We start from the raw sequence: 228793 nt of genomic DNA on the forward strand, positions 1-228793 counted from the left end.
GGTTTGGGACTACATCAAATATGCCCGCGACCACAACATTCCCGTCGGGCCAGGGCGGGGATCGGCAGCGGGTTCCCTTGTAGCCTATGCCCTGCGCATTACCAACATTGATCCCGTACACCACGGCTTGCTCTTTGAGCGGTTTTTGAACCCTGAGCGCAAGTCCATGCCCGATATTGATACGGACTTCTGCATTGACCGCCGCGAGGAGGTGATCCAGTACGTCACCGAAAAATACGGCAGCGATCGCGTCGCCCAGATCATCACCTTCAACCGCATGACATCAAAGGCGGTGCTCAAGGATGTGGCACGGGTGCTGGATATTCCCTATAGCCAAGCGGATCAAATGGCAAAGCTGATTCCGGTGGTGCGGGGCAAACCAGTTAAATTGGCGGTGATGATCTCCGATGACACCCCCTCGCCAGAATTCAAGGAAAAGTACGACAGTGATCCGCTGGTGCGCCGCTGGATTGATATGGCGATGCGCATTGAGGGCACCAACAAAACCTATGGCGTCCATGCAGCCGGCGTTGTCATTGCCTCAGAACCCTTGGATCAACTGGTGCCGCTGCAACGCAATAACGATGGGGCGGTGATTACCCAGTATTTCATGGAGGATCTGGAATCCCTTGGCCTTTTGAAGATGGACTTTTTGGGTCTCAAGAACCTGACAATGATCCAAAAGACGCGGGAGCTGATCCAGAAAAACCACGGTCAAACCCTTGATTTGGATGCATTGCCCCTAGATGATGCCAAGACGTACCAAATTCTGGCGGAAGGTAAACTGGAGGGGATCTTCCAACTAGAATCTTCGGGGATGCGCCAAATTGTCCGAGATCTCAAGCCCTCAAATCTGGAAGACATTTCCTCGGTGCTGGCGCTCTATCGACCGGGACCGTTGGATGCAGGCCTGATTCCCAAATTCATTAACCGCAAGCATGGTCGGGAACCCATTCAATATCAACATGAGCTTTTGAAACCCATTTTGCAGGAAACCTACGGCGTTCTTTGTTATCAGGAGCAAATCATGCGGATGGCGCAGGACTTGGCAGGCTATTCTCTGGGTCAAGCGGATCTGCTCCGCCGCGCGATGGGCAAGAAGAAAAAAGAGGAAATGGAAAAACATGAAGCCCTCTTTATTGAGGGAGCGGCGAAAAATGGGGTGCCCAGCACAGTCGCCCAAGAACTCTTTAAGCAGATGCTGGATTTTGCTGAATACTGTCTGAGTGGCGAGACGGCGGTGATGACGGTGGAATATGGGGCTGTCCCGATTCGCCGCTTGGTGCAGGAAAAATTGGCCTGTCAGGTGTACAGCCTTGATTCCCAAGGGCATCTTTATACCCAGCCCATTGCCCAATGGCACTTTCAGGGCTTCCGTCCCGTGTATGAGTATGAACTTGAGGATGGCTCAACGATTTGTGCGACACCTGATCACCGCTTTATGACCACCCGTGGCCAGATGCTGCCCATTGAGCAAATTTTTCAGGAAGGACGAGAGCTATTCCAATTCGCGATCGCCCCCAGTACGGCGCTGGCTCAAGGTCTCAAACCAGCGGTGCAGATGAGCCGCTAGACAATCTTGAATAGCTTCACTCACCTGATCAGTGGGTTGATCCGCCGCAATTCGCTGCCAGCGATCGCCCCCTGCCTCAGCCAAGGCCATAAATCCTTGACGAACTCGCTCATGAAAGGCCACCGCATGCTGCTCTAGGCGATCCGCTATGCCCCGCCGTTGGGTGCGGGCAAGGCCAACCTGAACCGGCAGATCCAGCCAGAGAACTAAATCCGGCATCAGTCCAGCGGTGGCAATCTGGTTGATGTGCTCGATGAGGCTCAAGTCCAGTCCCCGCCCATAGCCTTGGTAGGCAATGGTGGAAGCCGTGTAGCGATCGCACAGGACAATGCCCCCCCGTTGCAGTTGGGGGCGGATACTCGTCGCCACGTGCTGGGCGCGATCGGCGGCATAGAGAAGGAGTTCTGCCATGGGATCAATCTCTAAATCACTATGGAGCAGCAGTTGCCGCAGGCCTTGGCCAAGGGGCGTTCCCCCCGGTTCACGGGTCAGCAGCAGGGGCGGATCAATGTCAGCGGATCGTAATTTTGCCAGCCAGCCACTTTCCTCTAGCCATGTGGCGATCGCCCCCATTTGGGTCGTTTTGCCGGCACCCTCTCCCCCCTCTAGGACAATAAACAAACCAGTGTAGGGATGCATGAATTCAGCGATTTTGAAGAAAGGTTTGATATAATCGCGGCATCCTGCCATACAATGCAGGTCACCTTACAATGGGGGTAATGCTCAATTCCCTGTGATTTCCTAGGAACACCCGCAGTGACAGCGCCCCGTCTGTTCCGTGATTACACTAGAACCATTGTTCGCGAATTATTAGTTTACCACTTGGCGGTTATGGCTCGATATGCTCGTGTTGTTACTATTGCACTCCCTCGGGCACGGCTAAAGGAAGAGCTGGTGCAAACCCTAGAAGCCTGCGATTTGACGGTAACCCATGTGGGGGATGATTACGTCGTGGCACGGGAGAGCGCGCTCGATGCCATTTCAATGTCCCAACTGGTCACGGTTGAAGTCCTGATTGATAAAACCACGCCCCAAAAGGATGTCACCAAGTTTGATCTGGTGCTCAAGAATAAGGAACTGACCCTCAAGAAAAATAATCACTGCTTTGAATGGTTTGACCGTGTGAGTCGCGCCATTGCCGAAAATGAAAATTGGGAATTAGTTAATACAGTTGCCACACTGTGACGGTGCTGCCAGCAAATGCAACAGTGACCATTGTGGGCGCTGGGGTGGTTGGCTCGGCGATCGCCTACGAACTGAGTCGTGTGCTTGATCCAGCGGAAACGCCGATTCTTGTCCTTGAAGCACAACGGGAGGAAGATTGGCAAGCGACCGGTGCGGCTCTTGGTGTTCTCATTGTCCACCTCAGTCGGCGGCGACGTGGACGCAACTTTCAACTACGGCAGGCCAGTTTGGCACGTTATGAAACCCTCATTCCGGAGTTGGCGGCAGAAACGGGGGTTCAGATTCCCTACCAGCGCCGAGGCATTATCGAAATCTGTACCACTAAGGACGAGGCGATCGCCACCCAAGCATGGTTGCAGGAACAGGCTCCCCAAGGCGTGCAGTGGCTCTCGCCAAAAGAAGTCCAAGATCAATGTCCCCTTGTGGATATCCACCACATTCACGGTGCACTTTGGGCAACGGGCGATCGCCAAGTCACCCCTAAACCCTTGACTCAAGCCCTGCGCCAAGCGGCTCATCAACGGGGCGTCAAGTTCTTGTATCAAAGCCCTGTCCGGCAGCTCCAGCGATCGCCCCAAGGGGGATGGATTTTACAGCTCAATCAAGCAGCCATCGAGACCGAATACCTGATCTTAGCGGCAGGTCTAGGGACAACGCCCCTTACGCAAGCCCTCGATCGCTCTGTCACTGTGGAACCGGTTTTGGGACAAGCCCTAGAGTTTGCCTGTCATATTGATGGCAATACACCAGTGATGACGGCTGAAGGCATTCATTTTGTCCCCTTGCCTTGGGGGCGGGTGTGGGTGGGCGCCACCGTGGAGTTCAACACCCTCACCGCGAATCCGCAAACCCTTGATCAACTGCATGGACGGGCGATCGAACTTTGGCCAGTTCTGAAAACGGCTCCTGTGACCCAACAGTGGCAGGGACTGCGACCCCGCCCGAGCGATCGTCCGGCACCCATCATCGAAAAAATAGACGACCACACTTGGCTGACCACTGGCCATTACCGCAACGGTATTTTGCTGGCTCCCATCACCGCCCAAAAAATTGCCCAATCCCTGAGGCTGACCTTGGCCAAGGGCGATCGCCCCAAGGGGGACACAGCATTGATAAAATAAAAGCCAGCGTTGTGGGGTACATACCATGGAAGTGAATCCTTTTGGCTTGGTGGCAACAGCCATGTTTGTCTTGGTGCCAACAGTGTTCTTGATTATTTTGTACGTGCAAACGGAAAGTCAGAAGAAGAGCAGCTAAGATAGATCTCTACGGCTAGAGCGAAAACGACTCTATTTTTGCCGCAGATGCTCTAAATAGTCCTTATTTATACGGCCTGTGACTGCTGCTTCGTTTTCACCCCTTTGTATTGCACCTACCCACGTCTATCGCGGTTGGTCAATTCTCTCCCAAGCGGGGGAAGCCATTGTTCAATTGGGGCATCATCCCCTTTTAGTGGTTTCACCGCAGCGGTATCAGCAGCTTGAGCAGGAGTGTCAGGCGATCGCCCGCTCCCATGATCTCACCTTCAGCGTAGGGACATTCCATGGTGAGTGCAGTGAATCCACCCTTGCCCAGCTCCGCCAAGAGGCGCAAGGCAGCGATCTCATCATTGGCATTGGCGGTGGCAAAGCCCTAGATACCGCTAAACTTTTGGGGCATCAATTACACTTGCCCGTAGTGACGATCCCCACGTCCGCAGCCACCTGTGCCGCTTGGACAGCCCTCTCCAACATCTATACGGAGGCCGGTGCCTTTGCCTATGATGTGGCACTCCACCGTTGCCCGGATCTGCTGCTCTTGGACTATGCCCTGATTCAAACGGCGCCGAAGCGAACCCTGCTTGCCGGCATTGGCGATGCCCTTGCCAAGTGGTATGAGGCCTCGGTGAGTAGTGGTCACCGTCAAGAAACCCTGATTGTGGCGGCGGTACAGCAAGCCCGAGTATTGCGCGATATTCTCTTGCAGCAATCCGCTGAGGCCCTGGCCAATGTGGGCAGTACCGCTTGGGAAAATGTCGTCGATGCCAGTGTCCTCATGGCAGGGATGATTGGGGGCTTGGGGGGTGCCCAATGCCGCACGGTGGCAGCCCATGCGGTGCACAACGGTCTGACCCAACTGCCCCAAAGTAGGGGCACCCTCCATGGAGAAAAAGTGGCCTACGGTATTCTGGTGCAACTACGCTTGGAAGAGCTAGTTCAAGGCAGTCAACTAGCTGCTAGCGCTCGCCATCAGCTGTGCCAGTTCTATGAACAGGTGGGTTTGCCCCTGACTCTAGAGGACTTGGGTTTCCAAGAGGCCAGCTTAGCCCAGCTCCAGCATGTTGCTACGGTTGCTTGTGCCCCCCACTCCGATATTCACCATTTGCCGTTTCCGGTGACGCCTGATCTGGTGCTAGAAGCAATGGTGTCCACCGTGGTCGGCTACAGTGCCACAGTCTTGGATGGGAGTGCCCGTTAGATGGGGTTAGAGTGGATTCAGCCGGCCGATCGCTTGGGGGCATTGCCGCCCTACGTCTTTGCGCGTCTCGATGAACTGAAGCTGAAAGCTCGCCAGCAGGGACTGGACTTAATTGACTTGGGGATGGGCAATCCCGATGGCTCCGCCCCGCGTCCGGTGATTGAAGCAGCGATCGCCGCCTTTGAGGAACCCAGCTACCACGGTTATCCCCCCTTTGAAGGCACAGCGGTTTTCCGTCAAGCCATTACCCGTTGGTATCAGCGCCGCTACAATGTCTCCCTTGATCCTGATGGGGAAGCCCTCCCCCTGTTGGGATCAAAAGAGGGACTGACGCACCTTGCCCTTGCCTATGTCAATCCGGGGGATGTCGTCCTCGTGCCCAGCCCGGCCTATCCTGCCCATTTTCGTGGACCTGCGATCGCCGGTGCCAACATCTATCCCCTCATTCTCAAACGGGAAAAGGGCTGGCTCATTGATCTCAGTGAGATTCCCAGTGACATTGCCCGCCAAGCCAAGGTTTTGTACTTCAACTATCCCAGCAATCCTACGGCGGCGATCGCCCCCCGCTCTTTCTTTGAAGAAATCGTTGCCTTTGCCCGCGAATATCAAATCCTTCTAGTGCATGACCTTTGCTACGCTGAACTGGCCTTTGATGGCTATCAACCCACCAGCTTACTGGAAATTCCCGGTGCCAAGGAAATCGGCGTTGAGTTCCATACCCTCTCAAAAACCTACAATATGGCCGGTTGGCGGGTGGGGTTTGTGGTGGGCAACCGCCACATTATTCAGGGCTTGCGTACGCTGAAAACGAACTTAGATTATGGGGTTTTTTCCGTCTTACAGAAAGCGGCAGAGGTGGCCTTGAGCCTGCCCGATAGCTACATTGCCTCTGTGTGCGATCGCTATCGCCAACGGCGGGATTTTCTGATTCAAGGCTTGAATGAACTGGGCTGGCAACTCACCCCAACCCAAGCAACGATGTACCTGTGGGTGCCCGTACCCGTGGGCATGAGTTCGACAGATTTTGCCCTCAAGCTGCTTCAGGAGACAGGCGTTGTTGTGACCCCCGGCAATGCTTTTGGCGAAGGGGGTGAAGGATACGTGCGCATTAGCCTCATTGCCGATCGCGATCGCTTGGGTGAAGCCCTCAAACGCATGGCTCAAGCCAATATTCGCTTCGATAGCTTAAGTCAATGTTAAAAGCCCGGAAGGCTGATGAAATTTCACACCCACTCGCAAAGGTCATCCTAGGCGGCTATTCCAAGCGGTCTCGGCCTCCTTGAGAGCCTGATCAATTGTCTTTTGTCCGAGGAGGACAGCTTGCAAGTTTTCGTAGAGGAGTCGTTGTAGCTCCTTAATATCCCGCAGGGGGGGAATGAGAACCTCTGCTTGGCTCATTTGAGCAGCGCTGACGGATCGGGCAATGTCCACAGGGGTGGCATTTTCACCAATGGTACGGAAGTAGGAATCCGCTAAGGCTGCTTGTGTAGAAGGCAGAACATTCGCTTCCTTGGCAAAGGCGAGTTGGTTTTCATTGTTGGTGACAAAGAGGGCAAATTCTACGGCTAGGTCAGGATGGCGACTCTGGCGGGGCACCAGTAAATTCATCACAGCAACATTTTTCTTGCCAGTGTCTCCGGTCAACTGGGGGGCAGGGGCTGAAACGGCTGCAATAGTGGGGGCATTGGTGGCGATCGCGTTCAAAAATTCCGGACTGGTCATCACTAGCGCCGTTTGTCCCGCTTGATAGAGTTCAATACCTTGGCGGTGGCCTTCAGTCAGCACCTGTGGCGGCAAGAGTCCCTGACGATAGAGATCCAGCCAATACTGGAAAACGGCTTTGCCCACTGGGGAATTAAAGGCAGCACGGCCTTGATCATCGACAAGCTTTACCCCCATCTGTACCATGGCCTGCATCAGTTCGGCAGAGTCCTCGGGCACCATCGTGATAAAGAAGGCGTATTTGCCCGTTTTCTCCTTCACGACTTTAGCAACACTGGCAAGTTCAGCAAAGGTTTGCGGGGGGCGATCGACCCCAGCAGCGGCAAGAATCGCTTTGTTATAAATCGTTACCCGCGAGGTGAGGTACCAAGGCACGGCAAAACTCTTGCCCTCTAACGTCGTTGCCTGCCAGATATTCGGTAAATAACGCTCGCGCACGGCTGGCGGCACATAGTCATTGAGATTGAGCCACGCATTGCGTCCTGCCAACAACGCCGCAAAGTCGGGGTTCAGGTTCACCACATCGGGAGCAGTGCCCGCTAATACTGCCATGAGAATTTTGGTCTGCATTGCTGTCCAAGGAATATCCACCCAGCGCACATGGACATCGGGATGTTGGGCTTCAAATGCCGCAATCAGGCGATGGAAGTAGTCAGTAAATTTCGGTTGCAGTTGCATGGTCCAGAATTCAATCTGGGTGCCTTGGGTAGGCGGCGTTGTTCCACAACTGGTGAGGATGGCCAGCCATAGCCCCACCAACAGCCCAGAGATCCAGCGTTGCCACGATCGCATTGCTGAGGACTCCTACAGGGGGGGGAGTTCAGAGGTACAGGCACGGCAGCGACTCGCCTTGAGGGGCACAGACTCCAAGCAGTAGGGGCACTCCCGTTGTTCGGGGGCAGGCGGTTTCTTGGGCAGCAAGGGCAAAATCAGTTTCAGGAGAATAAATAGGCTGAGGGCAATCACCCCAAAGTCGAGTAAACTACCCAAAAATTTGCCAATTCGAATGCCTGAGCCGACGGTCAGTTCGCGCCAGTCGCCCCCGGGAATCAGAGGATTGACCAAGGGCATGATGAGGTCTTCAACAACGGAAGTAACAATGCGGCCAAAGGCACCCCCCACCACGACAGCGATCGCTAGATCAATCACATTCCCCTTTAAGGCAAATTCGCGGAACTCCTGCCAAAATTGCTTGACCTGTCGGCGGTTTAGTCGCGCCATGCCCATTCCTCAGTAGTACACAAAAATTAACATCTATCTTCATCAATGACCAAAATTTTATCGATGCTGCTAGCCAACGGGCAAACTCTAGGCTAACATTGTAGATCCAGTCAGAAAGTGTTCGAGCGATCGCTGGTATGATTGCGTATGGCACCCACTTCTGCCCGCTTGATAACTCACTATACACCCCCATTTTCGTTAAAGGAGCTAGGAAAACACTCGCATGGTCAATCAGGAAAAAACGTTAGACGTGGGCTTTACGCATGCTGATTTTGCAGCCTTACTGGACCGGTACGATTACCACTTCAACCCCGGCGACATTGTTGCTGGCACCGTCTTTAGCATCGAACCGAAGGGTGCCCTGATTGACATCGGTGCGAAAACCGCTGCCTACATCCCTATCCAAGAAATGTCTATCAACCGGATTGACAGTCCGGAAGAAGTCCTGCAACCGAACGAAACCCGTGAGTTCTTTATCTTGGCGGATGAAAATGAGGAAGGGCAGCTTACCCTCTCGATTCGTCGTATTGAGTATATGCGGGCTTGGGAGCGCGTTCGCCAACTGCAAGCGGAAGATGCCACCGTTCGTTCTCAGGTCTTTGCCACCAACCGTGGGGGTGCCCTTGTGCGCATTGAAGGGCTGCGCGGCTTTATCCCCGGTTCCCACATCAGCACCCGTGTCAACAAAGAAGAATTGGTGGGTGAAGAGCTACCCCTGAAGTTTTTAGAAGTGGATGAAGAGCGCAACCGCCTCGTCCTCAGCCACCGCCGTGCCCTTGTCGAACGCAAGATGAACAAACTGGAAGTGGGCGAAGTGGTGGTTGGAACCGTGCGTGGGATTAAGCCCTACGGTGCCTTCATTGACATTGGTGGGGTTAGCGGTCTGCTGCACATTTCCGAGATTTCCCACGATCACATTGATACGCCCCACAGTGTTTTCAATGTCAATGACCAAGTCAAGGTGATGATTATTGACCTTGATGCTGAGCGGGGTCGGATTTCCCTGTCCACCAAGCAACTGGAGCCAGAACCCGGTGACATGGTGAAAAATCCGCAGTTGGTCTATGAAAAGGCTGAAGAGATGGCAGAGCGCTATCGTCAGCAACTCCTGCAACAACAGCAGCAGGCCACCGCAGAGACCACTGAGGAAGTCATTGAAGACATTCCCGAAGCCACTGAAGACGATACGGCTGAGCCGATTCTTCAAGAAGCCTAGGATGTCCCTTGCCCTCACCCTTGGGGATCCAGCGGGCATTGGCCCAGAAATTCTCCTGAAAGCCCTAGCTCACCTGCCCTCAGAAATGTTAGGGCAGTTTTTTATTGCTGGTACAGGCCAAGTATTAGAGGAAACGTACGCTCGCCTCTGCCAGCAGGGACAGGTGGCCATTGATCCTGCCCAGCTTCGGATTTGGGAGCATCCCCTCGATGCGGTGATTGTGCCGGGGCAACCGAGTGTGGTGAGTGGGGCGGCAAGCTTTGCCTACTTAGAAACAGCCATTCAGCGGACGATCGCTGGCGAGGTGGCAGGCATTGTGACGGCACCGATTTCTAAGGCCAGTTGGCAGGCGGCAGGCTATGCTTTTCCGGGTCAAACAGAAGTGCTGGCTCACTTTACTGGAACCGCCCACGTGGGCATGGTGTTCTTGGGGCGATCGCCTGTAACCAACTGGGTGCTGACCACTTTACTCGCGACGACCCACATCCCCTTGCAAGAGGTGCCCAAAGCACTAACCCCCGAACGCCTCAATGAAAAACTCGCGCTCCTTGTGCAGTTTCTGAGGGAGCGGCGGCATCTGGAGCGGCCTCGCATTGCCATTGCTGGCTTGAATCCCCACAGTGGTGAGCAGGGACACTTAGGCCAAGAGGAAGTGACTTGGCTGATTCCATGGCTCGCAGCAGCCCAGCAGCAGTATCCCCAAGTTGAACTGATTGGTCCTGTGCCCCCCGATACCCTCTGGATTGGAGCTGCCGATGCGTGGTGGGGACGCCCTGCCCCGGCAACTGCCTACGATGCCTACCTCGCGCTTTACCATGATCAGGGGTTGATTCCCGTGAAGATGCTCGCTTTTCGGGAAGCGGTGAATACGACGATTGGCTTGCCCTTTATTCGCACGTCCCCGGATCACGGTACGGCTTTTGATATTGCGGGTACAGGGATGGCAGACCCCCAGAGTTTTCTGGCGGCGATCGCTTGGGCGCAAACCCTGAGTCAAGGATCGGTTTTCCCTCTTACCCCCGCCTAAAGTGCCTTTGATAGAATGCAACTAGATAACAAACCAAACGGTCAATCGTTGGCATTTGGGTTGTTGCTGTATCGGGCAGAGTCATATGGGATTCTTTGATTCAGAAATTGTTCAACAGGAAGCACAACGCCTGTTTCAGGACTACCAGCAGTTGATGCAGCTTGGCTCCGAGTACGGCAAGTTTGACCGCGAAGGGAAGAAGATTTATATTGCAAAAATGGAAGAACTCATGGAGCGCTACCGTATTTTTATGAAGCGCTTTGAGTTGTCCGATGACTTCATGGCGCAGATGACCATCAAACAATTGGAGACCCAACTCAGCCAGTTTGGTATGTCTGCCCAAACCATGTTTGATCAAATGCATCAAACCCTTGAGCGCATGAAAGCCGAAGTGGAACGCCAACCCTAGGGGAGAGGGCGAGTGTTGCTCTGCAATTTGGATGGGGTGATTACGCCAGAGGCCTCGATTTCTGTTTTTGATCGCGGGTTTCTCTACGGTGATAGTGTTTATGAAGTGATGCGTACCTACCGCGGGATTCCCTTTGCCCTACCAGAGCACCTCGCACGGTTGCGCGCCTCAGCCGCCTATCTCTACATGAGCGTGCCGTGGTCTGATGAGCACATTACCCAAGAAGTGCAACGCACCTTAGCGGCTGCCCCAGCGGGAGAATATTACATTCGGATTGTCGTGACCCGTGGCGCCGACCAGCGGATTGGGTTACTGCCAGAACCAACGACCCAACCAAGGTTATTGATTGTGTTGATGGCGATCGCCCCCGAACCAACATTGAGCGAACAGGGAATTTGCCTGACCATAGGCAAGCGTCAACGCACGAGCACCGCTGCCCTTGATCCTGCCGCCAAAACGGGCAATTACCTCAACAATATCTTGGCGCTATTGGAAGCGCAGCAAGCTGGGTTTGACGACGCCCTGTTGCTCAATGCCCAAGGGCAGATGACCGAGGCCACGACCAGTAACCTCTGGATTGTCCGTGAGGGTGTGGTCGAGACACCCCCCACTGCTGTTGGGATGCTCCACGGAATTACGCGAGCGACGCTGTTGCAGATCGTTGCAAACTTGGGCATGCCCCATCGGGAAGTGATTCTCACCCCACAGGATCTGGCGAGAGCCAGTGAGGGCTTTCTGAGTTCATCGGTGCGCCTGCTAATGCCGATTCGCCAAGTGGATGAGGTGATCTTTCCCGCCTGTCCAGGCCCTGTGACCCAAAAGCTATGGCAGGAATTATTAACAGTGATGGAAAAGGCGACTCTGGCCTAGATACAGTCCTTTTAGCGAAGTTCTTGAGTTGGGAACATGACGGGAATATTGGGATTCACCCATACTTGACAGTCGAGTTCGGTACTGGGTGGGAAAAAAGGAATCGGGTTGCCTGCGGCATCGGTGACTTCTGGCAGATATTCAAGGGGTAGGGCATCAAATTGACAGGTGTAGGCACCATAAATGACCTGCCGGCGATCGCCCAAAGGGCGCGCTGCGCGATCGCGCAGGATCAACTGATAACCAAAGCTGCGACTGGCATTCCCCAACTGATTGATCAGGGCAAAACGCCGTAAATAGGGCAGGCGTCCCCAAGCAGACGGCGACACAAAGGCTTCAACTCTACCCCCCGGCGCTGTGATGGCCGGAAAAGCCTGCCAGCGCTGAATCACCCCTTCCCCAAACTGCTGAGCTGCCCACCAGAGACTCGGTACGGTCAGGCCCACTGCCGAGGGTTGCTCGCTAACCACAACTTGCTTTTCATTGACCGGCAGCGCGATCGCCTCGGCAACCGCTGGCGGTAGGTCTTCTGTACTGGGATTGGCGGTAGTTCTAACGGGGTGCAATGCCACTAAAGCAATTGCCCCAACTGTGCTGAGCCAGAGACCGCAAGACTTCAGTATGGATAGGCTTTTCATTGATCCTTAGGCGTGAGGGAGATTACCTCCTAATATTACGAATGCAGCCATGCCCTCAATACATCGAGGAGGCTATTTCCCCCCCAAGCAAGGGCAATGAGAATGGATGTGGTGACTGCTAAACCAATCAAGGAGATGACCACCCCTACCAGACTAATCAAACCATCGTCATCCAAAAGACCAAAGCCAATCGTAAAAATGCCCATCGCTGGAATGGTGTTGGTGCCGGGAATGGGCAAAATCATCGAGATTGCCATCAGTGACACGGCAACTCCCAAGCCCAAACGTCCGCCTCGGGTCGTGCAAATGGGGCGCAAGCGGGGACGGGAGATCAATTCAATCCGCTGCAGCCAAGGCAAAGCTGTGCGCACAATCTTTTGAATCTGGGATCGCGGCATCGTGCGCTTGAGCAGCCGCGGGGGCAACCAAGGGGTTGAGGCACCCACGAGCAATTGCCAGCCCAACAGTAACAGCACAATGCCAAAGGGAGTGGAGTAACCGGGAGCTGGCAAGGGTAGCGCCGAGGGCAGTGAAAGAACAGCCAACAAAAAGCCAAAGGTTCGCTCCCCCGCCAATTGGAAAATATCCCCCAAGGACACCAGTTGCTGCGTTAACACCTCGCCATCGCTGGGGCTGGGCACAGGACTCAAAAAGGCACGTTCGAGGTCAGTGGACAGTTTTGCCATAAAAAATTACGGGAGGTGGAAATGTTGCCACTGCTAGGATACGATAGATTGATCGTTAGTTATGCCCAACACAGTTGACAGGCGATCCTAAGGCCGCGATCAATCTGAAGCCATGGCAACCCCATCCGACTTACCGACAGAGTTGCACCTGATCAACCCGCGGCGATCGCTGGGTCATGTTTATCTCGACTGGACACCCCAACCTGGTTGCCATGTGGATCATGAAGGGGAAACCTATACCGTGTTAGAACGCCGTCATCGCTACCGGTTTCGTGGCGGACGTTATCAACTGGAAAAAATTGCCCTCTATGTGCAGCATAGTGACACCACGAGCGATCGCCATCTCGTCAATGGCCAGTGGGTGATTGGCGATCCCTCCTGCCGCTGGAATGCGCTTTCACCCTTGTTGCGCTGTGCCGTCAATCCCCAAGGCCCCTGCCAAAACTGCCGCGATTATCGGCAGCGCGAACCTTAGGGTTTAGGTTCTCAAAAACCCCTCGCAAGGAGGGGGATGATCTGAGTCGTTTCAGACGCTAGACAACATTCACCTACGACACGGGTGGCGTCATATAGGACGTTTCCGGTAGAACAATTTTCACCGGTTCAACGTGCCAGATCTCTTGGCAGTACTCGCGAATGGCGCGATCGCTAGAAAATTTGCCCATCCGTGCCACATTCAGAATCGACATTTTTGCCCATTGGGCTTGATCTTGATACACCTGAAGCACCTGTTGATGGCAGTCCATGTAGCTTTGGTAGTCTGCCAAGAGGCAATAGCGATCGTTTTGCCAGAGGTGTTCCACAATTGGGCGAAAGAGTTCCGTATCCCCATGGGAAAAGTAACCAGAGCCGATGAGGTCAAGGACTCGCTTCAGCATCGGGTTATTATTGGCAAACTCCCACGGACGGTAGCCGTTACGCCACAATTCCTGCAATTGCTCCACCCTATTGCCAAAGAGGAAGAAGTTTTCTGCTCCTACTTCTTCACGAATCTCCACATTGGCACCATCGAGGGTTCCAATCGTCAGCGCCCCATTGAGGGCAAATTTCATATTCCCTGTCCCTGAGGCCTCGTAGCCTGCCGTTGAGATCTGCTGTGAGAGATCCGCTGCGGGATAGACGCGCTGTCCCAGAGTCACATTGTAGTCGGGTAAAAAGACCACCTTCAGGCGATCGCGCACCGCTGGATCGCGGTTAATGACTTCAGCCACCGAGTTAATGAGCTTGATGATCAACTTGGCCATGTAGTAGCCCGGTGCTGCCTTGCCACCAAAAATAAACGTTTGGGGTACCATCTCCAGTTGTGGGTTGTCTTTTAACATCTGGTAGAGCGTGATTATTTTAAGGACACACAGGTGCTGCCGCTTGTATTCGTGGATGCGCTTCACCAAAATGGAGAAGAGGGAATGGGGATCCACCTTCACGCCCACGCGATCGCGAATGTATTCCGCAAGGCGTTCCTTATTTCCATGCTTCACCGATCGCCACTGAGCCGCAAAGTCGCGATCCTCTGCCAAGGGTTCCAATCGCCGCAGTTGATCCAAGTGTTTCACCCAATCTTCGCCAATGCGTTCGGTAATCAGGCGAGTTAATCCGGGATTACTAAGCACCATCCAGCGCCGAGGGGTGACGCCATTGGTTTTATTGGAAAATTTCTGCGGCGTCAGTTCGTAGAAATCCTTGAGCACCGTTTGTTTCAAGAGTTCTGAATGCAGCGCCGCCACTCCGTTGATGGCATGACTCCCCACCGCTGCCAAGTGTGCCATGCGCACATAGCGACAGCCACTTTCATCAATAATCGACAGCCGCCGCAGGCGATCGTTATCCCCCGGATATTGCAGGCGCACCTGATCGAGGAAGCGTTGGTTAATTTCGTAGATGATTTGCAAGTGGCGGGGTAGTAGTGAGCCAAAGAGATCTAGCGGCCATTTTTCCAGTGCCTCGGGCAAGAGGGTGTGGTTGGTGTAGGCAAATGTCTTGCAAGTAATGTCCCACGCCTGATCCCAAGGCATGAGATGCTCATCCACCAACAGGCGCATCAGTTCTGCCACCGAAATCGCCGGGTGGGTATCATTCAACTGCACGGTGAACTTTTCGTGGAAGCGGCTGAGATCCTTATTCCCCGATTGCTTGTAGAGGCGGATCATGTCCTGAAGGGCACAGGAGCAGAAGAAATATTGCTGCATCAGCCGCAGTTCTTTGCCCTGCAATTGCTCATCGTTGGGATAGAGCACCTTGGTGATGTTTTCTGAGGCAATTTTTTGGTTGACGGCACCGTAGTAGTCGCCCGTGTTAAAGGCTTGAAAGTCAAAGGACTCCACCGCCTCTGCCCGCCACAGACGCAGAAGATTGGCGGTATTCACCTTGTAGCCCAAGATTGGGGTGTCATAGGCTACCCCTTGAATCACTTGGTGAGGTTCCCAAACGACCCGATAGCGCCCTTGATCATCGGTGTAGCTATAGGTATGGCCGCCAAACTTTACCTGCAAAATCAACTCTGGCCGCGGAATTTCCCACGGGTTGCCGTAGCGTAACCACTTATCCGTAATCTCCACTTGCCAGCCATCGCGAATCTCTTGGTCAAAGATGCCGTACTCATAGCGAATGCCGTAGCCAATGGCGGGGATTTCCAATGTGGCGAGGGAATCCATATAGCAGGCGGCCAAGCGACCCAAGCCACCATTGCCCAAGCCCGGCTCTTCCTCCTGATCAAGGAGTTCCTTGAGGTTTAAACCCGTTTGCCGCATGGCTTCCTCAACGGCTTCATAGAGCCCAAGATTAATTAGGTTATTGCCAAGGTGGGGCCCCAGTAAAAATTCGGCGGAGAGATAGCAAACGGTGCGGCTTTCTTGATCTCGATAGGTTTTGGCAGAATTCAGCCAGCGCAACAGCAGGCGATCGCGCACGGTGTAGGCCAAGGCCAAGTAGTAATCATTTTTCGTCGCCACTTCGGGGAACCGCCCTTGGATAAAGAAGAGATTATCCATAAAGGCGCGGCGCAGCGTTTCAATACTCGTACCGGTGCGATCGTCTTCCGTCAGCACCGTGGGACAACCGGGCGGAATGAGACTGGTCATTGTGGGAATCCTCGCAAAGAATTAACGCGATTAGTAGTCAGCCCTTCCCTTCTGTTCTACCGCGATCGCCAAGGATTCCCCGCTAAGTACAGAATCTCTTTACCAGCAGGCCAGCCCTTCCCTAGCGTTCATTGACTGTGGGGGAGCAGTTGGCAGGTGAGTTCTTCCTCGGTTTCTGAGGGATCTGGTGGGGCAACGGTGGGTGGGGTAGTGCCAAGGGTCATGTCTGGGGCGGGGCTGTGTTGATAGCGTTGATAGAGCGTAGTCAGCAGTTTGATCAGGCGATCGCCGGCACTGGCATAGAGAGGGTCATCGGGCAAGCGCGCCAAAGCAGCGGCCATCTGCGTCTGCAAGATCTCTAAATCCCCATAGCGGCGAGTCAGCCGTTGCAGTAAATCAATGAGGGTAAACCGCTCTAGGCCTTGAGCATGCACCGGTTTGGTGGTCAACAGGGCAGCCACAAGAAGCTTCATCTGCAGGGGGGTACAGTAGCGAGTGACTTCCAAGCGCAAATCGTAGAGATCGGCGGTGCTGAAGGTTGGCGCCTCGATGGTCAGTGTGGCCGTTGGGGATTGGGTGTAGAGGGGCACCAAAATTTGCAGGAGTGCCGCTGAGAGAACCTGATAAGCCTGTGCTTTGTTGAGACTATTGACAATGGCCGTTAGGCGCTGTCCCAAAAGGGTGGGGGTTTTCAGCCGCTCAAGAATTTGGATCACGGCCTGTTGTACCTCGCTCACGGTCCACGGCGGTGTTTGGGTCGGCCACTGATTCTGCTGCAGGGCATACAGTAGCTTAAAAAGACGGCTGTGCTGCGGATGCTGGACGATTTGTTGGGCAGCGGTGGCAATTGGAGAAGTCGTTGTCGTCACAGGTTTGCCAAAAGTCCCTCGATCTGTATTTTAGCCAATTTTCCTAGACGATAATTTATTGATTGTCATCAAGGGGAGATTGTCAAGACCTCTGCTAGCATTGGGAGAGTTTAGCAGTGACAGAACGGGTGTGAAAGAGCTTTTTCATCGCCTTCAGCAGCGTCTCAATGAGATTGTTGTCGGTCAAGGGGCGATCGCCCAAGGGTTGGTTGTGGCACTCCTCGCCGAAGGCCATGTCATCCTTGAGGGGGTGCCGGGAACCGCCAAAACCCTCCTTGTGAAGCTCCTCGCTCGCCTGATTGCAGCGGAATTTCGCCGGATCCAACTCACCCCCGATGTCCTCCCCGCCGATATTCTCGGTACGAGTATCTTTGACTTTAACAGTCGCACATTTCGCCTGCGCAAGGGGCCAATTTTTACCCAAGTGCTGCTGGCGGATGAAATTAACCGCACACCGCCTAAGACCCAAGCGGCTCTCCTCGAAGCCATGGAAGAACGGCAGGTAACCCTTGACGGCACCACTCTCCCCCTCTCGGGTTTATTTTGGACAGTGGCCACCCAAAACCCCTTGGAATTTGAAGGGACATATCCGCTGCCAGAAGCCCAACTGGATCGCTTTCTCTTTAAGCTAGTCGTCCCCTACCCAGAGCCAACTTCAGAACGGCAAATGCTTGAAAATGCCCTTGGGGGCTTTGAGGCGCGGGATCTCGATCAACTCAATTTGGAGCCGTTGATTACCGTTGAGCAAGTCTTGGCAGCACGGCAGCAAGTGCGGCAAGTCCATGTGGCGCCTGCGGTGTTGGAGTATCTGTTGGCCTTGGTGCAGGCCAGTCGTCAACATCCCGAACTGCTGTTGGGGGCTTCCCCACGAGCGGCGGTGGGCTGGTTACGTGCCACCCAAGCCCAAGCATGGTTAGAGGATCGCAGCTATGTCACCCCTGAAGATGTGAAGGCGATCGCCACCCCGCTACTGCAACACCGCTTAATCCTCAAGCCCGAAGCCCAGTTAGACGGCACCACGCTGCCCCAAGTGATCCAAGGTATTCTCGCGAAAGTTGCTGTCCCCCGATGAAAGCACCTGCCAGTTATCAGTTTGGTCGCCATCGCCCCCGCTGGGTGCCCACGGTTCGCTTCTATGGCCTGTTGCTGCTGGGGCTTCTCTTTCCAGTGCTGACCAGCTTTCTGCCAGCAGAGCTATGGCCGATCACCGAGGCGGTTCCCCAAGGGAAGTTGCGGGAATGGTTGCACCACTGGCCTCTGGGGCTGGGATGGCTCCTGATGGGACTGTACGATCTGGTCATTTTCGGCCTGTCCCTGTGGGACTATATCCGCATCGGTCGCTGGCAACTGACCCTCGATCGCGCCTGTGAGTCACGGCTCTCCATTGGTCGGCAAAACCCGATTCGCCTCAGGCTGCACACCCGTGGTCAGGTTTCCTTGAATGAGCAGATTTGGGTTGAACTCTACGACTATGTGCCTGCTGAGTTTACGGGTGAAATCCCCTACTTTGCCTTTGCGGCCTCAGCCCAGAGTACGTTGGAATTGCTCTACCATGTGTTTCCACCGCGACGGGGTGCCTTTCAATGGTCAGGCTGCGATGTGCGGCTGCGCAGTTCTTGGGGCTTGGCGTGGCGACGCTGGTTTGCACCCGTTGTGACTAAAGTGGAAGTCTATCCCGATTTGATGGGCTTGCGATCGCTCTCGATTCGCCTGAGCCTAGAATCCAGTGGCAGCTTGCGGCGACGACGCTATGCCTTGGGGGGCACCGAGTTTGCCGAATTGCGGGAGTACCACTTGGGGGATGATCTGCGCCTCATGGACTGGAAAGCGAGTGCCCGCCGCGGACGGCCTCTTGTGCGCGCCATGGAGCCCGAACGGGATCAACCCCTGATTATTCTCTTGGATCGAGGCCGCTTGATGACCGCTACTGTCGCTGGTTTGAAACGCTTTGACTGGGGCTTAAACGCGGCATTGGCACTGGCGCTGACGGGCTTGCGACGGGGGGATAAGGTGGGCTTGGGGATTTTTGATCAGCAACTGCACACGTGGATTGCGCCTCAAAGTGGCGATTCCCATCTGGGACAGATTCTGAGTCAGGTGTATCGCTGTGAACCCATTCTCGAAGAATCTGACTATGTGGGCACCGTCAGCGCGATCTTGGGACACTATACCCGCCGTGCCCTTGTGGTGGTTCTCACAGAGGTCATTGATGAAGTGGCTTCCCAAGAACTCCTCGCAGCCATGGCGCGCCTTACGCCGCGTTTTCTACCCTTCTGCGTTGCCTTGCGCGATCGCTACATTGAAACCCTTGCCCACCGCCCGTTGATGCCACAGCCCTTAGCTGCCGTGGATCAAGTGACCAGCCTCTATGAACAGGCCGTCGCTCTCGATCTGCTGCATCAGCGACAACGTGCCTTTGCCCACTTGGAGCAACAGGGGGTTCTTGTCCTTGACGCGCCTGCGGATCAAATGAGTGAGCAACTGGTGGATCGCTATTTGCTGCTGAAAGCCCGTGGCCGACTCTAGGGTTGGCTAGCCTCGATCACACTGGTATTCCTTGGCTCCTGTAATGGCCGTAGGGGTGGGCGATCGCCCGTTGGTGTCCCTAGGGGAAGGGGTGTCGAGGTCTGCGTCAGCCCACAAGTTGCCCGCAAACGCGCTTGCAGGAGTTGACTCACCACCTGACGTCGAATAAATTCTTGCTCAATTGCTGGGGGGACTGAACGTTGCAGTTCCATAGGTTGCCTCGAATTCACCGTTGTACGGCGACACAGGCTTCCGTGCGCTTCCCACACCCACATTCAACCGGTCATAGGCTTCACCTTGATCTTAATGGCGATCGCCCACGATTGTAAAAATGACTACCAAAATGCAGTGGGATTTGTGGGGATTTCCTAACACTATTGCAACGGGGATACATTCGGGGATTGAGGTGATTCCCATTTCTGCTGGCAAAACTCGTGGATCACCTTACCGCCATGAATAATCACATAGAGCGTCACTCCACTGAGGACAAAAGGCATGATCTTCTCGAGCCAAGGAAGATGGCAACCGAGGCGGGTCAGGACAAGGGCAAAGGCATCATCTAAAAGGCTAATCAACAAAGGTAGCAATTGTCTTAGAAGGGTAAGAATCTCTGGTAAATAACCATCACTATCCATAAAAATACTCTCGGCTGAGTTGACGCAGAAAATCACCTAAAGAAACATTGATCAGTTGGGATGATTGGTGAGTGGAAATACTTCATAGGCACTTCGTTCTCATCAATACAAATAAAGAATTGAAAAATGAATCACACGTCTTTACAAATTGATGACCTTTAGATAAGCCTACCCTAACTGCGATTGTTGTTTCTGCGAGTGTTCCCAAGAATAGCCGAAAACCCTGCCCGTCAGGCATTAAGGCTGCTATTACTATTGCTAAGTTCGGTTGCAAATGAGAGATTATCGTGAATTGTTAACAACCGTAACACTTCTATTATAGGCAACGCCTAGGGGTTAGGGGATAACTGTAATTTGTCGTTACATTGGGAACGCATTCTGAAAGTTGGCTGTCTAGGATAGAGATGACAGCAGCGGCAGGTGCTTTATGAGACAGATGTCGGGTCATCGGTGTGGTTTTGCGCTTCTGTTGGCGATCGCCACAACCACAGGATTTTACCAGCGGGGACTCGCACAAAATGAAGCCCAACAGTTGCGCGATATTATGCAGCGGTTGGATGCCCTACAACAGCGCTATAGTGCCGCCGTCAGTGAACTAGACGTGATTCGCAAAACCTCTTTTGGCGGCGATAGTAATCATGTCATTGCCCTCACAAATCAGATTGAGCAGTTGCAAAAACAGGGAAATTATGGCGCAGCAGTGGCACCCTCGCGGGAATTGGTGGCGATCGCTGAGCGGGTTTTAGGTGCCCATCACCCCACTGTGGCTGCAACTTTGAATAACCTTGCTGTCACCTACAAGGAACTGGGCAACTTTAGTGAGGCGATTCCCCTCTATCAGCGCAGCTTAGCCATCCGTGAACAAGCCCTTGGCGCCAATCATTCCGATGTTGCCACCAGCCTCAATAACCTCGCCAACCTCTACACCGATCAAGGCAACTACGGTGAGGCCCTGCCCCTCTATCAACGCGCCCTTGCCATCCGTGAACAAGCCCTTGGCAAGACCCATCCCGATGTGGGCTTGAGTGTGCACAACTTGGCAGTGATGTACCATTTGCAGGGCAGCCTAACCACAGCCTTGCCCCTCTACCAGCGCAGTCTGGGTCTCCTCGAACCCGCCTTAGGGGCAGAACATCCCTTGGTGGCAACGGTGTTGAATAACCTTGCCGAACTCTATCGTGCTCAGAGCAATTATGGCGCGGCACTACCCCTTTACCAACGCAGTTTGGCTATCCGCGAAAAAGTGCTGGGGACAGATCACCCCGATGTGGCCACTAGCCTCAACAACTTGGCTGAACTCTATCGAGTCCAAGGCAATTACGGGGCAGCGCTTCCCCTCTATCAACGCAGTATTGCCCTGCGGCAGCGTACCCTTGGTGGCGAACATCCCTACTTGGCGCTGAGTCTTGCCAATTTAGCCAAAGCCTACTGGGCACAGGGGACAATCAATGAGGCCTTAACCGCTCTCAACCGTGCCCTTGAGATTGAAGAGGTCAACCTTAGCCGCAACCTCGTGGTTGGCTCCGAGGAATACAAGCGCAACTATCTGGCCACGTTTCAAGACTCCACCAACACCGCGATTTCCTTCCATTTGCAGGGGAATCCCCAGAATCCAGCAGTGGCCAACCTAGCCTTGACCACCATGTTGCGCCGTAAAGGTCGGTTGTTGGATGTTTTAGCGGCAACGGCCAGTCGCCTACGCCATCAATTGGATGCCTCGGGGCAGCAGCAACTGGATGAATTAATTCGTGTGCGAACACAGATTGCTAGCCTCACCTTTGTGCGCGATCGCCCACCGCCGGCCAGCCAAATTAGCCAACTCGAACAGCGTGCTAACCAACTGGAAGCCCAGCTGATGAGTCAAAATGTCAGCTTCCGTTTAGACGTCACCCCCGTCACCCTCAGTGCCGTGCAGCAAGCAATTCCCGCCAATGCTGTGCTATTGGAGTTTATCCAGTATGTGCCCTACAACCCGAAAGCCAACCGCTGGGAAGCCCCCCGCTACGCCCTCTATGCCCTGAAAAATAGGGGTGCTCCCCAATGGCGAGACTTGGGTACCGTCGCTGATCTCGATACGGTCATTAAGGCAGCACGCCAGCGGATGGCGGATCCAAGATTGCCCGCTACGGTAACGAAGCCCTCTTTGAAGGCGGCCTATGAGCGCCTCTTGGCTCCTCTGGAACCCTTCCTAGCGGGCAGTACCCATCTGCTGGTGGCTCCCGACGGTCAGCTCAATACTCTCTCCTTTGAGGCCTTGGTGGATCGGCAGGATCGCTATCTGGTGCAGTCCTATACGATCACACTGCTCACCTCAGGACGCGACTTGCTGCGGCTGCAACAGCGGGGCAAACCGGCAAATCCCCCCTTGGTAGTGGGTAATCCCACGTTTAGTCAAGGGAGTGGTCGTGCTGTGGCCGGTAGTCAGCGGGGAGTGAACCCGCGATCGCTGGATTTGCGCAGCCTGACATTTACGGAGTTACCCGGAACCGCCACGGAGGTGAAAACCGTAAGCACGCTCTTGCCCCAAGCGCAGATCCTCACGGGTAGCAGTGCCACCGAAACTACCATCAAACAAACGCAGCGGCCACGGGTACTTCACCTCGCCACCCATGGATTTTTCCTAGAGAGTCCGCCCGTCTCTCCCCAAGTGCTGCAAAACACTCGTGGTCTCAATGCCAATACTCCCTTTAGGGGGGAAAATCCACTGTTGCGCTCCGGCTTGGCCTTGGCGGGTTTCAATCAACGGCAGAGTGGGGTGGATGATGGCGTGTTAACGGCTTTTGAAGTCACCGGCATTAACCTTGATGGTACCGAGTTAGTGGTGATGTCCGCCTGTGATACGGGGCGTGGCGATATTCTCAATGGCGATGGTGTCTATGGCTTGCGGCGAGCCTTTACCTTGGCGGGGGCACGTACCCAAGTGAGTTCCCTCTGGAAGGTGGATGACACCACGACCCAACAACTGATGGTTGCCTTTTATCAAAATCTAGCGGCTGGCAAGGGACGCAGTGAAGCCCTACGGCAAGCGCAGTTGCAGTTAATGACTGACTCCAGTAAGCAAATTCCCTATTTTTGGGCGGCCTTTGTTAGCAGTGGTGAGTGGCGCCCGCTGCCCTAAGACAGGGGGTAGCTGATAGGGGTTTGTAATTGGCTGCCGAGGGGGCGATCGCGATCAATCCACAGAATTGCCCCTTGCCGCCGTGAGGGTGGCTCTCCCCAGAGCACAGTGATACTGCCGGGGGGCAAAGGTTCAGGGCTAGGCCATTGACTGGTGAGCCAGACAAGGGAATCGATGGGATACTCAGCATCGGTGTCGCCGGGGGCGATCGCTGCTAGGGCCCGCAGTACCGTTGGCTGACCGTGGAGCATCCCCGTGGCGGGACTCCAAAACTGGACAGGAATTTGCTGTTGCAAACTGTAAAGGTAGAGGCTAGCCGCCGCAATCACCGCCTGCTCAAAGTCTTCGCCGCTCCAGTGGGGACGGGTATCAAGGGCAATGATCACCGCATTGCCACCGCTAAAGGTGTCAAACTCGCGCACTCGCAGTTCGCCATAGCGGGCACTGGTGCGCCAATGCACTAGACGCAAAGGGTCTCCCCAGCGGTAGGGACGTAAGGCACGGGTGATGCCCTCTTGGGCAACGTGAAGATGATGCTGGCGATCGCGCCACTCTTGGGAAATCTCTTGCCCCAGTTGATCGAGTAAAGGACACTGTTGCAGTTGCAAAACCTGCGGATAAACCACCACCTGCTGCGGTACGGGAAATGAGCGCTGACACCAAAAGAGGCCCAAGGGGGCAGCGGTGCGCAGCCGAAGCTGTTGCCACTCATAAATCCCCCGCCGCGGTGGGATGAGATCGTACTGCCAAGTGGTTGTTTCCTGTGGTGGCAGCCGCTCGATCGCCTGTTGGGGACATTCGCGCTGGGTGGCTGACCAGAGGCCACGGGGAACGGGGTCAATCACTTGCAAATTGTGGCGAGGCGTTTGGGTGGCATTGGTCAGAAAGACGGTCAGGCGTAGGCGATCGCCCGCATGAACTGGATCCACCTTGGCTCGCTCCAGCACCAATCCCCGCAAATAGCGCGGCGGTAGAATCGCCGCCACCAAGAGCAGACCAAAAATGATCCCCGTAATCACGTACAGCCAACCCGCCATCGAATTAATGGCTGCCGCAAAAAGAAAGAGATTCATGCCCAATAGCAGCAGTCCCGCATAGGCGGGGGTCACCCAGCGTTCCTCTAAAAACTGACTGAGGCGACGCAGCTTAGTCATCGCAACTTCGGGTCTTAGGAGCGGTGGGACTCAGCAGGCAAGAGGCTAGGAAAGGAGTGGGCAAGCAGTTGCTGCAAGGCTTGACGAAAGTCCCCCTTGACAAGAGCAGGATCAAACCGCTGCACCAATTCGCCGCGCTCAAAAAAAAGAAGGGTTGGCAGACTCGTCAGTTGAAAGTGACGACTGAGGGCAAAGTTTTCATCGGCATTGATCCGAAGAATTTGCAACCGGTGCGGCAGCGACTGCTCCAGTTGATCCAGCAGGGGATCAATAAGGCGGCAGAGGCCACACCAAGGAGCCCAAAAATGCACGATCACAGGCACGGGGGCACTGCGAATTTGCCGCTGGAATCCTTCAATATTAAATTGCTGAATGCCCTTCACGTTGTTATCTCGGTTTGTCTTGGGATCATGGTAGCAGTCAGCGGCGGTTTTGCAGCAGCGATTTGCGGCGATCTGATGCCGTAGGATCAAAAATAGCTCATACGATCGATTGGCGCTCCCAAATGACCCCCAAGCCCACCCTTTGGCAAAAACTTTTCCCCCTGCTGTTACGGGAAGCGATCGCCATGCTACAGGGGATCAATAACCTGCTTAGCAAGGCCACAGAGCAACTCAAGGGGGTGGCCACACAACGGGCGATCGCCCCAGAGCAGTTGACTCCGGAACGTTCATGGGTCAGTCGAGGGGCAGCCCTATGGTGGCAGGGAATGGGCTGGGTGCAGCAACGGCTGCCGAGTCATCTCCAGGAGCGTTATAACCGCGCTACTCTAACTGGGATCGCGATCGCCCTACTTCTCATTTTGCTCTGGTTGAATCCCCTGAGTTGGTTTCAATCTCCCCCTCGGCCAACGGTGAAAGCAACCCAGCGTCCCCAACCCAGTGTCCTTGTGCAACCCCGCCCGGCACCCACACCAGTGGCGGCAACACCCGCCCCAATACCCCAGCCGACACCGACACCCACTCCGTCACCAGGGGCGATCGCTCCTTCCACTTTCGTCAGTGACAGCCTCACCGTCCGCCAACAATTGCTGGCCCTTTGCGATCGCTACAGCAACGCTCTTGATCCCACCCTCACCCTCACCCCCAGCGAACAGCGCTTGGAATTGATGCTGGCCAACAGTTGGTATGATCTCAGTCCTACAAAGCAGGATCAACTAGCCCAGAACCTTTGGCAAACTGCCCATGACTTGGGGTATCAGACCGTCATTGTGGTGGATACCGAAGGTCACCTGCTTGTCCGCGATCCGGTGGTGGGTGATAATGCCATCGTTGTGCGTCGCAAGCTGATCTAACTCACCCTCGCAGCTTAAGCCATCAATTTCGCCAATCCGCTAACCTAGAAAAGTGCCAACTTCTTCAGCTTGCTATGAGTGACACCACCCTTTCCCCCGAAAAGCGCAAGGCCCTTGAGCTTGCCGTCTCCCAAATCGAACGCAACTTTGGTAAGGGCAGCATCATGCGCCTTGGGGATGCCACCCGCATGAAAGTGGAAACCATCTCTAGCGGGGCACTCACCCTTGACCTTGCTTTGGGGGGTGGACTGCCGAAGGGGCGGATCATTGAAATTTATGGCCCTGAAAGTTCCGGGAAAACTACCTTGGCACTCCATGCGGTAGCCGAAGTCCAGAAAGCGGGTGGGGTGGCTGCCTTTGTCGATGCTGAACATGCTCTTGATCCCACCTATGCAGCTGCCCTCGGTGTGGACATTGAAAACCTACTGGTTGCCCAGCCAGACACTGGCGAAGTGGGTCTAGAAATTGTTGATCAACTGGTGCGCTCGACAGCCGTAGATATTGTGGTGGTGGACTCCGTTGCTGCCTTGGTGCCCCGCGCTGAACTAGAAGGGGAAATGGGCGACAGCCATGTGGGGCTGCAAGCGCGCCTCATGAGCCAAGGCCTGCGCAAAATTACCGGCAATATTGGCAAAACGGGCTGCACCGTGATTTTTTTGAACCAATTGCGGCAAAAAATTGGTATTACCTACGGTAACCCAGAAACGACAACGGGGGGAACAGCACTTAAGTTCTACGCCTCAGTGCGTTTGGATATTCGGCGGGTGCAAACCCTGAAGAAGGGAACGGAGGAATTTGGGATTCGCGCCAAAGTTAAGGTGGCCAAAAACAAGGTGGCACCGCCCTTTCGCATTGCCGAGTTTGACATTATTTTTGGTAAGGGTATTTCCAATCTTGGCTGCATTCTTGATATGGCCGAGGAAACCGGTGTGATTAGCCGCAAAGGGGCTTGGTATTCCTACAACGGCGAAAATTTGGCCCAAGGCCGCGACAACACGATTAAATACATGGAGGAGAACCCCAGCTTTGCCCAAGAGGTCGAACAGCAGGTGCGGCAAAAGCTAGACCAAGGGGCAGTTGTCTCCGCCAATACGGTGACTCATACCCACGATGACATGGGTGACGGAGAATAGGGGCGATCGCCCGCGAGGGACTTCCGTAGGAGCAATTTCCGCTCTCCCCAAAAGGTGAAGCCTTCCTCAACCACTGCAAAGCCACAGCGGGCATATAATTGCTGTGCTGCTTGATTGTGAGCAAGGACGTGCAGATAGAGATCGCAATAGGTAGAGCAAAGGCTGCCCTCAACAGTGTGCAACAAGCGACGGCCAATGCCACGCCGCCGGTAGTCCGGATGCACTGCCAAATTGGACAGGTAAGGTTTGGGTTCACCCTTGATCTCACGGAGCTGCACTTCCACACTCCCCACACATAGAGCAGACGTTCCCATGGATATGACGGCTAGCCAACACTGGTAGTGGGGACGCTCGCGCTGCCAGCGATCGCGCAAATCCTGCTCCATCCCCAACTGGACAAAGCTGCGCCAAAGGGCTTGCCAACCACCACCGGGGTGAAAACTCAAGGCCACTAATTGGGCAATGCTGGCAAGGTCAGTGATCTCTGCCGCACGAATCTCAATCATTCTAGGGCTGAGGAAGGGCAGATTGCTCAGGTTGGAGTTGGCTCATCAGTGCCCGCAGAGGGGGCTTGGCCAATAGGGTTTGCGTATCGGCCACTAGGCGATCGCCCCAGAGGTTTTCCCGCTGGAATTCCACCGTGCCGTAGCGGCTATCGAGACGCAGGGCTTCCGCTGCCAGTTGTAGTGCTCTTGCTTCATTCCCCAGTTGCAGCAGGGCTGTGGCCAAAGCAAGTTTCGGCTCACTGGCTTTGGGGTCAATGTTTGCCGCCTGTTCCCAGTTTTTTGCCGCTTGGCGGATATTGCCTTGTTCATAGAGCACGAGGCCAATGTTGGTATAGGCTGGCCAAAACTGACGATCCAAGCGCAATGAGCGGCGGTATTGCTCGATCGCCCGATCCTTTTGTCCCAGTTTTAGATAGGCGTTGCCAAGGTTGAACCATTCCTCTTTGGCATCGGGTTTCAGTGCCAATCCCTGCTCGATCGCCCGTACTGAGGCTCCATAATGTCCGAGGCGAAAATGGGCAGAGCCTAAGTTGAAATAAGCCCCCGGATTTTTATCATTGAGTTTCAAAGACTGCTCTAGGGCTGGCACTGCATCCTTGGGTTGATTGACCGTGAGGTAGAGTCCCCCCAGCAATGCCCAAATTTCGTGGGCTTGAGGTGCCAACTGCACTGCCAGTTTTGCCCGCACCAACGCCTCTTGAAATTGCTGGAACTGTGCCAGTTGCAGGGCTTCTTGCGCCACAATAAAACCATTTTGCTCCATCTCCTTGGCATTGAGTTCAAGGGTGCGCGGTAACACCACTTGTGCCGTTGCCAGACTGCCACTCAGGAGAACAAGACCCAGACTCAGGGTTAAACGGGCAAACATTTTAGGCACGATCAATTTCCGTGTTGCAAGCTAAGTGAATTCCTCTTTAGTTTGCCATACCCTACCGACGTTTGCGGTGACTGAGGGCGACTCTTGACAAAAGTGGAAGGGAGATGATTGCCTTTAGAGAAAAAATAGGCTAGCCTGTGCTTATTCAAAGATCGCTAATCAATTGCTGTCAATTTTTTAAACCCTATTCAAACCTGATTTTTAAGGAAATTTAACAATGAACCCTTCAAATGAAAACATTCCTAACTACATGGTTCCAGCGATTCTGTCCACGATTTGCTGCTGTTTGCCTTTCGGTATTGTCGCTATTATTTTTGCTGCCCAAGTCAATTCAAGGTTAGCAGTAGGCGATCGCGCCGGGGCGTTGGAGGCCTCAAACAAGGCCAAGCTATTTACTTGGATTTCGGTGATTGCGGGATTGCTCGGTGGTGCCCTTTATGCGGTACTCATGGTGCTCTCAATCATGGCTGAGCAAGGGGGGATGTAGCTCGCTGGCCAGTCGTTCATAGTGGTGGGGCGATCGCCAGCGCAGAAGATGGGTCACCGGCTGCTGTAGGAGTTCTGTCGTCAAACCGATGGCGCGGCGAGGATTCACCGTTGCGAGGGTCAACGCTGCTTCAAAATCGCAAACTCCCCAATCCACCAAGCGCCCCACCATTGCCAAGAGGGGAACCGTTGTGCCACAGAGAGTCCCATCCTCAAGGCGAGCAGTGCCATTTTTCACTTCAATGTGCCGTTGATCCCACGGGTAGATGCCATCCCCCAAGCCAAGGGGTGCCAAGGCATCACTGACCAAAAACAGGCGATCGCCTGCGCACTGCCACAATACCTTCAGCATTTGTGGATGAACATGCACCCCATCACCAATCACGCCGCACCAGACCCGCTGATCTGTCAAGGCTGCTGCTAACAGTCCCGGCTGGCGATGATGTAGAGGGGGCATGGCATTAAAGGCATGGGTGATCATTGTGGCACCGGCATCAAAAGCCGCCTGCGCTTCCTCCACGGTGGCCAAAGAGTGACCTAAACTCACGGTAATTCCCAACTGCCGCACATAGGGCAGCGCTTCACCATTGGTATCTAACTCTGGAGCAAGGGTGAGAATCTGAACGGTGTCACTGAACTCCCCTAAAACTGTTTGCACCCTTTCTAGGCTCAAGGGCTGAAGATGGGACTGAGGATGAGCACCGCGCTTCTGGGGATTGAGGAAAGGCCCCTCCAAATGCACACCTAAAATTTTGGCTTCAGGCTCTTGCGCATTGGGCACGTATTCGTGGATCACCCTCAAGGCAGTGTGAATTTCCGCTAGGGGAGCAGTCACAATCGTCGGGGCGTAGGCATCAATCCCCTCTTGCCAAAGATAGCGGCCAATTTTTGGCAGTGGTTCGGTGGTCTTTAACCAAGGAAAGGGAATGCCCAAGGCACCGTTAATTTGCAGATCGACGCCCCCAAGGGAGAGATAATCGCCGCCGAAGTCCAGCACCTCAGAGCCATCGGGGGGAATCAGGTCAGTGCCGATCGCCGTCACTTTGCCATTCGTAAGTTGTACTTGTTGCCAGCGATCGCTCCCCAAAAGCCGCACGCGATCGAGCCATTGCTCAGTCATCATGCCGGCGTTGCTTGCAGATCAGGGCGTTCTTCAGGCACAATTGCCCCCTCCACGGGACATACCTGCAAACAAATGCCACAGTCAATACAGGTGGCAAAATCAATCCAGAACCAATCGGTGCCCTTGGCATTTTTCCCCGGTCCCGGATGAATACAGGCCACCGGACACGCCTCAACGCAATCGGCAACCCCTTCGCAGGTATTCGTGACAATGGTGTGCGCCACAGCGTTTTCCTCACTGAGAGTTGATTCAGGATCAATTCTAAAGCTCTAGGCTAGATCCCCAGATCTGACTTCGCCGCTTGAGCCGCCTCCAATAACATGGGTGTAGGGAGTTCCTCCCAATCGCGATCGCCGATCTCGGCATAGAAGGTTTCGTCATAGCTGCGGGTTTGGATCACCACAGGCATCGGCACCGCATGACCCAGCACAAGCGCCTGTTGTTTAGAATCCAGCTTGGCCAACACCGATCGCAACTGCTGCGAACCCGCCACCCCAGTGAAAATGGCCTCAATGTCCTTTTCATCGTTAAGGAGTGCGGTGATGCGGGTGCCAATTTGCGACATGATCTCGCTATCAATGCCCGAAGGCCGTTGATCAACAACGAGGAGCGTGACAAAGTACTTGCGCATTTCGCGGGCGATCGTCCCAAAAATCGTTTGCTTCACCGTCGCTGCATTCAAGAAGCGGTGAGCCTCCTCAATCGTGATCACCAGTTGACGCGGGCGATCGCTGGGATTCTTGGTTTGCAAAAAAATCTCCGACTGCTGCACATAGGCTTGGTGGATGCGGCGGGCAATAATATTCGTCGCCAGCATATAGGAGAGCATATTGGCTTGGGAGCCAAACTCAATCACCACATGTTGACCCGCCGCAAGAGTGTCCAAAATCTGACCAATGTAGTTCTTGGTACAGGTATTCCGCAGGTACTTCAGTTGCTCTAGCCGTGTCAGTTTGCGTTGCAGCGCCATGATCGAGGCTTTGCTGCCCATCTTCGTTTCGCAAAACTCCTGAATCTCCTGATTTGTCATCACCAAAAGGCGACTAATCCAACCCTTGCCAAACTCATTGCGCAGAATAATGGCATTTTCGAGGCTGGCTTCTGAAAGGTTAAGTTCCCCCTGCACCAGCGCCAGATCCTCCACCTCAATTTGATCAAAGCCAATGTAGAGTTCTTGGGCATCGCGCACCCCCCGCCGTTGCGTGGATTCGGGATCAAGGGTATAGATCTTCACCTGCTGTGGAAACAGTTGCCGCAATCCCTTAACGGTGCTGACTGACTTGCCTTCACGGGTGGCTTCCCAGCCATACTCCGAGTGCATATCAAAAATCAAGTTCACTGCCGCCTGTTTGCGGATAATCCCCGACAGCAACAGCCGCGTTAGGAAGGATTTGCCCGTCCCCGACTTGCCAAAGATGCCGTTGCTGCGCTCGACAAAGCGATCCAAGTCCAAACAGATGGGGACTGCCATATCTAAGGGAGTGCCAATGGCAAAGTTGCGCCGCTGCGGATCGTCTTCCCAGCCAAACACGGCGCGAAACTCCCGTTCACTGGCCTCATAGACAGGACTGAAATGGGCAGGGATCGTTTTTACGGGCAGTAAATCCTGCTCATCGTTGAGGATCATCAACATCGGTGCCACACTTAGCGTCGCAAACGTGCCCGTACCCGCCAGTACCTCCTGCAAAAAGGTATCCTCAAGGGCGGGGGGATTGAGCAGAATGCGGGGATTGGCCGTACCAAGCACGACATCCGTCAGCAGACAAAAGAAGCGCGATCGCTGGCCTTGGATCACTAAAAATTGGCCGACCCGCAGTTCTTCTACAGAGACGTTGCCACACAGTCGTACCTCTAAGCCCTGACTGAGAGAGCCTTGGACAACAATTCCCAGTTGTTGTGCTGTCATCGTTTATTGCGCCTTCAGGAGCTGAATGCGTTGGGGGTCGCCAAACCGCGGAGCAGGGGCTTGGCGGTGAAATTCAGCACCCAGTCTTTGGGTCGCTTGTAGCGTTTGACTCAGGTGCTGCACATAGCGATCCTGTGCCCGCCGAAACCCTTCTAGGTTGTCTCCGCCATTGAGAAGCGCAAAGCAGACAGTGCCGTATTTTGCTGTGGGTAAGACGCCAACCAACGCACTCACATTCCAAAGGGAACCGGTTTTCACCAGTGTGGCGGTGGGTAACTGACGATACTCAACGGTGCCGCGATCGCGCCCCGCCATGGGTAGCACATCCGCCAAACTGTGGTTTTTCTGAGCGAGCATCTCCTGAAGCGCCAAAAGCATCCCACACGCCGCCCGGGGAGAAATGCGATTCTCCTCCCCCAGACCTGAGCCGTTGATCAGTTGAATTTCACTGGGGGGTACATTGGCTTTACGGGCGGCCACTTGAGCTACGGTTGCAGCACCCCCTGCCATTTCTGCTAGGGTTTCCGCAATCTCATTGTTACTGTAGATATTCATTTGCCGCACAATTTCCCCCAAGGGGAGTGAGCGATGCTCGAGGCGCAGGGTAACACTCGCAGGGATCGTGCTTTGGAAGCGTGTTTCACCCGTCATACTTACTTGGGGGCGGGGTTGTCCCTTCAGGTGCTGTTCATAGGCCGTTTGAATTTCAGGCGTCCAGCGGCGGTGATCTAGGGCGAGTTTGAATAGCGCTGCGGCGGTCTGGGGTTCAGGGTAAAAGTTCATTACAAAAGGGGGAACGATGACTAAATTCCCCTGCACTTGACGAATGCCCAAGCGATTGAGGGCATTACCGATGGCGATCGCCTCCTCCCAGACAAAGAGGGGATCATTGCCGCCAATCAAGACCAAGTCCCCCCTGAGAACACCATTTTGCAGCGTGCCTGTGGTGCCGATGCGAGTCAGAAACTGATAGTCAAAGGGGTATTTATCCAGCACAGCAAGGCTCGTGGCAATTTTAGTGACCGATGCAGCCGCAAGGGGGCGATCGCCTTGGTGGTTCACGAGTAACTGCTGAGCACTTTGAACCCAGATGCCCTGTTGATTGGGAGAAAAACCCTCCTGTGCCAATGTTTGCAGGTAGCGATCGCGATACTGATACAGTGCCACCTCAGAGGGAAAGATGACTGCCTTTAATGCCTCAATGCGCGGCTGTCCCCAGTACCATGCCAATGCTGCCAACAAATCTAGCATACCCGTTCTAATTTGCTGTCAATTGCCACCATCCCAAACTGGGGCCAATAAAGCGAACTGTGAGCCAAATGACTACCAGTAGGCCAATGCCGACCCACGTGCCCCGCGTCACCCACTTCTGAATCAGCAGCAGTTGCTCCTTCTTGAGCCAGCCCCCCTTTTCTTGACCGTAGGCCTCACCAAGGGTTTCCTTGCGCCGTTTTGCCTCACCCATACTCGCTGCTCGAACGGTTACAATCTCTATCCTAGATACTTTTGCGGGGCAATGACCCTCTAGGACTCAACGATTGGGCACACCACACCAAACTTCGCCAGCTTTTGCAACACCTTAGCCGCACTCTCCTCAATCGTCTCCAAATCCGTGCGGCATTCCACCTCTGGATTCAAGGGTAGCTCATAGGGGTCATCAATCCCCGTAAAATTGCGAATCTCCCCTGCCCGCGCCCGTTTATAGAGTCCCTTTACATCCCGCTGCTCACACACTGCCAAGGGGGCATTCACATAAACCTCAACAAAGCGGCCAATTTTATGCCGCACCTCATCCCGAATCTCGCGATAGGGCGAAATTGCCGAGACAATCACGATCACCCCGTGGCGAGTCAGCAGTTGAGCCACAAAGCCAATGCGGCGGATATTTTCATCCCGATCCTCTTTAGAAAACCCCAGCCCCTTTGTCAAATGCTGGCGGACAATATCGCCATCGAGAAGTTCAACAGCATGGCCAGCCGCCTGAAGCTGCTTGTGGACATAGTGAGCCAGCCTTGTTTTACCAGCCCCAGAGAGACCAGTAAACTAGAGAGTTAAGCCTTCGGAGTGGGTCATAGGAGGTCAATACAGTTAAGTGGACTGCGGCAACCAGTGAGGGTCTAGGGGGCTAAGACAAAGTTCACTAACTTGCCGGGAACGACAATCACTTTTTTGATCGTTTTGCCCGCTAGGTAGCGTTGGCCAATCTCCGACTGCTTGGCGGCTTCCTCCAGTTCCACTTGACTAGCTGTGGCAGGCACTTGAATCGCGCCACGGGTTTTGCCCATGACCTGAATGACAAGGGTGATTTCATCGGCAACGAGGGCAGTGGGGTCTGCTTTTGGCCAAGGCTGGCGGTGGATGGAGTCGGTGCCGCCCAGTTGGTGCCAGAGTTCTTCGCTGATGTGGGGGGCAAAGGGGGCGAGTAGGGTGAGTAGGGTTTGGATGCCTTCGCTATAGACCCCCGAAGTGTGGCAGTCGGCACTGCCAAGGGCATTACTGAGTTTCATTAGTTCGGCAACAGCGGTATTGAGTTGATAGTCGCCTTCCAGATCGTCGCTAATTTCTTTGATGGCAGTGTGAATGGCACGGCGCAGGTCTTTTTCCGCTTTAGTCAGGGTAGTAGGTAAGGGTTGGCCAAGCTGACCGCCATTGGCTTTGAAGGTTTGCACGAGGCGCCAAACGCGGTTGAGAAAGCGAAATTGGCCTTCGACATCGGCATCGTCCCACTCGAGGTCTTTTTCGGGGGGCGCCTTGAAAAGGATGAACATGCGGGCAGTATCCGCCCCGTACTTCTGAATCACATCGCCGGGGGCAACGCCGTTGTACTTAGATTTGGACATTTTTTCATAGACCACCTCTAGGGGCTCCCCTGTGTCCGGGTCGGTGGGTTGGCTGAGATCGGCGATGCGGCTAGGAATGATGTACTTGCCCGTGCGCGGATTTTTGTAGGTGCGCCCTTGAACCATGCCTTGGGTGAGTAGGCGTTGGAAGGGTTCACTGACATGGACAAGCTGGCGATCGCGCAAAACTTTGGTGAAAAAGCGCGAGTAGAGCAAATGGAGAATGGCGTGCTCAATCCCCCCTACATACTGATCCACGGGTAACCAGTCCTTGATGGCCGCTGGGTCAAAGGGGGCTTCACTGTTGCGCGCATCGGCGTAGCGGAAGTAGTACCAAGAGGAGTCAATAAAGGTATCCATTGTGTCCGTTTCCCGCTGGGCAGGGGTACCACATTTCGGGCAGGGAACATCGCGCCACGCCGCAAGTTTGGCCAAGGGAGAAGGGCCACGACCGCTAAACTCCACCTCTTCTGGCAGCAGCACAGGTAACTCTGACCGCGGCACCGGCACCGCCCCACACTGCGGACAGTGAATGATCGGAATGGGCACACCCCAGTAGCGTTGGCGAGAAATGAGCCAATCCCGCAGCCGATACTGCACTTGTTCGCGTCCCCAACCTTGGGTAGCAGCATACTCGGTAATCGCTGCTTTGGCGGCGGTGGAGTCCATGCCATCAAATGGACCACTGTTGATCAATCTCCCCGGCTCCGTATAGGCGGCCTTGAGGCGGGCACTGGCTTTGCCGTCTGGGGGAATAATCACTTGGCGAATGGGGAGCTTGTGGGCTTTGGCAAACTGAAAATCGCGCTCATCGTGGGCAGGTACGCCCATCACGGCTCCAGTCCCATATTCGTAGAGGACATAATCGGCAATCCAGATAGGAATTTCCTCCCCAGTAAAAGGATTGACGGCTTTGCCACCGGTGGCCACACCGCGTTTGGGGCGATCGCCCGCTGTGCGTTCCAGTTCACTTTCCTGTTGGACACTAGCAATAAAGGCTTCGACGGTTTTGCGGCGGCGGCTAGTGGTGACTTTCGGTGTCAGGGGATGTTCGGGCGCCAGCACCACGTAGGTCACCCCATAGACGGTATCGGGACGGGTGGTAAAAACGGCAATTTTCTCATGACTGCCAACAATTGGGAATTCCAGATAGGCACCCGTGGACTTGCCGATCCAGTTGGCCTGCATCAATTTCACCCGCTCTGGCCAGCCCGTCAGTTGTTCCAAGTCATTCAACAGTTCCTCGGCATAGGCGGTAATTTTCAGGAACCATTGCTTAAGCAGTCGCCGTTCCACTAAGGCGCCCGATCGCCACGATCGCCCTTCGCTATCCACCTGCTCATTGGCCAAAACTGTTTGATCCACGGGATCCCAGTTCACCGCTGCTTCCTTCTGGTAGGCCAAACCCGCCTCAAAGAATTCCAAGAAGAGCCATTGCGTCCAGCGGTAGTAGTCGGGGTGACAGGTGGCTACTTCCCGTTCCCAATCGTAGGACAGGCCAAGGCGTTGCAGTTCTTGGCGCATTTGGGCAATGTTTTGCTGTGTCCAGACGCGAGGATGAATCCCCCGTTCAATGGCGGCATTTTCTGCCGGCAGGCCAAAGGCATCCCAGCCCATCGGGTGGAGAACGCGATAGCCCTGCATCCGCCGACAGCGGGCAATGACATCGGTAATCGTATAGTTGCGGACGTGCCCCATATGCAGATTCCCGGAGGGGTAGGGAAACATCGAGAGGGCATAGAATTTCGGCTTTTGCGGATCGGTGTTGGTGCGATCGATCTGGCGGGCAGCCCATTCCCGTTGCCACTTGGCCTCAATCACTTGGGGGTCGTAGCGATCGTCCACAACAGTTTTCCCAAAAGAACAGCTTATCTATTGTATCTGGCACGTTCCTCTCCAAGATACGGCAACAGTGGTCTTAGCTTGCCGGTGCCGCAACGGGGCGTAGCCGATAGCCTTGACCATAGACCGTTTGAATTAGGGAGGGTTCGTCGGCATGCTCAATTTTGCGCCGTAGCAGTCGAATCTGGGCGGCCAATAGGTTGCGATTGACACAGGTCTGATCCGGCCACAGTTGACTAGCAATCAATTCATGGCTGAGAAGTTCCGTCGGGTGCTTGAGGAAAAGAGCTAGGAGCGCTGTTTCCTTCTCAGAGAGGGAGATACACTGTGTTCCTCGGTAAAGCAAGCGACCTTCGACATCGAGCCGCAGATCCTGCCAGCAAAGAATCGGTGCCGTACACCCCATCGTGTGGCGCCGTCGCAGCAGTGCTCGTACCCGTGCCAGCAATTCCCGCAGTTCAAAGGGTTTAACCAAGTAATCATCAGCACCGGCATCCAGACCCCGCACCCTGTCATCCACCGTATCTCGAGCAGTGAGAAAGAGAACGGGAGTCTCATCACCGGCTTGGCGCAATCGTTGACAAAGTTCTAGCCCCGTAGGCGGTGGCACCATCCAATCCAAAATTAAGAGGTGGTAGGGGCGCTGCGTTTGCCAGTAGGCTTGAGCCGTTTCACCATCGTAGGCCACGTCAACGTGGTAGCCCTCTTGGCGCAGGATGTGACCCAAGGGGTCGGCGAGTTCCGTTTCATCCTCTAGCAGCAGAATGTGCTCCACAACATCAATTGATGGCCGATGGACACCAAAATTTTAGCGAAATCCTCTTGAGTTAGGCGGCTGCTTGTAGCAACTGAGGCGGCACCGGAATTCCCGCTGCGATCGCCTCCGCTGGCAGTGTGGGTACAAGGCGATAACAGTAGAGAAGAAATTGCTCTAACCATGTTTGTAGCAGGTCTTGCTGCTTCTCATTGAGGTAGCGATCGGGAGCAGGTACTTGCTCAGTGTAAAAGGTCTCAACCCGAATCGTGCGCAGCCAAGGATGAGTCGGGCGGGTAATCAACCAGTAGTTACGCACAAGGGCACAACCGAGGTGATTCTGCACGATCTGGCTTGCCTTCCTAAACCATGGCAGATAGTTTTGCAGCGTCTGTACCACTGGTGGCGTAAACAAGGGGCGTACTGCGGATGTCACACCAAGCAGGTTCAGGATTTCACCCTCTAGTGCCAAGAGGTAGGCCAAATTGATAGGGAGAGACGCCTTAGCCCGAGCGTAGGACACCAGTAGTGTTTCTAGGGTGGCACGGCTCGCTTCTGGGAGTCCTTCAAGCAACAGGAGAAGCTGATTTTCAGTTCGCAGGGGACTGGCAGAGAGGGCTGAGCCTTGGCGCTGATAAATTTCCCTCAGAGTATCGAGGAGAAGAGGCGGTAGCAGCATTGCTCAAGGAGTTAGTCTAAAAAGACCTAGGTAATCTTAATACTTTCTTTATATCTGTTTGTCGGGATGATGGAAGTAAGGGTTGCTACAGTTGACCCAAGAAAAACTTAGGGTATTGATAGGATGTTATAAATCTTCTAGCGATCGCTTGCCAATCCTCTAGGGAATACGCTATCTTAGACAAGCTAGAGCAACGCGGGGTAGAGCAGTCTGGTAGCTCGTCGGGCTCATAACCCGAAGGTCCATGGTTCAAATCCATGCCCCGCCATTCATGATGTTTAATCGATTCTGGCGCTTCTTAGCTCCTTTAATTCCTCTCCCTAGCTTGATTCTTGGCATGTCCACAGCGCAGACGGCTCAATATCGCTTGAGTGCGCTGAAGATTGAACTGGCACCCCAAGAACCTTTTACGGTACTGGCGATCGCTAATACGGGCAATGTCCCCCTCGACTTTAAGGTGCGGGTGCAGCAGTGGCAACAGCGGGCAACGGGGGAAGATGAACTCCATCTCTTACCCGCAAATAGCCTAGAGCTAGTCGCCTTTCCCAACCTCCTGCATCTGCCCGTGGGCGGACGGGCTGAAATTCGCCTTGGCCATCGCTTGCCGGCTGCTGATGTCGAGCGGACATATCGGCTTTTAGTTGCAGAAATTCCTCCAGCCCCTCAAGGAATCGGCTCAGAAACGCGCCTCGTAACGGTGCATAGCCTACCCGTATTTATCAAACCAGCGGTCATTCGGCGGCAGGGGCAACTCCTCAATGCCCAAGTGCAGCAGGGAACCCTGCAAATGACTGTCAGTAATCGGGGCAATGTGCATATCGAGGCGGATCAAATCACAGTCAGAGGCTTGGCGGAGAATGGTCAACGGCTCTTTGAGCTGCGCCCGCAACGGGAATATGTTCTTGCAGGGGTGACGCGGCCCTTAATGCCCATGCCTTTGCCCCAAGACCAGTGTGCAGCCGTGCGAATCCTACAGATTGTCTTGGACATTGCTGCCCATCCCCCCACCACCCAAATTGAGCGACCCACGGGGGTTTGCCGTTAGAGCCTTTGGTTAAGAGCAGCAAAAAGACGCTGGCGATCGCCCTCTAGAGCCTGATCTAGTTCTGGCAAAAAGGTGTTGTCTGGCCACAGCGGCGCGAATAAAGTCACCATTGGCAGACTGTCAATGGCAATGAAAAAGTCGGTGGGTTGGGGGCCATCAATGTGGCGACTATTCACCCCAAAACCGCTACGGCTATAGGTAATCGCCACGGCAGGCGCCGCCGAACGCAACCACTCAAGGGGTGTTGGCTGACCGGCCATGGAGCGCACCATCTGTTCCAGTTGCTCTGGACTTCCCGACCAAATGGAGGCCAAGAGGTCACGGCGGTTGTTAGGGTCATCCCATGCCTTGAGAAAGGTTTGCAGCGTTGCAGGAACCTTCAATGTTGCCTCTTGGGGGTTGGCCAAGGGTTGCAGCCATGCAGCTAGGGGATCGGCATCCGCGGGCACTTCCCCCTGCCACCAGCGGAGGAGGGTTGACACTTGACGCACATAGGCGCCTGAGGGGCGATCGCTGGCAATGTCCTGCTCAAGCTGACGATAACGCTCCGTGACCGCCGTCAGAACTGGTTGATAAAAGGGTGCGAGGGGAGCAACCCGCCAAGCCGGACTGGTGATGAAGATGGGATGGCGCAGCACCTCAAGGATCAGGGCTTGGGTGGCGAGTTGCAGTTGATTCTGACCGATAAGGGCTAAGCCGAGACCCAGAAAATTGCCCCGTTTAGCCGGTACCAGTTGAGCCGCTTTGGCAAAGGTAGGAACTGCTGCACCCAAATTGCCCTCGCGCCAATAAAGCCATGCCAAGTTACTATAACCAAACTCAAGGTAGGGGGACAGCTCAATTCCTTTTTCAAACTCAACCGTTGCTGTACGCAAGAGGTTTGCCCGTGCTGTGGGATTGTCTGCCATCATGCCCCGCTGGCCATAGTGCCACCCCAATTGCAGCGGGTAGTAGGGTTCCCAAGGGGCGAGTTCCTGAGCATGGAAGAGCTTCTCAGTAAAGCGATTCCAGTCGGGAGGGGTTTCCAAGAGGGCTAGAAAACCTTCGCTGCTACTTGCCCAAGCACGGTGAATCGGTGTCAGCCAACCCACCATCACTAGGATGATTCCTAAACCCACGCCCACCAGCGAGAGTGCCCAGCGTACCCGCAACCGTTGAGGAGGAGTTTGCCCTTGGCCTGTGCGAATCAGGGTTGTTAAGAGGGTAAGTTCAATTAGGAAGAGGCCACCAATGCCAACATTGTCCAGTTGAAAATCCGTAAGACTGAGTACGCCGTAGCCCCAAAGCGCAAGGTAGACGGCGATCGCCAGCCGTTGTTCCCGTTGTGTTAAGTTCGGCCACCAGCAACGATAGCGCATTGCCCAATAAACCAGTAGCCCCACCCCCAAGAGCAATACGGCAATGCCCCAAAGGCCAAGTTCGGCCCACAGTTGTACGGGGGTACTGTGGAGTTGATAGATCCACTCCGCTTCACGGCCAGCCCAGCCCGGACGATAGTGCTGATACCACAGGGGCACACTGCCTAAGCCATTGCCCCTCAGAGGATGGGCGGCCCCCATCCGCCAGCCAACAATACTGGTAATCCAGCGGTAGGCTAGTTCGCTCCCTTGTCCTCCCTGCCAGAGAGCCACTAAGCTGCGGCGCAGGCGATCGTTGGCCAAAGCGACCACCGCTAAGCCCACCAAAGCCAACAAGCCCCACCAAGAGCGACGCTGGCGGCGATAGTGCCAAACCCAACCCACGCCAAGGGGAATGACCATTGCCAGTAAGCCGAGGCCGCCCCCCCGTGAAAATGTTGTATAGAGGGTAACTAGACCCAAAAGCAGCACCGCCATCCAAAACCGGCGCGATCCACTGGTTTCTGCTTCTATGGCCAAAAGTCCCACCAAGGGTAGAGCCAATAGGAGATAGCCCGCCACGTAATTTTGGTGGCCAAAGGGTGCCCAGTTGCGGAGTTCCAAAGTGTCCACATTGAGGTGGGGCGTTAATCCTTGGGGAGTATCAAAAATTGCCGGGGCGATCGCTGTGCCCAGCCAAAGGCCTAAACTGACAAGAATCACGAGGGCAGTGAGATAGCCTTGAAAGCGCACAATTTGCCAGCGGCGTTCTGGGGTGCGCAACCAAGCCCCGAGGGGATAAAGAACAGCAATACCTCCCAACAGTGCCCAGCCATACCAGCGAGCCTGATGGGGAAAAGTACTCCACGTCCCTGAAATCGCCAATGCCAACAGGAGTAATAGCACTACGCCATCAAAGCCATTTCCCAAGGGCTGCACCCGCCGTTGATAGGCCAACACCTGCAAAAACCAAAGCAGAGGCACCCCCAGCGCGGCTTGCCAAAGTAAGACCCAAGGCCACGCCACCATGAGACTGTGACTATCGGGTAGAAGCGTAAAAAAGGTATAGCCAGCTGCTGTGAACAACCCCAGCAGAATGCCCTCCTGTTTCGCTGCCTGTTCGCCCCAATGTTTTGCTGTCATCGGTGATGCTAAAAGGGTTTAAAGCCGCTCCAACCGTTTTGATGAGCCTTGTCCTGATTCTAGGTGAATTCTTAGGCAAAGGCTGCCACCACCCGATCCATGGCTTCAACCACATTTTCCCGACTATTAAAGGCCGAAAGGCGCAGATAGCCCTCACCCGCTGCCCCAAAACCAGCACCGGGGGTACCCACTACATAGCAAGTGTGCAGCAATTTATCGAAAAAGTCCCAACTGCCAATCCCTTGGGGCGTTTTCAGCCAGACATAGGGAGCATTGACCCCACCATAGACTGCAAAGCCCGCTTGGGTGAGTTTTTCGCGAATGAGACGGGCATTGTCCATATAGAAGGCCACCAGTTCCCGTACTTGGGCTTGACCGGCTTCAGAGTAAACCGCCTCGGCGCCCCGCTGCACAATGTAGGACACACCATTAAACTTCGTGGATTGCCGCCGTTGCCACAGCGCCCAGAGTTCGACGGCCTCGCCACTGGGGGTTTGCCCCTTGAGACCCTTGGGTACTACGGTAAAGGCACAGCGAGTTCCCGTAAATCCGGCATTTTTCGAGAAGGAGCGGAATTCAATGGCACACTCGCGGGCACCGGGAATTTCATAGATGGAGTGGGGAATAGCGGGATCGGTAATAAAAGCTTCGTAGGCGGCATCAAAGAAGATAATTGCTTTGTGGGCACGGGCATAGTCCACCCACGCCTGTAAATGCTCCCGTGTGGCTACCGCACCGGTGGGATTGTTGGGGAAGCAGAGGTAGATTAAGTCCACAGGTTCACTGGGTAGCGTGGCGGTGAAGTGGTTTTCAGCGGTAATCGGCAAATAGACCAGTCCAGTGTACTCCCCGCGTTCATTGGCTTCCCCCGTGTGCCCTGCCATGACATTGGTATCCACATAGACGGGATAAACGGGGTCGGTAACGGCAATGCGGTTGCCGTCGCCAAAAATATCGAGGATATTCCCTGTGTCGCACTTGGAGCCGTCGGAAATAAAAATTTCACTGGCATCAATGTCGCAGCCGCGGGCTTGGAAGTCGTGGGCGGCAATTTTTTCCCGTAGCCAAGGATACCCCTGCTCAGGCCCATAGCCTTTGAAGGTGGCGCGATCGCCCATTTCTTCCACCGCTTGAATCATTGCTTGTCGACAGGCTGCCGGCAGCGGTTCGGTGACATCCCCAATGCCGAGACGAATCAGGGGGGCATCGGGATGGGCTTGCAAGAATTGATTGACACGGCGGGCAATTTCCGGAAAGAGATACCCTGCCTTGAGTTTGAGGTAGTTTGCGTTAACAAAGGCCATAGATTAGACTGCAATCAGGGAGATTTGTTAAATTTTAACCTCAAACATTCTAAAGTGATTCTTTAGTTTGGGCAACTCAATATCTTTCAGGATGAGCACCCTAAAGAATACGGGATTATTCACGCTTTCCTCACTCATATTCGCCAGCGATTGCTCTATAAGCCTCTGGAACTGCACAGTAAAGCTCACGGCCTGAAAAGCAGTACTTGCAGCAAAAGTGAGTCCTCCATTGGGGCGATCGCTGGTTGGTATAACTAAATTGGGTCAGCACTTTTACAAATCACATAACCAGCGACAGATCGATGCAATTTGATTTGGATTGTTTAGGTTAGCAGCGTTGGCAAGTAATCCCTTTTCCAGTTGATCCCATATCTCGACCGCCATTTTCTTCTCAATCGCTGCACCTATAAAGAAAACATGCGGGGAGTGTTTCGCTTTCGAAAACGCTTCACAGATACGGTCAAGAGCCACTCGCGCAGTTTTCCAATGCTCAGATGAACCAGCGCCTTGTCAGATAATCCTGCTGCCCTGAGAAGACCTACTTCTATGCCTTTGATAGCCAGCAAATCAGCAGGGGTTTTAGCCCTTGATGCAGCTTCTTGCAATGCCCTTGCTTCGGCGACATAAGGTGTAGAGCGACGATTCTTTTCGAGTGCAAGAGCAACAAAACCCGCGCGTGTGGCTTCATGGCTCGTGACGAGATCAGCACTAGACTGAAGATGGTTTCGGTATGGGCGCGAAGACATTACAATTTTCTCCAGATGTAAATGCCCTTACGTAGGGCTTCGCGTCCATGCTCCCCCATCTGCTGGCTACTATTGCCTTTGCCGTTTGGCAAAACGAGAATACGTTCAACATGAAAGCCTAATTTTTCTGCAATATCAGAGAGGATCATATCGACCGAAACGCTCGCTCCTGCATAACGGACATTATCGTTGACCATAAACAAGAGTGCGTTTGGTTTCAGCACACGCGCAAATTCGGCGATAACACAAGCCATCTCATAAAAATAGCCTTTTACCATCCGAGGAATTCCGTTATTGTTCAGAGCCCGTTGCGCTTTTTGGTCTTCCAAGTACTTCAGAATGGCTTGTAATAGTTCCTCCTCATCAGCAGCAGCCAATGCTGTTGCCCATTGCGGGTTAATGCCCAACAAGTCTTTTGGGCGATTTTCCACTGTACAACTAAGCATCTCTTGGCGAAATCTCAGTAGTTTTTGTTCATCTGTGCCCAACAACGCGAGTTCCAGTGCATAGGTACGCGTATAGTCATAGCGGTTGCAGTAAGGCGGAGAGGTCAGAATTGCATCGTAGGTGCTGTCGGGTAATTGCGGCAATATTTGAAGACATGAACCCTCAAACAAACGGATTTGAGCCTGAAGTTTTTCCGCAGCAAACAAAGTTGTTTGATGATTGGGTGATACATCTTCTAAAATCTCGTTTATCTTTTCACAAATAGCCTGATCGAACTCTAGGATTTCGCCCTTGTCGAAAATTTTCTTACCCTGTGTGCGTCCAGAGCGGTAATCCCACCGAAGGTATTGACCATCCTTTCGAGTAAAACTGATGGATTCCAGTACACAAAGTAAAGCAAAGCGCAAGATGGATTGAACTCTACTATTCTCGACTTGGTACGCGCCTATATATTTTTCGATGGCTTCCTTTGTTGTTTTGGGATAAGCTCCCTGTGTGATTCGCAGCTCTGGCAAGGGAACACTTATTTGCGACTCTTTCCAAACTCTCAACGTCGACCATTGGCACAATCTCTCGAAGTCTTCAGGGGTGAATTCGGCATCTAGAATTTGTTTGGCCGCAATGATTTCGCGACCAATGGGTAACAACTCGATCCCATCTGCATCTATACCCATTGCACTTGCAGCAAACAAAGCTGTTCCACTGCCTGCGAAAGGATCCAGAATTCTACCTGCGTTAATGCCGTACTTATGAAATAAATGTTCGACTAAAGAGGCTGAAAACGCTTCTTTGAACTTGTACCAACGATAAGAAGGTCTAGTTTTATTGCCTTGGAAACTCACCAAAAAACGCGAGAGTGTAGGGTCAATGTCGAATCTGTTTCTGAACCGATCGTGTAGCTGCTTATCAAGATGTCTAATAGTGCTGAGGAACTCAGGGGGTTGAGACAATACAGCAGTGGATGCCGTAGTATATTGCATTTCAATAGCTGAATACTAAACGTACCGATAGGTTGTGACCTCTCGCCTGCACGAGCAGACTGTTGCTCTCGGTTAAGTGTTTCTGTCTCCGGGGCAGCCAGTTGTGCTTCACGACTCTCACTCCAACTGAGCAAAGATCGACAAAGAAGATAGTGATGCCAATCGATCAACCCTCGAGTATTTCCTGTAGCCGCGATCGCGCCCTTTCAAAGGCCTCGGCCAATTTCTGAGGTTGAGATCCGCCGGCCTGAGCAAAGTTGGGACGCCCGCCGCCGCGGCCACCACAGACTTGGGCGAGTTCCGCCACCAGTTGACCGGCATGAACCCCCCGCTCTACAACATCCGGACTGGCGGCGACTAAAAGGTTCACTTTGTCAGCAGCCGGTTGAGTGGCCAACACCACAGCTCCACTGCCCAGTTTATTCAGGAGCCATTCAGCAGCGGTTTTTAGCCCTTGGGGATCTACCCCCGCCAGCGAGGCAATAAGCAGATGGGTAGTGCCGATGGCTTCAGCCTGCTCCAAGAGGGCTTGGGTTTTGGCAAGAGCTAGTTCGGCTTTGAGGTGTTCCAGTTCCTTTTGCTGGGCTTTGAGATCCGCTTGGAGTTGGCTAATGCGATCTAGAATCTCTTCCGGTTTGGCTTTGAAGCGATCGCACAACTCGCGGACAATGCTATCGCGCTGTTGCAAATAGTCACGCACCGCCGGTCCAGCAATGGCTTCAATGCGGCGAATCCCAGCCGCCACACCACTTTCGCTAATGATCTTAAAGAGGCCAATTTCAGCAGTGTTGTGGACATGGGTGCCACCACAGAGTTCCATAGAGACACCGGGAATATCGAGAACGCGCACCTGCTCACCGTATTTTTCACCAAACATGGCGATCGCCCCCTTGGCCTTGGCTTCATTGAGCGCCATGATACTCGTGTGGGTGGCATGGCTTTCACTAATCCACGTGTTGATTTGATCTTCAATCTGTTGCAGCTCTTCGCGAGTGAGGGCACGGGGGCAGTTAAAGTCAAACCGCAGCCGATCAAAAGCCACCAGTGATCCCGCCTGGGAAATGTTTTCGTCAATCCGCTTTTTCAAGGCCGCCTGCAAGAGATGCGTTGCGGTGTGGTGCGCCTGTACCCGCCGCCGACAACTGAGATCAATTTGGGCGCTCACGCGATCGCCAACGCTGAGGCTGCCCCGCTCCACTTTGCCGTAGTGAACAAACACTTCCTTTTGCTTTTGCACATCGTGGATTTGCACTAGCGCATCACTGGTGGCGAGATACCCGCGATCGCCAATTTGGCCACCGGATTCAGCATAGAAGGGAGTTTCCTCAAGGATCACCTGCACTTCAGTCCCTGCTGTTGCCGTTGTTACCGGATGACCCGCCACCAAAATCGCTGTTACGGTCGTGGTCAAACTAAACTCGTCATAGCCACGAAACTGCGTCGGATGCAGTTGATCCGCTAGGGAGTCAATCCCCTCCTGAACGGTAATATCAATGGTTTCGTGAGCGGCTTGGGAGCGTTGCCGCTGCTCGGCCATACAGGCTTCAAACTCAGCCACATCCACACCAATGCCTTGCTCAGCGGCAATCTCTTGGGTCAACTCCAAGGGGAAGCCATAGGTATCAAAAAGAACGAAAGCATCGCGCCCTGCCAATTGTGGTTTACTGCGTTTTTTGCCCTTAGTTGTCTTCAATGGAGCGAGCATCTCCGCTAAGAGCTTCTCACCCCGATCCAAGGTCTTAAGAAACTGTTCCTCCTCCCGCTGGAGTTCGCTGAGAATCACTGCCTGCCGCTCGCGCACATTGGGATAGACATTGGCAGCCAGATCAATCGCCACTTGAGCCAAGGCAGGGGTCACCAGTTCATTGATCCCCAACAGCCGACTATGGCGGACAATGCGCCGAATCAATCGCCGCAGGACATAGCCACGCCCCACATTACTGGCGGTGACGCCATCGGCAATGAGATGAACCACGGCACGGGTGTGATCGCCAATCACCTTGAGGGACGTTTTGGTGCTGGCATTGGCTTTGCGGTACTGAATCCCGGCGCGCTGCGCTGCCGCCTCAATCATCGGGAAAATTAAGTCTGTCTCGTAGTTGTTGGGCACCCCTTGCAGAACCTGCGCCATCCGCTCCAAGCCCATACCGGTATCAATGTTTTTCGCCTTGAGGGGGGTGCGGCGCCCTTGATCGTCTTGGTTCAACTCCATGAACACCAGGTTGTAGAGTTCGATGAAGCGGCGATCGTCATCGAGATCAACGTCAGCTAGCCCCTTTTCCGGATAGAAGTCGTAGTAAATCTCAGAACAAGGGCCACAGGGACCCGTTGGCCCCGCCGTCCAGAAGTTGCTCTCCTCTCCCATGCGCTGGATGCGCTCCTTGGGCAAGCCCACTTGGCGATGCCAAATGTCATAGGCCTCATCGTCATTTTCAAAGACGCTCACCAAGAGCCGTTCCGGGGGCAAACCATAAACCGTGGTCATCAATTCCCATGCCCAACCAATGGCCTCCGCCTTGAAGTAGTCGCCAAAGCTGAAGTTGCCCAACATTTCAAAGAACGTGTGGTGGCGAGCAGTGCGACCCACATTTTCAATGTCATTGGTGCGCAGACACTTTTGCGCAGTGGTGACGCGGCGTACCTTTGGCGTTTCTTGGCCGAGGAAAATGGGTTTGAAGGGGAGCATGCCGGCGATCGTCAGCAGCACCGTCGGATCCTCTGGAATCAGCGAGGCACTCGGCAAAATCGTGTGTCCCTTAGCGGCATAGAACTCAAGGAATTTTTGGCGAATTTGATCACCTGTGAGGGCAATTGTCGCCGACGCAGAGGGGGACGAGGTCATTGGAGCAAAGTCTCAACGGAGCGCAACAAACGGCAAGAACATTATTTCATCATACTGGATTGTACTCTGGGAATAAGGCACCCCATTGGCAGGATTTACGAGAATAGCCATGACTGAGCCAGCCACCCGCTCTGAAATGGGTCAACTCCTTGAGGAAGTGAGAGGAATGCGCGCTAATATGAGAAAGTTGCTGATCTGAGCGATCGCCAGCGGGTGGTGGATGCCCGCCTATGGGGTTTTATTGTCGCCCTTGTCAGGGGATTTTGGCTTATCTTGTCAAGTTGTCTTTACTTTGATAGGAGTTAGCGCACAAACACGCCGGGCAAAAAGGTTTCGAGATAAAGATGAATCAATTGGCGGCCAAAGAGACCACTGACAATAGCCGCTACTGCCAAAAAAGGGCCAAAGGGAATCGGTTGCCGCCGCTGAATCCAACCGAGGGCAATCCCCAGTCCACCCATCAGGCCACCGAGGGCACAGGCCAAGAAAAAGGTAACGAGCAATCCCTGCCAACCTAGCCAAGCCCCGATCATCGCCGCCAGTTTGCTATCCCCTCCCCCCATGACCTCCTGACCAAGGGCGATCGCCCCCCCCCAGCGGATCAGATCAAAGAGCCAAATGCCAATCACTGCGGCAATGATGCCTTCCGTGAGTCCGCCTAGACCCGTCGTTAACCCTCTCACGAGCAGGCCGACAATCAACCCCCATTTTGTCAGGGGATGGGGCAGCGTCATCGTGTCTAGATCAATCAAGGCCAAAGCCAAGAGCCACGCACTCAGCAGCCAGAGCACAAGGGTTTGCACTTGCCAGCCACTCACAGCCACAATCAGGACGTACAGCAGTGCCGTCAACAGCTCAATCGCAGGATACCGCCAAGAAATGGGTGCATGGCAGTAACGACATTGCCCCCGCACGAATAGCCAGCCCAAAATTGGGATATTGTCCCAGGGCTTGAGTGTGGTCAAACAGATCGGGCAGCGAGACGGCGGATAAAGGAGCGATCGCCCACTCGGCACACGGTAGATCACAACATTGAGAAAGCTCCCCACCGCTGCCCCAAGGCCAAAGACAAGGCAGTAGCTAGCAAAGGTCAAAAAAGTTAGTGCAGTTATAGGCGTGTTACTTCCGGCAGATGATCGTAGGGAATAAAGCATTCTTGGGGCAGCAGCACTGGTTGGCTAGTAAACAGCACATAGCCCCGCAGGGTTTGCCGATTAACAGCGACACCCGCAGGCACCGTTTTTGCCCCATGAACCTGCTGGTAGAGATTATAGATGGATTGAGCAGCGGCTAATAGGGGGGTATCAACGGTTTCCATGGTCTGCAAAACTGGCATGTGCCCCACTCCTCGGCAAGCGAACAATTAGAAACGGTTATGTTTGGTTTTGAGCCAATCATCAGTTCTCGCCAAGCGCTCCGCCTATGCAAAAGCAGAACAAGCTTCCATAGGAAATAAACATCACTGGCCTACGATGTTTGAACATGTTCAGAGGCAAAGCGCTAGAGGAAGGGGCAGGGAATTGCCTATAATACTGTGAGCACGCCAATGCTTGAGGGAGTTGACGTTGACCACGACCGTTTTTCAAACCACAAAATCCCAAGAAATTTTTGCCGCTGCCCAAAAACTCATGCCCGGTGGCGTCAGTTCACCTGTGCGTGCCTTCAAGTCCGTCGGCGGCCAGCCCATTGTCTTTGATCACGTCAAGGGTGCCCACATTTGGGATGTAGACGGCAACCAATACATTGACTATGTGGGGTCTTGGGGACCCGCGATCGTCGGCCATGCCCATCCCGAAGTCATTGATGCTCTCCATGCCGCCCTTGAAAAGGGAACCAGCTTTGGCGCCCCCTGCGTGCTTGAGAATATCTTGGCGGAAATGGTGATTGCCGCTGTCCCTAGTGTCGAGATGGTGCGCTTTGTGAATTCTGGCACCGAAGCCTGTATGGCAGTGCTGCGGCTCATGCGTGCCTATACCCAGCGGGAAAAGGTGATCAAGTTTGAAGGCTGCTACCACGGTCATGCCGATATGTTCTTGGTCAAAGCAGGGTCAGGAGTCGCTACATTGGGTTTACCCGATTCTCCCGGCGTGCCGAAAGCAACCACCGCCGCCACATTAACCGCACCCTACAACGATCTCGAAGCGGTCAGTCGCCTCTTTGAACAGTATCCCGATGACATTGCGGGGGTGATCCTTGAACCTGTGGTCGGCAATGCTGGTTTTATTCCGCCAGATGCCGGCTTTCTCGAAGGGCTGCGAGAGCTGACAAAACAGTACGGTGCCCTCTTGGTCTTTGATGAAGTCATGACCGGCTTTCGCATCGCCTATGGTGGTGCTCAGGAAAAATTTGGTGTGACACCAGACCTCACCACCCTCGGAAAAGTGATTGGCGGTGGCCTACCGGTGGGTGCCTATGGCGGTCGCGCTGACATTATGAAGATGGTGGCGCCGGCAGGACCGGTGTATCAAGCGGGTACCCTCTCTGGCAATCCCTTGGCAATGACAGCGGGCATTAAAACCTTGGAAATTCTCAGCCGCCCCGGTAGCTATGAGCAGCTGGATCGGATCACAGGCAAGCTGATCCAAGGACTGTTAGAGGCCGCACGGGAATTTGGCCATGAGGTGTGTGGTGGGCACATCAGTGGCATGTTTGGTCTCTTTTTCACCGCTGGTCCGGTGACGAACTATGAGCAAGCCAAGCAGTCCGATTTGAAAAAGTTTGCGGCCTTCCACCGGGGTATGTTGGAGCAGGGGATTTACCTTGCGCCATCCCAGTTTGAAGCGGGCTTTACTTCCCTTGCCCATACAGAGGCGGATATTGAGCGCACCATTGCGGCAGCGCGGACAGTGCTGAGTCAGCTTTGAGCTTTCACCGTCGCGGCAAGGAGCACCACATCCATTAAGTCCGCAAGGTTGAGGCAGGGAAAGACCATGACATCCCCCAATTGATGAATGGCTCGGCTGCTATCTTCGGCCAAGGTAATCATGGGGAGTTTTCGCAGTTTGGGATGATTCTCCAGATCGGCGACCTCGTCAGCGGGCAAATCCCAAATCAGAACATCGGGTTGCCAAATCTCCACCAAGAGATCGGCCTGTTCGAGGTCTTCTGCTTCGAGGAGCCGCAGGTGGGGCAGGCTAATGTCATGGAGGAGGCCGAGGCGGAGTACCGTTTGATTGAGGAGGGGACGCTCAAAAGTCGATTCTTCGACTGGAGCAGCCAATCGCGGGAAACACCAGCGATCGAGGACATCAATCAGCAGGCTGGGATGACTACTCAAGGGCAGCCGTTGCACAAAACCGGTCAAGCCCAAGGGAGTGGCTTCATCGGAGAGGATGATCAACGGAACAGTGGCCGTGAAGGGGCTGGTGGCCAGACTCTCAACCACATCAGCCAAAATGAGACTACTGGCGGGGCGGACAACAATGGCCGTGGGTTGCAGTTGCTCCAGCTTATCCAGCGCTTCAAGGGGATGGCGAGCGACCACATAGCCGTAGTGACTGCGCTGCAATGCGGAAGTCGTGTCCATGATCCACGTGGCATCATTACTGACCAAAAGGATCAATTGAGCCGTAGTGGGTAATTCAGGGGGAAGTTCCTCAGCAAAGGGCAGTAGTACTGTCCACTCACTGGAGTCGTCAGCTTGGGCAATAAAGGAAAGCTCACCATTGTGGAGACGACAGAGTTGGCGGGCGAGCATCAGCCCCATGGTGACTTCGGCGTAGTCCTCGAGGCATTCGTGCAGCAGGCGATCGTGATCCTTGAGGGGAATGCCATGTCCCTCTTCCCACAGTTGCAGCGCCAGCCAATTTTGCCAGCGACTCAGGCGTAGTCCATAGCGATCGCTGGGAAAGAGCATCAGCCACCCCAAGAGATGGGCAAGAATCTGCCGTAGCCGCAGAGCATCGCCGTAGAGGTACACATGGCTCAAGGGCTGATCAATGTGCCACTGCCACTGCCAACCCGGCGGGGTTAGATGGTAAAGATGCTCCGCCAACTCCTGCGATCGCAACCACAAACCCGCCAATTCTACGGTTTCCCATTGCAATTCCAACTCTCGCCAAAGGGCACGGGTGTGGTCCTGCCACGCCTGAATGAGGCGATTCATTTGCCAACCGCTACGCTGGATCAGGGCAAGGTAGTCCTGTTGCTCTGGTAGAGGGTGCTGCCACAAAAGTTGGGTGAGGCTGAGAATCGCCGTTAGGGGATTTTTGAGTTCATGCCCCAAGCTCAGGAGGAGGCGCTTTTGCTGATGGAGGCGCAGTTGGTGCAAGCGGGTGGGGGTCGTCGGATCTGACTCCTGCCGCCGTTGGGCAAAAAATAACCAATAGCGATCGCTCGCCACCGCGACACCGCTTTCTGCCTTCTCCCAGTCCAACGACGTTAAATTCAAGGGAAACGAACACACCTGCCAGAGCGATCGCCCGAAGGGCGCGCTACGCGATCGCGCCTCTAGTGCCTGACAATTCATGCCTTCAAATTTAGGCTGCACCAGTGGCAAGAAATCAGTTAAGTGTTCTGACCAAGCGCGATTTTGCCAAACGACTCTCCCTTGGGCGTTTTGAATTTGTACCGGCAAAGGCAATTCTTCAATCACCTCCAGCCAAGGCAAAGGGGGCTGGCACGCCCAGCGATAGAGCAAGCGTTGCTGATCCAGCAGTCCCAAAAAACAACCCTGTGCATCCACAACCGCAATATAGGCTGGCATCTGGACTTGGCTGCGCAACCACCCCTGAAACTGCAATAGTGTCCACGTTGCGGGTACCACCATCACGGGCGATCGCCAAGAAGCCGTCACACTCCCCACCGCCAAGTCGGCTAACGTCCCTTCCCGCTCCAAACTCAACGCCAACCGCCAGCCCTGCACCACTCCCAAGGGTTTTTGCCCCTCATCCACAATGACGATCGTCTCTGGGAGGGTTTCTTGCCAACGCTGGCACACCTCGCTGAGAGACAAACCTGCCCCCACCGTCATTGCAGGTTCAGTAAAGCTGGCTAGGGAGAGGGAATTCATGGATACAGCCCTTTTTTGCAACGGGGGATACATCAAATAATGAAGTAGGATGCCGTTTTACGCTGGCTTTGCCATTCTTGAGTGTGTTCTGTCCTTGTGAGCAGGGCTGTTGGTCCTAAGCTTGTAATGAAATGGCAACACTCCTCCAGAAAACACTGCCACCACCAGCGAGAAAGTGATAGGATGCTATCAGATGCAAACTCAAGTTCTGAAAGCACGTGGCGCAGTCAACCGCACTAACAATCTGTGGCTTAGTTTACTCGCCCGCTATTGGCCAAGAATTAGTCCGTTTGCACAACTCCGACATCGATGAACTGGTTTACTTTTCGACCGAGAGAGAGTTTTGCAGCTATGTAGAGCAGCGGCGAAATAGCATCGCTTGTTTAATTTTAGAATGGGGAGAGGGGACTCCGCAAATCATTACCTACCTGCACCACAGCGCCACCCTCCTGCCGGCAATTATTATCTTTCCGGCTGACCTGTCGCCACTTCCCCCAGGCCCCCACTATCACATTGCTGAAATCATTCTTAGCACCGATAATCTGCATTCCCTGAATCAGTCTATTGAGGAGGCCATCACCGGATTTATCAAGTTGTGTCCGGGGTGTGCGGTGCCCCCCCACGTCATGTTCCGCATGCCGACCCTCAAGGACAGTGGCAACCTTGACCCCCAGCACCGTTTGTCCCAAAAATTAAAGGAGCGCCTAGGCTACCTTGGGGTGTATTATAAGCGCGATACCGCCTTTTTCTTTCGGCGGATGTCCGCTGCCGACAAGCGCAAGCTCCTCGATGAGTTGCGCTCAATTTATCGTACCATTATTCTGGAGTACTTCAGCAGTAATTCCAAAGTTAATGAGCGTATTGATGAATTTGTTAGCAAAGCATTCTTCGCAGATATTTCCGTTTCCCAAGTCCTAGAGATTCACGTTGAACTCATGGATAATTTTTCTAAGCAACTCAAACTGGAAGGCCGCAGTGAGGACATTTTGCTCGATTATCGCCTGACCCTCATTGATGTCATTGCCCATTTGTGCGAAATGTACCGTCGCTCAATTCCGCGTGAGGTGTAGCGCCCATGACCCCACTGCGGAAAACTTACGTTCTCAAACTCTACGTGGCCGGCAACACCCCCAACTCCGTGCGGGCTCTGAAAACCCTCAATAATATTCTTGAAAAGGAATTTAAGGGGGTTTATGCCCTCAAAGTGATTGATGTCCTAAAAAATCCGCAACTGGCGGAGGAGGATAAAATTTTAGCGACCCCAACCCTTGCCAAAGTCTTGCCGCCGCCTGTACGTCGCATCATCGGTGATCTGTCCAACCGAGAGAAGGTGCTCATTGGCTTGGACTTGCTGTATGAAGAAATTGGTGAGCCAGCGGATGACGATCTCAGTTTGGAATAGGCGCAGTGGTTAGAGTATCTCAGTTTAGAATAACCTTTTGGAATTTTTGGCAGCATACTGATCTCAACATCTTCTATGACGAACCTACCTGAAAGTCAGTTCAGTACAACTGAGCAATCGCCTGCGGAAGTCAAGAAAATCCCGACAATGATTGAGGGATTTGACGACATCAGCCATGGGGGACTGCCCCAAGGACGCACCACTTTGGTGAGTGGCACCTCCGGCACAGGGAAGACCCTTTTTGCAGTTCAGTTTCTCTACAACGGCATTACGATTTTTAATGAGCCAGGTATATTTGTTACATTTGAAGAGTCGCCTCAAGACATTATTAAAAATGCCCTGAGCTTTGGCTGGAATCTGCAAAGCCTCATTGATCAAGGCAAGCTCTTTATCCTCGATGCTTCCCCAGATCCCGATGGTCAGGAGGTAGCTGGGGATTTTGACTTATCTGCTCTGATTGAGCGCATTCAGTACGCAATTCGCAAATACAAAGCAACACGGGTTTCCATTGACTCCGTAACAGCTGTTTTTCAGCAGTACGATGCCGCCTCAGTGGTGCGGCGGGAAATTTTCCGCTTGGCGTTTCGTCTGAAGCAACTGGGCGTGACCACCATTATGACCACCGAGCGGGTAGATGAATATGGGCCAGTGGCGCGTTTTGGGGTGGAGGAATTTGTCTCCGATAACGTGGTGATTTTACGCAATGTGCTTGAGGGGGAACGGCGGCGGCGCACTGTGGAAATTCTCAAGCTGCGGGGCACCACCCATATGAAGGGGGAATATCCCTTCACGATCAACAATGGCATCAATATCTTCCCCTTGGGAGCCATGCGTCTTACCCAGCGCTCCTCCAATGTGCGGGTGTCTTCGGGGGTCAAGACCCTCGACGAGATGTGTGGGGGTGGCTTCTTCAAGGATTCCATTATTTTGGCCACGGGGGCAACGGGTACTGGCAAGACCCTCTTGGTCAGCAAGTTCTTGGAGACAGGATGCCAGCAGGGAGAACGCGCCTTGCTGTTTGCCTATGAAGAGTCAAGAGCCCAGTTGTCTCGCAATGCCTCCTCTTGGGGAATTGATTTTGAGGAGCTAGAACGGCGAGATCTGTTGCGGATTATTTGTGCCTACCCTGAGTCAGCAGGGCTAGAGGATCACCTACAGATTATTAAATCCGAGATTGCGGACTTTAAGCCCTCACGGGTGGCCATTGACTCCCTTTCTGCTTTGGCGCGGGGGGTAAGCAACAATGCCTTCCGGCAGTTTGTGATTGGGGTCACTGGATTTGCCAAGCAAGAGGAGATCACCGGCTTTTTCACCAATACGACCGATCAGTTTATGGGCTCTAACTCCATTACCGAGTCCCATATTTCTACAATCACAGATACGATTTTGCTGCTGCAGTATGTGGAAATTCGCGGTGAAATGTCGCGGGCAATTAACGTCTTTAAGATGCGGGGTTCGTGGCACGACAAGGGCATTCGCGAGTATGTCATCACAGAAAAGGGCGCCGAGATCCGCGATTCGTTCCGTAACTTTGAGGGGATTATCAGCGGTACCCCAACCCGTATTGCGGTGGATGAAAAAACGGAGTTGGCACGGATTGCCAAGGGAATGCAGGATCTAGAGAACCAGTAACCCCATGCAGCTCAACCAAGTCATTGTGGTGCACAAGGCCGGCGATCGCCAGAGCAAGGAATGGGCGGATCGCGCCTCCCGTCAACTGCAACAGCGTGGCGCCAATGTGCTTGTGGGGCCGAGTGGACCTAAGGACAACCCCTACCCCGTCTTTATGGCCTCGGTAACAGAGCCGATAGATCTGGCCGTTGTTCTGGGGGGAGATGGCACTTCCTTGGCGGCGGCACGGCATCTGGCTGCGGCGGGGGTTCCGATTCTGGCGGTCAATGTGGGGGGGCATTTGGGGTTTTTGACGGAACCATTAGAGCTGTTTCGCGATATGGAGGCGGTTTGGGATCGCCTTGAGCGGGATGAGTACGCCATGCAACAGCGAATGATGCTGCAAGCCCAAGTGTTTGAGGGATCAAAATTGCATCCTGAAGTGGTGGGCGATCGCTACTATGCTCTGAATGAAATGTGCATTAAGCCGGCATCTGCCGATCGCATGATCACCGCCATCCTCGAAATGGAAATTGATGGCGATGTGGTGGATCAGTACCAGGGGGATGGGTTGCTGGTGGCCACCCCCACCGGCTCCACCTGCTATACGGTCGCCGCCAATGGCCCCATTTTGCATCCGGGGATGGAAGCGCTTGTGGTGACGCCGATTTGCCCCTTGAGTCTTTCGAGTCGCCCCATTGTCTTGCCTGCACGCTCGTCAGTGAGCATTTGGCCGTTGGACGATCACAGCCTCAATACTAAACTGTGGATGGATGGCGTACTGGCCACCTCCATCTGGCCGGGACAGCGGGTACAGGTGACGATGGCCGATTGTCAGGCACGCTTTATCCTCCTGCGGGATCACTACTCTTTCTATCAAACGCTACGGGAGAAGTTGGCTTGGGCAGGGGCACGCATTCCTTACCACAACAACCACCGCAATTAGATCACAACCCCATGCTTGCAACGCATCTATAATGGGCGCATTCCTCACGGGTCTTTTGCGATGATTGTCAGTCCCCTTGAACGAGCGGTGCTTGGATCGAGTGCCGAAACGCTTGTTGATCAGCTTCTGGAAATTGGCATTGCCCTTTCCGCGAGCCAATCCCTAGAGGAACTACTGCATCTCATTCTCACGAAAAGTCGCCAAATTACCGCTAGCGATGCCGGCACAATTTTTCTAGTTCAGGGCGAACGGGCAGTTCTGGAATTTAAGGCGGCTCAAAATGATAGTGTTGCTCTCCCTGAGCAGGTACAGGACACTACAGTCCCCCTCACCCCTGATAGCTTGGTGGGCTATGCCGCCCTCACGGGGGAATCCCTGAATATTCCCGATGTGTATGCCCTAGCGGGAAACGAGCTGTACCAATTCAATCGTTCTTTTGATGAAGCCCTGCGCTATCGAACCTGCTCGGTGCTGGTGGTGCCGATGCAAAATGTCAGTGGTGAGGTGATTGGCGTTCTGCAACTGATTAACCGCAAGCGATCGCCCGACACCCTGCTGACGCCAGAAACCACTGTGGCTCTCACCCAACCCTATAGCCCTTGGGAAGAACACATTGTGCGATCGCTGGCCAGTCAGGCGGCTGTGATTATTGAGCGCAACCATCTCCTAGAAAGTATTGAACAGCTCTTTGAGGGCTTTGTCACCGCCTCAGTACAAGCAATTGAGGTGCGGGATCCCACCACGGCGGGACATTCGGAACGGGTGGCAGCACTGACAGTACGCCTAGCGGAGATCACCCATGCAACCTCAAGGGGGGTCTTTCGGGAAGTCTCCTTTAGCGATCGCCAACTGCAAGAGATTCGCTATGCAGCGCTGCTCCATGATTTTGGTAAGGTGGCCGTCCCTGAAGCCATTCTCAACAAGCAAAAGAAATTTTTCCCTGAGCAACTGGAGGTGATTCGCCAACGGTTTGCCCTTGTGCGCCGCACCCTAGAAATGGAAACGGCTCAAGCCAAGGTGAACTATCTCCTGTGCCATCCCCACACGGTTCATAGCCCAGAACAGGCCTGTCACCACTGCGCCTTTTTACGGCACCTCGATCAGGAACTCCGCCAACAACTGCTCACCCTCGAAGTCTATTGGCAGTTGCTCGAGCAGGCCAATGAGCCGCAAATTCTTGATGAAGAGCCCCTTGCCCGCCTTCAGGAATTAACCCAGTTTTATTACCGCGGCATTGATGGGCAACTCCATCCCCTGATTACGGCCAGCGAACTCGAGCAACTCTTGGTGCGGCGAGGGAATCTTACCCAACAGGAGCGGCGGCTCATTGAAGCCCACGTGACCTATACCTACCAATTTCTCTCTCGCATTCCCTGGACACCCCACCTAAAAAATGTGCCGATCATTGCCTATGGTCACCATGAGCGATTGAATGGCAGTGGCTACCCGCGAGGTATTGGGGCGGCGGAGATTCCTTTGCAAACCCAGATGCTGGCGATCGCCGATATTTACGATGCCCTGACGGCCAAGGATCGCCCCTACAAAAAGAGCCTACCCGTGGATGCGGCCCTAGAGATTCTGTGGCAGGAGGCCAAGGAATTTAAGATTAATCCCGATCTCGTTGAACTCTTTGAGCAACAGGAGGTCTTTCGGGTGCTGGGGCACCAGCGCTAGGGTTGATGGGGAGACGATCGCAAAAAGGAGACTTTCCAAAGCGTAGCCGCCAGCCAATTAGTACAGGTATGGGCGACGATCGCTAGGAGTAAATTATTCATTGCGACGGCACTATAGGCAAACAGCCCGCCCACAATGGTTGCCCACAGGGCATAGGGCCACTGCTGCCGCGATCCAGCGTGCAAAATACCAAAGCACACCGAGCTACCGATAATCCCTGCCCAGTTGAGACCCAAGCTTGGTAGGAGCACCCCGCGAAAGAGCAGCTCTTCACTGAGGCCGGGCAGAATGCCAATCCAAAATAAATCAGGCCACAGCAGCGGTGAAAGTACCAGTTTCAGGTAGGTATCCGACGCATGGCGGTAGGCGGGCCAGAGCCGATACAAAATAGCCCCCATCCCCGTAATTCCTAAGCAGAGGACAATCCCTAAAACCACTGCCCAACCATCCCAGCGCAGCGGCAGAAGTCCCGCGGAAAAGGGGGTCAATAACCACACCCGCGCCAAAATCAGCCACAGGATGGCCGTCAACGCCATGGCCACTAAGACCTGCGTACGACTCAGAGGCTCATCGGGCAGGGGGGACTCCTCCATAGGCCTACGCTTTCTGGAATTGACCAAATTGGAAGTTATAGACCTCTTCCTCTTTTTCAGAGATGAGTTTGAGATCTGAACAGGGGCGAGCCACACAGAGGAGCACATAACCTTTTTCCCGCAGTTCGGGACTCAGCCCCATGGCATCGCCGTGATCAACGGTACCCTCTTGAATTTGGGCGGCACAGGTAGTGCACACTCCCGCATTACAGGAACTGGGGAGATCAATGCCAGCAGCGGTGGCCGATCGCAGGATGGGTTTATCGGCACTGGCTTCAAACGTGTAGGTTTGTCCTTGGTGCAGGATCTCAACACGAAAGGTTTGGGTCATTCTTGCAGTGAGCTATGACGCAACATCTTTCCTATTATCCCCCTAATCCTCGCGATCGCTGGTTTCCTCTAGTGCGGACTTTAGCCAGCGGCTCAAAGGTTCAGGGATGGCGACCCGTTGGCGTTCTTGCAGGCAAATGTGTTGTGTCTGGGCAATGGCCACGCGATCGCCCCCCGCATTGTAGAGCGTATAGGTGAGTTGAAAACGGCTGTGATCCAGTCTTTGGGGGTCAATGGTCACCCGCAGGCGATCGCCACAGTAGAGGGGCTGAAGACAACGCACCTGCGCCTCCGTAATCGGCACAATCAGGCCATTGTTGCTAAAAAATTGCCGCAGATCCACCCCCAACTGGGCAAGGACATCCTCATAGGCCTCATGGCAAAACCGCAGCAGATTAGCAAAGTAAACTACCCCAGCGGCATCCGTGTCAGCAAAATAAACCGTGCGCTCATAGTCGCGAAGGGGTGTTGTATTCATTGATAACCATCCCATAGGGTTGCCCAACACAAGTCGTACAAGTCGTACGCAAAAACGCACCACAGCCTTTATTGTTAATGTAGAGTACAGCCCTTTCGCAAGCTATTGGGGTACGGGACGGATGAGGAACAAAGGCAGTTCTGATCTGCGACTTCTTTTGAGCACGCTTGTCATCAGCGGCTTGGTCGCAGCACTGGCCTATTGGCAACTCAGTCAACGCTGGACGCCCTCCCCCGATCAGAATGGTGGCTCCCCTACAGAAACCACCTCCAAGTGGCAAAAAATTGCCCTCGCTACGACGCTGCGCGGCCATCAAGATGAAGTGAACGCGATCGCCCTTAGTCCCGATGGCAATTTACTCGTCAGTGGTGGCGACGATCGCAAGCTGTATTTTTGGAATTTGGCTACGGGAACTGCCCTCGGACAAGCCACCGGTCACACCGATTGGATCTACGCCCTTGTGATCACGCCCGATGGTCAAACCGTAATTAGCGGCAGCAAAGACAAAACCATCAAACTCTGGGGTGTGAGCGATCGCCAGCTCCAAGCCACCCTCACTGGCCACCAAGATTTTGTAAATGGCTTAGCCCTCAGTCCCGATGGCCGCACCCTTGCCAGTGCCAGCTATGATCACACCGTCAAACTGTGGGATCTCCCTAGCCGTCAGGAAATCACTACCCTAAAAGGCAATGAGGGCATCATGCTCAGCGTTGCCATTAGTCGCGATGGGCGTTTTTTAGCCACTGGCGGAGTGGATAAGCTGATCCGCATTTGGGATTTGCCCTCGCGCCGCCTCCTGCGCACCCTCGAAGGACACACCAGCGATGTCAACAGCCTCGCCTTCACTCCCGACAACAGCCAACTAGTGAGCGGCAGCGACAAAGACGGGATCAAAGTCTGGAACTTGGCCACAGGAGAACTTCAGCATCAGTTTGGCACCGAAGGTGGGCAAGTCTTTAGTGTGGCGGTGAGTCCCGATGGCAGCACCATTGCCAGTGGTCACGGCGATCAAACCGTCAAACTTTGGTCCCTCTCTGGTCAGCCATTACGTAACCTCAAGGGACACTCGGGCGCGGTGTACAGTGTCGTCTTTGGTCAGGATCAACTGATCTCCGCCAGTGAAGACAGCACCATCAAAGTGTGGCGCCTGTTTCCAGGGACATGATCGGCCACGTCTGTTGCAAAAAAAAATGGCTAAGATTCCCAAGCATCCTAGCCACCGAGAACAACGGCTTAAAGATTCACCTAGCCAACACTGCCTTCTAGCTTCAGGCTCAGCAGGCGATCGGCCTCGACCGCGAATTCCATCGGCAACTGGTTAAAGACATCGCGACAGAAGCCACTAATCATCATTGAGACCGCATCTTCGGTAGAAATGCCCCGCTGGGCAAAGTAGAAAAGTTGATCCTCACCAATTTTTGAGGTTGAGGCCTCATGCTCCACCTGTGCCGTGGGGTTTTGCACCTGAATATAGGGGAAGGTATTGGCGGCTGCCGTATCACCAATGAGCATCGAATCGCATTGGGAATAGTTGCGTGCTCCCGTGGCCTTCGGCCCAATTTTCACCAAGCCGCGATAGCTATTTTGGGAGTGCCCTGCCGAGATCCCCTTGGAGACAATCGTGCTGCGGGTATTTTTGCCAATGTGGATCATCTTGGTCCCTGTGTCCGCCTGCTGGTAATGATTGGTGAGGGCAACGGAGTAGAATTCACCCACGGAATTATCCCCCACCAAGACACAACTGGGGTACTTCCAAGTAATGGCTGAACCTGTTTCCACCTGTGTCCAAGAAATTTTGGAGTTGCGGCCAAGGCAGAGTCCACGCTTGGTCACAAAGTTATAGATGCCCCCCTTGCCGTTTTCATCGCCAGCGTACCAGTTTTGCACCGTGGAGTATTTGATTTCGGCATTGTCAAGGGCCACCAGTTCTACGACTGCTGCGTGGAGTTGATTGGTATCGAACATGGGAGCAGTACAGCCTTCAAGGTAGCTCACATAGCTGCCCTCATCAGCAATAATCAGCGTGCGCTCAAACTGCCCCGACTCACCATTGTTAATGCGGAAATAGGTGGATAGCTCCATCGGACAGCGGGTGTTCTTGGGAATATAGACAAAAGAGCCATCGGAAAAGACGGCGGAGTTCAAAGCAGCATAGAAGTTATCGCCAATGGGGACAACGCTGCCCAAGTATTTCTGCACCAACTCGGGATATTCGTGGAGCGCTTCAGAAATGGAGCAGAAAATGATCCCCTGCTTGGCCAACTCCTCACGGAATGTGGTAGCCACTGACACGCTATCGAAAATGGCATCTACGGCCACATTGCTCAGCCGCTTTTGCTCTGAAAGGGGAATCCCCAGTTTCTCAAAGGTTTCCAGCAGGACGGGATCCACTTCATCCAAGCTCTTCAGCTTTTCCTTTTGTTTTGGAGCCGAGTAATAGACAATGTCTTGGTAGTTGATGGGGGGATAGCTCACCCGTGGCCATGTGGGTTCGCTCATCTTCAGCCATTGGCGATAGGCCCGCAGGCGAAACTCCAGCATGAACTCTGGCTCGTTCTTTTTGGCAGAGATGAGGCGGATAATGTCCTCGTTGAGACCTCGGGGAATGGTTTCCGTCTCAATTTGGGTGACAAAGCCGTATTTATAGGGCTGATTGACGAGGGATTGTACCGTTGCCGACATCGAGTGTTCTCTTGGGTGAAGGAATGGCCAAAATTTAGAGTATATTAAGCAACAAGATGGTTGCTTTATCTCTAGGACTAATTTAGCAACAAAACGGTTGTTTTAGTCAAGGGGGCGTTGCGTGACGCTCACATCAGATACTAAACAGGACATCTTACACTGCCTTCTCCGCGACGGTCACCTCAGTGCCCAGGAGTTGGCGGCACAACTGGCGATTAGTCCGCAAGCGGTGCGGCGGCACCTCAAGGATCTAGAGGCGGAGCAACTAGTGACCTATGAAGTCCTGTCGGGTACGGTGGGGCGTCCCCAATACCGTTACACGATTAGCGAGGCGGGACGAGAGGAACTACGGCAACTGCAACTGCGGCAACAGTCGAGTCAGACAAAGGGCTTTGCCGTTGAACTCTTGGAATCCGTAGCAGCAACCCTAGGCCCCGAGCAGATGCAGGACGTATTGCAGGCAGCTTGGCAGCGCAAGGCATTGGCCTATCGCGAGCAAATGGGAAGCGGTACGTTGGCGGAACGCTTGGCACGACTGGTGGCCCTGCGGCGACAGGAAGGGTATATGGCAGAGTTTTACCCCGTAAGTGAGCCTCAAGGTGCCTATCTCTTTACGGAATACAATTGTGCAATTTCCGCCGTTGCCCAGTCTTTTCCCACCGTCTGTAATCATGAGTTAGAGATGTTTGCGATCGCCCTTGGGGATTGTGCTGTGGAGCGCACTCATTGGCTTGTGGATGGTGAACATCGCTGTGGTTACCTGATTCGTCCTCTGAAGTAGCATGGCCTTTTGTCCGCCCACGTTTGTCCAGCAGAGCTTTAGCACCAGCAGTGGCCGTATGGTCTATTACACCCCCAGCGATCGCTACTGGGGTCAGGTGCAATCTCGCCCTCCCCTGGTCTTTCTCCACAGTTTGGGGGGTGGGTCTAGCCACTACGAGTGGTCGCAGGTGTATCCTGCCTTTGCGGCTCGCTACCGCGTTATTGCCCCGGATCTCATTGGTTGGGGCGAGTCGGATCACCCTGCCCGCGACTACAGCACTAGTGATTACTGGCTAATGATTGCTGAACTGTTGCGGATGCTGGGTTCCCCTGTGCCGGTGGTTGCCTCCTCCCTAACGGCGGGCATTGTGGTGCGCTTGGCGATTCAGCAACCCCATCTTTTTGAGCGTTTGTGTCTGGTCTGCCCCAGTGGATTCAATGACTTTGGTGAAGATCAAGGACAGGCGATCGCCAATGCCCTGCTGAGGGTGCCGATTCTTGATCGCCTCATTTACACCGTTGCTGCTGCTAACCCCTTGGCAGTGCGCAACTTCCTGAGCCAGTTTATTTTTGCCGACCCCCAGCGGCTTAAAGAAGAAACCGTAGAAGCGTACCTCCACTCTGCCTGTCGTCCCAATGCTGAATGGGCAGCTCTGGCCACCCTGAAGGGAAATCTCTCCTTTGATCTCAGCCAGTATTTACCCCAGTTAACGATCTCCACCGTGATCCTCTGGGGAGAAAAGGCCAAGCTCACGCCCCTTTCTCTAGGTGAGCGACTCTATGCCACCGCCCGCGATCGCCTGCAACAGTTTCACGTGATCCCCAAAGCAGGGGTCTTACCCCATCTGGAGCAACCCGAATGGGTGATCTACAGCCTGCGGCGCGATTTCTTGCTTTAAGTTGTTCCCGATACAGGTATCCTAGAAGTATTGCTTGAAGTATTGGTGCAATGGCAGAAATTCAATTTATCCGTGGCGTTGATGAAGAAGTGGTTCCCGATGTGCGTTTGACGCGGGCACGGGATGGCAGCAGTGGTCAAGCCATGTTTTACTTTGATAACCCGAAAATCGTCCAAGAGGGCAATTTGGAGATCACGGGGATGTACATGGTGGACGAAGAAGGCGAAATTGTTACCCGTGATGTCAATGCCAAGTTCATTAACGGCCAGCCCGTTGCCATTGAGGCCACCTACACGATGCGCAGCCCCCAAGAGTGGGATCGCTTTATTCGCTTTATGGATCGCTACGCTGCCAGCCATGGCCTTGGCTTCCAGAAGTCCTAACCAGTCTTAAATTGATCGGGTGCCGATTCAAAAAGATTGTGCTAGCTTAAAGTTACGATGCCTTTTTTGTCTTTATTCAGGACACAGGGCATCTGCAAGTTCTATAGCGATACAGTAGGGACATCAATGGATTATCTAGAGAGCCTGCTTGACACCCTCAAATCGTGGTTAAAAAAACTGTTGGAACTTCTAGGTGGCGCCGATCCCACCCCTGAGCTGGAGCCAATTCCGATTCCCGTGCGCGATCGCCGATAGAGCGACAGCATTCAACACCATTGAGTCAGTTTTGAACGGTTAGGTTAAGCTTGGCCTTTCATATTTTGGTGCTTCATGGTCCCAATCTAAACCTGTTAGGGCAACGGGAGCCGGGGATTTATGGGGTTGTGACACTAGCGAGCATCAACCAATCTTTGGCAGCCTTGGCGCAGGAGTTAGGGGTAACCATTGATTGCCTCCAATCCAATCATGAAGGGGTCTTGGTAGATGCGATTCAAGAGGCAATGGGGCGTGCCCAAGGCATTTTGATTAACCCCGCAGCCTATACCCACACCAGCGTAGCTCTACGAGATGCGATTGCTGCGGTTGCCCTGCCCACTGTGGAAGTTCACCTGAGTAACATTCATCAACGGGAAACTTTTCGCCATCATTCCTACATTGCGCCGGTGGCGATCGGTCAAATTGCTGGCTTTGGTGCTGATAGTTATTTGTTGGGGTTACGGGCACTGGTCAATTATTTACAAGCAAAAGGCTAATTCTCAGCGGGGGGGGCGATCGCCAGCGGTGTTCCCAACTGTCGTGCCAGCCAAAATTCCAGATTGCGTACCCAAGATTTACCATCAAGACGCTTGACAAGAACGGGTTGCACCAAGATCGTGAACATCCCCAAGCGATTGCCCACGAGAATATCCGTAAACAGGCGATCGCCCACCATGGCCACCTGATCATAGGGCAAATTCATGGCTTGCACGGCCTGACGAATCTTACGCCGCGAGGGCTTGCCTGCCCCCATCAAAAAGGGTAACTCCACCTGCTGGGCAATACGTTCAATGCGGCGATGGTTCAAGTTATTGCTCACTAGCCAGATCGGCATCTGATGCTTGATCTCCAGTAGCCACGCCAGAATTTTCGGCGGCAGATCTTCATCCCACGTGGGGAGGAGCGTATCATCCACATCCAGCACCATGCCCCGCAGATGATATTTTTCCAACAGACTGGGGTGCAACTGTTCAATGGTGCTTTCAAGAATTAAATCCGGTTGCAGCAGTGCTGCTAGAGACCCAGTGGCCATTGAAAACGCAAATAACAAAGAAGAAGCTTCTGCCAGACTATCACGATCCTAGGGGAGAGTGGGAACTGCAAAAATCTTTCCTAGCGTTACTCCAATCACAAAGGATATGCTACCATCTGAGAGAATGCCGCGTGTCAACGGATATGGCGAAGGTTCTGGTACTCAATGCCTCCTATGAACCACTCAATATTACGAGTTGGCAACGGGCAGTTGTCCTTTTAATCAAGGGCAAGGCGGAGCAAGTCGAGCACAACGGCAAGATGGTTTACAACAATTTTCCCTTGCCGACCGTCATTCGCCTGCGGCATTATGTCGTCACTCCCTACAAAGAAATTCCCCTTACTCGCCGCAATATCCTGCATCGAGATGGCCATTCTTGCCAGTACTGTGGCTATACCGGGGATGAGCTCACCCTTGATCACGTCATCCCCAAATCGCGAGGGGGAGGGGACACTTGGGAAAATATTGTGACCGCTTGTGTGCGCTGTAATGTCAAGAAGGGGAATCGCACCCCAAAAGAGGCCAATATGCCCCTACGGCAAACACCGCGGCGCCCCATTAGTAGCCTATACTTTGAGGTTACAAAGCACGTGCGCACGGGTACTCACCAAGAATGGCGTAAGTATGTTATTGGTGCCTAGTTTTTTCCACTCCATTGAATCCTGAGGGGAAAAGTGGCGGCCTCTCTCTGCAAAAGCCTTACCGAGACCTTTGGCAAGAATCAGTGGCTAGCAAGGGAGAAGTGAGGCGATCGCGTATTCTAGTATCGTAGGGAAGAAGCTTTACCTTTGAACAACTCCACTTAAGGTCGTTATGTCAAGTATTGAGGCCGAAAACTTTAGTCAACTCTTTCCACTGTTTGCAGCCAGTTCCGAGGCGGCACTTTCTTCAATGCTGTCAGTGGCTTGGCATAACACCTACCCGGCGGGGCGTGCCATTCTAATTGAAGATGCGTGGGGCAATGCGGTTTACTTTATCCTCTCAGGCTGGGTGAAGGTGCGGCGACTGCTCGCTGATGGGGATTTCATGACCCTAGCGATCCTTGGGCCGGGGGATTTTTTTGGTGAAATGGCCATTCTTGACCAATCACCCCGCTCAACAGATGTGGTGGCACTGTGTCCAGCGGAAGTTTTGTCTGTGCCGGCGCAAAAATTTGTCCATGTCCTGCGCCATGAGCCGGATCTGCACTATCGGATGCTGCAATTGATGGCACAGCGGCTACGCTTGACCAATACGCGCATTGAACTTTTGCACAAACCTCCTGCCGTCAAACTAGCCCATGTCTTGGTGAATTTGGCACGGCGCTATGGTCAGCATCCAGGGGGCAATGCCAACACAGCCGTGATTTTCAATGTGCCCATCAAGGATTTAGCGGATGTGGCCAACATTAGCCCTGATGAAGCCCATCAACTGCTGGATAAACTGGTGGCGAAAAACTGGATCAAGATTGATGCGGCCAAGCAACAACTCCAAATTCTCAATTTGCCGCAACTAGAGCAATTGGCACAGCAAGCGGTGAATTAAAGTTCTGTTGGCTTGTTGAGGCGCAGTGACCTCGCCTAGGATAGCAATAGTTGCAAGCTCTTTCTGCTATGGCGATCGCCCCCAACCTCTACGAACACACCTTGGTTCGCTACACGGATCCGCTGCATGCGACAGAACTCCTGCGGCAATATCGCCCGTACCTAGAAATGATTCCCAGTATGCGGCGACCTCAAGAGAGTTTAATTCCAATTCCGCTGCCGATCGCCCATATTCAGGTTCCTGCCGCCACAACCTCGAACCAACGTCCCCAAGTGAAGTCGGTGATGGTGCCCTGTGATTTGGTCTTTGTCCTGTGCGATCCCGAGTGGAAAGTCAAAACCGACATTGAACTGCTGGTCTTTATCCATCGGCCAGGGGAAAGCTTTACGGAACTGCTGACCCGCTGGCGCCAATCCCAAGTGCTCCTCAGTCGCAGTTATAGCTGGGATATGCCCTTGCAGCATCGGGATGTTTTTAGTGAGGGCGCCAATCGTCAATTTCCCCTCTTTGTCCTCTTTCAAGAAACCCTTGCCGTGATCAAGCGCGGTCTCAAGGCTGCCCGATTGCCCTGCGTGATTGATACCACGATTCTCAAGGAACAGCCGTCTTCAGCCACAAAGCTTATGACGGGTGCCTCAGAAAGCACAGAATAGGTTGATCAATATCACAACTTAAGCACCAGCTCCATCACTGCCCTCCCCCTCGCCAAGGGCAGAGAATACCACTATCGAGCTGAATTCTCGATGTTGTGAGTTGAGTTGTCCTATGGTGGCTACCCCCATTCAACCCGTGTCCGACCGTCCATTGACAACGGATTTGGTGCGGCAGTATTTGCAGGAAATTGGCCGTGTGCCCTTGCTCACCCCTAGCCAAGAACTGCGCCTTGCCCAACAGGTTCAGCAGTACCAAGCCCTGCTCGCAGTGCGAGATCAGTCCGATGACCCCCAGATCAAGCGCTATGTGGCGGCTGTTACGGAGCGCGATCGCCAGCAGCGGCAGTTGGGGCGTCCCCTTACCCGTACCCAATGGGCTGCGCGACTTAAGATGAGTGTGGCTGAATTGCAAACCTGTGTGCAGGCGGGTCGTCAAGCTTGGGCAAAGGCAGCGAATATGACCCTAAGTGAACTTCAGCACATTGAGCGGCAAGGACAGCGGGCAAAAACCCAATTGCTGCAAGCCAACCTGCGCTTGGTGGTGAATATTGCCAAAAAATATCAACATCGCGGCGTGGAATTTTTAGATCTGATCCAAGAGGGGAGTTTGGGTCTAGAACGTGCCGTTGAAAAATTCGATCCGACCAAGGGATTTCGCTTTAGCACCTATGCCTACTGGTGGATTCGCCAAAGTGTCACCCGTGCCGTTGCTAGCCAAAGCCGCACAATCCGCTTGCCCATTCACATGGTGGAAAAACTCAATAAAATTAAGCGTGCCCAACGGCGTCTTGCGGCTCAACAAGGCGCGATGCCCAGTCTAGCGGACATTGCCCAAGAACTGAATCTGGAGGTGTCACAGGTGCGGGAAGTGCTCATGGCTGTTCCCAAATCCGTGGCCTTGGAACAGCGGGTTGGCTCCGACCAAGAAACGGAATTGCAGGAGCTAATTGAATCCACTGCCCCCACCCCCAATGAAGTGATCATGCGTGAGTCCCTGCGTACTACTTTGAAGCAACTCCTCAGTGATCTATCGCCCCGTGAGCGGCAAGTGATGGAACTGCGCTATGGCCTCGGCGAGCAGCCCGCCCTTGAGATGGCGGAAATTGCGGCACTGCTGGGACTGAGTCGGGAGCGGATTCGCCAAATTGAGCACCGTGCCCTGCAAAAGTTGCGGCAGCCCCAACGGCGCCGAGAAATTCAAGACTATCTTGAGGAGTTTGCCTAGGGCGTCTCCAACTGAATGCCGTGGGGACAGCACTCACAGATCCATAGATCAAGGTCGGGGTCTGGTAGGGCGCGCCGTACCCGTTGCATGATGCTGTAACCTTCATCGGCAGAGGGCGCTAGGGCAAACACTGTTGGCCCAGATCCTGACATCATGCTGGCGATCGCCCCAGCGGCGAGGAATTGCTCCTTTAACTCTGCCACCAAGGGATAGCGGGGCAACACTACCTTCTCTAAATCATTACGGAGGCTGGCGGCCAATTTGGCGATGTCACGCTGCTGAATGGCCTGTAACAGGGTTGCGGATCCCCCCTCTTGGCGGGCTTTTTCCTGCTCGTTGGGGGTTTGGGCATAGGTGGCGGCGAATTCTTGCCGATAGGTTTGATAGGCCCAAGGGGTGGCCACACTGAGGGAGCGATACTTCCCTAGGATCACAGTTAATCCCTGTAAATCCGCTAGGGGTGTCAACTGTTCACCGCGCCCTAGGGCTAAGGCGGTTCCCCCTTGCAGACAGAAGGGCACATCAGCCCCCAATTGCGCTGCAAAGGTTTGCAATTCCGCTTGCGTCAGACCCAACTGCCACAGGAGATCTAAGCCCACGAGTACCGCTGCTCCATTGGTGGAACCCCCGGCCAAGCCTGCCCCCATAGGAATTCGTTTTTCAATGAAAATTTCAACGCCATCGCGATCGGGAAAATGCTGCTGGAGTAAGGCCGCTGCTTTGTAGGCGAGATTTCGTTGATCGCAGGGGACAGCCGGGTTGGTGCAATGGACTTTAATTTGGCGATCGCGCCGCGGGATGAGTTCAATGCGATCCATGAGGGAAACCGCCTGCATGACCATTACCAGCTCGTGGTAGCCACTGCCATCTAAACAATTGCCAACAATTTGTAAAAAGAGATTAATTTTGGCAGGTGCCAGCAAACGATACACGCAGCCCCATCCTCACAACCACCTCGTTCAATAGCATATTATTCTTCTATTCCTCTTTGGCAGGTGCTAAACAGAAGTCCCCATGATTTTGGAACGAATGATTGAGCTGTTGCAGTTGCCCTTTATGCAGCGGGCACTGTGGGCAGGGATCTTTACGGGAGGGATGGCGGGTGCCCTCGGTAGCTTTACAATCCTGCGGCAACTTTCTTTTTTTAGTGATGCCTTGGGGCACTCAGCCCTACTGGGAATTAGCCTAGGAATTATTCTAGGATTGAATCCCTCCGTGATGTTGCTGCCCTTTGCCGTGGTGTTTGCCCTCGGGGTGACCTATCTGCTGGAGCATACGCGACTATGGACGGATGCCCTCTTGAATATCATCTACTCAGCCTCCTTAGCGCTGGCGGTGATTTTGCTGAGTATGAGCGATCGCTATCAGGGGGGGCTAAATAATTTACTCTTTGGCGATATTTTGGCGGTGCGCCCAGCCGATCTCGTCATGAGTGGCATGCTCTGCGCCCTTGTCGGCACTTTCATCCTGCTCACGTTACGGGTGCAATTGTTAATCACAGTGAATGAGGCCTTGGCGGTGGCGCGGGGGGCGGCGGTGGGGATTCAGCGGCTGCTGTTTATCACCCTATTGGCCTTGGTGGTTGCCGTCTCGATTAAGACAGTGGGGGTATTGCTCATTAGTGCCTTTGTGGTGATTCCCGCCTGTGGCGCTCGCCTGTGGAGTCGGCAATTTTCGCAGTACGTGGTTTTGGCGGCCCTAGTAGGGGTAGGCAGTGCCATTGTTGGTATGCTCTTGTCAGCAGGGATGAATTGGCCATCGGGGCCGAGTATTGTGGTCTGTCAACTGGTGTTCTTTTTAGGCTCGATCGCGATTAACTCACTGCGAGGGGCGTGGCTGCATAGAGGGCAGAAATCTCCAGCAAGCTGAGGCGTGAACGGGCTGTCAGCTCCAAGGGGGAGCGATCGCCCCGCTGGAAATGATCCACTGCCGCACAGCCAATCATCGCTGCATTATCGGTACATAGCCGCAGAGGCGGAAAAATCAACTGTAGCCCCAAGGGTTCAGCAGCCGCAGTCAGGTGTTGTCGCAGTCCAGAATTTGCCGCTACGCCTCCCCCAATGGCGAGGGTTTTGAATCCATGATCCACTGCTGCCGCGATCGCCCGCTTGGTCAAGGCCTGTGCCACCGCCTTCTGAAAACTGGCCGCAAGGTCAGCCACCGGCAATTCATCATGGGTTTGACGCAGCTCCTCCACAAGTCGTGCCACTGCGGTTTTCAGCCCACTAAAACTGGAATCGTAGGGATGCACCTTGCCATCGGGGAGGCGAATATTTCCCTCTGGTAGATCAAAGGCCTCTGGATTGCCCTGCTGCGCCAAGCGATCGAGCACTGGCCCCCCTGGATAGCCCAAGCCCAGTAGGCGTGCTACCTTATCGTAGGCTTCCCCCGCCGCATCATCCCGCGTTTGGCCAAAGAGTTGGTACTCGCCACAGCCATAAACGCCAATGAGACTGGTATGCCCGCCAGACACCAAGAGGCAGAGAAACGGTGGTTCAAGGGTCGGTTCCGCTAAGTAGGAGGCATAGAGGTGGCCTTCAAGGTGGTGAATTCCCAAGAACGGTTTTTGCTGCACAAGGGCAAGGGTTTTTGCCGCCGTAACCCCAATGAGCAGCGACCCCACCAATCCGGGAGCACAGGTGACAGCAATGGCATCAATGGCAGACCAATCACAACCGGCCTCACTCATCGCTGCTGTGATCACGCCGTTAATGTTTTCCAAGTGGGCACGGGAGGCGACTTCCGGTACGACACCGCCAAAGGGTTGATGGGCACGTACTTGGGAGGCAATCACATGACTTTCAATGGCGCGATCGCACACTACGGCTGCTGCCGTTTCATCACAACTGGTTTCAATGGCCAGAATTCTTACCATCGGGCAGACGTGGGCATGAAGCTAGAGCCTCTTTTCAGTCTAGCCGGTTTTTCGAGTGAAGTTGCTGAAGGGCGTTTGCGCAATGCCGTGAATTCTCGAGGTTGCAACCAGCGCTACGGTGAAGATTCTTAAGAATCTCCTAAATCCCGATCAAGAAGTAGGATATACTATGGGTTGGGCAATCTGCTCAATGTCGTGCGTGTGCCAAACGTCTTGTGGAACTGTCTGCCAAAAGTGAGTACGCCCTCTTGGCGCTCTTGGAAATGTCAGCGGCCTATGAACAGGCGGAGCCGCTACAAATTCGCCAAATTGCTGCCCTGCACAACATTCCCGATCGCTATCTGGAGCAACTGATGGCGACCCTACGCCGCAAGGGGCTGATTCGCAGTCAGCGGGGCGCCCGGGGTGGCTACTTGCTGGCAAAAGCACCTTGGCAAATCTCAATTTTGGACGTGCTCAACTGTATCGAGGGGATTGAGTCCAAGCTCGCCCAAAAGCCGCCTGAAAAGGGCGATCTGGAGCGTAGTCTGATCCGTTCAGTGTGGCTAGAGGCCTGCGCAGCAGCCAATGATGTTTTGAAAAAGCATACCCTTCAGGATTTGTGCGATCGGCGGCAGGCTTACCAGCAAGTGGATGTCATGTACTACATCTAGGCTGGGGTTGACATTCATCTAATTTTTCTAAGGTTTTTGTCTTGAATTGGAGATTGATATCCCATGAACATTGCCCCCGATATTACTGCCCTCATTGGTCGGACGCCCCTTGTACGCCTGAACCGCATTCCCCAAGCGGAAGGCTGTGTGGCAGAAATTGTCGTCAAACTAGAGAGCATGAATCCTGCGGCCTCGGTTAAGGATCGCATTGGCCTGAGTATGATTCAGGAGGCAGAAGCAGCGGGTCTCATTACCCCCGGTAAGACGGTTTTGGTGGAACCCACATCGGGCAATACCGGGATTGCCTTAGCAATGGTGGCGGCGGCAAAGGGCTATCGCCTGATTCTCACTATGCCAGAGACCATGAGTGCAGAGCGGCGAGCTATGCTGCGTGCCTATGGAGCAGAGCTGGATTTGACCCCCGGCACAGAGGGGATGAGTGGTGCCATTCGTCGCGCCGAAGAAATTGCTGCCTCCCTTGAAGATGCTTTCATGCTGCAACAATTCAAAAATCCCGCCAATCCCAAGATTCATCGTGAAACCACTGCCCTCGAAATTTGGCAAGATACGGACGGTCAAGTGGATATTTTGGTGGCTGGAGTGGGTACTGGAGGTACGATTACGGGAGTGGCAGAAGTGATCAAAGCCAAGAAGCCCAGCTTTCAGGCGATCGCTGTCGAACCTAGCAATAGTCCTGTCCTTTCAGGAGGCAAACCAGGGCCGCACAAAATTCAAGGTATTGGCGCCGGCTTTGTGCCCCCCGTTCTCAAACGGGAACTTATTGATGAAGTGATTACTGTTTCTGATGATCAAGCGATTTATTTTGGTCGCCGCCTAGCCCGTGAAGAAGGCCTTCTTTCAGGCATTTCCAGTGGGGCTGCCCTTTGCGCTGCCATTCAGGTGGCTCAACGACCCGAAAATGCGGGCAAGTTAATTGTCATGGTGCAGCCGAGCTTTGGTGAACGCTACTTAACCACACCCCTGTTTCAGGATGCACTGCCCTTGGTACCCAGTTACTTGCAACATTAGCCACAAGTGGAGTTCAGTGTCAGGGGTTGTTTTGTGCCAACTAAAACTTGGTTTGTAGGTTGCGGCGATCGCCTAGGGTGGGTCATCAGTTAAGCCAGATAACAGCGGCAGCGAGATATATCGCACCTAAAAAGTTTCGCGCTGTCTTATCGTAACGTGTGGCAATCCCTTGATACGGCTTGAGCCTAGCAAAAAAATTCTCAATCAAGTGCCGAGCTTTGTACAGTTCTTTGTCATAACCACGACGCTGTTTACGACAAGACTTGGGCGGAATGACAGCCGCGCACCCTTTCTCCGCTAGTCGTCTTAGCACCTGCTGCTCATCTGCATCATAGGCTTTGTCCGCCAGTAATGCCTCAGCAAAACACTGCCTCGATGGTCAATCGATCTGATGATACGCCCTAGAACTTCGGCCAATTGGGACTGAGTCACAGCAATTTTCCTCTAAACTCTGTCAAACAGTGTAATTTTGGCCAAGAGTCCTGCCACCATCAAAAACAGTGCCACCAGTAATGCCCACAGGCGATTGTCCGTTGAACTTTGGCGTTTCCCTAGCTCCACTAACTGTTCGCGATTGTTCTGTACTTCTAGGCGAACGGCCTCGATTTTGGCCTCCATGGTGTTGAACTTTTCACGGATTTCTGCTTGCCCCACCTTCACTTCAAGGGTGAGTTCTGTCAACTGCGACTGGATTGCCTTGACGGTTTCCAGAACTTCGGCTAGTTGGGATTGGGTGACAGGCTCGGTCATGACGGCTGCTCAGGGAGGGGTAATTTCATTTTAGGGGAACAAGCAATTTCTGTTTTCAGATTTTTTATAAATCTTGTTAGGAAGGTTGTTGGTTAGGGGAGGTCATTGACAGCAGCTAAGGGGCGAAGATAGGTCTGCACCAATGTTTGATAAAAGCCTAAGACGCGCTTATCTTTGAAGACAGCAGGAACACGGGCAAAGGCGGCACGGGAAATAATGGCATATTCAGGAATGGCAAATACGCTTGTGTCATTGGCTTGATACTGTGGCCAAAAGTAGGGAGTGAGGTGGGGAAGTTTCTGGAGAATCCGTTCAATTTCTGCTTGGGCAACAGCCATCGCCTTGTCGGTTGTGGGAGCACCATTAAAGAAAATAGGCAAAGGAAGGGGGCCGCCTTCACGGCGCAAGGTGTGAATTTCATTAAAGAGAAATTGGTGAATCACCTGAGCGGCATTGTTGAGGGAGGAGAGATCGGTGTGGCGGGTGGGAATCAAAACGGCGTCACTGGCATACACGGCGCTCTTACTTAAAAAGAGCCAAGCACTGGGGCAGTCAATGAGGATGTAGTCGTAGCGATCGCGCAAGGGGGCGAGGAGTTCCCGCAGGCGAGTAATGGGTGGATGTTGGGTTTGCATCGCCTGAATAAGAATGCTTTGCAGTTGCGGCGCAGCGGGAATGACATCAAAAATATGGGCAGACTTGATACTGCTGCTGGTGCGGATGCGCAGGTCAAAAGGGCGAATCGTAGCCGTAATCGGCTCATCAGGGTTTTGCAGACAAGCCGCAAGGGTCGTACTGGTGGGGGTTAGCTCAAGGGCGCGGCTGAGATCCCCCTGAGGGTCGCAATCAATAAGCAAGACAGCGGCATCTGCCACAGCAAGGGTGGCGCCCAAGTTAATCGTGGTGGTGGTTTTGCCCACTCCCCCCTTATGGTTATAGAGACAGAGGGTGGTGGCACGGGGGCGCGATCGCAAGCAGGTTTTGAGGTCTTCGATAATGCCCTCAAGGCGATCGCCCGTCAGTTCATAGTTGGGCGTCACTGGATAGACCAAGTGACCATGGCGTTGAAAAAGCTGTAGATGGCGAGCATTCGTGATCAACCCCCAAGCGGTTCCTTGGCAATGGCAACCCCTGAGAAGTTGGCGGAGTTGTTGCAGAGCGCGGCTATGATGGGCAGACCCATTCTCAAGGCTCAAGACCACGGTTTGACTGGGGGTATTGCGGGAGCGACGGGCAGGGGGTTTAATCTCCACAATTAAATCGGGGTCAACTTGAGTCTGACAAAAAGGAGGCTGATGTTCGCGGGGAAAACGGGCTGCCACATCGGCAATGCCCATACCTGTGTCAAAAGAGGAGACGCGATCGCGATCGCCAAAGCCCAACACACTCAGGAGCGGTTGCACAAAGTGCTGCTCAATAACGGCTTCAGAGGTTTCGTCACCGTGAATTTGTTGCCATTGCGATCGCAAGCGGGAAATATCCAACGTTCAGCACCATCCAGCCGTCTTGAATCTTTACAGAATAGGTTGGCCACCCCTGAGCGTCAAGATCACGAGGCTACCAAATCACTGTGGATTGAGCTTTCCAACAGCCTTGATCATTGGCTATGATAGTAAATCTGCAAATCTTTCACATTCGTCCCCTTGGGTGTCCTCACCGGATGATGGACGGATGGTTGTTTAACCCATAGGAGTACAACTCAATGGCAGTTCTTAGCCTTGCCCAAATGCTGGAGGCAGGGGTTCACTTTGGCCACCAAGCCCGCCGCTGGAACCCCCGGATGGCACCCTACATCTTCACGGTTCGCAATGGGGTGCACATCATTGACCTCGTGCAAACCGCCCAACTGGTGGATGAAGCCTACAACTACATCCGCAACGCCGCTGAAAAAGGCAAACGCTTTTTGTTTATTGGTACCAAGCGCCAAGCCGCCGGCATTGTCGAACAGGAAGCGCTCCGCTGCGGCAGTTACTACGTCAACCAGCGCTGGCTGGGGGGGATGCTCACCAACTGGAATACCATCAAAACCCGTGTCGATCGCCTCAAAGAATTAGAAAGCATGGAGGAAAATGGCCTCATTGATCTGCGGCCAAAACAGGAGGCTTCAGCCCTGCGGCGAGAACTGGCACGTTTGCAAAAATACCTTGGCGGGATTAAACAGATGCGGCGGCTTCCTGATGTCGCGATTATTGTTGATGTCAAGCGGGAATACAACGCCGTTGCCGAGTGCCACAAATTGGGGATTCCGATCGTGGCGCTGCTGGATACCAACTGCGACCCCAATCAAGTGGATATTCCCATTCCCGCTAACGATGATGCCATCCGTTCGATTAAGCTGATTGTGGGTAAACTAGCCGATGCCATTTACGAAGGCCGCCATGGTCAGTTGGACGAACCAGAAGCGGATCTCGGTGATGAGGACGACGATGGGATGACCGCCAGCGACGATGGTGATGCTGACGCCCTAGATATTCCAGATGATTCTGACGCTTAATCCTTGAGGAACAGATCATGGCAGAGATTTCAGCCAAACTAGTCAAAGAACTGCGGGACAAAACCGGTGCCGGCATGATGGACTGCAAGAAAGCCTTGCAGGAGTCCAACGGCGATATGGAAGCCGCCATTGCTTGGTTGCGGCAAAAGGGTCTAGCCTCTGCGGGCAAAAAAGCCGGGCGCGTCACCAGTGAAGGTCTCGTGGATAGCTACATTCACACTGGCGGGCGCATTGGCGTGCTGGTGGAGGTGAACTGTGAGACCGACTTTGTGGCTCGCAACGAGAAATTCAAAGCCCTTGTCCAAGACATTGCCAAGCAAATTGCCGCTTGCCCCAATGTGGAATTTGTCTCAGTGAATGATATTCCCGCTGAGTACAAGGAAAAAGAACGCCAGATTGCCCTTGGCTCCGATGCTCTCAAGGGGAAACCTCCGGAAGTCAAGGAGAAAATCGTTGCTGGCAAACTAGAGAAAACCCTCAAAGAGCTGTGCCTGCTCAACCAGCCCTTTATCCGCGATCAGTCCAAGACCGTTGAAGAGTTGGTCAAAGAGCACATTGCCGAACTGGGGGAAAATATCCAGATTCGCCGCTTCCAACGCTTTGTCCTCGGTGAGGGGATTGAGAAGCAAGAAACCAACCTTGCTGAAGAGGTGGCTGCCCAAACCCAAGCCATGAGTGCTGCCGCAAAAACGGCCAAAGCACCCCCAGAAGTGGCCGAAACTGCCCCACCTGAAGTGAGTGCCCCTGAACCAGCAGCGGAAACAACACCTGACGAGCCAGCCCCAGAACCTGTCACAGTTTCTGAGCAGACAGTGGAACCAGTGGCTGAGCCTGCTGCCAAAAACCCTGAACCAGTCGCTGAACCTACGGCTGAAAGTAAGGGATTTGGTGCTGCTGCCAAAAAATCTGGTGGCAAGTCTCGGACTGCCAAGAAGAAAAAATAATGATCCTAGGCGTAGCCATGGGCTTGGAGAAAGGCGAGGTCAATTTCGACTGCGGTTGAGGCGTCTTGAGGCTGGAGAAATTTGCGGGTATATTTGCCCAACAGATCCGCCTCTAGGTTCACACCATCGCCAACCCTAAGAAATTGCAACGTCGTTTCTGCGTAGGTATGGGGGATAACAGCAATGCTGAATTCATCCCCTTTTTCATTGCAATGGGCAACGGTGAGGCTAATGCCATTGATGGCAATGCTGCCCTTGGGGATGATGTACGTCGCTACCACTGCAGGGGCAGAGAAGGTGAATTCCCAACTCGTGCCTGTGGGCGCGATCGCTAGCACGCTACCCACACCATCCACATGACCGGTCACAAAATGCCCTCCCACCCTATCCCCAACGCGCAGGGCAGGTTCTAGGTTCACCATTGCGCCTGCTGCCGCTTTGGCCGCCAATGTGGTGCGTTGCAGCGTTTCCGGGGAGACACTGACCGTAAACCCCGTGGCATCAACTGTTTCCACTGTGAGGCAGACCCCATCCACAGCAATACTATCGCCAATGGCCACCTCAGCAAGGAAAGGGGCATCGGTAGCGTTAATTGCCAACTGGGACTCGGAGCGTTGCTGGAGGACACCGATCGCCTGAATAATGCCAGTAAACATTGTTCTTCTAGCCGTTGAGTAAATGCCTTTGATAAAACTTTAATTCTGCCTCAAGGGCGGTGGCGATCGTGCTGCTTTGGCGGAAGCCGTGTCCCTCTTCGGCAAAGGTGTAATATTCTACGGGAATGCTCTTGGCCTGAAGGGCGGCTACCATCTGTTCCGCTTGGCTGGGGGGAACAACGACATCCTTTAGCCCCTGAAAGAAAATCACTGGACGGCTGAGGCGATCCGCATGGTAGAGGGGCGATCGCTGGCGGTAGAGGTCTGCCCCTGCGGGATAGGGGGCAATCAGTTGATCAAAATAATGGGCTTCAAAAGCATGGGTTTCCTTGAGCAGGCTAAGGAGATCACCAATGCCGTAGTAACTTGCTCCCACATGGAAGGTTGTCGTAAACGTCAGGGCACACAGAGTGGTATAGCCCCCAGCACTGCTGCCGCGAATGGCTAAGCGATCGCCATCCACCTTTCCTTGGCGAACTAAATACTCTGCCCCAGCGCTACAGTCCGCCACATCCACCACGCCCCACTGTCCCCGCAGGGCATTGCGATAGGCACGACCATAACCCGTACTGCCACGATAGTTGACATCCAACACCGCAAAGCCGCGACTGGTCCAAAACTGGATGCGCAAATCGAGACCTGTGCCACTGGCTGCCGTTGGCCCGCCATGACTTCTCACGATTAAGGGGGGGCGTGAGTCTGCCGGGGGTTGTACTTGGGGATTTTGGGGCGGGTAGAAAAAGCCGTAGGCGGTTGCGCTGTCACTCGTCGGAAATTCCATCACCTCGGGCTGGGAAATCCACTCCCGTGGCAGAGGAGAAGCAATGGGTTGCAGCGGTGTGGTGGTGCCGTCATCCAGATTGAACTCAACAATATGGGGGGGCAACAGGGGCGAACTGCCAATCAAGGCAACGGCGCGATCGCTCAGGCGAACGAGAGAATGAATCTCAGTGTAGTCCGTCGGGACAGTTTGCCACTCACCCGTGGCTAGGGAGACGACTGCCAGCCGCCATAGGCCGCGATCGCTATAGGTTAACACCACCGTTTCCGGGTTCACCAAAGCATAGGTGGATTGACCAAAGACCCACAGGGGCACACCGGCATCATAACTGGCCTGCCAAACGGGTTCATGGCGGCCATCACGGTAACGATAGAGATTCCACCAGCCAGAGCGATCGCTGATGTAGTAGAGGGTCTCTCCCTGCCATTGGGGTTGCTGAACCGATTCATCGCTGCTGCCAGCAATACGGTAGGGGGTACCAAGGGAGCCGTCGTCATTGAGGGTTGCCCCCCAGAGTTCACAGCCATCCCAAGGCATCTGCGGTGCTGACCATTGCAACCAAACCAAGGTGTTGCCCCCTGGACTCAAACGTGGCGCCGCATAGAAGCCCGCTCCTTGAACCAGCACTGTCCGTTTTCCCGACAGGTGAATGGCAACAATGGACTGTTGGCTGGAGCCATCGGCAAAATGCGCCTCTTCGACACACAACAGGCGATCGCGCCAAGGATCGACGCAACCATCGGCAAAGCGCGTATTCGCCGCTTGATAGATTAACTGAGGGCTGGGTTCCCCAAGGGCATAGATTCCCTGATCGGCATCATTGACAAAGTAAATCTGATCACCGTGGTACCAGTAGGCACCGCCGCCATACTCATTCACGCGCGATCGCGCACTCCAAGGGGCAGCCAAAAGTTCTTGCCCTTGACGCACCAGCACTACTCGCCCCTTTTCTTGGGGACGCCGCTCTAACCCCACCAAACCTAGGGGAGTGGCGCGCAATTCACTGAGACTGGTGGCCGCAGCACTGACTTCGGCGGCAGAGAGGATCGAAGGCCAGTGACCGTAGTCCAAACTCATTGGGGAATTTGCTCAAGCACCAACTTTTGCCGTTTCACTGGCTCTGGGATGCTAATCGGGTACTTGCCCGTAAAGCAGGCGGAACAAAAGCGATCGCCCGTATCATAAGTGGCGGCAATCATTCCCTGCCAACTGAGATAGCTCAGGGAATCGACACCAATCTGAGCGGCAATCTCAGCCACGGACTTGGTGGCTGCAATCAGTTGATCTTGGGTATCGGTGTCAATGCCATAGAAGCACGGGTGAGTGACCGGCGGCGAGGAAATCCGCATATGTACTTCCACTGCACCGGCATCCCGCAGCGCTTTGACAATTTTGCGGCTAGTGGTGCCCCGCACAATCGAGTCATCCACAATCACCACCCGCTGTCCCATCAGCACATCCCGCAGCGGATTCAGCTTCATGCGAATTCCCGACTCTCGCATCGACTGGGTGGGCTGAATAAACGTCCGCCCCACATAGCGATTTTTAATCAGGCCTTCGGCGTAGGGCACCCCCGTCGCTTGGGAAAAGCCAATGGCAGCAGGGATACCGGAATCCGGTACAGGAATGACGATGTCCGCCTCGGCGGGAGCTTCGCAACCCAACTGCTGTCCCAACCGCTGCCGGTAGCTATAGAGGCTCTCCCCCTGCATCACACTGTCAGGGCGGGCAAAGTAAATCATCTCAAAGATACACAGCTTGCGTTGCGACTCTGCCCATTGCACACTGCCAATCCCGTCGGCACTAATGTGGACGAGTTCCCCAGGCTCCACCTCCCGCACATAGTCCGCACCAATAATATCGAGGGCACAGGTTTCAGAAGCTAGCACGTAATGGGGCGTGGTCTCACCCATGAGGCGGCCAATCATTAAGGGACGAATGCCATGGGCATCTCGCAGGCCAAACAATCCTGCTGGTGTCCCCATCACTAGACTAAAAGCCCCTTGGCACTGTTGAGCAGCGGTAATGATCCCCTCTGACCAAGATTGACCGGTGGCCACGGCTTGGGCGATCGCCCAAGCAATGAGTTCCGAATCTGTGGTACTGGCTAACACCGCCGTAGGGGCATCACAGGCTAGGACTTGTTCGCGCAGAGCGTAGGTATTCACTAAGTTACCGTTGTGGGCTAAGGCCAAAGGCCCAAGGCGAGTGTCCACCACAACGGGTTGCGCATTGACAATGCGACTAGAACCGGTGGTCGAGTAGCGGTTGTGGCCGACAGCCAAATCTCCCACCAGCCCTCCAAGAATCTCTTCGTCAAAGACTTGGGAGACCAAGCCCATATCCTTGTAACAGTGGACGGTGTCACCCGCAAATGTGGCAATTCCCGCCGATTCCTGACCTCGATGTTGCAGGGCATAGAGACCAAAGTAGGCGAGGCGAGCCACATCCGCCCCCGGGGCATAGACCCCAAAGACACCACAGGCTTCTTCCGGCTTATCAGCAAATTGTTGTTCTGTCATTTAGTCCAAATACTTCGGCAGGGGCGATCGCCACGCAAGAGCTAACTCTTCCATCGTAACCTTGATAAGTGGAGAATTGTCACAGGTGTCAATACACAGTTCTGTATGTTCACCATTAACAACCCCTAGGCGTGTCCAAGCATTGGGCAGTTGCGCCTGCACATAGGCTTCCCACACCGTCTGTGCCGCTGGCGGCACCGAAACCAGAATGCGCGCCCCCCCTTCAGCAAACAGCAGCACATCCCACCGCGGATAGGTGCCCGCTGGCAATTGAATCGTTGCCCCCCGTTGGCTGCTGAGACAGCTTTCCGCCAAGGCCACGGCCAAGCCCCCCTCGCTGAGATCGTGGGCACTGGCAACCCACCCCTGCTGAATGCCATAGCGACACACCGCCTGCACTCGCTGCTCTAGGTCTAAATCAATCTGAGGTGGACGCCCCGCCACAAGGCCATGGATCTGGGCAAGGTATTCCGACCCACCGAGGCTCAGGCGCGGATCACTCAAGGGCGTGGTCAGAGGCAACCCCAATAGGTAAATGGCATCTCCGGGCGATCGCCAGCCCTGACCGACAACCCGCTGCAAATCGGGAATCAACCCCACCATCCCCACCACGGGGGTCGGATAAATCGGCTGTGGTTGGCCATTGCGATCAATTGTTTCGTTGTAGAGGGAGACATTGCCACCCGTGACTGGCGTTTGTAGAGTCCGGCAGGCCTCCGCAAGACCGCGGCAGGCATGGGCCAACTGCCAGTAACCTACGGGCGTTTCGGGACTGCCAAAGTTGAGGTTATCGGTGACGGCCAGAGGCTCTGCCCCCACACAACTCAGATTACGAGCGGCTTCGGCCACAGCTGCTTTGCCGCCTTCGTAGGGATCCAGATACACATAGCGGCTGGGGCAATCGACCGTCGCCGCAATCCCTTTGGAGGTGCCCCGCAGGCGAATGACCGCTGCATCAGCATCACCGGGGAAAACGAGGGTGTTGTTTTGCACCTCGTGATCGTACTGACGATAGACCCATGCTTTAGAGGCAATACTGGGGGTGGCGAGAAGAGTGAGCAAAATCTCCGCGGGCGATCGCGCCGGTAGCGCCAATTGATCCACCGACCATTGCCGCGCCTGTTGGACATAGACAGGTGGCTCACTGGGACACTGTCGCTCATAGAGGGGGGTATCTTCGGCAAGGGCACGGGCAGGCACCTCTGCGGCCACCTCGCCCCGGTAAAGCACCCGCACCAGCGGTTCAGCAATGACGCGACCCACAACCACCGCCTGCAAGCCCCAACGATGGAAAATCTCAATCAGTTCGGCTTCCCGCCCTTGCGCCGCCACAAAGAGCATCCGTTCTTGGGATTCCGAAAGGAGAAACTCGTAGGGCACCATCCCCTGTTCCCGTACGGGCACTTTGTCCAAGTCCAGTTCAATACCAACACCGCCTTTGGCAGCCATTTCCGCAGTCGAGCAGGTCAAGCCCGCTGCCCCCATATCTTGGGCGGCCACCACTGCCCCCGTTTGAAAGGCTTCCAGACAGGCTTCAATGAGGCATTTTTCCATGAAGGGATCCCCCACTTGGACGGCGGGGCGATCGCTCATTGATTCATCAGTGAGTTCAGCGCTGGCAAAACTTGCCCCCCCCATGCCATCACGACCCGTTGTAGATCCCACATACAGCACCGGATTGCCAATGCCACTCGCTCCCGATTTAACAATTTCTGGGGTTTCCATGAGGCCTAAGGCCATGGCATTCACCAAGGGATTACCGGCATAGCAAGGGTCAAAATAGACCTCGCCCCCCACCGTGGGCACACCGACACAGTTGCCATAGTGGGCAATACCCGCCACGACTCCTTTCACCAATTGTTGGGTTTTGGCTTCCTTAAGATCGCCAAAGCGCAGGGCGTTCAGCAGGGCAATGGGACGCGCCCCCATCGTAAAAATATCCCGCAGAATCCCCCCCACGCCGGTCGCTGCCCCCTGAAAGGGTTCAATGGCCGAGGGATGATTGTGGGACTCAATCTTAAAAGCAAGGCGCAAGCCATCCCCTAAGTCCACGACGCCGGCATTCTCACCGGGACCGACCAGTACCCGTGCCCCTTGGGTGGGAAACTGCTTGAGCAGGGGACGGGAGTTTTTGTAGCAGCAATGCTCTGACCACATCACCCCAAACATGCCCAATTCCGCGCGGTTGGGATGGCGGCCAAGGCGGCGGACAATTTCGGTGTACTCTTGGGGCTTGAGGCCTTCAGCAGCAATCTCAGCCTCAGTGACGAGGGGGATTTGGCTCATGGCAAAGGATGATTTCGGCTACGTTATTGATTATCGAGCCTAGCGGGAATTGGGGTACCAAAACATCCCCTTAATCCCCTCGGGATCCGGACGAAAACCCAACTGACGGTAAAAGTCGACCACATGGGGATCCGCAAAGAGGGTAATGTTGCTGATGTCCTCGCTGCGCAGTTCTTTGATCATCTGCCGCATTAATTCTTTGCCCAGCCCCCGTCCCTGAAACTCTGGATGCACGACCACATCCCAAATCGTGGCATTAAAGGCGTGATCCGAGGTCGCACGCGAAAAACCAATGAGGCGACGATAGGCACCCCGCTGCTCCCACATCGAGATCACTAAAAAGCTATGCTGAATTGCTTTTTTCACCTTGCGAATGGGGCGGCGCGACCAGCCCACGGCATCACAAAGTTCCTCGAGTTCATAGACATCAATATCTTTTTCTTTGCTGAAAATAATTTGGCTTTCGCTGCCATTGTCCCGCTCTACCTGAGAACCTACACTAGGGGACGTCGTGGTGGCGCTGGCAGTCGGTTGCGAATTGAACAGCGATTTCCAGAAGCTCATGCAAGTATGCTGGAGATGGGGAAACGACCAAGTGTAACCCGGCCTAGGCTATAGTATAGCGACTCTCACCCATGGTTTCCGATTTTCAACTGCGTAACCTTGATGTCCTGAAGCGATTCAACCGCTCCTTTCCGGACTTTTATGAGCAATTTGTTGGTCGGGATGTCCAACTGCAAAACCTGAAACTGGGGTTTCAAATTCATAAGACCAATCAGGCGGTGATTCAGATTGTCCCTGAGGGCGATCGCTCTGTTCTCCACTTTGCCCACCGCAATCACTCTTACCTGCTCAGTGATCTCTTTGGGGTGATGGCCGCCTACAAGCTGACAATTCACAATGTCTCGCTCTATGGCCATGTGCGACCACCGATGCTGGTGTTTGTCAAACTGGTGCTCTCAGAGCAGGGCAAACCCCTGACGAAAAAGCGTAGTGAAAGCGTGCGCCGTGCCCTCCAACAGACCCTCAGTGGTGAATTTGCCGTTGAGGAAATGCTGGCCATGGAGTTTAACCTCAACGAAGGCCTGCCGCAAATTACCACCAGCTTTTATCAGGATCAGGTCTTTCATCTGCCGGCACTGTTGGTGGAGTCCGCGAATCATCCGGCGCTGCTCTACAAGGTAATGCATGCCATTTGGCAAGAGGAATTGCTGGTGGTGAATATCAACTTTATGCTTTGGCAGGGACGGGTGCGACTGTTACTCTATCTGCTGGGACCCAATGGCAGTGTGATTCCCGATTATTTAGGCTCGCGTATTGCTGCCAAGATTAAGGATCATCTAACGGGAAACACTTAGGGTAGGATAGGGGGTGTTTGTCTCCTTTATTACAAGTCCAATGACGGCTGAACAACATCTCCACCTGTGGCGAGCAGTGAATCTCAGCGATCGCATTCTAGCGGCCATTGATGTTGGGACAAACTCAATTCACATGGTGGTGGTGCAAATTCAGCCCAGTTTACCCAGTTTCAAAATCATTGCTGCTGAAAAAGATATGGTGCGGCTGGGGGAACGTTGCCAAATTACGGGGCAACTGACAGAGGAAGCGATGAAGCGGGCGATCGCCACCCTGCGCCGCTGTCGTGAACTGGCCACAGGTCTGAAGGCCGAAGAAATTATTGGTGTGGCCACCAGTGCGGTGCGCGAAGCCCCCAATGGTCGCGAGTTTTTAGAGCGGGTCAAGGAAGAGACCGGCCTGACGATTGATCTGATTTCCGGCGAAGAGGAAGCGCGGCGCATCTACTTGGGCGTGCTCTCGGGGCTAGAGTTCAACGGCAAGCCCCACATCATCATTGACATTGGCGGTGGCTCCACAGAGTTAATCTTGGGGGATGGTCATGAACCCCGCTACCTCAGCAGTACCAAAGTGGGGGCAGTACGCCTGACGGACTTATTTGTCAAAAGCGATCCCATTAGCGATCAGGACTACGCGGCCCTGCGCGCCTATGTACGGGGAATGTTGGATCGTGCCGTTGAAGACCTGCGGCAGCAGCTTGGCCCCCATGAAAAACCGCAATTGGTGGGTACCTCAGGCACGATTGAAAGCCTGATGATGATTCACACCTGCGATCGCCTTGGTGCTTGTCCCCCCTCCCTACGCGGCTATGAACTGACGCTAGGGGACTTAAAGGCACTTGTGGCCAAATTGCGGCGACTAAACTTTAACCAGCGCTGTCAACTCTTGGGGATGTCGGAGCGGCGCGCTGAAATTATTGTTGCAGGGGCAGTGATTCTCGCTGAGGCCATGGAGATGCTTGGTCAAACCAGCCTGATCACCTGCGATCGCGCCCTGCGGGAAGGCATCATTGTGGACTGGATGCTTACCCACGGCCTGATTGAAGACCGCCTCCGCTATCAAAGCTCGGTGCGTCAGCGCAGTACCTACAGTTTGGCGCAAAAGTTCCATGTCAATCTTGCCAGCAGTGAACGGGTGGCCGATTTCGCCCTGACGCTCTTTGATCGCACCCAAGGGATTCTCCACAACTGGACAGAAGCAGAGCGAGAACTCCTCTGGGCAGCAGCGATTCTCCACAATGCCGGTCACTACGTCAGCCATTCTGCCCACCACAAACATTCCTACTACCTTGTGCGCCATGGGGGTCTGCTCGGCTACACCGATACGGAAATCGAGATCATTGCCAACCTCTGTCGCTATCACCGCAAGAGTCCCCCCAAGAAAAAGCATGAAAACTTCCGCCAACTGGTGGGACGGCGAGAACGGCAAATTGTCGAGCAACTGAGTGCGATTCTACGGCTGGCTTCGGCCTTGGATCGGCGACAAATTGGGGCCGTGGATCACATGACCTGTGAGTGGCGCGCTGTACAACGGGAGTTTTGTGTGCAGGTACATCCCGCTGATCCGAGCGATCGCTGTGAACTGGAAATTTGGAGTGTCAACTACAAAAAAGAACCCTTTGAAAGCCAATTTGGCGTCAGTTTGAAGGTGGAATTAGTGCCCGCCAGTAGTACGGCTCTAGCCACAGCAGTCAACTACTAATTCAACAGCCTTAAACTTTTTCCACTGGGGGCTGCCCCAACAGTCCTTGGGGGCGCACAAGCAGCACCAGAAAGAGAATCGCAAAGGCCGCAGCATCCCGAAACCCCGAAGCAGCGGCAGGCACCATTGCCTCCACTAGTCCCAGCAAAAAACCCGCCAACATTGTCCCCGGTAAGCTCCCTAGGCCCCCCAGAACAATCACCGCTAACCCCTTGAGACCAAAGATCACGCCAAACTGCGGCCCCGTAATCCCGACACTCAAGGCGACGAGGGTACCAGCAACGGCAGCCAAAGCACTGCTGACAAAAAACGTCACTTGAATAATGCGATCGCTATCAATGCCCAGTAATGTCGCGGCAGTCGGATTTTCGGCCACCGCTTGCAATCCTTTCCCCATGCGCGTCCCTTTGACCCAATAGGTCAGGGCAATCATCAAAGCCACGGCCACGGCAAAGATGACAAATTGACTAGTGCGCAGGGCAATGTCCCCCAACCGCAGGGTGAGGGGCAATCTCCCCCAGAGTTGATCGGGATAGGTATAGACTTCGGCACCCACCAAATACTGGATCAGGTTGGTGAGGAGAACAGCCGCCCCAAGGCTGGCCACCACGGTCAAGAGGGTATCGGCGCGCTGTTGCCGCAGGGGTCGAAAGACGACCCAATCAATGCCAACCCCCAACAGGCCACAGCCAAGGGCACTGAGAACTAAGGCCAGCGCAAAGGGTAAGGCAACGGGAAGCTGTCCATTGACCAACAGACCATTAAAGCCAAAGCGTCCCCCTAAGAGGGCATAGGTGAGATAAGCGCCAATGGCAAAAACAGCACCGTGGGCAAAGTTGATGATGCCCAAAATCGAGAAGACAAGGGTATAGCCGAGGGCAAAGATGGCATAAACACTCCCTGTGGCCAATCCATCCACAAGGACTTGCAGGCTGCTTGTTAGCACCTACGCTCCTTCCACAAGGGCACGATAATCCGCTGCTGAGAGGAGTCCCGTAGGGGGGGTACTGACTTGCACCTTCACCAACCACCCCTCCCCATAGGGATCGGCAGCAATTTGCTCTGGGTTGTCAATGACAGCTTGATTGACCTCAATCACGGTTCCGGCGAGGGGTGCATAGAGATCCTCAACGGCCTTGACCGACTCAATGGTGCCAAAGCGTTCGCCGGGTTCTAGGACATCGCCAACGGCAGGCAACTCAACAAAGACAATATCCCCCAGTTGATCGACGGCAAAGGCACTAATGCCGAGGGTGGCTGTATCGCCCTCAAGGCGCAGGTACTCATGGCTGTCGAGATATTGCAGGTCGTCAGGGTAGGTGAGCGTCATAGCAGATTCCAATCCATCAGGGGCGATCGCTGGCACGGGCAAGGCGCACCGCCGTTACAAAGGCTACTAAACCAAGGGGCACACTGAGGAGCAAAATCACGGTAGTTGGAAGGGTTCCCAACTGGGCTTCTCCCGAACTCAGTTCAAAAACACAACCCACCGTGGCGATCGCTGCCACACAGGCACCCAGTAGGTATAGATAACTCTTGGCCACAGACGATGATCCTCAGGGTTAGGCAGCAATGGGACGCACGGCACTGGCGGTAAACCCATGCTCTTTGAGTTCGTGGCGCAGTAGGGCTTGGTTCTCGACGCGATCGACAAACATCACCCCCGTCAGGTGATCAATTTCATGCTGGATCGCCCGCGCCAGTAGCCCACCCGCCATGATGACTTGGGGACGCCCCCACTCATCTTTGTAGGCCACCTCCACCATGGCCGGACGACGCACCTCTAGGTACACCCCCGGAATACTCAGGCAGCCCTCTTGGCAGACTTCAAGGTCTTCACTGAAGTCCTTAATGACCGGGTTAATCATCACCAACGGTTCTGCCTCGGGGTCATCGGGATGAATATCAATGACAAGAATTTGCTTATTGATGCCCACCTGCGGTGCCGCCAAGCCAATGCCATCGGCACTGTACATGGTTTGCAGCATTTTCCGCACAATATCGCGGATACTGTCATCCACTTTGCTGACCCGTTTGGCGGGTTGACGCAGCACGCGATCGCCCAAATAGTGCAATTGCAGGGGCGGATTTTTTAACTTTTTCTTTTCAACAGCCAGAGAGGTAGCCATAGGACACGCCGATTAACACAAAATAACAAAAGTTAATCATTTCCTAGCCTAACGAATTTTCAAGGCTCTCGGCTACTTTTCCGTCGAGGCACTGCTGACACTGGGCAAGAGGCGTTGTTGCTCCTCAAGGGCAGCTTTGTAGCGTTCCACATCCTCCTCAAGGTGGGCAATTTGCTCATCGCGGGCTTCCATTTCCACCCGGATTGTAAAGATGCGCTGCACCTGTACCCAGACGTTAAAGACCCAAGCAAAGACGGCACCAATGCCCATGGCCACGATGAGTTCAATGCACAATGGGGCTTGAATCACTTTCCCTTCAAAGAACTTAATACTTACGGGTTCGGTATTCTGAATACTAAAGAGAACTAAGCCCAAGCCAATGACAAATATCATCAAGAAGTTCAGTTGTCGCATAGGGCATCCTGTAACAAATCTAAGCATAGACAGGGATTGTCGCATCGGGCCTCTTGCCAGCGACCAACAATCTTGGGCTAATCATACCACTGTGGCTAGTCCTCAATCACTGAGTGACTGACTTCTACTGCTTGGACATCAATGGTGCCGGGGGGAGCCAAGCGTTGAAACTGGCGATCGCGCACCATCAGGATTTCGCCACAGGCGGGGCATTGGGTTTGGGTATTCTTCAAACTACTAAATTCAAAGCCACACACTGGGCAAGCCGCCGTCACCAACTTCCAGCGAAACCAAAGTTGTAACCCTGCAAAAAGGAGTACAGGGGTCAACATCAAGATGAAAAACAGCACCAGAAAGGATTGCACTAACCAGCCTAGCCCCAGTAGCCCCAGTAACCAAGTTACCAGCAACACACTGAACCAAAAACGCAGGGTGGGGTTTAGGGTAAATCTTAGGGACATTGGCCTCCCTCCAAGGGCATTGCCGCTATTCTAGCGTAGTCGCGAGTGTATCCTAAAAAGCAGGCGTACTGTCCAGCTATGGTAATGCCCTATACTCTCCACGCCGAACGTACTCGCGTTGAAGTAATTCCAGAGCGCGGTGGCCTGATTAGCCGCTGGCAGTGGCAAGGTCATGAGCTGCTGTACTTGGATCGGGAGCGCTTTGCCAACCCGCAGTTAAGCGTGCGTGGCGGTATTCCCATTCTCTTTCCCATTTGTGGCAATTTGCCCGAGGATACATTTCACCACAATGGCCAAACCTATCACCTCAAGCAGCATGGCTTTGCACGGGATTTGCCATGGCAGGTGTTAGATCAGCAGGAACATCTCTTGAAGCTGGGATTGCAGGATACGCCAGCCACGCGCCAAGTCTATCCCTTTGCCTTTCATCTGACCTTAACCTACACCCTCGCTGCTGATGCCTTGGCGATCGCCTTTGAGGTGGCTAACCCCGGTGACACCCCCTTGCCCTTTAGCTTTGGCTTGCATCCCTACTTTGCCGTTGCTGACAAGCAGCAATTGCAGTTTGACCTGCCAATCCATGCCATGGTGGATCAGAAAACGCAACAACCCCTCACCTTTAGCGGCACGTTTGACTGGCATGCGGCAGAACTGGATTTGGCCTGTCGTCCCCTCACGGGTCAAGTGGCTCGCGTCTGTGATCTGCAACAACAGTACTGCCTGACGCTGCGCTACGATACAGCGTTTACAACCCTTGTTTTTTGGACGGTTCAGGGCAAACCCTACTACTGTCTAGAACCTTGGACTGCCCCCCGCAATGCCTTGAATACGGGGGTAGATCTCCTGCACGTGCCACCCCAAAAGCACCTCACCCTTGGCGTTGAGATTGCTGTTGCCCCCCTTTAGGGAGAAAATAGAAAGGTTTTCACAGACGCGACCATGTACCCCGATTTTCAGACCTTTTGTCAGCTTGCTGAGCAGGGTAACTTCATCCCCATCTATCAGGAGTGGGTGGCGGATATGGACACGCCCGTATCGGCTTGGTATCGGGTCTGTCGCGATCGCCCCTACAACTTTTTGCTCGAGTCCGTCGAGGGGGGTGAACAATTGGCTCGCTACAGCCTCCTCAGTTGTGATCCGCTCTGGGTACTAGAAACGCGGGGCAACCAAACCACCCAAACCCATCGCGATGGCTCACTCACCACATTTACGGGCAATCCCTTCACAATTTTGGCCAATTGCCTTGCCCCCTATCAACCCGTGAAGCTACCCCAACTGCCGGGGGGCATTGGCGGTCTTTTTGGTTTTTGGGGCTATGAACTGATTCAGTGGATTGAGCCGCGGGTTCCGATTCATCCTGCCACTGAAAAGGATTTGCCGGATGGCGTGTGGATGCAGGTGGATCAAATCCTGATTTTTGATCAGGTGAAGCGGAAAATTTGGGCAGTGGTCTATGCTGATACCCGTGAGACGGACTTGAAAACGGCCTATACCCATGCCAGCGATCGCCTAGAGCGGCTTTTGAGTCAACTGCGAACTCCGATTCCCGCTGCGGCCACCCAGCTGCACTGGCAACCCAGTCGCCAGACCCCTAGTTATACCAGCAACATCACTCCCGAAGCCTTCTGTACCAATGTGGCGCGGGCCAAGGACTACATCCGTGCGGGCGATATTTTCCAAGTCGTTCTCTCCCAACGCCTCAGTGCCACCTACAGCGGCGATCCTTTTGCCCTCTATCGCTCCTTGCGCCTGATTAACCCTTCCCCCTACATGGCCTACTTTCAATTTGGCACGTGGCAGATCATTGGCTCTAGCCCAGAAGTCATGGTCAAAGCCGAACACCATCCTGAAAAACGTGGGTCTCTCCTTGCCACTGTCCGGCCCATTGCCGGTACCCGCAAGCGGGGTCACACCTACGCCGAAGATCAGCAACTCGCCGCAGAACTCCTTGCCGATACCAAAGAAGTGGCCGAACACGTCATGCTCGTTGATTTGGGGCGCAATGATTTGGGGCGCGTGTGTCGTCAGGGGAGTGTCACCGTCGAGGAGTTTATGGTGATTGAACGCTACTCGCACGTCATGCATATTGTGAGTAATGTTGTCGGCGAACTATTGCCCGATAAAACGGCATGGGATCTGCTCCAAGCTTGTTTTCCGGCTGGAACCGTCAGTGGTGCCCCCAAAATTCGAGCCATGGAAATCATCTATGAATTGGAGGGCTGCCGCCGTGGCCCCTACTCTGGTGCCTATGGTTACTATGACTTTGAAGGTCAACTCAATACCGCGATCGCTATTCGCACGATGGTGGTGCAACTGCTAAGCGACCACCAACACCTCATTCACGTCCAAGCCGGTGCTGGTATTGTTGCGGATTCCGATCCGCAGCGGGAATACGAAGAAACCTTGAACAAAGCTCGCGGTTTATTGGAGGCCATCTCTGTGCTGGGCGGCAAGCCTTAACCAAATGATCAAGGAGCCATCATCTGATTTTTACATTTACCCCTTAGTCTAATAGGCGGTTGTTGCTAACGTTACCCAGAACACAGGCACTGGGAATGTTGGAAAAACCACCCATCTCTCAGGCACACACCTAAGGGCTGGTTCCTTTGCTTGAGGTTCTACTGCCATGGCAAACGTCTCCACCGCTGCAATCACTCCCCCTGTGGATGGACGCTGGCGTTGCCCCTCTCGACTACACACGTTTGGCATGGGGGACAGCATCTGGATGGAGCCAGAGCGCATTTGGCTAGTGAGCCGGGGCGTCGTGCTGTTAAACCTTTTGCACCCCGATGGTGAAGAAGTGGTGGTGGGACTGGCCACACCCGGTACTGCTTTTGGTTTACCCTTGACCAGTTTAACGGCCTACCAAGCCAAGGCACTTTCCAAGGCAGAGTTGATGCTCTTTACACTGGTGGAGGTAGAATCCTCACCCAACTTGACCCAAAGCCTTGTGCGGGGTCTGGCTCGTCGCCTACGGCAAGCGGAAGGTCTTTTAGGAATTACCAGCCATCGCCGGATTGAGGAGCGATTACGCCATTTACTCTTGCTTTTGAAGCAAGAAATTGGTCAACCCCATCCCCTCGGCACTCGCTATAGTGTTCGCCTCACCCACCAGCAACTGGCAACGGCGATTGGCACAAGTCGAGTGACCATCACACGTCTGTTGGGCAAACTCAAAAAGGAGCAGTGGCTCACCTACGATCGCGATCGCCACATCATTCTCACCAACGCCGCTCAGATTTAGGTGATTTAGGTTAGTTCTCCCCTGATCAGGGCACCTCTGGCACAAAAGAGAAGGTTTCTAGTGTAAATTTTTGTAACCACTTGCACTCATAGTGGCAAAACTGTTAAATTAGATACAGAAATAAATCGTTCATCTTTGCTACGAACCACCAAAAAACTTAGGTGAATAGCGAAGACGGAAGTAGGGCAATTGTCCCGAAGGAACGCGCCTCAGCTGACAACAACTAGCCAGTACATCATTTGGGGCGATGATGATGACAACCACACTCACCTATCGCGGCGTTCAATACGACTACGTTCCTCCGGCAGTCCGTACTGAAGCAACCGATGTTGTAGCCAAATATCGGGGTTGGAACTACCACTGCACTCGAGCAGTGAATCCTCCGGCTCAACCTGTGCGGGATTTAATCTATCGCGGTGTGGTCTACCGTACGGGTCAAACGGAAGCTGTGAATACGACAGCAACCACTGCTGCCAACACAGCCAAGGAAGTGAATATGCCAGCGCTTGATCTCAATCAACTTTCGCGGGTCATTCTCACCCATCACCACCAAGTGATCAAAAACCGCGAACAATCCCTCCTCACGCGAATGATTGCCCAAATGGGATTACCTGCGGCCGCAGGTCACTATTGGAACCAAATTCAGGGCAAAATTAAGCCCCATGTCTGGACAAGCTACGATCGCAGTCATGCCACGATGAGCTAGCACAGGGGTGTGATTGTCCTCTCTCAAGACTGATTCGTAACGGCACTCGCATGGGAGTTATCTCTGGTGCGAGTTTTTTATTTCAGCCTAGGGCGTCAAGCAATGGCTGCACTTGGCCTAACTTAGCCATTCAATCTCATTAAGATCAAAATCAAGATCGAGATCGATCTCCGCCAAGTCCTCTGGATCGGCCACCTTCTTCAGGGAGGCAAGGGATTGTTTTGAAGGCTTGCGACTTTGGGGAGTTGGGCGCTTGATATCCGACAGTGTAGCCTTCTCGATGCGCGTCCTTTCTTTGAGGGCATTGGGGTTGACGTATTCTAGGAAGAAGTTTACTGTTTCCTGTTTTACCCAGCCATTGAGGACAGCCAAGGCACCGAAGCGATAGTTCACCTGCCACTGCTCCTTAAGAATTTGTTTTATTTGCTCTTCCGTCAATAAGCCTGCCTTTTTCAGGTAAAAACCAATCGGCCGTTTTGCTTTGTCTTGGATCAGTTTTGGCCACTCTTCTACAAAAAAGTCAATGGTTTTTTGGGGCAACCAACCATGGAGGGCAACAATTTCACCAAAGCGCAAGTTGGTATAAATGCTTTTTTCCATTAAGGCGACTTGGAGTTGGCCTCGTGTAATTAACCCCGCCTTCAGTAGTAATTCACCAATTCTCATGATTGCCCCTACGAGTAGAAAATCATCAACTTTCAACAACAATGGGACATCAATTGGGTACAGCCCCTTTCACAGGGATCGAACATCCTTGCAGCAGCCAACGCCGCTGTAGGACGGGTCACACATTTTTGTGCTTATTGTGTTTAGGCACAATATGTTATGACATATTTCAGAAAAGGGCTGCCGTTTTTTCAAGGACATACATCCGTTACTCTTGACAGTACCTCTCACAATAGCTGAAGTTACGCGAAACTCCTAATTGTAATAAATCTTAATACAGCTCTTTTCAGAGGGATCTCTTCACACGAATTCAGCGTGGCCAGTACAGCTCTTTTAAGAGAAGCTAGATGTTCGGATGTCAGTTTAGCCAAGGCTGAAAAAGCGGCAAAAATGCTCACCTCATCCTGTGTGAGCGGTTAATTAGTGGTTGAGCATCCACGGGCGACCACAGGAGTGCTGCTGAAAGCGGGGAGGCTTGGGTTCTTGGGGCGATCGCTGCACCAGTTCTGGGTCACTCCCCCGCGAGGGTCGGGGTAAGGAAGAAGAGAGATTTACCGCTGGTACGGAAAAATACGTCGGCCAAGCTGCTGACACTCTGGACAAAAGGCGGGTTCACTAGATTGGGCGAGCGATCGCCATTCCTCAAAAATGCCACACGTAGAGCAGCGAAACTCATAAAGGGGCATCTTTCATCACCGGGATTGACTGAAACCACTGCGGGGATCTCTGGATGCCAGCGATTATGCCCCGGCAGTTCTTGCTGATCCATGGGCTTAGTCAAATCCACTTTGAACAGGGTCTTCGGCATAGGGACGGACTCCAACGATTAGCAGTGTGCTCACCTGTAACTCAGTACCCATGAGCAATTATTGAGATGTTGTTTAGATTTAGTATTGGAGCAGGTCTTCAGGACAGCTGTATCTCCAGATACGAAAACAGTGTTGGACTTCGTCAAAGTGGCTGCTCAAATGGGAACGGTGGGTCAAGTGATCCGCCAAGGGGCGATCGCCAGCCAACAAAAACAAGCCCGTGCCCTCGAAGTGTTGACAGCGATGGCAGAAAATTTAGAGCACTATCGCCAAGCCATCCAAGCGTGGGGCGAGTCCTTTCCCTTTAATGCTGCTGAACCCATTGAATCCCTGACGGTGAAGCACGCTGTCCCCCCTGCCCCAAGGTCACACACAATTTTTGCCACCGATGGCTCGCAAATTGCCCCCAGTCACCACGAAATTGCCTATTGCTATTTGATTAATGTGGGACGGGTGGCGATCGCCTACGGTCAAGGGCAACGCCCCCATTTAGATAGTGTGCCGCAGTTGGTTTATGACCCCGATGAATTGGGGCGATCGCGGGGCTGGGGACTCACCATAGAAGACTGGTTACGCTACCGCCGCACTCAAGCGGAAATTCTTGCCCTTGTTGAACTCATTCAAACGCAAAACAAGAAAGCCCCCCGCCTAGCACTCGTGGATGGTTCACTGATTTTCTGGGCGTGGGAATCACTGCCGCCAATGGTGCGTGAGGAATTGTTGACGCCCATTTTAGCTGCTTGGGATGAATTGCGCGCGAAGCGAATTCCCTTGGTGGGCTATGTCAGCGCCTCCCGCAGTCATGAAACGGTGAATTTTCTGCGCTTGGGGGTTTGCCCCTACCCTGAACCCAACTGTGCCCTCCACTGTGGTCAGACAAGTCAGACTGGCCTCGAGGCGACTCGCGATCGCCCCCCTTGTCAAGTCTTTGATCCCCTGCGGGATGTGCTCCTCTGGCAAGCACACTTGGCACCGCAACAGTATAGTCCCCTCTGGCGGAGCCGCAGTCGCATTCTGGAACATTACGGTGAACATCAGATCTACGTTGCCTATCTCCACAGTGGCTCGGAAGTGGTGCGTTTGGAAGTTCCTCAATGGGTGGCGCGGGATGCAGACCTGTGGCAACAGGCAGTTGCGTTGACGGCAGCACAAATTGAAAAAGGGCGGGGTTACCCCGTGGCATTAGCAGAAGCCCACAATTTAGCCGTTGTGCGCGGCAGCGATCGCCAACGCTTTTTTGCTTTACTGGAACGGGAACTGATTAAAGCAGGACACTGGCATGTGGCTCCTTCCCCCAAAGAGCAACGCAAACGCCAAAGTATTGCCTAGGTGGCTGCTGTGTGTTGGTTTAGGCATCGCGGGCTGGGGAACACAGTTGGCGCTACCGCCAGTAAGCGGGTGGTTCTTGGCCTTCATAGGAATTATGCCCCTGTGGTGGCAGTGTCAGGTTTTATCGCCACTGTGGGCAGCGATCGCCGGCCTGTGTTGGGGACTAGGGTTCTACGGCAGTAGCTTAGTCTGGGTGTGGGATTTGCATCCCCTGACGTGGATTGGCATTGCGCCAGTGCCCAGTTGGTTGATCTCGCGGGGGATTTGGCTTTTCCTGAGTGGTTGGGGGGCAGTCCTGAGTGGGAGTTGGGCTTTTTTGATGGCACGCTATGGGGTGCGGCGGGCCGCCCCTTGGCAACTTCTGTGGGGTGTCACCCTTTGGTGTGCCCTTGAAGCCCTCTGGAGCTATTCGCCCCTGTGGTGGATTAGTTTATCCCTGACCCAAAGTCCAACGGGACTCCTTCAACTGGGTCGTCTGGCGGGACCCACCACGATTACGGCAGTCGTGATGACACTGAATGGCTTGGTCACCCTCAGTCTGTGGCGGCACACATGGGCAAAGCGATGGCTCGTTGTTACTCTTTTGGGGGCGATCGCCCTCAATGCTGTTTTAGGCGCTAGGGTCATGGCGGATCAAGGGGAACCCCTACGGGTGGGTTTGATCCAAGGCAATATCCCGACACGGGAAAAGCTCACGCCAGAGGGTATCCGCCGCGCTTGGCAGGACTATCCCCGTGGCTATCGCCAACTGGTGGCTCTAGGGGTTGATGCCGTCTTGACTCCGGAAGGGGCACTGCCGATTTTGTGGCAACCACACCAAGTCAATCCCATCACCAGCGCTGTTCGCGAGGCAGGGGTTCCCCTGTGGTTAGGGACATTCATGGAGACGCCAGGAGGGCATCATCAGGTGCTCCTGACCCTCGATGGGCAGGGGGAGATTTACAGTCGCTACAACAAAGTCAACCTTGTTCTTTTGGGGGAATATATTCCCGATTGGCTGGCGGGGGTAGTACAGCGGTTATCCACGTTGCGATCGCGCCTCCTGCCGGGGAACCCTGATCAGGTCTTTACCACCCCTTGGGGCAAGGCCGTTGTCCTGATTTGCTTTGAATCTGCCTTTTCCCACCGCAGCCGCTGGCAACTGGTTCATGGGGGGCAGTTTATCCTCAGTGTTGCCAACAATGATCCCTACCGTCGCCAACTGATGACCCAGCACCATGGCCATGATGTGTTGCGAGCCGTCGAGGGCGATCGCTGGCTCGTGCGCTCCACGAATACGGGTCTTTCTGCGGTGATTGCGCCTACGGGGGAAACTGTTTGGCTCTCCAATGCTGATGAGTTTGTGATTCATGCGGCAACGATTTTGCGGCGGCAGACCCAGACCCTCTACACTCGCTATGGGGATTGGTTGCTACCCCTCTTGCTGGGGATGCTTAGCTTATCCGTTCTTCGACAACGAGGGTGGCACTGACCCATTCGCCGCGATCGCCATAGGTGCGAATGAGGCGCTGCCGCTGCCCCTCTGCCCACAACCAGCCCACCTCAACAAAGAAGGGGTGACGAAAGGACACTTGCAAGGGGGTTAGGCTAGAGGTGCCATCGGGGAGCAGGACAAGCTGCTTGGGTTGATCCGTATCCGTAAAGAGTAGGCGCGACCCAGCAATTGTGGCCGTTGTTTTCACCTCGTGGTCGGGGGTTTGCAGCCGCTGGTAGAGCCGATCGCCCTCGCGCCAAAGGCTCAGCTGGGTCGGGGTTTCCGTGGGCGATCGCCAGTCGGCATAGACGGTGTAGGCGGTACCGCGCCATTCCCCTAGGAGTTGATCCACGGTTAAGGGAGGACGTTCAACGGCGTTACTGTGGGCACGAAACTCGCGAATCAGAGTCATGGATTGGAGGTGCTGATTTTTGTCAAAGAGTTGGACAAACCGCAGTCGGCGATCGCCCATGACAAAGCCATACTCCGCACCAAACTCGGCAAAGGGCGCCACCTGCAACGATCCCTTAGAAAAAGCCCCCGTCGGAAAAAAGACATTTTGGCGGCCAATGGTGGCATACTCCTGCACCGTTTCACTCGTAGGGGGCTGGTCAAGGCCATTACCAAAGCGTCGCAGTTCAAAGCGCACCCGTTGACCGTCAGCAGTATCGGCAAGGATCAAAATCGAGGGCACTGACGCTCCCACGTCTCCCGTAGGGCTGACCGCCGTAAAGGAGCCATGCCATTCCCCAAGGTTTTTGCGAAAATTTTCCCAATTTTTTGTCATTGATTATCCTTGATTATCTTTACCGCTGTGTGCCACCATCATCACTATAGAAAAATAAAGTATTGGAGATCTTGCCAATTGGGAAGTGGCCGGCGATCGCCGGCGCTCAGAAAAAACTTTGATAGGATGGGGAGTGTCAGGGCGCTGACAAACGATCGCCATTGGGAGACCCGTGCATGACCACCGACCTCTTTGATTCAGGGGCTGGTCGCATTTTAATTGTCGATGATACCCCCGAAAATGTTGAAGTTCTCACAACGCTGCTGCAACTGGAAGGCTACGATGTGCGCGGTGCCATTAGTGGCCAAATGGCGCTCATGGGGATTGAGGCCGAACCCCCGGATGTCATTCTCTTGGACATCATGATGCCTGATATGAATGGCTACGAGGTCTGTCAAACCCTGAAGGAGAATCCCAAGACCAAGCATATCCCCATTATTTTCATTAGTGCCCTCGATGATGTCTTTGACAAGGTCAAGGCCTTTGAGATTGGCGGCGCCGACTACATCACCAAACCCTTTCAGCAGGCGGAGGTGCTGGCACGGGTAAAAAATCAGTTGACGATCGCTCTCCTACAGCGGAAGCTGCGGCAAAAAAATGCCCTCTTGCAAAAGCAAAACCAGCAGTTGCAGGAAATTGTCGAGGAGCGGCGCGACTTGGTTGCCTCATTGCAAGCAGCGCAAGAACAGTATCGGCAGATGTTTGAGGAAGCCGTGGTCGGGATTTACCAAAGTTCGCCCGAGGGGGTTTACTTCAAAGTCAACAATGCCTTGGCACGCATCTATGGCTATGCCGATGCCGAAGATTGGCTAGCGGATCTTGAACACCACAACCAGCGACCCTATGTGGATGACAGCAGTTGGCAAAAATTCCAACAACAAATTGAAACTCGTGGCTTTGTGCGCAACTTGGTTTCCAAGGTGTATCGCGCGGATCAAACGATCACAACCATCTGTGAATGTGCCCGCCCGGTCAAAAGTGAGGACGGTCAACTTTTATACTACGAAGGGTTTGTTTTTGAACTGCCCACCCGTAATCCATGAAACGCACACTGAGCGCACTGTTGGGGGATGCAGCGGTTCACTCCCTTGCTGAATTGGGCGATCGCGCCCCCCACCTGCGCCCCTACCTTCCTGAGCGAGCCCTGCTGCTGACTCCCCCCACCCCAGAAGCGGGGGCAGAAGTGATTGCCTGTGCCCGGCGCCAAGGCTGGCGAGTGTTGCCCATTGGAGCAGGCACCAAACTCAATTGGCTCGGGAACACCCCCAAGGCAGATATTTTTCTGCGGACAACGGCGTGGCAGAAGCTCATTGATCATGCGGCTGCCGATATGACCGTCACCACCCAAGTGGGTATTCCCTTTCAGCAGCTCCAGCACCACCTAGCACCCGCAGGACAGTGGATTGCCGCAGATCCCCTCTTTCGAGAAACGGCCACCCTTGGCGGCTGCTTGGCCACCCAAAGCAATGGCACACTACGGCAGCGGTATGGGTCATGGCGCGATCAATTGTTGGGGGTGAAGTTCATTCGCAGTGATGGCCAAATCGTCAAAGCGGGAGGGCGGGTGGTCAAAAATGTTGCCGGCTACGACCTGATGAAACTCCTGATCGGCAGCTATGGCACACTGGGGATTCTGACAGAGGTGACGCTGCGGGTGTATCCTCTGCCGGATGCGGTACAAATCTGGCAGTTGCGGGGGGAAGTCTCTGCTTTGGCCAAGGGACTTGAGGTGATTTTGACGAGTTCCCTTGCGCCCGCGCGGTGTGTGTTGCGCCTTGAACCACGGGGGACGCTGCTGTTGGAATTGGAATTCCATACCCTGCGGGAAGTGATTGCTGCGGGTACGTTGGGCGATCGCCTGAGTCAGATTGCCCAGACCCATAATCTGCAACTGGAACCCCAAGCCCCTCTAGGCATTACCCTCAACCCCACCCCCGATCAAGTGACTCTCAAAATCGGTGTGCCTCTAAGCGAAATGTTGCCCGCTCTCACCCAGCTTCAGCAGTTGGCAAGGGAATTGGCCTGCGAGTGCCGAGGCGAAATGAGTGCAGGGGTCGGTTACGCCTATCTCCACGGACAGGAGGAGCATCTCCGTCAACTCATTCTCAGGCTGCGCCAAGGGCTACCACGGGGCTATGTCACCGTCTTAGCCGCCCCCCTGAACCTCAAGCAGCAACTCGATCCTTGGGACTATCGCGGCAACGCCCTTGAATTGATGCGGAATCTTAAGCAACAATTGGATGCAACGGGTGTCTTTGGCACTGGCGTTTTTGTCGGCAATCTCTAGACAAGTTTCAATACTTACGAATGACTGCAACTGATCCTGTGGCTGGCTTTGATGCGCAGTCGCCTCCTGATCCACACCTGATTGATGCCTGTGTCCACTGCGGGTTTTGCCTATCCACCTGTCCTAGCTATCGGGTACTGGGGACGGAAATGGACTCTCCCCGTGGTCGTATCTATCTCATGGATGCCATTCATGAGGAACAGGTGCAACTGGCGGATGTCGTACAGCACTTTGACTCCTGTTTGGGTTGCTTGGCCTGCGTCACCACCTGTCCATCGGGGGTTGAGTACGATAAGTTGATTGCTGCCACGCGGGTTCAAGTGCAGCGCCATTATCAGCGGCCCGTGGGCGATCGCTGGTTGCGGCAGTTGATTTTCCAAACGCTGCCCTATCCCCAACGGCTGCGTGCCCTCCTGTGGCCGCTCTGGCTCTACCAAAAACTCGGCTTGGCCAATCTCGAAAAGCGGCTGGGACTCCTGAAACGGCTCTTGCCCAAGTCCCTTGCGGCCATGTATCAAATGCTACCGCCCCTTTCAGCCAAAACATTTCGCGATCGCTGGCCTGAAGTGGTGCCTGCCCAAGGGAAACAGCGTGGCCGCGTGGGGGTGATTCTGGGCTGTGTCCAACGGCTCTTTTTGCCGGAAGTGAATGAAGCCACGATCTCCGTCTTAAGTGCCAATGGCTTTGAGGTGGTGCTGCCGCCGCAACAGGGATGCTGTGGTGCCCTGCCCCATCATCAAGGGGAAGAGGATCAGGCGCAAACCCTTGCTCGCCAGATGATTAATTGTTTTACTGCCGCTCATGTGGATGCGGTTTTAATCAATGCCTCGGGTTGTGGCCACACCCTCAAGGAATATCATCGCCTTTTGGCTGCCGATCCAGAGTACCGCGATCGCGCCCGTGACTTTGTGCAAAAGGTGGAGGATGTGCAGGTCTTTTTGGTCAAACAGGGCTTGGTGACACCGCTCCACCCCTTGGGCGATCGCCCCTTGGCCTTGGTCTATCAAGATGCCTGCCACATGATCCACGGCCAAAAAATTCGCCTTGAACCGCGGCAACTGCTGCGACAAATTCCCCAAGTGCAACTGCACGAACCCCTCGATGCAGCCCTGTGCTGTGGCAGTGCCGGGGTTTACAACATTCTTCAACCCGATGTCGCAGCGGAATTGGGACGCCAAAAGGTACGCAACCTGCTGAATACTCGCCCTGATGTCATTGTCTCAGCCAATGTGGGCTGCACCGTGCAATTGCGGCAGTATCTCCAAGAGCAGAGTAGCTCCGTGCCCATTTACCACCCGATGCAACTGCTAGACTTGGCGATTCGTGGTGAGCAGCTTCCGTCCTAGGCCATATCCGGGGGAGCACTGAGGATTGCGCGCACTTGAGCTAGTAACCATTCTCGCCCCACTTCCCAGCCTCGTTCGCCATCCGCCTCAAGGATCATCAGGCTATCCACTGGCTCTGCCGCCAACAGTTGAAACAAAAGGGGAATAATTGGCATGGGCACTGGGATCACTTGTTCATCACAGGCCTCTTGAGCCATGGCTTCACTACCGTAGGCGTGGATCACATTTTTTTGCTGGTGGGGGGGCTGCTGTTCCTCAAGGGTAATCACCTGCCACTGACCATCGGGAGTTTGCAGGACGTAGTAAACCGTTTGCCCGTAGCGCTGGGCTTCCTCGTAGAGAATGGGGGCGATCGCCTGTACCGCCGCCACAGTCGCAGGGTCATCGGGGGCGTTGGCAATCAGTTCATCCACTTGGGTCAGTAAATCCACAACGCCTCCTTTAGGAGTTATAAAAAACTATTCCTTGGCCTCAAGGGCATCGAGATCAAGGGCACGGGAGCCACCCGTACTTAAAATGGTCAGCACTTTCCCCAGTTGATACCACACCAAAAGGGCGGTGGCGATCGTCAGCACAAAGGCAATGACCATACTCAGCCCTGCACCAAAGCCATAGGTCCACAATCCCGCCATCAGGAAGAGCCAGATACCAATGGAAATCCCCAAGTAGGGCAACTGAAGTTGGGGGCCGCGCAATTGACTCAGAACACGGGTGGAACGACTGCGGTTCCATTCTTGGACACTCTGCTTGAGGGTGGCTTCAAAGGCTTTACCACTGGTCAACCCCATAAAAATACCCGCCAGTAGCAAGACAATGGGTGGATCAAACACGGGATACCTAATCCTTCTTGGACACTCAGGAACGTTGATAACCGCTGCCAACCCTTAGCTGGCCACCACCAAGGAATTGCTGTCTTCTTCTTTACCGAGCGTGTGGGAGACAGAGGCCTTGAGGGCTTCCCATGCCACATCAATCAAGAAGAGCGGACGCAGATCAGACTTGACCAAATTCCAAAGGCGTTGCACCTCTTCGGTGTGGAGACGGTCATCTTCGGTTAACGCTAGCACAATTTGCCGCCGCAGGTACTGCCCCTCCTCAGAAAAGAGATACTGCAAGCCCAAGGTGGCGGTTGGCGCGAGGTTAAAGTGCTGATCCTGCCGGGCGATCGCAATTAGGTTTTCCAGGCGTTGCCACTGCAGACGACCATCCTTGAAGAGGACATCCAATAACCGTCGCCGCAGTTGGGGCGATTCTCCTTGCAGCAGACGCCGTGCCACATAGGGATAGCTGACATCAACAATGCGGAAGTTAGGGTTGAGACACAGGGCAATGCCCTCTTGGGTGACTAGAGAGCGAATGATCAGGGCAAACTTAGCGGGAACCCGGAAGGGGTAGGCATACATCAACTCGGAGAAGCGATCGGTGATCACTTTGAAGTTGAATTCCCGCACACTGGAGCCAATCACCTCTTCAAAGACCGACTCAAGGGCAGGGATAATCGGCGTAATATCCGTTTCCGGGGTCAAAAAGCCCAGTTTGACAAAGTCCGTCGCCAAGGCTTGATAGTCCTTGTTCACCAAATGAACGACGGCATCCACCAAAGATTCTTTAGTGCTCTCCTCCAGTTGATCCATCATGCCGAAGTCAATGTAGGCCATACGGCCATCGGGCATGGCGAACAGATTCCCCGGATGCGGATCCGCATGGAAAAAGCCAAATTCCAAGAGTTGCCGCAAACCAGAAATCACGCCAACACGGATCAGCTCATCGGGATTGACGCCCGCCGCCACCATACAATCCGTACGGGTGAGTTTAATGCCATGGATCCACTCCAGCGTAAGCACGTGCTCCGTGGTGTATTCCCAATAGATTTTCGGTACCTTGACCGTGGGATCATCGTGGAAGTTGGCAGCAAATTTCTCGGCATTGCGCCCTTCATTGAGGTAGTCAATTTCCTCGTAGAGCTTGCGGCCAAATTCATCGACAATGTCTCGCAAATCATGGCAGAGGTTAATCGGTAGCCAAGGCTTGACCCACTGCACCAAAAGGCGAATCAAGAAGAGATCGCGGGTAATCACGGGCAAGAGGTTGGGACGCTGCACCTTGACGGCCACTTCTTCACCACTGTGGAGTTTGGCTCGATAGACTTGGCCGAGACTGGCGGCGGCCACCGGTTGGGGTGAGAATTCGGCAAAAATATCCCCTAGGTTTAAGCGCAGATCTCGCTCAATAATGGCAATAGCAATCTCATTGGCAAAGGGGGGCAATTTGTCCTGAAGGAGCGTCAGTTCTTCGAGGTAGTCGGGACAAATCAAATCGGGGCGAGTGGAGAGGGCTTGACCGACTTTAATGAAGGTTGGGCCTAAACGGATTAGGAGTTTGCGCAGTTGCATTGCCCGCAGGGGACGCTGACTTTCCTGTTGGCCTAACCACTTGTCCCACTGCAATAACAGCCAAAATGTTAGGAAAGAGACCGCAATGTTCAGGAACCGCCAGATAACTCGCCAAGGATGTCGCCAGTAGTAGCGGGCGATCGCCTCAGGATCATACCGACGATGACCAGCACTAGGGACAGCAGAAATACGGGCAGTCACAGCTTTTTCACCTTATTCTCTGAAACCCAACTTACTACACCCCTCTTGCTTTGCCATGGGTGTTTCCACGGAGCGCTTTTGGGAACACTGTAAGCAACCATTGCAATGATGAGGATTTTGTTGATCCCCGGTGCTAGAGGAGCTGATCTTTTGAGGTTTGCTTAAATATAGTATAGAAAACTACACATAAGCCCTGCCGATCAATAAAATTCTTAACAAAAGTTTAAGATTGAAGGTTCCAGCAATTCAGCCGTTGGTTGACTTAGGTACAGCCGCTCGAACTGAATTTCAATAGGTTCGCTGGTGCGGATTTGCCGATAATGGTACCGTAGGGCATCTTCTTATTCACACCCTTCCATGGCCAACAGGATCATTGCCACATCTGTTCTTGAGGAGTTGTTGGCGCGGTTGCCTCGCTTGCGATCGCAACTGTACTTCAAGACATCGCTGACGGCGCTTTCCCATGCAATGGAGGATCAGGTTTTGGCCAATGAGGATGCGCCGATTATTATTGCCTGCTTTCAGCGGGAACGCTTTTATCGCCAAGAAGCCCATCGCTACCGCCGTATTGCCACCAAGTCCCACCACGTTTACGTTTTGGCTGCCCCGGAAACCGAGTTTAAGAACTGCTCGGGAGACTATGAAACGGTTGCCTTTGATCCCGCCGATGCCCTCAGTCAAGAATGGCATTTGACCGTCTTGGGCAAAAATTACAGCACTTGCTTGGTCTGCCGCGAAGTCCAGCGATCGCCTGCCCAGCGCTTGGATGTGTTGCCGCCGATGGATGCGGCGCGTCGTTTTGAGGGCATTTGGACCTTTGATCGGCAGGTGGCAGCGACAACCGCTGAAATCCTCCTCAACCGTATTCGGGAGTACCGCCCTGAACTGAAGGAGAAACTCAAGGAAGGTCTGGCATGGGTTGAGACCTATCGCCAAGTGGCGGGGTGCAATAGTGATCCTGCCCCCTTTGCCGATCGCCTAGTGACCTATCTCCAAGCTGGCCAGTACAAGCAAATCAAGGCCTACCGCCAAATTGCCATTCAAGAGCGCAAGGAACGCCTCACCAATGCAATTACCACGGCGATTCGCAACTCCCTTAATCCCACAGAAATTCTCACTCGTGCGGTGGCAGAACTAGGGGAAGCCCTCAAGGGCGATCGCTGTCTCATTTACCGTTGCCGCAGTACCGATACTCGCGTGCGCATTGAGCACGAGTACACCAGCGGTGCCCTACTGCCATTGCAGTACCAGTATTGGCCCGTGAGTGAACACCCCTACACCCAGCAGGCACTGGCGCATCAGCAGGTGATTCAGGTGGATGACGTAGCCGCCGATCCCCACTACGAGGCGACCCGTTTCAAACCCCTCGAGGCCGCCGGCGTCAAAGCCCTCCTACTGGCACCTGTTCTCTATCAAGGGCGGCTGTTGGGCATTGTTGAACTCCACCGAGGCGAACCGCTGCCGTGGCACGATATGGACGCAGAATTAGTGGAGGCGATCGCCACCCAAGTGGGGGTTGCCCTGATTCAGGCGGAGGCCTACGCAGATCTGGAGGAACTCAACGCGCAACTGGAGGCCTTAGATCGCACCCGCAGTAATCTGATTGCAATTACGGGTCATGAACTGCGCACGCCCCTTTCGACTATTCAAGTCTGCCTCGAAAGTCTAGCGAGTGAACCCGATATGGATTCAGAACTGCGGCAGGTGATGTTGAGTACGGCTCTCGCTGATGCTGAGCGCATGCGGAAACTGATTCAGGACTTCCTTACCCTCTCGCAGTTGGAAAGTGGCCGGGTGCAGTGGCGACCGGAACCCCTCCCCCTCCAAGAACTGGTGGATCTAGCCCTCAGTAGTCTGCGCACCCCCAAGGATCAACTACCGACCATTCGCACAGTCTTGCCCAAGGAATTGCCCTTGATCCGAGCAGATGGCGAATGGCTAGTGGAGGTGCTCTCGAAGCTACTCGATAATGCCTGCAAGTTTACGGAACAGTCGGGTCAGGTTTCCATTGCTGCCAAGCCTCGTCCCGATGGTCTATTGGAAGTGACGGTTGCCGATACAGGGCGCGGTATTGAGCCGGATCGCTTGGAAACGATTTTTGATCGCTTTTATCAGGAGGAGGGAGCACTGCGGCGCTCTACGGGTGGGACGGGCTTGGGTCTCGCGATCTGTCGCCAGATCATTACCAATTTGGGGGGGCAAATTTGGGCGGAGTCGGCGGGGCGCGATCGCGGTAGTGAGTTTCACTTTACGATTCCCATTGCTGAGCCTTTTTCTGGATAGGGGCTGCCAAGCCTCCTAAGATAGACAACAACGAGTGGTCAGCCAACCATGAGCCAATCCTTTGCCGATACCGCGATTGACATTTTGATTGACTTGGCTGAGCGGGGGGAAATTGACCCTTGGGATATTCAAGTGATTGAGGTCTTCGATCGCTGTTTGGCGGAGTTGACACGGCGGGGGGAACCCAATCTCAGTGAATCAGGGCAGGCCTTTTTGTATGCAGCGATGCTGGTGCTCCTGAAGAGCGATCGCCTAGTTGCAGTTGCTGAACCGATGCCCGAGGAAACAGAATTCGCAGAACCGCCAGAGATCAGTGAAAACCAGTCCTTTGTGGTCTTGCCCCATGCCCTAGAGCAGCATTTGCATCGTCGCCCCGTGGCTCCCCCCCAACAACGGCGCCGCGTCACCCTTGAGGAATTGATTGCCCACCTGAAAACCATGGCAGTTCAGAACGACCGTGCAAAGGTGCTGCGGCCGCATCAACCGCGGCGGCGTCGCCGTCCCACAACCCTCAAGGCAATTACCCAACTGGCGCACCAAGAAAACCTGACGGAGATAGCTAACGAAGTAGAAAGTCTCCTCGGAGAAATGGCTCCCGAAGGGACATGGCTAGACTTCCAAGAGCTACTGCGGCGCAAACCCGATCCTGTGGGGGTCTTTTGGGCGCTGCTATTCCTCACTGCCCAGTCTAAGGTGGATCTCCAACAAACCAATTTCTATCAACCCCTACAGGTACGGACGTGTTTAGCTGAAGCGATACGCCTAGAGGCCTAACCTCCCTCTGGCAGAAACGAAAAGCCCAAGGGTTTTACCCGCAGGAGTGCCTCACTCAGGGCAGTGTGGAGATACCCATTCGTCGCTAAAATCCGCCCTGATGTCAGTTGAAAAGGGGATTGATCGTAGGCAGTGACGACGCCCCCAGCTTCACGAACCAGAACCACACCAGCCGCTAAGTCCCAAGGGGACAGACCCCGTTCCCAATAACCATCAAGGCGACCACAGGCAATGTAGGCCAAGTCAATGGCTGCCGCGCCACTCCGCCGTACCCCTTGGCTGAGATGGGTCAGGTAGCAAAATTCCGCATAGTTGTTGTCTTCGGTTTCACGGCGATCGTAGGCAAAGCCCGTGACCAAAAGGCTATGACTCAGTTCTGCGGTGGTGGAAACCTGAATGGGCTGGCGATCGCGGGTGGCACCGAGGCCTGTAGCAGCGCGAAACAGTTCGCGATGAAAGGGATCATAGACGACACCAATGTGGGGTTCTCCCTCTACTAAGAGAGCTACTGACACCGCACTAAAAGGGTATTGATGGGCATAGTTGGTGGTGCCATCCAGAGGATCAATCGCCCACAGAAATGGATTATCCTTCAGTCCCAAAAGACCCGATTCCTCCGCGAGCACCGCATGGTCTGGACAATGGCGATGAATGACATCCAGTACCACTGCTTCTGACTGGCGATCGGCCACCGTGACGAGGTCACCAGAGCGCCCCTTTTCCTCAATCTCACTCAGTTTGCCCCAATAGTGCTGCAGGACAGCGCCCCCCGCCAAGGCTGCCTCCGTGGCAATTTCTAAATAGCGCTGTCGCTCACTCGCCGGCAGTGGGCAACTCACAGCTGTCATGGATCACTAGTCCTCATCGAGGGGTAGCCCCAGCTGTACCCGTCCCTTGCCAAAGTAGCGGCCAAATTGCAGCTCATAGACCTCATCTTCATCTTGGGTTTCTACCTCAAGGTCAGAGCGGGCATAGCTGACACACAAGAGGGCATAGCCTTGGGCTTGCAGGGCGGGGGAGAGTCCCATGGCTTCAGGTTGATAGACATGGCCAGAGAGAATGCGCACGGCACAGGTAGTACAGGCACCGTTACGACAGGAAAAGGGCAACTCAAGGCCTTGGCTCTCAGCGTATTGCAGGATATAGCGATCGCTCGGAACAGTAATTGTGTACGTCCGCGTGGGTGGATCCCCCGGCTTGAGGGGACGCACGTGAATGGTCACAGTGTAGGTTTGTGGCGTGCTCATGGTCTCGCTATCTTACCGTGAAAAGGGCTGTCAAAGACCTTGCTTCGTCCCTTAGCTACAATACCGCAATCCCAACCTGCTAATGACAATGCTAGGGTAGGAGCGGTTCTATGACCCACATTCGTAGGGAGACCTAAAGTTATGAGTACCTTAGTGGTCATTGCGTTTGATGATGAGTACAAGGCGAACGAAGTATTAATCCAGCTATTAAAACTCCAGCGTGAGCATCTCATTGACCTTGAGGACGCGGCTGTTGTCGTGCGCACCAAAGATGGCAAGGTTAAAATCAACCAGACTCAGGATTTGACCCTCCAGGGGGCCCTTGGCGGTGGCTTTTGGGGGCTGCTCATTGGTCTATTGTTCTTCAATCCCCTCTTGGGCTGGGCTGCGGGTCTTGTGGCCGGGGCGATTTCCGGCAAATTTACCGATATTGGCATTGACGATAATTTCATCAAGGAATTGGGACAAACCATTGCCCCCGGCAGCTCGGCCATCTTTACGTTGGTGCGTCAAGCCACACCCGACAAAGTCCTTGAGGAAATTGCTCCCTTTGGCGGTAAAGTCCTGCGCACCTCCCTGTCAAAAGAGGATGAAGCCAAGTTGCAAGAAGCCCTTAACCGAGGCAATCTGGCCTCCCAATCGCCTGCCCCGAGCGAAGCGACAACCCCCAGTGAAACGGCGAACAGTTAGTTTGTTGAGTTTGTCTTGGGTCTAGCTCTCGCTCTAAATTGATTAGGATAATTTTGAAAGGCTCGGCCATTCCCTAGGTACAGCCCTTTTCCCAAGGATGGAACCCAGGCAACACTGCGCAAGTGAGTGTCGGGAACATTTCAGTTCCTTAACGCCTAAGAAAAGGGCTGTCACTGGGCATTGTGCTCACAGTTAGGGATGCCAATAGGGAGTGTTGGGGAGTGGGAGACGGTGCAGGATCAAACTAAATCAACCGCAGTGATCGCGATCTTAAAACGCTTTGGTGGGCGATCGCGCCAACTCAATCGTCTAGTCCCCCTTGTCCAAAAGCAGTGGCGTGCCTGCTTACCTTGGTTGCAACACTGGCAAGTGGTGGCCAGCCTCTCCCTCCTCACCTCCGTCGGGATTTCCGGGCTATCCCTGTGGCTGCTGCTGCGGCAACCGACGACTCCCGGCAATTGTGATTTTGTCCTTTGGCCTTTGGCATCGGCCTCCTTTCGCCTCTACTGCGCCCAACAAGCGGCGGAGCGACACACCCTTGAAGATTTGCTCCATGCCATTGATCTCATTGATGACTTGCCTCGCGATCATCCCCTTGCCCCTGAGATTAATCGCCGCCTAGAAGCGTGGTCAGATCAGGTTTTGGCCTTGGCAGAGGTAGCCTTTCATGAGGGGCAATTAAATCGGGCGATCGCCTTTGCGCGGCGGATTCCTCGGGATGTCCAAGCCCATACCAAAGTGGAAGAACGCATTCAACGCTGGCAGGAAATTTGGCAAGAGGGGGAGAGCATCTACCGACGCGCCGAAGCCGCCTTGAAAAACCTCGAATGGCGAGAAGCTTTTCAAATCTCGCTCCAGTTGCAATTTGTTGCCTGTCGTTATTGGGCACAGGAGCAGTTTGGCGCCTTTAATGAGCGGATTATCCGTGCCCAACGGGAAGATCGGCAGTTGGATGAAGCCCGTGCCCTCATGGCACAGGGGGGAGCCGATAACTTGGCCGCTGCCATTGCAATTGTGCGGCGAATTCCCACCACCAGTGATATTTATCCCGGTGCCCGTCGCCTTCTCAATGAGTTGGGGGAGCGCTTGTTGGAATTGGCGATCGCCGCCTTAAATCGCTATGACCCCCAAGAGGCAAGGCGCATTGCTGGTTTAATTCCCCGTGATGTCAGGAGTGCCCGCAGCGCTGAGGATGTGGTGACGTTGGCAACCGCAGAAGAATTTGCCCAAGCGGGGATGGGTCAGGACATTGATCGAGCCATTGCCCAAGCGCGGACGATTACTGCAGAACGCCCCCTCTACTTTGAAGCCCAGCAGGCCATTCGGCGCTGGCAAGCAGATTTGCAGGTACTGCGAACCCTCGCAGAAGCTCAAGCCATTGCCCGTGGCGGCACGCTGGATCGCCTCTACCTTGCCCTCCACAAGCTCAACATCCCTTTAGCGGACGCGAGTCCCTATCGCCAAGACCAAATCCGCGATCAGCGACGGCTGTGGCAACGTCAAATCGAGATTGCTGAGGATCAACCCCTGATCGATCAGGCCAACGCCCTTGCCCGCCAAGGCACCCCTGAAGCCCTGCTGCAAGCCCGCCAACTCCTTGAGCGAATTCGTCCCCAGCGTGCCCTCTATGAAACGGCTCAAAATCGCCTCAAAGAACTCTTTCCCCCCGTGGCAACTGCAGCAGTGAGCTGGCAGCTTGATCCGGAGATGGCTCGCCTGAATGAAGCCCAGCGCCGTGCTCGAGGGGGGCGCGATCGCGACTTTGCTGCTGCCATTGCCATTGCCCAAGAAATCTCCCCCAACTCCAGTGTCTATGCCACCGCCAACCAGTTGATTGTGCAGTGGGGCAATAATATCTTGGAGCAGGCGCGCTATTGGGTGGGGCGGGACAACCAGCAGGCGATCGCCACCGCCGAACTCATCCCCCCCACGCATCCCCTCTACCCAGAGGCGAGGGAATTGATCCGCATTTGGCAAGAAGCGGAACCCCAGTACCCCTTTTAAGGGCTTTTACTGATTCGTGGGGGCTTCCACGAGCCGCACCTTTTGGGCCAGACCAATCGCTTGCAATGCCCGAATCGTGATCCACGTAATATCAAATTCCCACCATTGCAGACCGTGACGTGCCGAATGGGGGTAGGTGTGGTGGTTGTTGTGCCAGCCTTCGCCAAACGTCAGCAGGGCAACCCACCAACAATTTGTGGAGCGATCGCCCGATTCAAAGGTGCGGTAGCCAAATTTATGGGTGGCACTATTGACAAACCAAGTGAGGTGATACACCAGCACAAGGCGGACAAAGATGCCCCAGACCACAAAGGGCAGTCCCCCCCACAGATACAGCAAGACCCCTAAAACCACTTGAATGGGCACAAAGTACTGATTCAAAAAGCGATACACCGGATCAGTGTTAATGTCCTTGGTGAGGCGTTCTACCTCTGCCTTGGCGGGCACTTCTTGGAGCATCCAACCCATGTGCGACCACCAAAACCCCTTTTGGGAATTGTGCTGATCCAGTTCTTGATCGGAGTGGAGGTGGTGATTACGGTGGAGGCCAACCCATTCAATAATTCCACCCTCACAGGCCAAGCTGCCGCAAAAGCCAAAAAAGTATTCCAGCCATTTCGGGCACTGGAAACTGCGATGGGTGATCAGGCGATGCCAGCCTAGGGTGATGCCAAGGCCTCCAGACACCCAATAGAGAACAACACACAACAGCACAGCCGGCCAAGAAAACAGCCCCGGTACCAATGCCAGCAACGCTCCCAAATGCACAATGCCCATAAAAAAAATCACCCCCCAATTGGGACGCAGGGGGCGCGCAGGCAACGAAGAAACAGATGTCATAAAACTCTCGAACACATTGACAAACTCAAAGTGGAGCTAAGCCCTGTAGGCTGCTCCCTTAGAGCAAAGATGGTTACGACTGCTTTTTACCTAGATGCCTAGAGAAATGGCTTCCTAAACAATCTACGTTTAACGAGCAAACAACCAACCCTTACTTTCATCGTAGCAGAGATTGGAGAAGACTTGACCTCCTCCCCGGCCTGAAAGCCGCAGATTCCTACGACGGGGATGACTGCGCAATCGTTTCGGCGGGTTCTAACCGCTGCTTGTATCTTGCCGGCATGCCCTGCCGTAGGCCACCTTGGGTTTCAGTGGCAATACCATGATTAGGATGCCTCCGCCATCCGCACTATCCTTCGCCGCCGACATGAATGCCGGGGCTTGCCGCGCATCAGGTCAAGCAAAATCTGGGTCGGGTACTACCTCTTTCACGAAGACGCTCAACACTGCGACAACTCCTACTGTAGCGGATTGGATTCCCAGATGTCCCCCTAGTTCAGGAAAGGGCTATATCTGCCCTAGCAGATTACTAAGCCTTAATGTTTCCTTTCTTGGAGTTTAGGATATTTTGCTTATACTCAAAATCTATGAGCTTAAGCTCTTTATCTCTTTTTATTTTTTTTATTTATAAGAGTTTTCGCTTAAGTTCATATAAGTTTGTAGGCCTTTATGGAATTTTTGAGATAACAAGCGAGGTTAAAAATGGCTTCTCCTGTCAATCCTGAACTGGAACGACTCAATCAAGTTCATGGCCAAGCCAACCCTTGGAAATTTTGGGGACCTTACTTGAGCGAGCGGCAGTGGGGCACTGTACGGGAAGACTATTCCGCCGACGGCAATGCTTGGGAGTATTTTTCCCATGATCAAGCGCGATCGCGTGCCTACCGTTGGGGTGAAGATGGCCTCGGTGGCATTTGTGATGCGCAGCAACGGCTTTGTTTTGCCTTGGCTCTTTGGAATGGCAACGATCCAATTCTCAAGGAACGGCTTTTTGGCTTAACCAACAATGAAGGCAATCATGGGGAGGACGTTAAAGAGTATTACTTTTACCTCGACAGTACGCCCACCCATTCCTACATGAAATACCTCTACAAGTATCCCCAAGCTGCCTATCCCTACATTGATCTGGTGATGACCAACCGCCACCGCAGCCGCTTTGAAATGGAGTATGAACTCTTGGATACAGGGGTCTTTGAGGGCGATCGCTACTTCGATGTCTTCATTGAATATGCCAAAGCGGCTCCCAATGACATTTTGATTCAAATCAGCATTCACAATCGCGGCAACGAAGCTGCCCATTTGCATGTTCTGCCCACCCTCTGGTACCGCAATACGTGGAGTTGGACACCGGACAAGGTTCTCGCCAAACCAGAACTGAAGCAAATGGATGCGACACTGGTGCGGGCACGCCATGGGGAGCTAGGAGAGTATGAATTTGTGAGCGATCGCCCGGTGCCCTTCCTCTTCACCGAGAATGAAACCAACTTTGAGCGGCTCTTTGGCCAGCCCAATGCCTCGCCCTACGTTAAGGATGCCTTTCACCGCTACCTGATCAATGGTGAGCAAAATGCCGTCAACCCCGACAAAGTCGGCACCAAGGTGGCTGCCCACTATCAAGTCACCGTTGCCGCCCAAGGGGTTGAGATCATTCAACTACGCCTAGCATCTGCCAAAAGTAGCCCCCTCAGCTTTGGCAATGCCTTTAGCGATCGCCTCAACCAAGCCCGCACCGAAGCGGATCTCTTCTTTGATCACCTCATCCCCAGTGACTGCACGGCTGATCAGCGCAATGTGGTTCGTCAAGCCTTTGCCGGCATGATGTGGACAAAGCAGTACTACTACTACCCTGTCAAGCAGTGGCTGGAAGATAAAGCGCTGCCCCCCGATGTGGAAGAGCGCATCGTTACCCGCAACAAATCGTGGTTCCACCTTGAAAGCGCCGACATTATCTCCATGCCCGACAAGTGGGAATATCCTTGGTTTGCCGCTTGGGACTTGGCCTTCCACTGCTCGCCCTTAGCTCTGATGGATATCGACTTCGCCAAAGAGCAGCTTAAGCTGATGGTGAATGAACTGTATCTGCACCCCAACGGTCAAATTCCCGCCTACGAATGGAACTTTGGTGATGTGAATCCGCCTGTGCATGGGATTGCCACGTGGCAAATCTATCTCTTGGACAAAGCCATGAAAAAAGGCGAAGGCGATTTGGCTTTCCTTGAGAGTGTCTTCCATAAGCTCATGCTCAACTTTACGTGGTGGGTCAACCGCAAGGATTCCCTCGGCAACAACGTCATGGAGGGTGGCTTCCTTGGTTTAGACAATATTGGCGTCTTTGATCGCAGTGCGCCCCTACCCACGGGTGGTGTTCTTGAGCAGGCGGATGGTACGGCTTGGGTGGCAATGTTTGCCCTCGATATGCTCTCTATGGCACTAGAGCTAGCACAGCACAATCCCGTTTATGAGGATATTGCCTGCAAATTCTATGAGCACTTCGTTTACATTGCCGGAGCGATGGATCGCATTGGCGTCCAGAAAGATGAACTCTGGGATGAAAAAGATGGCTTTTACTATGACCTGCTGCGGCTGCCCGATGGTCGTGCCCAGCGCCTGAAGGTACGCTCGATGGTGGGATTGCTGCCCCTGTGTGCCACTGCCATTTTCTCGGAAGAGTTGCTGGACTCCCTACCCACCTTTAGGGAACGCATTGCTGCCTTTAATGCCCGCCACCCTGAGCTTTTGGCCAACATTAACCCCATCGATCGCCCGGGTGTAAAAAAACGGCGGTTGCTCTCGCCCGTCAACGAGGCCAAACTACGGCGGATTCTCACCCGCATGTTGGATGAGAGTGAATTCCTCAGTGACTATGGCATCCGTGCCCTCTCCCGCTACCACTACGATCACCCCTATATTTTCCAACTCGGCCGCGAGGCCTATCGCGTTAGCTATGAACCCGGTGAATCCACCACCGGCCTCTTTGGCGGTAACTCCAACTGGCGTGGCCCCATTTGGATGCCCGTGAATGCCCTTTTGGTGCAAGCTCTCCGCAAAATGTATGGCTATTACGGCAACGAGTTTACGGTGGAATGCCCCACCGGTTCAGGCCGCTGGCTCAACCTCTGGGAGGTCTCGGCAGAAATTGCCCGCCGCTTGGCCAGTATCTTCCTCAAGGATGAATCGGGGCGGCGACCGGTCTATGGTGGCACCGAAAAATTCCAAAGCGATCCCCACTGGCGTGATCTAATTCTGTTTTATGAATACTTCCATGGGGATAATGGCGCAGGACTAGGTGCGAGTCACCAAACCGGCTGGACGGGTCTGATTGCACGGATCATCATGGGACTCAATGTTCTCGACGCCGATGAGGTACTGGAGAAAGGACACTTGGCTGTGGTCTCGAAACGCTTAGCGGAGTTGGTCAGCGCCAGCTAGCACCTGATTAAGGCTGAAGCGTATTGTGATAGGGGGGCGATCGCCCCCTTTTTTAGGTCAAGACTTGGCCACCCCCACAAAAATCTAAAACTCGGTAATCCTAGCTGATTTTAGTTCTATTAAATTTGCCAACGTACAAGTAAATTTCCGTGAAATTACTGGCCAAACAGTACCCTCCATCTTCTACATTGATAAAGAGATAGGAGGAATGAACACACTTTTGCCTAAAGTTAGTTTCTACTGCTGCTGGAATCTGCTTCAGGAAGTATAAGGTTTATATTTTGCAATACAGCCAGAGACATGTTAAGCTGATTTACAAAAGTTTACATTCCGCCTGTGTTCCACATTGGCTGCATTTGAGGTTCAGACTATGTCGCTCACACCCATGACCCGCTATTACATTCGCCGTCTCCTTGCAAAGCGTGCTGAATCCCTTGGGTTGACCGTAAGTGGTGCCGAAAGTGACAGTCAAGCCTTTGCCGATCAATTGGCACGCCTAGAATCCTTGGCGGCAACTAAGTTGGCAGAAATTGATCTCATTGTGCGGATGCACCAAACCCTGAGCCGCAACGGCCAAACCTACAATAGCTACCTCGCCAATCTGGAACAAAAACTCTTTGCCCTCATGGGTCTGGGGGGACAGCCTCGCGAAGAACTGACAGACATTACCCTGCCGCAGCTTGGAGAAACAAAAGGCGCCGCAGCAAAAGCCCTCACCTTGGCGGAAGTGCTAGAACACTTTAACAAAATTGGCGACATCGCCCAGAAATACCTTGGCAAGATGATTGTGGCCAACTATTGGCGGGGGACTCGTCCCTACAGCAGTTGGTTCGCTGACTTTACAGTGACCAATGATGGTCGTGTGGTTTGTCAATCGTACCAGTCCACCCGCGATGTGTTTCTCAGTGAGGAGCAGCTAGAGCACTTGCAAGGTTGGCTAGAGGCCTTTATCCGCCAGTGTCAGCGAGTGCTGCCGCAATTTACGAAGCAACTGCAAAAAGCGGGGGTACCCGAAACGGTTTTAGCTTAGGGCGGTATGCGGATTTTCTTTGCGGTTCTGTGGCTGGGATTGATTGTCTATAGCTTTGGTTTTGCCCCCCCCGATCAACCGCAAACACTGACACTTATTCAACGGCTAGCAACGGGAGACTGGCAAGGCATTAACCCCCTCATTGTCAGTCTTTTTAATTTGATGGGCGTCTGGCCACTGATTTATACCGCATTACTGGTGGTGGATGGTCAAGAACAGCGATTTCCCGCGTGGCCATTTGCGGCTTTTAGTTTTGCCGTGGGTGCGTTTGCCCTGTTACCTTACTTCATCCTGCGCCAGCCAGCACCGATCTTCAGCGGAGAACTCAATCGGGGGGTACGCCTTTGGGAATCACGGCTCACTGCCGTTGTCATTGGTTTATTGGCTGTGGGCTTTCTTGGCTATGGCTTGGTTGGCGGCGATTGGCCAGACTTTTGGCAGCAGTGGCAAACCAGCCGCTTTATTCATGTGATGAGCCTAGACTTTTGCCTCCTGTCGTTGCTCTTGCCGGTGCTACTAGTGGATGACTGGCAACGGCGAGGACTGGAAAAGTCACCGTGGCGCTGGTGGAGCCTTGTCCCCCTCTTGGGAGCATTAGGGTACTTGCTTTTGCGTCCGCCCTTAATTCTCTCGAAAAAAAGTGTGGCATGATACAAAAAAATGCCCCTGAATTGGTTTTACTAATCTGTCAATGCTGAACTCTTCACCCAGAGCAAGATTCGCTGGCGTTGAGAGAGTTGCATTGTTGGGGGGATATCAATGCCGACAGCACCCTATGCGATCGCCACACCACCAGTTAAACCACCTTGGATTGACACACGACTCATGAATAAAGATCAACCCTTAGCACCCGTCTTTCGCCACATGGCCAGTGGCCTGTTTCCATCCACCACTGAAACTTACGAACGCGGCAAAACCATTTTCTTTCCGGGAGATCCAGCGGAAAAGGTCTATTTTCTCCTCAAGGGGGCAGTGAAGCTCTCACGGGTGTATGAAGCGGGCGAGGAAATTACGGTGGCACTGCTGCGGGAAAATACCGTATTTGGGGTGCTGTCCCTGATTACGGGCACCCGCTCCGATCGCTTTTACCATGCGGTGGCGTTTACGAATGTGGAGCTATTGGCCGTTCCCATCGAACAGGTGGAAAAGGCGATGCACGAGGATCCCGATTTGCCGATGTTTATGATTCAGGGGCTGTCATCGCGGATCCTGCAAACGGAGATGATGATCGAGACCCTTGCCCACCGCGATATGGGATCCCGCTTGGTGAGCTTTTTGCTGATTCTTTGCCGTGATTTTGGGATTCCCACGAGTGCGGGAGTCACTGTGGATTTGAAGCTTTCCCATCAGGCGATCGCCGAGGCCATTGGTTCGACACGGGTAACCGTAACTCGCCTTCTCGGGGAACTTCGGGATCAAAAAATGATCTCAATTCACAAAAAGAAAATCACGGTGCATAACCCCTTGATGCTCAGTCAGCAGTTTACCTAGGTCACGAGTTGGCCATAGTCCAGTTTAATCAGGCGATCGGCCACGTCAAAGTAGCGATCGTCATGGCTAATCACAAATACCGTTTTGCCCTGAGCCTTTAGCTCGGGTAGGAGTTGGCGGTAGAAAATCTCCCGAAACACAGGATCTTGATCCGCTGCCCATTCATCAAAGAGGTAGGCGGGGCGATCGTCGAGATAGGCCATCAACAACCCCAAACGCTTGCGCTCCCCTTGGGAAAGAGATGTCGTAGAGAAGCGGTTACCTTCTAGGCGAACTTTGTGGCTCAAGCGCAATTTTTCGAGGTAACTTGGCACTTCTGCAAGGCGTTCGGGGGACTCAATGCCCAACAGTGACTCAAAAAGATAAAAGTCACTAAAAACGGTGGCAAAGTGTTGGCGATACCATTCGTAGTCCTCAGGCTGCAAACAGTGATCATCTACCCAAATTTCTCCCTGATCGGGAATGTACAGGCCGGTAATAATTTTTGCTAGGGTGGATTTACCGCTGCCATTGCCACCGACAATAAAAAGGAGTTCCCCAGCCTGCACGGTTAAACTCAAAGGGCCGAGGGTAAAGGTTGCGGGTTCATCCTCGTGGCCACTGCGGTACTGATGACAGATCTGCCGCAGAGAGAGGGTTTTCCAGCCAAGGGGAGGGAGTTCGCCTGTATCGTTGAGGTTTTGGTGCGGATCTCCAAGGCTGAGTTGCAAAGATTCCACTTTTTTCAGGGCAACCCTAGCACGGCTAAAGACAGGAATCGCATCAATCAGCTGCTGCATCGGCAGCATGAGGTAAATGATCGTCAGAACATACCCTGAGAGAACTGTGGGTGTGGCTCCCAGCAAATGGGGCAGCGTAAAGAGAAAGAAGCCAATGGTAACAAAGAGCAGCAACTGCCCCCAACTGGCAGCAATGGCAAACACCATGTACCCTAGCTCGTTTTGCTGCCATGTTTTCTGAGCCGTGGGTTCCAATTCCCGATAAAAGAAGGCCAGCCGCCGTTGCCGATTGAGCTTGAGTTCTTTGTTGCCCTCGGTGAGTGTCCGAAAGTGTTGAAAGAGGTGATCCTGTTGCTGCCGTGCCCGCTCTAGGAATTTGCGTGCTCTGCCCGCTAGAAACAAGTAGCTGCCAGTACCAATGACAATCAAGCCCACAAGGGCAAAAAAGAGGGGCGGCGACAACCAACCCATGTAAATCAGGCAGCCAATAACAATGGCAATGGCATTAAAAAGATTGGGCAGGACAGAAAAGGAACGGGAGACGGCATCCACGTCCTCTGTCAGCGTCGCAAGGAGTTGCGGATTGCCAATGGCTTCTAACTGGCGTAGGGGTGAAGCGAGAATCTGGCGGCTGAGGAGGAGGCGCATTTCATAAACCGCCTGTTGGGCAGCCCGCACCAGGAGCACTTGGGAGCTAAAGTGGGTCAGCAGTAGGAGGGTGCCGAGGAGAATAAATCCCCAAGGTAAGAGGCGCTGGAGGGCAGGGGTTTTCTGCAGGGCGGCATTCATCAGGGCAATGAGCGCAGCCGTACTGCCACCGTTGAGAAGTCCAGCGATCGCTGCCGCAACAATCGTCGGCCAAGCTGCCCGTAAAAGAATCCGAAAGAGCTTCACGAATCTGTTGTCTCATCAGGGGTGGGATTGGACTCAGACTCTTCGAGATTCAACTTGGGAATAAAACTGGGGCGATCGGCATTTTCCCAACCGGGGGGACGCTTCGAGTTGTACCATGCAATGAGGCCAATGCTCACGGCCGCCACAAGACCCAGCAGCAATACCCCATAAAAGGGGACAAAGTTACCTGCACCAACGGTAAAGCTAATCCCCAATGACCCCATCATCGTCCTCGTTAACATTTTTTAGAAATATGTAGAACACCACTATATCAACCCTATGGTTGCTTTGAGAATCCTGAGAGTTGGAAGCGGCTGTGCTGCCTAAGGTACAGTACAAGATAAAGAAGTTTTGCTGACTGTCCCCCCTCTTTTCAACAATCAACCATGAGCGATCGCGCCCTTCGCCCGGCTGTTGTGGCTGCTGTGGAACCCGGCTCCATTGCCGCTGAGTTGGGATTTGAACCCGGTGATGCGTTGGTGGCCATTAATGGCGATCGCCCCCGCGATTTGATTGATTATCGGTTTCTCTGTGCCGAGGAATACCTCACCCTAGAAGTGCTAGGGAAAGACGGCCAAACCTATGTTCTCGAAATTGAAAAAGACATTGATCAAGATTTAGGACTGGAGTTTACCACCGCCCTCTTCGATGGGTTGATGCAGTGCAACAATCGCTGCCCCTTTTGTTTTATTGATCAGCAGCCCCCCGGCAAACGGGAAAGCCTCTACGCCAAAGATGACGACTACCGCCTCAGTTTCCTCTACGGCAGCTACATTACCCTGACGAACCTGCTTCCCTCAGAATGGCAGCGCATTGCCCGCTTGCGCCTTTCCCCCCTCTATGTCTCTGTCCATGCCACAGTAGCCAGTGTTCGCCAACGCCTACTGAAAAATCCACGGGCGGGGGAAATTCTGCAACAGATGCGCTGGTTTCAAGAGCAACGGCTGCAACTCCATGCCCAAGTGGTTGTCTGTCCGGGGATTAATGACGGCGAGTGCCTCGAGCAAACACTGCGGGATTTAGCCCAGTTCTATGATCCTGAATGGCCAACCGTGCTTTCAGTGGCAGTGGTGCCGGTGGGGCTGACTCGCTTTCGCCCTGCTGAGGATGAACTGATTCCCGTCACCCCTGATCACGCCCAAGCGGTGATTCAACGGGTACAGGCACTCCAACAGCGGTTTGAACAGCAGTGGCAAACCCCCTTTGCTTGGCTAGCAGATGAATGGTTCTTGATTGCCGGATCGCCCTTACCCCCCGCCGCCCACTATCAGGACTATCCGCAACTCAGTAATGGTGTGGGAACGATTCGCCTGTTTTTAGAAGAGTTTGAGCTTCACGCCCAACAGCTTCCCCAACGCTTACCGCAGCCGCGTCATCTGAGTTGGGTGGTGGGTAATACCGTGGAACAGGCCTTTGCACCCTTGGTGGCTCGCCTTAACCAAATTGAGAACCTGCGCCTTGATCTCTATGCCCTTGCTAGCGACTATTGGGGACAGCAGATGTCCGTGACAGGGCTATTAACCGGCCATGATTTGATCTATCACCTGAAGGGCAAACCCTTGGGCGATCGCCTGCTTCTGCCCAGTCTGATGCTCAAGCACGATGAACCCGTTTTTCTCGATGATGTGTCTTTAGCCACTGTAGAGGAAGCGCTAGGGGTCCCCATTCAAGTGGTCTCTGGTGGCGCGGCAGCGATTATTGCTGCTTGTACTCACCCCGAAAATGCCTGATCTTGCCCCTTGGGATCCCCGCAACCTATAATGGCTGGATGCTGTCCGCTGCACACTCAACCCTATGATTGCCACCTCCTCCCGCCCGGTTCGCATTGGTTCCCGCAAAAGTCAACTGGCGCTTGTGCAAACGGAATGGGTACAGGCGCAGTTACAAGCCCATCATCGCGATCGCGCCTTTGAGGTGGTGACCATGACCACCCAAGGAGACAATATCCTTGATGTCGCCCTTGCCAAAATTGGCGATAAAGGCCTCTTTACCAAAGAGCTAGAACTTTCAATGCTGCGGGGTGAGACCGATTTGGCCGTTCACTCCCTCAAGGACTTACCCACCAAGTTGCCCGCTGGTTTAGTTTTAGGCGCGATTACTGAGCGGGAAGACCCAGCAGATGCCCTTGTTTTAGGTGCAAAATGGACAGGACACACCATTGATACCCTACCTGAAGGCACGGTCATTGGTACTTCGTCACTGCGTCGCTTGGCACAGTTGCGCCACCACTACCCCCATCTCACGTTTAAGGATGTGCGGGGCAATCTAAATACTCGCTTGGCCAAATTAGATGCTGGGGAATACGATGCCTTGATTTTGGCGGTAGCTGGCCTGCGGCGTTTGGGCTTTGGCGATCGCATTAGCCAAGTCTTACCCGCAACAGTGTCCCTCTATGCTGTCGGTCAGGGTGCCTTGGGCATTGAATGCCGCGCCGACGATCCCGACATTTTAGCCTTGGTCAAGACCCTTGAACATCCAGAAACAGCAGCCCGTTGCTTAGCAGAGCGAGCCTTCCTGCGGCAATTGGAAGGGGGCTGTCAAGTGCCCATTGGGGTGCATACGGTGATTGAAAATGGTCAACTCACCCTCACAGGATTGGTCGCCAGTCTCGATGGCCAGCGCCTTGTCAAAGACAGTCTTACAGGGGAGCCTGCCAGTGCAGAAGAACTAGGGACGCGCCTTGCTTTGAAGCTGCGGGAACAGGGAGCCTCAGAGATTTTGGAAGAGATTTTTGCTACTGCCCGTCTCGAGCGTTAGTTTATCCCTACCATGGAACCCCTACCATGGTAAAGGCAGCCCAGTAGTAGGGATGATCGAGGGAACGACGACCAGCCCCTTGGTTAACTTCTGGGGGTAACGGAATGCGGCCACGAATTGTTTGCAGTTCATTGTCTTGGATGCGAATATTGCCGCCCAGCATTGCTAGCTGCGCTTGCCGTAGCGCCTCGGCCTTAATGGGTACCGTATTTAACAAATCGTAGAAAGTAGTCATCAGCGCCAACGTCCCCTCATCGCTGACATACCACAAACTGGCCAGCACCGACTTCGCCCCCGCCTGTACCGCCAGACCTGCAAACCCCAGTTCTGCATCCAAATCTCCAACCGCCGTGCGGCAGGCACTGAGGGTCAACAATTCTGCTTGGGGACGGTTAAGCTGTAAGCCTTGGAACTGCAAAAGATTCAATCGCCCATCCCTAAAAGCAATGTAGGAATTTTCTGCAGCCCCCGGTTGAAACTCAGCGTGAGTGGCCAAATGGATCACAGGATAGATTCCTTGACGGCGCTGTTGTCTAAAATTAGCAATTGTAAAGGCCTCATTGAGAAAGGCTTGGCCTCCTCCTAGGTTTTTAACAATCTGCGCCACCTCTAGGGTCGCCATCGGCAAGGGGGACTGATCTGGGAATTCCGATGCCCCCATTGCTAAGATGGGTTCCCGTTGAATACTGCGGTAGCGAATATCTATGAGCCTTATACTGGGAACCAGCGCCGTACTAAATTGCTCTACAAGAAAGTTTTGACCATCATGGAGCGCTGCCAAGGGAAGGCTACGCATACCACTGTCTAGAACAAAGACCAGTGTATCAATGCCCTGGGCATTCAAGTTAGCACGCAAGGGGGCAATCAACCATTGGTAAAGCTGTTGTGCCGCCGGTAGATAAGTACGGGTATTGATCAGGCGTGGATCACGCACCCTGTTAGTCAAAGTATCCACTGTTTTCAATAACTGTTCACGTCCCACGTTCTGTAGGGGTGTATAAAGCGGCTTCCCCTCTGGGGTAACCAAGATGAGATCAAATTGGTCAGGCCGGGCTAGGGTATAAATGACCGCTGGCTTTTTACCTGTTTGCTTGGCAATTTCATTGAGGGCTGCCTGTAAATCCTCAAGGGAGAAATCTTGCCTATCACAAGTACGTTGTAGGTAACTGCTGACTTCTTGACAGCCCCGTAGATCGAGTAACGCCAGCGCACCCTCAATGTTATTGCTAGCTAGGGCAGTCTCGATATCTCTAGTCAAGAGAATTTCAGGGGGAGCGGTAGGTACTTTAAGGGGATCGGAGATGGCTGGTGTAGGGGGTTCTAAGAGAGGATTGATTTTTTCAGAAGGAACGAAGCTCCTATCGGCAAGATTTTTACCTGTATTTTCAAAACGAATATTTCCGACCTCCACAAGACCTAAAAGTGTTGTGGGTACAGGAATAATCGATCCCTCGGCTTGAATTGCCCCTGCAGTTCCATTCTTTTCGGAATTGCCCACTAAAAATGGAGTAGCATTGTTGATAAAGATATTCACTGAGTCACCCCATATCGTGGTAGGTACACCATTGGAAACAAACGTACCCAAGCCACGCAGTGAATTTTGCGCATAAATATCAACACTGCCCGCCCCAGCATTAATCCAGTTGAAAACTAGATTGCCGCCCCTTAGGTTGACATCCCCACCACCAGTCGTCAAATGGCCCAGCGTTAAGTTGCCGCTGGGTATTGTCTGGAGGTTAGTGAATAGATCAGGCAGTGTTAAATCATCATCATCATCCGGAATTGGATCAATCGTACCTCTAGAGGTTGGAATAGGGAAATCACCAGTCCAAGCTAAGAAGTTACCACCGTTGGTGAAGATATCACCCGTCGTAATCGTAGGCGCAAACAGTGTAACATTGCCACCACTGCCAGCTGTATTGATATTACCTATTGTTAAAGCACCCCTGTAGGCAACAGCAGCCAAATCACCGCCGTGAGTCGTAATATTGCCAGTTGTTATGTCAGTTATGGAATCAAGATAAACAAAACCACCGTTGCTGTTGATATTGCCAGTTGAAATACCCCCGCTTCTTGAAAAGACTGCGATCGCTCCGCCTGCACTGATTAGGTTGCCGAGAGTGATGTCATTAAAAGCAACTACGCCGATAGTACCACTACTTTGAGTTACTTGCAAATTACCAGCAGTAATATTAAGTACAGAGTCTAGACTAATATCTGAACTAGTGGTGACATTGTTCAGCTGAATATCACCAAGAGCATTGATGCTTAGACTTGCAGTGTTGATTGTTCCTAAAACTACGGTTTGACCTGTTGAGTCAATATTCAAAGAATGATTGCCGTTGATATTGCCATTGAATGTAATATTTTTCCCTGAAAAGCTCGTTGAGTTCAGTAGAGCTGTGTTACCACTGAATTGAATGCTGCCTGCAGATGCATTAACTAAACCTCCAAGGGAAATCGTACCCCCACTACTCTGTAGATTAATACTTCCACCTGATGTACTGAGAACATTGCCACTAGAAGGAAGGAATATATTGCCACTAGCTTGGAGGGTGATATTGGCGCCATTAGTTTGTATGGGAGCATTGGCACTAATGTTTGCTGCACTGATATTAATTGGATTATTGAAGGATGATTGATTTTGAATCACTCCCTCTGCTTGTAATACCAAGCTCCCCTGAAGCGAGATGGGGTAGCCGATGATGATATCATTATCAGCCTGTAGCGTGAGTGAGTTTGTCGAGCTGCTGGAAATTGAGGTTTCTACATAGATATTCCCAGTAGTTAGCGCCGTACTGTCTGTTGTTATGACAACGTCTGTGGAATTGAGTGCTGATAACAGCGTTCCTATAGTTAACACAGAAATTGGATAAGAGTTTGATAGTGCTTTAAAGGGCGAAGAGGAAGTAATGTTGACATCATACATGCTGTCAGTGATGTATATGTTTGTCGGATCAAGTAATAATGTTCCTGTGTTACCATTTAGGGCAGTGGTATCGACTGTGCCTTGAAAATCTAGAAACTGTTTGCCAGAAACTTCGACAAAGCCGCCATCTCCCCCAAGCGCACCGCCACGGCTACTGATCTGGCCATAGAAACGTGTGTTGTGCTCTGCCCAATTGATAATTGTGCCCCCGTTACCCTGATGGGTGGCATCAGCATTCAAAAGAGTACCGGCATTAACAAAAAGGTTTTGCGCATTGAAGCTACTGCCTAGCCGGCCAGTTCCTGTTGTTCCCCCTAAATAGTCACCACCAATGAGAATTGTGCCGCCCCCTGTATTACCCGCAGCATTCAGTTGGGCATTAATCAGAGCAATATTACTGCCTTGGCCAGCAATAGTGATTTTACCCCCGGCGCCGGTGGTATGACTCACATCAATCGTGCCGCCAATGACTGCTGTATTTGTGGTTAGGGGAATCTTGGTACTGTCGTGAACCAAATGAATCGTGCCATCTGGATTTTGAATCACGCTATTGACGGCAGGATAGCCATTACCCCCTGTGAGTAACGTCGGGAGATCAATTGGCTGAATAATGCCTGCGGCGGGTAATCGCTCTTTGGGAATCTCTAGACTGAGGAGCATGCCCTCTTGGGAAATGCGCACCAGACCTGATTCAGGTACCGCCACAACATTGACCGTGCCCCCTGCTGCGCCAAGGGTACCTGTATTGATCACCTGATGCGCCATCAGGGTCAGGGATTGACCAGCATTGACCCTAAGATTGCCTTCATTAATTAGGATGCCTCTATTGGCAAATTCAAAGCCAATCGGGGAGCCATTGAGTTGGCTGTAGGTGTTTGAACCATTGAGATCAAAGAGGCCATTGCCAAAGTGAACGCGCTGGGCTGTCGAGGCATGGAATGCCGCTGGTAGATTCAACTGCGCATTCGGACCAAAAACAATACCTGCAGGATTCAGGAGGTAGAGATGACTGTTTCCGCCTGTAACTTGCAGCACGCCGTTGATATAACTAGCACTGCCACCATTGACGCCAGCAAGAATGTTGCGAATTTGCGGGGTAGAAAGAAAGTTGGCGGTTTGCCCCTGCTGGACATTGAAATCACGAAACAGGTGAAAGAGGTTTTGGCCATCGGCAGAACGTTGTCCGCCACCAATGTTGAACTGATGGTTGACGGTTTCTACGGTGGTGCCAGTGGCATTGGGAGCGGGGGTAATTTCAGCAAGGGCGGGTGTACCAAGAAAAGAGGTCAAGCTAGTCAGGATCACCCAGCTGTAGGGCAACACTTTTGTTAAGCATCGAGAATTCATATGACGTTATGTAAAAAACTTGCTAATGAGGATAGTTTTATCCTCAGGGACTATTTTAAGTGCGATCAAGGCAATGTACCACTTGGTAAAGTGTCTGCTGGAGATACTGTCTAAAATAGGGCGTTAAGAACAGAGCGCAATTTGAAGCGGAGGGCGATCGCCGTCAAGTTATCGTGGCCATTGACTTGATTTCCAATATCAATGAGTTTATGAAGCGACTGATTGAGGGGGAGACTAAAATCCAGCATTGGCAGCAAATGGCTAATAATGTGGGTTTCGAGGCAGCGGTTATCGGAAAGGCCATCGGAGCAAAGCAGAATCAGGGTGTCTTCTTCGATGTCCAAGTCTATAACCTCAGGGGCAATGGCTTCATTGCTGCGGGGGCCAAGGGCTTGGGTGAGTTGATAGGCATCGGGACGACCGTAGGCAATTTCAGGCTCTACCCCTTGTTGAATCAGGCGTTGACCGACTTCGTGATCAATGGTGAGTTGTTGCAGTCCTTGGCGTTTGGTGAAGCGGTAAATGCGACTATCACCGACATGGCCAAGGCGTAGGTGGTAGTTATGCAGTAGAGCCATGACAAGCGTGGTCCCCATGCGACCACTGCCGGTTTTCCCTTTTTGATCATTAGTGGCAAAAATGACTTCATTGGCACGGTAAATAGCGTTGCGTACTTCCTCCGCACTCGGCAGTTCTCCCTGCCACGGCCAAGTCTGCTCGAAGTATTCATGAACAGTTTTAGTGGCAAGGGAACTGGCAATTTCACCTTCTGCATGCCCCCCCATGCCGTCACAGAGCACGTATAGTCCCTGAACATCCAACTGCTGCCCCTGGGGGGTGAGACGCACTTGCTGCCGATGATCAATCAGGTAAAAATCCTCGTTGTGGTGGCGATCGCGCCCGGTGTCTGTCTGGGCAGCAACATCCACTTGAACCAGTTGCCGCGGTAAGAGGGCAGTGGGTGCATCCTCAATAGCGGTATGGTCCTCTTCTGGTGATTCTGATGAGAGGGTGATGTCTGGCAGTTCATTAATCAAGTCACCCGTACTTTCACCTGTCTCCTCCTCAAAGTCTGGCAGGGGTTCACTGCGCAGGGTGGAGGCGAGAGAGTCGAGCAACATCTGAATTTCTGAGATTTTCTCCAGAGGAGCCGTGCTCAAGGAGACCAAGAGCGGCATAAAAACGGCTTGACGACGACTAGAGGCATGGCGAAATAACTCTTCCCAAACAGTAACGAGGCTGGGGGGTGGCGTGGGTCGCTCAAAGGTTTTCACTAAGGGAAAGGTGAAGTCCAGTTGATGCAGCCGCAATTGATCGTCAGGGTTGACGGCTAAATTCCTAACTGTGAGCAAGGAATAATGGCAGTGCCACGGTTCTAGAGTCTTCCACAGCTCAATCATGTCCTCTAGGTACTGGAAAATTTGCTCATCGGAAATGTTGTCGTCTTGCCAGACATCTTGCAGAGGGCGCGCTGTGTGATTGTAGTCGAGAATAATGCCGTGGCAGTAGTTGGCCGGTAAGTTGCTTGTGGAAACGGTATCTAGCCACGCATCGTGAATGGCTGGAATGGTTTCGGGATAGACAAGGTGCAAGGCAAGGTAGGCGATCGCCACCGCACTGAGGTCAGGGTATTGAGCTTGCAAATGGGGAATGACCACACTGGGGTCGAGAATGTTTAACCCCTGTGCCCAATCCTGAGCCGTTTCGCGGAGGGCTTCTAAGAGCGTCGGTTTCTCAGGCTGTAGATCCTGCACCAGTTGGGGCAAATCACAGGCGTAACGGTGATCCCAGCGTTGGTAGCGGTGCTGTGGGTCAAAAAAGACAGCGGCATTGGGAGGATTGGTGTCCTGCTCAAACACAGTGCCCTCAGAGTTACGGTTGGAGACAGCCAAAATGGGGTGATCGGTATAGGCAGGATAGAGAACGCCCCACCAAAGTTTGAGGTTTTGATCAGTTTGAGCGGTAGGCATTAGAGCAGGTGAGCCAGCAAAGACAGCACAGTGACGACCACCCCTTGCGGTGTGGGAGCGGTATCCCCTATTGTATAGCGATCGCCCTAGGACAACCCTTGATCTGGGGGTTGCTGCTGTTATTCCTCAGCCATTGCCATCACAGGAAATGATTTGGGCAGCAGGGTCGAGGAAACATGACGCGTCACCGGTTGATGTAACCGAATTAACTGTGCCAAAGTTGACTTCAGGTGAGTCCGCGGCACAATCACATCCACAAAGCCGCATTTCTGGACAAATTCGGCGGTTTGGAAGTCATCGGGAAGTTTTTCCCGCAGGGTTTGCTCAATAACCCGCCGCCCCGCAAAGGCGATCGTTGCTTTTGGCTCGGCAATGATAATATCCCCTAACATGGCAAAGCTAGCCGTCACGCCCCCAGCAGTGGGATGGGTCAAGACGGGGATATAAAGCAGACCTGCACTGCGATGCCGTTCGAGAGCAGCAGCCGTTTTCGCCATTTGCACCAAGCTGAGCATCCCTTCTTGCATGCGGGCACCGCCAGAGGCACAGACAATCACAAGGGGAATCTGCTCCCAAGTGGCCCGTTCAATCAGGCGCGTGATTTTCTCGCCGACCACGCTGCCCATGCTACCGCCCATGAAGGCAAAGTCCATCACCCCCAAGGCAACTGGCAGACCCTCGAGTTGGCCGAGGCCGGTTTGCACGGCATCCTTGAGACCGGTTTTCTCTTGATATTCCCGCAGGCGATCGCTATAGGGCTTGCGATCCTTGAATTGTAAGGGGTCACAACTGACCAAATTTTCATCGAGGGGGCGCCATGTGTGGGGGTCAATCAGTTGTTGGATACGCTCACTACTGCTGACGCGATGGTGATGGCCGCACTCTGGGCACACCAGTTGATGGCTATGCAGATCCTTGCTGTAGATCATGACGCCACAGGCTTCGCACTTTGTCCAGAGACCATCAGCGATCTCCCGCTCTGGCTGCATGGGGGTCAAGGCGGTTTCTTTACGGCGATTTGCAAACCAATCAAATAAAGACATTGTAGAAAATTCCCTTTAACGTTGAGGTCTCAAATAGCACGTTTGTATGGGTCTCTCTCAGGAGCGTCCACTAAGAATAATTACTTATCATCCCACTTTGTTGCATTTTTGCAATATATCGCACAAGTTTGAGAAATGATGCAAGGGGCTGTGGCGAGATCACCGATCCAAGGGGAAGTTCGGTGTCACAATAAAAGGGAGTTAACAATTCGCAGCGTAGCACTGGGTTGAATCTATGTCCATGGTTGCAGTCGTGGTGGCGATCGCCATCCTAGGAATCTTGATTTTTGTCCATGAGTGGGGGCACTTTATCGCTGCCCGCAGCCAAGGCATTCATGTCAACCGCTTTTCCATCGGCTTTGGCCCCATCCTCTGGAAGTTTCAAGGCAAGAATACCGAGTATGCCCTGCGCCTGATTCCCCTAGGGGGCTATGTGGGATTCCCAGACGATGACCCCAATAGCAGCGTTCCCGCCAACGATCCCAATCTCCTGAGCAACCGGCCGATTTTGGATCGCGCCATTGTCATCAGCGCGGGGGTGATTGCCAACTTGGTCTTTGCCTATTTGCTACTGCTGGTGCAAGTGGGTGTCATGGGGATTAGTCAGGCCACCTACTATGAGGGTGTCCTCATTCCCGCCCTTGTCCCGGAAAGTAGCCTTGTGGCCACCAAAGCGGGCATTCAGCCGGGGGACTTGGTGTTAGCGGTGGATGGCCAACCCTTGGGTGCCGATGCCAATAGCTTACCAAACCTGATGCGAGCCATTCAGCAGCATCCGCAGCAACCCCTGACACTGACGATTCAACGTCAAGGGCACATCCAAGAGATTACCGTCACGCCAGAAGTGAGTGAGGATGGTCAAGCCCGGATTGGCGTTCAATTAGCCCCCCATGCCGACATTCACCGTGAACACACCTTAAACCCGATTAAATTAGTCACGGCGGCCGCGGCGGAGTTTCAGCGGGTGATTGTGCTGACCCTAGAGGGGTTTCGCGAACTTTTCCAGCATTTTGATCAAGCGGCTCAACAGGTCTCTGGACCGGTGGCGATCGTAGCGATGGGCGCGGATATTGCCCGCTCCAATGCTGAACAGCTCTTTACCTTTACCGCCTTGATCAGTATTAACCTTGCAATTATTAATATTCTGCCCTTTCCAGCCCTTGACGGCGGTCAACTGCTCTTTTTACTGGTGGAAGCGCTGCGGGGTCGTCCCTTACCCAATCGCATTCAAGAGGGCGTCATGCAAACGGGGCTGGTGTTGCTCCTTGGACTGGGGATGTTCCTCATCGTGCGGGACACCGTGAACCTCACGGGCTTGGGCTGGGTGCAGCAACTCTTTTAAGTCTACCTATGGCTATTACCCGTCGCCTCTCCGCCAAGCAACAACGGGCCTTGGAAATTCTCACCCGCCTCAAACGCCTCTATCCGGATGCCACCTGTAGCCTCAACTTTGCCAATCCGCTGCAACTGCTGGTAGCCACAATTCTCTCTGCCCAATGCACGGATGAGCGGGTGAATCAAGTCACACCGGCGCTGTTTGCTCGCTATCGCGATGCCGAGGACTTTGCCATGGCTGATTTGGCTGAGCTAGAACAGTACATCAAGTCCACTGGTTTTTATCGCAACAAAGCCCGCCATATCCAAGGCGCCTGCCGCCGCATTGTCGAAGTCTATGGGGGTCAAGTGCCCAAGGTGATGGAAGATTTGCTTTCACTGCCGGGGGTAGCTCGCAAAACAGCCAATGTGGTTCTTGCCCATGGCTACGGCATTTTGGGGGGAGTGACGGTGGATACCCATGTGAAGCGGCTGAGCCGGCGGCTGGGGCTGACCCAAGAAACGGATCCCGTGAAAATTGAGCGGGACTTAATGCGCCTGATTCCCCAGCCCGATTGGGAAAACTGGTCAATTCGCTTGATTTACCATGGCCGCGCCGTTTGCCAAGCGCGCCAACCCCAGTGCGAAGGCTGTGAACTGATTGATTTGTGTGCCACAGGTGGGAAGCTGATACCAAAGTCATAGGGGATTTGCCATGAAAACCCTAACCACAACTACGGGCGAACAGCGTGTCACGCTCCACGGCCTCACTTGGCAGCAGTACCAAGAGATTCTTAATGCCCTGCCGCAAACCCGTGCTGCCCACTTGATATTTGATCGCGGAATCCTTGAAATTACGATGCCCCTCGAAGAGCATGAGTTTGCCAGTGAGCTAATGGGTCTATTTTTGCGCATTCTGGTAGTGGAAACAGGACTGCGGCTGCGATCGCTGCGCTCAACAGCCCTGTGGCGACCGGATCTGAAGCGAGGAGCAGAACCAGATAATGCCTATTACATCCACCATCAACCACAGGTGGCTGGCCGCAGCATTGATCTGAGCATTGATCCACCGCCTGATTTAGTGATTGAGGTGGACATGACCCATACCGATATCGATAAAAACCAGCTGTATGCGGCCTTGGGGGTACCGGAGCTATGGCGGTACAATGGTCGGGAATGGCAAATTTTCCAGTTGTGGGACGGATGCTATCAGGGGTGCGATCGCTCCCCTTTGTTTCCATGGGTGCCCAAGGAATGCCTTTATCGCTTCTTGGCAGAGGCCAAAATGGATGAGGTAGAGGCAGAGAAAAATTGGCGACGCTGGGTACAGGAACAACGGCCATGATGATTTATCGCCTCAATGCCCTTACAGATAACTACATTTTTTTGCTCCATGATCGGCAAACGGCGACAGCGGCAGTGGTGGATCCGGCAGAGCCAGAACCTGTTCTTGCCAAATTAGCGGAATTGGGAGCAACACTGACGGCAATCTTCAATACCCACCACCACTGGGATCATGTGGGGGCCAATCGTGCCCTGCGATCGCGCTTCCCCAATATCGAAGTCTATGGCAGCCGCGAAGATCAAGGCCGCATTCCAGAGCAAACGGTTTTTCTTAGTGCCGGCGATCGCGTGCCCTTTGGCGAACATGCTTTTGAGGTGCTGTTTGTTCCCGGCCATACCCGCGGTCACATTGCCTACTATGAGCCAGCAACGGGCGATCTGTTTTGCGGTGATACCCTCTTTGGCGGTGGCTGTGGTCGTCTTTTTGAGGGGACACCGGCACAGATGTTGGAGTCTTTGAATCAACTGCGGCAATTGCCGGAGCAAACGCGGGTCTGGTGCGCCCACGAATATACCCAAAAGAACCTCAGCTTTGCCCTGACAGTGGATGCCAATAATCCTGCCCTGCAAGAGCGCTATGCTCAAGTCTGTCGCGATCGCGCCCAAGGAAAAAGCACGATTCCCAGTACGATTGGCGTTGAAAAGGCAACGAATCCTTTTTTACGCTGTGAAGTCAACACCATTCAAGCAGCAGTGGGGGCAACCACCCCCCTCCAAACCTTTACACGGTTGCGGGGTAAACGGGATCAATACTAGGTGCCTATTGAGCACCTCAGAACGCTAATCTAGTTTTATATTCCTCTACCCCCAAAGCTGCGATGGCAGTTTCCTATCAGAGTCGCTTCTTGAGCTTTTGGCAACAGCAATGGCACCGTTGGCAGCAACACTGGCAACGCCAACTATGGCAAATTGAAAGCAGCCTCAGTGGCACGCTGCAGGTGATTGGCGCCATTCTGGCACAGGTTTGGCAGCGGGGACTCCCCCAACTCATGGGCAGCGTCTCTCGAATGCGTCAACGCCTCCTAGCGCAACCCACAGCGGCACCCTCTGCCGATGAAGCACTGCTAACCGTGATGTCTGCCCTCTCCCTGACGAAAGGGGAGGATGACTCTTGGGTGGTGGCGATCGCCCCCATTGCCCGTCCACTTCCTTGGTGGCAGCGCTGGATTGCTAGTGTGCAACGCTGGTTTCAACCCCAGTCCAAGACGTTACCACCACAGGATGCACCTTTGGCACAGCGGCAGCCCTTTTACCTTGCCTGCGATCGTGCCGCAAAATCCCTATTGCTTGTGGATGAGGCTGCCCGTCCCTTGAAAATCTTCACCGCCACAGAACAGCGGCAAATTGAGCAACGCATTGCCTATGCCTTGGCAGTGTACTATCAGCACCTTCGGCAGTGGTATCGGCGACGGCATCACTGGCTCTGGGGTTGGCAGCAGCGATCGCTCAAAGCAGGCTCTAACCCACCGTCCTGTTTGGTGGGCAATTTTCTAAGGCAACTTCAGTTAACAGGTGCTAGTGAAGGGGATTTAGTCCTACCCCCAGTGTCTCCCCTAGCCGCTGTCTTCCATTGGTTGCGATCGCGCCTTCCCTTCGGCCGCAAAAATACGCTGTCCCAAGTGCGGGTGCAGGGGATTGCCACCCTTCTAGAAACCCAGCAGATGGTGCTCATCGGCAGCGATAACGAGATTCTTTATACCCTCACCCCTGCCCAACAGGCGCAAGTTCTGGCTTGGATTCAACGTCATCTCAACCCCTTCAAGCTGCCCTTCCCAGACTGGCTGAGTCAACTCTCCTATTGGCTAGGGGGATTCCAACCTCCAGTGGTGGCAGCCGTAAATTCACCGCTATTGGCGGCTACGGATCCTTTGCCAGTCTTTTCTCCCGTGGAGACCCTTCTTAGCCTAGGCAGTCGCTCTGATTCCCTAGCCCATTCGCCACCCTCGGAAACTGCGGCCACCAGTGTCCCTCCAAATCCAGAGCAGTTAATTCTTGATGTGGATGCTGCCCTGATTGGCTATGAACTCCACTGGTTTGAACGCCTCCTGCTGTGGTGCGATCGCCTGTTTCTCTGGATTGAAGAACACCTGATTCGTTTCGGTCGTTGGCTCTTGCAGCAGTGGCAACGCTAGCGGTTCTCAATCTGACGAATTGCCTCCATCATTTCGTTGTAGGACTGCATCTTCCCCTGTTGGCGATAGAGTTCAGCGGCTTGGCGCAGATCCGGTAGGCTCGCTTTGGGGTTCTGTTCAAGGAGATACGTTACACCCCGCACCGCAAAGGGGATGGGATCTTTGGGGGTAAGTTGCGTCAAGGCTGTCCAACTGGGGCGACTGAGGGCATAGTCTCCCATGAGAAAAGCCGCAATTCCCCGCAGCAAATGATAGTCGGTGCTCTTGGGATTGGCGGCAATGAGACGATCAAACACGGGGATACTGCGGCGAAAATCGCCACTGAGAAACAACGCCAAGGATTGAATCATCTGTAGATCGCTGTTGTTGGGACTGAGGGCAAGGGCGCGATCGCTATCCGCAACGGCAGTACCAAAGTTGCCGAGGAGCAAATTCAAAAAGCTACGGATGCCATAGGCTTCGGTGTACTGGGGATTGAGGGCGATCGCCTTGGCAATGTCCTGCTGAATCGTGCCGGGGCGTTCAGCCATATTGCGGACAAACGTATCCAGCATGGGGGTGGGCGGGTGGGGGGGAAAGGCATCCTTGAGAATAGGGTTGCCTTGGGTCAGACGACTCAGGTACTTGGTTCCCAGTTCTTCACCGAGCTGATTAAAGTCTTGGTGAGGCACAAGGGCAAACATTTGCGCCACGGCCCGCCCCAGATAGGCTTCACTGTAGTTAGGATTAAGGGCGATCGCCTGGCTATAGTTGTCAATGGCGGCGGCAAAATTCTTGCGTTGGAAGTGCTCCTCAGCGGCGAGGAAATAGTCCGCTGCCTTCAGGGGGGTCGGGGCAGGCAGAGCCGTGGTTTCCCGCGACGGTGTGGTCAAACTCAAGTAGGTATTGATGGGAATGCCGAGATTAAAGCCGCGTTTCACAAAGACAGTACTGGAGCCACTGCCCTCCTGCACAAGGGTAGAAGCAATATCGGCACTGCCATGAACCCCAATTAAACGGCCATTTTCATCGAGGACAGGGCCGCCACTCATCCCCGGCAAGGTGGGATTGCTATAGACCAAGGCATAGCCATCTTGAATCGGACGCGAGGCATTGGCCGTCAACCGCCCCTCGGTAAATTGGTAAATGCCCCCCAGAACCGAGGCCTCCTGAGCAGGAAAACCAGCCACAAAAACGGGCATGCCCTCCACTGCCTCTACGGAGTTTCCCAGTGTGGCAAGGGTGTAATCGCGGTTGCTTTCAATTTCCAGCGTGGCCAGATCAACACCGGGCAAGCGACGAATGGAGTTGGGTTGCATGGCATAGCGCTGACCATCAACCGTTTTCACCGTGTACTGGCCGGCCTTTTCAACCACATGGTAGGCGGTGAGGATAACGTAGGTACTGCCCTTGCGCTGCAATAGGATACCTGAGCCATGGCTGTTGGTACCTTCAATGAGCACAGTGATATTTTTGGCAATGCGGGCAACTTCTGTAACGCTCACCCCTTGAGCCGGAAAAGGCTGAGCAATATGGACGGTGGCGATCGCCATTCCTACCAATGACCAACTGTGCCAGCGCCCCATCGGGATGCCTCCAAGCAGACTCTAGCCCCACGATAGCCTATTTCTCAGAGATGCTAGGTAGAGCCAAGGGACAGTTGAACGGCGGTAATCGCCTCCACCAAGGGCGATCGCAAGGCAGCGATATACTCTGGCCAGCCAATGAGAATTGGTTGCTGATGGGCAAGGGTCTGTCCCTGTAACCCCGTAGCATCAAAGCGCAAGGGATTTCCCTGCAAGTCGGTGCACACCAAACCTGCTGCCGTTGCTAAAGCCAAGGGGGCGGTGGTGTCCCAGAGCTTCACCCGCTGATTTAAGTAGAGGTAGAGTCCCGCCCGTCCCAAAATCACTTCAATCACCTTGAGGCCAAAACTGCCCAGAAAGCGAAATTCCACTTGGGGCAACACCCGATGAATTGCATCGCCGTAGGTGCGGTAGTCGCGATAGCCAATCATGATCGGGCAATGGTCTTCACTAGGAGAGGGCGGGCAAACCGGTAATAGGGGGACAGGGGGACCACCACTGCTCATCTGAAAGAGTCCCCAATCTTTACCGCCATAGTAGAGGTGATCCAGATTGGGAGCATAGATCCAACCCGCCACTGGACTGTAGTGCGCCAGCAGGCCCACCATGAGGGCGTAACCTTGGCGATGGTGAATCAGATCATCCGTGCCATCAAGGGGATCGATCAGCCAGTAGCGGCTTTTCGGTTCTTGAAAGACTGCTTGGGAGTCAGCATTTTCTTCGCTGATGATGCCATCCTCAGGAAACCAAGCGCGAAATTTTTGACTTAGCAGCCGATCCAAGAAGCGATCAATACTGGTGGCGAAGTCTTGGCGTCCCTTTTCAATGACCTCAAAGGGTTGCTGTGCCAGTTGCCGTGCCCGCTGCCCCGCTTGGCGCAGGAGTTGATTGATTTGCCAGATTTGGCTAGAGGTCAGGGGGGGAGAAGTCATCATTTGAGGTCCAGCCGTCCACTTTCCTTTAGTTTGGCGTTAAAGACCAGCGGCTCCTGTAGCGATCGCTGCTTTAGCTGTTCCAGAATTGCTGCTTCAACCCGCCGCGCCACCTGTTTCAGCAGTTTCGGTTGCGTCAATGGATCGGCACTTGCCCATGCAGTGCGTTCGGCCTCGGTCATTTGCTCCCTGACATCAATGGCATTTTCCCACTGGGGGCGATCGCGATCATTGCCGAGGGGGACGGTCCCCAATTCCGCTAGCCACTGTTGTTTTACCGCTTCTAGCCACGGGCGATCGGGACGTTCGATGGCGATCGCCTTATAGCCACGACACTGCTGGGGACAACGCACAAGGTGTTGCAGCAAACTCAGTCGCATATCCCGCGAATAGCCAATGTATTGCACGCTGCCAGTGGCATCAAAAATGGCATAGAGACCGATCGCCCCCTTAAGATCCGGTGCTACCCGGCCTGCATCATCAATGTAGGGATGGAAGGGCAATTCAGCCAAAGTCGGCGCAGGAAAGCTCATGTTGGCAGGGGTGGCTCATCTTTGCGTGCTTCACCCTCAGTATGCCCTATCTGTGGATGTGTGGCAGGAGTGGGAGATTGGGTATGGGCACGTTGACGCAGTTGTTGTGCCCGTTGGCGCAGTTCTTGAAAGTAGTCGGTGCTGGTAATTTCGGCAACGGATTTCTTTCGCTTTTCTTGGTCAATTTCGATTTTTAGTTCACTCAGTTCCTCCTTCAGTTGATCTTGGCGCTGCTCTACCGCCTGTGCCATGTCCAAAAAGACTTGGGCAAGTTCTGCCATGTCATCACTCCCTTGAGCATAGTGCCTGAGAACTCTGGGATTAAACTCGTTAAACTGGTCATGCTTGAGGGCGTGGGCAGCACTGACAAGGGCACGAATCGGCTTAGTAATCGAACGAGCCACAATCAGGGAAATGAGAATGACCCCAACACCAACAAAGAAAAGACTGAAGAAACCTTGGGTCGCCAACCGCTCTAAGGGCGCTAGAAACTCGCTCAACCGTACACTGACCACAACAACGCCCTGATGACGGGTCAGGGGCGCATAGGCATAGATATAATCGGCATCGCCTCCGGAAGAACGACTGGCGAGGAGAGCACCGACCTCTTTTGATTTGGCCTTGAGAAAGACATTGCGCAAGGTGTAGCTGCGATCTGCCACTGTGGGAATGGGTTGAGGTGATGTCAAGAGAAAATATTGGTCGCGAATCTCGGGGGGGAGTGGTTCAATGCTATGCAAATTCAGGTAAGGATTTGTGGTGCTCAGAATCAGACCGTGATCATCAATGAGAAAAGATTCACCGTGAATATCGGGCACTAGGTAGGTCACGATGTCTTTGACTGCGGTCGCTTGTAGAGGTAGTAGAACTGCTCCCAATCGTTCATTATTGCTATCAATAATCGTTTGGAAGACAACAAACAGGGGTCGCTCAGTGATCGCGCTATTGATTTTGACCCGAGAAATGAAGTAGTCTGCTGTTGCCGACTGCTGCCAGAGGGGGGTGTTCTTGTAGTCTAGCCCCAGACGGGTACGCCGTGTCCCTGCGATCGCTTGGCCATCACGGTTGAGGAGAATCACCTGATAATAGGCTGGGTTCAGGTTCTTGACATCTTCGAGGAAGTTATTCATCGTCGCTTGCTCGATGGCACTATGGCTCCCACGCCTCAGGAAATACTGTACGTCACTGTCATTGGCTACCAAGAGAGCATCATTGAGGGCATCCTGAAACAGCTGATCAAGGGAACGGGCTTTGCTGATCGCCAGCAGTTGCAGGGCATCAATTTCCCAACGCTTCATCATTTCAGCGCTTTCAGTTTGGTTGTAGAGCACCACCATCCCCATCGGTAATAGGGAAATCAGCAGCATCACCAGCAGCAGCCGCCCCGAAATTGACCACAAAAGCCTTGACCAACCCTGTCGCCACCGAAGCATGGATCCACTCAAGCTAGAATGGGAATCTTGATCAAACCACCACTGTTCCAGCCTAGTGCGAACGAAGGATATTGGGCGATGTTTTGGACAACTCGGCTATGGCAACGCCGCTGGTCTGCTTGGCTCCACCCTTGGCGGGGGATGGATTGGCTCCTTTTAATTGCCGTATGGCTGATTACGCTGTTGGGGGCAGTGGCCATTCACAGTGCCGAGCTGCACATTGGCGAAAAGGATGGCTTCCAACATCTGGCGATCGCGAGCGTGGGGACGATTTTGCTTTTCCTACTGGCACGGGTGCCGACATCGGTCTTTATCTCAGTCCATTGGTGGGTCTATGGTATCAGTTGTGCCCTCCTACTAGCTGTAAGCTTATTTGGTGTTGAAGCTAACGGTGCCCAAAGTTGGCTGCCCATTGCGGGCTTTAACCTCCAGCCTTCAGAATTTGCTAAAATCTCGATCATCCTCACCCAAGCTGCCCTACTCCAGCGGGTGCCTGCCAATGGCCTCAGCGGCATTCTACGGGTGTTTGCGGTAACGGTCTTGCCCCTAGGGTTGATCTTATCGGAACCTGATCTGGGGACCTCCCTTGTTTTTGGCGCCATCACCTTGGGCATGCTCTATTGGGCCAATGCCCGTTTGGGCTGGATTGTGCTCATGCTCTCCCCTTTGGTGGCGGCGATTCTCTTTGCCCTACCCCTGCCCTATGAACTGAATTTGGTGCTGTGGTTTTTGTGGACATTAGGGATGGGGGTTGTGGCATGGCAAAACCTGCCCTTGGGGTGGATTGGGGCGATCGGCGGCATTGTTTTGAACCTTTCGGGTGCCGGTCTAGGACAGTTGCTGTGGAGTGTGCTGAAGGACTATCAAAAGGATCGCCTGTTAATGTTTTTAGATCCCGATAAGGACCCCTTGGGGGCGGGCTATCACCTGATTCAGTCCCGCATTGCCATTGGTGCCGGTGGACTGTGGGGGCGAGGTCTGTTTCACGGAACACAGACACAGTTGGGGTTTATCCCTGAGCAGCACACGGACTTTATTTTTTCCGTCATCGGTGAGGAATTAGGCTTTTTGGGGGGGCTGCTGGTTTTGGGACTGTTTTGGTTGATTGGCCTGCGGCTATTGCAAATTGCCAATAGTGCCCGCAATGATTTCGGCTCGCTGCTGGCGATCGGTCTTTTTGCCATGTTGATGTTCCAAGCGGTGGTCAATATCGGCATGACCATGAACCTATTTCCTGTGACGGGCATTCCCTTGCCTTTCCTCAGCTATGGCCGTTCTGCCCTTTTGGCAACCTATATTGGTTTGGGGCTCGTGCAATCAGTGGCCAATCATCGCCCGCGATCGCGCTACTGAAGTCAAGCACCCTTTGTTAAAATTCATGAAGATTGCCAATAGCAGTGAAATCCCATGAGCGAGTCCCCAGAACCCACGTCCTCCCCTGTCGAGCAGCCCAGTTATGTCAAATTGGCCATGCGGAACATGGTGCGCAAGGGGGGCAAATCTCTGATCCATTTTGCCCTCACGAGTATCGGTCTGTTGGCGTTGTTGGTGGGCTTGTCCTACCTCACCCGCTAGTGAGAACACAGCAAAAACAAATGACGGTTACCGTCTATCTAGAACTTCACGATCCTTCCCTGAGCGATGAGATAGCCGCCCTTCCTTGGCAAGTGTGGTTTCGCACGTGGATTGCCATGGTTGAACCAAACCAAGGTAAGGCCTATGAGGTAACACTGCGTTTGACGACGGATGCTGAAATTCAGGTACTTAATCATCAGTATCGCGATCGCGACACCCCTACGGATGTACTCGCCTTTGCCACCCGCGATGACGCTCTGCCGCTGCCCCTAGAGGAACCTGAATACCTTGGCGACATCATTATTTCTGGCGACACTGCCCGAAAGCAAGCCAGGGAAAGGGGGTATTCTCTATCCATAGAAGTGACTTGGCTGGCTTGCCATGGCCTACTCCATCTTTTGGGCTGGGATCATCCCGATGAGACGCAATTGGCACGGATGCTGGCTCAGCAGGCTGAGTGTCTTAGGGCAGTGGGTCTTACCCCTCCCTATTCTCCCGATAATCCATAGGAACGAAATCCCAAAGGATGTGCTTAAATGGGAGGCGTTAACAGCCAAATTTTTTGAAAAACTTTTTAAGGCGTATGGAATCCAGCGTCAACACTTAAAGACCAATGTTTGGTGTGATGGGTAACGTTATGACACAAAAAGTTCTTGCCACCTACGCTGAGAAAACATCAGGGATAACCATACTGCGACAGCGCTCCTACCGTGTGGCGCCCTCTTTACTGAATAGTTTCCGTTATGCATGGGCGGGGGTGGTCTATACCTTTCAGACTCAGCGCAATTTTCGGATTCACACCGCAGTTGGTCTTAGCGCGATCGCCCTCAGTGGTTTGCTAAAACTTCCCCCCGTTGAGGTGGCAGTGATTTTGCTCACGATTGGGATTGTCATGGGGCTAGAGCTGCTGAATACGGCTCTTGAAGCGGTGGTGGATCTCACCGTTGGCAAGGAATATCACGAGCTTGCCCGCATTGCCAAAGATTGTGCCGCTGGTGCGGTTCTTCTCAGCGCGATCGCAGCGGTGGGGGTGGCGATGGCCTTAATTGTGCCCCCCTTGGTTTACCCCATTGTCGGAACGTTGTTATAAATTGTCATAAATCGGGGGGAGCCACTAAACGTTGAAGCGGAAGAGCATCACATCCCCCTCCTGCACAACGTAGTCTTTGCCTTCACTGCGGACTAGGCCTTTTTCCTTAGCCACCGTCATGGACTGGCAGGCCACTAGGTCTGTGTAGCTCACCGTCTCAGCGCGAATAAAACCCCGCTCAAAGTCACTGTGAATAACGCCTGCGGCTTGGGGGGCTTTGGCACCGGCGGGAATCGTCCACGCTCGAGTTTCCTTAGGCCCTGTAGTAAAAAAGGTTTGCAGACCCAGCAACTTGTAGGTTGAGCGAATCAGCGATCGCAAGCCCCCTTCACTGACGCCAAGACTGGCGAGATACTCGGCGCGATCGCCCTCGGGCAAATCCACAAGTTCAGCCTCCACCTGAGCCGAGACAATCACCACCTCCGCCCCCTCCCGCTGGGCAATCTCCTGAACCGCCCTTGTCCATTCATTGCCAGTGGCCAAATCCTGCTCAGCCACATTAGCGGCATAGATCACGGGCTTACGGGTGAGCAATCCCAGAAAGCGAATGGCGGCTTCTTCGTCCTCCGTCAGTTGACACAGACGAGCCGGCTGCCCCTCATTGAGCACGCTAAGGAGCTTTTCAAGAGCCGTGAGTTCAATCTGTGCCTCTTTTTGCGATCGCGCTGCCTTACGGGTACGTTCAATACGCTTTTCGATTTGCGCTAAATCCGCCAGTGCCAACTCTAAGTTAATGACCGCAATATCCTCGACAGGATTGACGCGACCTGCCACGTGGACAATATCCTCATCTTCAAAGCAGCGCACCACGTGCACAATGGCATCCACCTCGCGAATATTTGCCAAGAACTGGTTGCCCAATCCTTCCCCTTTACTGGCTCCCTTCACCAAACCCGCAATATCCACAAACTCCACCCGCGTCGGCACGATCTGCGCTGATTGGGAAATTTTTGCCAATACCTCCAGCCGTTCATCGGGGACGGCCACCACACCGACATTGGGTTCAATCGTACAAAACGGAAAATTGGCCGCCTCGGCCTTAGCATTGGCCACAAGGGCATTAAACAGCGTTGATTTGCCCACATTCGGTAGGCCGACAATTCCCGCGCGTAGCATCAGACCCTACAACCTCATTCTTAAGGAAAGATTTTTCCCAAACATGACACTCAAAAATGGGAATATTAATTTTTAATAACACCCCAACTTATCAGAAATTCCAGCCCTAGGCAACTACGGGCACACTCAAAACCGCTGTCAGAGAAGAATCGGCAGCAAAAATAAAAGAGGCAACCCTTGATGAGTGCCTCTAAGTGCTATATCCCTAAATGCAAGGCTCTAGCGATTCACTGCCCTAGGCATCAAAGTAGAGGGTGAATTCATAGGGGTGAGGACGCAGGGACATGGGAATCACTTCTGTGTCCAGCTTGTACTGAATCCAGTTGAGGATAAAGTCTTCGCTAAAGACACCGCCCGCTGTGAGGAAGCTATGATCCTTTTGCAGGTTTTCCAGAGCCGCCATGAGTGAACCGGGGGTGGAGGGAATTTTGGCCAGTTCTTCGGGGCTGAGGTCATAGATATCAACATCCAAGGGGCTACCCGGATCAATTTGATTCTTGATGCCATCAATCCCTGCACACAGCATCGCCGCAAAGGCAAGGTAGGGGTTACTTGTGGCATCGGGGCAACGAAACTCTAGGCGCTTCGCTTTGGGATTGGCACCAGTGAGAGGAATCCGCACAGAGGCAGAGCGGTTGCCTTGGGAATAGGCAAGGTTCACGGGGGCTTCAAAGCCGGGAACCAGTCGTTTGTAGGAGTTCGTTGTCGGGTTGGTAAAGGCCAACAGCGCTGGAGCGTGCTTGAGAAGACCACCAATGTACCAGAGGGCAATTTGGCTCAAATTGGCGTAGCCCTCGCCCCAGAACAGGGGCTGACCATCTTTCCAAATCGACTGGTGGGTGTGCATCCCCGAACCATTGTCGTTGAAGACAGGCTTGGGCATAAAGGTTGCCACTTTGCCGTGCTTGCGGGCAACATTCTTGACACAGTACTTATAGGTCATCAGCCAGTCGGCGGCTTGAATGAGGGTGCCAAAGCGGAAACCCAGCTCGCACTGACCGGCTGTGGCCACTTCGTGGTGATGTTTTTCGATGGGTACACCGCACTTGGCCATCGTCAAGAGCATTTCTGTGCGCAGGTCTTGCAGCGTATCTGTGGGCGCAACGGGGAAGTAGCCCTCTTTGCTACGGATTTTGTAGCCGAGGTTGCCCCCTTCTTCTTCGCGGCCAGTGTTCCAAAGACCTTCAATACTATCAACGTAGTAGTAGCCAGACTTTTGGTTTTGGTCGTAGCGAACGTCATCGAAAATAAAGAACTCGGCTTCGGGGCCAAAGTAAGCCGTATCGCCAATGCCGGTGGCTTTTAGGTACTCAATGGCACGGGTGGCAATGGAGCGCGGGCAGCGATCGTAGAGTTCTCCGGTGCGCGGATCTTTGATGGTGCAAATCATGCTCAGGGTGGGTTCTTTCATGAAGGGGTCTTCCCACGCCGTATCCGGATCCGGCACCATCACCATGTCGGATTCGTTGATCGCTTTCCAACCGCGAATACTGGAGCCGTCGAAGGGCACACCCTCGGTAAATGAACGTTCGTCAATTTGGCTCTTGTGAACCGTCAGGTGTTGCCACGTGCCGGGCATGTCAATAAATTTCAAGTCGATGAGCTCGTACTTGCTGTTGATCAAATTCAAGATTTCTTGGGGCGTTGCCATGTATAGGTTACTCCTTCTGTATTGGGCGCACCACAGCGACAATCTATGGTAGAAAGTTGCCCCAGTTAATTTTTGTATCGGAGGCTACCAAAATTTCGGTGTTTGCTCCCTAGCGGGAGGTAGCAAGGCGCTGTTTGGGATATAACAGGGGCATGATCAGTAATCCCAAGCCCAGTCCCGCGATCGCCCCAAAGGGAAAGACAATCCAATTGGAATAGCCCCAGACGCCATAGTGTTGCAGTGCCCACTCAAGGGGATAAAACAGCATTAACAACACCGCCACTAAAAAGCCCCCCAGACCATACTGCGGCAGCCAGTACCACTCGCGGGCAGTGGTGGAACGCTCAATCCACCAACGGGTGAGGAGAACGCCCAAAAGGGTGCCATAGCAGCGCATGCACACCGCCATTTTCCAAGGGGGAGCGAGCATCAAGCCCATTTCTGGCTGTGGACATACATGATTGCCCATCGTGTAGATAATGTGGGCAATTTTAGGCAAGAAAAGAAAATGACTAGCGGCCAAGAAAGGCGCAAACAAAGGACCTAGAATCAGTGCCGCCAGAATGACATCAGGCCATAGAGGAGAAAGCGATCGCCACCGCACCATTGGATGTTAGAAATGATACAAAATGATAAACAACCCCCTAGAATTTAACAAATTGTTCACAGCAAGGGCAATCAGTAATTGGGCAGAGCGGCGAGATAGAGATGATCCCTCCACACGGGAATGCTGCTTAATCTTGTCCTCAACCACTCTGCCACGTCATTAAGAAGCTTAGGAGGCTAAGGCAGCTTTGGTCACGGTTGTCAGTGGGGCTGTGTTCTTAACCGTCTCTAAGCGCGGTGAATTCCCCATGAGGGAGGCAGCAAAGAGTTGCCGGTACAGTTGCCCCATCTGGAGGGCGATCGCTTCCCAGTTGAAGAGGGCTTGCACCCGCTCGCGGCCATTTTCCCCAAGGGTACGCGCCCAAGCTGGATTAGCCAAGATACGCTGAATGGCCTTGGCCAAGGCAGGAGCATCCTGAGGCGGCACCAGTAGCCCTGTTTTTTCGGGAATCACCGTGAATTGCAGACCCCCAACCGCAGAGGCAATCACCGGCGTGCCACAGGCCATGGCTTCAATGGCCACCAAGCCAAAGGGTTCATAGTAGCTGGGCACAACGCAGACATTGGCAGCACTGTAGTAAACCGCCAAGCGCTCATGGTCAATTTGCCCGACAAAGGTCACGCGATCGCCCAAGTTGTACTCCTGCACTAATCCTTCAATGCGCCGCCGTTCGGCACCATCACTGCGCTGCGGATCACTCCCCCCCACAAGCAGTAACCGCCCTTGGGGTACCTGAGCCATCGCTGCCACCAGCGTTTCAATCCCTTTGCGGCGATCAAAGCGACCCACATAGAGCACAATCGGCTCATCGGCAGGCAAATTCAGTTGGGCACGGGCATCGGCCACGGGGTAAAAGAGATGCAAATTCGTGCCACAGGGAATCAGACGTGTTTGCCCTGCCTTGGAGACCCAACGCCGTAGGTAGGCTTCCTCTTGGGGGCTAGTCACAATCACACAGTCGGCATTTTCAAGGATGGCTTTTTCCACCATGAGGCGGGTTTCATCCCGTTGGGCTTGCTCAGAAGCCACTTGATATTTCACCACCCCCAAGGAATGGTAGGTGTGCAGCCATTGGAAATTCAACTCCTGACGCAACTGCCAACCCACCCAGCCAGAGAGCCAGTAATTGGTGTGGATCAGGGGATAGCCATATTTGGCATGGTAAGCCTTGAAGGCTTCGACAAACTTCGGCAAGGTCTCAAAGAGTTTCTCACGCGGAATATAGGTCAAAGGCCCTGCCTCGAGGCGAATGGTGCGACAGTGGGGACTGTGCTCAATGACATCGGGGTCATCGGGATGGATTTTGCGGGTAAACATATCCACGTGCCACCCGGCTGCCGCGAGGGCTTCCCCCAATTGCCGTACATAGATATTTTGACCACCGGCGGATTCATGGCCGACATCAGCGGCGGGATCCCCATGCACAGAAATCAAGGCAATGGGTTGACGGGCAGGCACCTGCGGTTGGGGCATGGCAAACGCCCGAGGAAGTGTATTTTTTGCTGTACGGGTTGATAATGCTTGCATAAATACACCTTTTGAATAACGGTCAAAAAAACACTTTTGCACAGGGTTCAGGGATACACTTAACTGGCCAGCAGTTCAATCGTCCCCCTACGATGTCCATTATGGACAAAGGTGTCGGCGAGAACGGTATCATAAACTGCTTCATACTCGCTCACCATCCGTTCAACACTGAACCGCTGCCAAACATAGTCTCGACAGGCCATGCGATCCAGTTGCGGCACTTGGGCAACAGCCGCCACACATTCGTCAACGGAGTGACACAGAAAACCGGTTTTGCCGTGCTCAATCACTTCAGGCGCTGCCCCCTTGGCGATCGCCACCACTGGTGTACCGGCTGCCATGGACTCAATCATCACTAGGCCAAAGGGTTCCTGCCACGTAATCGGAAAGAGCATGGCGATCGCTCCACCTAGGAGAGCATTTTTGGTTGGATGATCTGCTTCGCCGATAAATTGGATCAATTCACCATCAATGTGGGGTTCAATCAATTCCTTGAAGTAGTCGCGATCCACCCGATCCACTTTGCCGGCCATCCGCAGGGGGATGCCCACTCGCTTAGCAATTTCAATGGCATGGTGAGGGCCTTTTTCCGGCGAGAGCCGTCCCAAGAAGGCCAAATAGGGTGGATCGCTGGGCTGGGAATAGAAGTGATGGGTTTCCACGGCAATGGCGTTATAGACCGTGGCAATGTAGTTCAAATCCCGTAGTTGCCGCTGGGAATGGGAAATACTGACATAGTTTTGGTTGCGATATTGGCTGAAAATGCGCTCATTATCCGTCGTAAAGCGACCATGGAGCGTGTGAACAACGGGTGTTTTCACCAGGCTGGCGTAGGGTAAAGCCGTATAGCCCACATGGGAATGGATGACATCAAATTCATTGGCGCGACTAAAGACTTCTCCCAGTTGCAGGGCTTCATAGACGGCATATTCCTGCACATTGGGATCGAGGCGAATGGCGTGGGGATAGGTAGAAACCAATTTGGCTTGGGTAATAGAATCGCCACTGGCAAACAGCGTGACCTCGTGCCCTCGCTTGACTAACTCTTCTGTGAGCAGACTCACCACCAACTCCACACCCCCGTAGGCTGGCGGCGGTACCCGTTCCCACAGGGGAGCGATTTGAGCAATGCGCATACAAGCCTCCTCGAACAATACGGTTGGTCACCGCTGCCTTGATGCTAATCGCGCGATTGACTCAGCAGCATGGCTGCCTCAACGGTACGCAATCTCACTGAAAAAGACCAAGGGGGTAAATCCCTACCTGAAACTTCGGGAATCCGTACTATTATTTGTTATTGTCGCTACATTTTGGCAGTATAAATCAAGATATAATCTTGGGTTTGGCTTGAAGCTTTCGAGATAGAACTCACTTTTTCCAGTGAGAGAAAATGCTCTCGTCTAAACACCCCACTGATCGCTATTCTATGAGCAGGTGCTGCCCCTTTCACGTTTTCTCAAATTTTAGTCGCAATCGTTCATGGATATTCAACTGATTCAACTCTTTGTTAACGGATTGGCGGTGGGCAGTATTATTGCCCTCGCAGCAGTGGGTTTGACGCTCACATTTGGGATTTTGCGCCTGCCCAATTTTGCCCACGGCGACTTTATGACGGCGGGAGCCTACCTAACGCTGGTGGCTAATGCAACAGGACTGGATATTTGGCTCTCAATGGCGATCGGTGGCTTGGGAACGGCAGGGTTAATGCTCCTGAGTGAGAAGCTCCTGTGGCAGCCAATGCGCGATCGCCGCGCAACTTCCACAACACTGATTATTATTTCCATTGGTCTGTCGTTTCTGCTGCGCAATGCCGTGATTCTCATCTGGGGCAGTGAAAACCAAACCTATCGGCTGCCAGTGATGCCTGCCCTTGATTTTTGGGGCGTGAAAATTATTTACGCGAAGGTGATTGTCATGATTTTGGCAGTGGTGGCGATCGCTACTGTGCACTTAATCCTGCAACGCACCAAGGTGGGCAAAGCCATGCGAGCGGTGGCAGATGATTTAGATTTAGCGCGGGTTTCGGGGATTGATGTTGAGTGGGTGGTGCTGTGTACTTGGCTGTTGGCGGGGGTGCTCACGGGGGTGGCCGGGGGTCTCTATGGCCTGATTACGGCTGTGCGGCCAACGATGGGCTGGTTTTTGATCTTGCCCCTCTTTGCCAGTGTGATTCTCGGTGGCATTGGCAATCCCTACGGGGCGATCGCTGGCGCCCTGATTATTGGCGTGGCTCAGGAGATGAGTACCCTGATGATTCCTTCTGAATACAAGCTGGCCGTTGCCCTAGTGATCATGATGGCGGTGCTTTTAGTACGTCCCCAAGGGCTATTTCGTGGCACACTCAGTTAGTGTTCTTAGGAGAAGTCCCCTGAACCTTTACACCCTTGAAGCCCTTGTGGCTACGATCAATGCTGCGCCCCAAGACTGGCGCCCCTTGGTGTTTACCAATGGCTGTTTTGACCTGATCCATGCGGGTCATGTGCGCTATCTGGCGGCAGCCCGTGCCCTGGGTAAACGCTTGGTGGTGGGGTTGAATAGCGATCGCTCGGTGGCAACTCTAAAGCCAAAACGGCCAATTATTCCCGAACAGCAGCGGGCAGAGGTGCTTGCTAGTTTACGATCAGTAGATGCGGTGCTGCTATTTAGCGATCGCACTGCCACGACCCTCATCGAGGTTCTCCAACCGGAGATCTACGTCAAGGGGGGCGATTACCAACTGGAGACCCTACCGGAAGCGGCGGCTGTGCAGCGCTATGGTGGTCGCATTGAACTCATTCAAGTAGAGGTTCCCAGTTCGACAACGGCGATCGTCCAACGCATTTTAGAGTTGCATGGGGAGGAGTCACCGGGCGCATGGTTACCACAGAACCAGCCTTAGCCGATTTACGGGAGCAGTTGTACAACGGCAACGAAAAATCCCAACTGGCCGCCATGACCACCCTGAGTACGGCAGGCAGTGACGGCTATCACCTCTTGCAGGAATTCCTCAAAGACAGTGCCACCTTTTCCCCCCCACCCGCCCCTTGGATTCGCGGTCAGGCCTATCGTCTTCTATTCCACAGCCCAGAAGCCTCTGTGCAAGCCTTTTTGCAACAACACTATCCCCAAGGGGTGATCCCGCTGCGCTCCGATCGCGGGGTGGACTATCGAGAACTGGCTGAACTCCTAGTGGCCGAAAAATTTGAAGCCGCCGATCGCCTAACCAGCCAAAAGCTCTGTGAACTGGCAGGCCCGATGGCACAAAAACGCCGCTGGCTGTATTTCACCGAGGTGGAGCAGTTGCCAATTGTGGATTTGCAAACCATTGATCAGCTATGGCTGGCCTTTTCCCTAGGCCGCTTTGGCTATTCGGTGCAACGGCAACTGTGGCTAGGCTGCGGTCAAAACTGGGATCGGCTGTGGGAGAAAATTGGCTGGCGGCAGGGCAAGCGGTGGCCGCGCTATCCGAATGAATTTATCTGGGACTTGAGTGCCCCGCGCGGCCATTTACCCCTGACCAATCAACTGCGGGGTGTACAGGTGATCAACGCTCTTCTCAATCATCCCGCTTGGACAACCTAGAATAGGGGTAGCAACAAGCGTAGCAGCAGTGGTGAGGTGGCAGCGATGAAAAAGAATATTCAGCGATTCATGGTGGCGATCGCCTTGATTATTGGCATCAGTGGCACAGTCATTCCACCTCAGGTGATGGCTCAAACCAGTGGCGGCCTATTGACCGCTGAGCAAATGAAAAAACTCAATCTCAGTGTTGAGCAAAAACAGGCGGTGCTGCGCCTTACCCTGCGCACCAACGATCGCATCCTGAGAATTTTGGATCGTGACCAACAGCGCATCTTTCGCAATGCCATCAAACAGGGGAAATCTACCGGTGAAGCCATGGACGCCGTTTCATTGCGCCCTGATCAAAAGACACAACTCTCGAAGGTGATGCAGGATACCCGCGTCGAAATGCTGACAATTCTCACCCCTGAGCAAGTGAAGCAACTGCAAGGATCCCGCTAGCGTTATGTTTTTGTCCTCTGTACCGGTCGCTGCGGTTCGGTCACGTTTGCCAAAGCTTCCACCTTCATCACCAATTTCAGCAGTGCCCATGAGTCGCGGACATTCCTGCTCGGTGAGGTGCGTTTGGCCTACCCCGATCGCCACATTAGAAGTGGATAATCGCCTTTCTTGGTTTTTGGGACGACTCGATCAAACCTATGGCGATCGCGCCTACGACGTTCACCTGCGGCGGGATGACCTCAGTGTTGCCCGCAGCTACCGCCAGCGCTATGGCATCTAGATGATGAAAGCATACCGCGAGGGCATCTTGCTCAACTTGCCAGCCAATGCTGACCCCTTAGAGGTGTGTTTGGACGATTGCCATACGGTGAATAGCAACATTGAACTCTTTCTGCGGGACAAAACCCACAAAATGACGATTGATTTAGCGGACATTCAAACCGCTTTTCCTCAGTTTTGGGAATGGATTGGTGCTGAAGGGGATCTAGAGGCTGCCCTAGGTTGTTTTCAAACAAAGCATAATGCGGCTTACTTTATTCCAGCTACCGCCATTGATAGCCTAGTACGGTCAGTGCGACGGCTCCTACCTCAGCCGCCCATTCAAAACACCTTAAAAAAACACCTTAAAGTAGAAAATCCTCGGGTGGCTGCTGCGGGACTACAATCGGTAAAACCGGTTCGAGATTGCCATCGGGACGGCCAATAATCTGATGGGAAATGACCTCGTGGCCACTGAGCGATCGCGCTGCTCGAACTGCTGCATTCACGTCCGCCACCTCTCCCCGAATCACCACTGTCCAATAACCCGCACCAATCCCCTCACAACTGACAAGGGTAACCTGAGCCGCTTTGACCAAGGTATCGGCCACAGCAAGGGCTGCCGGGTACCCCAAGACCTGCACCATGCCCACCGCTTCTGCTGCCATTGCCATTCCCCCTTCCACGTCTCCCATATTTTAGAAAAGGGCTGTGCTTAAGCTGAAGAAAGAGTGACCTAATGTCCTAAAGGTGGAGTAGATTCGATGCAGACCATAGGGGCGATCGCTGAGCTAGAGGCGGCTCTTGCCAACAATGGCATTTCTGCCCAACAAGCCCTCACCCTTTTGACAGCCGCTCTTCCCTTAGCCGCAAGCAGTGATCCTCAAGAACCATTGCCCCCCCTCCTCAGGGCACTACAAACCGCGAGCGATCGCCTGCGCCAACAACAGGTAGGCGACACCGTCACCTATGTGATCAACCGCAACATCAACTTCACGAATATCTGCGAGCAACACTGTGGCTTTTGTGCCTTTCGTCGCGATGCCACCGCTGCCGATGCCTACTGGCTCGACATTGACACGATCCTGAGCAAAGTGGCTGATGCAGTTGCCCAAGGGGCGACAGAAATCTGTATGCAGGGGGGACTCAATCCAGCCGCTAAAGAATGTGGCTCCAGTTTGCGCTATTACCAATCCCTCGTGCGGGACATTAAAACGGCCTTTCCTGAAATCCATCTCCACGCCTTTTCGCCCCAAGAAATTCAATTCATTGCCCGCGAGGATGGCCTCTCCTATGCCCAAGTGATTGATGTTCTGCATCAGACTGGGGTGGACTCCATGCCCGGTACCGCTGCGGAGGTGTTGGTGGATCGGGTGCGCTCAAAAATCTGTCCTGAGAAAATGAACACCGCGACATGGCTAGAGATTGTTGAAACCGCCCATCGTTTGGGGGTATGGACGACCAGCACAATGCTCTGCGGTCACATTGAAACGCCAGCGGATCAGGTGGCTCACCTACAACACCTACAGCAACTTCAGCAAAGGGCTTTGGAACACGACTATCCCGCGCGAATTACCGAGTTTATTCTGCTGCCCTATGTGGGGGAACTTGCCCCCAAGGCAATGCGACAATGGGTAGGACACCCGCAACCGCAGTTATTACCCACACTTGTCCTCACGGCAGTGGCACGGTTGTTTTTAGGGCGATGGATTCCGAACCATCAGCCTAGTTGGGTCAAACTGGGTCTTGAGGGGGCAACCATGGCCCTGAATTGGGGCTGTAATGATTTGGGGGGAACACTGATGGAAGAACACATTACCTCAGTGGCTGGAGCGCAGGGGGGCACGGGCGTTAGTCCAGCAGATCTGGTGGCCGCAATTGGCTCCTTAGGGCGAACCCCATGTCAGCGCACCACACTTTACCATCCCGTTGGAGAGTTGCGATGACCACGGAATCTCAGCCTTCGGTTCAGTCTCCCCGTCGGTTCCGCCCTTGGCTGGTGGGGGGTATTGCTGTGGTTATTGTCGGGGCAGCCGCCGCTGCGGGGGTCTTCCTGTGGCAACGGTTTAGTCAACGTCCGATCGCGCCCGGAATGGCGATCGCCCCCAATAGCGCCCTACTGACCCTCACTTTACCCACGGATCCCAAGCCTTGGGAAGCCCTTGCCAAAAGTGGCCTGTTACAAGCCCAACCTTGGTTGAACCCCAGCTATGATCCGCTCTCGCCAGAGGGGGTGAATTTGGCGCAACTGGATTACCTCAAGGATGTGCGCCCGTTTATTGGTGACCAAGCCACAGTGGTCTTGTTGCCCATTACCCCAGAGTCCGTCAGAGAATTGCCGGTACCGCCCCACGTTTGGATTGTGCCGACCCTAAATGTACCGATGGGGGAGCAACTGCTGCAAAGCGTCATTGGCGAGCCGATCACAGAAATCAACGGCGTGAAAATCTTCAAGGCCAAGGGGATTCTCCCTGACCCCGATAGCGGCGCGATCGCCCTTATTACGCATGAGAATCAGGCCTACATCATTTGGAGTCAGCACCAGAGCGCCCTGCAACAAGTCATTGCCACCGCCCAAGCCAACAACGGCATTGGCAGCCAGCCCACCTATCAACAGGCAGTGAAAGGGTTATCGGATCATCGCCCTTTGGTGGAACTTTATTTGAACCTACCCGCCTTTTTAGCCAGTCAGATGGCCGCCCCTGAAGGAAGTCTGCCTGAACCGCCGCGGGAACTGCAAGGGATGGTGCTCACCGCAGACATGACCCCTGAGCAAATTGAACTGGAGGCAGTGACGTGGCGTTCGCAACCGGATCAAGCCCTTGTCAGTGAAGGTGACAGCCGTGAACTGAGCCGTCTGGTGCCAGAGACCACCTTGGCCTTTTACAGTACGGGTTCCTTTCGGAATTTATGGCAGAACACCCCTGTCTTTGTTCAAGAAACAATTGCCAATACGGTTAAAGATCTCACAGGCCTTGATTGGCAACAGGCCTTTGTGCCTTGGATGGATGGTGAATTTGCTGCCGCCTTTGTGCCCGTTCCCGCCCTAGGCAATGCCCCTAGTTTGCTCTTTCTGAGTCAGACCAGCGATCGCCCCCAAGCCAGTCAAACCCTGAGCCAGCTCGATACCCAAATTCGCGATCGCCTACGGTGGCAAGTACAACAAACCGCCCCTGAACCGCAACCCCTCACCACTTGGCGCATTCCTCCAGGCCTGCCGGTGGGGCAGCATGGCTGGCTAAATGACCAGACCCTCTTTTTGGGACTTGGCCCGTTGATGGATATGCGTACCCCCCCTACGCGCTCCTTGGCTGACTCTCCCCTCTATCGTGCAGTGCTTCCCCATCCCAAGGGCACCCAGTTTTACCTCAATTTGAGTGATTTGGCGCCGTTGCAAAATAACTTGCTGTTGCCACAGTTAGCCCCTGAAATCGCGCGATCGCTCCAACCCTTTGCTGCCCTAGGCATTACCAGTCAGGTGCGAGATAATCAGTTTACCCACTACATGGCTCGAATTCGCCTAAAACCCCTCTCACCACCGGAGGTTCAGCCAACGCCGGGGGAACCCTAAAACTAGACGCAGATTTGCTACTGAAGGACATGACTGAATTACTGTGGAACCAGATGTTTTGCTGAAACGATATAGCGTGGGCGATCGCGACTTTGCCGGGGTACGCTTGCGCCGTGCTAACCTGAGTCGGTGTATTTTGACGGGCATTGATCTTTCCCGTGCCGATCTCACCGATGCTGCCCTACAGAGCACGAACCTGCAAGGGGCTGATTTGCGGGGGGCAATTCTCACTGGCGTGAATCTTAGTCAGGCGGATTTGCGGGGGGCGGATCTGCGGGGCGTGATTTTAATCAGTGCCGATCTCCGCTGGGTGTCGTTGCGCAAGGCCAACCTAACGGGGGCGGATCTCAGCCGTGCCAACCTTGCCAATGCCGATCTCAGTGAAGCCAACCTCACCGGTGCCCAACTGAGTGAAGCGATTTTGCGGGATGCTAATTTGACCCTCACGGATCTTACCCTTGCTGAGCTAGAACGTGCCAACCTCACCCGTGCCAACTTAACGGAAGCCTACCTGCGGGGCGCTGATCTTGCGGATGCCGTCTTGCGGGAAAGTCAACTGGTACAGGCCAATTTGCGCGGTGCCAACCTCAGTGCCACCAATCTGTACCAAGCCAATTTAGAGCGAGCCGTCCTGATTGGGGCGAATCTGCGTCGTGCCCGTCTTGAGGAAGCCCATTTGCGGGAAGTGGCCTTCAAAGAAGCCAACTTACGCCATGCCTGTTTGGACAAAGCCAATCTTGTTGGTGCCGATTTACGGGGAGTGAGCCTTGCCCAAGCACTGTTGCGGGGAGCCGATCTCAGTTCCGCGATTCTCATTGGTGCCAACTTAATGGGGGCGAATCTCAGCGGTGCCGATCTGCGGGGAGCCAATCTCATTGAAGCGATTCTTACCGGTGCCAGCCTCAATGGCGTTGATCTCAGTGCTGTGGATATGAGCGAGGCGATTTTGCCGGATGGCTATCTCTCGGAATAGCCTCAAGGGAAGACCGCTGCTGGTGTAGATTAGAAGATCGGTGATTTTGAGACAGGCATGGCAACCACGTATCGCATTGCTGTTTTGGCCGGGGATGGTATTGGTCCAGAAATTACGGCTGTTGCCCTCGATGTGTTACAGGCGATCGCCCCTCGCTTTGAATTGGCCTTTGACTTTATTCCTGCCCTTGTGGGCGGCTCTGCCATTGATGCTGTGGGGGAACCCTTGCCAGCAGCAACGCTGGAAACCTGTCGGCAAAGTGATGCCGTGCTTTTAGCCGCCATTGGCGGAACGCAGTGGGATAGCTTACCCCGTCATCTGCGCCCGGAGACGGGATTACTTGCCCTTCGCGCTGGTCTGGGTTTATTTGCTAACTTACGCCCCGCCAAGATTTTTCCGCAGCTGCTCCATGCCTCGTCCCTCAAGCCGGAAGTGATTGCCGGCGTGGATCTCATGGTGGTGCGTGAACTGACTGGCGGCATTTACTTTGGTCAACCGCGCGGTATTTTCACCACGGAAACGGGTGAGCAGCGGGGGGTGAATACGATGGCCTACACCGCCACGGAAATTGATCGCATTGGCCACGTGGCCTTTGAAACGGCTCGCAAACGGCAGGGCAAACTCTGCTCGGTGGATAAAGCCAATGTCCTTGAAGTTTCCCAACTGTGGCGCGATCGCCTGACTGCGCTTAGCGCTGAATATCCCGATGTGGAACTCAGCCACCTCTATGTGGACAATGCCGCAATGCAACTGGTGCGTGCCCCGAAACAGTTTGACACAATTGTCACCAGTAACTTATTTGGTGATATTCTCTCCGATATTGCTGCCATGCTCACGGGCAGTATTGGTATGCTTCCCTCCGCCAGCCTAGGGGAATCCGGGCCGGGTCTGTTTGAACCGGTTCATGGCTCGGCGCCCGACATTGCCGGCCAAGACAAAGCGAATCCCTTGGCAATGGTACTCAGTGCGGCCATGATGCTGCGTTATGGCCTCAACCAACCAGCAGCAGCGCAAGCGATCGAAGAAGCGATTACTGCTGTTTTAGATCAAGGCTACCGCACTGGCGATTTAATGGCTGAGGGCTGTACGCTGGTGGGCTGTCGCGAAATGGGCAACCTCTTGATTAAAGAATTATCCCAATAGGCTCCTACTCCTTTGCTAGTAATCTTCAACTACTAACCCCTAGCTATTACTCCCCCAACATTGCCCACCTTCTTTGATTGGCGAGTGCCTCTGCTAGGATGTTAGGAGCTTTTGGTGCTCTTGGTAATGCGAAGATTATCCCAACTGGAGAGGCTTGTTGAGCCTTTTCTCTGGTATTTCCGTCTTTTTGTCATTATTCCCGTCATTTTTAGCCTACTCAGTACCTTTGCTCTATTTATTCTCGGCAGTCATGAAATTCTTTTAGGGCTGGGCATCCAATTTCGCAATTATGGGGATTCCACAATTTATATCAAAACCCTTGGCTACATCATCACGGGTATTGATTTGTATTTAATTGGCATTATTTTGTTGCTGTTTGCCCTCGGTATCTATGAACTGTTTATTTCTAAAATTGATGCGGGTCTGGCTCGCGATCGCGCCACTGATGTTTCCCTGATGCAGGCTCAGAGCTTAGATCAGCTTAAGGATAAACTGCTAAAAACAATCGTCATGGCTCTAGTGGTGACTTTCTTTAAGCAACTGATTGCCTTCAATGTCAAAACGCCCCTTGACCTACTCTATCTGGCCACCGCAATTCTGATTATTGCCATCAGCACATACTTGATGTACCGCGTCAGTTCAGAAGCCCATCACTAGATGCTTAGGGTTTCCAAGAAATGGTGTTTCTAAGTAGCATGAATCTGCGCCAACAGGGCATCCACCTGCTCAATACTCAGGGGTTGCGAGAAATAATAGCCTTGGGCATAGTCACAGCCCAGTTCCCGCAGTCGCGTCACTTGATAGGGATGCTCCACCCCTTCGGCAATCACTTCGAGTTCTAGCCCCTTGGCAAGGCTGACAATGGCATCAATGACGAGGTGTTTTTGGCTAGTTTCGGTGATCAGCTTCACAAAGCTGCGATCCACTTTGAGGATGTCAATGGGAAGATTGGTCAAGTAGCACAGGGAAGAATAACCCGTGCCAAAGTCATCGAGGCTGAGCTTGATGTCTTGAGCCTTGAGTTTAAGTAATATGTCGCGCACCTGATCGGGCTGATCAATGCCTACACTTTCGGTCATTTCGAGGTGCAGGCAATGGGGGGGAATCTGGGTTTGCGCCAAGGCGGCTGAGATTTGCTCCAAAAGGGCAGGGTACATCAGTTGCCGATTCGATAAATTCACATTCACAGCAAGCTGAGCCTGGGGAAATGCCTCATGCCAGTGCTGAAGATCGCGGCAAGCCCGCCAGATCACCCAATCGCCAATGGGCAAAATCAGTCCCGTTTCCTCAGCAAGGGGAATGAAGCGATCGGGCAGTAATAAACCTTGGGTGGGATGTTGCCAGCGAATCAGGGCTTCAAAACCGTAGAGACGATTATCACTAAGACGATAGATGGGCTGATAAAAGAGGGTAAATTCATCCCGCTCAATAGCTTGGCGCAACCCCACTTCAAGGGAGAGGCGATCGCGCGCCATCAAATGCATTTCTTCACTAAAGACTTGATAGCGATTGCCCCCCGCCAGCTTGGCACGATACATGGCAATATCGGCATTGCGCAAGTAGTTTTCTGCTTTTTCAATGTGGGACGATCGCGTGGCCACGCCGATACTCACCCGCAGCGTAATTGGTTGATCTTTGACCATAAAGGGTTTATCGAGTTCACAGCGAATGCGATCGCACACCCCCAAAGCATCGTTGTTGTCACGAATATCATCCAGCAAAATCACAAACTCATCGCCGCCAATACGAGCCACGGTGTCATCGGGGCGCACAATTCGGGTGAGGCGATTGGCCAATTCAATCAAAATCAAGTCACCGCAACTGTGGCCGAGGCTGTCGTTAATGACCTTGAACCGATCAATGTCAATGAACAAAATGGCAAACTTGTAGTCGGGACGACGCCGACCATGGCGAGCCGCCTGTTCAATGCGGTCAAAGAGGAGCGTGCGATTGGCTAGCCCCGTCAGCGAGTCATGGAGGGCATCATGGAGCAACTGTGCCTCGGCAAGGCCATGTTCCGTCAAATCGGTCAGAGAACCTGCAACCCGCGTGGCATTCCCGTAGGCATCCCGCAACACCAGCCCCCGTGCCAACGCCCAGCGATAAGAGCCGTTGCGATGTTGAATGCGAAACTCTTGGTGGAAATGGGGGGTTTGGCCGCGCACATGGAGCATTAAATTCAATTTGACCCGCTCAACATCTTGGGGGTGTATCCGCTTGAGCCAATCGTCAATGTGGTTGCCAATTTCGTGATCCTGATAGCCGAGAATATTTTTCCAGCGCGAGGAATAAAACGTCTCATTGGTCGTCAAGTTCCAGTCCCAGATGCCATCATTGATGCCACGGGTGAGCAACGCGTAGCGATCGCTGGTTTCCAGCAACGCTGCTTGGGTCAACTTCATATCCGTGATGTTGTAGCCGCAGATCAGGCCTGCGCCATTGGGAGACCGCACAAAAGCCCAGATCACCTCTAGGACTTGGCTATCTGCACCATGGACAGGTACCTCCTGCCAACCGCTGGGGGGATGAATCATCCAGTAGCGAATTTGCCGCTGGGTCTCTGAATCGGGAAAGCATTGACTCAAAAAGTCCTGCGACAGTAAATCTGCTGTATCCCATCCCAATTGGGTCGTGACCTCTTGGTTGATGGAGTAAATCTGCCCTTCATTGTCATAGAACAGGATCAGCAGAGGTAAACGGGCACAAACCCCCCGCAGCAACTCGTAGGGGTCTGCACTGGCTGGAAAATCAAATCCATAGCCCGCCTGCCCACCCATGATTGGCCGACCAAATTGAGGAAACAAAAACGAGGCATCGTGCTCCATAATCCTATCCTAGCTTTGGTGTTTGGGAAATAACAGCTGAAGCCAGCCAATGACCCTTGAAAGACCCCTTCCCTTTGGAGCCTCCTTCGACATCATTCGTTGCAAACCCCGCAGATTTTTGTATTTTCTAACCTGACTGGTTCAGCAGTAACTGTATTGTTGCCCTACCTCTGATGAGGTATATTTTAATCCCAAAACCCAGAAAATTTGCTGAGTGATTGCCTCATATTGCTCACTAGAGAGGAGGTCTTTTTTCTGATGTAAAAGAAGTAGCCGACTCAACTGTTCGGTAGCGGTTGCCAACTCCTCAGCCTCGGGATAAAGACTCTCCAATACAGCGCCCAGATCCGCTTTTGCCGTAGCCACCCCTTCAGCAATCACAGGCTTGAGCATTGGCGCATACTGGCGCAGTAGATGCCGTAGGTAATAAATTTGGGAAATGGATAGGTGTAGCATAATTACTTGATGCCTGCTTTGCCAAGGGAACAATAGAAAAATTTTGGCTTCATTCAAAACCTACCACGCACCTCGGGGAAAAGGGGTTGCTTAGGCTACACTATCTTAGGGAATGTTCTAAATTTTTCTTTAATTTCTTGCTGCTTTTTTATTGATTAGACTCGTCCTTTGCTCTTATCTTTATGATTCTTAACATTTTTTTATAGTCAATCCCTAGGGTCTCCTAGGCTTTTTTGCGGCCATTGAGGGGTCGTTGCAACGAAACTCTTTTCAGAACGATAACGGCAAGGCGGTTGGTGTTTTCAGCCTAGTGCGCAAAAAAGCCCACAATCACCAGCGGAATAAAGAGGCTTAGGGCAGCAATGAGGAGTAAATTTTCTGGCTCGACGTTAATGATCGTGGGTTGATTACGTTTCTTTTGGGGGTTTGGATCGGTCATGGCAGGATACCCGATGGATACCCCTAGCCTAACAAACGCTGTCGCAGCCCTTGCGAATGTTAATCGCTCGAAAGAATCGGCTATGATACTCTCAGGTGCCTAAATAAGCGGGGATCCCTATGCAGTGTCCCTATTGCCACCATACGGATAGTCGGGTTCTAGAGTCTCGATCGGCAGAGGGGGGGCAAAGTATTCGGCGGCGTCGAGAGTGCCTCCAATGTAGCCGTCGCTTCACCACCTACGAGCGGATTGAGTACGTTCCTATTACGGTCATTAAACGCAATGGCGATCGCGAGTCCTTTGATCGCTCAAAATTGTTGCGGGGCATCATGACCGCCTGTGGCAAAACCAACATTCCCCAACAAAAAATTGAAGCCCTCGTAGATGATATTGAGGCGGATTTGCAGTTGCGATCGCGCCGCGAAGTCACCAGCGCTGAATTGGGGGAAGCAGCACTCCAACGGCTGCGTCATCTTAGTGAAGTGGCCTATGTTCGTTTTGCTTCGGTCTATCGCCAGTTCCAAGGGATTAGTGATTTTGTTGCCGAATTAGCCCATCTCCAAGAGACCCCTGCTTCACCAGAGTTGGTGACGGCCTCCCAGTCTTAGCGCTGCTTCATCGGTAAGTCGGCATTAATTGTGTCAATGAGCCGCTGCTCCTCGTCATTGATCTGGTCAATGTAGTGATCAAAAATTTGCGCTAACTGCGGTGCATAGAAGCGGTGCAGGCTGTAGTTGGGCGTCGCTGGGAAGCCCCGCCGTTTTTTATGGCGTCCGCCCGCCCCCGGATCAAAGCGCTGAATGCCGTTGGCGATCGCCCATTCAATGGGTTCATAGTAACAGGCATTGAAGTGCAGGCAATCAATCTCCTGGACACTGCCCCAATAGCGACCGTAGAGATTGGCTCCCTTGGTAATACAAAACGACATGGCAATGGGACGCTGACCGCCATTGCTGGGATAGGCAGCAAAGAGCACCACGCGGTGACGATAGCGATCGCTCAGGGCTTCAAAAAACTGCCGTGTTAGATACTTGCTGCCCCACCAGCCAAATTTGTCGCAGGTATCGGCATAGAAATCGTACATCTGTCGCAACAGGCTGCGGCTGACCTCATCCCCCTGATGAACTCGAAACGTGAGATCCGCTTGAGCCACGGCCTTGCGTTCCCGCTTGATGTTGCGGCGTTGGTTGGCATTGAAGTCCGCCAAATAGTCGTCAAAGGTCTGATAGTTGCGATTTTGCCAAATGTAACTGTGGTGGAGCCACGCACGATAACCGTAGGCTTCGGCAGCGGGTTGCCATTGGGGATCGACGTAGAGAAAGTGGCAACTGGAAAAACGGTGACGCTGACAGAGGCGATCAATTTCGTGGAGCATCACCTTGGTCATCAGAGCCACATCCACTCCCTCGGCCATGAGAAAGCGATAGCCCACCGCCGGCGTAAAGGGCGCCATCCCCAGCAGCTTCGGATAATAGCGAATGCCCAACCGCGCCGCCAGCTCTGCCCATTGGTGATCAAAGACAAATTCCCCTTGACTGTGGCCTTTGACATAGAGGGGAGCGGCAGCGACCAGTTCCCGCTGACCTTGGCGATCGCGCCAAACCAAGAGATGATGGGGGAGCCAACCGGTTTGCAGCGTTGCACTGCCAGAGGCTTCAATTTGGTGCAGCCATTCCCATTCAAAGAAGGGGGTTTCTAGGGGCAACGCAAGAGCATCCCACTGCTCCTCGGGAACGCTGGCGATCGCATTCACCCACTGAATCGTTAGCTCCGGTGCCAGTGCCGCTGCAAACTCTGCCATACCCCTCAGGGAAACTGTGTCTCTGTTGTACTATAGCAAGTGCTTTAGATAAAGACACTGCCATCGGGCATTAATGCCTGCTCCAAGCAAGCCTCCAGCAACAGGGCACTACTGAGATCAGCACGTATTAGGTTGGCTTGACGTAAATTGGCACCCTTGAGATTCGTGCGGGCTAGGTAGGCATCAATGAGCCGAGCTTCTTGCAAATCCGCCCTAGTGAGATCCGTACGCCGCAAATCCGCCTTATTCAAAACCGCTTCCCGCAAGTTCACCCCTTGAGCTTGGGCATCATCAAGCCGCGCCTCAGAGAGAATCGCTTGACTTAAATCCGCTTGCGTGAGAATCGCTCCCCGCAGGTCTGCTTGAGCCAGCCGCGACTGCCGTAAGTTGCTTCCCACCAGATTCGCCTCATAGAGAATGGCACGGGTGAGAATCGCCCCCTGAAGATTGGTATTTGCCAAATTGGCTTGGGTCAGGTTGGCGGCATTAAGGTTGGCCTCCTTGAGATTGGCTCCCTTGAGGTTAGCCCGTGATAAATCCGCTCCTGCCAAATTCGTTCCTTGGAGATCGACTTGGCGGAGATCTGCACCCACCAGACTTGCCCCCTCCTGATAGTTCTCTTTGCGAAAGTTAGCACTGCGCAGACAGGAGCCAGCCAAAACCGTATGGCTTAAATTCACCTGTCGCAAGTCACTACTCAGGAAGTTGCAGTCGCGAAAAACCGCTAATGTGAGATCTGCCCCCTGCAAATTGGCGCGATCAAAAACGCAACCATGACATTGGGCATCACGAAAATGGCTATCGTTAAAAACTGCTTGGGTAAAGTTGCATCCTTCCAAGCGTGCTCCCGTCAACAGAGCATAACTAAAATCAGCACGGCCAAAATGACAGAACTGCAAGTGTGCCCCCTGTAAACTAGCACCCCGCAAATCAATGCCGATTAAATCGGCGCCAACCAGATTGAGGCCAGTCAGATTCACAGTTTGAAAATTGGTTTGACCCTTGGCATAGCAGGCGAGCAATTCTGCGGATTCCATCGTTAGTCTCCAGCAGGGAGCAGCATTGGCATTCCAGCAATACCATACCTATAGTGAACCCTGCCAGTCCCCATACTGCAGTCCATAGTGTTGGAGAATCTCCTCACAGCGTGCTTGCATGTTTGGCGTTGGCGGCCAAGTCACGGCAATGCCTTCAATTTGGCTCAATTCGTAGTCAAAGCGGGAACAGGTTTGGGGCAACAGCCGCACAGAAATCCCATCAAGTAACTGTAAGTGGGCAGCCAGCTCACGATAGACGGCCAGTGGCAGGCGGGGATTGTAGTACACACGTTCACTCATGGGGCTGGGTAGGGGGGGTGGGCAGTGCACAACAATTGACATCATTCAAGCAAACTTTACCCCACGCTAAAGCCCAGCGCACAAGTGCCACACGATTTTCTGATTTTGTTTTCATCAGAATATTACTGATATGGTTATCTACCGTACGCTTGCTGATGTCTAGTTTGGCGGCAATGTCTTGGTTGGTTAGCCCCGCCGCCACAAGCTCCAACACCTGTAGCTCACGCTCCGACAGCAGTGAATACTCCAACCGATCGTCTTGCGGTATAGACATCCCTAAATCCGTATAATTACTTAGACCCTTATACTCATTCTAGTTGACGATTTCTCTCCTTGCTGCTCTTTTAGCCCAAAACCACACGATTCCCTTACACACGCCCGGCCATCAACGGGGTCGAGGCATGGAGCCGCTGTTGCGTGCCCTTTGGGGAACGGCCTTAGCCCAAGATTTAAGTGAGTTGCCCGGCCTTGATAATTTGGCGCAGCCAACAGGAGTCCTGGCAGAGGCACAGGCGGCGGTAGCAGCGACGGTGGGGAGCGATCGCGCTTGGTTTTTGGTGAATGGTGCCACCAGTGGTCTTTTAGCCGCACTTCTAGCCACGGTAGGGCCGGGCGATCGCGTTCTTGTGGGGCGCAATGTCCACCGCTCAGTGATTGCGGGACTGGTGTTAACGGGGGCGAAGCCCGTCTATTTGGGAGTCGCGGTTGATCCCCAGTGGGGGCTGCCGTTGCCCATTACCCGTGATGTGGTTGCCGCCGGCTTGGCTGCCTATCCCGATACCAAGGCGGTTGTGCTTGTCAGTCCCACCTATGAAGGCCTTTGCTCACCCTTGGTCGAGATTGCTCAGTGCGTCCATGACCACGGTTTGCCCCTCATTGTCGATGAAGCCCACGGCAGTCATTTTGCCTATCATCCCGCCTTTCCGGTAGCTGCTTTGGCCGCAGGCGCAGATGTGGTGGTGCAGTCGTGGCACAAAACCCTCGGCACGTTAACCCAAACGGCAGTGCTGCATCTGAAGGGGGAGCGGGTGTCTCCTGAGCGCTTGAGTCAAGCCCTGAACCTCGTGCAAACCACCAGTCCCAGCTATTGGTTTTTGGCAGCCCTTGAGCGGGCGGGGGTGCAGATGGCTGAGCAGGGAGAGCAAATCTACGCCCGACTTCTCCAGTGGGTTAAGACCTCTGAATGGCCTTTGCCGCGCTGGCAGCCCACAGGCATCCCTCAGGATCCGCTGCGCTTGACCCTAGGTACTTGGCCAATTGGACTGACGGGCTTTGAGCTGGATGCGCTGTTGCAACCGCAAATTATGGCCGAGTTGCCCAGTGGGCGATCGCTCACCTTTTGCCTTGGCCTCGGTACCAGCCAAACAATGCTCGAAATCTTGGTCGATCGCCTGAAAAGTGTTTACGCCGAATACGTTCACAATGCGCCTCTGCCGCCACTGGCCATCCCCCCAATCCCTAACCTTGAAGAACCTACGCTCTCACCACGGGACGCCTACTTTTGCCCACAGGTCTCGGTTCCCCTCAAGGCGGCCTGCAATAAGATTAGCGCCGAGACACTCTCCCCCTACCCACCGGGAATTCCCGCTGTTATCGCCGGGGAACGGATCACTGCATCAGTGATTGAAACCTTGCAAACCCTCCAAGAGCTGGGGGCAGAGATCGTGGGGGCTGCCGATCCTACGCTACAAACCCTAAGAATCTGTAGGGTCTAGTCTTCCCAGTCCTCCTCTTCAATGAGATGGCTCACCAAATGCTGTTCCAAGAGGGGTTGCAGGTGTTGAAAATCTTGGGGAGAGAGCAGTTCGGGTTCTTGACCGGGGACAAGACGGGCAACGTACAGGGTCGGACTCAGGGGCGTATAAACGCTGTATTCTCGCGTACCGCAAAAGAAGCTACTGCCGAGGGGTTGATACTCCTCAATGTCATCATCGGCTTCCACCTCAACCGTGAGAATCTCATCTTCATCTAGATCCGGTAGTTCACCCGCTACGGTGAGGGTCAGTGCAGTGCGCTTGAGGGTGAGGTTTTGTTCTTCAAGGATGGCACGGGCTGTATCAAAGACCGCATCAATTTCCTGCTCCTCTAGGGGCACCAAGGTTTCTTCCTCGTCGTTTTCGGCCACGACCGCAAAAATTTCTACGGGATAGTCCACTGGCCGCAGCAGCGCATAGGTTTCCCCTTGCACATTCAGACGAAACTCGATGTAGCAGTCGAGGAAGCGACCGTCATCATCGTAAAGGCGGAGTTGCTCCATCTCCTCCTCGAAGTCTTCCTCCTCCCAGGGCTGCTCATTACTGTTTTGCTGGTTTTGATAGTTTGAACCCATGCTGCTTCGGTAAAAAGATTCCCTATGGCATTGGAGCATACCATGTAGCGGGTCGCCGTGGGGCATTCCCTGTGGCAACCTTGGTTAATTTTCTACAAAAAATTAAAATTAAGGGGGATCTAAGCCGGCAAATAGGGCGGCAACCACCTGTGCTGCCTTCTGATCGAGCTTGTGCCAGTCCACCTCCCCAGCAGGGTCAAAGAGGCTGAGGTCAGCTTGCACCTCCCCCACCTGAAAGTCATGGATGCCGCTGTAGTCGAGTTCTGGGGTGTACTGCTGAAAACAAATTTGGTAGCACAGCTCCCACAGGTTCACCCGCTCTTGGCGATCGCCCTGACGTAAGTGCAGCCAGTAGAGAATTTGTGGTTCGGCTTCACCACAGGGAATCTCAACGGTTTCATAGGTGCCCTGCCAAGGGGAAGTTTCTAGCGATCGCCGCAGATGATCAAGCAGGCGAATCAGTGCCGGTTGAATCAGTTGTGCCGCTGCATACCAAGGATGATCTGTGTTGGCCGTCATGAGACTAAGCGAGGGGTTTTTTGACATTGTAGGCTTCGTGGGAGAGCACACTACGGGGTTCAATGCGATCGCCCGTGTCATAGCAGATGAGGCGATAGTCATAGCTCAGGGGAATACTAATAATGCGGCGATCGTGATTCAGGCGCTTGCCCTTGAACTGGCGATAGTCGGCCCCTGCAAGGAGTTCTGCAATCACTTGGCGGGCTTTGAGGACAATCCACTTGGGCAATCCCTGTAGATCCACCACATCCTTGGCAAAGGTGGCCTCCCACTCCTGCCGTGCCAGTCGTGCCTGTTCCCGTTCTGCTACCTCTAGAGCTTTTGCTTGGATCAACTGAGCGCAGTAGTGGCAAACCTGACCATAGCCTTGGTGGCCGCAGGGAAATTTTTTCCGACGACGTGGCATAGGGCGTTCTCAAAAAAACTCAAAAAAAGCAAAACAGGGCAGAGAGTTATACCCCCCACCCTGAGCATCTATTGATATTTTCCGTCTAAAGGCGTACCACCGGCAACTTAGCCAAGCAGGGCATTGGCCTTGGCCACCACATTGTCCACCGTGAAGCCAAATTTCTCCATGAGGACGTTACCGGGAGCCGAGGCACCAAAGCGCTCGATCGACACCGTTGCATCGGCATAGCGGCACCAACCAAAACTCGAAGCCGCTTCTACAGCAAGGCGTTTTACCCCCGCAGGGAGCACACTGGCTTTGTACTCAGGGGATTGCTCCTCAAACAGTTCCCAAGAGGGCATGGACACGACCCGCACCTTCTTGCCACTGGCCGTCAGGGTTTCAGCAGCCTTGACACAGAGGGAGACTTCTGAACCGGTGCCAATCAGGATCAAATCGGGTGTCCCTGCACAATCTACCAGCGTGTAGGCACCTTTGGCGACATTGGCCGCAGAGGTACCGGCCAAGTTGGGGACATTTTGCCGCGTCAGTGCCAAGAGGGTTGGCTGTTTGCGGCGTTGGACGGCCACTTGGTAGGCACCCGAGGTTTCATTGCCATCGGCAGGACGGATCACCAGTAGGTTGGGAATGGCACGCAATGAGGCCAAGGTTTCCACGGGTTGGTGGGTAGGGCCATCTTCACCAAGAGCAATGGAGTCGTGGGTCATCACATAGATCACCCCCGCTTGGGAGAGGGCTGAGAGGCGCAGGGCAGGCCGCAGGTAATCGGCAAAGACCAAGAAAGTGGCACAGTAGGGAATCAAGCCGGAATTGTGGAGAGCAATGCCGTTGCAGATGGCGGCCATGCCGTGTTCCCGTACGCCAAAGCGAATGTTGCGATTTTGGTACTGGCCTTTTTGGAAGTCACCGGAGCACTTGAGCTCGGTGAGGTTGGAGTGGGTCAAGTCGGCAGAACCGCCAATGAGTTCCGGCAGATTGGGGGCGATCGCGTTCAGGCAAATTTCCGAATGCTTGCGGGTGGCCACAGCCTTATCTTCAGGAGTGTAGCTCGGCAGATTGGCATCCCAGTTGGCGGGCAGCTCACCCCGCAGCAGCCGTTCAAATTCGGCAGCCTCCTCAGGATACTTTTGGCGATAGGTGGCGAGGGTTTGGTTCCACTCCGCTTCATAGCTAGCACCGCGCTCCACGGCTTTGCGGAAGTGGTTGAGGACATCCTCGGGGACAACAAAAGGCTCATAGTTCCAGCCAAGGTTTTCGCGGGTGAGCTTGACTTCCTCAGGCCCAAGAGCAGCGCCGTGCACCCCAGCGGTGTTGGCTTTGTTGGGGGAACCATAGCCAATGGTAGTGGTGACTTTAATGAGTGAAGGTTTATCGGTTACGGCTTTGGCCGCTTCAATGGCTTTGGCAATGCCCGCAAGATCCGTATTGCCATCGGCGACGTGCTGCACGTGCCAACCATAGGCCTCAAAGCGCTTGCAGACATCCTCTGTAAAGGCAATGTCGGTGGAACCGTCAATGGAAATGTGGTTATCGTCGTAGAGGGCAATGAGTTTGCCTAAGCCCCAGTGACCCGCAAGGGAGCAGGCTTCGCCGGAGATGCCCTCCATGTTGCAGCCATCGCCAAGGATAACGTAGGTGTAGTGATCCACTAGTTTGACATCGGGCTTGTTGAAGCGAGCCGCTAAATGGGCTTCCGCCACTGCTAAGCCAACGGCGTTACAAATCCCTTGACCGAGAGGGCCTGTGGTCACCTCCACACCGGGGGTTTCAAAGTTTTCCGGGTGACCGGGTGTGCGCGATCCCCATTGGCGAAACTGTTTAATGTCCTCGATGGTGACGCTGTCGTAGCCCGTGAGGTAGAGCAGGGCATACTGCAACATACAGCCATGACCCGCCGAAAGGACAAAGCGATCGCGATTGAACCACTGCGGATTTTTGGGGTTAAACCGCATGAACTGGTTCCACAGCACATAGGCCATGGGTGCTGCCCCCATGGGTAGGCCGGGGTGCCCGGAGTTGGCCTTTTGCACCGCATCGATCGCTAGGAAACGAATCGCATTAATACAGAGTTCATCAAGGGATTGAGTCACCGCAGGCATTGCTTTCTCTCTCTAATTGGGTTTGCAGCAGACAGTTAACGATCGGGAGTAAATTTGCGGAAGGCCAACGTCACGTTGTGCCCACCAAAGCCAAAGGAGTTGGACAAAGCCACCGTCACCGGACAAGCCCGGCTCTGATGGGGAACATAGTCCAGATCGCAGGCAGGATCCGGTTGCTCCAAGTTAATTGTAGGGGGGATGCGATCGTGGGCAACTGCCATCACCGTTGCGATCGCCTCAATACCCCCTGACCCCCCTAGGAGGTGCCCCGTCATGGATTTTGTCGAACTCACGGGAACGCGACGGGCATTTTCCTCACCAAGGGCACGTTTAATGGCGGCAGTTTCCGTACTGTCGTTGGCGGGGGTACTTGTACCGTGGGCATTGATATAGCTCACCTGATCCGGGGCAATCTCCCCATCCTTGAGGCAGGCTTCAATGGCACGGGCCGCCCCTTCTCCCCCCGGTGAGGGAGCAGTCATGTGGTAGGCATCACAGGTCAAGCCATAGCCCACCATTTCTGCATAGATGCGTGCCCCCCGGGCAAGGGCAAATTCCAATTCTTCAAGGATCAAGATGCCTGCCCCTTCCCCAAGGACAAAGCCATCGCGGTTGAGGTCAAAGGGACGGCTGGCATGGTGGGGGTCATCATTGCGGGTGGACAGGGCACGGGCTGCCGCAAAACCCGCCACCGATAGGGGAGTAATCGCTGCCTCAGTACCGCCACAGATCATCGCCTTGGCATAACCGTGCTGCACCATGCGGAAGGCATCGCCAATGGCATTGGAACCCGCTGCACAGGCGGTCACGGAACAGGAATTGGGGCCTTTGGCACCGGTGTGAATGGCGGTGAGTCCGGCGGCCATATTGGCAATCATCATCGGGATCATAAAGGGACTACAGCGATCGGGCCCCTTGGTGAGATAGACCTCCTGCTGATCCTCCATCACCTTTAGCCCGCCCACACCCGTACCAATAATGATGCCAATGTCAGTGGCATTGCCCTCGTCAATCGTCAATTGGGCATCTGCAAGGGCTTGCTTACTGGCAGCCACGGCAAATTGAGCAAAGCGATCCATGCGTTTGGCATCTTTGCGATCCATGTAGAGGGTGGGATCAAAGCCACGCACCTCACCCGCAATGCGGCAGTCATGACGACTGGCATCAAAAGCCGTGATGTAATCAATGCCGTTGCGACCGGCCATTAACCCTTCCCAATACTCCGCAAGGGTGTTGCCGAGGGGGGTAATTGCCCCCATCCCCGTGACAACGACCCGTTTTTGGTGCGCCTTTGCCATGGATCTATGCAGCTACCTTATTGTTGATAAAGTCAAGGACATCTTGGACGGTTTTCAGTTTTTCCGCCTCTTCGTCGGGAATTTCCACACCAAACGCTTCCTCAAGTGCCATGATCAACTCCACGGAGTCAAGGGAGTCAGCATTGAGATCCTCGGCAAAACTTGCTTCGGGCACAACTTTTTCTGCATCAACACTGAGTTGATCGGCAACAATGGCTTTTACTTTTTCGAGAATTTCAGACTGATTCATAGATGCCTTAACCGGATGGACAACGATTGAGAACAGTAATTGATGCGGGCGATCGCCATTCCTCAAATCTAGGATGTTTCGTGCCCAGAATCAACGCGCCATAATTATAGGACAGATTGGGGATCCCCTAGGATGCTTCCGCAACTGTGATAAGCTACAGTTTGGATACTTGACACCAACAACGCTACATCCACTATTGCCCTCCCTTCACCGAGTTGCCGATGCATTTTACGATTGCCAGTCTGCTTGCCAACTTTAGCGAAGATAAATTTGTTGCCCCCAAGGTTCTCGAAAAAAAACTCGGCTGTGACGATCCTGAGAGCCAGCGAGAACTGGAAATTGCCCTCGATGCCCTAGAACGCATTGGCCTGCTTATTAAAGAACGGGGCAAGTATCGCCGCGCTAGTGATGATGGCTTGATTGAAGGGCGGCTGCGCTGCTCCAGCAAAGGGTTTTGCTTTGCGATTCAGGATACCGAGGGTGCCGAAGATATTTTTGTGCGCGAGCATCAACTCAGCACTGCTTGGAATGGCGATCGCGTGCTGGTGCGGGTCACCCGTGAAGGCCGCCGCAAGAAATCTCCAGAGGGGGAAGTGAAACTGATCCTTGAGCGGGGAAACCCCTCGGTGATTGCCCGGGTGAAACAGACCGAAGATGGGTTTCGGGCCACACCCCTCGACGATCGCCTGCTCTTTGAAATTGCCCTTGAACCCAATGACCTCGTCCCCGATCTATCCACGGTGGTGGATCAACTGGTGCATGTGAACATTCGCCGCTATCCCTTGGGGGGGTACCTGCCGACGGGGGAAATTGGCCAGATCCTAGGGAGTGATGCCCAATCGGCACCTGCTTTGGACTTGATTTGCTGCAAACATAATCTTGTCCGCCAATTTAGCCCCGCCCTGCGGACAGCAGCCGCCACCTTAAATGCCCAGTTGGAAACCTTGGACTTGAGCGATCGCCAAGACTTGCGGGAACTGGTCACCATTACCTTAGTGGCTCCCGGCCAAGAACCCCAAGTGGCCTTTTCCCTCGATGCCCTCGAGCAAAATCTCTGGCAGTTGGGGATTCACATTAGCGATGTGGGGGGATTGCTCCCCCGCGATGAACTGCTGGATCGCACTGCTCGCCGTCAGGGTATGACCCTCGCCACCCCTGAACTGAGTTTGCCCCTCTTGCCGCAGGAATTGGAGAGGTTGCGCTTGCTGCCGGGGGGCGATCGCGCTGCCATTTCGCTGCTGATGGTGATCAACAATGCCGGTGAAGTTCAGTCCTACAGAATTTACCGCAGTTGTATCCGCGTTGATGCCTGTGTCACCAGTGAGCAGGTGGCGGCCACCCTTGCCCTAGGGGATACTTCCGGTGATTGGTTGCGTGCCCTGATTCACCTTGCCAATGCCGTGAGTCAGCAACGACAGGCACGGGGGAGTATTGAAGTCACCCCAGCGGATGCCCTGAGCCTTGCCTATGCCGATGAGGGTCTCGCCCCCGCCATTCCCCTACCGAGGGTCACCCCTTGGACAAGCTTAGTGATCCTTGCCAATGAACTCCTTGCCCGTCATTTGGCGAAGTTGGGGGTACCGGCTCTCTACCGCACGCAGCCTGTGCCCGAACTCTATGCCGTGCAGGATTTTCTCAAGCTCTGCCAAAATCTCAACTTGCCCTTGAGCCTAGACAATCCCGCGCAGGTCACGCCCCGCGACTGTCAGCGCTTTATGGCACAATTGGCCACCTCGGATCTGGCAGCCGTGTTGCAGGAACTGTTGCTCGATAAACTCAAACCCGCCAGCGATGCCGCCGTGGCGCTGCTCCACTTTAGTTTGGCCACTGGCGAGGGCTATGGCCATTTCTGCTCACCCCTCCAACGCTACACTGACATTGTGAATCAGCGCATTTTGCACATTCTCCTGACGGAAGGGCGCGATCGCCGCGGGCCACGGGCAAAAGAGCGCGTCAATCTTGGCGAATCCAGTTGCTTGGAGCAGGTGAATTGGACCGTCTTCACCACCGATACCCAGCGGGAAGTGGACACCCTGGTTAATGAATTAGCCCCTCACCTCCAAGAGCGGGAGCGGCAAACCTACGCCGCATGGAAAGATTTGGTGGGCTTGCAACGGGTGCGCCAAGTCCAAGCCTGCATCGGCGAAGTGCGTTCGGGCATTATTACCGGCGTGCAGTCCTATGGCTTCTTTGTGGAACTGATTGACTTTAATGTTGAGGGCTTAGTCCACGTCAGCTCCCTCAAGGATGACTGGTATGAATACCGTGCCCATGCCCAAACCTTGACGGGTCGGCGTAACCGCTTGCGCTACCGCTTGGGCGATCGCGTGGAAGTCCTGATTAAAAATGTGGATTCCTACCGCCAGCAGGTGGATTTGGCGGTCATTAGTGGTGGCTCCCAAGCGACGGAAGAAGATCTGAACGGCGCTAGTGATGGTGGGGAAGCCCTCACTCCTTCTGAGGATGACGCTCCTGAGACTCTCTAAACCAGCAGTTGACGTTTTGCAGGGAGTGGGCAGCGATTGAAAATCGTTTATTTTGGCACACCGGAGTTTGCCCTTGCGCCGCTACAACGGCTGCTGGAAACAGAGACCTATCAAGTGTTGGGGGTGGTCACCCAGCCCGATCGCCGACGGGGACGGGGCAACCAATTATCGCCTTCTCCGGTCAAGGCCTTAGCCCTTTGTCACGGGTTACCAGTTTGGCAGCCGGAACGTCTGCGTCGGGATCCAGAGCTGCCTGAGGTCTTGCGATCGCTAGGCGCTGATGTCTTTGTGGTGGTGGCCTACGGTCAAATCCTGCCCCCGTCGATCCTTGAGATTCCCCGTTACGGCTGCATCAACATCCACGGCTCGCTGCTGCCGAAGTATCGCGGTGCCGCTCCCATTCAGTGGGCACTCTACCATGGCGAAGGGGAAACCGGCGTGACGACGATGCGCATGGATGCGGGTATGGACACAGGCCCAATGCTCCTGAAGCGCAAAGTAACGATTCATCTAGGAGATAACGCTGCTACCCTCAGTGCCAAGCTCAGTGACATCGGTGCCGACCTCCTACTAGAAACCTTGCAGCAACTGCCACAGCTTCAACCCGAACCCCAAAACGACGCTGAGGCTACCTACGCACCGCTCATTCAAAAAAGTGACTATGCCATTGATTGGGGGCGATCGGCCCTAGCCCTTCACAACCAAGTGCGCGCCTTTTACCCCTATGCCTATACCCAGTGGCAAGACACCCCCTTGAAACTGCTGCAAACGTGGCCATTGGTGCCCGAAGTGAGGGCCGAATTACCGGAACCTTTACAGTCTTTTGTTTGTGAGCCTGAGGCAGCTTCCGCCCCGGGTACGGTGGTAGAGCTAATTAAGGGATGGGGCCCCGTGGTACAGACGGGCAAGGGTCGCCTGCTGCTGAGTCAAGTGCACTTGAGTGGTCGCAAAGCCCAATCGGGGTGGGATTTTGTCAATGGGGTACGGCTGGCGATCGCCACTCAATTCGATATGATGCCCTCAGCCCTGTAACTGAGTTTTAAGCACGCGGGGCTTAATGTAACTAAATGTTACGATTTTGCCGTTTTGACAGCATTTCACCTTGACACCCCTCGGATCGGCTCACTACACTGGCACACATACCTAGGTACGTCTCTAACCCCTATGGAAGATAAGCAAAAGGTTACGTTGTATCTATCCCCCGATGTGCACCGCCAGCTCAAGATTGCCGCTGTCGTCGAGCAGGAAACGATGTCCACCCTTGCTGAACGTGCCATTGAATTTCTGCTGGCTCACCCAGACGTACTGGCGGAATATGCCGAGCAAAAGCATGGCAATGTGCATCGGGTTTACCACTGCCCAGAGTGTGCTAGTGCCCTTGTCCTGCGGGGGGATGAGCTAACGGCCTTGGTCAATCAGCCCACAGTGATTGATGACGACAGCCTCAGTGTTCCTTCGCTCTCCGTCGAGTTGGTGTCTGCCCGCTAGTGGCGGGGGTGTTGGGTCAGCCTTGAAAGAAGGAGGTGATTGCTGTGCAAGAAGAATTGAGTATCCTCATCCAAGCGCAATATCCGTTGATCTACCTCCTGACCTCTGAAGAAGAGCGGGCTGAGCAGGCGATCGCCACCATTGCCCAAAGTCAAGTCGGGCCTCAAGGGCGGTCTCCCCGCAAGCTCTACATCTGGACAGTGACCCACGGCATGGTCGAGTATGGCCATCCCCGCAACAACAGTCACCACAACACTGTCTCGCCGGAAGCTGCCATTCAATGGGTTGTTCACCAACGGGAACCGGGCATCTACGTCTTCAAGGATTTGCACCCCTTCATTGATTCGCCCCCTGTGACTCGTTCTTTACGGGACGCGATCGCCAGCTTCAAAAGCAGCCACAAAACCATTATTCTCATGTCCCCAGAAGCAGCGCAGCGGATTCCTGTCGAACTGGAAAAAGAAATCGTTGTCGTTGACTACCCCCTACCCAGTATCAACGAACTAGATCAGGTTCTCGGGGAGCAACTGGATCCCCGCAATCGCCGCCTCACCCCTGAAGTACGGGAAAAACTCGTCAAAGCCACCCTTGGCCTGACGCGGGATGAAGCTGAAAAAGTCTTTCGCAAAGCCAAAGTGACCGCTGGGCGCCTTACGGAAGCCGAAGTGGACATCATCCTCTCTGAGAAAAAGCAACTCATCCGCCGCAATGGCATCCTCGAGTATATGGAAGTGGATGAAACCATTGATTCGGTCGGCGGTCTAGAGGAACTGAAAGTCTGGTTACGCCAACGCTCCAACGCCTTCAGTGAAAAGGCGCGTGAATACGGCTTACCGCAACCGAAGGGGATGTTAATTTTGGGGGTCCCCGGCTGTGGGAAGTCCCTGATTGCCAAAACCACCTCCCGCCTTTGGGGCTTGCCGTTGCTGCGCCTTGATATGGGGCGCGTCTATGACGGTTCAATGGTGGGGCGATCGGAAGCGAATTTGCGCAATGCCCTGAAAACCGCTGAATCGATCTCCCCTGCCATTCTCTTCATTGATGAAATGGACAAGGCCTTTGCGGGCGGAGCAGGCTCCTCGGACTCCGATGGCGGTACCTCAAGCCGGATCTTTGGCTCCTTCCTCACTTGGATGCAGGAGAAAAAGTCTCCCGTCTTTGTCTTGGCGACAGCCAACCGCGTCGAACGGCTCCCCGGTGAATTTTTGCGCAAAGGTCGCTTTGACGAAATTTTCTTTGTGGATTTGCCCAATGCCGAGGAGCGCAAGGAAATCTTTCGCATTCACCTCACCAAGCGCCGCCGCGACATTGATCGCTTTGACCTCGAGCAACTCGCCAATATCTGTGATGGCTTTTCAGGTGCCGAGATTGAGCAGGCCATCATTGCTGCCATGTACGAAGCCTTTGCTCAAGGGCGCGAGTTTACCCAGTTAGACATTATTGCCGCTAGCCGTGCCACTCAACCCCTTTCCAAGACGATGCAAGAGCAGGTCACGGCACTGCGTGATTGGGCACGCCAACGGGCGCGTCCGGCGGCTGCTTCAGTGGCTGAATACCAGCGACTGGAGTTTTGACAAGCTTCCTTCTGTCTGCCCTGCGCAGATGGGAGAAAGACCCGACCACAGGGGTTTGGTTCGCCATAAATTGTGGTTCATTCAGTCCAATGTTTCTGTCTCAATCTGGAGGAAATCCACATGTCTCACTTCAGCACCCTGCGTACGAAAATTACCGATGCTGAAATCTTGAAAGCGTCCCTGCGGGATCTGGGCATTACGGTGAAAACCAATGCCGATGTGCGTGGCTACAATGGCCAACGTGTTCGCTCTGACATCGTCGCTGTCCTCGATGGCGAGTATGATCTGGGCTGGTCTCGCAATGCTGATGGCACCTTTGATCTGATTGCTGACCTCTGGGGTGTGGCCAAAAAACACAACCAAACGGAGCTGATCAACTCGATCAACCAAAAATATGCCATCAACAAAACCTTGGCTGAGGTGAAGCGTCCTGGCCTTCAGAACGCCAACGTCAAGCTTGTGGTGCATAGCTAATCCTGTTGCCAATTGCTTTGTACTGTCTAGCGCGCGTTCCCAAGTAATCCGCTGGCTGACTCCCTAGGGGTCGGCCTCTTTTTTTATCTCAGGATTACGAATATGGTATTTTGGCGGTACAGGGAAGGATGGCTTATAGTTATTGAGTTCTGGCCAGCACATTCAAGAGCGTTTTTCTCCAGAGGCTAAGCTAGTCGTTGCCAGTGGAGATGTCTGTGAGGTGATTCGTCAGGTGCCGGATAAGGCCATGACGCTCATCTTTACGTCGCCGCCCTACAACCTCGGCAAGGCCTATGAAACCCCGGTGGCGATTGAGGACTATCTCCAAAGCCAAAGCCAAGTGATTGCCGAGCTATATCGAGTGCTGCGGCCAGAGGGAAGTTTGTGCTGGCAAGTGGGGAATTTTGTTCAAGGGGGAGAGGTGTATCCCTTGGATATTTTGTTTTATCCCCTGTTCAAGCGGTTGGGTTTGAAGCTGCGCAATCGCATCATCTGGAAATTTGGCCATGGTCTCCATGCCACAAAGCGCTTTTCTGGCCGCTATGAAACGATTCTCTGGTTCACGAAGTCCGATCACTACATCTTTAATTTGGATGCCGTGCGTATTCCAGCCAAATATCCGGGGAAACGCCATTTCAAAGGTCCCAATAAGGGCAAACCCTCGGGCAATCCCTTGGGCAAAAATCCATCCGATGTCTGGGAAATCGTTCTTCAGGATTGGCAAGAACTGGTGTGGGATATTCCCAATGTCAAGTCCAATCATCCTGAAAAAACATTGCATCCCTGCCAGTTTCCCATTGAGTTAGTGGAGCGGTGCGTTCTCGCCCTCAGCCATGAAGGGGATTGGGTCTTTGACCCCTATATGGGGGTGGGATCATCCCTCTTGGCTGCCCTAATGCACAATCGGCGGGCGATGGGCTGTGAAAAGGAACCCACTTATGTCAACATTGCTCGCCAACGGATTCAGGCCTATGAAAATGGCACCCTGCCCTACCGTCCCCTCGGCAGACCGGTGTACGCCCCCACAGGGCATGAGAAAATAGCCCAAGTTCCTGAAGAGTGGCAACAGTGAATTGGCGATCGCTCGATGAACGGGTACGCATTCAATCCAAGTGGGTGACCTTGATTGCCGAGAAGTGGTTGACGGACACAGGTGAAACCCTAGAATACTGGCGGGTAGAAAAGGCGGACTCGGTGATTGTCCTGCCGCTGCAAGGGAAGGATTTAATCTGCCTGCCGCCAACCTTTCGGGTGGGGGTTCAGCGAGCTACGGTGGATTTTCCCGGTGGCAGAGTAGGGTCGGATCAAGATCCGATCGCGATCGTGCCGCAAATTTTTGACACAGGAATTGGAAATTACCGCTAATGTCATTCAAGGAATCACCCCGATCAGTGAGCAGCCTTGGCTAGTCAATATACACCACCGTTTCCTCGCCGTGACTCTCTACCCATGTGTCGAGCTGCTGTTGATACGCTTGTCGCTCTGCCTCACACCGTTCTTGGTAACGCATCTGTTTTTTTTTCGGGTGATGCCCATCTGGGCGAGGGCATAACTAATGGTGGAAACTTGAACGCCAAATCGCTGGGCACGGTCGATTAAACGGTCATCGGGATGGGCAGCAACATCGGCTGCTAAGGCCGCCCAATCCAGCTTCCAAGGACGACGGGGGACAACTGTGGGGGCTAAGTCGTCTCGCTTCAGCCAGCGATGGATAGTGGCGCGGCTCACCTGAAAAATTTGAGTCGCTTCACTGATTTTGCCACCTTGCTTGATATAGGAGACAACCCGCTCTCGTAAGTCCAAGCTATAGCTCATATTCTTGAGTAACATTCATGACGCTTTGAGTATAGCCTATGCCTCTTGAAAATATCTCACTCCCTTTGGAAACAGCTATAGCTATACGTTGACATCTCCCCTATTGCCAAACTTTTATTTTCCCCTAGGGCAAATTTTTGAGCTATGAGCCTATCGGTCAATTATTGCTATAGAGGCTAAAGAGCGATCGAAAGTCAAAGAGACGAATCAACATTGGCCAAAAGGCATCTAGGCCATTGGGGGCTTTGGGTTTGTGCCACCATGTGAGGCCACCATAGAGCAGTTGTACGAGGTGCCGCTGTGCCTCATCACTGACCTCTAAAAACCGCAGGTAAATGCAGCACCGCTCCTCTTCAGTGCGGGTACGAACCACGGCTGCGGTGACGCTAAAGTCCTGTTCCAAAAAGGTCAGCGTGCCGACGGTATCTCTTTGGGCTTCGATAAAACGCCCTGCGGTCAGCAATAGGGCAGCACCAGTCTCCGACACATCGCGGGTATAGCCCCAGTAGGTTTGATCCCCCAGTTGGAAACGACATACAGTGCAAACGGGAAAGCGATCGCTCTGACGGCGGGTGGGCTGATCAATGGAGGACAGAACCGCAATCAAGGCAATAAAGGCGTTGTAGAGCGTCCAAGCCAGCATCACCTCTAAACCCGCCCGTTCATACTCCATTGGTGGCCAGATATGGAGCCAGTAACCCCCATAGCGGATAAAGACCCCCACTCCGACTGCAATCACAAACGCCGCCAGCGGCCATGTATAGCGCAAATTCAACCGCTTCCGATTGGAGAGGGTGCCCTTATTAGTGACAATGCTGCCAATTTTACCGAAGGGATTGCGGAGGATTTTAATCAGTTGCACCATCCCCGGAAAGGCAAAGGTCACCTCATAGACTTCACCCCAGACGGAAAAATACCGCCCTTCTGTCGCCCAGCTAAAGGTGGCAATTACTAACAGCGTGTAGGGCAGGGCATAGAAAAGGTACTCACCCAATGTCGCCACCGTTAAGGAGATGCCTGTCATTAGGCTCAAAAACGGACCAACGAGAAAGCACGTGCGGATAAAGGGATTAATGTTGTGCAAGAGCAGCGAGAGGTGGCAACTGCGCTGAAACCACGACAGTTTTGACCAAATGGGGAGATCATCACCACAGAAATAGATTTGCATATTCCCCTGTAGCCAGCGCAGCCGTTGCTCCAGATGATCTTGGAAGTTGCGAGGAGACTCCCCCATGCTGAGGATTTCGTTCAGATAAATCAGGCGGTAGCCAGCAATTTGCATCCTTGTCCCCGTTTGGAAATCCTCGACCACACAGCGGGTGTAGTATCCGCCTACGGCTTCTAGGTCACGGCGGCGCACCACATAGGAGGTGCCACAGCAAATGATGGCGTTGCCAAAGTCCCGCCCCGGCTGAATAAAGCCAAAAAAGTACTCCATATCGCCGGGCATCATGAACTCAATGCCAAGGTTTTGGGAGTGGTAGTCAGGGTTAAAGAAGTGCTGGGGGGTCTGCACCATGGACACGTGATCATCTTGAAAGAAGCCCACGGTGCGGCTCAGGAAGTTCTGAAAGGGAATAAAGTCGGCATCAAAAACAGCAATCAGTTCACCAGTGGTGTATTTCAGGGCATGGTTGAGGTTCCCTGCTTTGCGGTGCTCATTGGTGGGACGGGTGAGATAGTTGACCCCCAGATGCTCACAGAGATCCGCAATTTCCGATCGCCGACCATCATCGAGGACATAGATACTTTTATTTCGGTAGTTGATCGCCTGACAGGCCACAATCGTCCGCCGCAAAATATAGGGAGGCTCATTATAGGTGGGAATAAAAATATCCACACTGGGGCAGTATTCACCACTGAGAACCGCCTGCTGATAGTAATTGGCCTGTCGCGATCGCCATGCAGTCGTCAGCCATGCCGTCTGATAGAAGTAAAGCAAATAGGTGAAAAAGTAGAGCACCTCAAGACCATAGAAGCCAATACTGGCAGTAAAGCTCAACCAGTGGGCATCATTGAGCGTCACCCAGCCCCGCCACACCAGATAGCGGCAGCCAAAGAGAATAACAATGAAGCGAATGATCAGGCGGCTAACATTATTGCTGGGAATAAAATTGAGGGCAACTGCCATCACTGCTGCAAGGACAATGGGCCACCACACGCTTAAATCATCGGTGGGCATCTGCAGGAGGTCAGGCAGAGGCCGCAACTGATCGGGATTCACTAAATCAATGGGAAAGAGCGTCGGTCGCCACACCGTCGCCAACAGCACACCAAAGAGGAATAGGATGCTGAAAACAAAAAGACCCCAGACCCACGGTGAAACCAGTTGCGGGGGGGAAGTGGGCTTGGGTGGCTCATGGGTCATAAGGAGACCCCCTAGGGGAAAAAGAGGAAATTTAGGCCATCGTCGGCATTTGCAGGCGAGCAAAAATCATGCGGCCTGCCGAGGTTTGCAGGGCACTGGTCACAACCACCGACAACTGATCGCCAATGTGATCCACCCCCTCTTCGACAACCACCATCGTGCCATCCTCAAGGTAGCCCACCCCTTGCGCTGGTTCTTTCCCTTCCTTGAGAATCTTCAACTCCAGCGTATCGCCGGGGAGGTAGATGGGGCGCAGGGCTTGCGCTAACTCGTTGACGTTAAAGACATCCACTTTTTGGAAGCGGGCAACTTTGTTGAGATTCAAATCATTGGTGACAAGGGTGCCGTTGATTTCTTGGCACAGGCGCACCAGCTTGGCATCCACCGTTGTTAATTCTGGATAGTCTGCGGAGTGAATGACAATGCGATCGCCCAAACTGGCTTGGAGACGATTGAGAACATCGAGACCCCGCCGACCGCGAATCCGTTTTTGCTCATTCCCCGCATCGGCAATGAGTTGCAGCTCCTGAAGCACAAACTGGGGCACAATGATTTGCCCTTCGAGTACCCCGAGATTCAACAGTGCCTCAATGCGGCCATCAATAATGCAACTGGTGTCCAGTACCTTTGCTCGGGCAGGTTTGAGCATGCCCTCAGCCAAGAGACTGCTGGCAACGGCATTGGGGTTAATTAACCGCAGCAGGGCAGGCCCGTGACTATCGGCCAAGGTGGTTCCCGAATAGGCAAAGACAATACTGGTGAGAACAGCAATCAGGGGTTTAATAAAGGAAAAATCTTTGGGAATGGGCAACAGGAAAATCGGTGCCAGCATCAAGTTGGCCAAGAGCAACCCTACCACCAGACCCACAGCTCGCGACAAGAGCGTTTCTGGGGGCAATTGGCGGATACTGCGCTCAAGACGATGGTAAAGGGACTGCAACAATAAACCAAGGGCAATGCCAACAATGGCGCCAAAGCCAGCCATGACCCACTGCAATCCCCGCACATTGGCCACTTGAGCAAGAACCGTTTCTGGCAGAAGGTCAATGCTGTTGAAGCCAACGGCAATTCCCATCACGACGATAATGAGGAGTAAGATGGTATCGAGCATTAGTTCGCTCCTGTCGCGCTGGACATCTCCATAGGCCATTACTTTAGGATTATACTTTTTTCTCTTTTGCTGCGGTGTTGGGCTGCTGCATATCGAGATGGCGACTAATGCGGGTACCGGCTCGGATGCCCTCAGCTTCCGCTTGAGGCCCCAGAATGGCTCGTGCTACCATGCCACCGAGGGTCGCCCATAGCGTTTCCTTAGTGAAGGTTTGACTGGTTTTCACCCACCACTCTAGAAAAAGATGCAGGGATGGGGGAGGAGGTTCCTCAGGGGATGGCGCCGCCAACTGTCGCCCGAGATCTTCCCCCAGTTGCGAACCAACCATATTGCCCACTACGCGCCCGACGGTTTCGCCCACAGGCCCCAAGACCACTTGCCCTGCCAAACCGCCAGCAATTTCACCGGCGGTACCCCCGATTTTGTCACCGCTGTGAATCTCCAAGGCTTTCGCGACCCGTTCCGGCGTTGCCTCAAGGGCAGTAAATTGCAGTTGGGTGATTTGCTCCGTGGCTTCCATCCCTAATCGCGCACCAATCACACCGCCAACAAAGGTGCCCACTTGCACCCCCATGACCGCACCCGCAGGCCCCATAAACAGGCCACCCGCCGTTCCCCCCACCATGCCACCAAGAATATCGCCCACGTAGCCGCCCATGAGAAATCCGCCCATGGAGGTGAGTTTGTTGCCCACCTCTTCAGGTTCGAGATCAAAGGCGCGGGTGAGGTTTTGCAAGCCCTTATTGCCTTGGCCAATGATCTGGACATCCCCCCAAAATTGAATGGCCGCCAACAGTTGTAGGGGCGTGATTTGCTCGAGGTGATACTCAATGGTAATTGAGGCGGCAAGGGGGTTAACGTGAACAGATTTGATCCCTTGGAGGGTTTTCAGATAGGCACTCAGGGAATCGCGAAAGGCAGCATCCGTTTTCAGTTCTTGAATCCGCAATCGCAGGCGATCGCCCGTGAGGTGCATGACTTCGGCAATCGGCGCAGTTTCGGCAGTGGCCATGGGAAACCCACCCAATAGGCTCTAGCTGCCGTTGTAGCACGCGCACCAAAGTAAGGAGGAAGATCTGTCAAAATGTTAAGGGAATCACACACAGAGTGAATGACCATGACAGCCACGGTAAAGGTCGAACATCTCAAGAAGTCCTACGGTACCATTACAGCGGTGGCCGATGTCTCCTTTAGCGCCCATCAAGGGGAAATTTTTGGGGTGCTGGGGCCAAATGGCTCAGGGAAAACGACAACACTGCGCTGTCTGTGTACCCTCTCGCGACCGGATGCTGGGGTATTGGAAGTCTGTGGTCTTTCGGTTCTCCACCAACCTCATTTAGTGCGCCAAAAATTAGGCTATGTGGCTCAGGAGGTGGCGCTTGATAAAATCCTCACGGGTCAGGAATTTCTAGAATTACAGGCGGCGCTGTACCACATTCCCCGTGCCCTGATTCCAGAGCGCATTGAAGCAGTGCTGGCACGGTTGGATTTATTGGAATGGCACGATCGCCAGTGTGGTACCTACTCGGGTGGCATTCGCAAACGCTTTGATCTCGCAGCAGGACTACTGCATCAACCCCAAGTGCTTGTCTTGGATGAACCCACCGTAGGCCTCGACATTGAAAGTCGCCAAGTGATTTGGGATGTGCTGCGGGATCTCAAGGCTCAAGGACTGACGATTATCTTGACCAGCCACTACCTTGAGGAAGTGGATCTCCTTAGCGATCGCTTGGCGATTCTGGATAAAGGGCGCGTCATTGCCAGCGGCTCTCCCGAGGAACTCAAGGCCAATATTGGGGGCGATCGCGTCACGTTGCGGGTACGAGAATTTACACCGCGTCAAGAGGCACAAATGGCCCAGACCCTTCTCAGTCAATTGGACTGCGTGAAATCGGCGCTGATTAATGCCAACCAAGGCAACTCCTTGAATCTGGTGGTCACAGATGCGGCTGTGGCGATCGCAGCCATTAGAAGGGCGCTAGAGGAAGCAGGACTCCCCCTCTTTAGCGTGGCGCAGTCACGACCCAGTTTAGATGATGTCTATTTGGCCGCCACGGGTCAAACCCTCTTGGATGCCGACTTGGCAGCAGCGGCGCAGCGGGACAGCAAACAGTTGAAAAAAGAGGCCATGCAACGCTAATGGGGCAGCCAATTCTTTGGGTTCATGGAGACTGCCTCGACCCCACGGCGCCCATCTTTGACCGCTATCCCCACGCGCCGGCCATTTTTGTTTGGGATGTAGCGCTCCTCAAGGAGTGGCAAATTCGCCTGAAGCGGCTGGTCTTTCTCTATGAGTGCCTGCTGGATCTCCCCGTGGCAATGTACCGGGGTGAGGTCGCTCCCTTGGTGAATGCCTTTGTTGAGGTGCACGGGGGCGATCGCGTGGTGACAATGGCCAGTCCTAGCCCGCGCTTTCGCGCCATTTGTCAGCAATTGGCCTATCCAGTGGAGATCCTAGAGCCAGAACCCTTTGTCACGTTACCTGCCAATGCCGATTTGAAGCGATTCTTTCGTTATTGGAAGTTGGCAAAACCCCGCTTGGGACTATAAAAGATGCTGGCGATCGCCCGATCCCTTGAGAAGATGCCTTGGCAGCCGCGATTCTCCCTGTTGGATCGCTATATTCTGCGGGAGATGATTCGCCCCTTTGTCTTTGGTTTTGGCATTTTTACGGCGATCGCTGCCGTTATTGGTACAGTGTTCTACCTCATTCGCAATATGGTGGAGCACAACCTTGGCATCCTCAGTGCCCTTCAAGTCTTTTTTCTGCGTTTGCCCACCTTTGCGGTGCTGGGCATTCCCATGGCGATGCTCTTTGGTTCGCTCCTTGCCTATAGTCAACTCTCCCGTCGCAGTGAACTGATTGCTTGCAAAAGCTGTGGGGTGAGTCCGCTGCGTTTAGTGCGACCGGCGCTCCTAGCGGGGTTCTGTGCCTTGCTCTTTACCTTTGCCCTCAATGAACTGGTGGCTCCCCCCATGGCCTACCGCGCCATCAAGACCTTGGAAGTGGCGATTCAACGCCCCCAACCTACCTTTCAAACCCGCAATATCTTCTACCGTCGTTTTGCTGGGGGGCAGCTTCAGCAACTCTTTTTTGCCCATCGTTTTGATGGCGAGGTCATGGGTCAAGTGACGGTGTTGAACTTTGAGCAGGGGCAATTGCGAGAAATTATTACGGCGCAGGAAGCCCAGTGGCAGGGTTCGGCGTGGCTGTTTCGGCAGGGCACCTACCACCACCTGACCCGCGATCGCGACTATGACGTGGCCGAGACCTTCTCAGAACGAACATTTGCCTACCCCCGCACTCCCCTTGATTTGGCCATGGAAACGCGGGCACCAGAGTTTATGACCAGCCGCGAAATCTATCAGTACTTGCAAGTTTTGGCGGAAAGTGGCGATGCCAAACGTCTGCGGCAGTGGCGGGTGCAGTTGCAGGAAAAGCTCTCCCTTCCCGTTTTGTGCCTGAGTTTTGCCGTTGTCGGTGCCGTTTTGGGCATCAGTTCTCCTCGCCAAGGACAGGGGCGTGCCTTTGGTCTCAGTGTGGCGATTATTTTTGGCTATTACGTTGCTGCCTTTATTTTCACCGCCTTTGGCGAGGGGGGAGCAGTGTCGCCCATCGTGGCCAGTTGGTTACCGAAGGTTGTCGTCAGCGCGATCGCCCTCGGCATGCTCTACCACGCCAATCGGCACTAGTAGGGAATCTGCCAATAGCGACAGGCCGCATGGGCAAGGGTCATCACGCCCACAGGGATAGCTTGTTCATCGACATCAAACTCCGGGTGATGCAGGGGATAGTTGGGGCGATCGCGAAACCCCACCCCAAGGCGAAACATCGCACCGGGGGCATGCTCTAGGTACAGGGCAAAATCCTCTGCCCCAAGGGACGGTTCCGGCAAAATATGCACATGGGGGGCACCCACCACATCAGTCGCCGCCTCCGCCAGCAGTTGCGATAGGTAGGGCGTATTTTCCACCCCCGGTACGCCCCGCCGATAGTGGAGTTGGTAACGGGCACCGTAGGCATGGCAGACATTGGCCACAATTTGCTCAATCCAGGTCGGGAGGGTGGCACGGGTTTCTGGATGGAGCGATCGCACCGTTCCCTGAAGCGTCACCTGATCGGCAATGACATTGGCAGCCCGTCCCCCTTGAATTTTGCCAAAGGTGACCACCACGGGTCGCAGGGGATTCTGCGTGCGGCTAATGGCCTGTTGCAAAGCACTGATCACTTGAGCGGCAATCCAAATCGCATCTACCGCTTCATGGGGGCGGGCACCGTGGCCCGATTCTCCCAAAATCGTTAACTCAATGTCATCGGCAGCCGCCGTCAACGCCCCATAGCGTACCGCTACTTCCCCTGCTGGAATGGTGGGAAACACATGGAGCGACAAAATGGCACTCACCTCTTTCATCGCGCCATCGGCAATCATCCAACTCGCCCCTTGGGCAATTTCTTCCGCTGGTTGAAAAATAAACCGCACCCGGCCGGGGAACTCCTCCTTGAGGGCTGCTAACACCATTGCCGTGCCCAGACCCACCGTGGTGTGGACATCATGACCACAGGCGTGCATCACCCCGCTATGTTTTGAGCTAAACTCGAGTCCAGTGCGCTCTTGAATCGGCAGGGCATCCATATCGGCGCGAATGGCCAAGAGCCGCTGTTCTTTAGGATTCCCCACCAGTTCCGCAATCACCCCCACTTTGCCCACATCCTGCTGTACGGTTAAGCCGGCGGAGGAAAGTACCCCCGCCACATAGGCAGCGGTTTGATGTTCTTGGCCACTCAATTCGGGGTAGCGGTGCAGATGGCGACGAATTTCAATGAGACGGGGGGTGAGGGTTTGGGTAATCTGGCGAATCCGAGCAAGCATAGCGCAGCCGTGGCGATATTTTTGTATCCTATCGAATTTCAGGAATTGCCGGTTGCCCACTCCTGATAGGGGTGCTCCGCTAAGTAGGCATTGGTATAGCGGGGGTCGTCGGTCACCTCAAGGCCAATCCAAGGGGGTAGAGTCAGGGGATAGTGAGCACGGGGCAATTCAATTTCTGCCAAAATCAGGCCAGTACAGGCGCCAGTAAATTCATCCACTTCCCAACACAGATCACCCGCTGGAATACGATAGCGGTTTTTCTGGATGATGGGTTGTAGGCACAATTCCGCGAGGAGTTCCCTTGCATCAGCAACGGGGATAGCATACTCATACTCACGGCGTTGGCCACCGCTGGCTTTGCCCTTGATCGTGATCCATGCCTCCTCCCCCGCAAGACGCACCCGCACCGTGCGCTCAGGAACTGTGGACAGGTAGCCTTGGGCAAATTGGGACACACTTGTGACCAGCGATCGCCATTCTTCGCCTATGACAAGGAACTTGCGCTCAATTTCGATGCCCATTGCCTAGACCGCTGTGGTAAATGAACCGTGGAGACCATAGGGAATGTGGTGTTTCAAGCGCAATCGTGCCACTGGCCCGGCGCTAATGGCTGCCGCATCAAAGATGAGTAACTGCGATTTGTGGCAACTGGCATCATACACCACCTGCAAAAGCCAGCCATCTTCTTCCCCTTGGGCACCCTGCCAGAGAAAGTCACCCTTTTGCAGACCCCGCGGGACAAAAATGGGTTCACTGGCAAAGCCACGCGGCGCCGCCGACCAAAATTGTTCCTCGCCCGTCTGGCGATCGCACCGCCACAGAGCCTGGAGAGGCGCATTGGTTTTCGGATCATGCCCTGCCGCCAAATAGGTGTAGCGATAGGGTTGCCCCACCTTGGCCGGATGCACTACGGGAAATTCACAGGGGCGATCGCTGACCACTTGCCAATCCACCGCCTTGGTTTTGGGGTTCAATTGAATCCGCCACAGCAGGCTTGAGGGCAGCGCCGCAAAATTCACCTCCCGAAAATCCATGCCCGGTTCGAGATTGGGAAAGTGGCTGTAGGCAATGGACTCCACATGAATTTCATCCCCAGCTTCGTAGGCATTGGCATGGTGAAAGACAAAACAGGCGGGCATCGTCAACATCTGGGGAGTCCCACCCCGACGAGGCAGCAGCCAAACCCGTGTCGGTTCCTGCGCATGGAATTGAATGCACTGGGCAGCGCCCCGCAGTCCCAGCAGATAGGGCAGCGGATTTAACCGCACTGGATTTTGAAAGACAATGGCGTAGTTGGGGGTCAGGGCAAAGTCATGGATAAAAGCAAACCTCGGAATCTGAAATACGGGTTGCGAGACACACTGACCACTGGCATCAAATTCATAGAGTGTAATGCGGGTGCTGAGGCCGGGCTTGACACCAAAATTCACGAGCCGCTGCGTCTGAGGATCAAAGCGGGGATGCGCTGCAAAGGCATCCCTCTCCTTGAGGAGACCCCCTAGGTTGTCGAGGCCAATGGTTTCTAGGGTCACAGGGTCAAGGCAGTAGGGCAGACCAGCTTCCCAGAGCGCCAGTAATTTGCCCCCCCAATAGATCACATGGGTATTGGCAATGTTTTTGACCCGAATATCGAGGAAATTGGCCAGCCAGCCCCCCGGTTTTTGGGTGCCAAAGACACCGCGATAGAGAAGGCGATTGGCCTTTTCCTCCGCCAAAAATCCGGCGGTACGCACGTAGCGATTGCGAAAATGCACCCGTCCCTTCTCAAAGCGAAAAGCACAGATCATGCCGTCGCCATCAAAGGGATGGGCTAAGGGCACTCCCCCGCGCTCCAACCGTCCAGGGCCATTGCGGTAGAGCGTTCCCACCAAATCCGTGGGCACCGTACCTTCGACATCCTCAATCCAATAGTCATATTCTTGGGTGAGAGATTCGGTCCCCCCCCGCCAATCCGCCATCGTGTAGGGGCGATCTAAAACTCCAGTCATGAGACACTTGGCTCCAACTCAACAGTGACAGAGGATTGAGAGGCGGGCGCCGGCACCTGCTGCGGCAACCAGTTCAACAGGGGTAGGGGCAATAGCGTACTCAGGTTGGTAATGAGCACCAGCAACCAGAGGCGATCGAAGTTATGCTCGGTAATCCCCAGCCAGTGGGTCAGCAGTGCCCCCAACTCATGGGAGACCAGATTGGCAAGGTTGCTAATGGACATCAGCAGCGCAAAGAGGGTGGCCTCAATCCCCGGCGGACACAGCCGCGCCGCCAACACGAGTACCGGCATAAAGGCAATCTGCCCCATAACTGCCAAAATGAGGCTATCCCCCAAGCTAAACCACTGGTCACTAATGCCCCATTGGCGATTGAGGTGGGTGACCAAAATCAAGCTAGAGAGTCCCAAAAGGGCTGAGAGAATCGTGCTCCAGAAAAAAATGGTACGAATGGGCAGCGTTTTCAAGTAGCGCTGGAAAATCCACACCCCCAAGAGGGAGGCGATGCTAGTGACAAGGCGCACCCGCCCCAAAAACTCCGCCTCAAAGCCCAATTCATTCGTTGTGAAGAAAAAGAAGGCTGATTCCGAGCCGGGGGTGGCTTGCCAGAGGAAGAGAAACGCCACCGGCAACCAAATCCGTTTTTGCATCATTGCTTGGCGCACACGGTTGATGTGCTCCCAAGTCTGACGCAGTTGAGGCCGAGCCGTAACCCGTGCTTCGGCGATCGCCCAGGCAACCCCCGACATCAAGAGCGGAAACGCCGCTGTAATTTGAAAGACGGTACGCGGACTAAACCACTGCAACAGTTGGCCACTAAAGTAAGCGGTGAGGATGCCTCCCACGGCAGTCGCTGCCCAACTTAGGGATTGCAGCGTTCCCATTTCAGTCGCCGATTCTTGGCGTGCCCGTTCCACCACCAGTGAATCGACAATCACATCACTGAGGGCGATCGCGATCGAGGCTGCGAGAATCGCTGCCGTTGCCTGCCAAGGGGTAGCTACCCACGTCCCCAAGCTCAACCACGCCCCACAGCCCAGCAAGCCCGACAGAACCAGATAGGAACGGCGACGAAATCCCAAAAGCGGCACACTATCAGAAATGAGGCCAAACACCGGCTTAATGACCCAAGGCAGCGCAGCCACACCCATTAATGCTGCCACTTCCGCCGGCGACAGCCCCAACTCATCCTTAAAGAAAAAGCTAATGGCCAGCCGTGCTAAGCCCAACACCCCTTGGACAAAATACACCAGCAAAATGGCTAAGAGTTCGCTACTGGGTTCTTGCCCAAAAAGGAGCGTCTCCTTGAGCCACTGAAACCAGCGTTGAGGTTGCGAAGGTTGAACTAACATTACCAAATGTTAAGCAACAGCATTGCCTCCATCATATCCAGACAAGCTGAAAATTGCTAACACGGGTACTCTTCATTGGCTCCTAGACTCGCAAGAGACCCTAATGGCGGTTATTTGGCAACCTCCAGTTGATCGAGGCGCAGCCAAACTGTAGGGGTGGGCACTGGAAATTTAATCTGCGCATAGTCACCGCGAATCTCCACCACCTCGCCCCGTCCCTCAAAGAGATAGGGGGGATAGCGATGATCACTGGCCAAGGCCTCAACACTGTTGGCCAATTTTTCAGCAACGACCTTTACCAAATCTCCCTTTTTAATCGCCATAGGAAACCCTAACGCTGCTCAGCCCACATTCTATCCTAAGGAGAATTGCCAAGGGCTTTAAGTCTGTTGATGAATCCAATTGCCAAACCTTAACCAAGGGGAAACGCCACCTCAGTCCTTCACTGCCATTCATCGGGCACTGCCAAAACAGTAGCCCCTAGAAAATGAGCAACAAAAAGAACAGGGGTCTGAACCAAGACGAAGTTCTTTGGCGATAGACTACGCTTAAGCACCACACTACCTAAGGAAAGCCTTGCATGGACTGTATTCCAGTGATTCTATCGGGGGGAGCCGGAAGTCGACTTTGGCCATTATCGCGCCAAGCCCATCCCAAGCAGTTTATGCGCTTAACAGCCGAAGGGCAGAGTCTGCTACAACAAACGTGGCAACGCTTGCAGGGTTTACCCCAAGTGCAACCGCCAGTGGTGGTGGCCAATGACGCCCATCGCTTCCTTGTAGCGGAACAATTTCAAGAGCTAGGGGTGACACCAACGCGGATTTTGCTTGAACCCTTGGGGCGCAATACGGCTCCTGCGATTACCCTTGCTGCGCTCTACGTCACAGAAGTCCTCGCCACCGATGCCATTCTTTTGGTGCTACCAGCGGATCATTTAATTCAGGATGTTGCCGCCTTTCAGCAGGGGCTACAACGGGCACTGGCACCCGCCACCAAGGACTGGTTAGTGACCTTTGGCATTACCCCCACCTCTCCCCATACAGGCTACGGCTACATTCGGCGGGGGGAAGCCCTCAGTGAGGCCCACACCTATCGGGTGGCAGAGTTTGTCGAAAAACCCGATTTGGCAACGGCAGAGGCTTATCTAGCGGATGGCCATTACCTTTGGAATAGCGGTATGTTTCTCTTCCGCGCCCAGAGCTTCTTAGCAGAATTGGCACAGCAGCAGCCAGACATTTTGCACCATTGCCGCTTGGCACTGCGGGAGGGACAGGAGGATTTGGACTTTATCCGCTTGGCCAAAGCACCCTTGAGTCAGTGTCCCAGTTTATCGGTGGACTATGGGGTGATGGAAAAGACGCAAAAAGCAGCGGTGGTGCCCCTAGAGTGCGGCTGGAGTGATGTGGGGTCTTGGTCGAGTCTCTGGGAGGTGACACCCAAGGATGAATTTGGCAACAGTTGCCGTGGCAATGTCCTTCTCTATAGCAGCAAAGAGTGCTTTGTTCACAGTCAGCATCGCTTGGTGACCCTACTGGGGGTGGACGATCTGATCGTTGTGGAAACAGCCGATGCCGTTCTCATTGCCCATCAGAAGGCAGCACAACAAGTCAAACAAGTGGTGGAGCAACTGCAAGCGCAAGGGCGCCCGGAGGCGGACAACCATCCCGTCGTCTATCGTCCTTGGGGGCACTACACTGCGATTGATGCTGGTCATCGCTTTCAAGTGAAGCGGATTACGGTCAAGCCGGGGGCGAGTCTTTCGCTGCAACAGCACCATCACCGCGCAGAACATTGGATTGTTGTCAGTGGTACAGCGGAAGTTACCTGCAATGGCAAAACGTTTCTGCTGACGGAGAATGAGTCCACCTATATCCCTGTGGGCGCTGTGCACCGCTTGGCCAATCCGGGGAAAATTCCCCTTGAAATGATTGAAGTGCAGTCGGGAGCCTATCTTGGCGAAGATGATATTGTCCGCTTTGAGGATCGCTATGGTCGCGAGACAGGGCGATAACCGCTGGGCAAACCCTTAGACCGCTAGCCAAGCGATCGCCACCCCAAGGGCGGAACCAACGATGACTTGAATGGGGGTGTGCCCCAATAACTCCTTGAGGCGGGCTTCTGCCAATTCGTGCCCATCTTGGAAAAATTCATCAACAATTTGATTGAGAATGCGGGCTTGTTTACCAGCGGCTTGGCGCACCCCGGCCGCATCGTACATGACAATGCAGGCAAAGACAACGGCGATCGCAAACTCAATGCTATCCCAGCCCCGCTGCAGCCCCACCCCAGTCGCCAAAGCAGTAACAAGAGCGGAATGGGAACTGGGCATGCCCCCCGTTTCCACCAGAACGCGGAAATTGAGCTTGCGGTGTTTGGCAATGTCAATCAGTAACTTGAGCATTTGGGCGATCGCGCTGGCGGCGAAAGCGACCCAGAGGACATGGTTAGCCAGTAGCTCACGAAGACCGTCCATCATGGTTACGGACAAGGACAAACTCTGCGCCCATCCTAACCCACTTCGGGATCGTTAATGACTGCGGCTGGTAATGTAGTCGGCGATCGCCTGCAAAGGAACGGCGGCTGCCCCATACACAGCCAACTCTGCCTTCGCCTCTGCCACCAAGCGTTCAGCCTCTTGGCGAGATTTTTCCAGACCCCACAGGCGCGGGTACGTCATTTTTTGGGCGGCCACATCTTTACCAACGGTTTTACCGAGGACATCGCGGGTCGAAGTAATATCCAAAATGTCATCCACAATCTGGAACGCCAAGCCAATATTTGCCGCATAGCGCGACAGGCGAGCCACATCAGATTCATTCGCCCCCGTCAGTAATGCCCCAGAAACCACAGAGGCCTCCAGTAATGCCCCCGTTTTGTGGGAGTGGATAAAGTGCAGCGTTTCTAGACCAATGTTCGGCTGCCCTTCACACTCCAAGTCCACCACTTGACCGCCCACCAATCCCGTTGCTGCCACCGCATGCCCCAACCGCGCCACAATTTTCAGCAGATATTCTGCGGGCACGTTTTTCGTTTGTTCCACCACATATTCAAAGGCATAGGCCAGTAAGCCATCCCCCGCCAGAATGGCAATATCTTCGCCATAGACTTTGTGATTTGTGGGCTTGCCGCGACGGTAGTCATCATTGTCCATAGCCGGCAGATCATCGTGGATCAGCGACATCGTGTGGATCATCTCTAGGGCACAGGCGGTGGGCATGGCCATTTCCACGGTGCCCCCCATCAGTTCACAGGTGGCCAAGCAGAGAATTGGGCGCAGCCGTTTGCCCCCTGCCATCAGTGAATAGCGCATCGCATCGTAAATTTTCTCTGGGTAGGCAACGGGGATCGATGCTTCGAGGGCCGCTTCCACAAGGGCTTGGCGTTCTTTGAGGTAGGCCTTGAGATCAAATGTGCCGGCGGGATGGACTTGGGGGGGATCAGCGGAAATCATGAACAACTCCTCAGGGTGCGGGCGGCATAGAGGTCAACGAGAGCAGGGGCTTGTGCCAGTTGTGACGGCGACAATAGCTCCATACAGTATTGTGCAACAACATGGCAACGGTCATCGGACCGACGCCCCCCGGAACAGGGGTAATATAACTGGCCACAGCACAGGCAGCCTCATAGTCCACATCGCCCCAGAGACTCGATTTGCCATCGGGGCGTTGAATGCGATTAATCCCGACATCAATGACCACTGCCCCCGGCCGAATCATGTCGGCAGTAATCCGCCGCGGCTGTCCCATCGCTGTGACTAAAATCTCAGCACTACGGGTGACACTGGCAAGATCACGGGTGCGCGAGTGGGCGATCGTCACCGTTGCATTGGCAGTGAGTAACATCAAGGCCAAGGGCTTGCCGACCAAAATACTGCGACCCACGACCACTGCCGAGCGACCTGCAACATCAATGCCATAGGCGACCAAAAGCTGCATCACTCCAGCAGGCGTACAACTGCGCAGTCCCGGTTCATCGCGCACGAGCCGACCGAGATTTTCGGGATGCAGGCCATCCACATCTTTATCCGGATGAATCGCGTATAGCAGGGGACGGGGATCAAGGTGGGGTGGTAGGGGTAATTGCAGCAGAATGCCATCCACCCGTTCGTCCTGATTTAGCTCAGTAATTCTGGCCAATAAATCCGCTTCTGTAATGGTGGCCGGTAAATGGGCACCAAAGGATTGAATCCCGACGCGGCCACAGGCTTGTTCTTTGGCACGGACATACACGGCACTGGCGGGATCATCACCAACCCGCAACACGGCCAACCCAGGCGATCGCCCCCACTGGGCTTGAAACGTCCGCACATGATCAGCCAACTGGCGTTCAATGGACTGGGCTAAGGATTTGCCATCAAGGCAGGCAGCGGAGTTTGCAACCAAAGGACACCTTAAAATTGATCAATCACGAAAGTCTAGGGTTGAGTTGCCGAATGCGTTTCCATCGGTTGGCAACAACATCGAACTAGTTTACCTCAAACAGGGAACACCAAGGCTAGCATTGATCAAGTTCTCTCTGCTAAGCCACCGCAGATAGGGAATTGCGCCAGAAGAGTTAACGAATTGTGCCAAAGGCTTAAGAATCGCTAGGGGCGATCGCCCGAAGGGGAGGTTCGCTCCACTTGAATTTTGGCAATGGCAGGGGTAGTACACAGGTAGGTCAGCACATCCTCCGCACTCATCAGGCGCTTGAGCACCACTTGGCCAATGGTTGAGGCCGGGTCAGGATGGCTGGGCTTCACTTCTACCATGAGAACCATCTCCTCCACTTGGTACAGCCAGAGCTTTTCCTCCCCCTCTAGAATGTAGAGGCAGGTACGGGTGATCACGGGCGATCGCCGCCACGCTTGCTCATTCCAGAGGCCTTGGGGTTCCCACACGCGGCCAATCTGCCACCCCTCAGTGAGGAAAAAGTATTTCATGCCACAGGCGGCGATTCATTCCCTTGGGCACTGGCGGTCTCCTCGGGTTCCATGGAATTAAAACAAGCTGCCGCTATCAGCAAAAATGGCGTTCCTGGCAGGAGGGGTAAAATAAAGCCGATAACCCCAATAATTCCAAAAATCACACCAAGAACCATACGTGCTGTATTACGGATGCTTTTAGTCACAGGCATTCCCTTCGAGTTGCAATCGGCGAGGATGATTCACCTCTAACGTAGCCTGAACCTTGCCTTTTCACAAGTTGCTGGTGCTAAGCTTTATCGAGAATCGCATCCCGCAGATCCATGCCGTCCATTTCTGCTTTGTAGAGGTTTGCCCCCTTAAAGTTGGCACGGCGGGCATTGGCCTTCGACATCTTGGCCGCAATGAGAACCGCATATTCAAAGTTCGCTTCAATGAGACTGGCACTTTCAAGAATCGCTTCTTGCAAAATTGCGCTCTTGAGATCGGCCAAGTGCAGGTTGGCCTGAAAGAGATTGGCACGGGTGAGGTTGGCATAGGCAAGGGTCGCTTCCACTAGGCTCACTCGCCGCAGTAGCGTGCCCACCAAGTTGGCTTGGCGCAGATCGGCCATGGCAATATTTGACTTGTAGAGATCAGCACCCGCTAAGGTAGCCCGTTGTAAACAGGCCCCCTGCAAATCCGCCTCAATCAGGTCACTCATGTAGAGGTTTGCTCCCGCCATGTAGGCATCCTTGAGGAGGGCATGGCGCAGATCCGCACCTGCTAAATTGGCCTGATCAAGATTGGCATTGGTGAGGTTGTACAACTCCAAATTGGCGCCCGTTAAATCTGCCTGTCCCAGATCAGGGCGAATATCACTGTTTTGCTCCCGCCATTGATTCCAAGCGGTAACCCCCTGCTTGAGAAGCTGAAGATGTTGGGGATTGGCCACGGCAGTTATCCTTGGGCACTCGGATCAGTGTTTTGATAACCGTAAAAATCAATGCGATAGTCAACAATTTTCACGCCAGTTTTTGCTTCAATCTCAGCAATGAGAGAGGGGGGTAGCTCAACATGAACGTCAATAATTTTGTGGCTATCGAGACAATTGACATGGCTGTGACTATCACTGATATTGCCGTAAAGGCGCCCATCGGCACGCTCAACGCACTCAATAATGCCATGCTCGGAAAGGGCTTCGAGATTCTGATATACAGAGGTATGGCCGATGTCTTTGCCGGCTTGATTCAGGCGATCGTAGATCTGCCGCGCTGAGAGGTGATCCTTGGCATCCCAGAGCAGTTCAAGAATGGCACGCCGCTGCCGACTCAGCCGCAATCCAAGCCGCTGACAGCGATCGATCGCATCCTCAAGGGAACGAATGGGGGGTAGGGGACTGGGAGCAGGAGACGTGAACACGGCGCTATCCTAAAAAATAAAATTCAAACAGCAGATTTTGCTTAGCTAAGTAGCCTATTGCAGTTAAATCGCAGTTTTAGGGTTATCCATTTGCTAACCTGTAGTCACTATGATAATCAATCCTTTGGTTATAATCAAATTCGCTCCTTGTCAAGGCTGTCAGCCGCTGTTTGAGACAGCAAATAAAACCCCAGAAAGGCAAACATCATGGCAGCGATCGCCTTGACCACTTTCACGGGGATCAATGTGGCAATCCCACTGCCCAAAAGCACACCGAAAAACGTTGTACACACCAAGCCAGAGGCCACGCCTAGAAAGACAGCGGTAGCGGAGCGGGCATTACTCCCTAAAGTAATCGCCACCAGTTGACTCTTGTCCCCCAGTTCTGACAAGAACACAATCGCAAAACTCACGGCGAAGGATTGCCAGTCCATCCAATTTCTCCAAAGATGTTGCTGCTATAGGGCAGATTAACGGTATGGGCAGTTGCGGTCAACGATCGCTAGTGGCGCAGGGTGGCAGGATCAGCTTAAAACAAGTTACGATTCTTAATATCAATTCAGCTTATAGCCCTGTTCTAAATGGCGGAGGTGCTCATGTTGAATACCACTACTGACGGATCGAGCGCGATCGCACCGGACACCACCTCCTTGAGCAGTCTGGCACAGGCTTGGGCAAAGCGCTATATTACCAACCTCAACACCACCGCCCTTGCGGAGGATGATCCAGCGGTGGTTGCCCCTCGGCTCTTGGCCGAATTGCGGAATGCCAGTGTCAAGGCTTGGCAGCGCACTGAAGGCTTTTTGGCCGCAGAGATGATTCGCCATGGCATCCCAGCGGAACTGGTGGATCCTTGGAGCATCTCCAAAGACATCCATGACATTTATCAGCGCACCCTCAAACTCTACGAAGCCGGCAAGGGCACCCAGCAAATGACCGCCAAGCTGGCTAGTGCCATCAGTGAGATTCGCCGCCGCTATACTGCCGTCGATCCGCGGGTGATTGGCTTTGTCAGTATGCAGTTTCACCACACGGGGGTATTACTGCTAGAAGTGGCACCAACGAGCCAACGTCCGATCCTCAGTAGCTTCTTCAAAGTTATTGATGATCACCTCTACATGCCCTTGCACCGTGCCTATAACGCAGCAGCCAACTACGACTACAATGATCCGGCCTTGGCTTTAGTGCGCCATCTGTTGCCCCAGAGCACGGCGATCGCCACCGCTATTTGTGATCGTGTTGCCGAACTCAACCCCCAGCACCGCTGTTTTAGTGGCCCTTTGACCCAAGCCAGTGTGCGTGTTTCCAGTATTCGCGATGTCGAGATGTTCCAGATCTACCTCTGGGTATGTCTTTTGGAGCAAAGCCTTGAGGCGCTGCAACGAGAACTCTTTCCCCTGTGTTTGATGCTTTATCCTTCGCTGAATGTGATATGGGAGCTAGTGTTTCAAATGGTGCACCTTTTGGGTAAGGAAATACAAACCCGTGCCGCTGGCTATGATACAAGTGTTTTTACCCCCTACTATCTATCTCTCCGAGAAATGTTTGATCCCAAGATTTTTCAAGGACTCCTATGATTCCCAATTTGCAGCAGGTTTCTCTCTCCCCTATTGCCATTGCGGGGTCTGGTCTGTGGGCGATCGCCCTGTACTGGGGCTTTTATCCCACGGGGCAAGCCTTAATACAGCGTTTAGTGACGTGGCTAGGGGGTGAAGCAAACCAAAGTGCCGAATTCTGGGCAGGGATGGTGGGGCTAGTTCCCTTTATTCTGGTGGGGACGGGTTGCTTTATCCTCTGTAGTTTGGGCTTGGGGCAAAGTTGGGCCTTGAGTTTAGGCCTGATGGCAACCATCGGTGGGGCAATCTACGAACTTGGCCGGCGGGATGGCCAACAATCCTAGGTTGGGTTGCGGGGGAGAATCCGCTAACATTTAGTTAATCTTTATGGTGTTTCCTAGAGAGGAAGCGCACTTCGTTGCCCCTGAGAATACTCGCCGGTGATTCAATGAAAGCGTCTGCGGATGCCAGTTCTACCCAAGAAACGACACCGCCGCTCAGTTTGCTCCTGTTTGTTGCCAATCGTCCGGGCGATGAAGAGGAAACCGCTGCTATTCAAGCCCACATTCAGCAACTACCCTCGAACTTTGGCTTTGAATTAAAAGTGGTGCCCATAGGTGAGCAGCCCTATCTCCTAGAGGAGTACAAGCTGGTTGCCACGCCTGCCTTGATTAAAGTCCGTCCTGAACCGCGTCAAACCCTCGCTGGTCGTAAGCTGCTGCAAAAAGTAGACTATTGGTGGCCGCGCTGGCAGCGGGAAGTGGCTCTCGGCCTACAGGCAGATATGCAAAAGTCGGCAGCGGAGCAGTCCGATTGCTCGATGGAACTCAGCCGCCTGAAGGATGAGCTGTTTCAACTGCGCCAAGAGCGCGATCGCCTTGCGGAACAACTGCAATTTAAAGATCGGATTATTGGCTTGCTGGCCCATGAGTTGCGTAACCCCCTCACTGCTGTTGGCATTGCCCTTGAAACCCTCGAAGCCAACCTTCAGGAAGAGAGCACTCAGCAACTCCATATTGAGGACATCCAACGTCTGTTTCACCATGCCCGCAGTCAAACCCAGATGATGGGACAACTGATTACGGATTTACTCTTAGCGGCGCGCGGACCCCAAGATAAGCTGCAAATTATGGCACGGCAACTGGATCTGCGACAACTGTGCCAAGAAACGGTTGAGGATGTGCGCCTCAATTTTGAACGTAAAAAGCAGCACTTTACCACCGACATTCCTTTGGATTTACCCTTGGTTTATGGCGATGGCGATCGCATTCGTCAGGTCCTTGTCAACCTGCTGGACAATGCCTGTAAATACACTCCTGAAGGGGGCAAAATCCACCTGAGCGCCTTTCACCGCATGACTCAAAAAGTACAAGTTACCGTCTGTGACACTGGCCCCGGTATTCCCATTGAGCAGCAGGAAAAAATTTTTGGCGAGACGGTTCGCCTCGATCGCGATCGCACCATTGAAGGCTATGGCATTGGCCTTGCCCTTTGCCGCCAAATTATTCGTATGCACTACGGCCAGATTTGGGTGGACTCCCAACCGGGAAAAGGCAGTTGCTTTCACTTCACACTGCCCGTTTATAGCTAGCGCTGCCCTTCCTTGACCATGCGGGCGATCGTTTCAGCGCGCAGATAGGGATCAGGCCCAAGGGGCAAAATTTCGTAGAACTCATTATCCGGCAAGCGCATCAGTTGGAGCGACTCCTGCTCGCGATAGATCACATAGACTCCCGGTGGCCATGTTTTGGCACTGCGCACTGGCACAGGAATGTCACGGCGCTCTTCGCCAACGCCGGCAAGGCGTACCACCTGTGTATTGGGACGATAGACCACCTTATCTTCACGGGTGCGCCGAAATAAAAAGCGATCCAAAACCTTGGGTAGAATCTCTGTTTCTGTGCCCCCCAATTGCAAATTCAAATCCAGCAATTTGTCTTCAAGGGTAAGTTCAATGATGTGGGGTTCAGGGACGAGGGGTTGGGAGTGAATCTCAGTGGTCTCTTGGGGCGGTTCGGCGTTAGGTTTCACCTTCTGGACAATTTGGCTGATGTATTCCAGATCCACTGTCGTGATTTTCTTAAAGGTGACAAACCAAGAGAGGAAACTGATCGCCACTGCCGGTTCCAGTGTCGTAATCAAGGCTGCTAAATCCAACTCATCGAGACGAATCGCCTTGAGGGCAGCCTCAGTTTGACCCAAGACAACGGCTTGATCCCCTGCACTTAAGTGCTTGAGACTGCCGTAGAGCAATCCCAAATCAATGGTTTCTTGACAGCCTTGGGTGGAAATGCGATAGGTGATGTCGTAGAGCCAATCCAGTGTCACCAAGTCATGGTTGAGCATCCAGAGGGCAAAGTTAAAGGCCGTTTGGGGAAAGGCAGCTTGGGCAATGCTTTTGACAATGACTTGGGCGCGATCGCGCTGGAGCAAGGTAAGTAAGGCTGCTTGCTTGTCTGCCTTGGTTGTCAGTTCATGGTAGCCAAGGAGCGCTTGGAACAATTCCTGATCACTGGGCAGTAATCGAATGGCTGCTGGAGGAGTCATAAGCTTTAGTGTCGCAGATTCGTGTGACCCATTGCCCCTCACCCTATGATGAACGATCCAAAAGGCAACCCTAGCCCTTAATTCCACTATAGAGGGTGGTTAGAATATCTATGCTATCCCCCTACCTTTGCTTCCAATTGGCGCACTCGCTTGAGGAGATCCGGCAGCTGCTTCACTGCGGCTGAAACCTTGAGGTAGAGGGTTTGATCCATGGCCGGAATCCCCCCCATGCGGCTATCTGGGGGGACAGAGCTACTGATGCCGGATTTAGCAGAGACAATGGTGCGATCGCCAATGGTCAAATGACCCGCTGCCCCCACCTGTCCCGCCAGAACGACATGATTACCAATGTGGGTCGAACCCGCTAAGCCCACTTGAGCACAGAGAATCGCGTTTTCACCGATGGTACAGTTGTGAGCCACCATCGTCAGGTTGTCAATCTTCGTGCCATTCGCCACAGTGGTCTCCCCTAGGGTGGCGCGATCAATGGTTGTGCCGGCACCAATTTCGACATCATTGCCAATCACCACGGTGCCCACTTGCGGAATTTTATAGTGGCGACCATCGGGCAGAGGCACATAGCCAAAGCCATCAGCGCCGAGGACAACACTATTTTGCAGAATGACGCGATCGCCCAATTGCACCCGCTCCCGCAGGGCACAGTGGCTATAGATACGGCAATCGGCGCCAACCACCACATCATCGTAGAGTGTGCAATGACTATCAATTATCGTGCGATCGCCAATGCGCACGCGATCGCCAATCACGGTATAGGCACCAATCGTCACATCCGCTCCCAACACCACATCGGCTCCCAGAATTGCCGTCGGGTGAATTTTGGCGGAGGGTTTGGGTTGCGGATAAAACCATTCAATACATTTGGCAAAGGCAAGGTAGGGATGGGGCACCCGCAGCAGGGGACAGGCTGCCTCCCCTTGAAAATCGGGACGGACAAACACAGCAGCCGCTGCCGTGGTCTGCAATAGAGCGGTGTACTTCGGATTGGCCAAAAAAGAGATATCCGTGGCTGTTGCTGTTTCTAAGGGGGCTACCCCCAACACGGGGCGATCGCCCTGCTCTGGACAATCAAGGGTTGCCCCAAACCGTTCGGCCACCTCTGCCAACCGCATCTTGCCGTCCTCATCATCAAACTTGAGTTTTAGCTCAGTCTATCAGGTCTCGTTTGTGAAACCGATCAAGAATTTAGCGAAATCGTTCATACTGAACATTTTATCCTTTGCACGGGTGATATTCATTGAGTGGCAACTTTGTCAATGTGTTTGTTATATTTTTTAACACGTATGCCCGATAACATGGAGTAAGGAGTACATTCTATGGAGCAACGCTTCCCCGAACTGAATGTTGACCTCAGCTTTGAACAGGAGTTTCAAATGCGGGTGATGGAGGAGCAAGTGAGTGCCATGAGCCTTCAGGAAGCGCGTGAGCTACTGTTGCAAGCCTCTCGCCTATTGATGATGAAAGACAACGTCATTCGCTCCTTGGTCAAACGCGCTGCCTAGGTCACACAGGTGTGGGACGGACCTCTTTCTCCACCTTGCTTCCGCCGTCGAATCAAGTAGGGGATAGTGGCCTACCACGCACGGGGCTGAAACTGCGGGTCGTTGAGAATCGTCACCCCATCCCCCGACTGCGCCAACACAAACAAACCTTGCCGATAAGCGTAGCGAGCCACCTCGGGCGGCACAATCATCCCTGCCACGGCACCCAAGAGTTTGGTGCCACGATACTGGTGAGCTAGACGGCGAAATTTCGCAATCCGCTCTAAATGTTCATCAACATCCCCTTGGCTAAGTTTTGTTTTCACTTCGATGAGAACGGCTTCATCGGTGTTAACGACCAACAGATCAATTTCTAAACTCTCGTTGCCGTCTTGAAGAATCACATCACTGTAGAGTTGAGAAACAGCAATTCCCCGACTCTGAAATAAGCGCAACACAGCTGGGCGGACTTGCCACTCCACAAACTCCCCAAGGCGATTGCCCAGTTTGCCAATTTGTTGGTTGAGCTGCCGTGCTTCTTCTCGGAGCAACCGTTCGGTTTCTTGAAAACGCCGGTCAGTCTCTTGGAACCGCCGATCTGTTTCTTGAAACCGTTGAGCCGTTTCCTGAAATCGCTGTTCAAGATCCTGAAAACGCCGATCTGTTTCTTGAAATTGTCGCTCGGTTTCCTGAAATCGGCGTTCTGTTTCCTTTTGAGCCGCCAGTAGCTCTGCCAATAATCGCCAAACATCTTCAGGGGTGTATACCTGTGTCATTCTGGATTGATAATTGCCAAAAAACTGGTGCGTACGCCTTACCATCATAACTTAGGAAACAATACAGAAGCTTGGTAGCTTCAACGCTTCAGTACGAGGGAAAAAACCCAAAAAGGACTTTAGTTCCAGAGGATATAATAAGAATGAGGGCTGACCTTGGTGAAAAAAATAAGCGGTTAGAAGAAGCCTACTGTAAAAATTATTTGCGATCGCTCCTAAGAGGTATTGGTATATGACTCGTCCACTGCTGCTGAGCGTGGTGTTGCTGGGGATATGTTATCCCTTGGCCACAGTGGCGACCCCCCTGCCCCCGATCTTGAATCCCATTTCCCCGACCACCGGCTTTGAATCCTCGGAAATGAACCGCCTTTGGCAAAATCACTGGCGTTCTAAAGACCGCCGTGAGGCCAGTACGATGCTGCAACCATCCGCTGACAAGGTGCTACAAATTGAAGTGGATGGCCAACTGCTGACGCCCAGCCAAGCTCAACAACTCCTACTGCGCCAAGAATAATCCTGCGGGACTTAAACTATTAGCGGGAACATTTCACGTACTCGCTATGCCCCTAACCCGTCGTCAAACCCTCGGCCTCCTCGTCGGCAGTGCCGCTACACTCTGGTTGCGATCGCGCCCAGCCGTGGCTGAAGGTGAGCCGTCAGAAATTTATACGCTGCCGCCTTTGCCCTACGGCTACGATGCCCTAGAGCCAGTGATTGATGCGGAGACGATGCAGCTACACCACGACAAACACCATGCGGCCTATGTGAAGACGCTGAACAAGGCACTGACGCCCTACCGGCAATGGCAGGGGCTACCCATTGAGGATTTACTGCGCCACATTCGCCAACTACCCACCGCCATCCAACAAACCGTGCGCAACCACGGCGGCGGCCATGCCAACCATTCCCTCTTTTGGCAAAGTATGGCACCGAATGGGGGCGGTGAACCCACGGGGGAGTTGGCCACAGCAATTGCAACCACCTTTGGCTCGTTCTCAGCGTTTCAAACCCAGTTTCAGCAGGCAGGTCTGAAGCACTTTGGCAGTGGCTGGGTCTGGCTTGTGCTGACGCCCCAAGGAAATCTGGCCATTACCACCACACTGAACCAAGATTCGCCGCTGATGCAAGGGCAAGTGCCGATCTTGGGCAATGATTTGTGGGAGCATGCCTACTACCTGACCTATCGCAACCGTCGCGATCAGTACCTAGAGGCTTGGTGGCAGGTGGTTAATTGGCCTTGGCTGAGCGATCGCTACGCCCAGATGCGCGCTCTTTTGACTTAGTAAGCAAGGCCTGCTCATGGCGATCGTAGGCATCAATAATTCGCTCGACAAGGGGATGGCGAATCACATCCCCCTTGGTTAGATAACAAAACGCGATCCCTTCGACATCTTTGAGAATTTTCGTGGCCACACTGAGGCCAGAGGTTTGATGTTCTGGTAGATCGGTTTGTGTCAAGTCCCCCGTCACCACCAAGCAGGAGTTAAAACCAATGCGGGTCAACACCATTTTCATTTGGGCAGGGGTAGTGTTCTGGGCCTCATCGAGGATGACAAAGGCATTATTGAGGGTACGCCCTCGCATATAGGCCAAGGGAGCCACTTCAATCACCCCCCGCTCCATCAGGTTACTAATTTTCTCCGGCTCCACTAGTTCGTAAAGAGCATCGTAGAGGGGACGCAAATAGGGATCAATTTTTTGCTGTAAATCTCCCGGCAAAAAGCCGAGCCGCTCCCCTGCTTCCACCGCAGGCCGTGTCAAAATCAACCGCTCATAAGTACCCGACAGTAGCGCTTGGACGGCTAGAACGGTGGCCAAGAAGGTTTTGCCGGTGCCCGCTGGCCCAATGCCAAAGGTGAGTGTGTGGCTGCGAATGGCTTGAATGTACTGGCGCTGGCGAAAGGTTTTGGCACGAATAATGTCGCCACGACGGGTGCGAGCCAGAATATCCTGTTGCAGCTCTTGGAGGGCTTCCCGCTGCTGGGTGTCGTAGGCATGGCGGACGGTGAGAATATCTACCCCAGACACAGGACGCCCCTCGCGCCAGAGGGTACCGAGGTCTTGAATCAGTTGTTGGCAGAGTTGGATTTGAGCAGGGGTACCAGTGATGTAGAGATCCCGCCCCCTTAAAACAAGGGTCGCCCCTGTTTGGGCGGCAAAGATGCGCAGGTTGGCTTCTTGCTCACCGACAAGGGCGATCGCACTCTCAGTGCTGTGGAGGTCAATCGTGAGGCTTTCCCTCGTGGTCATACCCAAGGCTTAGCGATTGCGCTTGCGGGCGGCCTCCTGTTTGCGTTTGCGGCGCAGGCTGGGTTTCTCATAACGTTCACGCCGTTTGACTTCCGAAAGAATGCCCGCTTTTTGGATTTTTTTCTTGAATCGCCGTAGAGCGGACTCAATGGATTCGTTTTCACCTAAACGCACTTCAGACACGCGCTAACTTTGCCTCCTTGATGATGGATAAGAACGACGACGGGATCGTCGGGGGCGATCGCTCCCTTGATGATCTATTTTAGGTGTACTTTTGGCATCGTCATAGACATCTAAGTAAACCTGCTGACCGGCGGCTTGGGCAGCAGCCTGTAAAACCGCTCGAATGGCATGGAGATTGCGACCGCCACGGCCATAGACCCGTCCCTTATCCTCGCCAGCAAAGGCAAGGCGTACCCAGATGCGAGAATTGGCAGGGGAAAATTCCGCATGCAGCCGTAGGGTTTCTGGTGCTTCCATAAAGGGTTCCAGCAGGAAGCGAATCAAGGCAGCGTAATTGGGGGCAGCCGACTCAGTCATTGCCTATTTTTTGGCAGTTTCAGGGAGAAGATTTGCTTTGACAAACAGCCGCCGCACGGTATCTGTGGGTTGTGCGCCCTGCGCCAAACGCCGCTTGATAGCCTCTTCCTTAAGGCGCACTTCATCACGGATCGGATCGTAGAAGCCCAATTCTTCGAGGGCACGCCCATCGCGGCGATCCGTATTATTCATGGCCACAATCCGATAGGTGGCGTTCCGTTTTTTGCCGTAGCGTTTGAGACGCAGTTTAATCATGTCAGCCTATGGAGATAAAAGGGGCAGATTTTTATCGACAATTTTCTAGTATAACGGACATCCCAAATCGGGTAAAGTAGATTGCGGTTCGAGTTGAGCACTGCCGATGACAAAGACAGCATGGTTATTTCCCGGCCAAGGGTCGCAACATCCAGAAATGATGGCGGATTTGCTAACGGCCTATCCCCCAGCCGAGGAGCGGTGCGCACAGGCAGCGGCTATTTTGGGGTGGTCGGTCATTGAGTGCTGTGCAGGTCGTATCGGTAACTTAGATCAAACCCTCTATACCCAGCCGAGTTTGTTTCTGGTGGAGAGCTTGCTTGTGGATGCTCTCAAGGAACGGGGGGCAAAAGCGGACTTTGTTGCGGGGCATAGTCTCGGCGAATATGTTGCCCTCTATGCGGCGGAGGTTTTTGACTTTACAACAGGACTGAAGTTAGTGCAGCGGCGAGCCGAACTGATGAATGCCGCCGGGGGGGGCAAGATGGTGGCCTTGATTGGCTTTGACCGCGAGCAGTTGCAAGAGGCGATCGCCAGCACAGCCAATGTGGTTCTGGCCAATGATAACCATCCGGGGCAGGTGGTGATTTCGGGGCTGCCGGCAGCGGTGGACGCGGTGCTAGGCAAAATTAAGGTGAAGCGAGCGGTTCCCTTGAATGTGAGTGGGGCTTTTCATTCCCCGTTTATGGCGGAGGCCGCAGCCACGTTTGCCACGCTGCTGGAGGAGTACACCTTCCACGAGGCGATCTTTCCCGTTTTGAACAATGTCGAACCTGAACCGACAACAGATGCAGCGGTGATCAAGGCACGCTTGCGATCGCAGATGACCGGCTCTGTGCGGTGGGTGGACACCTGTCATGCCCTTGCGGCAGCGGGGGTGACCCAAGCCTTTGAAATTGGTCCCGGCAACGTATTGGCAGGCTTGGTTAAACGCACGACCCCAGAGATCACCGTTACCAGCATTGCCACGATCGCTAGTTTGGAGAGCCTTGGGTGAGTCGCGATCGCGAGCCGCTGATCAGTTTGCTCCTCTACCATCTTTTCAAATGGTCAGTGGTGAGTCCACTCCTGCACACCTACTTTCGCGGGCGCATCTATGGTGCCCATCAGGTACCGCTGCGAGGGCCACTGGTGGTGGTAGCCAATCATGCCAGCTACTTTGATCCACCCCTGATTTCTAACTGTGTGCGCCGACCGGTGGCTTGGATGGCCAAGGAGGAATTATTCCAGATTCCCATTTTTCGGACATTGATTCGGTGGTATGGTGCCTATCCTGTGAAGCGGGGAGCCGGCGATCGCCGCGCATTGCAGGCCGCCCTCAAAGCTCTAGAACAGGGTTGGGCAGTGGGGGTCTTTTTGGAGGGCACGCGCACGAAAGATGGGCGCATCTATGATCCGAAATTGGGGGCAGCACTCATTGCCGCCAAAGCTCAGGCGCCTCTATTGCCCGTCTGCCTTTGGGGAACCCAAGAGATTCTCAAAAAAGGTGGATTTCCCCGACCGGTTCCGATTACGGTGCGCATTGGTGCCCCCATTCCCCCCCCGGCTTCGGGCGATCGCCCTGCCCTAGAAGCAGTCACACAGCACTGCTGCGAAGTGATCCACCGTCTCCATGACTTGGGTCGCTAGAGCAGACCATCCTTAGCGGCCATCAATTTCAGGAGATCCACCACACGGCAGGAATAGCCCCACTCATTGTCGTACCAAGCCACCACCTTAAAGAAATTGGCATTGAGTTGGATCCCGGCTGTGGCATCAAAGATACTGGAGCGGCCATCGCCAATAAAATCACTGGAGACAACGGCCTCCTCGGTATAGCCGAGAATTCCCTTGAGATCCCCCTCAGCCGCTGCCTTCATTGCCGCACAAATCTCGTCATAGCTCGTGGCCTTCTCAGTTTTGAAGGTTAAATCCACCACCGACACATCGGGCGTAGGAACGCGAAAGGCCATCCCCGTCAACTTGCCCTTGAGTTCGGGCAACACCAGTGTCACCGCTTTAGCAGCGCCGGTAGAGGCGGGAATAATATTTTGGCCAGCCCCGCGGCCGCCGCGCCAATCCTTCTTACTAGAACCATCCACCGTCGGTTGGGTTGCGGTGACAGAGTGCACCGTGGTCATCAAGCCCTCAGCTAGCCCAAAGGTTTGATGTAGGACCTTCGCCACCGGTGCCAAGCAATTTGTCGTGCAACTGGCATTAGAGACAATCACATCCACCGCTGGATCAAAGGCCGCATCATTAACACCAACGACAATTGTTTTCACCTTGTCGGCATCCTTGGTGGGGGCTGAAATCACCACTCGTTTCGCACCGGCCTCAAGATGCTGCGAGGCGCCATCATAGCCGGTAAATAGACCGGTGGATTCAACAATGTAGTCGGCGCCAACCGATCCCCAAGGCAGTTCTGCGGGATTGCGAATGGCCGTACAGGGAATGAACTTACCATCAATTTCAATGCCCTCTGCCGTGGCCTTGACGATCCCCGGATAGATGCCGTGGGTGGAATCGTACTTAAAGAGGTAGGCAAGGTTATCCGCAGGCACGAGATCGTTAATGCCGACAAACTGAATATTGTCGCAGGCGAGACCCGCCCGTAGCACCAAGCGGCCAATGCGGCCAAAGCCATTAATACCGACTTTCAAGGTCATGAAAACTCTCCCAAGGCAATCAACTAATAACGGGGTAGGGTTGGATCCACTGCCGCAGCATAGGCATCAATACCACCGACAATGTTTTTCACATTACGGAATCCCTGCTGAATCAACCAGTGACCCATTTGCGCCGATCGCACACCGTGGTGGCAGAGTACCAAGGTTTCCCGATCTGGATCAAGGAGCTGGCAAATTTGGGGCGACCATTGGGGAAACGCACTCAGGGGCAAAAGGGTGAAATGGGGGAGGTGAACAATCGCCCACTCCTCTGGTTCCCGCACATCAATGAGTTGCAAGGTATCCGCCTCTGTGGCTAGGCGTTGCGCCAATTCCACCACTGTGATTTGTCCTAGCATGGCTTCCCCTTGATTCTAGGGGGATAGATCGGGGATCGTACTAAAGTCATCCTTAAGATTTACCTGCCGGCGGTAGGCTTTGGTAGGCCACCTCGATCGCCGTCGGTTGATGAGCCACTTGGGGCACATCTAGTACTGCCGTATTCACCAAGTTAAAGAGGGGATTGGCCAAGATACCCGCCAAGGAGGTGGCAATCACCGTCATCACTAGACCCACCTGCAACGGACGCATGCCAAAGGTTGACCAAGAAACCTCGGGATAATTTTGCACAGCTAGGGACATTTCTTGGGGTTCCTTGACCACCATCATCTTGACAACACGAATGTAGTAGTAAATCGAGATCACACTCGTTAATAGACCCAGCAGCACCAGACCATAGGCACCGGCTTGCCAACCCGCCCAGAAGAGGTAAATTTTGCCAAAAAAGCCGGCCAAGGGAGGAATCCCGCCTAAGGAAAGCAGGCAGAGGCTCAGGCCGAGGGTCAGCAACGGGTCTTTTTGATAGAGGCCGGCATACTCACTAATTTGATCGGTACCCGTGCGCAGGGAGAAGAGAATCACACAGGTAAAAGCGCCAAGGTTCATGAAGAGGTACACCAGCAGGTAAAAGAGCATACTGGCATAACCTGCCTCAGTGCCAACGACAAAACCAATCATCACAAACCCCGCCTGGCCAATGGAGGAGTAGGCCAGCATCCGCTTCATGCTGGTTTGGGCAAGGGCAACCACATTGCCAAGAATCATGCTCAGGATCGCCAACACCGTAAAGATGAGTTGCCACTGATCGGTGACACTGGGGAAGGCCAAGGTCAAAAAGCGAATGGCAAGGGCAAACCCAGCCGCTTTGGAGCCAACGGAGAGAAAGGCAACCACAGGCGTAGGGGCACCCTCATAAACATCGGGCGTCCATTGGTGAAAGGGCACTGCCGAAATTTTGAAACTAATGCCAGCAATAACAAACACTAAGGCCACCACCAGACCCAAGGATTCCCCAGAGAGAGCTTGGGCAATTTCTGGTAACTGGGTGTGCCCACCGGAGAGGCCATACAACAGTGACGATCCATAGAGGAAAATGGCAGAACTGGCCGCACCAATCAGGAGATATTTCAAGGCGGCTTCGTTGGAGCGGCTATCGCGCTTGGTGTAGCCGGTGAGCAGATAGGAGGCAATACTCAGGGTCTCTAGCGCCACAAAGATAAACACCAGTTCTTGGGCACCGGCAATGAACATGCCACCCACCGTGGCCGTCAACAGAATCGTCATAAATTCGCCGAGGGAACTGCCGGTTTGCTCAACATAGCGAATGGACATGAGAATCGTGCCCAAGGCTGAAAGGGCAATCAGTCCCCGGAAGAAGAGGCTGAGGTGATCAGAAATAAAGCTGCCAAAGAAACTGACGGTGTCGGGCTGAGTCCACAGGGGAATCATCGTGGCGATCGCTCCCCCTAAACCGACAATGGCAAAGTAGGGGGTCCAGCGATCGGCTTGGCGTCCCTGAATCAAATCTGCTAGGAGGACAACAAGCAGCGTCACAATCACGATGGTTTCCGGCAAAATGGTGCCTGCATTCAGCTGTCCGGCCAGTGTCACCAAATCCATAACTCTTTACGCGCCTTGATGGAATCCCCCATATCTTATCACCCAGATTTTCATTTCATTGGTTGCCCGCGATCGCCTTCTGCTTATGAGTGGGATTAGTTTTTACCAATCTCGGCACTGGCAGAGGTGGTATTTTGATTTTGGGTCAGAGCAATAGCCGCAAAGAGCCGCGATCGCCATCTAGCTCAGCTGCCACCCCCACCGGTAAGGCAGCATTGACCCCCTCATGGCCAAAGGGCAAGTCACTGACAATGGGAAGCCCCAAATCCGCCAAGCGATCGCCCAAAACCTCAATCACGCGAAAATTGGGTTGGGTGGTGGGATCCTCACAGCGACTAAAACGACCGAGGGCAATCCCCTGAATCTGATGCAACACACCACTGCGGCGCCACTGCGTCAACATGCGGTCAATGCGATAGGGGGCTTCACCCACATCCTCTAGGGCTAAGATCACATTCTCAAAAGAAGGACAATCAGGCGTCCCCAGTAAATGAGTCGCGACTGTTAAATTCCCCACCAAAAGACGACCCTGCACCACACCGCCCCCCCAACCCGTTCCCAAGAGCGGCTCTAGGGGTTTGCCCCGCACCAGATCAAAAAGCCGCTGCTGACTCCAAAGGGGTTCTGCCGCCAGCGTGGTGAGTACTGGGCCATGGACACCGGCCACCCCTTGGTTAGCATAGCTCCACAGCAAAGCCGTAATATCCGAAAAACCAATCAGCCATTTCGGCGATACCGCTGGCCACTGCCACTGCTCCAACAGACGAGTCGCTCCAAATCCGCCCCGCCCGCAGAGAATACCCTTAATAGAATCATCTTGCAATAAGTGCCGCAGGCGATCGCGCCGCTGTTGATCGGCACCCGCAAGGTAGCCCCAGCCGGCAAAGGCCGCCTCATCGACAATCACCTCATAGCCCTGAGCTTGCCAACAGGCCACTCCCTGCCAAAAAGGTTCCCTTTGGCGGAGGACACCACTAGGAAAGGCGACGGCAAGGCGATCGCCCGGCTGAAGCGGCGGCGGTAATGTTGCAAAGACGGTCACGTTAGAAAAAATTAGAATTGCGGTAAAACTGCAAGCGCCCCGTGCCGATATTTTGACCTATGGCGCGATCTCCTCCCCGAGGAAAGGCTGTCACAGCAAAAAGATACGTCCCATCCCATTGGGGATTGCGCACAGGAGCAACCTCAACCCGCAGGTACCACCCCGGTGGCACAGGGGGATCAAAGGTCACTGTGAGCAGCGCTGAATGGCCATCAAAGGTCACCTTGCCCAAGGGAATCGGCTGGCGGGAGCGATCGCCGATAAAAACACGGGTACGTTGGGGCAAAAAGTAAATCGTCTCAATGCCGGGCAGTTGTTGAATGTCGAGCCGGGCAAGGGGTTCGCCTGCGGTGGTCGGTATCTGCACAATGAAGTTGTAGGTGGTATTCGTTAGCCACACTTGAGGATAGCGGGTATTGGCTTCAACAAAAATGGGTGGCTGATCAAAGGCCACCCGACCATCGGGAAACTCAACCCCTAGGCTCTGAGGGGGCAAAGCAGCTATGCCAACAAGGGCGATCGCGAAGGGTCGTCGCATCCCTTATTTACCCCGCGAGGGGGGTTCTGTGCCGTGGGCGATCGCGCTACTACAGACCCAGTTTTCCGGCAGGCCGGGGTAACCGCGCCGCAACGCCTCTGGACAAATGGTATAGATCGTCAGTTGGCAATCAATCAATTGCACACCATACTTCTCCGTCTGCTTCAGAGCCTGCTTGAGAATCGTATCATTGTCGAACTCCATTGTGCGGTTGCATTGCACGCACACCATGTGGTGATGGTGGTGCGGAGACATTGTATTGAGTTCGTAGTGCTTGTGTCCCTCGGCCAGTTCCAACTCCCGCAGAATACCCATCCGTGACATCAACTTCACAGTGCGATAAACGGTGGATAAACTAATGGAGTGTCCCTGTTTACGCAACTCATGGTGCAGGTCTTCAGCACTCAGGTGGTTGCCCTTAGGCAGATTCTGGAAAATATTGAGAATGGTTTCTCGCTGTGGCGTCAACCGCCAGCCCTTCTCGTTCAGTTCTGCCTTTAAGGCTGCTGCTGTATAAAGTGGCATAGGAGATTCGCCTGATCTGCCGATATTTGGTTTGCATGATAGCCGACAACAAGTGTCATTTGCAACAACCACAGCTTATTGAGAATAATTACAATAGTTTTACTGAACTTTCTGCAAATGAGTTGCAACGCCCAAGCACAACCCAAGCAATCATCAATGGGTTCAATGGCGCAGAACCCAGTTCAAAAACCAATCCTTAATTTGTTTGCCGCTGCGGCTTGGGTCGCTGGAACTTCGACATCGGGGTAAAGTCTTCGACGGGCACATCCTTGAGTGCCTGACTCATGAAATCCCGCCAAATGGGTGCCATAAAGCCACCCCCCGTTGCCCCCTGCCCGAGGGGCGCATAGTTGTCATTCCCTGCCCAAACCGCGGCTGAGAGTTGCGGCACATAACCGACAAACCAAATATCCCGCTCAGAAGAGGTGGTGCCTGTTTTCCCTGCGGCGGGTCGGCCAATGTTGGCACCTGTGCCTGTCCCACTGGTGATCACACTTTTCATCGTGTCATTGATGGCTGCGGCCGCCCAAGGATCCAGCACCAGTTTGGGGCGAGGGGTGTGATCCAAGAGCAAATTGCCATTATTATCCGTAACTTGAATAATCGTCGTGGTGGGGGATTGCCAGCCATTGTTGGCGAATGTGGCATAGGCAGCGGCCATTTCCAAGGGCGTCAGATCCACCGCCCCCAGAGGTAGAGAAACCACAGGAAGCATGGGACTGGTAATGCCAAGGGTACGGCAAATTTCAATAACGCGCTCAATACCCACCTCTTGGCCAAGAACAATGGCAGGAATATTGCGGGACATGGCCAAAGCCATACGCATAGACATCCCACCCATAAAGGAGCCATCGTAATTTCGCGGCACATACCACCCACTGCCATCGCGATACCTAACGGGTGAGTCGTTAATTCCAGAATCGGGCGTATATTTGCCACTGGCATAGGCAGCATAAAAGACAAAGGGCTTAAAGGCAGACCCCGGCTGACGCATCGCTTGGGTGGCGCGATTAAACTGACTGCGGTTGTAGTCCACACCGCCGACAAGGGCTTTGACATAGTGCGTTCGTGGATCTACCGCCGCCAAAGCCAACTGATCGGCGCGCACACCACTGCCCCGTAGGGTTTGATAGCCGCGTTGGATTGCCTCTTCGGCCATTTTTTGCACCTTGACATCAAGGCTACTTTGTACCCGCATTCCCCCACGGATGACCGCTTCACGACCAAATTGGCGGGTCAACTCCTGCAACACAGCATCGGTAATCCAAGGACTGCGACTGCGCTGGAAGGAGGTAATTTCCCCCAGCTTGATCGGTTCTTGGGCAGCAGCAGCCGCCTCCTGGGGGGTGATCCAATCCAATTCCACCATCCGATCCAGCACCAATTGCTGCCGTTCTTTGGCGAGGTCAAAATCCACAAAGGGGCTATAGGCCTCGGGCGCTTGGATAATGCCAGCCATCATGGCAGCTTCGGCAAGCGTGAGATCAGCGGCATTTTTTTTGAAGTAGCTTTGGGCGGCGGTTTGTACGCCGTAAGTGTTATGTCCCCAATAGACTTGATTGAGGTACATCTCCAAAATTTCATCTTTGCTGAAGATCTGCTCGAGGCGCATGGCCAGGACAGCCTCAGCCACTTTACGACTAATGGAGCGATCTTGAGACAAAAAGAGATTTTTCACCAATTGCATCGTCAGGGTAGAGCCACCCTGTACGGTACGCCCCGAGGTGAGGTTGACCATTAAGGCACGGGAAATACCAATGGGATTAATACCGCGATGCTGATAGAAGCTACTGTCTTCGATCGCCATCACAGCCAGCTTCAAACTGGGCGAAATTTCGCTGAGGGGAACGACTTCGCGGTTTTCTTCATCGTGAAGGCTGACAAGGAGGGTGCCCTTAGCATCGTAAATGTGCGTCGTTTCACTGGGAATGTAGCCCCGCAGCGATCGCACATCCGGCAAATTCCGAAAGCTAATCGCCAAGCCCAGCAGCCCCCCGCCGATTGCCGCACAACCAAAGGTCATCCCGACAAGGAAGGTACGGTTAGCAATTCGCAGGACCCCACGCCAGAAGTTTTCATCTTGGGGGCGGGTTTGGGAGGGGTGTTTGCCAAGGGTAGTGGTGGACACGACAGTCGCTTCCTTACGCCAATTATTTTTTACTTCGTATATGATTTTTTTATTGGGATAAAAGTAGGGGATGGCAAAATGGCCCCGCGATCGCAATTGATTGCTATCATAGCCATCCTAGACCAGAAAATGTCCTCGCCCAAATCGAATGCCCAATCCAATGCCCAATCAAGTGATGTCTTCAGACCTTGAGGCCACAATTGCACGGCTGCAGCGCGGCGTTGTCGAAACCTTTCCCCATGTCCCTGATTCCACCAAACCCGAAGAAAATCTCTGGGTCTATTTGCGGCAAATGGAGCGCCCGCTGCGAATTAAGCTTGGCATTGATCCCACGGGCAGCGAAATTCACCTCGGTCATAGCATTGTCCTGCGCAAGTTACGCCAGTTTCAGGATGCGGGGCACTGTGCCGTGCTGATTATTGGTGACTTTACGGCTCAAATTGGCGATCCCACAGGGAAGTCGGAGGTGCGCAAACAACTCACCCCTGAGGAGGTGGCAACCAATGTGCAAACCTACCTTGAGCAAGTGAAGCCCATTTTGGATTTTGAGACCCCCGGCCGCTTAGAAATTCGCTACAACTCGGAGTGGCTCGCCAAGCTGGACTTGCGGAAAATTCTCGAGCTACTGGGAACGATGACTGTTGGCCAAATGCTGGCCAAGGAGGGGTTTGCCGAACGCTACGCCAAGGAAACGCCCATTTTTCTCCATGAGTTTCTCTATCCATTGATGCAGGGCTATGATTCAGTGGCGGTGGCGGCAGATGTGGAACTGGGGGGTACCGATCAAAAATTTAACATTGCTGTGGGTCGCGATTTACAGCGCCATTTTCGCTTGCCCACCGTGCAATTTGGTCTGCTGATGCCGATTTTGGTGGGGACGGACGGAGTACAGAAAATGTCGAAGTCCCTTGGCAACTATGTGGCGCTTACGGAGTCGGCAGCCAGTATGTACTCCAAGCTGGAGAAAATTCCCGATGCCTTGGTGAACCAATACATTGAGTTGCTCACGGATTTGCCTTTGGACAGTTTACCCACCAATCCCCGCGATCGCCAGAAGGCCTTAGCCCTAGAAGTCGTGAGTCAGTACCATGGGCGCGATCTCGCCCTGCAAACCCAAGCGGAACTAGCCGCGATCGTCACCCAAGGACAAACGGCACAGGCGGGATCGATTCCAGAGTATTCCCTTGGGGAGTTTCAGTTCCCTGTGAAGCTGACTTATGTGCTCAGTCACACCAAACTCTGCCCCAGTAGCAGCGAAGCGCGGCGACAGATCCAAGGGGGTGGGGTGCGTCTCAACGGCGAAAAAATTACGGATGTGGACTTTACCCTCACGGCACCGGAACCCTATGTGAACCAAGTGCTGCAAGTGGGTAAGAAAAAATTCCTGCGCTTTGTACCTTAGGTGGCAGTTGGCATTCTCTGCCAGAATGAAGATGAGGTGGTGCAGAGAATGTGTAGGATGAGCGAGCAGGAATTTCAAGCCAAGGTACTCAGCGAGTTGCAGGCGCTGCGTGTAGATGTGGAGAAACTCGGCACCGATGTTGAAAAACTACAAACGGATGTCGAAAAGCTCCAAACTGATGTGCACAAACTGCAAGGGGATGTGAGTGAGTTAGCAACACAGGTCAAAAATCAAGAGTACAAGTTTGAAGTTTATCAACGGGGAACCGATGCCATGGTGCGGATGGCAACAACGATCATTATTGCGGCGGCATCCGTTGTTGTTCTGGCGAGTCTTTCCCCGGCAATTACTACCCTTGTGAGCGCGATCGCCCACCAAGGGAATTAGCTACAACGATGACCCTAGGGCTGGTTCCACAATTCGTTAAGATCTTCTTATTTATTGGCTTGATGCTCTTGAGTACCAGTTTGGCTGTGATTTTTCCCCTGAACCCCGTCGCAGGACTCAGTAGTGGTGTGACCAAAACCGTTTTAGACAATGGCCTCACGGTTCTGATTAAAGAGATTCCCACCGCCCCTGTGGTGAGTTTGCAGGTGTGGTATCGCGTGGGTTCGCGCCATGAGCCCAAGGGGGAAAATGGGATTGCCCACCAACTGGAGCATTTGATGTTTAAGGGCACCAAGAGCCGTCCCGTCCAGTTTGGTCAGTTGTTTTATGCTCTTGGCAGTTCTTCCAATGCCTTTACCAGCTACGACATGACCGCCTACCACCATACGGTGCGCGCTGACCAACTAGAACCACTGCTGATTCTCGAGGCGGATCGCCTGCGCAATACCCTGATGACCCCCGATGCCCTTGAGAGTGAAAAACGGGTGGTGATCTCGGAGCTGCAAGGCTATGAAAATAGTCCTGAATATCGCCTCAGTCGAGCCGTGATGGCCGCCCTCTATCCCCATCATCCCTACGGCTTGCCAGTGGGGGGAACGGCCAGTGATGTGGAGCAGTTTACCCTGCCAGCGGTGAAGAGTTTTTATCACCAGTACTATCGTCCTGATAATGCGGTTGTGGTGATTGCTGGCGATGTCCGTCCCCCAAGGGCACTGGAACTGGTCAAGAAAACCTTTGGGCAGATTCCTCGGCCAACCGACCCTCTAAAGTCTCCTTCATTACCGCCGCCAACAGCAGGTCAAGCCCAGCGAATTCGCCTCACAGAACCGGGAAGTGCGCCGCTATTACAGATTTTGGTACCCATTCCAGCGATGACCCATCCAGATCAGGCGGCCTTGGATGTGCTGGATATGCTCCTCAGTGGCGGACGCAGTTCGTACTTGTATCAGGAATTGATGGAAACGGGTCAAGCCAGTTCGGCCTACTCCTATGTGGCCGCGTTACAGGAGGGGGGCTGGTTTGAAATTGGCGCGATCGCGGCCCCGGAGCAATCCCTTGAGACCATTGAGCAGACCATTGGCCAGATTCTGAACCAGCTGGCAGAGCGTCCCTTGAGTGCCGCTGAACTGCAACGCGCCAAACAACAGCTCAAGGCCAACTTTATCCTGCGCAATCGCGACATTGATGCCCAAGCCAGTCAACTAGCCAACGATGAAACCCTGACGGGAGATTACCGCTTTAGCGATCGCCACCTTGCGGCCATTGAAAAAGTCACGGCTGCGGATGTTCAACGAGTGGTGCAGACCTACTTTGGGCGCGATCGCTGGATTGTGGGGGAATTTATTCCCAGTGAATTTGCCGATGTTGAGCTTTCAGGTCGGCCGGGTGCCCAAACCACCGCCCATAATCTTGTCGGTGAGCCTGTAGATCCGCAAACCATTGCCGCCTATTTACCCCAAGGGAGTGGGCAGGCTGCCCCTGAGGTCAAAAGCAACGGGGTGGAAACCTTTACCCTGAAAAATGGCCTGCGGGTGCTCTTACTCGTGGATCGCAGTACACCAACGATTACGCTGGCGGGGCGCATTGACGCTGGAACGGCCTACGATCTCTTGACCCAACCGGGGGTGGCTCACCTGACGGCTGCGAACCTGCTCAATGGCACGCGGCGCAAAAATGCCCTGACGCTGGCACAAACCCTTGAGGATCGTGGCATTAGCCTAGAATTCAATGCCTTCCGCGATGGAGTGGATATTGAGGCCTATGCCTTGGCCAGTGAGCTACCCATCCTCTTGCAAACCCTTGGTGAAGTGCTTCAGGAGGCCACCTTCCCAGAGTCGGAGTTTCAGCTCAGCCAGCAGCGCTATCTCACGGCTCTGAGTCTTGAGGCGGATGATCCTGTGCGCTGGGGGCGCCGCGTCCTGCAAGAAACCCTCTATCCCGCCAATCATCCCCTGCATCCCTTTGCCACTCCTGAATCTGTACAAGCAATTCAACGCCCAGACCTGTTGAACTTTTATCGTGCCGCCTATACCCCCGATCACACGATTTTGACCCTCGTGGGAGATTTTGACCCAGTGGAGGTGCGATCGCGCCTCAATGAAATTTTTGGCTCGTGGCAACCCCAAACGGATCCCCTGTCCCTAACCTTTCCTGCGGTTTCGCCGCCCGAGCAAACCCTCTTTAAGAATGCGGTGATTGCCGGTAAGAGCCAAGCGATTACCTATCTGGGGACGCCGGGGATCGATCGCCGCGATCCTCGCTTCTACGCAGCGATGCTGATGAATCACATCCTAGGGGGAGACACGCTGGCCAGTCGCTTGGGCACAGAGATTCGCGATCGCCAAGGGTTGACCTATGGCATCTACAGCTTCTTTAGTGCCAGTCGTCAGGCAGGGCCTTTTATCATTCAATTGCAAACCGCCCCTGAGGATACCGCCAAGGCCATTCAGGCCACCTTGCAACTTCTCAGGGATGCCCACCGCCAAGGATTCACCGCCGCCGAACTCGGAGCCGCCAAGCGCAGCCTCAGTAATACTTACCTTGTCGAATTGGCCAATGTGGATGTGGTGGCGCGGACGCTTGTAGGGAATGCCAGCGTGGATTTACCCCCAGAAGAACTCCAGCAGTTTAGCGATCGCCTGCAGCAGGTGACCTTGGATGAAGTTAATCACACTCTGCGGGATCTGATTGATCCAGAGCGACTGGTGATTGTCACTGCCGGTCCTAGTGTTTCCTTTAGCCCCTAGAACGATGGCCAGCTTAACCTTAGGACTTTACCACCTAGAACAGTGGGCCAACCAATGGGTGACGGCTCAACTGAGTGATCTCACCGTGATCAGTGTCGGTATTGTGTTTCTGGCGGGACTGCTCACAAGTCTGACTCCCTGCACCCTTTCGATGCTGCCAATTACTGTCGGGTACATCGCCGGCTACGCCACAAAGCAAAATAGCTCCGTCTTGCGCCAGTCTATTGGCTTTGCCCTTGGCCTCGCAACCACCTTAACCCTGTTGGGGATGATTGCTGCTGTTGCTGGTCGCATCTATGGTCAGGTGGGCTGGGGGTTAACGATCGTGGTGAGCTTGGTGGCGATCGCCATGGGCTTAAATTTGCTCAATGCCTTGCCCCTGAGCTTTCCCCGCAGTCGCTTCCTAGAGGAACTGCCGGCTCGGGTTCCTGCGGGGTTGCAAGCTTATACCCTAGGGGCAACATTTGGCCTTGTGGCAGCACCCTGTAGTACGCCGGTCTTGGCAACGCTGCTGGCATGGGTGGCCACAACCCAAAAGCTAGTGGTGGGGGCTGGTCTGCTGTTGGCCTATACAACAGGGTATGTCGCGCCGCTGATTTTAGTCGGAGTATTTAGCGGTGCCTTGCAAAGGCTCTTGGCACTGCGGCAGTGGTCGAGTTGGATTACCCCTGTGAGCGGTGTGCTCCTCATTGCTTTTGGCGTCATTGCTTTAGCCATTCGTCTTTAGTGCTCAAGCCAAAGGGGCAGTGGTTGGCCGATGGCGGTAGCCATGCAAGCACCTCTGGACAAAAATATCCTCTCAGCTCGGCAATTTTCTCAAACCCAGTCTCCACAACGCTTTGAGCAATTTCTAACAGATTTGGAGGTGCTTGAATTTTCCCGAAATTCAGTTCCAGAGTGACTTTCACGTCCTGTGACCCTGTGGATCTAAAAATTTTACAAAAACAAAAAAATGATCCCGTCTAGGTGCTTGAAAATGACCTGTGCTATAGTAGTCGTAGAGCACCTTCTAGGAGGGTGCCGTGCTGGGATTCTTTCCCAGCCGAATTAATGGAAACTTATGATTATTCAGAATAACATTTGCATAAAATTCGTGCTGGGATTCTTTCCCAGCCGAATTAATGGAAACTTAACTTCAAAGAGGCTGCGGCCTCTCTGAAAGGTGCTGGGATTCTTTCCCAGCCGAATTAATGGAAACTTAATAAAATCCGCGTTAATAATTCACGGTCAAGTGCTGGGATTCTTTCCCAGCCGAATTAATGGAAACTCAATCACCCGCTGAAAATCATTTACAACTACAGCAAGTGCTGGGATTCTTTCCCAGCCGAATTAATGGAAACTATCTAAAGAATTATCACCATCTAAAGCAGCTAATGGTGCTGGGATTCTTTCCCAGCCGAATTAATGGAAACTAGAGGTCAGCGGTTCATTTGTGGTGGGGTCAACAACGGTGCTGGGATTCTTTCCCAGCCGAATTAATGGAAACACTCGTACAAAACTACTGGATTCAGGGAAATAATCCGTGCTGGGATTCTTTCCCAGCCGAATTAATGGAAACTCCCTTAAGGATTTAACCTTGCGAGCTAGCGCCTTGTGCTGGGATTCTTTCCCAGCCGAATTAATGGAAACAATCTCTACTATAATCATCGCCTTGAAATGTAAAGGTGCTGGGATTCTTTCCCAGCCGAATTAATGGAAACCCGCTACCGCTAGTAACGGTAGAGGACTTGGGAGAAGTTGAAAGTGCTGGGATTCTTTCCCAGCCGAATTAATGGAAACATAACTGGAATGTTGAGGGTCATGATTTTTCTCCTGTGCTGGGATTCTTTCCCAGCCGAATTAATGGAAACTACCCCCATAAAGCAACAGATGTTTTGAGCCGTGCTAAACGTGCTGGGATTCTTTCCCAGCCGAATTAATGGAAACTAATAAAAAACATACTATTATTCTACGTCTGCCCGTGCTGGGATTCTTTCCCAGCCGAATTAATGGAAACGCGCTAGCCGGATAGCTTTAGCACTTTTACCGCTACGTGCTGGGATTCTTTCCCAGCCGAATTAATGGAAACTTTGGATAGCCATAAGTTTCCTCCTTCAAATAAAAAACGTGCTGGGATTCTTTCCCAGCCGAATTAATGGAAACTAGCAAACGGAAACTTGTTTGTCAAGCCCCCGCTTAGTGCTGGGATTCTTTCCCAGCCGAATTAATGGAAACTTTCCATTATAAGAATTTACATTAGGCTCTATAACAGTGCTGGGATTCTTTCCCAGCCGAATTAATGGAAACGCCTCTTTGAAATTAATATACCCATCGCCTTTCAGCTGTGCTGGGATTCTTTCCCAGCCGAATTAATGGAAACGCAAATCTCCTTTAAAAAAGGTACAAACAAAAAAAGAGTGCTGGGATTCTTTCCCAGCCGAATTAATGGAAACCATAACGACCTCCTAAAAATCAATCACAGTCCAGCGTGCTGGGATTCTTTCCCAGCCGAATTAATGGAAACTTGGGAACAATCCCAAGGATTAATGCTGTAAAAGTGTGCTGGGATTCTTTCCCAGCCGAATTAATGGAAACTTCAATTATTAGCAAATACAAACACGTTAGCCAATAGTGCTGGGATTCTTTCCCAGCCGAATTAATGGAAACTTACAGGAAGAGTTAAACAAGGCGGAGCTGCTATGTGCTGGGATTCTTTCCCAGCCGAATTAATGGAAACAGTAGTTTTTTCCAAATAGACTCTTTTTGTAGGTTGGTGCTGGGATTCTTTCCCAGCCGAATTAATGGAAACACATTAACTTTTCGTGGTAGTAAAGCTCTAGAGGTGCTGGGATTCTTTCCCAGCCGAATTAATGGAAACTTACAGGAAGAGTTAAACAAGGCGGAGCTGCTATGTGCTGGGATTCTTTCCCAGCCGAATTAATGGAAACAGTAGTTTTTTCCAAATAGACTCTTTTTGTAGGTTGGTGCTGGGATTCTTTCCCAGCCGAATTAATGGAAACACATTAACTTTTCGTGGTAGTAAAGCTCTAGAGGTGCTGGGATTCTTTCCCAGCCGAATTAATGGAAACAGCAAAAGCCACAGGATCACATCCTGTTGCGGTTTAGTGCTGGGATTCTTTCCCAGCCGAATTAATGGAAACCTTTGTGCCCAAAAACTTGGCCATTGATGTATGTGCTGGGATTCTTTCCCAGCCGAATTAATGGAAACAACCGTTTCAGGTCTAATAGGAAAGGTTTCCCATCGCGTGCTGGGATTCTTTCCCAGCCGAATTAATGGAAACACTTCCCAGAGGAGGTTCCGTGGTAGATTGAAATAATGTGCTGGGATTCTTTCCCAGCCGAATTAATGGAAACTATCTGTGTTAAATTTAGGCGCTTTAGGCGCTTGTGCTGGGATTCTTTCCCAGCCGAATTAATGGAAACAACACGGAATTAGACTATTCTTAGAAGGTGCTGGGATTCTTTCCCAGTCGAACTAGTGGAAATGGAAACAGGAAAATGACAAATTGTTGGTTTGAAACACGCAAAGAGTGTCCAGCATGTGGTTCTGCGGCATTCCAAATAATTTATGAGGCTGAATATGATAGACCACCGATTAAGGATTACCTCAACGATTTTTATTCAGGAAGAGTTGAGTTTGATTATTTAGAAGGAGCAGTTTATATTCTATGCGAATGTGACATCTGCGGAATGATTTTTCAAAGAGATATCCCCAACAGAACTCTAATGGAAAGGCTGTATGACCACTGGATAAATTCAAAGGAATCCTTTAAAGAGCATCAAGAGAGCACTAGTCTTGATTACTATTCTCGCTATGTAAAAGAAATCATGCAGATTATTTCGTATTTTAATGAAAAGCCTTTTCGATTGAACTTTCTTGATTTCGGTATGGGCTGGGGTAACTGGGCGCTGATGGCTAAAGCTTTTGGATGTGAGGTGTACGGAGTAGAATTATCAAAAGAGTGCATAGCACATGCTCAGTCAAATGGCATAAAGGTAATTAGCTGGGATGAAATTCATCAGTATCAGTTTGACTTCATTAATACTGAGCAGGTATTTGAACACATATCAGAGCCTCTGAATACCTTAAAGTATTTGAGGATGGCTTTAAAACCAAATGGCATAGTCAAGATAAGTGTGCCCACTGCCAACGACATAGATCGCCGATTGAAGATCATGGACTGGACATCACCAAAGGGTTCTTCTAATTCCCTCAACCCTGTAGCCCCGTTAGAACATATCAACTTCTTTCGGAGATCATCTCTTATTAAGATGGCAGAAGTAGCACAAATGGAAGAAGTTTATATTCCAATACTTAAGCAATATCAATATACAACTGGCTGGTCAGGGATAAGAAATATTGCAAAGAATATTATTTTGCCAATATACCGCAATGTTTTAAAGAAACAGAATTATATTTTTCTTCGCAATGTTGGCCATAAGAGCTAATGCATCTTGTCTAGGAAACCCTCAGTCGAGCTCGGAGAAACACCGCAAGGCCGGATTAAGACAATGGGTGTTTGCTCATCGGCATTACCGGCGGGGTTTTTCTTCAGGGCAGTCGTAAGGAAGTGAGGGGAGACTCCCTGACTAGCTGCAAGCACCTTGACTGCCCCTAGGTCGTTAACATCAACAATGGCGATGCCCAAACCCGTTTTTGCTGCTAGATCCTCCACGACGGCTTGGGGGTTAACAGGTCCCATAACAATAAATTGATCGTAGGGGGGCAGGGTACCTGTCACATCGTCAATGAGGCGAGCTTGTTCGCCAGCCAATTGATAGAATCCGCCCTTGTGGCCAAAGACTTTGGCGATCGCCCCCCCCAAAAAGGCCAAGAGTACCCGTAGCGCTCCCACTTCCTCCACCAGCGCTTGCATGCCACAGGCGGTGGCCAAACTTGAGGTGGGCAAGAAAAACTGACACACCCGCGTTGCTACCCACCCCGGTTGCATTTGTGCCGGATCCTTGAGGCGACCTTGGATAATGGCAAGGGGTGTTTCCCCAATGGCAACAATGTCTCCAGGTTGGGCATGGGGCATCACATAGCGATTGAGCACCTCTAGGGGAATATCCAACGGCGTCAGTAAATGGGTGCGAATGGGGAGTACCTGACATCTCTCCGCCTGTCGCCACACACCTGTATCTCCCGTGGCCGGAAACTTGAGGGGGATAAATTCATGGTGGGTTTTGGCAAAGCGACCATGGGGGCCATAGGCAATGTAGTGAATCTTGACCCAAGCAGCCTTGACCTCGCTCACGCCAATTCCCTGCAAATCCACACAAATCTCGACATTCGTTTGCTTGGTGGACTTGACGATATAGGCAAACCAATAGCCATCGGCACGGGGGGGAAACTCTGGCTCCGGGTGGCGGGGGATGACCTGCACATCCGTCTGAATCATATCGACACGGCCATCGGACAATAGCACCACCTCTGCCCGTAAGTCTGGCACCATCACCTCAAGGCCACGGTGGGGGTTGCTCAGTCCCAATAGCCCCACAAAACGGTAGTGGGTTGGCTCATAGATTTCCAGATTCCAAGTGGCACCGATCACTTCAAGGGGATGGGCTGGCCGCCGCCGATACCGCCATTCCAAGGCCAAGAAGATCAAAGCCGCAATGGCTCCGAGGACTGCTGCACCACTGCCAACGATCGTCTGAATCATTTCTTGGGCTCTCCCACCGCATCTCTTGTATTCGCTAGATTACTAGCAGTGAGGTATCTTTTGGAGTCATTGATTTTGCAGTGGCAAGAAGTTCGCGGCAATTGGTTGTATATTCCCCCGCGCCCCTTGGGGTGGATTCACTTTCTCGGCGGCGCCTTTGTGGCCACCGCACCCCAAGTAACCTACCGCCGTCTGTTGGAGCATCTTGCCGAAGCCGGCTATGGCATTATTGCCACGCCCTTTGTGAACACCTTTGACCATGGGGCGATCGCCCTCGATGTGCTGAATAAACTCGACTATGCCCTTGATTGGTTGATCTATCGCCGAGGCTACCCAGCGGCATTGCCCATCTATGGTTTGGGACACAGTATGGGCTGCAAGCTCCACCTGCTGATCAATAGCCTCTACGATGGCGATCGCGCTGGGAATATGTTCATGGCCTTCAACAACTACCCCGCCAGTCAATCCATTCCTTGGATGGAAAACCTTGCCCCCGTGGGTGTCGAATTCAGTCCCAGCCCGACAGAAACCGAAAAACTGATTCAAGAGCGCTATCCTGTGCGCCGTAATCTCTTGATCCGTTTCCAAGAGGACGATATTGACCAAACAGCCCGCCTGCGCAGTCTCCTCAGAGCCAAATTTGGCGATATGGTCACTGCCTTGAAGCTACCGGGGAATCACCTCACCCCCCTCAGCCAAGGACTCAAGTGGCAAGTCGGCGCAGAATTTTCTCCCCTAGATGCCGTCGGCCAGTGGATCAAGCAAAGTCTCTTTCCCGAAATGCAGATTCTGGAGGAGTGTCTGTTGGAGTGGCTCAATCCCCTAGGCACTGCCCGCCGTTCCCGCCCGTAGCGTGGCACAATCACATAAGGAACCCTTGATGAAAAAAGGACTTTGCCCGTGACTGTTGCCCCCTCTGCTGCCCTCAGTGCTGCTGCACGCCCCGACTCCCGCGGTCGCTTTGGTCGCTTTGGTGGCAAGTACGTTCCCGAAACGCTGATGCCCGCCCTCAGTGAATTGGAGGCGGCCTTTGCCCACTATCGCCAAGACCCTGATTTTCAAGCCGAATTGCAGCAACTTCTGCAAGACTATGTGGGTCGTCCTAGTCCCCTCTACTTTGCCGAACGCCTCAGTGCCCACTATGCCCATGATCAAGCCCAACCCCAGATCTATCTAAAACGGGAAGACCTCAACCATACGGGTGCCCACAAAATCAACAACGCCCTCGGGCAAGTCCTCCTTGCCAAACGCATGGGCAAACAGCGCATTATTGCCGAAACAGGTGCCGGTCAGCATGGGGTAGCTACAGCAACAGTGTGTGCCCGCTTTGGCCTCCAATGTGTGATTTACATGGGGGTACAGGATATGGAGCGGCAGCGGTTAAACGTGCTGCGGATGCGTCTATTGGGAGCAGAAGTGGCGCCCGTCAGTGCAGGCACAGGCACCCTAAAAGATGCCACCTCCGAAGCGATTCGCGATTGGGTGACGAATGTTGAAACCACCCATTACATCTTGGGTTCAGTGGCGGGGCCCCATCCCTACCCGATGCTAGTGCGGGAATTCCATGCCGTCATTGGGGCAGAAACGCGGCGGCAGTGCCTTGAAAAATGGGGCGGGCTGCCCGATATTTTGCTCGCCTGTGTTGGCGGCGGCTCCAATGCCATGGGACTCTTCCATGAGTTTGTTGAGGAACCGCAGGTGCGCTTAATTGGTGTTGAAGCTGCGGGTCAAGGGGTGGACACGGGTCACCATGCTGCCACCCTCACCAAAGGGGAAGTGGGGGTACTCCACGGTGCCATGAGCTATCTCTTGCAGGATGCCGATGGTCAGGTGGTTGAGGCCCACTCCATCAGTGCCGGTTTAGACTATCCGGGCGTGGGGCCAGAGCATAGCTACCTCAAGGACATTGGTCGGGCAGAATACTACAGTGTCACTGATGCTGAGGCCGTGGCTGCCTGTGTGCGCCTAGCTCAGTTGGAGGGAATTCTCCCTGCCCTCGAAACCGCCCATGCCTTGGCCTATCTGGAAACGCTATGCCCGCAATTGACAGGGCAGCCGCGCATTGTCATTAACTGTTCAGGACGCGGCGACAAGGACGTGGAAACGATTGGCCGCTATTTTGAGGCACAGCAAGCCCCCTGAGTTAGAACTCCGCATTCCCCGGTATACGCGGAAAGGGAATGACATCACGGATATTGTCCATGCCCGTCATAAACTGCACCAACCGTTCAAATCCTAAACCAAAGCCGGCATGGGGGACACTGCCATAACGGCGTAAATCCAAGTACCACCAGTAGGGGGCAGGGTCTAGGCCTTGGCTCACAATTCGCTCCTGCAGCACGTCAAAGCGCTCTTCCCGCTGGGAGCCACCAATGATCTCGCCAATTTTGGGGGCGAGGACATCCATTGCTGCTACGGTTTTGCCATCGTCATTGAGGCGCATATAGAAGGCTTTGATGGCAGCGGGATAATCATAAACAATCACGGGGCGCTGGCAGTATTCCTCAGCAAGGTAGCGCTCATGCTCCGATTGCAGGTCTAGCCCCCAAGCCACGGGAAATTCAAAGGCGCGACCACTCTTTTCTAGGACTTGAATGGCTTCTGTGTAACTAAGGCGGGCAAAGGGTTGGGTTGCCATCTGCTCAGCGGTGGCCATGACGCTATTGTCAATCCGCTCCTGAAAGAAGGCCATATCCTCACTGCAGTGGTCAAGGACATGGCGAAAGACAAACTGCAAAAAGGCCTCCGCCAGTTCCATATCTCCCATCAGGTCACAGAAGGCCATCTCTGGCTCCACCATCCAAAACTCGGCAAGGTGACGCGAGGTATTGGAGTTTTCAGCGCGGAAGGTGGGACCAAAGGTATAGACATTGGTAAAGGCTGTGGCCATAATTTCTGCCTCCAGTTGGCCACTGACGGTGAGGTAGGCACGACGACCAAAAAAGTCTTGACTGAAGTCAATATTCCCCTCTGGGGTTTTGGGTGGCTGCGCTAAATCCAGGGTGGTGACGGTAAAGAGTTCCCCAGCCCCTTCGCAGTCACTGGCGGTAATGATCGGGGTGTGTACCCAGAGGAATCCCCGCTCCTGAAAGAACTGGTGA

Annotated in this window: 227 protein-coding genes, 1 tRNA gene, 3 pseudogenes, 1 CRISPR repeat array and 1 riboswitch (2 of these 233 running past the window's edge); of the genes and pseudogenes, 109 read left to right on the forward strand and 122 right to left on the reverse strand. The window is 53.6% G+C overall.

Annotated features, from left to right (window positions below):
- On the forward strand, positions 1–1573 hold the 3' portion of the coding sequence (locus tag RHH53_RS09305) for a DNA polymerase III subunit alpha (RefSeq protein ID WP_310743703.1). It extends 1046 nt beyond the left edge of the window; 1573 of the gene's 2619 nt are visible here — the last part of the coding sequence; its start codon lies off the left edge, out of view; its stop codon occupies positions 1571–1573.
- Here RHH53_RS09305 and tmk read toward each other — a convergent pair.
- Positions 1499–2212 (reverse strand): dTMP kinase, encoded by a 714-nt coding sequence (gene tmk, locus RHH53_RS09310; RefSeq protein ID WP_206199919.1) that lies wholly within the window; start codon positions 2210–2212, stop codon positions 1499–1501. The genes RHH53_RS09305 and tmk overlap by 75 nt on opposite strands.
- Positions 2213–2404: 192 nt before the next feature.
- Between tmk and RHH53_RS09315 the strand changes: the two genes are divergently transcribed.
- From RHH53_RS09315 to RHH53_RS09335, 5 genes are all read left to right on the forward strand, one after another.
- Positions 2405–2758 (forward strand): hypothetical protein, encoded by a 354-nt coding sequence (locus RHH53_RS09315; RefSeq protein WP_149818813.1) that lies wholly within the window; start codon positions 2405–2407, stop codon positions 2756–2758.
- A gap of 2 nt (positions 2759–2760) precedes the next feature.
- A complete protein-coding gene (locus tag RHH53_RS09320) occupies positions 2761–3879 on the forward strand; it encodes an FAD-binding oxidoreductase (RefSeq protein ID WP_206199920.1) in 1119 nt (372 codons plus the stop codon).
- 25 nt (positions 3880–3904) lie between these two features.
- On the forward strand, positions 3905–4015 hold the full coding sequence (psbM, locus tag RHH53_RS09325; RefSeq protein ID WP_149818817.1) for a photosystem II reaction center protein PsbM: 111 nt from the start codon (positions 3905–3907) through the stop codon (positions 4013–4015).
- Positions 4016–4084: 69 nt separating this feature from the next.
- On the forward strand, positions 4085–5215 hold the full coding sequence (locus RHH53_RS09330) for an iron-containing alcohol dehydrogenase family protein (RefSeq protein ID WP_206201677.1): 1131 nt from the start codon (positions 4085–4087) through the stop codon (positions 5213–5215).
- The gene (locus RHH53_RS09335) at positions 5216–6415 is read left to right on the forward strand and encodes an aspartate aminotransferase (RefSeq protein WP_302676040.1); all 1200 of its coding nucleotides are present in this window, start codon (positions 5216–5218) and stop codon (positions 6413–6415) included.
- Positions 6416–6457: 42 nt separating this feature from the next.
- Here the strand turns inward: RHH53_RS09335 and RHH53_RS09340 are convergent, their stop codons facing one another.
- Together RHH53_RS09340 and mscL are read right to left on the reverse strand one after the other, a co-directional pair.
- The gene (locus RHH53_RS09340) at positions 6458–7729 is read right to left on the reverse strand and encodes a sugar ABC transporter substrate-binding protein (protein WP_310438164.1); all 1272 of its coding nucleotides are present in this window, start codon (positions 7727–7729) and stop codon (positions 6458–6460) included.
- 12 nt (positions 7730–7741) lie between these two features.
- Positions 7742–8164, reverse strand: coding sequence for a large conductance mechanosensitive channel protein MscL (mscL, locus tag RHH53_RS09345; RefSeq protein WP_315863513.1), 423 nt, complete (start codon positions 8162–8164; stop codon positions 7742–7744).
- 217 nt (positions 8165–8381) lie between these two features.
- Between mscL and RHH53_RS09350 the strand changes: the two genes are divergently transcribed.
- The 4 genes from RHH53_RS09350 (at position 8382) to RHH53_RS09365 (ending at position 11680) form a co-directional block, all read left to right on the forward strand.
- On the forward strand, positions 8382–9374 hold the full coding sequence (locus RHH53_RS09350; protein WP_149818829.1) for a 30S ribosomal protein S1: 993 nt from the start codon (positions 8382–8384) through the stop codon (positions 9372–9374).
- Between the two features lies 1 nt (position 9375).
- Positions 9376–10401, forward strand: coding sequence for a 4-hydroxythreonine-4-phosphate dehydrogenase PdxA (pdxA, locus tag RHH53_RS09355; RefSeq protein ID WP_302678138.1), 1026 nt, complete (start codon positions 9376–9378; stop codon positions 10399–10401).
- Between the two features lie 85 nt (positions 10402–10486).
- Complete coding sequence (locus RHH53_RS09360; RefSeq protein WP_206199926.1) at positions 10487–10810, forward strand: DUF1825 family protein; 324 nt, start codon at positions 10487–10489, stop codon at positions 10808–10810.
- 12 nt (positions 10811–10822) lie between these two features.
- The gene (locus RHH53_RS09365) at positions 10823–11680 is read left to right on the forward strand and encodes an aminotransferase class IV (RefSeq protein ID WP_302678139.1); all 858 of its coding nucleotides are present in this window, start codon (positions 10823–10825) and stop codon (positions 11678–11680) included.
- An 11-nt stretch (positions 11681–11691) separates the two neighbouring features.
- Here the strand turns inward: RHH53_RS09365 and RHH53_RS09370 are convergent, their stop codons facing one another.
- Together RHH53_RS09370 and RHH53_RS09375 are read right to left on the reverse strand one after the other, a co-directional pair.
- Positions 11692–12318: a hypothetical protein gene (locus RHH53_RS09370; RefSeq protein ID WP_310743704.1), complete on the reverse strand. Its 627-nt coding sequence runs from the start codon at positions 12316–12318 to the stop codon at positions 11692–11694.
- Between the two features lie 35 nt (positions 12319–12353).
- Positions 12354–13004 carry an exopolysaccharide biosynthesis protein gene (locus tag RHH53_RS09375; RefSeq protein WP_310743705.1) on the reverse strand — a complete coding sequence of 217 codons (651 nt, stop codon included), beginning with the start codon at positions 13002–13004 and terminating at the stop codon, positions 12354–12356.
- A gap of 112 nt (positions 13005–13116) precedes the next feature.
- Between RHH53_RS09375 and RHH53_RS09380 the strand changes: the two genes are divergently transcribed.
- The gene (locus RHH53_RS09380; RefSeq protein ID WP_310743706.1) at positions 13117–13479 is read left to right on the forward strand and encodes a DUF6464 family protein; all 363 of its coding nucleotides are present in this window, start codon (positions 13117–13119) and stop codon (positions 13477–13479) included.
- Positions 13480–13552: 73 nt separating this feature from the next.
- On the opposite strand, the gene RHH53_RS09385 is transcribed toward RHH53_RS09380, so the two are convergent.
- Positions 13553–16081, reverse strand: coding sequence for a glycogen/starch/alpha-glucan phosphorylase (locus RHH53_RS09385; RefSeq protein ID WP_310743707.1), 2529 nt, complete (start codon positions 16079–16081; stop codon positions 13553–13555).
- A 128-nt stretch (positions 16082–16209) separates the two neighbouring features.
- Positions 16210–16950, reverse strand: a complete 741-nt coding sequence (locus tag RHH53_RS09390) for a hypothetical protein (protein ID WP_310743708.1) — start codon at positions 16948–16950, stop codon at positions 16210–16212.
- A gap of 130 nt (positions 16951–17080) precedes the next feature.
- On the opposite strand from RHH53_RS09390, the gene RHH53_RS09395 reads away from it, so the two are divergent.
- Entirely contained in the window at positions 17081–18022 is a 942-nt protein-coding gene (locus RHH53_RS09395) for a MoxR family ATPase (protein ID WP_302676030.1), read from the forward strand.
- A complete protein-coding gene (locus RHH53_RS09400; RefSeq protein ID WP_310743709.1) occupies positions 18019–19476 on the forward strand; it encodes a DUF58 domain-containing protein in 1458 nt (485 codons plus the stop codon). The genes RHH53_RS09395 and RHH53_RS09400 overlap by 4 nt, the downstream gene beginning before the upstream one ends.
- On the opposite strand, the gene RHH53_RS09405 is transcribed toward RHH53_RS09400, so the two are convergent.
- Together RHH53_RS09405 and RHH53_RS09410 are read right to left on the reverse strand one after the other, a co-directional pair.
- Complete coding sequence (locus RHH53_RS09405; protein WP_206199934.1) at positions 19473–19688, reverse strand: hypothetical protein; 216 nt, start codon at positions 19686–19688, stop codon at positions 19473–19475. The two genes, RHH53_RS09400 and RHH53_RS09405, sit on opposite strands and share 4 nt — an antisense overlap.
- A 162-nt stretch (positions 19689–19850) precedes the next feature.
- Positions 19851–20111: a hypothetical protein gene (locus RHH53_RS09410; RefSeq protein ID WP_206199935.1), complete on the reverse strand. Its 261-nt coding sequence runs from the start codon at positions 20109–20111 to the stop codon at positions 19851–19853.
- A gap of 436 nt (positions 20112–20547) precedes the next feature.
- Between RHH53_RS09410 and RHH53_RS09415 the strand changes: the two genes are divergently transcribed.
- Positions 20548–23229 carry a CHAT domain-containing tetratricopeptide repeat protein gene (locus RHH53_RS09415; RefSeq protein ID WP_310743710.1) on the forward strand — a complete coding sequence of 894 codons (2682 nt, stop codon included), beginning with the start codon at positions 20548–20550 and terminating at the stop codon, positions 23227–23229.
- On the opposite strand, the gene RHH53_RS09420 is transcribed toward RHH53_RS09415, so the two are convergent.
- Both RHH53_RS09420 and RHH53_RS09425 read right to left on the reverse strand, forming a co-directional pair.
- Positions 23226–24383 carry a DUF58 domain-containing protein gene (locus tag RHH53_RS09420; RefSeq protein ID WP_310743711.1) on the reverse strand — a complete coding sequence of 386 codons (1158 nt, stop codon included), beginning with the start codon at positions 24381–24383 and terminating at the stop codon, positions 23226–23228. The genes RHH53_RS09415 and RHH53_RS09420 overlap by 4 nt on opposite strands.
- A gap of 14 nt (positions 24384–24397) precedes the next feature.
- A complete protein-coding gene (locus tag RHH53_RS09425; RefSeq protein ID WP_225901551.1) occupies positions 24398–24856 on the reverse strand; it encodes a co-chaperone YbbN in 459 nt (152 codons plus the stop codon).
- A 32-nt stretch (positions 24857–24888) separates the two neighbouring features.
- On the opposite strand from RHH53_RS09425, the gene RHH53_RS09430 reads away from it, so the two are divergent.
- Together RHH53_RS09430 and recA are read left to right on the forward strand one after the other, a co-directional pair.
- Positions 24889–25677, forward strand: a complete 789-nt coding sequence (locus tag RHH53_RS09430) for a hypothetical protein (protein WP_310743712.1) — start codon at positions 24889–24891, stop codon at positions 25675–25677.
- A 74-nt stretch (positions 25678–25751) separates the two neighbouring features.
- On the forward strand, positions 25752–26810 hold the full coding sequence (recA, locus tag RHH53_RS09435; RefSeq protein ID WP_206199939.1) for a recombinase RecA: 1059 nt from the start codon (positions 25752–25754) through the stop codon (positions 26808–26810).
- Here the strand turns inward: recA and RHH53_RS09440 are convergent.
- Together RHH53_RS09440 and RHH53_RS09445 are read right to left on the reverse strand one after the other, a co-directional pair.
- A complete protein-coding gene (locus RHH53_RS09440; protein ID WP_302678149.1) occupies positions 26777–27316 on the reverse strand; it encodes an N-acetyltransferase in 540 nt (179 codons plus the stop codon). The two genes, recA and RHH53_RS09440, sit on opposite strands and share 34 nt — an antisense overlap.
- A gap of 1 nt (position 27317) precedes the next feature.
- On the reverse strand, positions 27318–28184 hold the full coding sequence (locus RHH53_RS09445) for a tetratricopeptide repeat protein (RefSeq protein ID WP_310743713.1): 867 nt from the start codon (positions 28182–28184) through the stop codon (positions 27318–27320).
- Positions 28185–28410: 226 nt separating this feature from the next.
- On the opposite strand from RHH53_RS09445, the gene RHH53_RS09450 reads away from it, so the two are divergent.
- Positions 28411–28680: a CD225/dispanin family protein gene (locus RHH53_RS09450; RefSeq protein WP_149818861.1), complete on the forward strand. Its 270-nt coding sequence runs from the start codon at positions 28411–28413 to the stop codon at positions 28678–28680.
- Here RHH53_RS09450 and nagA read toward each other — a convergent pair.
- The 9 genes from nagA to RHH53_RS09495 form a co-directional block, all read right to left on the reverse strand.
- Complete coding sequence (gene nagA, locus RHH53_RS09455) at positions 28651–29802, reverse strand: N-acetylglucosamine-6-phosphate deacetylase (RefSeq protein ID WP_310743714.1); 1152 nt, start codon at positions 29800–29802, stop codon at positions 28651–28653. The genes RHH53_RS09450 and nagA overlap by 30 nt on opposite strands.
- A complete protein-coding gene (locus tag RHH53_RS09460) occupies positions 29799–30026 on the reverse strand; it encodes a ferredoxin family protein (protein ID WP_011057929.1) in 228 nt (75 codons plus the stop codon). Before RHH53_RS09460 ends, nagA begins: the two co-directional genes overlap by 4 nt.
- A gap of 50 nt (positions 30027–30076) precedes the next feature.
- On the reverse strand, positions 30077–31708 hold the full coding sequence (locus RHH53_RS09465; protein WP_302678151.1) for a helicase HerA domain-containing protein: 1632 nt from the start codon (positions 31706–31708) through the stop codon (positions 30077–30079).
- Between the two features lie 3 nt (positions 31709–31711).
- Positions 31712–32959, reverse strand: coding sequence for a D-alanyl-D-alanine carboxypeptidase (locus tag RHH53_RS09470; protein WP_302678152.1), 1248 nt, complete (start codon positions 32957–32959; stop codon positions 31712–31714).
- A 7-nt stretch (positions 32960–32966) separates the two neighbouring features.
- Positions 32967–33173 (reverse strand): DUF2839 domain-containing protein, encoded by a 207-nt coding sequence (locus RHH53_RS09475; protein ID WP_302678153.1) that lies wholly within the window; start codon positions 33171–33173, stop codon positions 32967–32969.
- A 59-nt stretch (positions 33174–33232) separates the two neighbouring features.
- The gene (gene cysC / locus RHH53_RS09480; protein ID WP_302679160.1) at positions 33233–33718 is read right to left on the reverse strand and encodes an adenylyl-sulfate kinase; all 486 of its coding nucleotides are present in this window, start codon (positions 33716–33718) and stop codon (positions 33233–33235) included.
- 107 nt (positions 33719–33825) lie between these two features.
- A complete protein-coding gene (gene leuS / locus RHH53_RS09485; RefSeq protein ID WP_310743715.1) occupies positions 33826–36393 on the reverse strand; it encodes a leucine--tRNA ligase in 2568 nt (855 codons plus the stop codon).
- A 73-nt stretch (positions 36394–36466) separates the two neighbouring features.
- Positions 36467–37165: a response regulator transcription factor gene (locus tag RHH53_RS09490; RefSeq protein ID WP_310743716.1), complete on the reverse strand. Its 699-nt coding sequence runs from the start codon at positions 37163–37165 to the stop codon at positions 36467–36469.
- Between the two features lie 52 nt (positions 37166–37217).
- On the reverse strand, positions 37218–37823 hold the full coding sequence (locus RHH53_RS09495; RefSeq protein WP_310743717.1) for a hypothetical protein: 606 nt from the start codon (positions 37821–37823) through the stop codon (positions 37218–37220).
- A gap of 194 nt (positions 37824–38017) precedes the next feature.
- Between RHH53_RS09495 and RHH53_RS09500 the strand changes: the two genes are divergently transcribed.
- Positions 38018–38091 (forward strand) — tRNA-Met (locus RHH53_RS09500).
- Between the two features lie 69 nt (positions 38092–38160).
- Entirely contained in the window at positions 38161–38868 is a 708-nt protein-coding gene (locus RHH53_RS09505; RefSeq protein WP_310742956.1) for a fimbria/pilus periplasmic chaperone, read from the forward strand.
- Here the strand turns inward: RHH53_RS09505 and RHH53_RS09510 are convergent.
- The 7 genes and pseudogenes from RHH53_RS09510 to RHH53_RS09540 all read right to left on the reverse strand — a co-directional run bounded on the left by RHH53_RS09510 (position 38865) and on the right by RHH53_RS09540 (position 49003).
- The gene (locus RHH53_RS09510; RefSeq protein WP_310743718.1) at positions 38865–41348 is read right to left on the reverse strand and encodes an O-antigen ligase family protein; all 2484 of its coding nucleotides are present in this window, start codon (positions 41346–41348) and stop codon (positions 38865–38867) included. The two genes, RHH53_RS09505 and RHH53_RS09510, sit on opposite strands and share 4 nt — an antisense overlap.
- Before the next feature lie 71 nt (positions 41349–41419).
- Complete coding sequence (locus RHH53_RS09515; protein WP_302676011.1) at positions 41420–42652, reverse strand: LL-diaminopimelate aminotransferase; 1233 nt, start codon at positions 42650–42652, stop codon at positions 41420–41422.
- Between the two features lie 273 nt (positions 42653–42925).
- A pseudogene (locus RHH53_RS09520) lies at positions 42926–43398 on the reverse strand (AvaI/BsoBI family type II restriction endonuclease).
- Positions 43398–44825: a site-specific DNA-methyltransferase gene (locus tag RHH53_RS09525; RefSeq protein WP_315863514.1), complete on the reverse strand. Its 1428-nt coding sequence runs from the start codon at positions 44823–44825 to the stop codon at positions 43398–43400. The pseudogene RHH53_RS09520 and the gene RHH53_RS09525 overlap by 1 nt, the downstream one beginning before the upstream one ends.
- Positions 44826–44991: 166 nt before the next feature.
- Positions 44992–47667 carry an alanine--tRNA ligase gene (alaS, locus tag RHH53_RS09530; RefSeq protein ID WP_310438144.1) on the reverse strand — a complete coding sequence of 892 codons (2676 nt, stop codon included), beginning with the start codon at positions 47665–47667 and terminating at the stop codon, positions 44992–44994.
- Positions 47668–47969: 302 nt separating this feature from the next.
- A complete protein-coding gene (locus tag RHH53_RS09535) occupies positions 47970–48821 on the reverse strand; it encodes a prepilin peptidase (protein ID WP_399385405.1) in 852 nt (283 codons plus the stop codon).
- Positions 48776–49003, reverse strand: coding sequence for a hypothetical protein (locus RHH53_RS09540; RefSeq protein WP_225901554.1), 228 nt, complete (start codon positions 49001–49003; stop codon positions 48776–48778). Before RHH53_RS09540 ends, RHH53_RS09535 begins: the two co-directional genes overlap by 46 nt.
- A gap of 292 nt (positions 49004–49295) precedes the next feature.
- On the opposite strand from RHH53_RS09540, the gene hemL reads away from it, so the two are divergent.
- The gene (gene hemL / locus RHH53_RS09545; RefSeq protein ID WP_315862931.1) at positions 49296–50531 is read left to right on the forward strand and encodes a glutamate-1-semialdehyde 2,1-aminomutase; all 1236 of its coding nucleotides are present in this window, start codon (positions 49296–49298) and stop codon (positions 50529–50531) included.
- Here the strand turns inward: hemL and RHH53_RS09550 are convergent.
- A complete protein-coding gene (locus tag RHH53_RS09550) occupies positions 50522–52678 on the reverse strand; it encodes a HAMP domain-containing sensor histidine kinase (protein WP_206199960.1) in 2157 nt (718 codons plus the stop codon). The genes hemL and RHH53_RS09550 overlap by 10 nt on opposite strands.
- 218 nt (positions 52679–52896) lie before the next feature.
- Here RHH53_RS09550 and RHH53_RS09555 point away from each other — a divergent pair, with 218 nt between their 5' ends.
- The 5 genes from RHH53_RS09555 (at position 52897) to RHH53_RS09575 (ending at position 58311) form a co-directional block, all read left to right on the forward strand.
- A complete protein-coding gene (locus RHH53_RS09555; RefSeq protein ID WP_310453728.1) occupies positions 52897–53748 on the forward strand; it encodes a circadian clock protein KaiA in 852 nt (283 codons plus the stop codon).
- Between the two features lie 5 nt (positions 53749–53753).
- On the forward strand, positions 53754–54080 hold the full coding sequence (gene kaiB / locus RHH53_RS09560; RefSeq protein ID WP_302678165.1) for a circadian clock protein KaiB: 327 nt from the start codon (positions 53754–53756) through the stop codon (positions 54078–54080).
- 75 nt (positions 54081–54155) lie between these two features.
- The gene (kaiC, locus tag RHH53_RS09565) at positions 54156–55712 is read left to right on the forward strand and encodes a circadian clock protein KaiC (protein WP_302678166.1); all 1557 of its coding nucleotides are present in this window, start codon (positions 54156–54158) and stop codon (positions 55710–55712) included.
- Between the two features lie 4 nt (positions 55713–55716).
- Positions 55717–56637, forward strand: a complete 921-nt coding sequence (locus RHH53_RS09570; protein WP_206199964.1) for an NAD(+) kinase — start codon at positions 55717–55719, stop codon at positions 56635–56637.
- A 60-nt stretch (positions 56638–56697) separates the two neighbouring features.
- Positions 56698–58311 (forward strand): HD domain-containing phosphohydrolase, encoded by a 1614-nt coding sequence (locus tag RHH53_RS09575; protein ID WP_310743722.1) that lies wholly within the window; start codon positions 56698–56700, stop codon positions 58309–58311.
- Here the strand turns inward: RHH53_RS09575 and RHH53_RS09580 are convergent.
- Genes RHH53_RS09580 through RHH53_RS09590 form a run of 3 tightly spaced genes read right to left on the reverse strand, consistent with a single transcriptional unit; the run spans position 58308 to position 59712 of the window.
- The gene (locus RHH53_RS09580; RefSeq protein ID WP_206199966.1) at positions 58308–58904 is read right to left on the reverse strand and encodes a CPBP family intramembrane glutamic endopeptidase; all 597 of its coding nucleotides are present in this window, start codon (positions 58902–58904) and stop codon (positions 58308–58310) included. The two genes, RHH53_RS09575 and RHH53_RS09580, sit on opposite strands and share 4 nt — an antisense overlap.
- Positions 58905–58908: 4 nt before the next feature.
- Positions 58909–59235 (reverse strand): 2Fe-2S iron-sulfur cluster-binding protein, encoded by a 327-nt coding sequence (locus RHH53_RS09585; protein ID WP_149818908.1) that lies wholly within the window; start codon positions 59233–59235, stop codon positions 58909–58911.
- 42 nt (positions 59236–59277) lie between these two features.
- On the reverse strand, positions 59278–59712 hold the full coding sequence (locus RHH53_RS09590; RefSeq protein WP_310742965.1) for a thioesterase family protein: 435 nt from the start codon (positions 59710–59712) through the stop codon (positions 59278–59280).
- A gap of 157 nt (positions 59713–59869) precedes the next feature.
- Here RHH53_RS09590 and RHH53_RS09595 point away from each other — a divergent pair, with 157 nt between their 5' ends.
- Entirely contained in the window at positions 59870–60877 is a 1008-nt protein-coding gene (locus tag RHH53_RS09595; RefSeq protein WP_302677765.1) for a WD40 repeat domain-containing protein, read from the forward strand.
- Positions 60878–60957: 80 nt separating this feature from the next.
- Here RHH53_RS09595 and sufB read toward each other — a convergent pair whose 3' ends face one another.
- Complete coding sequence (gene sufB, locus RHH53_RS09600; RefSeq protein WP_206199969.1) at positions 60958–62394, reverse strand: Fe-S cluster assembly protein SufB; 1437 nt, start codon at positions 62392–62394, stop codon at positions 60958–60960.
- 121 nt (positions 62395–62515) lie between these two features.
- Between sufB and sufR the strand changes: the two genes are divergently transcribed.
- The 5 genes from sufR to aroQ all read left to right on the forward strand — a co-directional run bounded on the left by sufR (position 62516) and on the right by aroQ (position 65190).
- Entirely contained in the window at positions 62516–63175 is a 660-nt protein-coding gene (gene sufR, locus RHH53_RS09605; protein ID WP_149818916.1) for an iron-sulfur cluster biosynthesis transcriptional regulator SufR, read from the forward strand.
- Between the two features lies 1 nt (position 63176).
- Positions 63177–64055: an alpha/beta fold hydrolase gene (locus RHH53_RS09610; protein WP_206199970.1), complete on the forward strand. Its 879-nt coding sequence runs from the start codon at positions 63177–63179 to the stop codon at positions 64053–64055.
- A gap of 50 nt (positions 64056–64105) precedes the next feature.
- The gene (gene psb28 / locus RHH53_RS09615; RefSeq protein WP_149818920.1) at positions 64106–64438 is read left to right on the forward strand and encodes a photosystem II reaction center protein Psb28; all 333 of its coding nucleotides are present in this window, start codon (positions 64106–64108) and stop codon (positions 64436–64438) included.
- A gap of 126 nt (positions 64439–64564) precedes the next feature.
- Positions 64565–64693 (forward strand): hypothetical protein, encoded by a 129-nt coding sequence (locus RHH53_RS09620; RefSeq protein ID WP_255451719.1) that lies wholly within the window; start codon positions 64565–64567, stop codon positions 64691–64693.
- Positions 64694–64743: 50 nt separating this feature from the next.
- Positions 64744–65190, forward strand: a complete 447-nt coding sequence (gene aroQ / locus RHH53_RS09625; RefSeq protein ID WP_310743723.1) for a type II 3-dehydroquinate dehydratase — start codon at positions 64744–64746, stop codon at positions 65188–65190.
- Here the strand turns inward: aroQ and RHH53_RS09630 are convergent.
- Complete coding sequence (locus tag RHH53_RS09630; RefSeq protein WP_206199971.1) at positions 65187–65726, reverse strand: YqeG family HAD IIIA-type phosphatase; 540 nt, start codon at positions 65724–65726, stop codon at positions 65187–65189. The two genes, aroQ and RHH53_RS09630, sit on opposite strands and share 4 nt — an antisense overlap.
- 143 nt (positions 65727–65869) lie before the next feature.
- Here RHH53_RS09630 and RHH53_RS09635 point away from each other — a divergent pair, with 143 nt between their 5' ends.
- From RHH53_RS09635 to RHH53_RS09650, 4 genes are all read left to right on the forward strand, one after another.
- Positions 65870–66367: an HNH endonuclease gene (locus RHH53_RS09635; protein WP_206199972.1), complete on the forward strand. Its 498-nt coding sequence runs from the start codon at positions 65870–65872 to the stop codon at positions 66365–66367.
- A 172-nt stretch (positions 66368–66539) separates the two neighbouring features.
- Positions 66540–67250, forward strand: a complete 711-nt coding sequence (locus tag RHH53_RS09640) for a Crp/Fnr family transcriptional regulator (RefSeq protein WP_206199973.1) — start codon at positions 66540–66542, stop codon at positions 67248–67250.
- Between the two features lie 68 nt (positions 67251–67318).
- Complete coding sequence (locus RHH53_RS09645) at positions 67319–67903, forward strand: hypothetical protein (RefSeq protein ID WP_302677762.1); 585 nt, start codon at positions 67319–67321, stop codon at positions 67901–67903.
- 112 nt (positions 67904–68015) lie between these two features.
- A complete protein-coding gene (locus tag RHH53_RS09650; protein ID WP_149818928.1) occupies positions 68016–69128 on the forward strand; it encodes an RNA polymerase sigma factor, RpoD/SigA family in 1113 nt (370 codons plus the stop codon).
- Here the strand turns inward: RHH53_RS09650 and ispE are convergent.
- Positions 69125–70060, reverse strand: coding sequence for a 4-(cytidine 5'-diphospho)-2-C-methyl-D-erythritol kinase (gene ispE, locus RHH53_RS09655; protein ID WP_206199976.1), 936 nt, complete (start codon positions 70058–70060; stop codon positions 69125–69127). The two genes, RHH53_RS09650 and ispE, sit on opposite strands and share 4 nt — an antisense overlap.
- Positions 70061–70142: 82 nt before the next feature.
- Here ispE and RHH53_RS09660 point away from each other — a divergent pair, with 82 nt between their 5' ends.
- Positions 70143–70997 carry a metal ABC transporter permease gene (locus RHH53_RS09660; RefSeq protein ID WP_149818932.1) on the forward strand — a complete coding sequence of 285 codons (855 nt, stop codon included), beginning with the start codon at positions 70143–70145 and terminating at the stop codon, positions 70995–70997.
- Here RHH53_RS09660 and tsaD read toward each other — a convergent pair.
- Entirely contained in the window at positions 70942–72003 is a 1062-nt protein-coding gene (tsaD, locus tag RHH53_RS09665; protein ID WP_302678173.1) for a tRNA (adenosine(37)-N6)-threonylcarbamoyltransferase complex transferase subunit TsaD, read from the reverse strand. The genes RHH53_RS09660 and tsaD overlap by 56 nt on opposite strands.
- 215 nt (positions 72004–72218) lie before the next feature.
- Here tsaD and RHH53_RS09670 point away from each other — a divergent pair, with 215 nt between their 5' ends.
- Entirely contained in the window at positions 72219–72656 is a 438-nt protein-coding gene (locus tag RHH53_RS09670; protein WP_149818936.1) for an Rrf2 family transcriptional regulator, read from the forward strand.
- 63 nt (positions 72657–72719) lie between these two features.
- Positions 72720–73685 (forward strand): cysteine synthase A, encoded by a 966-nt coding sequence (gene cysK / locus RHH53_RS09675; protein WP_302677758.1) that lies wholly within the window; start codon positions 72720–72722, stop codon positions 73683–73685.
- Between the two features lie 85 nt (positions 73686–73770).
- On the opposite strand, the pseudogene RHH53_RS09680 reads toward cysK, so the two are convergent.
- The 3 genes and pseudogenes from RHH53_RS09680 to RHH53_RS09690 form a co-directional block, all read right to left on the reverse strand.
- Positions 73771–74046: pseudogene (locus tag RHH53_RS09680) on the reverse strand (transposase); the annotation flags it as partial.
- Positions 74047–74129: 83 nt separating this feature from the next.
- Positions 74130–74435 (reverse strand): hypothetical protein, encoded by a 306-nt coding sequence (locus tag RHH53_RS09685; protein ID WP_149818940.1) that lies wholly within the window; start codon positions 74433–74435, stop codon positions 74130–74132.
- 92 nt (positions 74436–74527) lie between these two features.
- A complete protein-coding gene (locus tag RHH53_RS09690; RefSeq protein WP_302677757.1) occupies positions 74528–75919 on the reverse strand; it encodes a ParA family protein in 1392 nt (463 codons plus the stop codon).
- Positions 75920–76137: 218 nt separating this feature from the next.
- Between RHH53_RS09690 and rpsB the strand changes: the two genes are divergently transcribed.
- Positions 76138–76929: a 30S ribosomal protein S2 gene (gene rpsB, locus RHH53_RS09695; RefSeq protein ID WP_149818942.1), complete on the forward strand. Its 792-nt coding sequence runs from the start codon at positions 76138–76140 to the stop codon at positions 76927–76929.
- Positions 76930–76946: 17 nt separating this feature from the next.
- Positions 76947–77873, forward strand: a complete 927-nt coding sequence (gene tsf, locus RHH53_RS09700; protein WP_206199982.1) for a translation elongation factor Ts — start codon at positions 76947–76949, stop codon at positions 77871–77873.
- A gap of 5 nt (positions 77874–77878) precedes the next feature.
- On the opposite strand, the gene RHH53_RS09705 is transcribed toward tsf, so the two are convergent.
- Genes RHH53_RS09705 through RHH53_RS09725 form a run of 5 tightly spaced genes read right to left on the reverse strand, consistent with a single transcriptional unit; the run spans position 77879 to position 84682 of the window.
- Positions 77879–78529, reverse strand: a complete 651-nt coding sequence (locus tag RHH53_RS09705; RefSeq protein ID WP_310453735.1) for a riboflavin synthase — start codon at positions 78527–78529, stop codon at positions 77879–77881.
- Positions 78530–78536: 7 nt separating this feature from the next.
- Positions 78537–80387, reverse strand: coding sequence for a prolyl oligopeptidase family serine peptidase (locus tag RHH53_RS09710; RefSeq protein ID WP_310743724.1), 1851 nt, complete (start codon positions 80385–80387; stop codon positions 78537–78539).
- Entirely contained in the window at positions 80384–81832 is a 1449-nt protein-coding gene (gene purF / locus RHH53_RS09715; RefSeq protein WP_206199985.1) for an amidophosphoribosyltransferase, read from the reverse strand. The genes RHH53_RS09710 and purF overlap by 4 nt, the downstream gene beginning before the upstream one ends.
- Positions 81833–84118, reverse strand: coding sequence for a phosphoribosylformylglycinamidine synthase subunit PurL (gene purL, locus RHH53_RS09720; RefSeq protein WP_310743725.1), 2286 nt, complete (start codon positions 84116–84118; stop codon positions 81833–81835). It abuts the gene before it with no gap.
- A gap of 39 nt (positions 84119–84157) precedes the next feature.
- The gene (locus RHH53_RS09725; RefSeq protein ID WP_302677753.1) at positions 84158–84682 is read right to left on the reverse strand and encodes a GNAT family N-acetyltransferase; all 525 of its coding nucleotides are present in this window, start codon (positions 84680–84682) and stop codon (positions 84158–84160) included.
- Between the two features lie 71 nt (positions 84683–84753).
- Between RHH53_RS09725 and RHH53_RS09730 the strand changes: the two genes are divergently transcribed.
- A complete protein-coding gene (locus RHH53_RS09730) occupies positions 84754–85476 on the forward strand; it encodes a hypothetical protein (protein WP_302677752.1) in 723 nt (240 codons plus the stop codon).
- A gap of 40 nt (positions 85477–85516) precedes the next feature.
- Positions 85517–87175, forward strand: coding sequence for a Ppx/GppA phosphatase family protein (locus RHH53_RS09735; protein WP_302677750.1), 1659 nt, complete (start codon positions 85517–85519; stop codon positions 87173–87175).
- 10 nt (positions 87176–87185) lie between these two features.
- On the opposite strand, the gene RHH53_RS09740 is transcribed toward RHH53_RS09735, so the two are convergent.
- The 6 genes from RHH53_RS09740 to RHH53_RS09765 form a co-directional block, all read right to left on the reverse strand.
- A complete protein-coding gene (locus tag RHH53_RS09740; RefSeq protein WP_310743726.1) occupies positions 87186–88121 on the reverse strand; it encodes a branched-chain amino acid ABC transporter permease in 936 nt (311 codons plus the stop codon).
- Entirely contained in the window at positions 88122–88505 is a 384-nt protein-coding gene (gene gcvH, locus RHH53_RS09745; RefSeq protein WP_206199991.1) for a glycine cleavage system protein GcvH, read from the reverse strand. It abuts the gene before it with no gap.
- A 16-nt stretch (positions 88506–88521) separates the two neighbouring features.
- A complete protein-coding gene (locus RHH53_RS09750; RefSeq protein ID WP_206199992.1) occupies positions 88522–88719 on the reverse strand; it encodes a hypothetical protein in 198 nt (65 codons plus the stop codon).
- 18 nt (positions 88720–88737) lie between these two features.
- Positions 88738–89304, reverse strand: coding sequence for a peptide deformylase (def, locus tag RHH53_RS09755; RefSeq protein WP_149818965.1), 567 nt, complete (start codon positions 89302–89304; stop codon positions 88738–88740).
- Positions 89305–89376: 72 nt separating this feature from the next.
- Positions 89377–89718 (reverse strand): LapA family protein, encoded by a 342-nt coding sequence (locus RHH53_RS09760; protein ID WP_149818967.1) that lies wholly within the window; start codon positions 89716–89718, stop codon positions 89377–89379.
- A 95-nt stretch (positions 89719–89813) separates the two neighbouring features.
- Positions 89814–90179 carry a hypothetical protein gene (locus RHH53_RS09765; protein WP_206199993.1) on the reverse strand — a complete coding sequence of 122 codons (366 nt, stop codon included), beginning with the start codon at positions 90177–90179 and terminating at the stop codon, positions 89814–89816.
- A gap of 78 nt (positions 90180–90257) precedes the next feature.
- Between RHH53_RS09765 and RHH53_RS09770 the strand changes: the two genes are divergently transcribed.
- The 4 genes from RHH53_RS09770 to RHH53_RS09785 all read left to right on the forward strand — a co-directional run bounded on the left by RHH53_RS09770 (position 90258) and on the right by RHH53_RS09785 (position 94129).
- Positions 90258–91085, forward strand: a complete 828-nt coding sequence (locus tag RHH53_RS09770; RefSeq protein WP_310743727.1) for an aldose epimerase — start codon at positions 90258–90260, stop codon at positions 91083–91085.
- A 33-nt stretch (positions 91086–91118) separates the two neighbouring features.
- The gene (trpE, locus tag RHH53_RS09775; protein WP_302677743.1) at positions 91119–92639 is read left to right on the forward strand and encodes an anthranilate synthase component I; all 1521 of its coding nucleotides are present in this window, start codon (positions 91119–91121) and stop codon (positions 92637–92639) included.
- Between the two features lie 166 nt (positions 92640–92805).
- A complete protein-coding gene (locus RHH53_RS09780; protein ID WP_206199996.1) occupies positions 92806–93423 on the forward strand; it encodes a Crp/Fnr family transcriptional regulator in 618 nt (205 codons plus the stop codon).
- A 124-nt stretch (positions 93424–93547) separates the two neighbouring features.
- Positions 93548–93632, forward strand: a riboswitch (Glutamine riboswitch).
- Between the two features lie 44 nt (positions 93633–93676).
- Complete coding sequence (locus tag RHH53_RS09785) at positions 93677–94129, forward strand: DUF4278 domain-containing protein (RefSeq protein WP_206199997.1); 453 nt, start codon at positions 93677–93679, stop codon at positions 94127–94129.
- A 117-nt stretch (positions 94130–94246) separates the two neighbouring features.
- Here the strand turns inward: RHH53_RS09785 and RHH53_RS09790 are convergent, their stop codons facing one another.
- From RHH53_RS09790 to RHH53_RS13190, 3 genes and pseudogenes are all read right to left on the reverse strand, one after another.
- Positions 94247–94795, reverse strand: coding sequence for a hypothetical protein (locus tag RHH53_RS09790; RefSeq protein ID WP_302677741.1), 549 nt, complete (start codon positions 94793–94795; stop codon positions 94247–94249).
- Between the two features lie 551 nt (positions 94796–95346).
- A complete protein-coding gene (locus RHH53_RS09795) occupies positions 95347–95481 on the reverse strand; it encodes an FmdB family zinc ribbon protein (protein ID WP_225901716.1) in 135 nt (44 codons plus the stop codon).
- Between the two features lie 5 nt (positions 95482–95486).
- Positions 95487–95603 (reverse strand): annotated as a pseudogene (locus tag RHH53_RS13190) (acetamidase/formamidase family protein); the annotation flags it as partial.
- Between the two features lie 130 nt (positions 95604–95733).
- Between RHH53_RS13190 and RHH53_RS09805 the strand changes: the two are divergent.
- Together RHH53_RS09805 and lnt are read left to right on the forward strand one after the other, a co-directional pair.
- On the forward strand, positions 95734–96933 hold the full coding sequence (locus tag RHH53_RS09805) for a DNA double-strand break repair nuclease NurA (protein WP_310743728.1): 1200 nt from the start codon (positions 95734–95736) through the stop codon (positions 96931–96933).
- Complete coding sequence (lnt, locus tag RHH53_RS09810; RefSeq protein ID WP_310743729.1) at positions 96884–98404, forward strand: apolipoprotein N-acyltransferase; 1521 nt, start codon at positions 96884–96886, stop codon at positions 98402–98404. Before RHH53_RS09805 ends, lnt begins: the two co-directional genes overlap by 50 nt.
- Here the strand turns inward: lnt and RHH53_RS09815 are convergent.
- The gene (locus RHH53_RS09815) at positions 98367–99194 is read right to left on the reverse strand and encodes a DUF3598 family protein (protein WP_310743730.1); all 828 of its coding nucleotides are present in this window, start codon (positions 99192–99194) and stop codon (positions 98367–98369) included. The genes lnt and RHH53_RS09815 overlap by 38 nt on opposite strands.
- A 176-nt stretch (positions 99195–99370) precedes the next feature.
- Here RHH53_RS09815 and RHH53_RS09820 point away from each other — a divergent pair, with 176 nt between their 5' ends.
- Genes RHH53_RS09820 through RHH53_RS09830 form a run of 3 tightly spaced genes read left to right on the forward strand, consistent with a single transcriptional unit; the run spans position 99371 to position 102827 of the window.
- Positions 99371–100237, forward strand: a complete 867-nt coding sequence (locus RHH53_RS09820) for a response regulator (protein ID WP_302678181.1) — start codon at positions 99371–99373, stop codon at positions 100235–100237.
- Entirely contained in the window at positions 100234–101481 is a 1248-nt protein-coding gene (locus RHH53_RS09825; RefSeq protein WP_310743731.1) for an FAD-binding oxidoreductase, read from the forward strand. The genes RHH53_RS09820 and RHH53_RS09825 overlap by 4 nt, the downstream gene beginning before the upstream one ends.
- 20 nt (positions 101482–101501) lie before the next feature.
- Positions 101502–102827, forward strand: a complete 1326-nt coding sequence (locus RHH53_RS09830) for a heterodisulfide reductase-related iron-sulfur binding cluster (RefSeq protein WP_310453742.1) — start codon at positions 101502–101504, stop codon at positions 102825–102827.
- Here RHH53_RS09830 and RHH53_RS09835 read toward each other — a convergent pair.
- Genes RHH53_RS09835 through RHH53_RS09845 form a run of 3 tightly spaced genes read right to left on the reverse strand, consistent with a single transcriptional unit; the run spans position 102824 to position 105421 of the window.
- A complete protein-coding gene (locus RHH53_RS09835) occupies positions 102824–103258 on the reverse strand; it encodes a hypothetical protein (RefSeq protein WP_206200005.1) in 435 nt (144 codons plus the stop codon). The two genes, RHH53_RS09830 and RHH53_RS09835, sit on opposite strands and share 4 nt — an antisense overlap.
- A 27-nt stretch (positions 103259–103285) precedes the next feature.
- Complete coding sequence (locus RHH53_RS09840) at positions 103286–103657, reverse strand: hypothetical protein (RefSeq protein WP_149818994.1); 372 nt, start codon at positions 103655–103657, stop codon at positions 103286–103288.
- A gap of 54 nt (positions 103658–103711) precedes the next feature.
- On the reverse strand, positions 103712–105421 hold the full coding sequence (locus RHH53_RS09845) for an AarF/ABC1/UbiB kinase family protein (protein ID WP_206200006.1): 1710 nt from the start codon (positions 105419–105421) through the stop codon (positions 103712–103714).
- Between the two features lie 357 nt (positions 105422–105778).
- Here RHH53_RS09845 and RHH53_RS09850 point away from each other — a divergent pair, with 357 nt between their 5' ends.
- Together RHH53_RS09850 and RHH53_RS09855 are read left to right on the forward strand one after the other, a co-directional pair.
- Positions 105779–107704, forward strand: a complete 1926-nt coding sequence (locus RHH53_RS09850) for a DICT sensory domain-containing protein (protein WP_310743732.1) — start codon at positions 105779–105781, stop codon at positions 107702–107704.
- Positions 107705–107752: 48 nt separating this feature from the next.
- Positions 107753–108478, forward strand: coding sequence for a segregation/condensation protein A (locus RHH53_RS09855; protein ID WP_302678184.1), 726 nt, complete (start codon positions 107753–107755; stop codon positions 108476–108478).
- Here the strand turns inward: RHH53_RS09855 and RHH53_RS09860 are convergent.
- The gene (locus RHH53_RS09860; RefSeq protein WP_310743733.1) at positions 108475–109326 is read right to left on the reverse strand and encodes an inositol monophosphatase family protein; all 852 of its coding nucleotides are present in this window, start codon (positions 109324–109326) and stop codon (positions 108475–108477) included. The genes RHH53_RS09855 and RHH53_RS09860 overlap by 4 nt on opposite strands.
- A gap of 6 nt (positions 109327–109332) precedes the next feature.
- On the reverse strand, positions 109333–109725 hold the full coding sequence (locus RHH53_RS09865) for a 2Fe-2S iron-sulfur cluster binding domain-containing protein (RefSeq protein ID WP_225901556.1): 393 nt from the start codon (positions 109723–109725) through the stop codon (positions 109333–109335).
- Between the two features lie 141 nt (positions 109726–109866).
- Between RHH53_RS09865 and RHH53_RS09870 the strand changes: the two genes are divergently transcribed.
- Positions 109867–110415 (forward strand): DUF1269 domain-containing protein, encoded by a 549-nt coding sequence (locus tag RHH53_RS09870; RefSeq protein ID WP_206200010.1) that lies wholly within the window; start codon positions 109867–109869, stop codon positions 110413–110415.
- 231 nt (positions 110416–110646) lie between these two features.
- On the forward strand, positions 110647–112419 hold the full coding sequence (locus RHH53_RS09875) for a hypothetical protein (RefSeq protein WP_310743734.1): 1773 nt from the start codon (positions 110647–110649) through the stop codon (positions 112417–112419).
- Positions 112420–112425: 6 nt separating this feature from the next.
- Here RHH53_RS09875 and RHH53_RS09880 read toward each other — a convergent pair whose 3' ends face one another.
- Complete coding sequence (locus RHH53_RS09880) at positions 112426–113259, reverse strand: acyl-CoA desaturase (RefSeq protein ID WP_206200012.1); 834 nt, start codon at positions 113257–113259, stop codon at positions 112426–112428.
- A 702-nt stretch (positions 113260–113961) separates the two neighbouring features.
- Between RHH53_RS09880 and RHH53_RS09885 the strand changes: the two genes are divergently transcribed.
- From RHH53_RS09885 to ntcA, 4 genes are all read left to right on the forward strand, one after another.
- Complete coding sequence (locus RHH53_RS09885) at positions 113962–116688, forward strand: MGH1-like glycoside hydrolase domain-containing protein (RefSeq protein WP_310743735.1); 2727 nt, start codon at positions 113962–113964, stop codon at positions 116686–116688.
- Positions 116689–117058: 370 nt separating this feature from the next.
- Entirely contained in the window at positions 117059–117718 is a 660-nt protein-coding gene (locus tag RHH53_RS09890) for a hypothetical protein (RefSeq protein ID WP_310743736.1), read from the forward strand.
- A gap of 6 nt (positions 117719–117724) precedes the next feature.
- Positions 117725–118369: a DUF2834 domain-containing protein gene (locus tag RHH53_RS09895; RefSeq protein ID WP_310743737.1), complete on the forward strand. Its 645-nt coding sequence runs from the start codon at positions 117725–117727 to the stop codon at positions 118367–118369.
- Between the two features lie 174 nt (positions 118370–118543).
- The gene (gene ntcA, locus RHH53_RS09900) at positions 118544–119209 is read left to right on the forward strand and encodes a global nitrogen regulator NtcA (protein WP_190278317.1); all 666 of its coding nucleotides are present in this window, start codon (positions 118544–118546) and stop codon (positions 119207–119209) included.
- Here ntcA and RHH53_RS09905 read toward each other — a convergent pair.
- Together RHH53_RS09905 and psb35 are read right to left on the reverse strand one after the other, a co-directional pair.
- The gene (locus RHH53_RS09905) at positions 119206–120822 is read right to left on the reverse strand and encodes a cyclic peptide export ABC transporter (RefSeq protein WP_310743738.1); all 1617 of its coding nucleotides are present in this window, start codon (positions 120820–120822) and stop codon (positions 119206–119208) included. The two genes, ntcA and RHH53_RS09905, sit on opposite strands and share 4 nt — an antisense overlap.
- Complete coding sequence (gene psb35, locus RHH53_RS09910; protein ID WP_315862966.1) at positions 120819–121049, reverse strand: photosystem II assembly protein Psb35; 231 nt, start codon at positions 121047–121049, stop codon at positions 120819–120821. Before psb35 ends, RHH53_RS09905 begins: the two co-directional genes overlap by 4 nt.
- 159 nt (positions 121050–121208) lie before the next feature.
- On the opposite strand from psb35, the gene RHH53_RS09915 reads away from it, so the two are divergent.
- Positions 121209–122552, forward strand: a complete 1344-nt coding sequence (locus tag RHH53_RS09915; protein ID WP_302678192.1) for a TIGR03279 family radical SAM protein — start codon at positions 121209–121211, stop codon at positions 122550–122552.
- Between the two features lie 64 nt (positions 122553–122616).
- Positions 122617–123579 (forward strand): hydroxymethylbilane synthase, encoded by a 963-nt coding sequence (gene hemC / locus RHH53_RS09920; RefSeq protein ID WP_302678193.1) that lies wholly within the window; start codon positions 122617–122619, stop codon positions 123577–123579.
- A 7-nt stretch (positions 123580–123586) separates the two neighbouring features.
- Here hemC and RHH53_RS09925 read toward each other — a convergent pair whose 3' ends face one another.
- From RHH53_RS09925 to accD, 3 genes are all read right to left on the reverse strand, one after another.
- On the reverse strand, positions 123587–127798 hold the full coding sequence (locus RHH53_RS09925) for a CHAT domain-containing protein (protein WP_310743739.1): 4212 nt from the start codon (positions 127796–127798) through the stop codon (positions 123587–123589).
- A gap of 167 nt (positions 127799–127965) precedes the next feature.
- Positions 127966–129825 (reverse strand): serine/threonine phosphatase, encoded by a 1860-nt coding sequence (locus RHH53_RS09930; protein ID WP_206200020.1) that lies wholly within the window; start codon positions 129823–129825, stop codon positions 127966–127968.
- 119 nt (positions 129826–129944) lie between these two features.
- A complete protein-coding gene (accD, locus tag RHH53_RS09935) occupies positions 129945–130868 on the reverse strand; it encodes an acetyl-CoA carboxylase, carboxyltransferase subunit beta (protein WP_206200021.1) in 924 nt (307 codons plus the stop codon).
- A 235-nt stretch (positions 130869–131103) separates the two neighbouring features.
- Between accD and rseP the strand changes: the two genes are divergently transcribed.
- The 5 genes from rseP (at position 131104) to RHH53_RS09960 (ending at position 135658) form a co-directional block, all read left to right on the forward strand.
- A complete protein-coding gene (rseP, locus tag RHH53_RS09940; RefSeq protein ID WP_206200022.1) occupies positions 131104–132210 on the forward strand; it encodes an RIP metalloprotease RseP in 1107 nt (368 codons plus the stop codon).
- Between the two features lie 8 nt (positions 132211–132218).
- On the forward strand, positions 132219–132887 hold the full coding sequence (nth, locus tag RHH53_RS09945) for an endonuclease III (RefSeq protein WP_206200023.1): 669 nt from the start codon (positions 132219–132221) through the stop codon (positions 132885–132887).
- Positions 132888–132897: 10 nt separating this feature from the next.
- On the forward strand, positions 132898–133527 hold the full coding sequence (locus tag RHH53_RS09950; RefSeq protein WP_206200024.1) for a Uma2 family endonuclease: 630 nt from the start codon (positions 132898–132900) through the stop codon (positions 133525–133527).
- The gene (gene gloB, locus RHH53_RS09955; protein ID WP_310438216.1) at positions 133524–134282 is read left to right on the forward strand and encodes a hydroxyacylglutathione hydrolase; all 759 of its coding nucleotides are present in this window, start codon (positions 133524–133526) and stop codon (positions 134280–134282) included. The genes RHH53_RS09950 and gloB overlap by 4 nt, the downstream gene beginning before the upstream one ends.
- Before the next feature lie 62 nt (positions 134283–134344).
- Complete coding sequence (locus RHH53_RS09960) at positions 134345–135658, forward strand: hypothetical protein (protein WP_310743740.1); 1314 nt, start codon at positions 134345–134347, stop codon at positions 135656–135658.
- Here the strand turns inward: RHH53_RS09960 and RHH53_RS09965 are convergent.
- From RHH53_RS09965 to RHH53_RS09980, 4 genes are read right to left on the reverse strand one after another with little or no spacing between them, the layout of a single operon-like run.
- Complete coding sequence (locus tag RHH53_RS09965) at positions 135655–137223, reverse strand: serine protease (protein ID WP_302677713.1); 1569 nt, start codon at positions 137221–137223, stop codon at positions 135655–135657. The two genes, RHH53_RS09960 and RHH53_RS09965, sit on opposite strands and share 4 nt — an antisense overlap.
- A gap of 53 nt (positions 137224–137276) precedes the next feature.
- Positions 137277–138158 carry a 3'(2'),5'-bisphosphate nucleotidase CysQ gene (locus tag RHH53_RS09970; RefSeq protein ID WP_225901558.1) on the reverse strand — a complete coding sequence of 294 codons (882 nt, stop codon included), beginning with the start codon at positions 138156–138158 and terminating at the stop codon, positions 137277–137279.
- Positions 138155–138688, reverse strand: coding sequence for a GIY-YIG nuclease family protein (locus RHH53_RS09975; RefSeq protein WP_302680002.1), 534 nt, complete (start codon positions 138686–138688; stop codon positions 138155–138157). The genes RHH53_RS09970 and RHH53_RS09975 overlap by 4 nt, the downstream gene beginning before the upstream one ends.
- Positions 138685–140121 carry a cache domain-containing protein gene (locus tag RHH53_RS09980; RefSeq protein ID WP_206200029.1) on the reverse strand — a complete coding sequence of 479 codons (1437 nt, stop codon included), beginning with the start codon at positions 140119–140121 and terminating at the stop codon, positions 138685–138687. Before RHH53_RS09980 ends, RHH53_RS09975 begins: the two co-directional genes overlap by 4 nt.
- 78 nt (positions 140122–140199) lie before the next feature.
- Between RHH53_RS09980 and rodA the strand changes: the two genes are divergently transcribed.
- The 4 genes from rodA to RHH53_RS10000 all read left to right on the forward strand — a co-directional run bounded on the left by rodA (position 140200) and on the right by RHH53_RS10000 (position 142786).
- Positions 140200–141474, forward strand: coding sequence for a rod shape-determining protein RodA (rodA, locus tag RHH53_RS09985; protein WP_302677709.1), 1275 nt, complete (start codon positions 140200–140202; stop codon positions 141472–141474).
- 54 nt (positions 141475–141528) lie between these two features.
- Positions 141529–141696, forward strand: a complete 168-nt coding sequence (locus tag RHH53_RS09990) for a DUF3285 domain-containing protein (protein ID WP_302677708.1) — start codon at positions 141529–141531, stop codon at positions 141694–141696.
- Positions 141697–141716: 20 nt separating this feature from the next.
- A complete protein-coding gene (ybeY, locus tag RHH53_RS09995; protein WP_310743741.1) occupies positions 141717–142205 on the forward strand; it encodes an rRNA maturation RNase YbeY in 489 nt (162 codons plus the stop codon).
- A 128-nt stretch (positions 142206–142333) separates the two neighbouring features.
- On the forward strand, positions 142334–142786 hold the full coding sequence (locus RHH53_RS10000) for a diacylglycerol kinase family protein (RefSeq protein ID WP_206200033.1): 453 nt from the start codon (positions 142334–142336) through the stop codon (positions 142784–142786).
- A gap of 24 nt (positions 142787–142810) precedes the next feature.
- On the opposite strand, the gene ychF is transcribed toward RHH53_RS10000, so the two are convergent.
- The 5 genes from ychF to RHH53_RS10025 form a co-directional block, all read right to left on the reverse strand.
- Positions 142811–143902 carry a redox-regulated ATPase YchF gene (ychF, locus tag RHH53_RS10005; protein ID WP_206200034.1) on the reverse strand — a complete coding sequence of 364 codons (1092 nt, stop codon included), beginning with the start codon at positions 143900–143902 and terminating at the stop codon, positions 142811–142813.
- Positions 143903–144137: 235 nt separating this feature from the next.
- Positions 144138–145553, reverse strand: coding sequence for a type I glutamate--ammonia ligase (glnA, locus tag RHH53_RS10010; protein ID WP_206200035.1), 1416 nt, complete (start codon positions 145551–145553; stop codon positions 144138–144140).
- A gap of 109 nt (positions 145554–145662) precedes the next feature.
- Positions 145663–146160 carry a DUF2085 domain-containing protein gene (locus RHH53_RS10015; protein WP_206200036.1) on the reverse strand — a complete coding sequence of 166 codons (498 nt, stop codon included), beginning with the start codon at positions 146158–146160 and terminating at the stop codon, positions 145663–145665.
- A gap of 168 nt (positions 146161–146328) precedes the next feature.
- Positions 146329–147687: a glycosyltransferase family 1 protein gene (locus tag RHH53_RS10020; RefSeq protein ID WP_206200037.1), complete on the reverse strand. Its 1359-nt coding sequence runs from the start codon at positions 147685–147687 to the stop codon at positions 146329–146331.
- 59 nt (positions 147688–147746) lie between these two features.
- Entirely contained in the window at positions 147747–148823 is a 1077-nt protein-coding gene (locus RHH53_RS10025) for a glycosyltransferase family 4 protein (protein ID WP_149819063.1), read from the reverse strand.
- Between the two features lie 343 nt (positions 148824–149166).
- On the opposite strand from RHH53_RS10025, the gene RHH53_RS10030 reads away from it, so the two are divergent.
- From RHH53_RS10030 to RHH53_RS10055, 6 genes are all read left to right on the forward strand, one after another.
- Positions 149167–150036 carry a branched-chain amino acid ABC transporter permease gene (locus RHH53_RS10030; protein WP_206200038.1) on the forward strand — a complete coding sequence of 290 codons (870 nt, stop codon included), beginning with the start codon at positions 149167–149169 and terminating at the stop codon, positions 150034–150036.
- On the forward strand, positions 150020–150565 hold the full coding sequence (rfaE2, locus tag RHH53_RS10035; protein ID WP_302678201.1) for a D-glycero-beta-D-manno-heptose 1-phosphate adenylyltransferase: 546 nt from the start codon (positions 150020–150022) through the stop codon (positions 150563–150565). Before RHH53_RS10030 ends, rfaE2 begins: the two co-directional genes overlap by 17 nt.
- Positions 150541–151248 carry a GUN4 domain-containing protein gene (locus RHH53_RS10040; protein WP_206200039.1) on the forward strand — a complete coding sequence of 236 codons (708 nt, stop codon included), beginning with the start codon at positions 150541–150543 and terminating at the stop codon, positions 151246–151248. Before rfaE2 ends, RHH53_RS10040 begins: the two co-directional genes overlap by 25 nt.
- 45 nt (positions 151249–151293) lie before the next feature.
- Positions 151294–151689 carry a Spy/CpxP family protein refolding chaperone gene (locus tag RHH53_RS10045; protein ID WP_206200040.1) on the forward strand — a complete coding sequence of 132 codons (396 nt, stop codon included), beginning with the start codon at positions 151294–151296 and terminating at the stop codon, positions 151687–151689.
- Positions 151690–151777: 88 nt separating this feature from the next.
- Positions 151778–151969, forward strand: a complete 192-nt coding sequence (locus RHH53_RS10050; protein WP_310743742.1) for a hypothetical protein — start codon at positions 151778–151780, stop codon at positions 151967–151969.
- On the forward strand, positions 151970–152395 hold the full coding sequence (locus tag RHH53_RS10055) for a hypothetical protein (protein WP_206200042.1): 426 nt from the start codon (positions 151970–151972) through the stop codon (positions 152393–152395).
- Here RHH53_RS10055 and RHH53_RS10060 read toward each other — a convergent pair.
- Positions 152313–152642 carry a carbon dioxide-concentrating mechanism protein CcmK gene (locus RHH53_RS10060; protein WP_225901560.1) on the reverse strand — a complete coding sequence of 110 codons (330 nt, stop codon included), beginning with the start codon at positions 152640–152642 and terminating at the stop codon, positions 152313–152315. The two genes, RHH53_RS10055 and RHH53_RS10060, sit on opposite strands and share 83 nt — an antisense overlap.
- A 69-nt stretch (positions 152643–152711) precedes the next feature.
- Here RHH53_RS10060 and cofH point away from each other — a divergent pair, with 69 nt between their 5' ends.
- From cofH to RHH53_RS10085, 5 genes are all read left to right on the forward strand, one after another.
- Complete coding sequence (gene cofH, locus RHH53_RS10065) at positions 152712–153893, forward strand: 7,8-didemethyl-8-hydroxy-5-deazariboflavin synthase subunit CofH (protein WP_302677695.1); 1182 nt, start codon at positions 152712–152714, stop codon at positions 153891–153893.
- Positions 153890–155518: a DUF3352 domain-containing protein gene (locus RHH53_RS10070; RefSeq protein WP_310743743.1), complete on the forward strand. Its 1629-nt coding sequence runs from the start codon at positions 153890–153892 to the stop codon at positions 155516–155518. The genes cofH and RHH53_RS10070 overlap by 4 nt, the downstream gene beginning before the upstream one ends.
- Before the next feature lie 43 nt (positions 155519–155561).
- Positions 155562–156491, forward strand: a complete 930-nt coding sequence (locus RHH53_RS10075; RefSeq protein WP_206200045.1) for a pentapeptide repeat-containing protein — start codon at positions 155562–155564, stop codon at positions 156489–156491.
- A 57-nt stretch (positions 156492–156548) separates the two neighbouring features.
- Entirely contained in the window at positions 156549–157634 is a 1086-nt protein-coding gene (leuB, locus tag RHH53_RS10080; RefSeq protein ID WP_206200046.1) for a 3-isopropylmalate dehydrogenase, read from the forward strand.
- Between the two features lie 126 nt (positions 157635–157760).
- Positions 157761–158291 (forward strand): YqhA family protein, encoded by a 531-nt coding sequence (locus tag RHH53_RS10085; protein WP_149819084.1) that lies wholly within the window; start codon positions 157761–157763, stop codon positions 158289–158291.
- A 29-nt stretch (positions 158292–158320) separates the two neighbouring features.
- On the opposite strand, the gene RHH53_RS10090 is transcribed toward RHH53_RS10085, so the two are convergent.
- From RHH53_RS10090 to RHH53_RS10100, 3 genes are all read right to left on the reverse strand, one after another.
- Complete coding sequence (locus tag RHH53_RS10090) at positions 158321–160459, reverse strand: EAL domain-containing protein (RefSeq protein WP_310743744.1); 2139 nt, start codon at positions 160457–160459, stop codon at positions 158321–158323.
- Between the two features lie 141 nt (positions 160460–160600).
- Positions 160601–160915 (reverse strand): hypothetical protein, encoded by a 315-nt coding sequence (locus RHH53_RS10095; RefSeq protein WP_310743745.1) that lies wholly within the window; start codon positions 160913–160915, stop codon positions 160601–160603.
- A 307-nt stretch (positions 160916–161222) separates the two neighbouring features.
- Entirely contained in the window at positions 161223–161354 is a 132-nt protein-coding gene (locus RHH53_RS10100) for a hypothetical protein (protein WP_302677689.1), read from the reverse strand.
- Positions 161355–161473: 119 nt separating this feature from the next.
- On the opposite strand from RHH53_RS10100, the gene nrdR reads away from it, so the two are divergent.
- A complete protein-coding gene (gene nrdR / locus RHH53_RS10105; RefSeq protein WP_206200049.1) occupies positions 161474–161962 on the forward strand; it encodes a transcriptional regulator NrdR in 489 nt (162 codons plus the stop codon).
- Here the strand turns inward: nrdR and RHH53_RS10110 are convergent.
- From RHH53_RS10110 to RHH53_RS10125, 4 genes are read right to left on the reverse strand one after another with little or no spacing between them, the layout of a single operon-like run.
- Entirely contained in the window at positions 161959–163155 is a 1197-nt protein-coding gene (locus RHH53_RS10110; RefSeq protein WP_310453757.1) for a GNAT family N-acetyltransferase, read from the reverse strand. The two genes, nrdR and RHH53_RS10110, sit on opposite strands and share 4 nt — an antisense overlap.
- A 44-nt stretch (positions 163156–163199) precedes the next feature.
- Positions 163200–164192 (reverse strand): pentapeptide repeat-containing protein, encoded by a 993-nt coding sequence (locus tag RHH53_RS10115; RefSeq protein WP_206200051.1) that lies wholly within the window; start codon positions 164190–164192, stop codon positions 163200–163202.
- A gap of 48 nt (positions 164193–164240) precedes the next feature.
- Complete coding sequence (locus RHH53_RS10120; protein WP_302678207.1) at positions 164241–164492, reverse strand: hypothetical protein; 252 nt, start codon at positions 164490–164492, stop codon at positions 164241–164243.
- Entirely contained in the window at positions 164485–164766 is a 282-nt protein-coding gene (locus RHH53_RS10125; protein WP_011057702.1) for a helix-turn-helix transcriptional regulator, read from the reverse strand. The genes RHH53_RS10120 and RHH53_RS10125 overlap by 8 nt, the downstream gene beginning before the upstream one ends.
- A gap of 43 nt (positions 164767–164809) precedes the next feature.
- On the opposite strand from RHH53_RS10125, the gene RHH53_RS10130 reads away from it, so the two are divergent.
- Complete coding sequence (locus RHH53_RS10130) at positions 164810–166207, forward strand: aminotransferase class I/II-fold pyridoxal phosphate-dependent enzyme (RefSeq protein ID WP_310743746.1); 1398 nt, start codon at positions 164810–164812, stop codon at positions 166205–166207.
- Here the strand turns inward: RHH53_RS10130 and RHH53_RS10135 are convergent.
- The 6 genes from RHH53_RS10135 to acpP form a co-directional block, all read right to left on the reverse strand.
- The gene (locus RHH53_RS10135; protein WP_302677684.1) at positions 166204–166749 is read right to left on the reverse strand and encodes a DUF3727 domain-containing protein; all 546 of its coding nucleotides are present in this window, start codon (positions 166747–166749) and stop codon (positions 166204–166206) included. The genes RHH53_RS10130 and RHH53_RS10135 overlap by 4 nt on opposite strands.
- A 180-nt stretch (positions 166750–166929) precedes the next feature.
- Complete coding sequence (locus RHH53_RS10140; RefSeq protein ID WP_190278265.1) at positions 166930–167340, reverse strand: hypothetical protein; 411 nt, start codon at positions 167338–167340, stop codon at positions 166930–166932.
- A gap of 4 nt (positions 167341–167344) precedes the next feature.
- Complete coding sequence (locus RHH53_RS10145) at positions 167345–167746, reverse strand: hypothetical protein (protein ID WP_206200055.1); 402 nt, start codon at positions 167744–167746, stop codon at positions 167345–167347.
- A gap of 107 nt (positions 167747–167853) precedes the next feature.
- Entirely contained in the window at positions 167854–169848 is a 1995-nt protein-coding gene (gene tkt, locus RHH53_RS10150; protein ID WP_206200056.1) for a transketolase, read from the reverse strand.
- Positions 169849–169883: 35 nt separating this feature from the next.
- Positions 169884–171146, reverse strand: coding sequence for a beta-ketoacyl-ACP synthase II (gene fabF / locus RHH53_RS10155; RefSeq protein ID WP_206200057.1), 1263 nt, complete (start codon positions 171144–171146; stop codon positions 169884–169886).
- Positions 171147–171150: 4 nt separating this feature from the next.
- Positions 171151–171396 (reverse strand): acyl carrier protein, encoded by a 246-nt coding sequence (acpP, locus tag RHH53_RS10160; RefSeq protein WP_149819108.1) that lies wholly within the window; start codon positions 171394–171396, stop codon positions 171151–171153.
- A gap of 221 nt (positions 171397–171617) precedes the next feature.
- Between acpP and RHH53_RS10165 the strand changes: the two genes are divergently transcribed.
- The 7 genes from RHH53_RS10165 to RHH53_RS10195 all read left to right on the forward strand — a co-directional run bounded on the left by RHH53_RS10165 (position 171618) and on the right by RHH53_RS10195 (position 178783).
- A complete protein-coding gene (locus tag RHH53_RS10165) occupies positions 171618–173882 on the forward strand; it encodes a ribonuclease R (protein WP_310438411.1) in 2265 nt (754 codons plus the stop codon).
- A 36-nt stretch (positions 173883–173918) separates the two neighbouring features.
- Positions 173919–174914: a methionyl-tRNA formyltransferase gene (gene fmt / locus RHH53_RS10170; RefSeq protein WP_302678209.1), complete on the forward strand. Its 996-nt coding sequence runs from the start codon at positions 173919–173921 to the stop codon at positions 174912–174914.
- A gap of 132 nt (positions 174915–175046) precedes the next feature.
- On the forward strand, positions 175047–175370 hold the full coding sequence (locus tag RHH53_RS10175; RefSeq protein WP_206200060.1) for a ribbon-helix-helix domain-containing protein: 324 nt from the start codon (positions 175047–175049) through the stop codon (positions 175368–175370).
- A gap of 44 nt (positions 175371–175414) precedes the next feature.
- Positions 175415–176944 carry an AAA family ATPase gene (locus RHH53_RS10180; protein ID WP_206201683.1) on the forward strand — a complete coding sequence of 510 codons (1530 nt, stop codon included), beginning with the start codon at positions 175415–175417 and terminating at the stop codon, positions 176942–176944.
- Positions 176945–177064: 120 nt separating this feature from the next.
- On the forward strand, positions 177065–177418 hold the full coding sequence (locus tag RHH53_RS10185) for a DUF1257 domain-containing protein (protein WP_149819118.1): 354 nt from the start codon (positions 177065–177067) through the stop codon (positions 177416–177418).
- 247 nt (positions 177419–177665) lie between these two features.
- Positions 177666–178490, forward strand: a complete 825-nt coding sequence (locus RHH53_RS10190; RefSeq protein WP_206201684.1) for a site-specific DNA-methyltransferase — start codon at positions 177666–177668, stop codon at positions 178488–178490.
- Positions 178478–178783: a hypothetical protein gene (locus RHH53_RS10195; RefSeq protein ID WP_310743747.1), complete on the forward strand. Its 306-nt coding sequence runs from the start codon at positions 178478–178480 to the stop codon at positions 178781–178783. Before RHH53_RS10190 ends, RHH53_RS10195 begins: the two co-directional genes overlap by 13 nt.
- Positions 178784–178861: 78 nt before the next feature.
- Here the strand turns inward: RHH53_RS10195 and RHH53_RS10200 are convergent, their stop codons facing one another.
- From RHH53_RS10200 to RHH53_RS10215, 4 genes are all read right to left on the reverse strand, one after another.
- Positions 178862–179248: an IS630 transposase-related protein gene (locus tag RHH53_RS10200; protein WP_310743748.1), complete on the reverse strand. Its 387-nt coding sequence runs from the start codon at positions 179246–179248 to the stop codon at positions 178862–178864.
- A gap of 142 nt (positions 179249–179390) precedes the next feature.
- Complete coding sequence (locus RHH53_RS10205) at positions 179391–181601, reverse strand: glycosyltransferase (RefSeq protein ID WP_310743749.1); 2211 nt, start codon at positions 181599–181601, stop codon at positions 179391–179393.
- 31 nt (positions 181602–181632) lie between these two features.
- The gene (locus RHH53_RS10210) at positions 181633–182712 is read right to left on the reverse strand and encodes a PIN/TRAM domain-containing protein (protein WP_149819124.1); all 1080 of its coding nucleotides are present in this window, start codon (positions 182710–182712) and stop codon (positions 181633–181635) included.
- A 49-nt stretch (positions 182713–182761) separates the two neighbouring features.
- Positions 182762–183724 carry an HMA2 domain-containing protein gene (locus tag RHH53_RS10215; protein ID WP_206200065.1) on the reverse strand — a complete coding sequence of 321 codons (963 nt, stop codon included), beginning with the start codon at positions 183722–183724 and terminating at the stop codon, positions 182762–182764.
- A gap of 105 nt (positions 183725–183829) precedes the next feature.
- On the opposite strand from RHH53_RS10215, the gene RHH53_RS10220 reads away from it, so the two are divergent.
- From RHH53_RS10220 to RHH53_RS10230, 3 genes are read left to right on the forward strand one after another with little or no spacing between them, the layout of a single operon-like run.
- Complete coding sequence (locus RHH53_RS10220; protein ID WP_310743750.1) at positions 183830–184852, forward strand: ATP-binding cassette domain-containing protein; 1023 nt, start codon at positions 183830–183832, stop codon at positions 184850–184852.
- Positions 184852–185262, forward strand: a complete 411-nt coding sequence (locus tag RHH53_RS10225; protein ID WP_302677676.1) for a hypothetical protein — start codon at positions 184852–184854, stop codon at positions 185260–185262. Before RHH53_RS10220 ends, RHH53_RS10225 begins: the two co-directional genes overlap by 1 nt.
- A gap of 3 nt (positions 185263–185265) precedes the next feature.
- The gene (locus RHH53_RS10230) at positions 185266–186405 is read left to right on the forward strand and encodes an LptF/LptG family permease (RefSeq protein WP_206200068.1); all 1140 of its coding nucleotides are present in this window, start codon (positions 185266–185268) and stop codon (positions 186403–186405) included.
- Here RHH53_RS10230 and RHH53_RS10235 read toward each other — a convergent pair.
- The 5 genes from RHH53_RS10235 to ndhO form a co-directional block, all read right to left on the reverse strand.
- On the reverse strand, positions 186402–187583 hold the full coding sequence (locus RHH53_RS10235; protein WP_310743751.1) for a M20 family metallopeptidase: 1182 nt from the start codon (positions 187581–187583) through the stop codon (positions 186402–186404). The genes RHH53_RS10230 and RHH53_RS10235 overlap by 4 nt on opposite strands.
- A 38-nt stretch (positions 187584–187621) precedes the next feature.
- Complete coding sequence (locus RHH53_RS10240) at positions 187622–188104, reverse strand: CYTH domain-containing protein (RefSeq protein ID WP_206200070.1); 483 nt, start codon at positions 188102–188104, stop codon at positions 187622–187624.
- A 3-nt stretch (positions 188105–188107) separates the two neighbouring features.
- Positions 188108–189571: a carotenoid oxygenase family protein gene (locus RHH53_RS10245; protein WP_310438109.1), complete on the reverse strand. Its 1464-nt coding sequence runs from the start codon at positions 189569–189571 to the stop codon at positions 188108–188110.
- Positions 189568–190923 (reverse strand): folate/biopterin family MFS transporter, encoded by a 1356-nt coding sequence (locus RHH53_RS10250; protein ID WP_310743752.1) that lies wholly within the window; start codon positions 190921–190923, stop codon positions 189568–189570. Before RHH53_RS10250 ends, RHH53_RS10245 begins: the two co-directional genes overlap by 4 nt.
- Before the next feature lie 110 nt (positions 190924–191033).
- Positions 191034–191246: a photosynthetic/respiratory NAD(P)H-quinone oxidoreductase subunit O gene (gene ndhO, locus RHH53_RS10255; protein WP_181494778.1), complete on the reverse strand. Its 213-nt coding sequence runs from the start codon at positions 191244–191246 to the stop codon at positions 191034–191036.
- A 257-nt stretch (positions 191247–191503) separates the two neighbouring features.
- On the opposite strand from ndhO, the gene RHH53_RS10260 reads away from it, so the two are divergent.
- The gene (locus RHH53_RS10260; RefSeq protein ID WP_206200073.1) at positions 191504–192934 is read left to right on the forward strand and encodes a mannose-1-phosphate guanylyltransferase/mannose-6-phosphate isomerase; all 1431 of its coding nucleotides are present in this window, start codon (positions 191504–191506) and stop codon (positions 192932–192934) included.
- Between the two features lie 15 nt (positions 192935–192949).
- On the opposite strand, the gene RHH53_RS10265 is transcribed toward RHH53_RS10260, so the two are convergent.
- The 8 genes from RHH53_RS10265 to RHH53_RS10300 all read right to left on the reverse strand — a co-directional run bounded on the left by RHH53_RS10265 (position 192950) and on the right by RHH53_RS10300 (position 197640).
- Positions 192950–193399, reverse strand: a complete 450-nt coding sequence (locus RHH53_RS10265) for a divergent PAP2 family protein (RefSeq protein ID WP_149819142.1) — start codon at positions 193397–193399, stop codon at positions 192950–192952.
- Positions 193400–193450: 51 nt separating this feature from the next.
- A complete protein-coding gene (crtE, locus tag RHH53_RS10270) occupies positions 193451–194374 on the reverse strand; it encodes a geranylgeranyl diphosphate synthase CrtE (RefSeq protein ID WP_149819144.1) in 924 nt (307 codons plus the stop codon).
- Between the two features lie 10 nt (positions 194375–194384).
- Complete coding sequence (folD, locus tag RHH53_RS10275) at positions 194385–195305, reverse strand: bifunctional methylenetetrahydrofolate dehydrogenase/methenyltetrahydrofolate cyclohydrolase FolD (protein WP_302678216.1); 921 nt, start codon at positions 195303–195305, stop codon at positions 194385–194387.
- A gap of 203 nt (positions 195306–195508) precedes the next feature.
- Positions 195509–195844 carry a hypothetical protein gene (locus RHH53_RS10280; protein WP_149819148.1) on the reverse strand — a complete coding sequence of 112 codons (336 nt, stop codon included), beginning with the start codon at positions 195842–195844 and terminating at the stop codon, positions 195509–195511.
- Positions 195841–196038: a DUF454 family protein gene (locus RHH53_RS10285; RefSeq protein ID WP_302678217.1), complete on the reverse strand. Its 198-nt coding sequence runs from the start codon at positions 196036–196038 to the stop codon at positions 195841–195843. Before RHH53_RS10285 ends, RHH53_RS10280 begins: the two co-directional genes overlap by 4 nt.
- 77 nt (positions 196039–196115) lie before the next feature.
- Positions 196116–196760, reverse strand: coding sequence for a pentapeptide repeat-containing protein (locus RHH53_RS10290; RefSeq protein ID WP_302678218.1), 645 nt, complete (start codon positions 196758–196760; stop codon positions 196116–196118).
- Between the two features lie 5 nt (positions 196761–196765).
- Entirely contained in the window at positions 196766–197227 is a 462-nt protein-coding gene (locus RHH53_RS10295; RefSeq protein WP_302678219.1) for a Fur family transcriptional regulator, read from the reverse strand.
- A 134-nt stretch (positions 197228–197361) separates the two neighbouring features.
- Entirely contained in the window at positions 197362–197640 is a 279-nt protein-coding gene (locus tag RHH53_RS10300; protein WP_302677666.1) for a TMEM165/GDT1 family protein, read from the reverse strand.
- A 183-nt stretch (positions 197641–197823) separates the two neighbouring features.
- Between RHH53_RS10300 and RHH53_RS10305 the strand changes: the two genes are divergently transcribed.
- The 3 genes from RHH53_RS10305 (at position 197824) to RHH53_RS10315 (ending at position 200374) form a co-directional block, all read left to right on the forward strand.
- Complete coding sequence (locus RHH53_RS10305) at positions 197824–198804, forward strand: hypothetical protein (protein WP_206201685.1); 981 nt, start codon at positions 197824–197826, stop codon at positions 198802–198804.
- Complete coding sequence (locus tag RHH53_RS10310; protein WP_149819160.1) at positions 198801–199127, forward strand: hypothetical protein; 327 nt, start codon at positions 198801–198803, stop codon at positions 199125–199127. The genes RHH53_RS10305 and RHH53_RS10310 overlap by 4 nt, the downstream gene beginning before the upstream one ends.
- Positions 199128–199231: 104 nt before the next feature.
- Entirely contained in the window at positions 199232–200374 is a 1143-nt protein-coding gene (locus tag RHH53_RS10315) for a histidine kinase (protein WP_302677664.1), read from the forward strand.
- On the opposite strand, the gene RHH53_RS10320 is transcribed toward RHH53_RS10315, so the two are convergent.
- Both RHH53_RS10320 and lpxD read right to left on the reverse strand, forming a co-directional pair.
- The gene (locus RHH53_RS10320) at positions 200371–201330 is read right to left on the reverse strand and encodes a hypothetical protein (RefSeq protein WP_302678222.1); all 960 of its coding nucleotides are present in this window, start codon (positions 201328–201330) and stop codon (positions 200371–200373) included. The two genes, RHH53_RS10315 and RHH53_RS10320, sit on opposite strands and share 4 nt — an antisense overlap.
- Before the next feature lie 113 nt (positions 201331–201443).
- Positions 201444–202460 carry a UDP-3-O-(3-hydroxymyristoyl)glucosamine N-acyltransferase gene (gene lpxD, locus RHH53_RS10325; RefSeq protein WP_310743753.1) on the reverse strand — a complete coding sequence of 339 codons (1017 nt, stop codon included), beginning with the start codon at positions 202458–202460 and terminating at the stop codon, positions 201444–201446.
- 204 nt (positions 202461–202664) lie between these two features.
- On the opposite strand from lpxD, the gene RHH53_RS10330 reads away from it, so the two are divergent.
- A complete protein-coding gene (locus RHH53_RS10330; RefSeq protein WP_024125509.1) occupies positions 202665–202850 on the forward strand; it encodes an NblA/ycf18 family protein in 186 nt (61 codons plus the stop codon).
- A 71-nt stretch (positions 202851–202921) separates the two neighbouring features.
- Here RHH53_RS10330 and RHH53_RS10335 read toward each other — a convergent pair whose 3' ends face one another.
- Positions 202922–203605: a hypothetical protein gene (locus RHH53_RS10335; protein WP_302677661.1), complete on the reverse strand. Its 684-nt coding sequence runs from the start codon at positions 203603–203605 to the stop codon at positions 202922–202924.
- Positions 203606–203837: 232 nt separating this feature from the next.
- Between RHH53_RS10335 and RHH53_RS10340 the strand changes: the two genes are divergently transcribed.
- Positions 203838–204119 carry a hypothetical protein gene (locus tag RHH53_RS10340; RefSeq protein ID WP_310438104.1) on the forward strand — a complete coding sequence of 94 codons (282 nt, stop codon included), beginning with the start codon at positions 203838–203840 and terminating at the stop codon, positions 204117–204119.
- 46 nt (positions 204120–204165) lie between these two features.
- Positions 204166–204888 (forward strand): superoxide dismutase, encoded by a 723-nt coding sequence (locus RHH53_RS10345; protein ID WP_302677659.1) that lies wholly within the window; start codon positions 204166–204168, stop codon positions 204886–204888.
- Here the strand turns inward: RHH53_RS10345 and RHH53_RS10350 are convergent.
- Genes RHH53_RS10350 through rpsP form a run of 4 tightly spaced genes read right to left on the reverse strand, consistent with a single transcriptional unit; the run spans position 204833 to position 206650 of the window.
- Complete coding sequence (locus RHH53_RS10350; protein WP_149819174.1) at positions 204833–205855, reverse strand: PhoH family protein; 1023 nt, start codon at positions 205853–205855, stop codon at positions 204833–204835. The genes RHH53_RS10345 and RHH53_RS10350 overlap by 56 nt on opposite strands.
- Positions 205856–205864: 9 nt before the next feature.
- Entirely contained in the window at positions 205865–206038 is a 174-nt protein-coding gene (gene rpsU / locus RHH53_RS10355) for a 30S ribosomal protein S21 (RefSeq protein WP_015126245.1), read from the reverse strand.
- Between the two features lie 3 nt (positions 206039–206041).
- The gene (locus RHH53_RS10360) at positions 206042–206395 is read right to left on the reverse strand and encodes a KH domain-containing protein (protein ID WP_181494762.1); all 354 of its coding nucleotides are present in this window, start codon (positions 206393–206395) and stop codon (positions 206042–206044) included.
- A gap of 3 nt (positions 206396–206398) precedes the next feature.
- Complete coding sequence (gene rpsP, locus RHH53_RS10365) at positions 206399–206650, reverse strand: 30S ribosomal protein S16 (protein WP_149819178.1); 252 nt, start codon at positions 206648–206650, stop codon at positions 206399–206401.
- Between the two features lie 106 nt (positions 206651–206756).
- Between rpsP and fabD the strand changes: the two genes are divergently transcribed.
- Complete coding sequence (fabD, locus tag RHH53_RS10370; RefSeq protein ID WP_206200085.1) at positions 206757–207647, forward strand: ACP S-malonyltransferase; 891 nt, start codon at positions 206757–206759, stop codon at positions 207645–207647.
- On the forward strand, positions 207644–208279 hold the full coding sequence (locus RHH53_RS10375; RefSeq protein WP_149819182.1) for a 1-acyl-sn-glycerol-3-phosphate acyltransferase: 636 nt from the start codon (positions 207644–207646) through the stop codon (positions 208277–208279). The genes fabD and RHH53_RS10375 overlap by 4 nt, the downstream gene beginning before the upstream one ends.
- On the opposite strand, the gene gap is transcribed toward RHH53_RS10375, so the two are convergent.
- From gap to RHH53_RS10410, 7 genes are all read right to left on the reverse strand, one after another.
- Positions 208276–209298, reverse strand: coding sequence for a type I glyceraldehyde-3-phosphate dehydrogenase (gene gap, locus RHH53_RS10380; protein ID WP_310743754.1), 1023 nt, complete (start codon positions 209296–209298; stop codon positions 208276–208278). The two genes, RHH53_RS10375 and gap, sit on opposite strands and share 4 nt — an antisense overlap.
- Before the next feature lie 23 nt (positions 209299–209321).
- Complete coding sequence (locus tag RHH53_RS10385; RefSeq protein ID WP_302678226.1) at positions 209322–209657, reverse strand: rhodanese-like domain-containing protein; 336 nt, start codon at positions 209655–209657, stop codon at positions 209322–209324.
- 52 nt (positions 209658–209709) lie between these two features.
- Complete coding sequence (locus RHH53_RS10390; RefSeq protein ID WP_206200089.1) at positions 209710–211257, reverse strand: NAD(P)H-quinone oxidoreductase subunit N; 1548 nt, start codon at positions 211255–211257, stop codon at positions 209710–209712.
- Between the two features lie 145 nt (positions 211258–211402).
- Positions 211403–212299: an LD-carboxypeptidase gene (locus tag RHH53_RS10395; RefSeq protein WP_206200090.1), complete on the reverse strand. Its 897-nt coding sequence runs from the start codon at positions 212297–212299 to the stop codon at positions 211403–211405.
- 1 nt (position 212300) lies between these two features.
- Positions 212301–212837: a DUF2808 domain-containing protein gene (locus RHH53_RS10400; RefSeq protein WP_206200091.1), complete on the reverse strand. Its 537-nt coding sequence runs from the start codon at positions 212835–212837 to the stop codon at positions 212301–212303.
- A gap of 3 nt (positions 212838–212840) precedes the next feature.
- A complete protein-coding gene (locus RHH53_RS10405; protein WP_206200092.1) occupies positions 212841–213362 on the reverse strand; it encodes a transcriptional repressor in 522 nt (173 codons plus the stop codon).
- A 196-nt stretch (positions 213363–213558) separates the two neighbouring features.
- Positions 213559–215490: a transglycosylase domain-containing protein gene (locus RHH53_RS10410; protein ID WP_399372871.1), complete on the reverse strand. Its 1932-nt coding sequence runs from the start codon at positions 215488–215490 to the stop codon at positions 213559–213561.
- A 175-nt stretch (positions 215491–215665) separates the two neighbouring features.
- On the opposite strand from RHH53_RS10410, the gene tyrS reads away from it, so the two are divergent.
- From tyrS to RHH53_RS10435, 5 genes are all read left to right on the forward strand, one after another.
- Positions 215666–216892 carry a tyrosine--tRNA ligase gene (gene tyrS / locus RHH53_RS10415; protein ID WP_206201686.1) on the forward strand — a complete coding sequence of 409 codons (1227 nt, stop codon included), beginning with the start codon at positions 215666–215668 and terminating at the stop codon, positions 216890–216892.
- A gap of 57 nt (positions 216893–216949) precedes the next feature.
- Positions 216950–217279, forward strand: a complete 330-nt coding sequence (locus RHH53_RS10420) for a hypothetical protein (protein WP_310453763.1) — start codon at positions 216950–216952, stop codon at positions 217277–217279.
- 62 nt (positions 217280–217341) lie between these two features.
- Positions 217342–220026 carry a pitrilysin family protein gene (locus tag RHH53_RS10425; RefSeq protein WP_310743755.1) on the forward strand — a complete coding sequence of 895 codons (2685 nt, stop codon included), beginning with the start codon at positions 217342–217344 and terminating at the stop codon, positions 220024–220026.
- Positions 220027–220030: 4 nt separating this feature from the next.
- The gene (locus tag RHH53_RS10430; RefSeq protein ID WP_310743756.1) at positions 220031–220753 is read left to right on the forward strand and encodes a cytochrome c biogenesis protein CcdA; all 723 of its coding nucleotides are present in this window, start codon (positions 220031–220033) and stop codon (positions 220751–220753) included.
- A gap of 295 nt (positions 220754–221048) precedes the next feature.
- A CRISPR array of direct repeats spans positions 221049–223512; the repeat unit is 36 nt; unit sequence GTGCTGGGATTCTTTCCCAGCCGAATTAATGGAAAC.
- A 12-nt stretch (positions 223513–223524) separates the two neighbouring features.
- Positions 223525–224475: a class I SAM-dependent methyltransferase gene (locus RHH53_RS10435; RefSeq protein ID WP_206200097.1), complete on the forward strand. Its 951-nt coding sequence runs from the start codon at positions 223525–223527 to the stop codon at positions 224473–224475.
- Here the strand turns inward: RHH53_RS10435 and RHH53_RS10440 are convergent.
- Positions 224472–225692, reverse strand: coding sequence for a F420-0:Gamma-glutamyl ligase (locus RHH53_RS10440; RefSeq protein WP_302678241.1), 1221 nt, complete (start codon positions 225690–225692; stop codon positions 224472–224474). The genes RHH53_RS10435 and RHH53_RS10440 overlap by 4 nt on opposite strands.
- Before the next feature lie 75 nt (positions 225693–225767).
- Between RHH53_RS10440 and RHH53_RS10445 the strand changes: the two genes are divergently transcribed.
- Together RHH53_RS10445 and trpB are read left to right on the forward strand one after the other, a co-directional pair.
- Complete coding sequence (locus RHH53_RS10445) at positions 225768–226544, forward strand: DUF1350 family protein (RefSeq protein ID WP_310743757.1); 777 nt, start codon at positions 225768–225770, stop codon at positions 226542–226544.
- 48 nt (positions 226545–226592) lie between these two features.
- Positions 226593–227834 (forward strand): tryptophan synthase subunit beta, encoded by a 1242-nt coding sequence (gene trpB / locus RHH53_RS10450; protein ID WP_302678242.1) that lies wholly within the window; start codon positions 226593–226595, stop codon positions 227832–227834.
- 1 nt (position 227835) lies between these two features.
- On the opposite strand, the gene asnS is transcribed toward trpB, so the two are convergent.
- Positions 227836–228793: the 3' portion of an asparagine--tRNA ligase gene (gene asnS, locus RHH53_RS10455; RefSeq protein ID WP_310743758.1), read on the reverse strand. 431 nt of this gene lie beyond the right edge of the window; only the last 958 of its 1389 coding nucleotides appear in the window; its start codon lies off the right edge, out of view; its stop codon occupies positions 227836–227838.

The sequence above is a fragment of the Thermosynechococcus sp. PKX82 genome (assembly GCF_031583255.1).
Lineage (GTDB): Bacteria > Cyanobacteriota > Cyanobacteriia > Thermosynechococcales > Thermosynechococcaceae > Thermosynechococcus.

Bases quoted from the DNA above. Each gene is read 5' to 3' on its own strand.
- RHH53_RS10405 (WP_206200092.1), bottom strand. From the start codon at position 213,362: ATGCCACTTTATACAGCAGCAGCCTTAAAGGCAGAACTGAACGAGAAG.
- RHH53_RS10215 (WP_206200065.1), bottom strand. From the start codon at position 183,724: ATGGCCACTGCCGAAACTGCGCCGATTGCCGAAGTCATGCACCTCACG.
- RHH53_RS09730 (WP_302677752.1), top strand. From the start codon at position 84,754: ATGGTTTCCGATTTTCAACTGCGTAACCTTGATGTCCTGAAGCGATTC.
- RHH53_RS10315 (WP_302677664.1), top strand. From the start codon at position 199,232: ATGAAAGCGTCTGCGGATGCCAGTTCTACCCAAGAAACGACACCGCCG.
- RHH53_RS09825 (WP_310743731.1), top strand. From the start codon at position 100,234: ATGAAACGCACACTGAGCGCACTGTTGGGGGATGCAGCGGTTCACTCC.
- RHH53_RS10165 (WP_310438411.1), top strand. From the start codon at position 171,618: ATGCATTTTACGATTGCCAGTCTGCTTGCCAACTTTAGCGAAGATAAA.
- RHH53_RS09870 (WP_206200010.1), top strand. From the start codon at position 109,867: ATGAGTACCTTAGTGGTCATTGCGTTTGATGATGAGTACAAGGCGAAC.
- RHH53_RS09780 (WP_206199996.1), top strand. From the start codon at position 92,806: ATGGCAAACGTCTCCACCGCTGCAATCACTCCCCCTGTGGATGGACGC.
- RHH53_RS10250 (WP_310743752.1), bottom strand. From the start codon at position 190,923: ATGTTAGTTCAACCTTCGCAACCTCAACGCTGGTTTCAGTGGCTCAAG.
- RHH53_RS09350 (WP_149818829.1), top strand. From the start codon at position 8,382: ATGGTCAATCAGGAAAAAACGTTAGACGTGGGCTTTACGCATGCTGAT.
- RHH53_RS10060 (WP_225901560.1), bottom strand. From the start codon at position 152,642: ATGGGAGACGTGGAAGGGGGAATGGCAATGGCAGCAGAAGCGGTGGGC.
- RHH53_RS09660 (WP_149818932.1), top strand. From the start codon at position 70,143: ATGATTTTGGAACGAATGATTGAGCTGTTGCAGTTGCCCTTTATGCAG.
- RHH53_RS09405 (WP_206199934.1), bottom strand. From the start codon at position 19,688: ATGGAACTGCAACGTTCAGTCCCCCCAGCAATTGAGCAAGAATTTATT.
- RHH53_RS09470 (WP_302678152.1), bottom strand. From the start codon at position 32,959: ATGCTAGATTTGTTGGCAGCATTGGCATGGTACTGGGGACAGCCGCGC.
- RHH53_RS09650 (WP_149818928.1), top strand. From the start codon at position 68,016: ATGGTGGCTACCCCCATTCAACCCGTGTCCGACCGTCCATTGACAACG.
- RHH53_RS09765 (WP_206199993.1), bottom strand. From the start codon at position 90,179: ATGTCCCTAAGATTTACCCTAAACCCCACCCTGCGTTTTTGGTTCAGT.
- cysK (WP_302677758.1), top strand. From the start codon at position 72,720: ATGAACATTGCCCCCGATATTACTGCCCTCATTGGTCGGACGCCCCTT.
- sufB (WP_206199969.1), bottom strand. From the start codon at position 62,394: ATGTCGGCAACGGTACAATCCCTCGTCAATCAGCCCTATAAATACGGC.
- RHH53_RS09380 (WP_310743706.1), top strand. From the start codon at position 13,117: ATGGCAACCCCATCCGACTTACCGACAGAGTTGCACCTGATCAACCCG.
- RHH53_RS09645 (WP_302677762.1), top strand. From the start codon at position 67,319: ATGGCGATCGCCCCCAACCTCTACGAACACACCTTGGTTCGCTACACG.
- RHH53_RS09445 (WP_310743713.1), bottom strand. From the start codon at position 28,184: ATGTTTGCCCGTTTAACCCTGAGTCTGGGTCTTGTTCTCCTGAGTGGC.
- RHH53_RS10220 (WP_310743750.1), top strand. From the start codon at position 183,830: ATGACAGCCACGGTAAAGGTCGAACATCTCAAGAAGTCCTACGGTACC.
- RHH53_RS10000 (WP_206200033.1), top strand. From the start codon at position 142,334: ATGACACAAAAAGTTCTTGCCACCTACGCTGAGAAAACATCAGGGATA.
- RHH53_RS09410 (WP_206199935.1), bottom strand. From the start codon at position 20,111: ATGGATAGTGATGGTTATTTACCAGAGATTCTTACCCTTCTAAGACAA.
- RHH53_RS09950 (WP_206200024.1), top strand. From the start codon at position 132,898: ATGAAAACCCTAACCACAACTACGGGCGAACAGCGTGTCACGCTCCAC.
- RHH53_RS09795 (WP_225901716.1), bottom strand. From the start codon at position 95,481: ATGCCCCTTTATGAGTTTCGCTGCTCTACGTGTGGCATTTTTGAGGAA.
- RHH53_RS09335 (WP_302676040.1), top strand. From the start codon at position 5,216: ATGGGGTTAGAGTGGATTCAGCCGGCCGATCGCTTGGGGGCATTGCCG.
- RHH53_RS09400 (WP_310743709.1), top strand. From the start codon at position 18,019: ATGAAAGCACCTGCCAGTTATCAGTTTGGTCGCCATCGCCCCCGCTGG.
- RHH53_RS09475 (WP_302678153.1), bottom strand. From the start codon at position 33,173: ATGGGTGAGGCAAAACGGCGCAAGGAAACCCTTGGTGAGGCCTACGGT.
- RHH53_RS09760 (WP_149818967.1), bottom strand. From the start codon at position 89,718: ATGCGACAACTGAACTTCTTGATGATATTTGTCATTGGCTTGGGCTTA.
- RHH53_RS10400 (WP_206200091.1), bottom strand. From the start codon at position 212,837: ATGCGACGACCCTTCGCGATCGCCCTTGTTGGCATAGCTGCTTTGCCC.
- RHH53_RS10435 (WP_206200097.1), top strand. From the start codon at position 223,525: ATGACAAATTGTTGGTTTGAAACACGCAAAGAGTGTCCAGCATGTGGT.
- RHH53_RS09620 (WP_255451719.1), top strand. From the start codon at position 64,565: ATGGATTATCTAGAGAGCCTGCTTGACACCCTCAAATCGTGGTTAAAA.
- RHH53_RS10025 (WP_149819063.1), bottom strand. From the start codon at position 148,823: ATGCGCATTGCTCAAATCGCTCCCCTGTGGGAACGGGTACCGCCGCCA.
- lpxD (WP_310743753.1), bottom strand. From the start codon at position 202,460: ATGCGGTTGGCAGAGGTGGCCGAACGGTTTGGGGCAACCCTTGATTGT.
- RHH53_RS09885 (WP_310743735.1), top strand. From the start codon at position 113,962: ATGGCTTCTCCTGTCAATCCTGAACTGGAACGACTCAATCAAGTTCAT.
- RHH53_RS09540 (WP_225901554.1), bottom strand. From the start codon at position 49,003: ATGCCAGTTTTGCAGACCATGGAAACCGTTGATACCCCCCTATTAGCC.
- RHH53_RS10185 (WP_149819118.1), top strand. From the start codon at position 177,065: ATGTCTCACTTCAGCACCCTGCGTACGAAAATTACCGATGCTGAAATC.
- RHH53_RS09915 (WP_302678192.1), top strand. From the start codon at position 121,209: ATGAGCGATCGCGCCCTTCGCCCGGCTGTTGTGGCTGCTGTGGAACCC.
- purL (WP_310743725.1), bottom strand. From the start codon at position 84,118: ATGAGCCAAATCCCCCTCGTCACTGAGGCTGAGATTGCTGCTGAAGGC.
- purF (WP_206199985.1), bottom strand. From the start codon at position 81,832: ATGACAGAACAACAATTTGCTGATAAGCCGGAAGAAGCCTGTGGTGTC.
- RHH53_RS09980 (WP_206200029.1), bottom strand. From the start codon at position 140,121: ATGCTTCGGTGGCGACAGGGTTGGTCAAGGCTTTTGTGGTCAATTTCG.
- RHH53_RS09430 (WP_310743712.1), top strand. From the start codon at position 24,889: ATGACCCCCAAGCCCACCCTTTGGCAAAAACTTTTCCCCCTGCTGTTA.
- RHH53_RS10360 (WP_181494762.1), bottom strand. From the start codon at position 206,395: ATGACTGAGTCGGCTGCCCCCAATTACGCTGCCTTGATTCGCTTCCTG.
- RHH53_RS09465 (WP_302678151.1), bottom strand. From the start codon at position 31,708: ATGACAGCACAACAACTGGGAATTGTTGTCCAAGGCTCTCTCAGTCAG.
- RHH53_RS09360 (WP_206199926.1), top strand. From the start codon at position 10,487: ATGGGATTCTTTGATTCAGAAATTGTTCAACAGGAAGCACAACGCCTG.
- RHH53_RS09880 (WP_206200012.1), bottom strand. From the start codon at position 113,259: ATGACATCTGTTTCTTCGTTGCCTGCGCGCCCCCTGCGTCCCAATTGG.
- hemC (WP_302678193.1), top strand. From the start codon at position 122,617: ATGATTGCCACCTCCTCCCGCCCGGTTCGCATTGGTTCCCGCAAAAGT.
- RHH53_RS10085 (WP_149819084.1), top strand. From the start codon at position 157,761: ATGCGAAGATTATCCCAACTGGAGAGGCTTGTTGAGCCTTTTCTCTGG.
- RHH53_RS09370 (WP_310743704.1), bottom strand. From the start codon at position 12,318: ATGAAAAGCCTATCCATACTGAAGTCTTGCGGTCTCTGGCTCAGCACA.
- RHH53_RS09820 (WP_302678181.1), top strand. From the start codon at position 99,371: ATGACCACCGACCTCTTTGATTCAGGGGCTGGTCGCATTTTAATTGTC.
- RHH53_RS10330 (WP_024125509.1), top strand. From the start codon at position 202,665: ATGGAGCAACGCTTCCCCGAACTGAATGTTGACCTCAGCTTTGAACAG.
- pdxA (WP_302678138.1), top strand. From the start codon at position 9,376: ATGTCCCTTGCCCTCACCCTTGGGGATCCAGCGGGCATTGGCCCAGAA.
- RHH53_RS10240 (WP_206200070.1), bottom strand. From the start codon at position 188,104: ATGGGCATCGAAATTGAGCGCAAGTTCCTTGTCATAGGCGAAGAATGG.
- RHH53_RS09575 (WP_310743722.1), top strand. From the start codon at position 56,698: ATGATTGTCAGTCCCCTTGAACGAGCGGTGCTTGGATCGAGTGCCGAA.
- psb28 (WP_149818920.1), top strand. From the start codon at position 64,106: ATGGCAGAAATTCAATTTATCCGTGGCGTTGATGAAGAAGTGGTTCCC.
- RHH53_RS09975 (WP_302680002.1), bottom strand. From the start codon at position 138,688: ATGAGCTTTCCTGCGCCGACTTTGGCTGAATTGCCCTTCCATCCCTAC.
- RHH53_RS09585 (WP_149818908.1), bottom strand. From the start codon at position 59,235: ATGACCCAAACCTTTCGTGTTGAGATCCTGCACCAAGGACAAACCTAC.
- RHH53_RS10140 (WP_190278265.1), bottom strand. From the start codon at position 167,340: ATGACGGCCAACACAGATCATCCTTGGTATGCAGCGGCACAACTGATT.
- RHH53_RS09495 (WP_310743717.1), bottom strand. From the start codon at position 37,823: ATGCTGCTACCGCCTCTTCTCCTCGATACTCTGAGGGAAATTTATCAG.
- cofH (WP_302677695.1), top strand. From the start codon at position 152,712: ATGCAGACCATAGGGGCGATCGCTGAGCTAGAGGCGGCTCTTGCCAAC.
- RHH53_RS10040 (WP_206200039.1), top strand. From the start codon at position 150,541: ATGGTTACCACAGAACCAGCCTTAGCCGATTTACGGGAGCAGTTGTAC.
- RHH53_RS09510 (WP_310743718.1), bottom strand. From the start codon at position 41,348: ATGACAGCAAAACATTGGGGCGAACAGGCAGCGAAACAGGAGGGCATT.
- RHH53_RS09635 (WP_206199972.1), top strand. From the start codon at position 65,870: ATGGCGAAGGTTCTGGTACTCAATGCCTCCTATGAACCACTCAATATT.
- nagA (WP_310743714.1), bottom strand. From the start codon at position 29,802: ATGATGACTGAGCAATGGCTCGATCGCGTGCGGCTTTTGGGGAGCGAT.
- lnt (WP_310743729.1), top strand. From the start codon at position 96,884: ATGTGGCTCCTTCCCCCAAAGAGCAACGCAAACGCCAAAGTATTGCCT.
- RHH53_RS09570 (WP_206199964.1), top strand. From the start codon at position 55,717: ATGCAGCTCAACCAAGTCATTGTGGTGCACAAGGCCGGCGATCGCCAG.
- RHH53_RS09580 (WP_206199966.1), bottom strand. From the start codon at position 58,904: ATGGAGGAGTCCCCCCTGCCCGATGAGCCTCTGAGTCGTACGCAGGTC.
- RHH53_RS09895 (WP_310743737.1), top strand. From the start codon at position 117,725: ATGCGGATTTTCTTTGCGGTTCTGTGGCTGGGATTGATTGTCTATAGC.
- RHH53_RS09990 (WP_302677708.1), top strand. From the start codon at position 141,529: ATGAGCGAGTCCCCAGAACCCACGTCCTCCCCTGTCGAGCAGCCCAGT.
- RHH53_RS10120 (WP_302678207.1), bottom strand. From the start codon at position 164,492: ATGAGTGAACGTGTGTACTACAATCCCCGCCTGCCACTGGCCGTCTAT.
- RHH53_RS10205 (WP_310743749.1), bottom strand. From the start codon at position 181,601: ATGACCCATGAGCCACCCAAGCCCACTTCCCCCCCGCAACTGGTTTCA.
- RHH53_RS09725 (WP_302677753.1), bottom strand. From the start codon at position 84,682: ATGAGCTTCTGGAAATCGCTGTTCAATTCGCAACCGACTGCCAGCGCC.
- RHH53_RS09340 (WP_310438164.1), bottom strand. From the start codon at position 7,729: ATGCGATCGTGGCAACGCTGGATCTCTGGGCTGTTGGTGGGGCTATGG.
- RHH53_RS09830 (WP_310453742.1), top strand. From the start codon at position 101,502: ATGACTGCAACTGATCCTGTGGCTGGCTTTGATGCGCAGTCGCCTCCT.
- psbM (WP_149818817.1), top strand. From the start codon at position 3,905: ATGGAAGTGAATCCTTTTGGCTTGGTGGCAACAGCCATGTTTGTCTTG.
- RHH53_RS10335 (WP_302677661.1), bottom strand. From the start codon at position 203,605: ATGACACAGGTATACACCCCTGAAGATGTTTGGCGATTATTGGCAGAG.
- psb35 (WP_315862966.1), bottom strand. From the start codon at position 121,049: ATGATGGGGTCATTGGGGATTAGCTTTACCGTTGGTGCAGGTAACTTT.
- mscL (WP_315863513.1), bottom strand. From the start codon at position 8,164: ATGGGCATGGCGCGACTAAACCGCCGACAGGTCAAGCAATTTTGGCAG.
- RHH53_RS10110 (WP_310453757.1), bottom strand. From the start codon at position 163,155: ATGGCAGAGTTTGCAGCGGCACTGGCACCGGAGCTAACGATTCAGTGG.
- tmk (WP_206199919.1), bottom strand. From the start codon at position 2,212: ATGCATCCCTACACTGGTTTGTTTATTGTCCTAGAGGGGGGAGAGGGT.
- RHH53_RS09855 (WP_302678184.1), top strand. From the start codon at position 107,753: ATGAGCCAATCCTTTGCCGATACCGCGATTGACATTTTGATTGACTTG.
- def (WP_149818965.1), bottom strand. From the start codon at position 89,304: ATGGCTACCTCTCTGGCTGTTGAAAAGAAAAAGTTAAAAAATCCGCCC.
- RHH53_RS09505 (WP_310742956.1), top strand. From the start codon at position 38,161: ATGTCCACAGCGCAGACGGCTCAATATCGCTTGAGTGCGCTGAAGATT.
- RHH53_RS10070 (WP_310743743.1), top strand. From the start codon at position 153,890: ATGACCACGGAATCTCAGCCTTCGGTTCAGTCTCCCCGTCGGTTCCGC.
- RHH53_RS10260 (WP_206200073.1), top strand. From the start codon at position 191,504: ATGGACTGTATTCCAGTGATTCTATCGGGGGGAGCCGGAAGTCGACTT.
- rpsB (WP_149818942.1), top strand. From the start codon at position 76,138: ATGGCAGTTCTTAGCCTTGCCCAAATGCTGGAGGCAGGGGTTCACTTT.
- RHH53_RS10050 (WP_310743742.1), top strand. From the start codon at position 151,778: ATGAGTCGCGGACATTCCTGCTCGGTGAGGTGCGTTTGGCCTACCCCG.
- ndhO (WP_181494778.1), bottom strand. From the start codon at position 191,246: ATGGCGATTAAAAAGGGAGATTTGGTAAAGGTCGTTGCTGAAAAATTG.
- RHH53_RS09630 (WP_206199971.1), bottom strand. From the start codon at position 65,726: ATGGCCACTGGGTCTCTAGCAGCACTGCTGCAACCGGATTTAATTCTT.
- gcvH (WP_206199991.1), bottom strand. From the start codon at position 88,505: ATGACGCTCACCTACCCTGACGACCTGCAATATCTCGACAGCCATGAG.
- RHH53_RS09890 (WP_310743736.1), top strand. From the start codon at position 117,059: ATGTCGCTCACACCCATGACCCGCTATTACATTCGCCGTCTCCTTGCA.
- RHH53_RS10055 (WP_206200042.1), top strand. From the start codon at position 151,970: ATGATGAAAGCATACCGCGAGGGCATCTTGCTCAACTTGCCAGCCAAT.
- RHH53_RS09385 (WP_310743707.1), bottom strand. From the start codon at position 16,081: ATGACCAGTCTCATTCCGCCCGGTTGTCCCACGGTGCTGACGGAAGAC.
- leuB (WP_206200046.1), top strand. From the start codon at position 156,549: ATGGCAACCACGTATCGCATTGCTGTTTTGGCCGGGGATGGTATTGGT.
- RHH53_RS10425 (WP_310743755.1), top strand. From the start codon at position 217,342: ATGCTCTTGAGTACCAGTTTGGCTGTGATTTTTCCCCTGAACCCCGTC.
- RHH53_RS10100 (WP_302677689.1), bottom strand. From the start codon at position 161,354: ATGACCGATCCAAACCCCCAAAAGAAACGTAATCAACCCACGATCATT.
- RHH53_RS09865 (WP_225901556.1), bottom strand. From the start codon at position 109,725: ATGAGCACGCCACAAACCTACACTGTGACCATTCACGTGCGTCCCCTC.
- tsf (WP_206199982.1), top strand. From the start codon at position 76,947: ATGGCAGAGATTTCAGCCAAACTAGTCAAAGAACTGCGGGACAAAACC.
- RHH53_RS09965 (WP_302677713.1), bottom strand. From the start codon at position 137,223: ATGGGGCGCTGGCACAGTTGGTCATTGGTAGGAATGGCGATCGCCACC.
- RHH53_RS09640 (WP_206199973.1), top strand. From the start codon at position 66,540: ATGTCAAGTATTGAGGCCGAAAACTTTAGTCAACTCTTTCCACTGTTT.
- recA (WP_206199939.1), top strand. From the start codon at position 25,752: ATGAGTGACACCACCCTTTCCCCCGAAAAGCGCAAGGCCCTTGAGCTT.
- RHH53_RS10430 (WP_310743756.1), top strand. From the start codon at position 220,031: ATGGCCAGCTTAACCTTAGGACTTTACCACCTAGAACAGTGGGCCAAC.
- RHH53_RS10350 (WP_149819174.1), bottom strand. From the start codon at position 205,855: ATGACCACGAGGGAAAGCCTCACGATTGACCTCCACAGCACTGAGAGT.
- RHH53_RS09815 (WP_310743730.1), bottom strand. From the start codon at position 99,194: ATGACAAAAAATTGGGAAAATTTTCGCAAAAACCTTGGGGAATGGCAT.
- nth (WP_206200023.1), top strand. From the start codon at position 132,219: ATGGCTATTACCCGTCGCCTCTCCGCCAAGCAACAACGGGCCTTGGAA.
- RHH53_RS10420 (WP_310453763.1), top strand. From the start codon at position 216,950: ATGAGCGAGCAGGAATTTCAAGCCAAGGTACTCAGCGAGTTGCAGGCG.
- RHH53_RS10245 (WP_310438109.1), bottom strand. From the start codon at position 189,571: ATGACTGGAGTTTTAGATCGCCCCTACACGATGGCGGATTGGCGGGGG.
- fabF (WP_206200057.1), bottom strand. From the start codon at position 171,146: ATGGCAAAGGCGCACCAAAAACGGGTCGTTGTCACGGGGATGGGGGCA.
- tsaD (WP_302678173.1), bottom strand. From the start codon at position 72,003: ATGGTAAGAATTCTGGCCATTGAAACCAGTTGTGATGAAACGGCAGCA.
- RHH53_RS10135 (WP_302677684.1), bottom strand. From the start codon at position 166,749: ATGGAGCAACTCCGCCTTTACGATGATGACGGTCGCTTCCTCGACTGC.
- rseP (WP_206200022.1), top strand. From the start codon at position 131,104: ATGTCCATGGTTGCAGTCGTGGTGGCGATCGCCATCCTAGGAATCTTG.
- RHH53_RS09930 (WP_206200020.1), bottom strand. From the start codon at position 129,825: ATGCCTACCGCTCAAACTGATCAAAACCTCAAACTTTGGTGGGGCGTT.
- RHH53_RS09610 (WP_206199970.1), top strand. From the start codon at position 63,177: ATGGCCTTTTGTCCGCCCACGTTTGTCCAGCAGAGCTTTAGCACCAGC.
- ychF (WP_206200034.1), bottom strand. From the start codon at position 143,902: ATGCTACGCGCGGGAATTGTCGGCCTACCGAATGTGGGCAAATCAACG.
- RHH53_RS10095 (WP_310743745.1), bottom strand. From the start codon at position 160,915: ATGCTACACCTATCCATTTCCCAAATTTATTACCTACGGCATCTACTG.
- RHH53_RS09685 (WP_149818940.1), bottom strand. From the start codon at position 74,435: ATGACCGAGCCTGTCACCCAATCCCAACTAGCCGAAGTTCTGGAAACC.
- RHH53_RS09960 (WP_310743740.1), top strand. From the start codon at position 134,345: ATGGCAGTTTCCTATCAGAGTCGCTTCTTGAGCTTTTGGCAACAGCAA.
- RHH53_RS10045 (WP_206200040.1), top strand. From the start codon at position 151,294: ATGAAAAAGAATATTCAGCGATTCATGGTGGCGATCGCCTTGATTATT.
- RHH53_RS10340 (WP_310438104.1), top strand. From the start codon at position 203,838: ATGACTCGTCCACTGCTGCTGAGCGTGGTGTTGCTGGGGATATGTTAT.
- RHH53_RS10385 (WP_302678226.1), bottom strand. From the start codon at position 209,657: ATGCTAGGACAAATCACAGTGGTGGAATTGGCGCAACGCCTAGCCACA.
- gap (WP_310743754.1), bottom strand. From the start codon at position 209,298: ATGACCTTGAAAGTCGGTATTAATGGCTTTGGCCGCATTGGCCGCTTG.
- RHH53_RS10440 (WP_302678241.1), bottom strand. From the start codon at position 225,692: ATGATTCAGACGATCGTTGGCAGTGGTGCAGCAGTCCTCGGAGCCATT.
- RHH53_RS10225 (WP_302677676.1), top strand. From the start codon at position 184,852: ATGGGGCAGCCAATTCTTTGGGTTCATGGAGACTGCCTCGACCCCACG.
- RHH53_RS09770 (WP_310743727.1), top strand. From the start codon at position 90,258: ATGGTAATGCCCTATACTCTCCACGCCGAACGTACTCGCGTTGAAGTA.
- accD (WP_206200021.1), bottom strand. From the start codon at position 130,868: ATGTCTTTATTTGATTGGTTTGCAAATCGCCGTAAAGAAACCGCCTTG.
- RHH53_RS10280 (WP_149819148.1), bottom strand. From the start codon at position 195,844: ATGAAATACTTTTTCCTCACTGAGGGGTGGCAGATTGGCCGCGTGTGG.
- RHH53_RS10090 (WP_310743744.1), bottom strand. From the start codon at position 160,459: ATGGAGCACGATGCCTCGTTTTTGTTTCCTCAATTTGGTCGGCCAATC.
- RHH53_RS09790 (WP_302677741.1), bottom strand. From the start codon at position 94,795: ATGAGAATTGGTGAATTACTACTGAAGGCGGGGTTAATTACACGAGGC.
- RHH53_RS10305 (WP_206201685.1), top strand. From the start codon at position 197,824: ATGTTGAATACCACTACTGACGGATCGAGCGCGATCGCACCGGACACC.
- RHH53_RS09515 (WP_302676011.1), bottom strand. From the start codon at position 42,652: ATGGCCTTTGTTAACGCAAACTACCTCAAACTCAAGGCAGGGTATCTC.
- RHH53_RS10175 (WP_206200060.1), top strand. From the start codon at position 175,047: ATGGAAGATAAGCAAAAGGTTACGTTGTATCTATCCCCCGATGTGCAC.
- tkt (WP_206200056.1), bottom strand. From the start codon at position 169,848: ATGCCTGCGGTGACTCAATCCCTTGATGAACTCTGTATTAATGCGATT.
- RHH53_RS10235 (WP_310743751.1), bottom strand. From the start codon at position 187,583: ATGCTTGCTCGGATTCGCCAGATTACCCAAACCCTCACCCCCCGTCTC.
- glnA (WP_206200035.1), bottom strand. From the start codon at position 145,553: ATGGCAACGCCCCAAGAAATCTTGAATTTGATCAACAGCAAGTACGAG.
- RHH53_RS10200 (WP_310743748.1), bottom strand. From the start codon at position 179,248: ATGTTACTCAAGAATATGAGCTATAGCTTGGACTTACGAGAGCGGGTT.
- ybeY (WP_310743741.1), top strand. From the start codon at position 141,717: ATGACGGTTACCGTCTATCTAGAACTTCACGATCCTTCCCTGAGCGAT.
- RHH53_RS09415 (WP_310743710.1), top strand. From the start codon at position 20,548: ATGTCGGGTCATCGGTGTGGTTTTGCGCTTCTGTTGGCGATCGCCACA.
- kaiC (WP_302678166.1), top strand. From the start codon at position 54,156: ATGACGAACCTACCTGAAAGTCAGTTCAGTACAACTGAGCAATCGCCT.
- alaS (WP_310438144.1), bottom strand. From the start codon at position 47,667: ATGACCTCGTCCCCCTCTGCGTCGGCGACAATTGCCCTCACAGGTGAT.
- tyrS (WP_206201686.1), top strand. From the start codon at position 215,666: ATGTCTTCAGACCTTGAGGCCACAATTGCACGGCTGCAGCGCGGCGTT.
- RHH53_RS10190 (WP_206201684.1), top strand. From the start codon at position 177,666: ATGACGCTCATCTTTACGTCGCCGCCCTACAACCTCGGCAAGGCCTAT.
- RHH53_RS10390 (WP_206200089.1), bottom strand. From the start codon at position 211,257: ATGGATTTGGTGACACTGGCCGGACAGCTGAATGCAGGCACCATTTTG.
- RHH53_RS09420 (WP_310743711.1), bottom strand. From the start codon at position 24,383: ATGACTAAGCTGCGTCGCCTCAGTCAGTTTTTAGAGGAACGCTGGGTG.
- gloB (WP_310438216.1), top strand. From the start codon at position 133,524: ATGATGATTTATCGCCTCAATGCCCTTACAGATAACTACATTTTTTTG.
- RHH53_RS09710 (WP_310743724.1), bottom strand. From the start codon at position 80,387: ATGAGTTTGGACTACGGTCACTGGCCTTCGATCCTCTCTGCCGCCGAA.
- RHH53_RS09705 (WP_310453735.1), bottom strand. From the start codon at position 78,529: ATGTTTACTGGCATTATTCAGGCGATCGGTGTCCTCCAGCAACGCTCC.
- RHH53_RS10125 (WP_011057702.1), bottom strand. From the start codon at position 164,766: ATGTCTATACCGCAAGACGATCGGTTGGAGTATTCACTGCTGTCGGAG.
- RHH53_RS09550 (WP_206199960.1), bottom strand. From the start codon at position 52,678: ATGAATTCCCTCTCCCTAGCCAGCTTTACTGAACCTGCAATGACGGTG.
- RHH53_RS09970 (WP_225901558.1), bottom strand. From the start codon at position 138,158: ATGATGACTTCTCCCCCCCTGACCTCTAGCCAAATCTGGCAAATCAAT.
- RHH53_RS10345 (WP_302677659.1), top strand. From the start codon at position 204,166: ATGCCCCTAACCCGTCGTCAAACCCTCGGCCTCCTCGTCGGCAGTGCC.
- RHH53_RS10020 (WP_206200037.1), bottom strand. From the start codon at position 147,687: ATGCAAGCATTATCAACCCGTACAGCAAAAAATACACTTCCTCGGGCG.
- acpP (WP_149819108.1), bottom strand. From the start codon at position 171,396: ATGAATCAGTCTGAAATTCTCGAAAAAGTAAAAGCCATTGTTGCCGAT.
- RHH53_RS09440 (WP_302678149.1), bottom strand. From the start codon at position 27,316: ATGATTGAGATTCGTGCGGCAGAGATCACTGACCTTGCCAGCATTGCC.
- ntcA (WP_190278317.1), top strand. From the start codon at position 118,544: ATGAATAAAGATCAACCCTTAGCACCCGTCTTTCGCCACATGGCCAGT.
- RHH53_RS10230 (WP_206200068.1), top strand. From the start codon at position 185,266: ATGCTGGCGATCGCCCGATCCCTTGAGAAGATGCCTTGGCAGCCGCGA.
- RHH53_RS09735 (WP_302677750.1), top strand. From the start codon at position 85,517: ATGACGGCTGAACAACATCTCCACCTGTGGCGAGCAGTGAATCTCAGC.
- RHH53_RS10030 (WP_206200038.1), top strand. From the start codon at position 149,167: ATGGATATTCAACTGATTCAACTCTTTGTTAACGGATTGGCGGTGGGC.
- RHH53_RS09315 (WP_149818813.1), top strand. From the start codon at position 2,405: ATGGCTCGATATGCTCGTGTTGTTACTATTGCACTCCCTCGGGCACGG.
- RHH53_RS09590 (WP_310742965.1), bottom strand. From the start codon at position 59,712: ATGAATACAACACCCCTTCGCGACTATGAGCGCACGGTTTATTTTGCT.
- RHH53_RS09535 (WP_399385405.1), bottom strand. From the start codon at position 48,821: ATGCTTTATTCCCTACGATCATCTGCCGGAAGTAACACGCCTATAACT.
- RHH53_RS09525 (WP_315863514.1), bottom strand. From the start codon at position 44,825: ATGCAATATACTACGGCATCCACTGCTGTATTGTCTCAACCCCCTGAG.
- RHH53_RS10310 (WP_149819160.1), top strand. From the start codon at position 198,801: ATGATTCCCAATTTGCAGCAGGTTTCTCTCTCCCCTATTGCCATTGCG.
- RHH53_RS10320 (WP_302678222.1), bottom strand. From the start codon at position 201,330: ATGACTCCTCCAGCAGCCATTCGATTACTGCCCAGTGATCAGGAATTG.
- RHH53_RS09450 (WP_149818861.1), top strand. From the start codon at position 28,411: ATGAACCCTTCAAATGAAAACATTCCTAACTACATGGTTCCAGCGATT.
- trpE (WP_302677743.1), top strand. From the start codon at position 91,119: ATGTACCCCGATTTTCAGACCTTTTGTCAGCTTGCTGAGCAGGGTAAC.
- nrdR (WP_206200049.1), top strand. From the start codon at position 161,474: ATGCAGTGTCCCTATTGCCACCATACGGATAGTCGGGTTCTAGAGTCT.
- RHH53_RS10115 (WP_206200051.1), bottom strand. From the start codon at position 164,192: ATGGAATCCGCAGAATTGCTCGCCTGCTATGCCAAGGGTCAAACCAAT.
- kaiB (WP_302678165.1), top strand. From the start codon at position 53,754: ATGACCCCACTGCGGAAAACTTACGTTCTCAAACTCTACGTGGCCGGC.
- crtE (WP_149819144.1), bottom strand. From the start codon at position 194,374: ATGATTTCCGCTGATCCCCCCCAAGTCCATCCCGCCGGCACATTTGAT.
- RHH53_RS09785 (WP_206199997.1), top strand. From the start codon at position 93,677: ATGACAACCACACTCACCTATCGCGGCGTTCAATACGACTACGTTCCT.
- hemL (WP_315862931.1), top strand. From the start codon at position 49,296: ATGCCCGGTGGCGTCAGTTCACCTGTGCGTGCCTTCAAGTCCGTCGGC.
- RHH53_RS09375 (WP_310743705.1), bottom strand. From the start codon at position 13,004: ATGGCAAAACTGTCCACTGACCTCGAACGTGCCTTTTTGAGTCCTGTG.
- fabD (WP_206200085.1), top strand. From the start codon at position 206,757: ATGACAAAGACAGCATGGTTATTTCCCGGCCAAGGGTCGCAACATCCA.
- RHH53_RS09850 (WP_310743732.1), top strand. From the start codon at position 105,779: ATGGCCAACAGGATCATTGCCACATCTGTTCTTGAGGAGTTGTTGGCG.
- RHH53_RS10285 (WP_302678217.1), bottom strand. From the start codon at position 196,038: ATGCCTGTGACTAAAAGCATCCGTAATACAGCACGTATGGTTCTTGGT.
- RHH53_RS10265 (WP_149819142.1), bottom strand. From the start codon at position 193,399: ATGATGGACGGTCTTCGTGAGCTACTGGCTAACCATGTCCTCTGGGTC.
- RHH53_RS10145 (WP_206200055.1), bottom strand. From the start codon at position 167,746: ATGCCACGTCGTCGGAAAAAATTTCCCTGCGGCCACCAAGGCTATGGT.
- rpsP (WP_149819178.1), bottom strand. From the start codon at position 206,650: ATGATTAAACTGCGTCTCAAACGCTACGGCAAAAAACGGAACGCCACC.
- RHH53_RS09860 (WP_310743733.1), bottom strand. From the start codon at position 109,326: ATGACAGCTGTGAGTTGCCCACTGCCGGCGAGTGAGCGACAGCGCTAT.
- rodA (WP_302677709.1), top strand. From the start codon at position 140,200: ATGTTTTGGACAACTCGGCTATGGCAACGCCGCTGGTCTGCTTGGCTC.
- RHH53_RS10015 (WP_206200036.1), bottom strand. From the start codon at position 146,160: ATGGTGCGGTGGCGATCGCTTTCTCCTCTATGGCCTGATGTCATTCTG.
- RHH53_RS10210 (WP_149819124.1), bottom strand. From the start codon at position 182,712: ATGCTCGATACCATCTTACTCCTCATTATCGTCGTGATGGGAATTGCC.